212 protein-coding genes, 2 tRNA genes and 1 riboswitch (2 of these 215 cut by a window edge) are annotated in these 223195 nt (G+C 69.1%); of the genes, 77 read left to right on the top strand and 137 right to left on the bottom strand.

The genetic code is table 11. The features are described from left to right. Positions 1–760: the 3' portion of a DUF294 nucleotidyltransferase-like domain-containing protein gene (locus tag IAI53_RS12670; RefSeq protein ID WP_187718550.1), read on the top strand. 1127 nt of this gene lie to the left of the window's left edge; 760 of the gene's 1887 nt are visible here — the last part of the coding sequence; its start codon lies beyond the left edge, outside the window; it ends in the stop codon at positions 758–760. Positions 761–770: 10 nt separating this feature from the next. Next, positions 771–1529 (top strand): 3'-5' exonuclease, encoded by a 759-nt coding sequence (locus tag IAI53_RS12665; protein ID WP_187718549.1) that lies wholly within the window; start codon positions 771–773, stop codon positions 1527–1529. 105 nt (positions 1530–1634) lie between these two features. Here the strand turns inward: IAI53_RS12665 and IAI53_RS12660 are convergent, their stop codons facing one another. The 3 genes from IAI53_RS12660 to IAI53_RS12650 all read right to left on the bottom strand — a co-directional run bounded on the left by IAI53_RS12660 (position 1635) and on the right by IAI53_RS12650 (position 5302). Further along, a complete protein-coding gene (locus IAI53_RS12660; protein ID WP_187718548.1) occupies positions 1635–3260 on the bottom strand; it encodes an ABC-F family ATPase in 1626 nt (541 codons plus the stop codon). A gap of 175 nt (positions 3261–3435) precedes the next feature. Next, positions 3436–3933: a GNAT family N-acetyltransferase gene (locus IAI53_RS12655; protein ID WP_187718547.1), complete on the bottom strand. Its 498-nt coding sequence runs from the start codon at positions 3931–3933 to the stop codon at positions 3436–3438. Next, positions 3926–5302 (bottom strand): diguanylate cyclase, encoded by a 1377-nt coding sequence (locus IAI53_RS12650; RefSeq protein WP_225433310.1) that lies wholly within the window; start codon positions 5300–5302, stop codon positions 3926–3928. Before IAI53_RS12650 ends, IAI53_RS12655 begins: the two co-directional genes overlap by 8 nt. A gap of 211 nt (positions 5303–5513) precedes the next feature. Between IAI53_RS12650 and IAI53_RS12645 the strand changes: the two genes are divergently transcribed. Then, the gene (locus IAI53_RS12645) at positions 5514–7247 is read left to right on the top strand and encodes a sensor domain-containing protein (protein WP_187718545.1); all 1734 of its coding nucleotides are present in this window, start codon (positions 5514–5516) and stop codon (positions 7245–7247) included. Position 7248: 1 nt separating this feature from the next. Here the strand turns inward: IAI53_RS12645 and trmA are convergent, their stop codons facing one another. From trmA to IAI53_RS12630, 3 genes are all read right to left on the bottom strand, one after another. After that, entirely contained in the window at positions 7249–8346 is a 1098-nt protein-coding gene (trmA, locus tag IAI53_RS12640; RefSeq protein WP_187718544.1) for a tRNA (uridine(54)-C5)-methyltransferase TrmA, read from the bottom strand. Between the two features lie 266 nt (positions 8347–8612). Next, positions 8613–9998, bottom strand: coding sequence for a prephenate-dependent tRNA uridine(34) hydroxylase TrhP (trhP, locus tag IAI53_RS12635; RefSeq protein WP_187718543.1), 1386 nt, complete (start codon positions 9996–9998; stop codon positions 8613–8615). A gap of 47 nt (positions 9999–10045) precedes the next feature. Then, complete coding sequence (locus tag IAI53_RS12630; RefSeq protein WP_187718542.1) at positions 10046–10474, bottom strand: acyl-CoA thioesterase; 429 nt, start codon at positions 10472–10474, stop codon at positions 10046–10048. Positions 10475–10553: 79 nt separating this feature from the next. Between IAI53_RS12630 and IAI53_RS12625 the strand changes: the two genes are divergently transcribed. The 6 genes from IAI53_RS12625 to IAI53_RS12600 all read left to right on the top strand — a co-directional run bounded on the left by IAI53_RS12625 (position 10554) and on the right by IAI53_RS12600 (position 17183). Beyond that, entirely contained in the window at positions 10554–11798 is a 1245-nt protein-coding gene (locus IAI53_RS12625) for an Eco57I restriction-modification methylase domain-containing protein (protein ID WP_187718541.1), read from the top strand. Between the two features lie 88 nt (positions 11799–11886). Beyond that, positions 11887–13194 carry a glutamate--cysteine ligase gene (gene gshA / locus IAI53_RS12620; protein ID WP_187718540.1) on the top strand — a complete coding sequence of 436 codons (1308 nt, stop codon included), beginning with the start codon at positions 11887–11889 and terminating at the stop codon, positions 13192–13194. 4 nt (positions 13195–13198) lie between these two features. Further along, on the top strand, positions 13199–14152 hold the full coding sequence (gene gshB, locus IAI53_RS12615; protein ID WP_187718539.1) for a glutathione synthase: 954 nt from the start codon (positions 13199–13201) through the stop codon (positions 14150–14152). Continuing rightward, a complete protein-coding gene (locus IAI53_RS12610; protein ID WP_187718538.1) occupies positions 14149–15204 on the top strand; it encodes an FAD:protein FMN transferase in 1056 nt (351 codons plus the stop codon). The genes gshB and IAI53_RS12610 overlap by 4 nt, the downstream gene beginning before the upstream one ends. A 64-nt stretch (positions 15205–15268) precedes the next feature. Beyond that, the gene (locus tag IAI53_RS12605; protein WP_187718537.1) at positions 15269–16135 is read left to right on the top strand and encodes a DUF6279 family lipoprotein; all 867 of its coding nucleotides are present in this window, start codon (positions 15269–15271) and stop codon (positions 16133–16135) included. A gap of 148 nt (positions 16136–16283) precedes the next feature. Beyond that, entirely contained in the window at positions 16284–17183 is a 900-nt protein-coding gene (locus IAI53_RS12600) for a DMT family transporter (protein WP_187718536.1), read from the top strand. Between the two features lie 85 nt (positions 17184–17268). On the opposite strand, the gene IAI53_RS12595 is transcribed toward IAI53_RS12600, so the two are convergent. Then, the gene (locus IAI53_RS12595) at positions 17269–18168 is read right to left on the bottom strand and encodes a LysR substrate-binding domain-containing protein (RefSeq protein ID WP_187718535.1); all 900 of its coding nucleotides are present in this window, start codon (positions 18166–18168) and stop codon (positions 17269–17271) included. A gap of 135 nt (positions 18169–18303) precedes the next feature. On the opposite strand from IAI53_RS12595, the gene IAI53_RS12590 reads away from it, so the two are divergent. From IAI53_RS12590 to IAI53_RS12575, 4 genes are all read left to right on the top strand, one after another. Further along, positions 18304–18678 (top strand): DUF2917 domain-containing protein, encoded by a 375-nt coding sequence (locus IAI53_RS12590; protein ID WP_187718534.1) that lies wholly within the window; start codon positions 18304–18306, stop codon positions 18676–18678. A 56-nt stretch (positions 18679–18734) separates the two neighbouring features. Then, positions 18735–19163, top strand: coding sequence for an ester cyclase (locus IAI53_RS12585; RefSeq protein ID WP_187718533.1), 429 nt, complete (start codon positions 18735–18737; stop codon positions 19161–19163). Positions 19164–19230: 67 nt separating this feature from the next. Next, on the top strand, positions 19231–20274 hold the full coding sequence (locus IAI53_RS12580) for a PhzF family phenazine biosynthesis isomerase (protein ID WP_187718532.1): 1044 nt from the start codon (positions 19231–19233) through the stop codon (positions 20272–20274). 29 nt (positions 20275–20303) lie between these two features. Then, positions 20304–20945: a 2-hydroxychromene-2-carboxylate isomerase gene (locus IAI53_RS12575; protein ID WP_187718531.1), complete on the top strand. Its 642-nt coding sequence runs from the start codon at positions 20304–20306 to the stop codon at positions 20943–20945. A gap of 22 nt (positions 20946–20967) precedes the next feature. Here IAI53_RS12575 and IAI53_RS12570 read toward each other — a convergent pair whose 3' ends face one another. Continuing rightward, the gene (locus IAI53_RS12570; protein ID WP_187718530.1) at positions 20968–21561 is read right to left on the bottom strand and encodes a hypothetical protein; all 594 of its coding nucleotides are present in this window, start codon (positions 21559–21561) and stop codon (positions 20968–20970) included. A 65-nt stretch (positions 21562–21626) separates the two neighbouring features. Here IAI53_RS12570 and IAI53_RS12565 point away from each other — a divergent pair, with 65 nt between their 5' ends. From IAI53_RS12565 to purU, 3 genes are all read left to right on the top strand, one after another. Continuing rightward, positions 21627–23579, top strand: a complete 1953-nt coding sequence (locus IAI53_RS12565) for an ATP-binding cassette domain-containing protein (RefSeq protein WP_187718529.1) — start codon at positions 21627–21629, stop codon at positions 23577–23579. 177 nt (positions 23580–23756) lie between these two features. Continuing rightward, positions 23757–24368: a bifunctional phosphoserine phosphatase/homoserine phosphotransferase ThrH gene (thrH, locus tag IAI53_RS12560; protein WP_187718528.1), complete on the top strand. Its 612-nt coding sequence runs from the start codon at positions 23757–23759 to the stop codon at positions 24366–24368. Positions 24369–24376: 8 nt separating this feature from the next. Beyond that, on the top strand, positions 24377–25252 hold the full coding sequence (gene purU, locus IAI53_RS12555; protein WP_187718527.1) for a formyltetrahydrofolate deformylase: 876 nt from the start codon (positions 24377–24379) through the stop codon (positions 25250–25252). 83 nt (positions 25253–25335) lie between these two features. Here the strand turns inward: purU and IAI53_RS12550 are convergent, their stop codons facing one another. The 6 genes from IAI53_RS12550 to glnK (IAI53_RS12525) all read right to left on the bottom strand — a co-directional run bounded on the left by IAI53_RS12550 (position 25336) and on the right by glnK (IAI53_RS12525) (position 30733). Then, entirely contained in the window at positions 25336–26037 is a 702-nt protein-coding gene (locus IAI53_RS12550) for a PEP-CTERM sorting domain-containing protein (RefSeq protein WP_187718526.1), read from the bottom strand. A 175-nt stretch (positions 26038–26212) separates the two neighbouring features. After that, on the bottom strand, positions 26213–27607 hold the full coding sequence (locus IAI53_RS12545; protein ID WP_187718525.1) for an ammonium transporter: 1395 nt from the start codon (positions 27605–27607) through the stop codon (positions 26213–26215). A gap of 14 nt (positions 27608–27621) precedes the next feature. Beyond that, on the bottom strand, positions 27622–27960 hold the full coding sequence (glnK, locus tag IAI53_RS12540) for a P-II family nitrogen regulator (RefSeq protein ID WP_102042965.1): 339 nt from the start codon (positions 27958–27960) through the stop codon (positions 27622–27624). A 56-nt stretch (positions 27961–28016) separates the two neighbouring features. Further along, complete coding sequence (locus IAI53_RS12535; protein ID WP_187718524.1) at positions 28017–28745, bottom strand: TorF family putative porin; 729 nt, start codon at positions 28743–28745, stop codon at positions 28017–28019. A gap of 286 nt (positions 28746–29031) precedes the next feature. After that, positions 29032–30381, bottom strand: a complete 1350-nt coding sequence (locus IAI53_RS12530) for an ammonium transporter (protein ID WP_187718523.1) — start codon at positions 30379–30381, stop codon at positions 29032–29034. Between the two features lie 13 nt (positions 30382–30394). After that, positions 30395–30733, bottom strand: a complete 339-nt coding sequence (gene glnK, locus IAI53_RS12525) for a P-II family nitrogen regulator (protein ID WP_102042965.1) — start codon at positions 30731–30733, stop codon at positions 30395–30397. Between the two features lie 305 nt (positions 30734–31038). Between glnK (IAI53_RS12525) and IAI53_RS12520 the strand changes: the two genes are divergently transcribed. From IAI53_RS12520 to IAI53_RS12505, 4 genes are all read left to right on the top strand, one after another. Beyond that, positions 31039–31293, top strand: a complete 255-nt coding sequence (locus IAI53_RS12520) for an accessory factor UbiK family protein (RefSeq protein ID WP_187718522.1) — start codon at positions 31039–31041, stop codon at positions 31291–31293. Between the two features lie 94 nt (positions 31294–31387). Beyond that, complete coding sequence (locus IAI53_RS12515; RefSeq protein ID WP_187718521.1) at positions 31388–32887, top strand: YifB family Mg chelatase-like AAA ATPase; 1500 nt, start codon at positions 31388–31390, stop codon at positions 32885–32887. Between the two features lie 128 nt (positions 32888–33015). Then, on the top strand, positions 33016–33747 hold the full coding sequence (locus IAI53_RS12510; RefSeq protein ID WP_187718520.1) for an SDR family NAD(P)-dependent oxidoreductase: 732 nt from the start codon (positions 33016–33018) through the stop codon (positions 33745–33747). A 78-nt stretch (positions 33748–33825) separates the two neighbouring features. Next, a complete protein-coding gene (locus IAI53_RS12505) occupies positions 33826–35019 on the top strand; it encodes a multidrug effflux MFS transporter (RefSeq protein WP_187718519.1) in 1194 nt (397 codons plus the stop codon). Between the two features lie 4 nt (positions 35020–35023). Here IAI53_RS12505 and IAI53_RS12500 read toward each other — a convergent pair whose 3' ends face one another. From IAI53_RS12500 to IAI53_RS12490, 3 genes are all read right to left on the bottom strand, one after another. Then, the gene (locus tag IAI53_RS12500) at positions 35024–35416 is read right to left on the bottom strand and encodes a rhodanese-like domain-containing protein (protein WP_187718518.1); all 393 of its coding nucleotides are present in this window, start codon (positions 35414–35416) and stop codon (positions 35024–35026) included. 138 nt (positions 35417–35554) lie between these two features. Further along, positions 35555–36286, bottom strand: a complete 732-nt coding sequence (locus IAI53_RS12495; RefSeq protein WP_187718517.1) for an ABC transporter ATP-binding protein — start codon at positions 36284–36286, stop codon at positions 35555–35557. Further along, positions 36276–37106 (bottom strand): ABC transporter ATP-binding protein, encoded by an 831-nt coding sequence (locus IAI53_RS12490; RefSeq protein ID WP_222948293.1) that lies wholly within the window; start codon positions 37104–37106, stop codon positions 36276–36278. Before IAI53_RS12490 ends, IAI53_RS12495 begins: the two co-directional genes overlap by 11 nt. A 106-nt stretch (positions 37107–37212) precedes the next feature. On the opposite strand from IAI53_RS12490, the gene bamE reads away from it, so the two are divergent. The 9 genes from bamE (at position 37213) to IAI53_RS12445 (ending at position 47218) form a co-directional block, all read left to right on the top strand. After that, positions 37213–37701 carry an outer membrane protein assembly factor BamE domain-containing protein gene (gene bamE / locus IAI53_RS12485; protein ID WP_187718516.1) on the top strand — a complete coding sequence of 163 codons (489 nt, stop codon included), beginning with the start codon at positions 37213–37215 and terminating at the stop codon, positions 37699–37701. 4 nt (positions 37702–37705) lie between these two features. After that, entirely contained in the window at positions 37706–38329 is a 624-nt protein-coding gene (locus IAI53_RS12480) for a hypothetical protein (protein ID WP_187718515.1), read from the top strand. Positions 38330–38426: 97 nt separating this feature from the next. Then, positions 38427–39281 carry an alpha/beta fold hydrolase gene (locus IAI53_RS12475; protein WP_187718514.1) on the top strand — a complete coding sequence of 285 codons (855 nt, stop codon included), beginning with the start codon at positions 38427–38429 and terminating at the stop codon, positions 39279–39281. Positions 39282–39302: 21 nt separating this feature from the next. Continuing rightward, a complete protein-coding gene (locus IAI53_RS12470) occupies positions 39303–39686 on the top strand; it encodes an antibiotic biosynthesis monooxygenase family protein (RefSeq protein WP_187718513.1) in 384 nt (127 codons plus the stop codon). Between the two features lie 9 nt (positions 39687–39695). Then, positions 39696–39764, top strand: a riboswitch (S-adenosyl-L-homocysteine riboswitch). A 76-nt stretch (positions 39765–39840) separates the two neighbouring features. Beyond that, entirely contained in the window at positions 39841–43530 is a 3690-nt protein-coding gene (gene metH / locus IAI53_RS12465; protein WP_187718512.1) for a methionine synthase, read from the top strand. 219 nt (positions 43531–43749) lie between these two features. Beyond that, positions 43750–44205, top strand: coding sequence for a UPF0158 family protein (locus tag IAI53_RS12460; RefSeq protein WP_222948292.1), 456 nt, complete (start codon positions 43750–43752; stop codon positions 44203–44205). Positions 44206–44710: 505 nt separating this feature from the next. Continuing rightward, positions 44711–46309: a GmrSD restriction endonuclease domain-containing protein gene (locus IAI53_RS12455; protein ID WP_187718511.1), complete on the top strand. Its 1599-nt coding sequence runs from the start codon at positions 44711–44713 to the stop codon at positions 46307–46309. Between the two features lie 132 nt (positions 46310–46441). Beyond that, a complete protein-coding gene (locus IAI53_RS12450) occupies positions 46442–46711 on the top strand; it encodes a hypothetical protein (protein WP_187718510.1) in 270 nt (89 codons plus the stop codon). Positions 46712–46810: 99 nt separating this feature from the next. Continuing rightward, a complete protein-coding gene (locus IAI53_RS12445; RefSeq protein WP_187718509.1) occupies positions 46811–47218 on the top strand; it encodes a hypothetical protein in 408 nt (135 codons plus the stop codon). Between the two features lie 511 nt (positions 47219–47729). Here IAI53_RS12445 and IAI53_RS12440 read toward each other — a convergent pair. Together IAI53_RS12440 and IAI53_RS12435 are read right to left on the bottom strand one after the other, a co-directional pair. After that, positions 47730–47924 (bottom strand): type II toxin-antitoxin system RelE/ParE family toxin, encoded by a 195-nt coding sequence (locus tag IAI53_RS12440; RefSeq protein WP_222948291.1) that lies wholly within the window; start codon positions 47922–47924, stop codon positions 47730–47732. An 88-nt stretch (positions 47925–48012) separates the two neighbouring features. Further along, complete coding sequence (locus IAI53_RS12435) at positions 48013–48297, bottom strand: hypothetical protein (protein WP_187718508.1); 285 nt, start codon at positions 48295–48297, stop codon at positions 48013–48015. Between the two features lie 161 nt (positions 48298–48458). Between IAI53_RS12435 and IAI53_RS12430 the strand changes: the two genes are divergently transcribed. Next, entirely contained in the window at positions 48459–49067 is a 609-nt protein-coding gene (locus tag IAI53_RS12430) for an LOG family protein (RefSeq protein ID WP_187718507.1), read from the top strand. 10 nt (positions 49068–49077) lie between these two features. Here the strand turns inward: IAI53_RS12430 and IAI53_RS12425 are convergent, their stop codons facing one another. Further along, entirely contained in the window at positions 49078–49674 is a 597-nt protein-coding gene (locus IAI53_RS12425) for a DUF4124 domain-containing protein (RefSeq protein ID WP_187718506.1), read from the bottom strand. Positions 49675–49837: 163 nt separating this feature from the next. Between IAI53_RS12425 and IAI53_RS12420 the strand changes: the two genes are divergently transcribed. Beyond that, entirely contained in the window at positions 49838–50188 is a 351-nt protein-coding gene (locus IAI53_RS12420) for a hypothetical protein (protein ID WP_222948290.1), read from the top strand. A gap of 25 nt (positions 50189–50213) precedes the next feature. On the opposite strand, the gene IAI53_RS12415 is transcribed toward IAI53_RS12420, so the two are convergent. Further along, the gene (locus IAI53_RS12415; RefSeq protein ID WP_225433357.1) at positions 50214–51359 is read right to left on the bottom strand and encodes an MFS transporter; all 1146 of its coding nucleotides are present in this window, start codon (positions 51357–51359) and stop codon (positions 50214–50216) included. 193 nt (positions 51360–51552) lie between these two features. On the opposite strand from IAI53_RS12415, the gene IAI53_RS12410 reads away from it, so the two are divergent. The 3 genes from IAI53_RS12410 to IAI53_RS12400 all read left to right on the top strand — a co-directional run bounded on the left by IAI53_RS12410 (position 51553) and on the right by IAI53_RS12400 (position 54775). Further along, on the top strand, positions 51553–52464 hold the full coding sequence (locus tag IAI53_RS12410; protein WP_187718504.1) for a LysR family transcriptional regulator: 912 nt from the start codon (positions 51553–51555) through the stop codon (positions 52462–52464). 155 nt (positions 52465–52619) lie between these two features. After that, positions 52620–52997, top strand: a complete 378-nt coding sequence (locus IAI53_RS12405) for a thioredoxin family protein (protein WP_187718503.1) — start codon at positions 52620–52622, stop codon at positions 52995–52997. Positions 52998–53167: 170 nt separating this feature from the next. After that, entirely contained in the window at positions 53168–54775 is a 1608-nt protein-coding gene (locus IAI53_RS12400; protein ID WP_187718502.1) for a SulP family inorganic anion transporter, read from the top strand. 73 nt (positions 54776–54848) lie between these two features. Here IAI53_RS12400 and IAI53_RS12395 read toward each other — a convergent pair whose 3' ends face one another. The 4 genes from IAI53_RS12395 to IAI53_RS12380 form a co-directional block, all read right to left on the bottom strand. Then, positions 54849–56066 carry an exo-beta-N-acetylmuramidase NamZ family protein gene (locus IAI53_RS12395; RefSeq protein WP_187718501.1) on the bottom strand — a complete coding sequence of 406 codons (1218 nt, stop codon included), beginning with the start codon at positions 56064–56066 and terminating at the stop codon, positions 54849–54851. Between the two features lie 5 nt (positions 56067–56071). Next, on the bottom strand, positions 56072–56644 hold the full coding sequence (locus IAI53_RS12390; protein WP_225433309.1) for a DOMON-like domain-containing protein: 573 nt from the start codon (positions 56642–56644) through the stop codon (positions 56072–56074). A gap of 122 nt (positions 56645–56766) precedes the next feature. Further along, on the bottom strand, positions 56767–57729 hold the full coding sequence (locus tag IAI53_RS12385; protein WP_187718500.1) for a hypothetical protein: 963 nt from the start codon (positions 57727–57729) through the stop codon (positions 56767–56769). 40 nt (positions 57730–57769) lie between these two features. Beyond that, on the bottom strand, positions 57770–58093 hold the full coding sequence (locus IAI53_RS12380) for a DUF1127 domain-containing protein (RefSeq protein ID WP_187718499.1): 324 nt from the start codon (positions 58091–58093) through the stop codon (positions 57770–57772). Positions 58094–58299: 206 nt separating this feature from the next. On the opposite strand from IAI53_RS12380, the gene IAI53_RS12375 reads away from it, so the two are divergent. Continuing rightward, a complete protein-coding gene (locus tag IAI53_RS12375; RefSeq protein ID WP_187718498.1) occupies positions 58300–59019 on the top strand; it encodes a response regulator in 720 nt (239 codons plus the stop codon). A 132-nt stretch (positions 59020–59151) separates the two neighbouring features. Continuing rightward, positions 59152–62001 (top strand): hybrid sensor histidine kinase/response regulator, encoded by a 2850-nt coding sequence (locus IAI53_RS12370; protein ID WP_222948289.1) that lies wholly within the window; start codon positions 59152–59154, stop codon positions 61999–62001. Positions 62002–62026: 25 nt separating this feature from the next. Here IAI53_RS12370 and IAI53_RS12365 read toward each other — a convergent pair whose 3' ends face one another. Further along, positions 62027–63268 carry an MFS transporter gene (locus tag IAI53_RS12365; protein WP_187718497.1) on the bottom strand — a complete coding sequence of 414 codons (1242 nt, stop codon included), beginning with the start codon at positions 63266–63268 and terminating at the stop codon, positions 62027–62029. A gap of 230 nt (positions 63269–63498) precedes the next feature. Between IAI53_RS12365 and IAI53_RS12360 the strand changes: the two genes are divergently transcribed. Next, the gene (locus IAI53_RS12360; protein ID WP_187718496.1) at positions 63499–66729 is read left to right on the top strand and encodes a transglycosylase domain-containing protein; all 3231 of its coding nucleotides are present in this window, start codon (positions 63499–63501) and stop codon (positions 66727–66729) included. 81 nt (positions 66730–66810) lie between these two features. Here the strand turns inward: IAI53_RS12360 and IAI53_RS12355 are convergent, their stop codons facing one another. The 11 genes from IAI53_RS12355 to IAI53_RS12305 all read right to left on the bottom strand — a co-directional run bounded on the left by IAI53_RS12355 (position 66811) and on the right by IAI53_RS12305 (position 79955). Continuing rightward, on the bottom strand, positions 66811–67539 hold the full coding sequence (locus tag IAI53_RS12355; protein ID WP_187719424.1) for an amino acid ABC transporter ATP-binding protein: 729 nt from the start codon (positions 67537–67539) through the stop codon (positions 66811–66813). A 55-nt stretch (positions 67540–67594) separates the two neighbouring features. Continuing rightward, positions 67595–68695: an amino acid ABC transporter permease gene (locus tag IAI53_RS12350; protein WP_187718495.1), complete on the bottom strand. Its 1101-nt coding sequence runs from the start codon at positions 68693–68695 to the stop codon at positions 67595–67597. 4 nt (positions 68696–68699) lie between these two features. Continuing rightward, on the bottom strand, positions 68700–69884 hold the full coding sequence (locus tag IAI53_RS12345; protein WP_187718494.1) for an amino acid ABC transporter permease: 1185 nt from the start codon (positions 69882–69884) through the stop codon (positions 68700–68702). Positions 69885–69958: 74 nt separating this feature from the next. After that, entirely contained in the window at positions 69959–70987 is a 1029-nt protein-coding gene (locus tag IAI53_RS12340) for an amino acid ABC transporter substrate-binding protein (protein WP_187718493.1), read from the bottom strand. 455 nt (positions 70988–71442) lie between these two features. Next, positions 71443–72639, bottom strand: coding sequence for an ABC transporter substrate-binding protein (locus tag IAI53_RS12335; protein WP_187718492.1), 1197 nt, complete (start codon positions 72637–72639; stop codon positions 71443–71445). Between the two features lie 112 nt (positions 72640–72751). After that, complete coding sequence (locus tag IAI53_RS12330; RefSeq protein ID WP_187718491.1) at positions 72752–73711, bottom strand: branched-chain amino acid ABC transporter permease; 960 nt, start codon at positions 73709–73711, stop codon at positions 72752–72754. Between the two features lies 1 nt (position 73712). Then, positions 73713–74582: a branched-chain amino acid ABC transporter permease gene (locus IAI53_RS12325; protein WP_187718490.1), complete on the bottom strand. Its 870-nt coding sequence runs from the start codon at positions 74580–74582 to the stop codon at positions 73713–73715. Between the two features lie 14 nt (positions 74583–74596). Continuing rightward, positions 74597–75301 (bottom strand): ABC transporter ATP-binding protein, encoded by a 705-nt coding sequence (locus tag IAI53_RS12320; protein ID WP_187718489.1) that lies wholly within the window; start codon positions 75299–75301, stop codon positions 74597–74599. Beyond that, positions 75301–76140: an ABC transporter ATP-binding protein gene (locus IAI53_RS12315; RefSeq protein WP_187718488.1), complete on the bottom strand. Its 840-nt coding sequence runs from the start codon at positions 76138–76140 to the stop codon at positions 75301–75303. Before IAI53_RS12315 ends, IAI53_RS12320 begins: the two co-directional genes overlap by 1 nt. Before the next feature lie 195 nt (positions 76141–76335). Next, positions 76336–78618: a glucosylglycerol-phosphate synthase gene (ggpS, locus tag IAI53_RS12310; protein WP_187718487.1), complete on the bottom strand. Its 2283-nt coding sequence runs from the start codon at positions 78616–78618 to the stop codon at positions 76336–76338. Positions 78619–78683: 65 nt separating this feature from the next. Continuing rightward, positions 78684–79955, bottom strand: coding sequence for an MFS transporter (locus tag IAI53_RS12305; RefSeq protein ID WP_187718486.1), 1272 nt, complete (start codon positions 79953–79955; stop codon positions 78684–78686). 337 nt (positions 79956–80292) lie between these two features. Between IAI53_RS12305 and IAI53_RS12300 the strand changes: the two genes are divergently transcribed. The 5 genes from IAI53_RS12300 to IAI53_RS12280 all read left to right on the top strand — a co-directional run bounded on the left by IAI53_RS12300 (position 80293) and on the right by IAI53_RS12280 (position 87089). Continuing rightward, the gene (locus IAI53_RS12300) at positions 80293–80763 is read left to right on the top strand and encodes a PACE efflux transporter (protein ID WP_187718485.1); all 471 of its coding nucleotides are present in this window, start codon (positions 80293–80295) and stop codon (positions 80761–80763) included. 13 nt (positions 80764–80776) lie between these two features. Next, positions 80777–81796 carry a UDP-N-acetylmuramate dehydrogenase gene (gene murB, locus IAI53_RS12295; RefSeq protein WP_187719423.1) on the top strand — a complete coding sequence of 340 codons (1020 nt, stop codon included), beginning with the start codon at positions 80777–80779 and terminating at the stop codon, positions 81794–81796. A 174-nt stretch (positions 81797–81970) separates the two neighbouring features. Then, positions 81971–82621: a c-type cytochrome gene (locus tag IAI53_RS12290; protein ID WP_187718484.1), complete on the top strand. Its 651-nt coding sequence runs from the start codon at positions 81971–81973 to the stop codon at positions 82619–82621. 88 nt (positions 82622–82709) lie between these two features. Then, a complete protein-coding gene (locus tag IAI53_RS12285; RefSeq protein ID WP_187718483.1) occupies positions 82710–83063 on the top strand; it encodes a RidA family protein in 354 nt (117 codons plus the stop codon). A gap of 159 nt (positions 83064–83222) precedes the next feature. Then, complete coding sequence (locus IAI53_RS12280; RefSeq protein ID WP_187718482.1) at positions 83223–87089, top strand: DUF3683 domain-containing protein; 3867 nt, start codon at positions 83223–83225, stop codon at positions 87087–87089. A gap of 51 nt (positions 87090–87140) precedes the next feature. On the opposite strand, the gene IAI53_RS12275 is transcribed toward IAI53_RS12280, so the two are convergent. Genes IAI53_RS12275 through pyrE form a run of 4 tightly spaced genes read right to left on the bottom strand, consistent with a single transcriptional unit; the run spans position 87141 to position 91258 of the window. Beyond that, entirely contained in the window at positions 87141–87926 is a 786-nt protein-coding gene (locus tag IAI53_RS12275; protein WP_187718481.1) for an NAD-dependent deacylase, read from the bottom strand. Next, positions 87923–89998 carry a molybdopterin-containing oxidoreductase family protein gene (locus IAI53_RS12270; protein ID WP_187718480.1) on the bottom strand — a complete coding sequence of 692 codons (2076 nt, stop codon included), beginning with the start codon at positions 89996–89998 and terminating at the stop codon, positions 87923–87925. Before IAI53_RS12270 ends, IAI53_RS12275 begins: the two co-directional genes overlap by 4 nt. Further along, complete coding sequence (locus IAI53_RS12265; protein ID WP_187718479.1) at positions 89998–90633, bottom strand: hypothetical protein; 636 nt, start codon at positions 90631–90633, stop codon at positions 89998–90000. Before IAI53_RS12265 ends, IAI53_RS12270 begins: the two co-directional genes overlap by 1 nt. Then, a complete protein-coding gene (gene pyrE, locus IAI53_RS12260) occupies positions 90611–91258 on the bottom strand; it encodes an orotate phosphoribosyltransferase (protein ID WP_187718478.1) in 648 nt (215 codons plus the stop codon). The genes IAI53_RS12265 and pyrE overlap by 23 nt, the downstream gene beginning before the upstream one ends. Positions 91259–91300: 42 nt before the next feature. Here pyrE and IAI53_RS12255 point away from each other — a divergent pair, with 42 nt between their 5' ends. Continuing rightward, positions 91301–92083, top strand: a complete 783-nt coding sequence (locus IAI53_RS12255; protein ID WP_187718477.1) for an exodeoxyribonuclease III — start codon at positions 91301–91303, stop codon at positions 92081–92083. Between the two features lie 28 nt (positions 92084–92111). Here the strand turns inward: IAI53_RS12255 and IAI53_RS12250 are convergent, their stop codons facing one another. Next, positions 92112–92879: an EAL domain-containing protein gene (locus tag IAI53_RS12250; RefSeq protein WP_187718476.1), complete on the bottom strand. Its 768-nt coding sequence runs from the start codon at positions 92877–92879 to the stop codon at positions 92112–92114. Between the two features lie 251 nt (positions 92880–93130). Here IAI53_RS12250 and IAI53_RS12245 point away from each other — a divergent pair, with 251 nt between their 5' ends. Genes IAI53_RS12245 through IAI53_RS12235 form a run of 3 tightly spaced genes read left to right on the top strand, consistent with a single transcriptional unit; the run spans position 93131 to position 94199 of the window. After that, a complete protein-coding gene (locus IAI53_RS12245; RefSeq protein WP_187718475.1) occupies positions 93131–93451 on the top strand; it encodes an ElaB/YgaM/YqjD family protein in 321 nt (106 codons plus the stop codon). Between the two features lie 8 nt (positions 93452–93459). Beyond that, positions 93460–93840: a phage holin family protein gene (locus IAI53_RS12240; protein WP_187718474.1), complete on the top strand. Its 381-nt coding sequence runs from the start codon at positions 93460–93462 to the stop codon at positions 93838–93840. After that, positions 93837–94199 carry a YqjK-like family protein gene (locus tag IAI53_RS12235; RefSeq protein WP_187718473.1) on the top strand — a complete coding sequence of 121 codons (363 nt, stop codon included), beginning with the start codon at positions 93837–93839 and terminating at the stop codon, positions 94197–94199. Before IAI53_RS12240 ends, IAI53_RS12235 begins: the two co-directional genes overlap by 4 nt. Here the strand turns inward: IAI53_RS12235 and IAI53_RS12230 are convergent. From IAI53_RS12230 to IAI53_RS12140, 19 genes are all read right to left on the bottom strand, one after another. Next, positions 94162–95409 (bottom strand): uracil-xanthine permease family protein, encoded by a 1248-nt coding sequence (locus IAI53_RS12230; RefSeq protein ID WP_187718472.1) that lies wholly within the window; start codon positions 95407–95409, stop codon positions 94162–94164. The genes IAI53_RS12235 and IAI53_RS12230 overlap by 38 nt on opposite strands. 90 nt (positions 95410–95499) lie before the next feature. Further along, positions 95500–96132 (bottom strand): uracil phosphoribosyltransferase, encoded by a 633-nt coding sequence (gene upp, locus IAI53_RS12225; protein ID WP_187718471.1) that lies wholly within the window; start codon positions 96130–96132, stop codon positions 95500–95502. A gap of 35 nt (positions 96133–96167) precedes the next feature. After that, positions 96168–99944 carry an AfsR/SARP family transcriptional regulator gene (locus tag IAI53_RS12220; protein ID WP_187718470.1) on the bottom strand — a complete coding sequence of 1259 codons (3777 nt, stop codon included), beginning with the start codon at positions 99942–99944 and terminating at the stop codon, positions 96168–96170. Positions 99945–100161: 217 nt separating this feature from the next. After that, the gene (locus tag IAI53_RS12215) at positions 100162–100848 is read right to left on the bottom strand and encodes a prepilin-type N-terminal cleavage/methylation domain-containing protein (protein WP_187718469.1); all 687 of its coding nucleotides are present in this window, start codon (positions 100846–100848) and stop codon (positions 100162–100164) included. 23 nt (positions 100849–100871) lie between these two features. Beyond that, positions 100872–102053 carry a prepilin-type N-terminal cleavage/methylation domain-containing protein gene (locus IAI53_RS12210; protein WP_187718468.1) on the bottom strand — a complete coding sequence of 394 codons (1182 nt, stop codon included), beginning with the start codon at positions 102051–102053 and terminating at the stop codon, positions 100872–100874. Then, complete coding sequence (locus tag IAI53_RS12205; RefSeq protein WP_187718467.1) at positions 102050–103189, bottom strand: type II secretion system protein; 1140 nt, start codon at positions 103187–103189, stop codon at positions 102050–102052. Before IAI53_RS12205 ends, IAI53_RS12210 begins: the two co-directional genes overlap by 4 nt. Beyond that, the gene (locus tag IAI53_RS12200; RefSeq protein WP_187718466.1) at positions 103186–105117 is read right to left on the bottom strand and encodes a hypothetical protein; all 1932 of its coding nucleotides are present in this window, start codon (positions 105115–105117) and stop codon (positions 103186–103188) included. The genes IAI53_RS12205 and IAI53_RS12200 overlap by 4 nt, the downstream gene beginning before the upstream one ends. 7 nt (positions 105118–105124) lie before the next feature. Further along, positions 105125–106372 (bottom strand): type II secretion system F family protein, encoded by a 1248-nt coding sequence (locus tag IAI53_RS12195; protein WP_187718465.1) that lies wholly within the window; start codon positions 106370–106372, stop codon positions 105125–105127. Further along, positions 106369–108078 (bottom strand): GspE/PulE family protein, encoded by a 1710-nt coding sequence (locus IAI53_RS12190; protein WP_222948287.1) that lies wholly within the window; start codon positions 108076–108078, stop codon positions 106369–106371. The genes IAI53_RS12195 and IAI53_RS12190 overlap by 4 nt, the downstream gene beginning before the upstream one ends. Then, complete coding sequence (locus IAI53_RS12185; protein WP_187718464.1) at positions 108071–109552, bottom strand: ExeA family protein; 1482 nt, start codon at positions 109550–109552, stop codon at positions 108071–108073. Before IAI53_RS12185 ends, IAI53_RS12190 begins: the two co-directional genes overlap by 8 nt. After that, positions 109552–110490: a tetratricopeptide repeat protein gene (locus IAI53_RS12180; protein ID WP_187718463.1), complete on the bottom strand. Its 939-nt coding sequence runs from the start codon at positions 110488–110490 to the stop codon at positions 109552–109554. Before IAI53_RS12180 ends, IAI53_RS12185 begins: the two co-directional genes overlap by 1 nt. Then, positions 110487–112244: a pilus (MSHA type) biogenesis protein MshL gene (mshL, locus tag IAI53_RS12175; RefSeq protein WP_187718462.1), complete on the bottom strand. Its 1758-nt coding sequence runs from the start codon at positions 112242–112244 to the stop codon at positions 110487–110489. The genes IAI53_RS12180 and mshL overlap by 4 nt, the downstream gene beginning before the upstream one ends. Positions 112245–112272: 28 nt before the next feature. Then, complete coding sequence (locus tag IAI53_RS12170) at positions 112273–113013, bottom strand: type II secretion system protein (protein WP_187718461.1); 741 nt, start codon at positions 113011–113013, stop codon at positions 112273–112275. Continuing rightward, positions 113010–113609, bottom strand: coding sequence for a hypothetical protein (locus IAI53_RS12165; protein ID WP_187718460.1), 600 nt, complete (start codon positions 113607–113609; stop codon positions 113010–113012). The genes IAI53_RS12170 and IAI53_RS12165 overlap by 4 nt, the downstream gene beginning before the upstream one ends. Beyond that, a complete protein-coding gene (locus IAI53_RS12160; RefSeq protein ID WP_187718459.1) occupies positions 113610–114146 on the bottom strand; it encodes a hypothetical protein in 537 nt (178 codons plus the stop codon). Further along, positions 114146–115465, bottom strand: coding sequence for a hypothetical protein (locus IAI53_RS12155; protein ID WP_187718458.1), 1320 nt, complete (start codon positions 115463–115465; stop codon positions 114146–114148). Before IAI53_RS12155 ends, IAI53_RS12160 begins: the two co-directional genes overlap by 1 nt. Continuing rightward, the gene (locus IAI53_RS12150; RefSeq protein ID WP_187718457.1) at positions 115462–115980 is read right to left on the bottom strand and encodes a hypothetical protein; all 519 of its coding nucleotides are present in this window, start codon (positions 115978–115980) and stop codon (positions 115462–115464) included. The genes IAI53_RS12155 and IAI53_RS12150 overlap by 4 nt, the downstream gene beginning before the upstream one ends. 2 nt (positions 115981–115982) lie before the next feature. Beyond that, positions 115983–116840 (bottom strand): prepilin-type N-terminal cleavage/methylation domain-containing protein, encoded by an 858-nt coding sequence (locus IAI53_RS12145; protein WP_187718456.1) that lies wholly within the window; start codon positions 116838–116840, stop codon positions 115983–115985. A 25-nt stretch (positions 116841–116865) separates the two neighbouring features. Next, complete coding sequence (locus tag IAI53_RS12140; protein ID WP_225433308.1) at positions 116866–117654, bottom strand: type II secretion system protein; 789 nt, start codon at positions 117652–117654, stop codon at positions 116866–116868. A gap of 243 nt (positions 117655–117897) precedes the next feature. Between IAI53_RS12140 and IAI53_RS12135 the strand changes: the two genes are divergently transcribed. Both IAI53_RS12135 and IAI53_RS12130 read left to right on the top strand, forming a co-directional pair. Then, entirely contained in the window at positions 117898–118455 is a 558-nt protein-coding gene (locus IAI53_RS12135; RefSeq protein ID WP_187718455.1) for a hypoxanthine-guanine phosphoribosyltransferase, read from the top strand. A gap of 18 nt (positions 118456–118473) precedes the next feature. Beyond that, positions 118474–118809 carry a DUF1840 domain-containing protein gene (locus IAI53_RS12130; protein ID WP_187718454.1) on the top strand — a complete coding sequence of 112 codons (336 nt, stop codon included), beginning with the start codon at positions 118474–118476 and terminating at the stop codon, positions 118807–118809. Between the two features lie 163 nt (positions 118810–118972). On the opposite strand, the gene maiA is transcribed toward IAI53_RS12130, so the two are convergent. The 6 genes from maiA to IAI53_RS12100 all read right to left on the bottom strand — a co-directional run bounded on the left by maiA (position 118973) and on the right by IAI53_RS12100 (position 124547). After that, positions 118973–119617, bottom strand: a complete 645-nt coding sequence (gene maiA / locus IAI53_RS12125) for a maleylacetoacetate isomerase (RefSeq protein ID WP_187718453.1) — start codon at positions 119615–119617, stop codon at positions 118973–118975. A gap of 7 nt (positions 119618–119624) precedes the next feature. Beyond that, positions 119625–120641, bottom strand: coding sequence for a fumarylacetoacetate hydrolase family protein (locus IAI53_RS12120; protein WP_187718452.1), 1017 nt, complete (start codon positions 120639–120641; stop codon positions 119625–119627). 318 nt (positions 120642–120959) lie between these two features. Then, entirely contained in the window at positions 120960–121505 is a 546-nt protein-coding gene (locus tag IAI53_RS12115; protein WP_187718451.1) for a VOC family protein, read from the bottom strand. A 73-nt stretch (positions 121506–121578) separates the two neighbouring features. Then, positions 121579–121803: a DUF2783 domain-containing protein gene (locus IAI53_RS12110; RefSeq protein WP_187718450.1), complete on the bottom strand. Its 225-nt coding sequence runs from the start codon at positions 121801–121803 to the stop codon at positions 121579–121581. 14 nt (positions 121804–121817) lie between these two features. Further along, complete coding sequence (locus tag IAI53_RS12105; RefSeq protein ID WP_187718449.1) at positions 121818–123485, bottom strand: FAD-dependent oxidoreductase; 1668 nt, start codon at positions 123483–123485, stop codon at positions 121818–121820. Between the two features lie 99 nt (positions 123486–123584). Beyond that, a complete protein-coding gene (locus tag IAI53_RS12100) occupies positions 123585–124547 on the bottom strand; it encodes an MBL fold metallo-hydrolase (protein ID WP_187718448.1) in 963 nt (320 codons plus the stop codon). Positions 124548–124709: 162 nt separating this feature from the next. On the opposite strand from IAI53_RS12100, the gene IAI53_RS12095 reads away from it, so the two are divergent. Further along, entirely contained in the window at positions 124710–125519 is an 810-nt protein-coding gene (locus tag IAI53_RS12095) for an IclR family transcriptional regulator (protein ID WP_187718447.1), read from the top strand. Between the two features lie 50 nt (positions 125520–125569). Here IAI53_RS12095 and IAI53_RS12090 read toward each other — a convergent pair whose 3' ends face one another. The 3 genes from IAI53_RS12090 to IAI53_RS12080 form a co-directional block, all read right to left on the bottom strand. After that, entirely contained in the window at positions 125570–126439 is an 870-nt protein-coding gene (locus tag IAI53_RS12090; RefSeq protein WP_187718446.1) for an adenylate/guanylate cyclase domain-containing protein, read from the bottom strand. A gap of 95 nt (positions 126440–126534) precedes the next feature. Continuing rightward, entirely contained in the window at positions 126535–127452 is a 918-nt protein-coding gene (ttcA, locus tag IAI53_RS12085) for a tRNA 2-thiocytidine(32) synthetase TtcA (protein WP_349771925.1), read from the bottom strand. Positions 127453–127524: 72 nt separating this feature from the next. After that, a complete protein-coding gene (locus tag IAI53_RS12080; protein ID WP_187718445.1) occupies positions 127525–128265 on the bottom strand; it encodes a pteridine reductase in 741 nt (246 codons plus the stop codon). A 116-nt stretch (positions 128266–128381) separates the two neighbouring features. Between IAI53_RS12080 and IAI53_RS12075 the strand changes: the two genes are divergently transcribed. Further along, complete coding sequence (locus IAI53_RS12075) at positions 128382–129542, top strand: class I SAM-dependent methyltransferase (protein WP_187718444.1); 1161 nt, start codon at positions 128382–128384, stop codon at positions 129540–129542. Positions 129543–129686: 144 nt separating this feature from the next. Here the strand turns inward: IAI53_RS12075 and IAI53_RS12070 are convergent, their stop codons facing one another. The 4 genes from IAI53_RS12070 to IAI53_RS12055 form a co-directional block, all read right to left on the bottom strand. After that, a complete protein-coding gene (locus IAI53_RS12070; RefSeq protein ID WP_225433307.1) occupies positions 129687–129962 on the bottom strand; it encodes a hypothetical protein in 276 nt (91 codons plus the stop codon). Between the two features lie 171 nt (positions 129963–130133). Then, on the bottom strand, positions 130134–130385 hold the full coding sequence (locus IAI53_RS12065; protein WP_225433306.1) for a hypothetical protein: 252 nt from the start codon (positions 130383–130385) through the stop codon (positions 130134–130136). Between the two features lie 154 nt (positions 130386–130539). After that, on the bottom strand, positions 130540–131346 hold the full coding sequence (locus IAI53_RS12060) for an alpha/beta hydrolase (protein WP_187718443.1): 807 nt from the start codon (positions 131344–131346) through the stop codon (positions 130540–130542). Beyond that, positions 131343–131963: a glutathione S-transferase family protein gene (locus IAI53_RS12055; protein WP_187718442.1), complete on the bottom strand. Its 621-nt coding sequence runs from the start codon at positions 131961–131963 to the stop codon at positions 131343–131345. The genes IAI53_RS12060 and IAI53_RS12055 overlap by 4 nt, the downstream gene beginning before the upstream one ends. A gap of 102 nt (positions 131964–132065) precedes the next feature. Between IAI53_RS12055 and IAI53_RS12050 the strand changes: the two genes are divergently transcribed. After that, positions 132066–132263: a DUF2905 domain-containing protein gene (locus tag IAI53_RS12050; RefSeq protein WP_187718441.1), complete on the top strand. Its 198-nt coding sequence runs from the start codon at positions 132066–132068 to the stop codon at positions 132261–132263. 121 nt (positions 132264–132384) lie between these two features. Here IAI53_RS12050 and IAI53_RS12045 read toward each other — a convergent pair whose 3' ends face one another. Genes IAI53_RS12045 through IAI53_RS12035 form a run of 3 tightly spaced genes read right to left on the bottom strand, consistent with a single transcriptional unit; the run spans position 132385 to position 135041 of the window. Further along, positions 132385–133137 carry an SDR family NAD(P)-dependent oxidoreductase gene (locus tag IAI53_RS12045; protein ID WP_187718440.1) on the bottom strand — a complete coding sequence of 251 codons (753 nt, stop codon included), beginning with the start codon at positions 133135–133137 and terminating at the stop codon, positions 132385–132387. Continuing rightward, a complete protein-coding gene (locus IAI53_RS12040; protein WP_187718439.1) occupies positions 133134–133805 on the bottom strand; it encodes a DsbA family oxidoreductase in 672 nt (223 codons plus the stop codon). Before IAI53_RS12040 ends, IAI53_RS12045 begins: the two co-directional genes overlap by 4 nt. Before the next feature lie 36 nt (positions 133806–133841). Continuing rightward, the gene (locus tag IAI53_RS12035) at positions 133842–135041 is read right to left on the bottom strand and encodes a lytic murein transglycosylase (protein WP_187718438.1); all 1200 of its coding nucleotides are present in this window, start codon (positions 135039–135041) and stop codon (positions 133842–133844) included. A gap of 154 nt (positions 135042–135195) precedes the next feature. Here IAI53_RS12035 and IAI53_RS12030 point away from each other — a divergent pair, with 154 nt between their 5' ends. The 4 genes from IAI53_RS12030 to yidD all read left to right on the top strand — a co-directional run bounded on the left by IAI53_RS12030 (position 135196) and on the right by yidD (position 138345). Beyond that, complete coding sequence (locus tag IAI53_RS12030) at positions 135196–136371, top strand: aminotransferase-like domain-containing protein (RefSeq protein ID WP_187718437.1); 1176 nt, start codon at positions 135196–135198, stop codon at positions 136369–136371. A gap of 138 nt (positions 136372–136509) precedes the next feature. Next, complete coding sequence (gene dksA, locus IAI53_RS12025) at positions 136510–136935, top strand: RNA polymerase-binding protein DksA (RefSeq protein WP_187718436.1); 426 nt, start codon at positions 136510–136512, stop codon at positions 136933–136935. Beyond that, positions 136925–138076, top strand: a complete 1152-nt coding sequence (locus IAI53_RS12020) for a CobW family GTP-binding protein (protein ID WP_187718435.1) — start codon at positions 136925–136927, stop codon at positions 138074–138076. Before dksA ends, IAI53_RS12020 begins: the two co-directional genes overlap by 11 nt. After that, entirely contained in the window at positions 138076–138345 is a 270-nt protein-coding gene (gene yidD, locus IAI53_RS12015) for a membrane protein insertion efficiency factor YidD (RefSeq protein WP_222948286.1), read from the top strand. The genes IAI53_RS12020 and yidD overlap by 1 nt, the downstream gene beginning before the upstream one ends. 80 nt (positions 138346–138425) lie before the next feature. Here yidD and IAI53_RS12010 read toward each other — a convergent pair whose 3' ends face one another. Continuing rightward, positions 138426–138647: a hypothetical protein gene (locus tag IAI53_RS12010; RefSeq protein ID WP_187718434.1), complete on the bottom strand. Its 222-nt coding sequence runs from the start codon at positions 138645–138647 to the stop codon at positions 138426–138428. A gap of 10 nt (positions 138648–138657) precedes the next feature. Then, positions 138658–139005 carry a DUF4870 family protein gene (locus tag IAI53_RS12005; RefSeq protein ID WP_187718433.1) on the bottom strand — a complete coding sequence of 116 codons (348 nt, stop codon included), beginning with the start codon at positions 139003–139005 and terminating at the stop codon, positions 138658–138660. Between the two features lie 227 nt (positions 139006–139232). Between IAI53_RS12005 and recC the strand changes: the two genes are divergently transcribed. Further along, entirely contained in the window at positions 139233–142589 is a 3357-nt protein-coding gene (gene recC / locus IAI53_RS12000) for an exodeoxyribonuclease V subunit gamma (RefSeq protein WP_187718432.1), read from the top strand. A 124-nt stretch (positions 142590–142713) separates the two neighbouring features. Here recC and nifM read toward each other — a convergent pair whose 3' ends face one another. From nifM to IAI53_RS11890, 22 genes are all read right to left on the bottom strand, one after another. Continuing rightward, complete coding sequence (nifM, locus tag IAI53_RS11995; RefSeq protein WP_187718431.1) at positions 142714–143556, bottom strand: nitrogen fixation protein NifM; 843 nt, start codon at positions 143554–143556, stop codon at positions 142714–142716. After that, positions 143553–144017 (bottom strand): nitrogen fixation protein NifZ, encoded by a 465-nt coding sequence (locus IAI53_RS11990; protein WP_187718430.1) that lies wholly within the window; start codon positions 144015–144017, stop codon positions 143553–143555. Before IAI53_RS11990 ends, nifM begins: the two co-directional genes overlap by 4 nt. 270 nt (positions 144018–144287) lie before the next feature. Beyond that, positions 144288–144605 carry a nitrogenase-stabilizing/protective protein NifW gene (gene nifW, locus IAI53_RS11985; RefSeq protein WP_187718429.1) on the bottom strand — a complete coding sequence of 106 codons (318 nt, stop codon included), beginning with the start codon at positions 144603–144605 and terminating at the stop codon, positions 144288–144290. A 21-nt stretch (positions 144606–144626) separates the two neighbouring features. Further along, positions 144627–145151 (bottom strand): hypothetical protein, encoded by a 525-nt coding sequence (locus IAI53_RS11980; RefSeq protein WP_187718428.1) that lies wholly within the window; start codon positions 145149–145151, stop codon positions 144627–144629. 1 nt (position 145152) lies between these two features. After that, the gene (gene cysE, locus IAI53_RS11975; RefSeq protein WP_187718427.1) at positions 145153–145965 is read right to left on the bottom strand and encodes a serine O-acetyltransferase; all 813 of its coding nucleotides are present in this window, start codon (positions 145963–145965) and stop codon (positions 145153–145155) included. 27 nt (positions 145966–145992) lie between these two features. Then, positions 145993–147222 carry a cysteine desulfurase NifS gene (gene nifS, locus IAI53_RS11970; RefSeq protein WP_222948285.1) on the bottom strand — a complete coding sequence of 410 codons (1230 nt, stop codon included), beginning with the start codon at positions 147220–147222 and terminating at the stop codon, positions 145993–145995. A 97-nt stretch (positions 147223–147319) separates the two neighbouring features. Beyond that, a complete protein-coding gene (nifU, locus tag IAI53_RS11965; RefSeq protein ID WP_187718426.1) occupies positions 147320–148207 on the bottom strand; it encodes a Fe-S cluster assembly protein NifU in 888 nt (295 codons plus the stop codon). A 15-nt stretch (positions 148208–148222) separates the two neighbouring features. Then, positions 148223–148546, bottom strand: a complete 324-nt coding sequence (locus IAI53_RS11960; RefSeq protein ID WP_187718425.1) for a HesB/IscA family protein — start codon at positions 148544–148546, stop codon at positions 148223–148225. A gap of 467 nt (positions 148547–149013) precedes the next feature. Continuing rightward, the gene (locus tag IAI53_RS11955; protein WP_187718424.1) at positions 149014–150801 is read right to left on the bottom strand and encodes a RelA/SpoT-related domain-containing protein; all 1788 of its coding nucleotides are present in this window, start codon (positions 150799–150801) and stop codon (positions 149014–149016) included. Between the two features lie 202 nt (positions 150802–151003). Continuing rightward, a complete protein-coding gene (locus tag IAI53_RS11950) occupies positions 151004–151558 on the bottom strand; it encodes a mechanosensitive ion channel family protein (RefSeq protein ID WP_187718423.1) in 555 nt (184 codons plus the stop codon). A 92-nt stretch (positions 151559–151650) separates the two neighbouring features. Then, positions 151651–152907 carry an HD-GYP domain-containing protein gene (locus IAI53_RS11945; RefSeq protein WP_187718422.1) on the bottom strand — a complete coding sequence of 419 codons (1257 nt, stop codon included), beginning with the start codon at positions 152905–152907 and terminating at the stop codon, positions 151651–151653. 116 nt (positions 152908–153023) lie between these two features. Continuing rightward, on the bottom strand, positions 153024–153995 hold the full coding sequence (locus tag IAI53_RS11940) for a YcjF family protein (RefSeq protein WP_187718421.1): 972 nt from the start codon (positions 153993–153995) through the stop codon (positions 153024–153026). 216 nt (positions 153996–154211) lie between these two features. Further along, positions 154212–154580, bottom strand: coding sequence for an endonuclease domain-containing protein (locus IAI53_RS11935; RefSeq protein ID WP_187718420.1), 369 nt, complete (start codon positions 154578–154580; stop codon positions 154212–154214). 102 nt (positions 154581–154682) lie between these two features. Then, the gene (locus IAI53_RS11930; RefSeq protein WP_187718419.1) at positions 154683–155072 is read right to left on the bottom strand and encodes a hypothetical protein; all 390 of its coding nucleotides are present in this window, start codon (positions 155070–155072) and stop codon (positions 154683–154685) included. An 11-nt stretch (positions 155073–155083) separates the two neighbouring features. Then, positions 155084–155374, bottom strand: a complete 291-nt coding sequence (fdxB, locus tag IAI53_RS11925; RefSeq protein WP_187718418.1) for a ferredoxin III, nif-specific — start codon at positions 155372–155374, stop codon at positions 155084–155086. 10 nt (positions 155375–155384) lie between these two features. Next, the gene (locus IAI53_RS11920; RefSeq protein ID WP_107492179.1) at positions 155385–155603 is read right to left on the bottom strand and encodes a CCE_0567 family metalloprotein; all 219 of its coding nucleotides are present in this window, start codon (positions 155601–155603) and stop codon (positions 155385–155387) included. Between the two features lie 11 nt (positions 155604–155614). Then, positions 155615–156088: a NifX-associated nitrogen fixation protein gene (locus IAI53_RS11915; RefSeq protein WP_187718417.1), complete on the bottom strand. Its 474-nt coding sequence runs from the start codon at positions 156086–156088 to the stop codon at positions 155615–155617. After that, positions 156085–156549, bottom strand: coding sequence for a SoxR reducing system RseC family protein (locus IAI53_RS11910; RefSeq protein WP_187718416.1), 465 nt, complete (start codon positions 156547–156549; stop codon positions 156085–156087). Before IAI53_RS11910 ends, IAI53_RS11915 begins: the two co-directional genes overlap by 4 nt. Continuing rightward, positions 156546–156974 (bottom strand): NifB/NifX family molybdenum-iron cluster-binding protein, encoded by a 429-nt coding sequence (locus IAI53_RS11905; RefSeq protein ID WP_225433305.1) that lies wholly within the window; start codon positions 156972–156974, stop codon positions 156546–156548. Before IAI53_RS11905 ends, IAI53_RS11910 begins: the two co-directional genes overlap by 4 nt. Positions 156975–156990: 16 nt before the next feature. Continuing rightward, the gene (gene nifN / locus IAI53_RS11900) at positions 156991–158382 is read right to left on the bottom strand and encodes a nitrogenase iron-molybdenum cofactor biosynthesis protein NifN (RefSeq protein ID WP_187718414.1); all 1392 of its coding nucleotides are present in this window, start codon (positions 158380–158382) and stop codon (positions 156991–156993) included. A gap of 12 nt (positions 158383–158394) precedes the next feature. Next, the gene (nifE, locus tag IAI53_RS11895) at positions 158395–159882 is read right to left on the bottom strand and encodes a nitrogenase iron-molybdenum cofactor biosynthesis protein NifE (RefSeq protein WP_187718413.1); all 1488 of its coding nucleotides are present in this window, start codon (positions 159880–159882) and stop codon (positions 158395–158397) included. Positions 159883–160256: 374 nt separating this feature from the next. Continuing rightward, positions 160257–161732, bottom strand: a complete 1476-nt coding sequence (locus IAI53_RS11890) for a (Fe-S)-binding protein (protein WP_225433304.1) — start codon at positions 161730–161732, stop codon at positions 160257–160259. A gap of 192 nt (positions 161733–161924) precedes the next feature. Here IAI53_RS11890 and IAI53_RS11885 point away from each other — a divergent pair, with 192 nt between their 5' ends. Genes IAI53_RS11885 through IAI53_RS11875 form a run of 3 tightly spaced genes read left to right on the top strand, consistent with a single transcriptional unit; the run spans position 161925 to position 162910 of the window. Further along, positions 161925–162248 carry a (2Fe-2S) ferredoxin domain-containing protein gene (locus IAI53_RS11885; RefSeq protein WP_187718412.1) on the top strand — a complete coding sequence of 108 codons (324 nt, stop codon included), beginning with the start codon at positions 161925–161927 and terminating at the stop codon, positions 162246–162248. 12 nt (positions 162249–162260) lie between these two features. Next, positions 162261–162530 (top strand): nitrogen fixation protein NifZ, encoded by a 270-nt coding sequence (locus IAI53_RS11880; RefSeq protein WP_187718411.1) that lies wholly within the window; start codon positions 162261–162263, stop codon positions 162528–162530. Then, complete coding sequence (locus tag IAI53_RS11875) at positions 162527–162910, top strand: NifB/NifX family molybdenum-iron cluster-binding protein (RefSeq protein WP_187718410.1); 384 nt, start codon at positions 162527–162529, stop codon at positions 162908–162910. Before IAI53_RS11880 ends, IAI53_RS11875 begins: the two co-directional genes overlap by 4 nt. Positions 162911–163013: 103 nt before the next feature. Here IAI53_RS11875 and IAI53_RS11870 read toward each other — a convergent pair whose 3' ends face one another. Together IAI53_RS11870 and IAI53_RS11865 are read right to left on the bottom strand one after the other, a co-directional pair. Then, positions 163014–163973 (bottom strand): hypothetical protein, encoded by a 960-nt coding sequence (locus IAI53_RS11870; protein WP_187718409.1) that lies wholly within the window; start codon positions 163971–163973, stop codon positions 163014–163016. A gap of 15 nt (positions 163974–163988) precedes the next feature. Continuing rightward, complete coding sequence (locus IAI53_RS11865; RefSeq protein WP_225433303.1) at positions 163989–164792, bottom strand: 4Fe4S-binding leucine-rich repeat protein; 804 nt, start codon at positions 164790–164792, stop codon at positions 163989–163991. Positions 164793–165240: 448 nt separating this feature from the next. On the opposite strand from IAI53_RS11865, the gene IAI53_RS11860 reads away from it, so the two are divergent. Both IAI53_RS11860 and IAI53_RS11855 read left to right on the top strand, forming a co-directional pair. Further along, positions 165241–168069: a bifunctional diguanylate cyclase/phosphodiesterase gene (locus tag IAI53_RS11860; RefSeq protein WP_187718407.1), complete on the top strand. Its 2829-nt coding sequence runs from the start codon at positions 165241–165243 to the stop codon at positions 168067–168069. Between the two features lie 64 nt (positions 168070–168133). Continuing rightward, complete coding sequence (locus IAI53_RS11855) at positions 168134–168655, top strand: DUF3617 domain-containing protein (protein WP_187718406.1); 522 nt, start codon at positions 168134–168136, stop codon at positions 168653–168655. A gap of 7 nt (positions 168656–168662) precedes the next feature. Here IAI53_RS11855 and IAI53_RS11850 read toward each other — a convergent pair whose 3' ends face one another. The 13 genes from IAI53_RS11850 to ybgC all read right to left on the bottom strand — a co-directional run bounded on the left by IAI53_RS11850 (position 168663) and on the right by ybgC (position 177016). Then, on the bottom strand, positions 168663–169106 hold the full coding sequence (locus IAI53_RS11850) for a YaiI/YqxD family protein (protein WP_187718405.1): 444 nt from the start codon (positions 169104–169106) through the stop codon (positions 168663–168665). A gap of 60 nt (positions 169107–169166) precedes the next feature. Further along, positions 169167–169242 (bottom strand) — tRNA-Lys (locus IAI53_RS11845). A 35-nt stretch (positions 169243–169277) separates the two neighbouring features. Beyond that, positions 169278–169353: transfer RNA gene (locus IAI53_RS11840), tRNA-Lys, on the bottom strand. A 71-nt stretch (positions 169354–169424) separates the two neighbouring features. Next, positions 169425–170531, bottom strand: coding sequence for a YeeE/YedE family protein (locus IAI53_RS11835; RefSeq protein ID WP_187718404.1), 1107 nt, complete (start codon positions 170529–170531; stop codon positions 169425–169427). A gap of 95 nt (positions 170532–170626) precedes the next feature. Further along, a complete protein-coding gene (gene queC, locus IAI53_RS11830) occupies positions 170627–171319 on the bottom strand; it encodes a 7-cyano-7-deazaguanine synthase QueC (protein WP_187718403.1) in 693 nt (230 codons plus the stop codon). 37 nt (positions 171320–171356) lie between these two features. Next, the gene (gene queE, locus IAI53_RS11825; protein ID WP_187718402.1) at positions 171357–172019 is read right to left on the bottom strand and encodes a 7-carboxy-7-deazaguanine synthase QueE; all 663 of its coding nucleotides are present in this window, start codon (positions 172017–172019) and stop codon (positions 171357–171359) included. A gap of 5 nt (positions 172020–172024) precedes the next feature. Beyond that, the gene (gene ybgF / locus IAI53_RS11820) at positions 172025–172729 is read right to left on the bottom strand and encodes a tol-pal system protein YbgF (RefSeq protein WP_187718401.1); all 705 of its coding nucleotides are present in this window, start codon (positions 172727–172729) and stop codon (positions 172025–172027) included. Beyond that, positions 172729–173247 carry a peptidoglycan-associated lipoprotein Pal gene (gene pal, locus IAI53_RS11815; protein WP_187718400.1) on the bottom strand — a complete coding sequence of 173 codons (519 nt, stop codon included), beginning with the start codon at positions 173245–173247 and terminating at the stop codon, positions 172729–172731. The genes ybgF and pal overlap by 1 nt, the downstream gene beginning before the upstream one ends. 52 nt (positions 173248–173299) lie before the next feature. Next, complete coding sequence (gene tolB / locus IAI53_RS11810; protein WP_187718399.1) at positions 173300–174583, bottom strand: Tol-Pal system beta propeller repeat protein TolB; 1284 nt, start codon at positions 174581–174583, stop codon at positions 173300–173302. A gap of 38 nt (positions 174584–174621) precedes the next feature. Continuing rightward, the gene (locus IAI53_RS11805; protein ID WP_187718398.1) at positions 174622–175497 is read right to left on the bottom strand and encodes an energy transducer TonB; all 876 of its coding nucleotides are present in this window, start codon (positions 175495–175497) and stop codon (positions 174622–174624) included. Then, positions 175494–175898 carry an ExbD/TolR family protein gene (locus tag IAI53_RS11800; protein ID WP_187718397.1) on the bottom strand — a complete coding sequence of 135 codons (405 nt, stop codon included), beginning with the start codon at positions 175896–175898 and terminating at the stop codon, positions 175494–175496. Before IAI53_RS11800 ends, IAI53_RS11805 begins: the two co-directional genes overlap by 4 nt. Before the next feature lie 18 nt (positions 175899–175916). After that, a complete protein-coding gene (gene tolQ, locus IAI53_RS11795) occupies positions 175917–176591 on the bottom strand; it encodes a protein TolQ (RefSeq protein ID WP_187718396.1) in 675 nt (224 codons plus the stop codon). Next, on the bottom strand, positions 176588–177016 hold the full coding sequence (ybgC, locus tag IAI53_RS11790; RefSeq protein WP_187718395.1) for a tol-pal system-associated acyl-CoA thioesterase: 429 nt from the start codon (positions 177014–177016) through the stop codon (positions 176588–176590). Before ybgC ends, tolQ begins: the two co-directional genes overlap by 4 nt. A gap of 275 nt (positions 177017–177291) precedes the next feature. Between ybgC and IAI53_RS11785 the strand changes: the two genes are divergently transcribed. The 4 genes from IAI53_RS11785 to IAI53_RS11770 all read left to right on the top strand — a co-directional run bounded on the left by IAI53_RS11785 (position 177292) and on the right by IAI53_RS11770 (position 181527). After that, the gene (locus IAI53_RS11785; RefSeq protein WP_349771924.1) at positions 177292–178470 is read left to right on the top strand and encodes an STAS domain-containing protein; all 1179 of its coding nucleotides are present in this window, start codon (positions 177292–177294) and stop codon (positions 178468–178470) included. A 58-nt stretch (positions 178471–178528) separates the two neighbouring features. Beyond that, entirely contained in the window at positions 178529–179065 is a 537-nt protein-coding gene (gene hslV, locus IAI53_RS11780; RefSeq protein WP_187718394.1) for an ATP-dependent protease subunit HslV, read from the top strand. A gap of 36 nt (positions 179066–179101) precedes the next feature. Next, positions 179102–180436, top strand: a complete 1335-nt coding sequence (gene hslU, locus IAI53_RS11775) for an ATP-dependent protease ATPase subunit HslU (RefSeq protein ID WP_187718393.1) — start codon at positions 179102–179104, stop codon at positions 180434–180436. A gap of 215 nt (positions 180437–180651) precedes the next feature. After that, a complete protein-coding gene (locus IAI53_RS11770) occupies positions 180652–181527 on the top strand; it encodes an AEC family transporter (RefSeq protein WP_187718392.1) in 876 nt (291 codons plus the stop codon). 30 nt (positions 181528–181557) lie between these two features. Here the strand turns inward: IAI53_RS11770 and IAI53_RS11765 are convergent, their stop codons facing one another. The 10 genes from IAI53_RS11765 to IAI53_RS11720 form a co-directional block, all read right to left on the bottom strand. After that, positions 181558–182484, bottom strand: a complete 927-nt coding sequence (locus tag IAI53_RS11765; protein WP_187718391.1) for a hypothetical protein — start codon at positions 182482–182484, stop codon at positions 181558–181560. 163 nt (positions 182485–182647) lie between these two features. Then, on the bottom strand, positions 182648–184570 hold the full coding sequence (locus IAI53_RS11760) for a sensor domain-containing diguanylate cyclase (protein WP_187718390.1): 1923 nt from the start codon (positions 184568–184570) through the stop codon (positions 182648–182650). A gap of 12 nt (positions 184571–184582) precedes the next feature. Continuing rightward, positions 184583–185368 carry a slipin family protein gene (locus IAI53_RS11755; RefSeq protein ID WP_187718389.1) on the bottom strand — a complete coding sequence of 262 codons (786 nt, stop codon included), beginning with the start codon at positions 185366–185368 and terminating at the stop codon, positions 184583–184585. 5 nt (positions 185369–185373) lie between these two features. Continuing rightward, positions 185374–186840: an NfeD family protein gene (locus IAI53_RS11750; RefSeq protein WP_187718388.1), complete on the bottom strand. Its 1467-nt coding sequence runs from the start codon at positions 186838–186840 to the stop codon at positions 185374–185376. 114 nt (positions 186841–186954) lie between these two features. Beyond that, positions 186955–187359: an RNA-binding S4 domain-containing protein gene (locus tag IAI53_RS11745; RefSeq protein ID WP_187718387.1), complete on the bottom strand. Its 405-nt coding sequence runs from the start codon at positions 187357–187359 to the stop codon at positions 186955–186957. Positions 187360–187436: 77 nt separating this feature from the next. Continuing rightward, positions 187437–188753 carry a TRAP transporter large permease gene (locus tag IAI53_RS11740; protein ID WP_187718386.1) on the bottom strand — a complete coding sequence of 439 codons (1317 nt, stop codon included), beginning with the start codon at positions 188751–188753 and terminating at the stop codon, positions 187437–187439. Further along, positions 188746–189291 carry a TRAP transporter small permease gene (locus tag IAI53_RS11735; RefSeq protein ID WP_187718385.1) on the bottom strand — a complete coding sequence of 182 codons (546 nt, stop codon included), beginning with the start codon at positions 189289–189291 and terminating at the stop codon, positions 188746–188748. Before IAI53_RS11735 ends, IAI53_RS11740 begins: the two co-directional genes overlap by 8 nt. A gap of 124 nt (positions 189292–189415) precedes the next feature. Beyond that, positions 189416–190504: a C4-dicarboxylate TRAP transporter substrate-binding protein gene (locus IAI53_RS11730; RefSeq protein WP_187718384.1), complete on the bottom strand. Its 1089-nt coding sequence runs from the start codon at positions 190502–190504 to the stop codon at positions 189416–189418. Between the two features lie 45 nt (positions 190505–190549). Further along, complete coding sequence (locus IAI53_RS11725; RefSeq protein WP_187718383.1) at positions 190550–192070, bottom strand: AMP-binding protein; 1521 nt, start codon at positions 192068–192070, stop codon at positions 190550–190552. Between the two features lie 12 nt (positions 192071–192082). After that, positions 192083–193258 (bottom strand): acetyl-CoA acetyltransferase, encoded by a 1176-nt coding sequence (locus tag IAI53_RS11720; RefSeq protein WP_187718382.1) that lies wholly within the window; start codon positions 193256–193258, stop codon positions 192083–192085. 137 nt (positions 193259–193395) lie between these two features. Between IAI53_RS11720 and IAI53_RS11715 the strand changes: the two genes are divergently transcribed. Beyond that, entirely contained in the window at positions 193396–193989 is a 594-nt protein-coding gene (locus tag IAI53_RS11715; RefSeq protein ID WP_222948284.1) for a LuxR C-terminal-related transcriptional regulator, read from the top strand. Between the two features lie 39 nt (positions 193990–194028). Here the strand turns inward: IAI53_RS11715 and cysN are convergent, their stop codons facing one another. From cysN to IAI53_RS11685, 6 genes are all read right to left on the bottom strand, one after another. Then, positions 194029–195309, bottom strand: coding sequence for a sulfate adenylyltransferase subunit CysN (cysN, locus tag IAI53_RS11710; RefSeq protein WP_187718381.1), 1281 nt, complete (start codon positions 195307–195309; stop codon positions 194029–194031). Positions 195310–195461: 152 nt separating this feature from the next. Further along, positions 195462–196397 (bottom strand): sulfate adenylyltransferase subunit CysD, encoded by a 936-nt coding sequence (cysD, locus tag IAI53_RS11705; protein ID WP_187718380.1) that lies wholly within the window; start codon positions 196395–196397, stop codon positions 195462–195464. Between the two features lie 10 nt (positions 196398–196407). Then, positions 196408–196569: a hypothetical protein gene (locus IAI53_RS11700; protein ID WP_187718379.1), complete on the bottom strand. Its 162-nt coding sequence runs from the start codon at positions 196567–196569 to the stop codon at positions 196408–196410. A gap of 3 nt (positions 196570–196572) precedes the next feature. Beyond that, positions 196573–197346, bottom strand: coding sequence for a phosphoadenylyl-sulfate reductase (locus IAI53_RS11695; protein ID WP_187718378.1), 774 nt, complete (start codon positions 197344–197346; stop codon positions 196573–196575). After that, the gene (locus IAI53_RS11690) at positions 197343–197882 is read right to left on the bottom strand and encodes a DUF934 domain-containing protein (RefSeq protein ID WP_187718377.1); all 540 of its coding nucleotides are present in this window, start codon (positions 197880–197882) and stop codon (positions 197343–197345) included. The genes IAI53_RS11695 and IAI53_RS11690 overlap by 4 nt, the downstream gene beginning before the upstream one ends. Beyond that, entirely contained in the window at positions 197875–199569 is a 1695-nt protein-coding gene (locus IAI53_RS11685; RefSeq protein WP_187718376.1) for a nitrite/sulfite reductase, read from the bottom strand. The genes IAI53_RS11690 and IAI53_RS11685 overlap by 8 nt, the downstream gene beginning before the upstream one ends. Positions 199570–199791: 222 nt before the next feature. Between IAI53_RS11685 and cysB the strand changes: the two genes are divergently transcribed. Then, positions 199792–200733 carry an HTH-type transcriptional regulator CysB gene (cysB, locus tag IAI53_RS11680; RefSeq protein WP_187718375.1) on the top strand — a complete coding sequence of 314 codons (942 nt, stop codon included), beginning with the start codon at positions 199792–199794 and terminating at the stop codon, positions 200731–200733. Positions 200734–200816: 83 nt separating this feature from the next. Here cysB and IAI53_RS11675 read toward each other — a convergent pair whose 3' ends face one another. Next, positions 200817–201800 (bottom strand): asparaginase, encoded by a 984-nt coding sequence (locus IAI53_RS11675; RefSeq protein WP_187718374.1) that lies wholly within the window; start codon positions 201798–201800, stop codon positions 200817–200819. Between the two features lie 23 nt (positions 201801–201823). Beyond that, complete coding sequence (aspA, locus tag IAI53_RS11670; protein WP_187718373.1) at positions 201824–203227, bottom strand: aspartate ammonia-lyase; 1404 nt, start codon at positions 203225–203227, stop codon at positions 201824–201826. 192 nt (positions 203228–203419) lie between these two features. Here aspA and IAI53_RS11665 point away from each other — a divergent pair, with 192 nt between their 5' ends. Beyond that, a complete protein-coding gene (locus IAI53_RS11665) occupies positions 203420–205543 on the top strand; it encodes a sensor domain-containing diguanylate cyclase (protein WP_187718372.1) in 2124 nt (707 codons plus the stop codon). Between the two features lie 34 nt (positions 205544–205577). On the opposite strand, the gene IAI53_RS11660 is transcribed toward IAI53_RS11665, so the two are convergent. The 3 genes from IAI53_RS11660 to IAI53_RS11650 form a co-directional block, all read right to left on the bottom strand. Next, on the bottom strand, positions 205578–207386 hold the full coding sequence (locus IAI53_RS11660) for an ABCB family ABC transporter ATP-binding protein/permease (RefSeq protein ID WP_187718371.1): 1809 nt from the start codon (positions 207384–207386) through the stop codon (positions 205578–205580). A 110-nt stretch (positions 207387–207496) separates the two neighbouring features. Continuing rightward, the gene (locus tag IAI53_RS11655; protein ID WP_187718370.1) at positions 207497–208417 is read right to left on the bottom strand and encodes an HDOD domain-containing protein; all 921 of its coding nucleotides are present in this window, start codon (positions 208415–208417) and stop codon (positions 207497–207499) included. Further along, a complete protein-coding gene (locus tag IAI53_RS11650; protein WP_225433302.1) occupies positions 208414–210477 on the bottom strand; it encodes a DUF1631 family protein in 2064 nt (687 codons plus the stop codon). Before IAI53_RS11650 ends, IAI53_RS11655 begins: the two co-directional genes overlap by 4 nt. 218 nt (positions 210478–210695) lie before the next feature. Here IAI53_RS11650 and IAI53_RS11645 point away from each other — a divergent pair, with 218 nt between their 5' ends. The 9 genes from IAI53_RS11645 to IAI53_RS11605 form a co-directional block, all read left to right on the top strand. Further along, positions 210696–211394, top strand: coding sequence for a TetR/AcrR family transcriptional regulator (locus tag IAI53_RS11645; RefSeq protein WP_187718368.1), 699 nt, complete (start codon positions 210696–210698; stop codon positions 211392–211394). A gap of 79 nt (positions 211395–211473) precedes the next feature. Beyond that, positions 211474–213975, top strand: a complete 2502-nt coding sequence (locus tag IAI53_RS11640) for an acyl-CoA dehydrogenase (protein WP_187718367.1) — start codon at positions 211474–211476, stop codon at positions 213973–213975. Continuing rightward, on the top strand, positions 213972–215258 hold the full coding sequence (locus IAI53_RS11635) for an acetyl-CoA C-acetyltransferase (protein ID WP_187718366.1): 1287 nt from the start codon (positions 213972–213974) through the stop codon (positions 215256–215258). The genes IAI53_RS11640 and IAI53_RS11635 overlap by 4 nt, the downstream gene beginning before the upstream one ends. Before the next feature lie 148 nt (positions 215259–215406). Beyond that, positions 215407–216351 (top strand): DegV family protein, encoded by a 945-nt coding sequence (locus IAI53_RS11630; protein ID WP_187718365.1) that lies wholly within the window; start codon positions 215407–215409, stop codon positions 216349–216351. Between the two features lie 32 nt (positions 216352–216383). Then, on the top strand, positions 216384–218360 hold the full coding sequence (locus tag IAI53_RS11625) for a 3-hydroxyacyl-CoA dehydrogenase NAD-binding domain-containing protein (protein ID WP_187718364.1): 1977 nt from the start codon (positions 216384–216386) through the stop codon (positions 218358–218360). Positions 218361–218384: 24 nt separating this feature from the next. Then, positions 218385–218792, top strand: coding sequence for an acyl-CoA thioesterase (locus IAI53_RS11620; RefSeq protein WP_187718363.1), 408 nt, complete (start codon positions 218385–218387; stop codon positions 218790–218792). 73 nt (positions 218793–218865) lie between these two features. Beyond that, a complete protein-coding gene (locus tag IAI53_RS11615; RefSeq protein ID WP_187718362.1) occupies positions 218866–220155 on the top strand; it encodes an OmpP1/FadL family transporter in 1290 nt (429 codons plus the stop codon). A 63-nt stretch (positions 220156–220218) separates the two neighbouring features. Further along, positions 220219–222600 (top strand): 3-hydroxyacyl-CoA dehydrogenase/enoyl-CoA hydratase family protein, encoded by a 2382-nt coding sequence (locus IAI53_RS11610; RefSeq protein WP_187718361.1) that lies wholly within the window; start codon positions 220219–220221, stop codon positions 222598–222600. Between the two features lie 149 nt (positions 222601–222749). Continuing rightward, positions 222750–223195: the start of an acetyl-CoA C-acyltransferase gene (locus tag IAI53_RS11605; protein WP_187718360.1), read on the top strand. 754 nt of this gene lie beyond the right edge of the window; the window shows 446 of its 1200 coding nt (coding positions 1–446); it begins with the start codon at positions 222750–222752; its stop codon lies off the right edge, out of view.

The following is a 223195-nucleotide window of genomic DNA, read 5'->3' as shown; positions in this document are numbered from 1 at the left end:
GATCCTCGACAACAGTTTCGACCCGGCGCGCCACGACGACTACTTCAAGGCCCTCGCCACCATCGTCTGCGACGGCCTGGCGCGCTGCGGCTACAGCTACTGCACCGGCGGGGTGATGGCCACCAACCCGAAGTGGCGCCAGCCGCTCAGGGTTTGGGAAGGCTATTTCACCGACTGGATCGAGCGCCCCACGCCGCAGGGCCTGCTCGACAGCGGCATCTTCTTCGACCTCGACGGCGTGTGGGGCGAGACCGGCTGGGCCGACGGGCTGCGCCGCCTGGTCGCGCGCAAGGCCAAGGCCAGCCCGCGCTTCCTCGCCTGCATGGCGCGCAACGCCCTGCTGCGCACCCCGCCGCTGGGCTTCTTCAAGGATTTCGTGATGGAATCCGACGGCCGCCACACCAACACCATCAACATGAAGCGCCGCGGCACCGCGCCGCTGGCCGACCTGGTGCGGGTGCATGCGCTGGCGGTGGGCTCGCGCGCCCGCAACTCCTTCGAGCGCCTGCGCGACATCATCGACGCCGACATCCTGCCGCGCGGTCGCGGCCAGGACCTGCACGACGCGCTGGAATTCATCTCCATGGTGCGCATCCGCCACCAGGCCGAGGACCTCGCCGCCGGGCGCGAGCCGGACAACAGCATCGAGCCGGAGAACCTCTCGGAGTTCGAGCGCAAGAGCCTGCGCGACGCCTTCCAGATCCTCGCCAACGCGCAGTCCTTCCTCAAATACCGCTACCAGCCCGGACGGGCGAACTGAGGGCGCGGCGATGCTGCATCTGGGGCCGCTGAAGGACGTGCAGGGCGAGGCCGGCGAGGACGATGTCCACGCCGTGCCCGACTGGCCGGCGCGTTTCGCCGAACTGGCCGCCAGCGCACGTGATGCGCGCCTGCGCGCCTTCTACGCCGCCGGCCTGCCCGCCGGCGACACCCCGCTGGGCGAGGTGCCGATGGTGGCGCTGGACGTGGAAACCACCGGCCTGGACCCGCGGCGCGACGAGATCGTCAGCGTCGGCGTGGTGCCCATGGACCTGGAGCGCATCCGCTCCAGCGCCTCTCGCCACTGGGTGGTGCGCCCGCGCCGCGTGCTCGATGCCGAATCGGTGACCCTGCACGGCATCACCCACTCGCAGGTGGCGGCGGCGCCGGATCTGGGTGAGGTGCTGGGCGAGCTGCTGGACGCGCTCGCCGGCCGCATCGTGGTGGTGCATTGCCGGGCGATCGAGCGCGGCTTCCTCGCCGCCGCGCTGCGCGAGCGCATCGGCGAGGCGCTGGCGTTTGCCGCCATCGACACCATGGAACTGGAAGCGCGGGTGCACCGACAGCGCAAGCGGGGCTGGTGGGCGCGGCTCTTCGACCGCAGCCCGCAGCTGTCGATCCGCCTGGCCGACGCGCGGGCGCGCTACGGCCTGCCGCGCTACCGCCCGCACCACGCGCTGAGCGATGCGCTGGCTACCGCTGAGTTGCTGCAGGCCCAGGTGGCCCACCGCTACACGGTGGACACGCCGCTCGCCGAGTTGTGGCGATAGCGCCGCACAGAAGGCATCACGGCTGTCCGTAGGAGCGGCCTTGGCCGCGATGCGGCGTTCGTTCTTCCGCGGATCGCATCGCGGCCAAGGCCGCTCCTACAAGGTTCAGGCCAGCCCTTGGCTGGAGAGGTATTCCTCGTAGGTGCCGCGGTAGTCGATGATGCTGCCGTCGAGCTTGATCTCGACGATGCGGGTGGCCAGCGAGGACACGAACTCGCGGTCGTGGGAGACGAACACCAGGGTGCCGGCGAACTTCTCCAGGCCGCTGTTGAGCGACTCGATGGATTCCATGTCGAGGTGGTTGGTCGGCTCGTCCATCAGCAGCACGTTGGGGCGCGACAGCATCAGCTTGCCGAACAGCATGCGACCCTGCTCGCCGCCGGAGATCACGTTGACCGACTTCTTCACTTCGTCGCCAGAGAACAGCAGGCGGCCCAGGGTGCCGCGCAGCAGGGTCTCGTTGTCCTCGCCGGTGGCCGCGGCGGTGATGCGCGAGTATTCCGCGATCCAGTCGGTCAGGCTCTCGGTGCCGGCGAACTCGGCCGAGTGATCCTGCGCGTAGTAGCCCAGCTTGGCCTTCTCGGCCCACTTGACGTGGCCCTTCTGCGGGGTCAGCTCACCCATCAGCAGCTTGATCAGCGTGGTCTTGCCGACGCCGTTCTCACCGATGATCGCCACCTTGTCGCCGGCGTCGATGGCCATGCTGAACTTGTTGATCAGCGGCTTCTCCATGCCCTCGTAGGCGAAGCTGAGGCCGTCGATCTCGCAGGCCAGGCGGTGCAGCTTGTCCTTCTCGTCGTAGTCGAAGCGGATCCACGGGTACTGGCGGCTGGAGGGCTTGACGTCCTCGGGCTTGAGCTTGTCGATCAGCTTCAGGCGGCTGGTGGCCTGCTTGGCCTTGGACTTGTTGGCCGAGAAGCGGCGCACGAAGGCCTGCAGTTCCTGGATCTTGTCCTTGGCCCGGGCGTTGGCGGCCGACTGGCGCTCGCGCGCCATCGTCGACGCTTCCATGTAGTCGTCGTAGTTGCCGGCGTACACGGTGATCGTGCCGTAGTCCAGGTCCGCCATGTGGGTGCACACCTGGTTCAGGAAGTGGCGGTCGTGGGAGATGATCACCATGGTGGAGTTGCGCTCGTTGAGCACGTCTTCCAGCCAGCGGATGGTGTTGATGTCCAGGTTGTTGGTCGGTTCGTCGAGCAGCAGGATGTCCGGGTTGGCGAACAGCGCCTGGCACAGCAGCACGCGCAGCTTCCAGCCCGGGGCGACGTTCTTCATCGGCCCGTTGTGCAGCTCGGTGCCGATGCCCACGCCCAGCAGCAGCTCGCCGGCGCGGGCTTCCGCGGTGTAGCCGTCGTACTCGCCGACCTTGCCTTCCAGCTCGGCGGCGCGCATGTAGTCGTCTTCGCTGGCTTCCGGGTTGGCGTAGATCGCGTCGCGTTCCTGGATGGCGGTCCACAGTTCCTCATGGCCCATCATCACCACGTCGAGCACGCGCTGGTCCTCATACGCGAACTGGTCCTGGCGCAGGTAGGCCATGCGCTCGTTCACGTCCTTGGAGACGTTGCCGGCCGAGGGCTCCAGGATGCCGCACAGGATCTTCATGAAGGTCGACTTGCCGGCCCCGTTGGCGCCGATCAGGCCGTAGCGGTTGCCCTCGCCGAACTTGACGGAGACGTTCTCGAACAGGGGCTTGGCCCCGAACTGCATGGTGATGTTGGCGGCGACGAGCACGGCGGATCCTGATGTCCAGATAAAACAAAGCCTTGCATTGTAGCGCAAGGCGTGCTTGCCAGCCGGGTATTGTGCGTTGCGGCAGGGCTTATGGTGTGTAGGAGCGGCCGTGCTTATCTGGAACGCCGCAACGCGGCCAAGGCCGCTCCTGCGGGCGGGTGGTTGTGAACGCGCCCTACAACCACTTCTGCAGGAACAGCGCCTGGCCGGCCGCGGGGTCGAGCTGGTAGGGGGCGAAGCCGGCGCGCGCGTAGGCGGCCAGCGCGGGGTGGTTGTTGGACAGCACTTCCAGCGTGAGCTTGCAGCAGCCGCGCGCGCGCGCCGCCGTCTCGGCCGCCGCCAGCAGGGCCTGGCCGACGCCCTGGCCGCGGTGGCCGGCGTGCACCGCGATGTCGTGCACATTGAGCAAGGGCCGGGCGGCGAAGGTGGAGAAACCTTCAAAACAGTTGATCAGGCCGACCGGCGTGTACCCGGCGAAGGCGAGGAAGGAGACAAAGCCCGGATGTTCGGCGAGCCGCGCCGGCAGGGCCTGCTTGACCTCGTCGGCGAGGCCTTCGCCACCGCCCATCGGGTCGCGCGCGTAGTGGTCGAGCAGGGCGACGAAGGCCTCGGCGTGGGCGGGCTCGCGCAGCTCGGTGGGCACGACCTGCAGTGGCGGGCGGCGCTCAGGCATCGGCCACCACGCAGCGGTTGCGGCCGTCGTGCTTGGCCCGGTAGAGGGCGTCGTCGGCGCGGTTGACCAGGCGCTGGTAGTCCGGGTGGCCGTCGTGCAGGGCCAGGCCGATGCTGGTGGTGACCTGCAGTTGCTGGCCGTTGGGAAGCAGGAAGTGCTCTTTCTCGACCCGGCTGCGGATCTTCTCCGCCACCCGCTTGGCGTGTTGTTGGTCGACCTCCACCAGCAGCACCAGGAACTCCTCGCCGCCGTAGCGGAACACGAAATCCCCCGAGCGCACGGTGTTGAGCAGCAGGCTGGCCATCTGCTGCAGCACGCGGTCGCCGGCCTCGTGACCGTGGCGGTCGTTGATGTGCTTGAAGTGGTCCACGTCGACCAGCAGCAGCGCGAAGGGCTTGCCCTGGCTGCGGCTGATGTCCGCCTCGCGGCTCAGGATCGCGGGCAGGAAGCGGCGGTTGAGCAGCTGGGTGAGCGCGTCCTTGCCGGATTCCAGGTCGACGAAGCGCTCGAACATTGCGCCGACGAGGAACTTGAGCTGGCCCAGTTCCGCCTGCACCGCCTTGGTGAGCCGGCGCAGCTCCTCGCGGTCCGGCCCGCCGAGCTGGGCCTGGCAGAGCGGGATCAGGTTGTCGTCCACGGTGCGGATGGCCTCGCGGATGGTCGGCAGCTCGGAGGAACCCTCGAAGATCGCGGTGGCCTTGTGGTGCAGCCACAGGCCGAAGGAGGAATCGGCCAGGCTCTGCAGCTCGTCGCCCGCGGCGCCGGCCATCATCTCCTGCAGGAAGCGGTTCTCCCAGTCGAGCAGCGCGGACCGCTGGCGTTCGCGCTCCAGCGACATGTTCTGGCCGTAGGAAAACACCCGGTAGGCCTCGTCGATGCGCGCGGCGCGCTCGTGCGAGGCGACGTAGGCCGAGCTCATCTCCTCGAAGGCCAGGTCGATCAGGTTGTCGGCATACAGCACGGCGTCGATCAGCGCCTCGCCGTCCAGCCCGGCTTCGAGCAGGCGGCGGGCGATCTCGCCCTTGAGCACGCGGGCGCCGCGCGCAACGATGTTCACCGGCAGTTCGATGCGCGCATGCACTTCGCCCACATGGCGCTGCATGGCCATGGCGGCGGCGAACTGGTCGCGGTCGGTGCAGGAGAACAGGGTCTCCAGCCAGCGCTGCATGGACTGCCGCAGGCGGGTTTCCACCGCCTCGTGGGTGAGGAAGGGGCGTGCGTCGAGGTCGCTCATCATCCGCGCGTAGAAGGCCACCGCCATGCTCTCGCGGTGGGTGAGGACGACCTCGCGCAGCGCGCTGCGGGTCGCCTCCGGGACGCCGTCGAACAGGATGAGCCAGTCCGCTTCCAGGGTGCCGTTGTGATGCATGCGCAGATCCATCGGGAGTAAAAGGCGATTTTGCCACGAGTGGCGCTCAAAACGGGGAATGCGGCGCCGCGGTATGCTATGTCTCAAGACATAATCATGCAGATCTGGCGGTGGGCCGGCGAGGCGCCTTCGCCAGGCTGCGGAACGGGTGACGGCCCTTCCCGCAGCGACGAGAAGCGCATCCATTGCGCCGATTTGAGAGAGTGCCGCCATGCTGACGCCCAACCTCCCGGAAGACCAGCTTCAGTCCCGCCCGCGCGGGACAGCCGGCTGCGCGGACGAGGAGCGCCTGCGCCTGATCCAGCAGGCCACCGGCGTCGGCACCTGGGACTGGGACATTCCTGGCGACCGGGTGGTCTGGGACGATGCCTGCTGGGCCATGCTGGGCTATGCGCCGCGCGAGCAGGCCCTGTCCTACGAGCAGTGGAAGGCGCTGGTCCATCCCGTCGACCTGCGCGCCATCGAGCCGGTCGTCCAGCAGGAGATCGAGGCGGGCGGCCGTTTCGTGATCGAGTTTCGCTACCTCGACGCCAGCGGCCGCTGGCGCTGGGTGCAGGGGCGCGGCCAGGTGGTCGGCCGGGACGCCGCCGGCGCCCCGCTGCGCATGGTGGGCACCCATACCGACATCCACGAGGCGCGCACCGCGCAGGAAGAGGCTCGTGCGCTGTACGAGCGGCTGAACAAGATCGCCGCCCACGTCCCCGGCGTGGTGTACCAGTACCGCCTGTGGCCGGATGGTCGTTCGGCCTTCCCCTATGCCAGCGAGGGCATGCGCGCCATCTACGGGGTGGCGCCGGAAGCGGTGGCCGAAGATGCCAGCGCGGTGTTCAGCGTGATCCACGAGGACGATCTTGCGCGGGTGGGCGAGAGCATCCGCAGGTCGGCCGAGCGGCTTGCGGTGTGGCGCGACGAGTACCGCGTGCGCCGCCCCGACGGCACATTGATCTGGGTGGAGGGCGAGGCCTCGCCGGAGGCGCTCGAGGACGGCAGCATCCTGTGGCACGGCTACATCCGCGACGTCACCGACCACAAGGCGCTGGCCCTGGCGCAGGCGGCCGACCGCCAGCGCCTGGGCAATATCCTGTGGGGCACCGGGGTGGGCACCTGGGAGTGGAACGTGCAGACCGGCGAGGCCCGTTTCAACGAGCGCTGGGCGGAGATGATCGGCTACAGCCTGGCCGAACTCGCCCCGGTCGGCATCCATACCTGGCAGCGCTTCGCTCATCCGGACGACCTGGCCGCGTCCGCCGAGCGGCTGGCGGAGCACTTCAGCGGCGCTGCCGACACCTACGAATGCGAAGCGCGCATGCATCACCGCGACGGCCACTGGATCTGGGTGCTGGACCGCGGCCGGGTGGTGAGCCGCACTGCCGACGGCCGGCCGGAGTGGATGGCCGGCACCCATCTCGACATCACCGCGCGCAAGACGGCCGAACTGCGCCTGCAGCACCTGGCCCACCACGACCCGCTGACCGGACTGCCGACCCGCAGCCTGCTCGCCGACCGCCTGCACCACGCCATGGCGCAGGCGCATCGGCGCGACGACCTGCTGGCGGTGGCCTATGTCGACCTGGACGGTTTCAAGACGATCAACGACAGCTACGGGCACGAGGCCGGCGACCTGCTGCTCAAGACCGTCGCCAGCCGCATGGTCGGCTGTGTGCGCGAAGGCGATACCGTGGCGCGCATCGGCGGCGACGAGTTCGTCGTGCTGCTCACCGACCTGGCGCAGCGTGCCGATGCCGCGCCGCTGGTCGAGCGTCTGCTCGCGGTGTGCGCCGATCCGGTCGAACTCGGCCTGCAGGTGATGCAGATCTCCTGCAGCATCGGCGTGGTGTTCTTCGGCCACGGCGACCAGATCGGCGTGGATGAGCTGTTGCGCCAGGCCGACCAGGCCATGTACCGCGCCAAGCAGCGCGGCCGCAACCGCTGGGAGGCGGCCTGAGTCAGGCCGCGGCGCGGCGCGTGAGCAGCAGCCCGCACTCCAGGTGGTGGGTGTAGGGGAACTGGTCGAACACCGCGGCGGCGGCGATGCGGTGGGTGGCGGCAAGCGCTTGCGCGTTGTCGCGCAGCGTGAGCGGGTTGCAGGAGATGTAGAGGATGCGCTCGAAGCCGGCGGCGAGCGCCACGGTGGCCGGGTCCAGGCCGCTGCGCGGCGGGTCCACGAACAGCGTGGAGAAGCGGTAGCCGGCCAGGTCCACGCCCGCCATGCGACGGTACTCGCGCCCGCCGGCCATGGCGTCGGACAGTTCCTCGCTGGCCATGCGCACCATGGTGATGTTGTCGGCACCGTTGGCCTCGATGTTGTAGAGCGCCGCGCGCACAGAGGATTTCGACAGCTCGGTGGCCAGCACCCGCCCGAACAGCGGCGCCAGCGCGATGGTGAAGTTGCCGTTGCCGCAGTAGAGCTCCAGCAGGTCGCCGCCCGCATCTGCGGCCTGAGCGCGCGCCCAGCCCAGCATCTTGCGGTTCACTTCGCCATTGGGCTGGGTGAAGCTGCCTTCGACCTGCTGGTAGCGCAGCCGGCGGCCGTCGAGTTCGAATTCTTCCAGCAGCCAGTCGCGCTCCAGCACGATCTTCTGCCCGCGGCTGCGGCCGATGATCTGCGCGCCCAGTGCGGCGGCCAGTTCGCGCGCGGCGGTTTCCCATTCCGGGCCCAGCTTGCGGTGGTAGACCAGGCTCACCATCAGCTCGCCGGAGAGCGTGGCGAGGAACTCGACCTGGAAGATGCGCCGTTTGAGTTCCTCGCTGGCGATCAGCGCCTCGCGCAGGCGCGGCATGGCGCGCGCGATCGGCTCGGCGGCCGGCGGGAAGTCGTCGAGCAGGATGGGCTGCTTGGGGTTGTCGGCGTCGAACATCGCGTAGTCGACTCGTCCGCCGTGGTGCCACAGGCGGAACTCGGCGCGCATGCGGTAGTGGAGCGGCGGGGAGCTGAACACTTCCGGCTCGGGCAAGCCGAGCGGGGCGAAGTCGGCCTTGAAGCGGGCGAGCTTGTCGGCGAGCTGGGCGTCGTAGTGGGCGGGGTCGAAGATGGGCAGGGGCATGGGTGATGGACGGCGGCTTCCACCGAAGCGGGTTACGCGGCGGAGCACCTAAAGTGGAACAACGAAGCGCCCTCCCCTTCAAGGGGGTGAGAGCGGGGTTTCGCGGAGCAGGGCTCCGCGCCGAACGAACGGGCTGGCCATGCAGGGCCAGCACTTCCGGGCCGGGATGGGGTGAGCTCTGAAGCATCTGCAGAAAACCCATCCCCATCCTGTCCTTCCCCTTGAAGGGGAAGGAACCTGCAAATACGGGCTTTACCAGTGTCGCATTAGGGTGCCAGAAAACGGGCGATGAAGCAGGGCGCGGCCGGGTCGACGCCGGCGGGCAGGGCCAGCCAGGCGCGGTGGCCGCTGCCGGGCAGGCGTTCGATGGGGTTGCCGTTGGCGTCCTCGAGACGGTCGACCACGGTTTCGACATTGCCGCCGGGCTGTACGAATTCCAGCCGGTCGCCACGGCCGAAGGCGTTCCTGGCCTCGATCTCGATGCGTCCGCGTGCCGCGTCGAAGCCCGCCAGGTCGCCCACATACAGGCTGCGCCCGGACTCCGAATGGCCGCGCAGGTAGTTCTGGTGGTCCGGGGTGTGGTGGCGCTGGTAGAAGCCGTCGGTGTAGCCACGGTTGGCCAGGCCTTCGAGTTCGCCGAGCAGCGTGGGATCGAAGGCGCGGCCGGCGAGCGCGTCGTCGATCGCGCGGCGGTAGGCCTGGGCGGTGCGCGCCACGTAGTAGGGACTCTTGGTGCGGCCTTCGATCTTCAGTGAATCGACGCCGATCTCCACCAGCCGCTGGACGTGCTCGATGGCGCGCAGGTCGCGCGAGTTGAGGATGTAGGTGCCGTGTTCGTCCTCTTCGGCCGGCATCAGCTCGCCCGGCCGGCTGCCTTCTTCCAGCAGCCATACCTTGCTGCCGCCCAGGTGGCGCGGCCCGCCGCCCAGCGCCGCGCCGCTGCGGGTGGCGGTGCCGACGGTGCCGAAGTCGGTGGGATTGCCGAGCGGCGCGCCGCCGCAGGCGTGCACGTCGCCGGCGGCGTTCTCATCCGCTTCATGCAGCTTGTAGTCCCAGCGGCAGGAATTGGTGCAGCTGCCCTGGTTGGGGTCGCGGTGGTTGAAGTAGCCGGAGAGCAGGCAGCGTCCGGAATAGGCGATGCACAGCGCGCCGTGCACGAAGACCTCAAGCTCCATGTCCGGGCAGGCGTCGCGGATTTCGGCCACCTCGTCGAGCGACAGTTCGCGCGACAGGATGATGCGTTTCACCCCCACCGACTGCCAGAAGCGCACCGATGCCCAGTTGGTGGTGTTGGCCTGCACCGACAGATGCACCGGCAGCTCGGGCCAGCGCTCGCGCACCATCATGATCAGCCCGGGGTCGGCCATGATCAGCGCGTCGGGCGCCAGCGCCACCACCTCTTCCATGTCCTGCAGGTAGGTGCGCAGCTTGGCGTTGTGCGGGACGATGTTGCTGACCAGGTAGAAGGCCTTGCCCGCGGCGTGGGCCTCGCGGATACCGGCGGCCAGGGTGTCCAGCCGCCCGAAGTCGTTGTTGCGCACGCGCAGCGAGTAGCGCGGCTGGCCGGCATACACCGCGTCCGCGCCAAAGGCGAAGGCGGTGCGCATCATGGCCAGCGAGCCGGCGGGGGCGAGTAGTTCCGGGCGTTTCATGGGGGAAGGGCGGGGGCAGGGGGCGCGATTCTACCGCGCCCACGGCTTCAGGCTTCCGGGAAGCGCCTGCGGAAGCCGTCCGGCACGCCGGCCACCTTGCGCGCACCGTAGTCGAAGAACACGATGCCGGTCTTGCCGCGCGCCACCTCGCGGCCGCTGTCGCGCTCGCTCATGCGCCACACCAGGTCGCAGCCGTACTTGCCGAACTCGCGCGCGGCCATCTCCACCCGCATGGTTTCGCCGTGGAAGGCTTCCGACTTGTACTGCAGCGCGGCGTCCGCAACGATGATGCCCAGGCCCTCGACGTCCAGCTCGCCGTAGCCCATGGACTTGAGCCAGCGCACCCGGGCTTCCGAGACCACGGTGAGCAGCAGGGCGTTGTCGAGGTGGCCGCCGTAGTTCATGTGGCTCAGGTAGAGCTGGATCTCGGTGGCGAAGGCGAAGTGCTCGGGCAGGTCGATGTGGATGCGGGCCATGAGGGGGCGGGCTTGTGTGGTGGGGGAAAGGGGCATATCTTCCGCGCTCCTGCGCCTGCTTGTCCAATCCCGTCCGCCGATGACCGTACCCTCCGCACCGCCCGGCCTCGGCCCGAAGGATGTCGCCACCTTCGGCCAGGTGTTCACCCCGGACGCGGTGGTGCGCGCCATGCTCGCGCTGCGCCGGCGCGCCGGCCGGGTGCTGGAGCCGTCCTGCGGCGACGGTGCCTTCCTGCGCCGGCTGCCGGGCGCGGTGGGCATCGAGATGGACGCCGCGCATTGCCCGCCGGGTGCGCTCAACATGGACTTCTTCGCCTACCCGGACAGCGAGAAGTTCGACACCATCATCGGCAACCCGCCCTATGTGCGTTTCCAGGACATCCTGCCGCAGACCCGCCGGCGGCTCGCCTCGGCGCATTTCGACGGACGCTCCAATCTCTACCTGTTCTTCATCGAGAAGTGTCTGCGCCACCTCGCCCCGGGCGGCGAGCTGATCTTCATCACCCCGCGCGACTTCCTCAAGGCCACCTCCGCGGTGCGCCTGAACCGGCTGCTGTACGAAGCGGGCAGCATCACCCACGCCATCGAGCTGGGCGACGCGCGGGTGTTCGACGGTGCCATCCCCAACTGCCTGATCTGGCGCTTCGAGAAGGGCCGCGTCGAGCGCTCGATGCAGGTGGCCGAACTGGGTGTCGGTGACGACCTGGCGGCCCTGCTGGCCGCGCCACCCTGGCAGGAGCGCCACTTCGTCGAGGCCGGCGGCCACCTGATGTTCGCCCGCGGCGACTACCCCTTGCACCTGGGCGACGTGGCCATGGTCAAGGTGGGGGCGGTGTCCGGCGCGGACGACCTGTATGCCGACCCGGTGCACGGCAACCGCGACTTCGTCTGCTCGGCCACCGTGGCCAGCGGCGAGACCCGGCGGATGATCTGGGTGGCGCCGGACGATCCGCCGCCGCCGGTCCTGCTGCCGCACAAGGCACGCCTGATCGCGCGCAAGGTGCAGAGATTCGACGAGCGCAACTGGTGGCACTGGGGGCGCGGCTATCATCAGAGCGCCCGCCCGCGGGTCTATGTGAACGGCAAGACGCGGCGTCCGGCACCGTTCTTCGTGCATGACTGTCCACACTACGACGGCGCCGTGCTGGCGGTCTTCCCGCATCGCGCCGACATCGACCTGGCCGCCTTCCGCGACGCGCTCAACGCGGTGGACTGGGCCGATCTCGGCTTTGTGTGCGACGGCCGCTTCCTGTTCACCCAGCGCAGCCTGGCGAATGCGCCGCTGCCCGAGGAGTTCCGCCGCTTCCTGCCCGAAAAGGGGTGAAAGTGGCCGCGGGGCCTTGGTGTAACATTCGCCGAAAACAATTGTCGCAGTGCACCCGCCCGCGGCGTCCTTCCCGAGAGCAGCCTCCATGGTTCCCCATCTCACCACCGCACTGACCGGCCCCCTCCTGGAGCTGGAAAAGACCTTCCTCGACAAGGCCACCGACATCGAGCAGTGGATGCGCGTGCAGTGGCAGGACCACCTGCCGCCCTTCTACGGCTCCACCGACCTGCGCAACAGCGGCTTCAAGCTCGCGCCGGTGGACCTCAACCTCTTCCCCGGCGGCTTCAACAATCTCAACGACGCCTTCATGCCGCTGTGCGTGCAGGCGGCGCAGTCGGCCATCGAGCGCATCTGCCCGGACGCGCGCAGCCTGCTGCTGATCCCCGAAAACCACACCCGCAACCAGTTCTACCTGCAGAACGTCGCCAAGCTGGTGTCCATCCTGCGGCTGACCGGGCTCAACGTGCGCATCGGCTCGCTGCTGCCGGACATCGCCGAGCCCACCGTGCTGGAACTGGCCAACGGCGCCACGCTCACCCTGGAGCCCCTGCAGCGCAAGGGCGGGCGCCTAGGCCTGGACGGTTTCGACCCCTGCGCGGTACTGCTCAACAACGACCTGTCCGGCGGCGTGCCGGCGGTGCTGCAGGGCCTGGAAGACCAGTGGCTGATCCCGCCGCTGCACGCCGGCTGGCATGCGCGCCGCAAGTCGAAGCACGCCGAGTGCTATGACCGCGTGGCGCGCGAGTTCGCCACCGCCATCGGCATCGACCCCTGGCGCATCAACCCCGAGTTCGGTGTGTGCGGGCAGATCAACTTCCAGGAGCGCACCGGCGAGGAATGCCTAGCTGCGCAGGTGGATGCGCTGCTCACCCGCATCCGCGACAAGTACAAGGAATACGGCGTCACCGACGAACCTTTCGTGGTGGTCAAGGCCGATGCCGGCACCTACGGCATGGGCGTGATGACGGTCAAGGACGCCTCCGAGGTGGTCGGCCTCAACCGCCGCCAGCGCAACAAGATGGCGGTGGTCAAGGAAGGCCTGGAGGTGCACGAAGTGATCATCCAGGAAGGCGTGCACACCTTCGAGACCGTGGAAGGCGCGGTCGCCGAGCCGGTCGTCTACATGATGGACCACTACGTGGTGGGCGGTTTCTACCGGGTGCACACCGAGCGCGGGCGCGACGAGAACCTCAACGCCCCGGGCATGCACTTCAAGCCGCTGGCCTTCGAGACCTGCTGCACGCTGCCCGATACCGCCCAGGGCCCGGATGCGCCGCCCAACCGCTTCTACGCCTACGGCGTGGTGGCGCGCCTGGCGCTGCTCGCCGCCTCGGTGGAGATCGAGGAGACCGCGCCGGCCGCCGATATCGTCGAACTGGCGGCGCTGGGTTGAGGCCATGAGCAAGAGCCTGCGCCTGGCCTTCATCCTCGACCCGCTCGCCGCGCTGAAGCCCTACAAGGATTCCAGCATCGCCATGATGCGCGCGGCCGCCGCCCGCGGCCACGAGATCTGGACCATCCAGCGCGAGGCGCTGGCCTGGCGCGATGCGCGGGTGCATGCCCGTGCCTTGCGCATCGTCCCGCAAGCCGGCGAGCAGCACTGGTACCAGGCCGGCGACTGGGCGAGCGTCGCCCTGCACGAGTTCGACGTGGTGGTGATGCGCCAGGACCCGCCCTTCGATTTCGAGTACGTCACCGCCACCTGGCTGCTGGAGCGCGCCGCCGCGCACGGCGCGCGGGTGTTCAACGAACCGCGGGCGATCCGCGACCATTCCGAGAAGCTGGCGATCACCGAGTTCGCGCAGTTCACCGCCACCACCCTGGTGGCGCGCGATGCGGCCGAGATCAACGCCTTCATCGACGAACTGGGCGACGTGGTCCTGAAGCCGCTCGACGGCATGGGCGGCAGCCAGATCTTCCGGGTGCGCGCGGACGACCCCAACCGCAACGTCATCCTCGAGACCCTCACCCACGAGGGGGCGCGCACCATCATGGCCCAGCGCTACCTGCCGGCCATCAGCGAAGGCGACAAGCGGGTGCTGATCATCGGCGGCGAGGTCGTGCCCTATGCCCTGGCGCGCATCCCCAAGGCCGGCGAGACGCGCGGCAACCTGGCCGCCGGCGGGCGCGGGGTGGCGATGCCGCTCACCGAGCGCGAACGCGAGATCGCCGGGACGCTCGCCCCGGTGCTGTGGGCGCGCGGGCTGATGGTCGTGGGCCTGGACGTGATCGGCGGCCACCTCACCGAGGTCAACGTCACCAGCCCCACCTGCTTCGTCGAGATCACCGCGCAGACCGGCTTCGACGTGCCGGCGCTGTTCGTCGACAAGCTGGAAGAGGCCTGCGCATGACCCTGCTGGCCCCGTGGCGCCGCCTGCGCGCGGCGCTGTTGCTGTTCGTCTGCGCGCTGGCGCTCGGCGGCTGCGCGCGCAACGAGGTGCATCGCCAGGAAGCCTATGTGTTCGGCACCCGGGTGGACGTGTCGGTATACGGCGACGACCCGGCCGAGGCGCGCCGCGTGATGGACGCAGTGCTGCGCGAGTTCGACCGCCTGCACGCCGCCTACCACGCCTGGCAGCCCTCCGAACTCACCCGCCTGAACGAGGCCCTGGCCCGCGGCGAGAGCATGGAGGTGTCCGAGGAGCTCGCCAGCCTGCTGCGCGATGCGCAGGCGATGGCGGCCACCGGCGACGAACTCTTCGACCCCGCGCTCGGCCGCCTGATCGCGCTGTGGGGCTTCCACAAGGACGAGTTCGCCCCGGTGGTGCCCGACCCCGCCGAGCTACAGGCGGTGATCGACGCGGCTCCGCGCATGGCCGATCTCGTCATCGACGGACGTACCGTGTCCTCGCGCAATCCCATGGTGCAGATCGACCTCGGCGGCTACGCCAAGGGCTACGCGCTCGACCGCGCCGCGGCCATCCTGCGCGAGATGGGCATCGCCAACGCGCTGGTGAACATCGGCGGCAACGTCATCGCCCTGGGCGCCAAGGGCGAGCAGCCCTGGCGCATCGGCATCCAGCACCCGCGCGAACCGCGCCCGCTCGCCACCCTGCCGCTCTACGACGGCGAGGCGGTCGGCACCTCGGGCGACTACCAGCGCTACTTCGAAATCGACGGCGAGCGCTACATCCACCTGCTCGACCCGCGTACCGGGCATCCGGCGCGCGGCACCCAGGCGCTGACCATCCTGGTGACCCCGCGCCCCAAGGCCGGCACCCTGTCCGACGGCCCCAGCAAGCCGGCCTTCATCGCCGGCGACGACTGGCGCGATTACACCCGCCGTTTCGGCATCGACCACGCCCTGCGGGTGGCCGCCGACGGCCGGGTGGAAGTCACCCGCGCCCTGCGCGCGCGCCTGCAATGGGTGCCGGGCAGCCAGGCCGACGCGGTGGTCGACTGAGCGAGCGTCCCCGGCCGGCGACCGGGGGCCAGAACTTTGTCCGCGGCGGCGCGCTCTCAAGCGCATGCGCCCGCTCCGCCGCCTCCTGCTCCCCTGCATTGCCGTTGCCGTGCTGGCCGGCTGCGGGCTGCGCTTCACCTACGGCCAGCTCGACTGGCTGATCCCCTGGTACCTGCGCGACTACGTCACCCTGCAGCCGGCGCAGCGCAGCGAACTGGACCGCCGGCTCACCGGCCTGCTGGACTGGCACTGCCGCGCCCACCTGCCGGACTACGCCCGCCTGCTGCGCGACCTGGGGCTTGCCGTGCAGGCCGGGCCGGTGTCGGCCGCGACGCTGGATGCCTTCGTGCGCCGTGGCGAGGGCCTGTGGGACGAGCTGATGCGGACGCTGACGCCGGAGGCGGCGGCCCTGTTCGCCTCGCTCGACGATGTCCAGCGTGCCGAGCTGGCTGCGGCCTTCGAGCGCCGCAATGCCGAGACGCGCGAGGAGTTCCTCGAAGGCAGCGCCGCAGAGTTGCGCGAGCGGCGCATCGAACGCATGGAGAAGCGCCTGCGGCGCTGGTTCGGTCCGCTCGACGAGCCGCAGCGCGCGCGCATCGCGCAGTGGAACGACGCGCTCGCGCCGACCGGCGAGGACTGGCTGGCACAGCGCATCGCCTGGCAGCAAAGCCTGCTCGGCGCCCTCGATGCGCGCAGCGCGCCGGCGGCCTTCGAGCGCGAGCTGGAGGGGCTGCTGCGCACGCCCGAGCAGCGCTGGCCGGCGGACTATCGCGCCCGGGTGGCGCACAACCGTGCGCAGACGCTCGCCCTGCTCGCCGATCTGACCAACGGCGCCAGCGCGCGTCAGCGTGCTCATCTGCTTGAGGAACTGGCGGAACTGGCCGGCCAGTTCGAGCGCCTGGTCTGCACACCAAGCTCCGTCCCCGCGTAGGAGCGGCCTTGGCCGCGATGCGGTGTTCATTTTCGCGCAGGCCGCATCGCGGGCAAGCCCGCTCCTACCGCCGCGCCGCGTCGGTGTAGCATCCACCGTCCGGCTCCGCGGCCGCGCCCCCCCGACAACAACAACGAGAACCCTCCCCATGCCCCCGAAGACCCAGCTCGACCGTACCGCCGTCGGCCTGATGGTGCTGTTCTGCACCATCTGGGGCCTGCAGCAGGTGGCCATCAAGTTCGGCAGCGCCGGCATTTCGCCGGTGTGGCAGGCCGGCCTGCGCTCGATAGGCGCCACCGTGCTGGTGTTCGCCTGGGCCAGCTTGCGCCGGGTGCGGCTGTTCGAGGCCGACGGCACCCTGGGCGCGGGCCTGCTCGCCGGGCTGCTGTTCGCCGGCGAGTTCGCGCTGATCTTCCTCGGCCTGGAATACACCACCGCTTCGCGCGGGGTGATCTTCCTGTACACCGCACCCTTCTTCGTCGCCCTCGGCGCGGTCTGGCTGCTGCCGCACGAGCACATGCGCCGCGCCCAGTGGGCCGGCATGGCGCTGGCCTTCGCCGGCGTGCTGGTGCTGTTCGGCGAGAACCTGTTCGGCCCGGAGGGCGATGCGTGGATCGGCGACCTGCTGATCTTCCTGGCGGCGATGTTCTGGGCGGCGACCACGCTCACCGTCAAGGCCACGGTGCTGGCGCGCGCCAGCGCCGAGAAGATGCTGATCTACCAGCTGGCGGTGTCCGCGCTGGTGCTGCCGCCGCTGTCGCTCGTGCTCGGCGAGCCCGGCGTGTTCGCGCCCTCGGCCGCGGTGTGGGCCAGCCTCGCCTTCCAGGTGGTCATCGTCGCCACGGCCAGCTACCTTGGCTGGTTCTGGCTGATCCGCCACTACCCGGCCACCCGGCTGAGTTCCTTCTCCTTCCTCACCCCGGTGCTCGGCGTGCTGGCCGGCGGCATCCTGCTCGCCGAGCCGCTCACCCCGGCGGTGTTCGCCGCGCTCGGCCTGGTCGGTCTGGGCATCTGGATCGCCAACCGCCCGGCGCCCGCCGCCCGCTGATTCCCGCGCATTGTCTTGTAGGAGCGGCCTTGGCCGCGATGCGGCGCCCGTTGTCCTGCAGTCCGCATCGCGGCCAAGGCCGCTCCTACACGGCGCCGGCGCTCTCCACCACCCAGTCGGCAAAGCGTTCGACCTCCGGGCGCATCGGCCGCGGCGCCGGCACCAGCCAGAAGCCGCGTCCCGGCATTGCCACTTGCCGCGCCCCCACCGGCATCAGCCGGCCGTCCTCGATCAGCGGGTCGATCAGCACCGCCCGGCCGATGGCCAGGCCGTGCCCGGTGGCGGCCGCGTGGATCAGCTGGTCGTAATGCGAGAAGCCGATGCGCGCGCGCGGGCGCACGCCGTCCAGGCCGATGGCCGCCAGCCAGTGCTCCCAGCCCAGCCACGGATAACCGGGTTCGTCGTAGTCGAGCAGGGTGAGCTGCGGCAGGGTCTCGGCGGTGAGTTCCAGCCCGGCGGCGATGGACGGATGGCCGACCGGCAGCACCGTCTCGCCGAACAGCTTGATCGCCCGCGGCGGGGCGTCGTGGTCGGCGCAGTAGCGCAGCGCCAGGTCGATGTCCTCGCGGGCGAGGTCCACGATGCGGTTGCCGGCGGCGATGCGCACCTCGGTGGCCGGATGGCGCTGCTGGAACTCGCGCAGGCGGGGCACCAGCCACAGCGCCGAGATGCCGATCGACGCGGTCACCGTGACCGGGCGCTCGCCGGGCTGGCGCAGGGCGTCGGCCAGGCGGCCATACTCGGCCAGCCAGCCTTCCGCCGCGGCGGCCAGGCGTGCGCCCTCGGCGGTGAGTTGCAGGCTGCGCACCCCGCGCACGAACAGCGCCACGCCCAGCGCACCCTCCAGCGTCTGCACCTGGCGGCTGATGGCCGACTGGGTCAGGCACAGTTCGTCGGCCGCGCGGGTGAAGGACAGATGGCGCGCGGCGGCGACGAAGCCGCGCAGCGGATCGAGCGGGGGAAGTTGCAGTAGCGTGCTATGCATGCGTGTGGCGCATCCATTGAATGCGAAATGACCGTTTGTTGGCAGCCTAGTGGATGACGATACTGCATGCAAGGCAGTCGGTCCGGGCATCTGTAGACCCACGGCGACGGCCTGTTGGATGCAGGAGGTCTGATCATGGACACGCACTATGGCATCACCACCCGGCAACTCGCGCCCCGCGCCACGCAGATGCTGACCGATGCGGCGGGCACCGAACTGATCTGCCGCCGCGGCTGCGTGTGGATCACCCAGTACGGCGACGACCGCGACATCGTCCTGCAGGCCGGGCAGTCCTACGTGCTCGACCTTCCCACCGCGGTGGTGATGAGCAGCTGCCACGGCGCGGAGCTGACCCTGCGCGCGGCGCTGCCGGCACCGCGCCGGGGCTGGCTGGCACGGCTTGCAGGCTGGCTGGATCCCCGCGGCGGCAGCGCGGTCACACGGGAGTTGGCCGAACGCCTGGGCCGTCTGCCGGGCGCGGCCGTGGAGCGCAGCATCCGTCCGCATTGACGAGGCCGGACCGCCCGAGGCCGGGCGGTCCGCAGCAGTATCGACTGGAGACATCCATGCATGAATCGCATTCGACGCCGTCCGAACGTGCCGTCGCCCTCGCCACCGAGTTCCTGACCCGCGTCTGGGGTCCCGCCCACGACCTCGAGGCGATCGACGAGCTGATGACCGAGGACTACCGCATCTGGTCGGGCGGCGCGCTGGTAGCCGGTCGCGAGCCGTTCAAGGAATGGGTGCGCCAGTTCCAGGCCATCTACGGCGACGCGCACACGGAGATCCGCGAGACCTTTGCCAATGCAGCCGGCGACCGGGTGGTCTCGCGCTGGTACAACACCGGTGTGAACAAGGGCATCTTCGGCCTGCCGCCGGACGGCCGGCCGGTATCATTCACCGGGATTGCCATCTGGCGGGTCGAAGGGGGGCGCCTGGCCGAATGCTGGGTCGAGCGTGCCGCCCTGGAAAGCTACCGGAGTCTGACCGAATGACACTTTCCCGTCCTGCCTGCGACGCCCGGAGCGGCGACACTTGTTCAGCTTGCGTGGAGAACCGCACATGCCGTACGTGAACGTGCAGATCACCAAGGGCGCTACCCGTGCCCAGAAAGCCCGGATCGTGCGGGACGTGACCGACTCCCTGGTGGATGTGCTCGGCAAGAGGCCCGAGCACATCCATGTGGTGATCCAGGAGATCACCGAAGAGGACTGGGGATACTGCGGGATGCTCACCGACGACTGGAAGCGCAGCCAGGCGAGCGGGCAGGAGGCGCCCGGCAGCCTTTATCGGCTGAGCGCCTTCACCACCACGCCCGAGGGCGGCAACCCGGCCGGGGTGTGGATCGGCGATCGCCTGCCCCCGCCCGCCGAGATGCTACGCATCGCGCAGGAAGTGGGCTATTCCGAGACCGCCTTCCTGGCGCCGGCCGCGGGCAAGCGCCGCACCGTGCGCTACTACAGCCCGGAGGCCGAGGTGCCGTTCTGCGGTCACGCGACGATTGCCGCCGGGGTCAAGCTGGGCGCGTTGGACGGCGAGGGCGAGTACCGCTTCGACACCGCCGCGGGTGAAGTCGCGGTGAGCGTGAGCTCGGTCGACGGGCTGCCGGCAGCGGCGCTGACCTCGGTGGCGCCGAAGCAGGCACGACCATCCGCCGAGCTCCTCTCCCGCATCCTGCAGACCCTGGCGTGGCGGGAGACCGAGCTCGACCCGGCGATACCGCCCATGCTCGCCTTTGCCGGCGCCTGGCACCTGGTGCTTGCCGCGGCGAGCGCGGAGCGGCTCGCCCGGCTCGACTACGACTTCGACGCGCTCAAGCAGCTCATGCTGGAGGCCGACCTGACGACCATCCAGCTGGTGTGGCGGGAAAGCGCCGATTTCTTCCATGCACGCGACCCCTTCCCGGTCGGCGGGGTGGTCGAGGACCCGGCAACCGGGGCCGCCGCGGCCGCCCTGGGCGGCTACCTGCGCGATGCCGGCTTGATCGCGGCGCCGGCGAGGATCACCATCCTCCAGGGCGAGACGATGGGGCGGCCGAGCCACCTGGAGGTGCGCATTCCATCTGCGGGCGGGATCGTCGTCAGCGGCCATGCGGTCGATCTGTAAGCGTGAAAGGCCGCGAAAGGAGAACAGCGATGTCAGCACAAGCGAACCGCAGCACCCGTCCGCGGCTCGAGTTCTGGTACGAGTTCGCCAGCACCTATTCCTATCTTGCGGTGATGCGCATCGAGGCGGCCGCGGCGGCGGCCGGGGTGGACGTGGCCTGGCGGCCCTTCCTGCTCGGGCCGGTGTTCATGGCCCTGGGCTGGAACGACTCGCCGTTCAACATCTATCCGCCCAAGGGGCGCTACATGTGGCGCGACCTCGCGCGCCTGGCGGACAAGTACGACCTGCCGTTCCGGCTGCCCAGCCAGTTTCCGCGCAACGGCCTGCTGGCCGCGCGGGTGGCGCTGGTGGGGGTGGATGGGGGCTGGGTGGCGCCCTTTTCCCGCGCGGTGATGCGGGCCAACTTTGCCGAGGACCGCGATATCGGCGACCGTCAGGTCATCGCCGACCTGCTTGGCGCGCTCGATCTGCCGGTCGATGAGATCCTGGCGCAGGCCGGAACGCCGGAGAACAAGCAGGCGCTGCGCGCGCAAACCGAGCGCGCGGCCGAAATCGGCCTGTTTGGCGCGCCGAGCTTCCGGGTGGGCGAGGAGCTGTTCTGGGGCAACGACCGGCTGGAGGATGCGCTGGCCTGGGCCGGCGCGCACGCCGCGGTGGCGGGCGGGCGCTGACCGGCGCTGCCGTGCCGGGCGTTCAGCGCTTCTCGGCCTCGCGCTCGCGGATCTTCTCTTCGTAACGGGCGCGGTCGCGCGCCGCCTTTTCGGCGCGCTCCGCAGCTGCGGCTTCGGCCTCGGCGCGTCGCGCGTCGCGTTCCGCATCCTTCTGCGTGCGCGCTTCGGCCGCTTCGGCCTGTCGCTGCGCCGCGTCGGCTTCGCGCTGCTGCCGCTGGGCCTCCTGCGCCGGGTCCGCCTCGACCGGCTGCGGATCGGGGGTGGGGGCGGAAGGCACGATGGGGGCTGCGCCCGGTTGCGCACCCAGTTCGGCCGCGCGACGCTGGCGTTCGGCCAGCTCCAGGCGGCGGGCTTCGGCTTCCAGCTTGCGCGCGCGGCGGATCTCGTCGAGACGGGCATCCTTGGCCTGGCGGATGCAGCGATTGACCTGGAAGCGCTCGTAGCACAGCGGCTCTTCGGCGGCAAAGCGGGCGTCGGCGGCGTCGCGGATGGCCTTGGCCTCGTCGTTTAGGCGCTCGGCGCGCTCGGCGTCGGATTCGGCCAGCGCGGGGCCGCCGGCCAGGACCAGCAGGCAGGCCAGCAGGGCGGCGGGACGGAGCGGGGTACGGGATCGCATCGGCAAGAGTCTGGGCGTACTGGACGGACGCGTAGAATAACGCCTTTGCACTTTGAAGCGCTGACGTGATCCAGTTTCGAAATATGTCGCTCGCGCGTGGCGCGAAGCTGCTGGTGGAAGACACCACCCTGCAGATCCACCCCGGCTGGCGGGTCGGCCTGACGGGCGCCAACGGCAGCGGCAAGTCCAGCCTGTTCGCCCTGCTGCGCGGCGAACTGCACCCCGAACGCGGCGACCTGGAGATGCCAGCCGGCTGGGTGATCGCCCACGTGGCGCAGGAAACCCCCGCCCTGCAGCGCTCGGCGCTCGACTACGCGCTCGACGGCGACGCCGAACTGCGCCGCATCGAGGACGAGCTCGCCCGTCTCGAAGCCCACCACGACCCTGCGGACGGCGCGCATATTGGCGAACTCCACGCCCGCCTGCACGAGATCGGCGGCTACGCCGCGCGCGCCCGCGCCGCCGCCCTGCTCGACGGCCTGGGCTTCCTGCCCGCTGACCTGGAACGCCCGGTGGCGGACTTCTCGGGCGGCTGGCGGATGCGGCTGAACCTCGCGCAGGCGCTGATGTGCCGCTCCGACCTGCTGCTGCTCGACGAACCGACCAACCACCTCGACCTCGACGCGGTGATCTGGCTGGAGCAGTGGCTGCGCGACTACCGCGGCACCCTGCTGCTGATCTCCCACGACCGCGAGTTCCTCGACGCCTGCGTGAGCCACGTCGCCCATGTGGAGAACCGCCGCCTGACGCTGTACTCCGGCGGCTACTCGGATTTCGAACGCCAGCGCGCCGAACGCCTCGCCCAGCAGCAACAGCTCTTCGACAAGCAGCAGCGCGAGATCGCCCACATCGAGGACTACATCCGCCGCTTCCGCGCCAAGGCCACCAAGGCGCGCCAGGCGCAGAGCCGCATCAAGGCCCTCGAACGCATGGAGCGCATCGCCGCGGCGCATGTCGACACGCCCTTCAGCTTCAGCTTCCGTGACGCCCCGCCGGCGCCCGATCCGCTGCTCGCCATCGAGGACGGCGCGGTCGGCTATGGCGACACGCCCATCCTGTCGGGCTTCAAGCTCACCCTGCGCCCCGGCGAGCGCGTCGGCCTGCTGGGGCGCAACGGCGCCGGCAAGTCCACGCTGATCAAGCTGCTCGCCGGCGAGCTCGCCCTGGCCGCCGGCAGCCGCAGCGAAGGCAAGGGCCTGGCTACCGGCTACTTCGCCCAGCACCAGCTGGAAACCCTGCGCCCGGACGAATCGCCCCTGCAGCACATGGTGCGCCTCGACCCGGCGGCGCGCGAGCAGGAGCTGCGCGACTACCTCGGCGGTTTCGACTTCCGCGGCGACGGCGTGGGCGGCACTTCCACCCCGGCCACCGAGCCCTGCGGCAGCTTCTCCGGCGGCGAGAAGTCGCGCCTGGCGCTCGCCCTGCTGATCTGGCGCCGGCCCAACCTGTTGCTGCTGGACGAACCCACCAACCACCTCGACCTGGAGATGCGCCACGCGCTGACGCAGGCGCTGCAGGACTACGAGGGCGGCATGGTGCTGGTCTCCCACGACCGCGCGCTGCTGCGCGCCACCTGCGACCGCTTCCTGCTGGTCGACGGCGGTCGCGTGCAGCCCTTCGACGGCGACCTCGACGACTACCGCGACTGGCTGGCGGAACGCCGTGCCCAGGCTGCCGCCGCCGCGGAGTGCCCGGACCGCGCTGCCGACAAGGCCGCGCGCAAGGCCGATCGTGCCCAGGCCGCCGCCGACCGCCAGGCCCGCCTGGCCGCGCGCCGCCCGCTGGTCAAGGAAAGCGAACAGCTAGAACGCAAGCTCGCCGGCTGGCAGGGCGAGAAGCAGCTGCTCGACGCCCGCCTGGCCGACCCGGCCTTCTACGCCAACCCGGACCCGACCCAGCTGCAGAGCCTGACCCGCCGCCAGGCGGAGCTCGCCGCGCAGATCGAGGAAGCCGAACTGCGCTGGCTGGAACTGGCCGAGGCGCTGGAAGCGCTGGCGGTCGAAGGCGACGCGCCGTAATCAACGCCCCCAATGCGAGGGCCTGTAGGAGCGGCCTTGGCCGCGATACGGCCTTCGCTCGCCACGTACCGTATCGCGGCCAAGGCCGCTCCTACGCGCGAAACGAAGCGCCTGAGGCGCTCGGCCGGCGATGATAGAATCGCCGGCTGTTTCCGCCATTCCTACAAAGGCCCCACCGTGCAGATCGTCTGTCTCGACCTCGAAGGCGTGCTCGTCCCCGAAATCTGGATCGAATTCGCCAAGCGCACCGGCATCCCGGAACTGCGCCGCACCACCCGCGACGAGCCCAACTACGACACGCTGATGAAGTACCGCCTGGACATCCTGGCGGGCAAGGGCCTGGGACTGCCGGACATTCAGGAAGTGATCGCCAGCATGGGGCCGATGGCCGGCGCGCGCGACTTCCTCGACAGCCTGCGCGAGCGCTACCAGGTGGTGATCCTGTCCGACACCTTCTACGAATTCGCCCACCCGCTGATGCGTCAGCTCGGCTGGCCGACGCTGTTCTGCCACAGCCTGGAAGCCAACGCCGAGGGCATCCTGGTGAACTACCACCTGCGCATGCCCGACCAGAAGCGCGAGGCGGTGCGCCGCTTCAAGGAACTGAACTTCAAGGTGGTGGCCGCAGGCGACTCCTACAACGACACCGCGATGCTCGGCGAAGCGCACGGCGGCATCCTGTTCCATCCGCCGGAGAACGTGGTGCGCGAGTTCCCGCAGTACCCGGTGGTGCGCGACTACGCCGCGCTGCGCGCCGAGATCGACAAAGCGTTCGCCCGCGCCGGCTGAGCCCCGCCATGCATCGCACCCGCTACTACACGCTGTCGGCCTCCTGCCCGGACCGCGTCGGCATCGTCGCCCGGGTCTCGGGCTTCATCGCCGAGCACCAGGGCTGGATCCTCGAGACCTCGCTGCACGCCGAGCCGCCGCGCGAAGGCGAGGAGGTCGGGCGCTACTTCATGCGCATCGAGATCAAGGCCGACTCGCTGCCCTTCCATCTGGCCGAGTTCCGCGAGCGCTTCCGCCCGCTGGCCGACGAGCTGCAGATGGACTGGAAGATCACCGACTCGGCGGTCAAGAAGCGCGTGGTGGTGCTGGTCAGCAAGCAGGAGCACTGCCTCTACGACCTGCTCGCGCGCTGGCAGTCGAAGGAACTCGACATCGAGATCCCCTGCGTGATCTCCAACCACGACGAACTGCGCGGTTTCGTCGAGTGGCACGGCATTGCCTTCCACCACGTGCCGGTGGGCGCCGACAACAAGGCCGCGGCCTACGCCGAAGTGCGGCGCATCTTCGAGGAAGTGCGCGGCGACACCATGGTGCTGGCGCGCTACATGCAGATCCTCTCGCCCGAGCTGTGCGCCGCCTACCCGGGGCGCATCATCAACATCCATCACAGCTTCCTGCCCAGCTTCGTCGGCGCCAAGCCCTACCACCAGGCCTATCTGAAGGGGGTGAAGCTGATCGGTGCGACCTGCCACTACGTCACCGCCGACCTGGACCAGGGGCCGATCATCGAGCAGGACGTGATCCGCATCGACCACTCCGACGCGGTCGAGGACATGGTGCGTTACGGCAAGGACATCGAGAAGACCGTGCTCGCGCGCGGCCTGCGCTACCACCTGGAAGACCGTGTGCTGCTACACGGCAACAAGACCATCGTGTTCCGCTAGAGCCCGGTGCCTGGCGGCGCCTTGCGCGAAAACGGCGACCTACGGGTCGCCGTTTTTTCTTGTGCCGGACGCTGGACGGCCGCTCAGCTACGTCGCCGGCGCGCCAGGCTACCCGCCACCGCGCCGATGCCGAGCAGGGCCAGCACACCGGGCTCGGGCACCGGCAGGCTGCGCACCGTGAGTTCGTTCTGCGAGTTGGGGCTGGTGAGCGCGAAGAACTCGTAGCGCCCCGAGCGGTAGGGGCTGGCGAACGGATCGTCGAGCCCGGCGAACCAGCCGTTCAGTTCGTCGATCCAGGTGCGCGCGGTCTGCAGCGCGGTGCCGAATCCGCTGGCAACCGCGAAGCCGCCGGTGTTCAGCGCCAGCGGCCCGCTGCCCCCGTCGGTGACGATCTCCCACAGCACCAGCTGGAAGGCCGCGGCATTGCTCACCGCGGGGGCGTAGTGGAAGTCGTACAGGCCGGCGATCAGGCTCTGCTGCGCGGTGCCGAAGCCGCCCAGGCCGGCGTTGATCTGGTAGGCGGTGGGCGCGGTGCGGAGGGTGGTGGCCGGTTCGATGCAGAAGGCGTCGAGCAGGCCGGCGGCGAAACCGGGGTAGCCTCCGCCCCAGTATTCGAAGTTGATGGTGCCGGCATTGACGCTGCGGTTGCTGCCCGACAGCGTGATCGCGCCCGACTTGCTGCCGGTCAGGCCGAGGTAGTCGAGGGTGATGGGCGCTGCCTGCGCCGGGTAGGCGGCGAGCAGGCAGAAGCCGAGGAGGGCGGAGGCGGGCAGGGCGGGGCGCATGGCGGCAATACCGTGGACTGTGTATCGAACTACCGGATTGTCTTGCCAAGTCGCTGATTGCACGAGCACTTCCGCGGATGCTGCGTGACTGCGGTCACGCCGCCCGCATGAACGAAAAACGGGCGCCCCCTTGCGGAGGCGCCCGTCCCACTTCAGGCGGGGAGGAGTGGCCCGCTCAGTGGTGGTACGCGGATTCGCCGTGGGCGGTGATGTCCAGGCCTTCGCGTTCCTCTTCTTCCGGCACACGCAGGCCGATGAAGAGATCCGCGATCTTGTAGCCGATGAAGGCCACCACGCCGGACCAGATGATGGTGACGATCACGCTCCAGGTCTGGATCCACACCTGGCTGGCGATGGAGAAGTCCTCGCCGCCGGTGCCGCCGAACATCGGCGCGGTGAACACGCCGGTGAGGATGGCACCCAGGATGCCGCCCACGCCATGCACGCCGAACACGTCCAGCGAGTCGTCGGCGCCCAGCATGCGCTTGAGGCCATTGACGCCCCACAGGCAGATGAAGCCGGACAGCAGGCCGAGGATCAGTGCGCCCATCGGGCCCACCGAGCCGCAGGCCGGGGTGATGGCCACCAGGCCGGCCACCGCGCCCGAGGCCGCACCCAGCATCGAGGGCTTGCCCTTGAACATCGCCTCGCCCAGCGACCAGCTCAGCACCGCGGCGGCGGTAGCCACCAGGGTGTTGATGAAGGCCAGCGCGGCGCCCGAGGTGGCTTCCAGGTTGGAGCCGGCGTTGAAGCCGAACCAGCCCACCCACAGCATGGAGGCACCGACCATGGTCAGGGTCAGCGAATGCGGCGCCATGGATTCACGCCCGAAGCCGATGCGCTTGCCCACCATGTAGGCACCCACCAGACCGGCGATACCGGCGTTGATGTGCACCACCGTGCCGCCGGCGAAGTCCAGCGCGCCGTCTTCCAGCAGGTAGCCGCCCGGGCCCCACACCATGTGGGCGATCGGCAGGTAGCAGAAGGTGAACCAGATCACCGTGAACAGCAGCACCGCGGAGAACTTCATGCGCTCGGCGAAGGAGCCCACGATCAGCGCGCAGGTGATGCCGGCGAAGGTGGCCTGGAAGGCGACGAACACCAGTTCCGGCAACTTGACGTTGTCGCTGAAGGTGTCGGCCAGCGAATCGATGGACACGCCGGAGAGGAAGATCTTGTCGAGCGAGCCGATGAAGGCGCTGGATTCGGTGAAGGCCAGGCTGTAGCCGTAGATCATCCACAGCACGGTAACCAGCGAGAACACCACCATCACCTGCATCAGCACCGACAGCATGTTCTTGGCGCGCACCATGCCGCCGTAGAACAGCGCCAGGCCGGGCAGGGCCATGAACAGCACCAGCAGGGTGGCGGTCATCAGCCAGGCGACGTCGCCCTTGTCGACCACCACCTCATCGACCACAGCGGCCTCGACGGCTTCGGCGGCGGCTTCGACCGCGGCGACCGCTTCTTCCACCACAGGGGCGACCGTGGCCGGCGCGTCCTGTGCGGCTGCACCGCCCGCGAAACCGACGGCCAGCGCCGTCAGCAGGATTGCGAACAGCTTCTTCATGTTGTCAGGCTCCCTTACAGCGCGTCGGTACCGGTTTCGCCGGTGCGGATGCGGATGGCTTGTTCGAGGTCGAAGACGAAGATTTTTCCGTCGCCGATCTTTCCGGTGGATGCGGCCTTCTCGATGGCTTCGATGGCCTGGTCGAGGATGTCGGCGCGGATGGCCGCTTCGATCTTGACCTTGGGCAGGAAGTCGACGACGTATTCGGCGCCGCGGTAGAGCTCGGTGTGGCCTTTCTGGCGGCCGAAGCCCTTGACCTCGGTGACGGTGATGCCCTGCACGCCGATGGCCGAGAGCGCCTCGCGCACCTCGTCGAGCTTGAAGGGCTTGATGATCGCAGTGATGAACTTCATGGCTGTCTCCAGTCACCCGGCCGGGGCGGGGAGCGCCCCGGCCTGTGGGCGCAAGCTTAGAAAGCGCGGCTGACCGACAGGATCACGCGCTCGTCGGCGATGCGCGAGTTCTTGATGTCGGTGTCCACGTAGTGCAGGCTGAAGTCGAAGCCGCCGTAGGAATAGGTGGCGCCGAGCTTCCAGTCTTCGTAGTTGTCGGCGTTGCGGATGTCCGAGTAGCCGTAGTGGGCGTCCAGGGTCAGGCCGTCCATGACTTCATACGAGGCCGCCAGGTCGTAGTAGCCGCTGTCCTTGGAGTCCGGAATGCCGAATAGGTCGGTGAAAGAGTGCGAGTACTTGAACGACAGGAATTCCCAGGACACGCCCACGTAGCCTTCCAGGGTGTTGGGGTTGTCGATACCGGTGGCGGCCTTCCAGGTGGAGTCGAAGTCGCCCGGGTAGTAGTACTGCAGCAGGCCGACGTCGAGGCCGATCGGGCCCAGCTCGGCCGCGTAGCCGGCATACACGTCGATCTCGAGGCTGCTGCTGGAACTGACCCCGGTGCCCTTCTCGGCGTCGCTCAGCCAGGACACGTTGGAGCCCCAGACGCCGACGTAGAAGCCGCTGTCGTGGGCGTAGTCGAAGCCGCCCTGCAGCGCCGGACGCTGGTCGGTCTGGCTGATGCCGCGGTAGGCGTAGTCGGAGACGATGCTCACGTTCGCGGAGAACGGGCTGTCTTCGGCGAAGGCGGCACCGGAGCCGAGCAGGGCAGCGGCCAGGGCGGAGGCGATGATACGTTTCTGCATGGTTTTCTCCTTGGGAAAAGCGGTTTTGGCACCGCAACATATGCATGCGCCGTGCCAGCTTCTCCTGGAAGGCGAAAAACGCTTACGTTACAAGTAGATGAAGGAGTTTCACGCGCCGTTGGAGGCATGCTGCAAGCCGGCGAATCCGCAGGCGCCGGTTGCGATGCACCCGCTTGGTGCGATGCACCCTGGGGGCGGCACCAAAAGGGCTGCGCATGCACGCCGGCAGAACGAAACAGGGGGTGCCGAAGCACCCCCTGCGCGGGTCGGAGATCCGCCGTCGGTCTTACTTGGTGACGAACTCCGGATAGGCTTCCTGGCCGCACTCGGTCAGGTCGGTGCCTTCATACTCTTCTTCCTCGGTCACGCGGATGCCCATGATGGCCTTGAGCACGCCCCAGACCACCAGGCTGCAGCCGAACACCCACACGAAGATGGTTGCCGCGCCGATCAGCTGGCCGCTGAAGCTGACGTCGCCGTTGGTCACCGGGACCAGCAGCAGGCCGAGCAGGCCGCAGGTACCGTGCACCGAGATGGCGCCGACCGGATCGTCGATCTTCAGCTTGTCGAGGAAAGTGATGGACAGCACCACCAGCACGCCGCCGGCGGCACCGAACAGGGTGGCGAGCAGCGGGGTCGGGGTGGAGGGCTCGGCGGTGATCGCCACCAGGCCGGCCAGCGCGCCGTTGAGTAGCATGGTCAAGTCGGCCTTGCCGAACATCAGCTTGGAGACGATCAGCGCGGCGATCGCGCCACCGGCTGCGGCGGTGTTGGTGTTGAGGAACACCATGGCCACCGAGTTGGCGCTGGCGATGTCGCCCAGCTTCAGCACCGAGCCGCCGTTGAAGCCGAACCAGCCCATCCACAGGATGAAGGTGCCCAGGGTGGCCAGCGGCAGGTTGGCGCCGGGGATGGCACGCACCTCGCCGTTGGGGCCGTACTTGCCCTTACGGGCGCCGAGCAGCAGCACACCGGCCAGCGCAGCAGCCGCACCGGCCATATGCACGATGCCGGAGCCGGCGAAGTCGGAGAAGCCCAGGTCGCCCAGGTTGTACATGCCGAACACGTCGTCGCCGTTCCAGGTCCAGCTGCCTTCCATCGGGTAGATGAAGCCGGTCATGACCACCGCGAACAGCAGGAAGGCCCACAGCTTCATGCGCTCGGCCACCGCGCCGGAGACGATGGACATGGCGGTGGCGACGAACACCACCTGGAAGAAGAAGTCCGAGGCGCCGGAATACACCGAATCGCCGCCGAAGTCGCCTTCGCGCTCGGCGAAGGAGGCGAAGGCCTCATCGACCAGCGAGTCGCCGCCGGCGATGCCCGACAGGAAGATGTCGCCGCCGTACATGATGGCGTAGCCGCACACCAGGTACATGATGCAGGACACGGCGAACAGCGCCACGTTCTTGGTGAGGATCTCCACGGTGTTCTTGGAGCGCACCAGACCGGCTTCCAGCATCGCGAAGCCGGCCGCCATCCACATCACCAGCGCGCCGCACACCAGGAAGTAGAAGGTGTCCATGGCGTACTGCAGCTCGAACACGTGGTTCAGCACGTTGGCCTCTTCGGCCAGGGCCGGGCCGGCCAGGCCTGCGCCGGCCAGGGCCAGCAGGGGGGTCAGGATCTTTTTCATGGACTGTGCTCCCTTACAGCGCGTCGGTACCGGTTTCGCCGGTGCGGATGCGGATGGCTTGCTCGAGGTCGAAGACGAAGATCTTTCCGTCGCCTATCTTTCCGGTGGATGCGGCCTTCTCGATGGCTTCGATGGCCTGGTCGAGGATGTCGGCGCGGATGGCGGCTTCGATCTTGACCTTGGGCAGGAAGTCGACGACGTACTCGGCGCCGCGGTAGAGCTCGGTGTGGCCTTTCTGGCGGCCGAAGCCCTTGACCTCGGTGACGGTGATGCCCTGCACGCCGATGGCCGAGAGCGCCTCGCGCACCTCGTCGAGCTTGAAGGGCTTGATGATCGCAGTGATGAATTTCATGAGCTTCTCCTGTTGCCTGCCGCCGGCAGGGTGACGTTCTTGCACATGGGGGTCTCCCGGTTTCGAGTCACGACGAAGGCCCCGTAGCGGATTCCGTGCCAGAAGATCAAAGAAGCAGTAAAACAGAGACTTAGGTGATCCAGCAGATGTTTGCTGCATTGCAGCGAGGCAATTGCCAGCCCAATCGGGTGCAGATGCACCACAACGGTGCGGAACCTGTTACAAGCTGTGAGCGCCGCTCCCGGTGCCGCCGGGCGCGCGTGCTAAACTTCCGCCCCATTCTCCATCTGCCAGCGAATACGGCCATGAGCACTCCCCGCATCCTCGACGAAATCGGCGCCAAGCTCTCCGAGATCGCCGCCGCGAGTCCTGCGCGAGACATCGAGAAGAACGTGCGTGCCCTGCTCGGCAGCGCCTTCGGCAAGCTCGACCTGGTCACCCGCGAGGAATTCGACGTGCAGCGCGAGGTGCTTGCCCAGACCCGTCGCCGCCTGGCCGAGCTGGAAGCGCGGGTCGCGGAACTCGAGGCCGGCCTCGAAGGGCGCGACAAGCAGGGCTGAACCCCGCGCCACGGCGCTTTGCGCGCTGAATGTCATAGTCATTTTTTGATGCCTTTGGGTTAGACTCCCGGACTTCGTCGATACGGAGTCCGGCATGTCGCTAGCCTTGGTACACGCGCGCGCCCTGGACGGCATGAGCGCGCCCGCGGTGACCGTCGAGGCGCATCTGGCCAACGGCCTGCCGGGTTTCTCGCTGGTCGGCCTGCCCGATGCGGAGGTGCGCGAAGCGCGCGAGCGGGTCCGGGCCGCGGTCGCCACCTCGCAGTTCGAGTACCCGCAGCGGCGCATCACCGTCAATCTCGCCCCGGCCGACCTGCCCAAGGAGGGCGGGCGCTTCGACCTGCCGATCGCCCTCGGCATCCTCGCCGCCTCGCGCCAGGTCGATGGCGCGGCGCTCGCACATCACGAGTTCGTCGGCGAGCTGTCGCTCAGCGGCGAGTTGCGCCCGGTGCGCGGCGCGCTGGCCGCCGCCCTGCGGGCAGGCGAAGCCGGACGGGCGCTGGTGGTGCCGGCCGCCAACGCCGCCGAGGCCGCGCTGGCCCGCCACACCACGGTGCTGCCCGCCGCCAGCCTGCTCGAAGTCTGCGCCCATCTCAACGGCCACCAGGCGCTGTCGCCCCATCATGCCGAGCTGCCGCCGCTGGCGCAGGTCGCCGGACCGGATCTTGCCGAGGTCAAGGGGCAGCACGAGGCGCGCCGCGCGCTCGAGGTGGCCGCTGCCGGTCAGCATTCGCTGCTGATGTACGGCCCGCCCGGCACCGGCAAGTCCATGCTCGCCCGCCGCCTGCCCGGTCTGCTGCCGGAGCTCGACGAGCACCAGGCGCTGGCCTGCGCCGCGCTGCAGTCGCTGGACCGCGGCTTCGATCCGGCCACCTGGCGCCAGCGGCCGATGCGCAGCCCTCACCATTCCGCCTCGGTCGCCGCTCTGGTCGGCGGCGGCAGCAACCCGCGTCCCGGCGAGATCTCGCTGGCTCACAACGGCGTGCTCTTCCTCGACGAACTGCCGGAGTTCGACCGCCGCGCGCTGGAAGCGCTGCGCGAGCCGCTGGAGACCGGCATCGTCACCGTCTCGCGCGCCCGCCGGCGGGTGGTGTTTCCGGCGCACTTCCAGCTGGTGGCGACGATGAACCCCTGCCCCTGCGGCTATGCCGGACACCCGGTGCGGCGCTGCACCTGCACGCCGGACCAGGTGGCGCGCTACCGGGCGCGCCTCTCCGGCCCCTTGCTCGACCGCATCGACCTGCGCGTGGAGGTGCCGGTGCTCGACCAGGACGTGCTGATGGCACGCCCGGCCGGCGAGGCGAGCGCCGCGGTGCGCGAGCGCGTGGCCCGCGCCCAGGCGCTGCAGCACAAGCGCCAGGGCGTGCCCAACAGCCTGCTCGACGAGGCCCAGGTCGAAGCGCACTGCCGTCCCGACGATGCGGCCGCGGCCTTGCTGCGCCAGGCCATCGCGCGCCTGCGGCTGTCGGCGCGGGCCTACCACCGCATCCTGCGGGTGGCCCGCACCGTGGCGGACCTGGCCGGCGCGACCCGCATCGACGCCGCCCACATGGCCGAGGCCGTCCAGTATCGCCGGGGCTTCGACGAAGCCTGAAAACGTGTGAGCGAATCTGCTGCGCGGGCCGATGGCGGCGCCGGCACGGTGGACTACGCTTTCAGTGCGGAGCCGGGAAGATGAAGGCGGCAGGCCCGCAGACCGGAGATCGACAAACGGAGGCGCTCATGGAACGGAAACAGGTGGCAGTCATCGTCGGCGCAGGGCCGGGTCTGGGCTGTGCGCTGGCGCAGCGCTTCGGCAAGGCCTCGATGCATGTGGCGATGGCGCGCCGCCATGCCGGCCGCCTCGACGCGCTGGCCGCCGAATGCTCCGGCATCAACCACGCGGCACGGGCCTACGAGTGCGATGCCACCGACGAAGGCGCGGTCGCCAGGCTGTTCGAGCAGGTCGGGCGCGAGCTCGGCGAGCCGGACCTGGTGGTGTACAACGCCGGCAGCATCCTCCATCGCAGCATCCTGGAAACCGAGGCCGCGGAGTTCGAACAGGCCTGGCGCACCGGCTGCCTGGGCGGCTTCCTGGTGGGACGCGCCGCCGCGCGCGCGATGATGCAGCGCATCGGCCGTGGCGGCCCCGGCGGCACCATCCTGTTCACCGGCGCCACCGCCAGCCTGCGCGGCGGCGCGGGTTTCCACGGCTTCGCGGTCGCCAAGTTCGGCCTGCGCGCACTGGCGCAGAGCATGGCGCGCGAGCTGCAGCCCAAGGGCATCCACGTTGCCCATATCGTCATCGACGGCCGCATCCGCCCGCCGGAAGTGGTCGAGCACCCGGGCGAGACGCCGGATGAGAGCATGCTCGATCCGCACGCCATCGCCGAGGTCTATTACCAGCTCCACACGCAGCCGCGCAGCGCCTGGACGCAGGAACTCGACCTGCGGCCGTCGTCCGAGCGGTTCTGAAGCGCGCCTGGGCGTATCATCCCTGCCTTTGGGTGGTGCGTCCGGCCGGACGCCCGTCCGGCTTCCCCCAGGTTCCCCATGCCCGCCGTCTCTCCCTGGCTCGCGGCGCTGCTGGCCGCGCTGGCGGCCATCGGCCCGTTCTCGATCGACACCTACCTGCCCGCCTTTCCGGCGATGAGCGAGGCGCTCGGCGCCACGCCGCTGCAGGTGCAGCAGACCCTGACCGCCTACATGGCGACCTTCGCCTTCATGTCCCTGTGGCATGGGGCGCTTTCCGACCGCTACGGGCGGCGCGGGGTAATCATCGTGTCGATGGGCCTGTTCGCCCTGGCCTCGCTGGTGTGCGCCTTCGCCATGTCCATCGAGTGGCTGTGGACCGGCCGCGCGCTGCAGGGCATGAGCGCGGGCGCGGGCATGGTGGTGGGGCGCGCGGTGATCCGCGACCTCTACGACGGCGCGCACGCGCAGCGGCTGATGTCGCGGGTGATGCTGATCTTCGGCGTGGCCCCGGCGGTGGCCCCGCTGGTGGGCGGCGCGCTGCTGGCGCTGGCCGGCTGGCGGTCGATCTTCGTCTTCCTGGCCCTGTTCGGCATGCTGCTGGGCTGGATGACCTGGCGTTTCCTGCCCGAGACGCTGACCGAGGATGCGCGCCAGCCGCTGCATCCGGTGAGCCTGGCGCGCGCTTACTTCACGGTGTTTTCCAGCCTGGCCTTCGTGATGCTGGCGCTGGCGGTGGCGCTCAACTTCAACGGCTTCTTCGTCTATGTGCTGTCGGCGCCGGTGTTCGTCATGCAGCACCTCGGCCTCGGGCCGCTGGACTTCGCCTGGCTGTTCGTGCCGGCGGTGCTCGGCATGATGGGCGGCGCCTGGGTGTCCGGCCGGGTGGCCGGGCAGTGGAGCCCGCGGCGCACCATCGCCACCGGTTTTGCGGTGATGCTGGCGGCGGGGCTGGGCAACGTGCTGCATGCCGCGCTGCTGCCGCCGGCGCTGCCGGCCTCGGTGCTGCCGGTGGCGGTCTACACTTTCGGCATGTCGCTGGCCATGCCCAGCCTCACCTTGCTGGCGCTGGATCTCTTCCCCACGCGCCGCGGCATGGCGGCGAGCTGCCAGAGTTTCCTGCAGGTGGGGGTGAATGCGCTGAGCGCCGGCATGGTGGTGCCGCTGCTGTGGGCGAGCCCACTCACCCTGGGCCTGGGGATGAGCCTGTTCGTGGCGCTCGGGCTGTCGGCCTTCCTGCTGTGGACCCGGCGCTACGCGCCCGCGGCCGGCTAGGGTCTCAGCACTGCTCCCACGGCAGGCCGTCGTGGCGCCAGCCGCTGACCGAGTTGCGGTGATGCTTGTCGTCCAGCTCGCCTTCGAAGCCGTGCATCACGTTGAAGACGTTCTTGAAGCCGGCCTTGACCAGCGCCTCGCCGGCGGACTCCGAGCGGTTGCCGCTGCGGCAGATCAGCACCACCGGGCGTTCGACGCCGTGACCGGCGAGCTTCTTCACCTCGCCGACGAAATGCGGGTTGATCTCCCAGTCCGGGCCGTCGTTCCAGGAGACGTGGATGGCGCCGACCGGGTGGCCGACGAACAGGTACTCGATCTCGCTGCGCACGTCGATGAGCAGGGCGTCCGGATGGGATTGCAGGTAGTCGTGGGCTTCCCGGGGGGTGAGGTGTTTCATGGCGCACGGGGGAGAAATTGGAATATCTGAGTATAAGCGCGTGCCGATGGATTTTCGCGCCGGCCCTCCGGTAGGAGCGGGCTTGCCCGCGATGCGGCGCTTGTCTTCCCACAGGCCGCATCGCGGCCAAGGCTGCTCCTACACTTCGCCCAGGTAGGCGTGGCGTACGGCCGGATCGTCGCGCAGCTCGGCGGCCGTGCCGGAGAGCGTGATCAGCCCGTTCGCCATCACGTAGGCGCGCTGCGAGAGTTCCAGCGCCAGCGCGGCGTTCTGCTCCACCAGCAGGATGCTGACGCCCTCGCGCGCGATCGTCGCGATGGTGTCGAACAGGGCGTCCACCAGGCGCGGCGCCAGCCCCATGGACGGTTCGTCGAGCAGCAGCAGGCGGGGGCGGGCGAGCAGGGCGCGGCCGATGGCCAGCATCTGCTGTTCGCCGCCCGACAGGGTGCCGGCCTGCTGGTGCAGGCGCTCGCGGATGCGCGGCAGCAGGGCCAGCACGCGCTCCAGGTCTTCGGCCACCGCCTGCGGGTTGTCGCGCGTATAGGCGCCCAGGCGCAGGTTCTCGGCCACCGTCAGGCGGGCGAACAGGCCGCGCCCTTCCGGCACCAGGGCGAGGCCGCGGCGCACGCGCTGATGGGTGGGCAGCAGATGGATCGCCTCGCCCGCGTAGCGGATCTCGCCGTCGGCCACCGGCAGCACGCCGGCAATCGCCGCCAGGGTGGTGCTCTTGCCGGCGCCGTTGGCGCCGATCAGGCTGACCACCTCGCCTTCGTGCAGCGCCAGGTCGATGCCATGCACCGCGCGTAGCGCGCCGTGGTCGACCGTCACGCCGGCCAGCGCCAGCAAGGGCGGGACGTGCTCAGCGCGCATGGCGCCCGCGCCCCAGGTAGGCCTCGATCACCGCGGGATCATCCCGCACCGCGGCGGGCGGGCCCTCGGCGATCTTGCGTCCGGCATCCAGCACCGCGACGCGGTCGCACAGGCTCATCACCAGCGTCATGTCGTGCTCGATCAGCAGCACCGTGGTGCCGTCGTCGCGGATGCGCCGGATCAGCGCGGCGAGGGCCACGGTTTCGCTGGCGTTCATGCCGGCGGCCGGTTCGTCCAGGGCAAGCAGCAGCGGCTCGGCGGCCAGGGCGCGGGCAATCTCCAGGCGCCGCCGGTCGCCGTAGGACAGCGCGTCGGCGCGGCTGCCGGCGTGCGCGGCGAGGCCGACGTAGTCGAGCAGGTCCCGGGCACGTGCCGCGGCCCCGGCCTCTTCCTCCCGGGTCCGCCTCATGCGCAGCAGGGCGTCCCAGGCGCCGGCCTGCAGCCGGCGGTGCGCGCCGACCAGCACGTTCTCGAGTGCGGTGAGCTCGCCGAACAGGCGGATGTTCTGGAAGCTGCGGGCAATGCCGCGGGCGCTGGCCAGGTGCGGCTCGCCGCGTGGCAGTACCACCTGGTCGAAGACGATGCCGCCTTCGTCCGGCGTGCAGAAGCCGGTGAGGATGTCGAAGAAGGTGGTCTTGCCGGCGCCGTTCGGGCCGATCAGCGCGAAGATCTCGCCGCGGTAGATGTCTAGCGACAGGTCGTCCAGCGCGCGGATGCCGCCGTAGTGCCGGCTCAGGCCACGCGCCTGCAGCAGCGGCACCGGCCGCTGGCGGCGCGGGGTGGGGCTGGCCTGCACTGGCTTGGCGGCGGGGTCGTTCAAGGCCGGCGGGCTCCGGGGCGGATGGTTGCAAATGCACACCGGCGGGCGCTTGCGGCACGCCGGGCCGGGTGCGATTCTAGCAGCCTGTCTAAGCGAGACGCCCCCGATGAAGAAACTGCTGAGCGTGCTGTGCGCCTGGATCGCCGCGCTGGGCCTGCCCGGCTGCGACTACCTGAACGTGCGTGAACTCAAGCCCGGGGTGTCGACCGCCGCGGAAGTGCGCGAGCGTTTCGGCCCGCCGCAGATGGAGTGGCTCAACACCGACGGTTCGGTCACCTGGGAGTATTCGCGCCAGCCCGAGGGCGCAGAGTGCTACATGATCACCGTCGGCCCGGACAACATCCTGCGCGGGATCGACCAGGTGTTGAACGAAGCGCAGTTCGCGCGCGTCAAAGCCGGCATGAGCGGCGACGAGGTGCGCCGCCTGCTCGGCCGCCCGGCGTCCACCCAGTTCTTCGAGCTCAAGCAGGAGACCGTGTGGGACTGGCTGGTCGAGCGCGGTTCGACGACCGGCGACCCGACCTATCTCACCGTCTCCTTCGATGCCGCGGGGCGGGTGGTGGGCACCGGGCGCTACAGCAAACCCAGGCCCTGAGATCATGAACAAGCCGAATTCCCCAAGTGCCCGGCACCCGTTCCGCATGCTTGCGGTGCTGCTGCTGGCCTTCGCGCTGGGCGGTTGCGCGGCCTTCCAGCCGCCGCGTCCCTACACGTCCGAGGCCGAGGCGCTCGCCGAGCGTGGCGAGCCCACCGCGCGCTGGCCCAACCCGGACGGCAGCACGGTGCTGGAGTTCTCCACCCAGCCCTACGGCACCACCTGCCTGATGGTGGAGGTGGACGCCACCGGCATGGTGCTGCGCCAGTGGAATGCGCTGGCCGACGAAAACCTGGCGCGGGTGAAGAAGGGCATGACCCAGGACGAGGTGCGCCGCATGCTCGGCCAGTACCGCTCGGTGCAGCGCTTTGCGCTGTCCGGCGAGGAGGTGTGGGACTGGAACATTCCCAAGGACTCCATCGACCTGATCGCCACCTACTTCAACGTGCATTTCATCGACGGCAAGGTGGTGCGCACCAGCCGCACCCACGAATACCCGCGCGACGGCTGGATGATGGGCTTCGGCTTCAGCCGCGGCGGCGCGTACTGGGGCTCCTACTGGGGGCCGCACTGGGATCCGCGCTGGGGCTATCCGCGTCCGCATCCCTACTGGGGGTGGGGCTGGTAAAGCCTCCCCCGGCCAGGGCTGGGGCGAGCACAAAGCCCGGCAGGGCGCGTAGACTGCGCGCTTTCCCCATGCCGCCCATCGCGGGCACCGATACCCGATGCAGCGTTTTCACGCCGACGACGGCGAACCCATCCATGTCGCCGTCTCCGGCGACGGCCCGCCGGTCATCATGTTGCACGGCTGGACGTCCAGCCACCGCGACTGGAACCCCTTCATCGACCGCCTCTCCGCCAGCCACCGGGTGTTCCGCTGGGACGCGCGCGGCCACGGCGGCCACGCCGTGCACACCGCCACGGTGCCGACACTGGCACGCATGGCGCGCGACCTCGCCCAGCTGATCGAGCACTGGCAGCTCGACGAGGTCACGGTGGTTGGCCATTCGATGGGCGCGCTCACCCTGTGGCGGTACGTGCTCGATTACGGCTGCGAGCGTATCGCGCGCGTGGTCATCGTCGACCAGTCGCCCAAGCTGGTCACCGACGAGGGCTGGTCACTGGGCATCTACGGCGACTTCGACGCCGTGCGCAACGCTGCCTTCATCGACGCGCTGCGGGCGGACTTTGCCGAGGGTGTGCTGGGCCTGATCGCCGGCGGCCACAATGCCGCGGCGCGCGAAGCCTACGCGGCCAACACCGAGGCCATCCAGACCATGCGCGGGCGCTTGGCGCGCATGGCGGCGCAGCCCTTGATCGACTGCTGGGCCAGCCTCACCGCGGCCGACCTGCGCGCCGCGCTGCCACGCCTGTGGTGCCCGGCGCTGCTGGTCTATGGCGGCGAGAGCAACTTCTACAGCGCGGCCACCGCACGCTACGTGCGCGACCACCTGCCCGAGTCGCAACTGCTGGTCTACCCGGGCGTGGACCACGCCCCGCACCTCTGGCGGCGCGAGCGCTTCGCCGCCGACCTCGCTGCCTTCCTCGACGGCGCGCACGCGGGGGCTGTCCTATCCTGAGAGCAGCACAGGAGGGCGTCGATGTACGTGGTGGTGTACTGGTGGCGGGTCAAGCCCGGCAAGGAAGAACAGTTCCGCGAGGCCTGGCGGCGCGGCACGCGCGAGATCTCGCGCATCTACGGCGGGCTGGGCTCGCGCCTGCACCGCGCGCCGGACGGGCGCTTCGTGGCGATCGCCGAATGGCCGGACCGCGACACCTGGCAGCGCGCCTATGACGCCAGGATGGTGTACGACGACAAGGAGGCGCGCGCCATGTTCGTCGACGCCATCGCCGAAGTGCCGCCGGGTAACGAGCCGGTGTTCACGCTTGAGTTGCTCGACGACCTGCTGGCGCGCTCGGGCGCGCTGGACGAGGTCGGCAGAGACAAGGCCGGCTGCTCGACAGCCCGGGGCAATCCCCCGTAAAATCACGCCCTTGCCGAGGAGCGCTGCGACCCGAGACACGGGCCAGGCTCGGCAACCGAACAACGGCGCTCGCAAACCACCCCCGGGTTTGCCGCGCCGTTTGCTTTTGTGGCGCCGCGCCGGGGGTTAAGACCCGATTCGAAGAGGCCCCACGATGCAAGCCGACCGCAGTACCGAACTCCGCCAGCACCTCGCCCGCCGCATCCTGATCCTGGATGGCGCCATGGGCACGATGATCCAGCAGTACAAGCTGGGCGAAGGCGACTACCGCGGCAGCCGTTTCGTCGATCATCCCAAGGACCTCAAGGGCAACAACGACCTGCTGGTGCTGACCCGCCCGGACGTCATCGGCGAGATCCACCGCTCCTACCTCGAAGCCGGCGCGGACCTCATCGAAACCTGCTCCTTCAACGCCACCCGGGTGTCGCAGGCCGAGTACGGCATGGCCGACATCGCCTACGAGCTCAACGTGGCCTCCGCCCGCCTGGTGCGTGAGCTGTGCGACGAATTCACCGCGCGCAACCCGGCCAAGCCGCGATACTGCGCCGGCGTGCTGGGGCCGACCTCGCGCACGCTGTCGATCAGCCCGGACGTGAACGACCCCGGCTACCGCAACATCGAGTTCGACGCGCTGGTCGACGACTACTACGACGCCGCGCGCGGCCTGATGGAAGGCGGCGCCGACCTGCTGCTGATCGAGACCATCTTCGACACGCTCAACGCCAAGGCGGCAGTGTTCGCCATCGAGAAGCTGTTCGACGACCTCGGCCGCCGCCTGCCGGTGATGATCTCCGGCACCATCACCGACGCCTCCGGGCGCACGCTCTCCGGCCAGACCGCCGAAGCCTTCTGGAACTCGCTGGCGCATGCGCGGCCGATTTCCTTCGGCCTCAACTGCGCGCTCGGCGCCAAGGAACTACGCGCCTACGTGGAAGAGCTGTCGACGGTGTGCGACACCTTCGTCTCCGCCCACCCCAACGCCGGCCTGCCCAACCCGCTGGCGCCCACCGGCTACGACGAGACCCCCGAGCAGCTCGCCTCCGCGGTGGTCGAATGGGCGCGCTCCGGCCTGGTGAACATCCTCGGCGGCTGCTGCGGCACCACCCCGGCGCACATCGCCGCCATCGCCCAGGCGGTCGAAGGCAACGCCCCGCGCGCGGTCCCGGAGATCGACAAGAAGCTGCGCCTGTCGGGTCTTGAGCCCTTCAACGTCGGCAAGGATTCCTTGTTCGTGAACGTCGGCGAGCGCACCAACGTCACCGGTTCCAAGGCCTTCGCGCGCATGATCCTGGAGGGGCGCTTCGACGACGCGCTCGCGGTCGCGCGCCAGCAGGTGGAGAACGGCGCCCAGGTCATCGACATCAACATGGACGAGGCCATGCTGGATTCGAAGGCCGCCATGGAGCGCTTCCTCAAGCTGATCGCCTCCGAGCCGGACATCTCGCGCGTGCCCATCATGCTCGACTCCTCCAAGTGGGAGGTGATCGAGGCCGGCCTCAAGTGCATCCAGGGCAAGGGCGTGGTGAACTCCATCTCCATGAAGGAGGGCGAGGCCGAGTTCCTGCGCCAGGCCCGCCTGTGCCGGCGCTACGGCGCCGCGGTCATCGTCATGGCCTTCGATGAGAAGGGCCAGGCCGACACCTACGCGCGCAAGACCGAGATCTGCAAGCGCGCCTACGACCTGCTCCTCAGCATTGGCTTCCCGCCCGAAGACATCATCTTCGACCCCAACATCTTCGCCATCGCCACCGGCATCGAGGAGCACGACAACTACGCGGTCGACTTCATCGAGGCGGTGCGCTGGATCGACACCCACCTGCCGCACGCCAAGACCTCGGGCGGGGTGTCCAACGTGTCCTTCAGCTTCCGCGGCAACGACGCGGTGCGCGAGGCCATCCACACCGTTTTCCTCTACCACGCCATCCGCGCCGGCATGAGCATGGGCATCGTCAACGCCGGCATGCTGGGGGTGTACGACGAACTCGACCCGGTGCTGCGCGAGAAGGTCGAGGACGTGGTCCTCAACCGCCACCCCGGCGCCGGCGAGGCGCTGGTCGAGTTCGCCCAGACGGTGAAGGAAGGCAAGGCCAAGGACAGCGGCCCGGACCTCTCCTGGCGCGAGCAGCCGGTCGAGGAGCGCCTCAAGCACGCGCTGGTCAAGGGCATCACCGACTTCGTCGTCGCCGACACCGAGGAGGTGCGCGCGAAACTGGAAGCCGAGGGCAAGCCGCCGCTTTCCGTCATCGAAGGCCCGCTGATGGCCGGCATGGACGTGGTCGGCGACCTCTTCGGCGCCGGCAAGATGTTCCTGCCCCAGGTGGTCAAGTCCGCGCGCGTCATGAAGCAGGCGGTCGCCCACCTGATCCCCTTTATCGAGGCCGAGAAGCTGCGCACCGGCTCGACCAGCAAGGGGCGCATCGTCATCGCCACGGTGAAGGGCGACGTGCACGACATCGGCAAGAACATCGTCGGCGTGGTGCTGGGCTGCAACGGCTATGAGGTGATCGACCTCGGCGTGATGGTGCCCACCGACAAGATCCTCAACGCCGCCAAGGAGCATGGCGCGCAGGCCATCGGCCTGTCCGGCCTGATCACCCCGTCGCTGGAAGAGATGAGCCACGTCGCCGCCGAGATGCAGCGCCAGGGCTTCGACGTGCCCCTGCTGATCGGCGGCGCCACCACCAGCCGCGCCCACACCGCCATCAAGATCGCCCCGCACTACCAGCAGCCGGTGGTCTACGTGCCGGACGCCTCGCGCGCGGTCGGCGTGGTCACCGCGCTGCTCTCCGAGGGCGGCGCGGACGACTTCAAGGCCCAGCTGGCCGCCGACTACGACAAGATCCGCGCCCAGCATGCCAACAAGAAGGGCGTGCAGCTGGTGAGCCTGGAGGCGGCGCGCGCCAATGCCTACGATGCGCTGTCGCTCGAAGGCTATGTGCCGGTCGAGCCCAACACCACCGGCGTGATCGCGCTGGACGTGGACCTGAACGAGCTGCGCGACTACATCGACTGGGGCCCCTTCTTCCAGACCTGGGACCTGGCCGGCAGCTTCCCCAGGATCCTCGACGACGAGGTCGTCGGTGAGACCGCGCGCAGCGTCTTCCACGACGCGCAGGCCATGCTGGAAGACCTGATCGCCGGCGAATGGGTGCAGGCCAAGGCGGTGTTCGGCCTCTTCCCGGCCAACCGCGTCGGCGACGACATCGAGCTCTTCGACGACGAATCCCGCAGCCATCCCATCATGACCTGGTACGGCCTGCGCCAGCAGCACGAACGCCCGGCCGGCAAGCCGCACTGGTGCCTGGCCGACTACGTCGCCAGCAAGGATTCCGGCGTGCGCGACTGGGTGGGCGCCTTCGCGGTGACCGCCGGGCTGGGCATCGAGCACAAGCTCGCCGAATTCGAGGCCGCCCACGACGACTACCACGCCATCATGCTCAAGAGCCTCGCCGACCGCCTCGCCGAGGCCACCGCCGAATGGCTGCACGAGCGCGTGCGCAAGGAATACTGGGGCTACGCCGCCGACGAGTCGCTGGACAACGCCGCGCTGATCAAGGAAGCCTACCGCGGCATCCGCCCCGCCCCCGGCTACCCCGCCTGCCCGGACCACACGGTGAAGGCCGCGCTCTTCCAACTGCTCGACGTGCCCACCAACGCCGGCATGGGCCTCACCGAAGCCATGGCCATGACCCCGGCCGCGAGCGTGTCCGGCTTCTACTTCGCCCACCCGGAAAGCCGCTACTTCGCCATCAGCAAGATCGGCGAAGACCAGTTGCAGGACTGGGCCAAGCGCACCGGCATGAGCGTAGACGCCGCGCGCAAGTGGCTGGCGCCGCTGCTCTGAGCAGGGTGGCTCGCCCTGTAGGAGCGGCCTTGGCCGCGATGCGGTCGACGGGAAGCGCACACCGCGACCACATCCAAGGGTCTTTCCCACGACCGTCCTGAGCAGGGCTGCACGGCGCACCGCTCCGCGCCGGCTGTGCAAAGGCAGCCCTCCAGCCAGGATATGGGACGGGCGATTCGCCCGGCCCGCTGGACATGGTCTTGTCGCACAATAAGGCCCATGAATACCGACCGCCCCGCCGCTCAAGTCCGCCTCGACGACCTGTTCATGGCTTTCGAGTTCGTCAGCAGCAGTGCCCCATACGACACCGCCGCATATGTCGATCGCGAAACCGGCAAGATGATCCTGGTGTCGCCGGAACTCGAACCGGACGCAGAGATTCCCGACGACATCGACACCTCGGAGCGCTATGTTGCCGTCCCCAGCAAGCGAGAGTTCGATCTCGGTCGGGACCTCGTGTTCTCGTTCATGAGAAAGGAGCTTCCCGCGCACTTCGACGAAGTGGCGGGCATCTTCCAGCGCAAGGGCGCATACGCCCGCTTCAAGAACTTCCTCGACCGCCGAAACGCCCTGGAGCGATGGTACGACTACGAGGAGCAGGCCACCGAAGAGGCGCTGCGCCAATGGTGCGAGGAAAACGGCCTGTCCATCGGCGACGACCGACCGCGCGGCTGACCCGCAACTGGCGGGGAAGCGTGCAATCGCATCGTTTCGGCGGCGTCCGTCCCAATTGCTGATCGCGACTCCGGCCCAGGCGAGGTCGGGGCGCCACCAAACCCAAACATCCTGCGCGCGCCCAAGCGCAGCGTCGTCGCCCTGTCCGTCGATCACGCCCGCAGGGGCACACGATAGGCGGAATCGACGGCCTCGAGCCTGTGGCGCCCCCGTCGTCTGAGCGCGCCACCTGCAGGATCGAGCGCCCTGCCATCCCGCCGCATGGCGTCACCGGTTAGTCATTGATTTCTTAGACGTTGCGGCAGACCCGAGAAATGTTGATCGGGTCGTTTGACAGTCAAACAGCGGTCGGATAGCGTCATGGCTGATGACGAGGAGATGGGTGAGCGATCCGCATATCATGCCATTCTGGATGGCGGGATAGACGGATTCCGCATATTGTCCTATCGGCCCATTCCGTCTACTACAACTGCTATCCACATATGATCGAACGAACTCAAAACATATGAAGAAGCCAGAACTCAACACCACATCGCTGAAAATTGATAAGTTAATTAATCGCGTAGACAACGGAGAGATCAAGATTCCGGCATTCCAACGTGGATACGTATGGAAACAGAACCAGATCATTGAACTCTTGGAGAGCTTGGTAAAGCAGTACCCGATAGGCAGTATCCTGCTGTGGGAAGCCACGCAACAAGAGAAGTTGCGATCGACAAGAAACATAGCGGGATACAGAATTCCAGACAAAGGGGAGAACTGGCCCGTCAACTACGTTTTGGACGGGCAGCAAAGGTTGTCCTCCATATATTCCGTATTAAGTGACAACGTAGAACAAGAAGAATCAAGCGAAAAGTACAATCCAAATCTGGATATTTTTGAGATCTATTACGACTTTTCTAGGAAGGCTTTTCTCCCAAAATCAGATGCCGATAGAACTTCCAGGTCGGTCGTCTTGCTTCGCAATATTATTGACCCAATAAAACTCGTTGATGAGTTATCCGGACTAGATAAGAAACATCACTCCGATGCAAAGACGCTATCTTCGATCTTTCTAAACTACGAAGTCCCTGTTGTTCAAATTAAGAACAGAACAAAAGAGGAAGTCGGCGTCATATTTGAGCGCATCAACAACACGGGCACCAAGCTTAACACCCTGGACCTCATGACAGCATGGACGTGGACCGAAGACTTCCACTTGTTAGATGCAATAGATGAACTCCTTGAAGAGCTCGAAGAAAAATCGTTTGGCTCAATTGATCCGAAACTAATGCTTCAGATCGTCTCCGGAATAATTATCGGATCAACGAAAACAGAAAATGTGCTGAGACTAACAGGGGAACGAGTTAGGGACAATTGGGAAAATATAGAGGAATCCATCAAGGCTGCGATTGATTTCCTGTCCACCGAGATGAAATGCTCAAATATTGAATTCCTACCATTCCATCAACAGCTCATACCGTTAAGCAGATTATTCGCAAAAACAAAGCGGGTGACGGTTGATCAAATTTCAGTTCTTAAGCAATACTTCTGGCGAACCTCTTTCTCGGACAGATACTCGACAGGACAAACCACCGCAAAAATGGACGCGGACATAGAGTTTGTCAATAAAGTTCTAGACTACGACTTCTCTGATCTTAGCAAATATGGCGTTTCCGTCACTTCAAAGGATTTGATAGAGACTCAGTTCTCAAAGGCAAATCCAGTTACAAGAGCGTTCTTGCTCCTGTGCGCTCAACACGAGCCGCTTGATCTGGCAAATGGAAGAAAGGTGGACGTCGGTAATTCTCTATCATCATTCAACAGAAAACAGTATCACCACGTCTTTCCGAACTCGTTTCTCACGAAGAATGGAGTGCCGAAGTCCAGAAGGTTCTCGGTGCTCAACTTTTGCTTCTTGCCGTCCGACTCCAACAAGAAGATATCTTGCAAGAGCCCTTCTGACTACTTCAGCACCGTCGTCCCAGTCAGTATTGGCGACGAAATCCTGAAGAGCAATCTCTTGCCAATGGATAGCAATATATATGCAATGGACGATTACGACGCGTTCTTAGAAAGAAGGGGAGAAGTCGTATTGAAAGCAATATCGCAAGTAACAGGATAAGCTAACAAGCGCATGAACTCAGACCGCAAATAGCGGCGCTATGCTTCGCTTTTTGCGGCTGGTTATGCTCGGCGTTGGACAGACATGCAGTGGGCAGTTCCCGCATCCCACAATCGCACAGGAAGACACGCAATGAAGCAGTTCGAGGAAAGGGGCAATCGGCTCAGATCTGAAGCAAAAGCACTCGTGTTTGAATTCATGTGCGCCTCAGAGCAGTGCCAGCCTGGCCGAGAAGGAATGCGGCTATCGCCAATCTTTCGAGCTTGCGGCTTCGACTGGGGCGAGTATAGAAAAGCAACATCATCCAATCAGCAGTACTGGGTTGTAGCGCTGATGCGCGAACTCGAATCAGAGGGAAAAGTCGAGCGAGTATCGGAATCTGGACCGTGGCGCCTTCGCTGATTGTCCGCAAGAACGATGCATCCCTAGAAAACGGCGCCCACGGACCGTCAAAATTTGTGCCTTTGCCGTCCGCTGACCATGCACGTTAGGCTGGATCTCATGTCCACTATTCGTGCATTTCGTCAAACGTTTGCGGCTGCTGTAGCTGTTGGCGTTATCGACTGGGCATTACCACTGGCTGTTGCCGAGAAGACGATGTACGCGGGATCCTGGATCGGATACCTTTTGCTAGTTGCATTTGGGTTTCTCGCCATCCGGGAAGGGAGCCGATACCGGTACGTATTGCGCCACACATGGGCGTTCGTCGGCTTCTGGTTTGCTCTTGGCGTCTTGAGCTTCACTCTCGGTCGGACCGACGTGCCACCCGAAGACCGTGTTCTTGGGCTTCAGGGTTACCTTTTTGCAACCGTCCTGTTTCTTCCGGTCGCGTTTGCCTCATCTAGCCTTGGTGCCGCCATAGCTCATTTCCTCGCGAAGCTACGCCATGATCGGCCAGATGCAGCTTAACCCTGAAGTCCACAGGCCTTGCGCAGAAAGCCGCGCAAGGCCGGTTACCTGCACGTTGGGCGTCTTGGGAAATATATTGGGCAGACCACGGTTTGAGAAAACGCGGGCTGTCCGAATTTGTCCAATGGAGGTTAGCTTGATTCGATTGAGTTCCCTTGCAAAGATAAATGGATTGGTCGGCTTATTTGGTGGAATGGCGAACGGATTGGTCAATGTTGTATTAACTGGCAGTGGTGAAGGCATTGGATATCTAGCCGGAGCGTTTGCGATATCATGCACATACCATGCTGCGAGTTTTTTAGTCTTAACCTTGTTGGCTTATCCATTGATTGCGTGGTTGGATCGCAGTGGACGAATTAATCTTTCCTAGAAGTTTTGGGGACAGACCACGGTTTGCAGAAACGTGGGCTGTCCCCATTTATCAGGAGGCCGCCTTGATTGCATGGAGTGAGGACAACGGCCTTGCGGTGGGCGGCAGTTAGCTGCTGGCGAGCGTTCGCGAACCTGGTGATCAGATCAACGGATAACCGGCCTCGCGCTGGTGTTGAATCGCGAGTATCAGTACCGCACCGTGTTCCTGCACATATGCGTACAAGGCCAGATAGCCGGTGGTGCCGCGCGAGATGACCTGTTCGCGCAAGTCGTGCTCCACCGGGCGCCCGATGAACGGGTGCTGCTTGAGTATCTGTACCGCCTCGGCAATCACTCAACCGTGAGCTGCGCCGTGGCAGGCTCGGTGTCGAGCAAGAAATCTGTTACCCGTTCAAGATCGGCCAGCGCCCGTCGAGCGTAAATTACTTGCGCCAAGACTCGGCCTCTGGCCGGGCGACAAGCTCACCCCGCGCCCGGGCCCGCGCGTAGGTGTGCACTGCATCTGCCGTATAAGCCTGTCCCGATTCAAGTGTCTCGGCCTGCGCGGCAAGGGCGTCGGCGACAAAGCTCGCACGCTTCTCTGCCGCCACCGCTGCGGACCGGATCGCGTCGACCATGAAGGCATGAGGGCTGACACCCTGCTGCCTGGCTGCGGCCAGCGCGAGTTGCTTCAGATCCTCGGGAAGTTTCGGCGAGGTCGTGCTCATCGATGGGCTCCGGCGTCGGGTGCCACCAAAGTAGCGCCCGACGATTGGGTCGGCAAGCGATGTGTGCTTCGTCGAATGGTCCATTGGGTGGATGCCGGGCGTTACCATTGCGGTCTGCCGGTCAGTGACCGGTTCCTACGTCACCACACCCGGGATTCTCCATGACCGACACCAGCACTCCGTCTGCCCTCAAAAGTCTCTGCGTCTATTGCGGCTCCAGCACTGGCCGGATCGAAGCCTATGCCGATGCTGCCCGCGCGCTGGCCGCGACCATGGTCGCGCGCGGCATCCGCCTGGTGTATGGTGGGGCCAGCTTGGGGATCATGGGCGTGGTGGCCGACGAGGTGCTGCGCCTGGGCGGCGAGGCGGTGGGGGTGATTCCCGAGTCGCTGATGCGCAAGGAACTGGCCCATGCGGGCCTGACCGAGATGCACGTCACCCCGTCTATGCACGCGCGCAAGACACTGATGGCGGAACTGGCCGACGGCTTCGTGGCGTTGCCGGGCGGCATCGGCACCTTCGAGGAGATCTTCGAGGTGTGGACCTGGGGCCAGCTCGGTTTCCACCGCAAGCCCTGCGGCCTGCTCAATGTGGCGGGCTACTACGACTCGCTGATCGCCTTCCTCGACCATGCGGCGGACGAGCAGTTCGTGCGCGCCGAACACCGTGCGATGGCGGTGGTCGAGTCCGACCCCGCGGCCCTGCTCGATCGCTTCGCGGCCTACCAGCCGCCCGCGCTGCCCAAGTGGGTCGGGCGCGGCGAGACCTGAGGCGTAGCGTTCAGCGCTGGAGGATCTGCGGGCGCAGCTCCGGTTCGGTGGCCGGCACGCGCTCGCGCCCGGTGAAACGGGGCGGGGGCGGTTCCGGGTAGCGCGGCGGGTCGTCGTGCCAGAGCGGCCGCCGCACGGTGCGCGGCACGATGATCTTCTGCTCGATCTCCAGCCGGTCGGGCTCGCGCAGTCCGCAGGCGCCGTACATGGCCGCCCGCTTGGCTTCGATCGCCGCCTCGTTCTGCTTCAGCGCCCCCGCCTCCAGTTCATAGGCGCGTTGCGCCTGGCTGCAGGCGAAGCTGTCGACACGCTCGGCCTGCAGGTCGGCTTCCGAACGCTGCACCCGCGCTTCCTCGGCCGCGCGCACCCGCTCGCGCAGTGCCTCCATCTCGCGCAGCAGGGCCTGCTCGCGGGCGCCGCTGCTATCCACCGTGTTGGGTTCCGGTACCGCGATCTCGGCGGCGGTCTGGCCGGGCGGGCAGGGCTGGTCGGTGAAGCTGGTGTGGCCGTTGGCCGGGTCCACGCATCGGTAGATCTGTGCGCTGGCGGAGGTGTTCCAGCACAGTGCCAGAAGCAGGGCGGCGGTGGGCAGGACAGGGGCAGACATGGGGTGCGCTCCCGGATATCGCTCGGTGTTTCACGTTGACCGGTTTGGCATGCCGACGATCCATATCGTCCCGGAAATCCGCATGTTACGCCTGCTTACGGCGCCCCGCCCGGCGCGCGGCTAGGCTTGAAAGGGTGTTGAACAGACCATCGGAGGAGCGATCATGAACACGATGCGCAAACTGTCCGGCGGTTCGATCCGTGCCCTGCGCGGTCTTGCGGTGTTGTGCGCGCTCGGCGCGTTTGCCTTGCCGGCTGCGGCCCATGCGGAAGCCGGTAGCGGATCTGCCGGGGAGCAAAGGTCCACGGCCGGCGAGGTCGGCCACGCGGTGGGTTCGACGATGCGCGACATCGGCGAAGGCGCGCGCGACGTGGGCAAGGCGGTGGGTCATGGCGTGGTCAGAGCCGGCAAGGCGGTCGGCCACATCGCCCGTGACGCGGGCGTGAAGATCGGCCACGCGGCGCGCGACGGCGCCCGCGGGCTGGCGCAGGGCATCAAGGGCGAGGACGAGTGACGCACCCGGCGGCCGGGCGCAGGCTTCAGCCTTCGGCCGCGGCAGACCCCAGGCGCCGCAGGTAGAGCGCCACCGCAAAGGCCGCCGCGGTGCAGGCGAGCAGCATGGCCACCATGCCCGGCCAGCGTCCGGCGCTCCAGGCGAACCCGCCCAGGGTGCCGAGCACGCTGCTGCCGAAGTAGTAGCTGCACAGGTAGAGCGCGGCAGCCAGGGCGCGGCGCTCGCCGGCACGCTTGCCGACCCAGCTGCTGGCGGCGGTGTGGGTGGCGAAATAGCCGAAGGTGAAGATGCCCACGCCCATGATCAGCACCGGCAGATGGTCGCTGACCGTGAGCGCCAGTCCGGCGGCCATCACCAGGGTCATGATCCACAGCACGTTGTGCCGGCCGATGCGGTCGGCGAGCCGCCCGGCCCAGGCGGAGGCGAAGGTTCCCACCAGGTAGAGCAGGAAGACGGCGCCGATCGCGGTCTGCCCGAGCCCGAAGGGCGCATCGTGCAGCCGGAAGCCCAGGTAGTTGTAGAGCCCGACGAAGGCACCCATGATCACGAAGGCGGTGAGGAAGAGCCAGGGCAGGCCGGCGTCGCGGTAGATCGCCGCCACGTCGCCGAGGATGCGCCGCGGCGTGGCCGCCCGCGCCTGGAAATGGCGCGAGGCCGGCAGCCAGCGCCAGAAGGCCAGCGCCGCCGCGAGGCCGAGTACGCCCAGCACCCCCAGCCCGATCCGCCAGTGGGTGAAGTCGGTCAGCAGCGCGGCGAGGAAGCGTCCGCTCATGCCGCCGAGCGCGTTGCCGGCGATGTACAGGCCCATCGCGCGGCCCTGCGCGTTGGGGGCGATCTCCTCGCCCAGCCAGGCCATCGCCGCAGCCGGCAGGCCGGCCAGGGCCAGGCCGAGCAGGGCGCGCAGCACCAGTAACTGATCGAAGCTGCCGACGAAGGCGGCAGCCAGCGCGAGCAGGGCCGCCAAGGCCAGCGCCGCATTCATCACCCGGCTGCGGCCGTAGCGGTCGGACAGCACGCTGGCGGGAATCAGCGCCAGCGCCAGCGCGCCGGTGCCGGCCGATACCGACAGGCTGGCGCGCGCCGGGCTCACCGCGAACTCGCTGGACAGCAGGGGCAGGATGGGCTGGGTGCCGTACAGCATGGCGAAGGTGGCGAAGCCGCCGACGAACAGCGCCAGGTTGGCGCGCCGGTAGGCGGCGGTGCCGGCCTCCAGGCGGGCGGGCGGCGTGCCCGGGGCTGTGGCCGACGGCGGGGGCAGATCGAGCGGGGCGGTGGTCGTGCGGGACATGGCGCAGATCGTATGTTGCCGCGTAGCGGCCAGTCCAATATATTCGAAAGAGTGTATTGATACGTTTTGCAGATATATGGAACTGCGCCACCTGCGCTACTTCGTCGCCGTTGCCGAGACCCTGAGCTTTACCCGCGCGGCCGAGCGCCTGCACATCGGCCAGCCGCCGCTGTCCATGCAGATCCGCGACCTCGAGGCGGAACTGGGCGCCCGCCTGTTCGAACGCTCGCGGCGCAAGGTGGCGCTCACCGAGGCCGGGCGGCGTTTCCTGGAGCACGCGCGGGCCATCCTGGCGCGTGCCGCACATGCGGCCGAGGACGCGCGCCGCGCCGCGGCCGGCGAGGTGGGCGAGCTGCGGGTCGGCTTCACCTCTTCGCTGCCCTACACCGAGATCATGCCGGACCTGTTGTCGGCCTTCCGCCGCCGCCATCCGGAAGTCCGCCTGCAACTGCGCGAACTGTTCACCACCGCGCAGTTCGCCGCGCTGGCCGAAGGCGAGCTGGACGTGGGCCTGGTGCGGGTGGGCGCCGACGCGGCGCCGCCGGGCATTGCGCTGCGCGAACTGGCGCGCGAACCGCTGCTGCTGGTCATGCCCGCCGCCCACCGCCTGGCACAGCGCGCGTCGGTGGGCTTTGCCGAGCTGGCGGAGGAGGAGTTCATCACCTTTCCGCCCGGTACCGGCACCGGCCTGCCGGACATGCTGCAGCAACTGGCGCGCGCGGCGGGCTTCGTGCCCCGCATCGTGCAGACCGCGCGCGAAGCCACCACCCAGATCGGCCTGGTGGCCGCCGGCCTGGGCCTGGCGCTGCTGCCCGCGCCGCTGGCCTGCGTGCGCATCCCGCGGGTGCGATACCTGCCGCTGAGCGATGGCGGCGCGGACTTCCCGCTCTCGGTCGCCTGGCCGGACCGCGAGCCGCCGGCGGTGACCGCACGCTTCCTGGAGGTGCTGGACGAGGTCTGCGCCGCGGCGCGAAACGGCCGTCCGTAGGCGCGGGCTGTAGGAGCGGCCTTGGCCGCGATGCAGCGGCTGTTTCCTCGAAGTCCGCATCGCGGCCAAGGCCGCTCCTACAGCCCGCCCGGTGGGCGGCGCGCGGTCAGCTGGGTTAGCATGGGCGCTCGACCACCCCACGGAGCGGCACCGATATGGCCTGCATTGAAATCACCGGCGAGAACTTCGAACAGATCATCAACGACAACCCGATCGTGTTCCTCGACTTCTGGGCCACCTGGTGCGGGCCGTGCAAGAGCTTCGGCCCGGTCTTCGAGGCCGCCGCCGAGGCCAACCCGGACATCGTCTTCGGCAAGATCGACACCGACGCGCAGCAGGAGTTGGCCTCGGTGTTCGGCATCCGCTCGGTCCCCACGCTGGCGGTGATCCGTGAGCGCATCATGGTGTTCCGCGAATCCGGTGCGATTCCCGCCAACGCCCTGCAGCACATCGTGGATGGTGCGCGCAATCTCGACATGGACGAGGTGCGCGCCGAGATCGCTGCACAACAGACCGGGCAGCAGCAGGACTGAGCACTACGCTGCGGCGCAGCTTGCAGGCGCTGCGGTTTTGCCGCATCGTCCCCGTCTTGCAGGACAACGACAAGAACAATGACGGGAGGAGACAGCGTCCCTCGGGCGCGCAGACGCGCGCCCTGAATCGGCCACGACCCGTCCGGCCGGTTTGCTTGCAGGGAGGCTAGATGGAGTTCTCTTTCGGCAAGGCCGGATTGCGCGGCGACCTGTTCGGCGGGCTCACCGCCGGCGTGGTGGCGCTGCCGCTGGCGCTGGCGTTCGGCGTGGCCTCCGGCGCGGGTGCGGCCGCCGGGCTGTATGGCGCGATCGCGCTGGGTCTGCTGGCTGCGCTGTTCGGCGGCACGCGGATGCAGATTTCCGGCCCCACCGGGCCGATGACCGTGGTGTTCGCTTCCACCCTGGTGGCGGTGGGCGGCAATCTGTCGCTGGCCATGGCGGCGGTGCTGGTCGGCGGCCTGGGGCAGATCCTGCTCGGCGCGGTCAAGGCCGGCGGGCTGGTGCGCTTCATTCCCTATCCGGTGGTGTCCGGCTTCATGAGCGGCATCGGGGTGATCATCATCCTGCTGCAGATCGCTCCGCTGCTCGGCGCGCAGCCGCTGTCCGCGCCGTTCAAGGCCCTGCTGGCGCTGCCGGCGACGCTGTCGGCGGTCAACGGCCAGGCCTTCCTGCTCGCCTTCCTCACCCTGGTGATCGTGTTCCGCACGCCGATGCGGGTCAGCCGCATCGTGCCGGCGCCGCTGGTGGCGCTGATCGCCATGACCGTGCTGTCGGTGGTGGCCGGTTTCGAGGTGCCGGTGATCGGCGAGATCCCGATGGGCCTGCCGGACCTGGTGCTGCCGCAGTTCTCCATCGATACCTGGACCACGGTGCTGGTACTGGGCTTCACCCTGGCCATGCTGGGCAGCATAGACAGCCTGCTGACCTCGCTGGTGGCCGACTCCATCACCCGCACCCGCCACGAATCCAACCGCGAGCTGTTCGGCCAGGGCCTGGGCAACATCCTGTGCGCCTTCGTCGGCGGCCTGCCGGGGGCGGGCGCCACCATGCGCACCGTGGTCAACATCAAGGCCGGCGGCAGCGGACGGCTGTCGGGCGTGGTGCATGCGCTGTTCCTGCTCGCCCTGCTGCTGGGCGCCGCGCCGCTGGCCACGCAGATCCCGCTGGCGGTGCTGGCCGGCATCCTCATCAAGGTGGGCATGGACATCCTCGACTACCGCCTGCTCAAGCTCCTGCGCACCGCGCCGCGTACCGACGTGGCGGTGATGGCGGCGGTGTTCGTGCTCACCGTGTTCGTGGACCTGATCGTCGCGGTCGGTGCCGGCGTGGTGCTGTCGATGGGACTGATCATCCACCAGCTGATCGGCCAGGCGAGCTTCAAGGTGGCGCCGGACGAGGAGCCGGCCGCGGCCGAGGCCGGCCCGGGCAGCACGATGCGCGGCGGCGTGCGGGTGCTGGAGGTGGCGGGGCCCTTCTTCTTCGGCTCCACCAGCCGCCTGCTCGACCGGGTCGACCAGGTGCTGGGCACGCGCGCGGTGGTGTTCGACTGCAGCCGGGTGCCCTTCATGGACCTGTCGGCGGTGTTTACCCTGGAGGAGATGATCGAGGGCCTGAAGGCGCAGGACATCGCCGCCTTCGTGGTGGTGCCGCCGGCGATCCGCGCGCAGCTCGCCGCGCTGGGCGCCCCGAGCCTGCCGGAGCACATCCTCTACGACGACTACGCCCCGGCCAAGGCGGCCGCGCGCGAAGTGGCTGACGGTCCGCGGCGGCTGACATGAACTGTAGGAGCGGCCTTGGCCGCGATGCGGCGCTTCCGTGCACCAGCCGGCCGCATCGCGGCCGAGGCCGCTCCTACATGGGGTAGCGCAGGAAGGGGGCGCTGGCTTCGCGCCAGGCGGCTTCGTCGGCGCTGGCCAGGGCCTCCAGGTCGCCTGCTTCGGCGGCCGCATCGTCCACCCATTCGCGCAGCAGCGGGCTACCGTTGATCAGGTCGATCGCCAGGCGGTCGTGCTCGTACTCGTAGGGGAAGTCGCGCCACAGCGGGTAGTCCGGCGCCAGCCGGCGCAGCGCCTTGAAGGCCAGCGCCTGCAGGCGCCAGGGGCGGAAGGCGGCGTGGTCGTAGGCGCCGTCCTCCACATGGATGTGCACGCCGTTGCACAGCTTGCCGGCGTGCTTGTGAAAGGTGGGTTCGAACCAGCATTCGCGCAGCCGGCAGCCGGCCAGCCACTGTGGGGCCAGGGCGTGCATCTCGGCGAGCAGGGCGCGGGCGTCGAGGTCGGGTGCGCCGAACAGTTCTAGCGGGCGGGTGGTGCCGCGCCCTTCCGACAGCGTGGTGCCTTCCAGCATCACCGTGCCGGCGTAGCAGCGTGCCATCCACAGGTTGGGCGCGTTGGGGCTGGGGTTCACCCAGCTGCGTTCGCCCAGCGGCCAGCCGTGGCCGGGTGCCGCACCCGGCTGCCAGCCGGCCATGGTTATGACCTGCAGGTCCACGTCCAGCCCGAGTTCGGCGACGAACCAGTGGGCGAGTTCGCCCATGGTGAGGCCGTGGCGCATCGGCAAGGGGCCGGCGCCGACGAAGCTCTCCCAGCCCGGGCGCAAGAGCGTGCCTTCCACCGGCCGGCCGGCCGGGTTGGGGCGGTCGAGCACCCACACCGACTTGCCGTGTTGGGCGGCGGCCTCCAGCACGTAGCGCAGGGTGGTGATGAAGGTGTAGATGCGGCAGCCGAGGTCCTGCAGGTCGACGAGCAGCACGTCGAAGCTGGACATCATCGCGTCGGTGGGCCGGCGCACTTCGCCGTAGAGGCTGAACACCGGGATGCCATGCAGCGGATCGACGAAATCCGGCGATTCGATCATGTTGTCCTGCTTGTCGCCGCGCAGGCCGTGCTGGGGGCCGAAGGCTGCGGTGAGGTGCAGGTCGGGCAGGGCGGCGAGGGCGTCGAGCGCATGGGTCAGGTCCGCGGTGACCGAGGCCGGATGGGCGAGCAGGGCGACGCGGCGGCCGGCCAGCGGGCGGCGCAGGGCGGGGTCGGCGATCAGGCGGTCCAGGCCGAAGAGGGTACGGGTCATGGTGGTCAGCAATCGGGGAGGATCGGCGCAAAGGCCAGCGCGAAGCCGCGCCGGTCGTGGAAATCGGGGCGTTCGGCGGGGTGGCGCAGCGCCCAGTACTGCAGGCTGCCGTCCCTGGCCTCGCTCACCGCGCTGAGGCCGAGCATGAGCAGGCGGCCGGGCGGGGCCCCCGGCAACAGCTGCGCGGGCAGGGTGGCGTGCAGGCTCAGCAGGCCGGGGGTGGCGACGGTCTCGATGGCGGGCGCGGGCAGGGCGTCGGGCGTGGCGGCGCGCTGGCGGTAGGCGCTGAACGCGTAGCTTGCCCACTGGCCCGACGGCGAGAAGTTGTACTCCCGGTAGCCCGCTTCGCCCGCCACCGCCACGAAGGCTTCGCAGCAGGTGTGTGCCCACAGGCCGTCGGCCGGTCCCGGGGCCTGCGGCGCGGGGAGCAGCAGGCCGCCGCCGTGGGCCAGCGCGAAGGACAGGCGCAGGCCGCCGTCGGCATGGTGGTCCACCTCGACCGTCAGCGAATGCACCGGCCCGTCCGGGGTGGCCGGGTGGGCGAGCAGGGCGAGGCGGGCGGGCAGGCGGGCGGGCATCGGGGGCGGGATCGGCGGGGAAGGCGCCCATGGTAGCGCTCCGCGGGGCGCCGGCGACAGTCCTGCCGGCGGAGAAAGCGAAACGGCCGCCCGCAGGCGGCCGTGGCGGGACGGGCTGAGGCTCAGTGCACCACGAGGTTCACATCCTCGACGATGGGGGCGAGCGCGGCGCCGATGCGGGCGAACTGGGCCTCGCTGATCATCGGCCCGAGCGCCTTCTGGAAGCGCGGGTCCTGCACGCCGGAGACGATGTACTGCCAGCGGTAGGCGCGGCGCAACGTGGCGTGGATGCGCCCGGCCTCCTCGGCGGTGAAGCCGCGCCCGGCGGTGGCGACGAAGTGCTGCGCATCGGCCGCGGCCTGTGCCACCAGGATGCCGTCGACCGCGCCGACCAGGGCGATCAGGTCATCCACCGCCTGGTCGCGCTGGGCCGGGGTGAGGCGGGCGTCCTCCTGCACCCACTCCATCTCGTCGAGGATGGCGTGCTGCGATTCCTCGCGCGCGTGGTGCAGGAACACGTCCTTCCACAGCTCGGAGAGCTGGTCGTCCGGGTCGATGCTGCTGTGGTAGTGGGCGAGCACGAACATCTCGATGTGGCAGGTCAGGCCCAGCACCGCCCAGCTGGAGGCGGCCAGCACCGCGGCGGCGACCTCGTTGGGATCGGGCACGTAGGTGTAGCCGGCGGGCATGCCCTCGGCGGCCATCGCGTCGAGCCGGCGGAACATCTCCTGGTGCTTGATCTCCTCGTCGGTGAAGCGCACCAGCGCTTCCAGCGCGATCTGGTCGCCGAGCCAGTAGGTGCGCGACACGTCGAGCATCTTGGCGCCGATGAAGCGCTCGACCAGGCCGAAGGTGTTGGCGTAGGTGCGGCCCTGCACCTGCGAGAAGTAGCGCTTCTCGGCCGGGCTGAGGAAGGGCAGGTCGGCGACGCGCGACAGGCCGTCGGGCAGGAACTTCTTGCCGAAGTCGAACTGGCGGCCGCGGATCACGTCGCGGTCGATGTCGAAACGGACCCGCCTGGACACTTCCACGCACTTGGCGTAGCGCTGGGTGTCGATCGGGCTGAGGGTGGCTTGGGCTTCCATGGTGGTGCTCCTTGCTGGTGGGAGAGGGGGCTGGGGGTGCTCAGTAGAGCGGGGAAACGTAATGCGACCCGGCCTGGCGCCGGGTGCGCTCGCTGCTGCCGTGCATCTCGTCGGCCAGCGAGCCGATCTCGGCGCGGTGCAGGCCGATGTCCTTGAGCGTGCGCTCGTCCAGCCTGGCCAGGAGGTGGATCTGGCGGCGGCGGGCGCGCTCGCGGCGGCGCTCGGCCATCATCTGCCGCGCGGCCTGTCCGATATGGGCGGCGGCGCGGGCGAAGTGCGCACGGGCGGCGGCGATATGGGCGGTGGCGCGCTCGGCCGCTTCAAGGCCTGCGGGGTAGGCGACGGGGGGCTGGATGGACTTCATGGCCGGTTCTCCTGTGTGCTCTGGGGCGACCTCGGTGCCTTGCGGGGCGTGGGTCGTTGGAGCGCATGGTGGGCCGGCGAGGTATCGGGCGATTGTCGATTCGGTGCGATTGCGTATCGTCAGGTATCGGCCGTGTATCGCCCGCGTTTCAGATCCGCCCGCGCGCGCTGTCTATACTCAAGACGGCATGCTCGGGAGACCTTGCGATGGAGACGAACGGCCGCTTGCTGCTGGTGGACGACGACCAGGGCGCGCGCGAGATGCTGCGCGAGTACCTGTCGCTGCATGGATTCGAGGTGGCCGAAGCGGCCAATGGCGTCGAGATGCGCGCGGCGCTGGCCGGCACGCCGGCGGAAGTGGTGCTGCTCGACCTGCGCATGCCCGGCGAGGACGGCCTCAGCCTGTTGCGCTGGCTGCGCGAGCACTACCGGGTCGGCGTGCTCATGGTCACCGGCGCCGGCGAGGTGGTGGATCGCGTGGTCGGCCTGGAGATGGGGGCCGACGACTACATCGCCAAGCCCTATGAGCCGCGCGAGCTGCTGGCGCGGGTGAAGAGCGTGCTGCGCCGGGTGCAGGAAGCCGCCGCCACCGCGGCCGGCGGCGAGCCCGCGCCGCGCGCCGAGGCCATGCTGGCGGTGGGCGAATGCCGGCTTGACCCGCGCTCGCACCGCCTGTTCGGCGCGGACGGCGAGGAGATCGTGCTGACCGCGATGGAGTTCGAGCTGCTCAAGGCCTTCGTCGACCACCCCAACCAGGTGCTGTCGCGCGACCGCCTGCTGACCATGACGCGCAACCGCGAGTGGGAGCCCTTCGACCGCTCGATCGACATCCGCATCGCCCGCCTGCGCCGCAAGGTCGAGCCCGACCCCGAGCGTCCGCAGCTGATCCGCACGGTGCGCGGCGCGGGCTACATGTTCGTGCCCTGAACGCCGTCCGCGCCTGCGACAGGCGTGCAGTGTTTCAGCCGTGTTTCCGTGGTAACCGCCGGGTAACAGAGCGCTACCCCCGGGTTGCCGGTGTCTAGACTGCATCAGGCGGCAGCGGCCGGGGAGAGGGCGATGGGGCTGGACGACAGGCAGATGGCGAACCCGCAGACGGTGCCTTCGCGGCGCGCATCGGACCTGCGCCTGCGGCAGATCCTCGACCAGACCGGGGCGGTGGTGTTCTGGAAGGATGCGGACGGGCGCTACCAGTTCGTCAACAAGGAGTTCTGCCGCCTCGTCGGCCGCGCCGAGGCCGACATCCTCGGACGGCGCGACGTGGACGTGATGCCGCGCGCGGTCGCCCGCCGCCTGCGCGAGAACGACGCGCTGGTGCTCGAACGCATGCACACGGTGACCTTCGAGGAGCAGCTGCTCTTTCACGGCGAGCTGCGCACCTACCTGGTCGACAAGTTTCCCCTGCGCGACGCCGCCGGCCAGGCCTACGCGGTGTGCGGCGTGGCCACCGACATCACCGCGCGCAAACGTATCGAGGAGGCCCTGCAGAGCGCCTCGCTGGCCGTCTCCGGGGCCTTCGGGCGCACGCTGTTCCAGGAGCTGGTGCGCTTTCTCGCCACCACGGTCGATGCCGACTGGGCCTTCATCTCGGTGCGCGAATCGGAAACCTCCTGCCGCATGCGGGTGCTGGCGATGTGGGCCGACGGCGAGGTGTCGGCCGACTTCGACTACGACCTGCGCGGCACACCCTGCGAGACCGTGGTCGGCGAGCGCTTCCGCATCTATCCGCAGGGCCTGTGCGAGCTGTTCCCCGGCGACCTGGAGTTCGGCCGCCAGCGCATGGACAGCTACGCCGGCTACCCGCTCACCGACGGGCGCGGCACCGCGCTCGGGCTGATCGCGGTGGTCTCGCGCCGGCCGCTGGCCGACGCGCGCTTCGTCGAATCGGTGCTGAAGATCTTCGCGGTGCGCGCGGCGGCCGAACTCGAGCGCGACCGCATGGAGCGCGAGTTGCGCGCTTCGGAGGCCAGCTACCGCGCGATCTTCGAGGCTTCGGAGGACTGCATCTTCATCCACGACATCGACACCGGCGCCATCGTCGATGTGAACCCGCGGGCCTGCCGGGTCTATGGCTACGACCACGACACCCTGCTGCGCATGAACCCCGGCCAGCTCGGCTCGGGCGAGCAGGGGTATACCGACGAGGACGCCCGCCGCTGGATGGCGCGCGCGCGCGACGGCGAGGTGGTGCGCGTCGAGTGGCGCCGGCGCAATGCCGACGGCAGCCTGCACTGGGACGAGGTGGTGCTCAAGCGCATCCGCCTGGCCGGGCAGGAGCGCATCCTCGCGGTGACCCGCGACATCACCGCGCGCAAGGTCGTCGCCGAGGCCATCGCGCGCAGCGAGAACCGCCTGCGCGCCACGGTGGAAGCGGCGCTCGACTGCATCATCACCATGGACGAGGACGGCCTGATCCGCGGCTTCAATCCCGCGGCCGAGGCCTGCTTCGGCCATCCCGCCCAGGCCGTGCTGGGCCGCAGCCTGGCCGACACGCTGATCCCGCCGCGCCACCGGGAGGCGCACCGCCAGGGCATGGCACGCTTCCTGCGCGAAGGGCGCGGCCCCTTCATCGGCCGGCGGGTGGAGGTGTGCGCGCAGCGCGCCGACGGCAGCGAGTTTCCCGCCGAACTGGCGATCGCGGTGGCCGAGGGCGCCGAAGGCCGGCTGTTCGTCGGCTACCTGCGCGACATCACCGCCGCCAAGCGCGCGCAGGAGGACAGCGCCCGCCTGGAGGCGCAGCTGCGCCAGGCGCAGAAGATGGAAGCCATCGGCCACCTGGCCGGGGGCATCGCGCACGACTTCAACAACATCCTCACCAGCATCAACGGTTACCTGGCGCTGGCCGGCGAGCGCCAGACCGAACTGGGCGATGCGCGCCTGGGCCGCTACCTGGAACAGGCCGGGCTGGCCGCCGGCCGCGCCCGCGACCTGATCCGCCAGATGCTCGCCTTCAGCCGCGGCCAGCGCGCCACGCTGCGGCCGCTGTCCCTGTCCGCCCTGGTCGCCGAGCTCGGCCGCTTCCTCGGGCCGACCCTGCCCTCGTCGATCGGCTTCGAGGTCGACCCGGGCGCGGACCCGGCCTGCGTGCTCGCCGACCCTGTGCAGCTCGAGCAGGTGGTGATGAACCTGTGCATCAATGCGCGCGATGCGCTCGGCGGGCGCGGCGCGATCCGCGTGGCGGTGGAGCGCCTGCCCGTGGTCGACGCGGTGTGCGCCTCCTGCCGCGCGGCCTTGTCCGGCGAGTTCGTCGCGGTGACCGTGAGCGACGACGGCCCCGGGGTCGACCCGGCCGCCGTGGAGCGCATCTTCGAGCCCTTCTTCTCCACCAAGGAAGTCGGCAAGGGCAGCGGCATGGGCCTGGCCATGGTGCATGGCATCGTGCATGAGCACCGCGGCCATGTGCTGCTCGACAGCGTGCCGGGCGAGGGCAGCCGCTTCCGCGTGCTGCTCCCGGCCCTGCCGGGAGAGGCCGCCGGCTGCGAGGGCACCCGCAGCGCCGCGCCGGCCCGCGGCGGCGAGCAGTTGTCCGGCCGCGTGCTGCTGGCCGACGACGAGGAAATGGTGCTCGCCTTCCTGCGCGAGCTGTTCGAAGGCTGGGGCCTGCAGGTCAGCGCCGAGGCCGACGGCGCCGCCGCGGCGCGGCGCTTCGCCGAACGGCCGGACGGCTTCGACCTGGTGGTCACCGACCAGACCATGCCGCGCATGACCGGGCTGGAGCTCGCCCAGGCGGTCCACCGCCTGCGCCCCGGCCTGCCGGTCGTGCTGATCACCGGCTACGCGGACGGCATCGATGCGGACAGGCTCGGCCAATCCGGGGTGAGCGTGATGAACAAGCCGGTGGACCCGGCCGCGCTGTACGCCCGTCTGGCCGAAGTGCTGCGTCCGGTGGCGGCACCCGGCAAGCCCTGAGCACGGCTTCGGCAGGGCCGTGGCCTCATGCGGCCTGCGGACGCAAGGCCGGCGCCGGCGGTACGGCCGCCACCTGTGGCGCGCCGTCCGGCCGCTCGCGCAGGGGCAGGTGGATCGCCGCTGCCAGCACGGCCAGCACGATGTCGGCGGTCCACACCCAGGCGTAGCTGCCCTGCAACTGCATGGCGATGCCGCCCAGCCACACGCCGAGGAAGGCCCCCAGCTGATGCACGAACATCACCACGCCGAGCAGCGTGGCCATGCGCTGCGTGCCGAACAGGCTGCCGATCAGGCCGGCGGTGGGCGGCAGCGTCGCCATGTAGGTCAGCCCCATCCACGCCGCGAAGCCGAGCAGGGTGGCGGTGGAGGCGGGTAGCAGCAGGAACAGGCCGACGCCGAGTGCGCGCAGCAGGTAGAGGACGATCAGCGCCCGGCGCATCGACCCGCGCCGTATCGCCGCACCGGCCGCCAGGCTGCCGGCGATGTTGCACACGCCGAGCACCGCCAGCCACTCGCCGGCCAGGCTGGCCGGCAGACCGCACAGGGCGATCTGCCCGGGCATGTGGGCGAGCAGGAAGGCGACATGGAAGCCGCACACGAAGAAACCGGCGGCGATGTAGGGGAAGGCCGGGCTGGTGAGCGCGGGGCGCAGGGGCGGGCGTTGCGCGCTGCCTCCGGTGGCCGCCGCGGCCCGCGTTCCGCCTTCGCGGAAGGCGAGCGCCAGCGGCACGGCGAGCAGGGCCAGCGCGGCCAGCGCGAACATCGCCGTGGTCCATCCGGCGGCGTCGATCAGGCCCTGGGTGCCGGGGCCGAGCACCAGCTGGCCCGCCGAGCCGCCCGCTCCCACCACGCCGATCACCAGCCCGCGCGCGGACTCGTCCACCCGCCGGCTGACCGCGCCCAGCAGCAGCCCGTTGCTGCCCGCCGCGGCGCCGGCCAGCGCGATCAGGGTGAACACCAGGACCAGCGCCGGGCCGCTGGACGCGAAGGGCACCAGCGCGGTGCCCAGCGCCAGCAGCAGGCCGCCGCAGGCGATCACCCGGGCCGGGCCAGCGCGCTCGGCCAGCACGCCGACCAGGGGCTGGGCCGCGCCCCAGGCGAGCTGGCTCATCGCGCCGGCCAGGCTGATGGTGATCAGCCCCAGGCCGGTGGCGGTGTTGAGGGGGGAGACGAACAGCCCGAAGGCCGCGCGCGAACCCATGGTGATGGCCAGCAGCAGCGCGGCCGCTGCGGCGAGGGGGAGGATGCCGGATCGTGCGGTGAACATGGTGTGCTCCATCTGCGGACTGGGCAGCGGGCGGCGCTGCCGGCTGCGATGGAGGCCATGCTAGGAAGTGGCGGTATCGGGGCGATCTCGCCGGTGCACCACTGTGTTGCGGGTTTGTAACGCAGCGCGCCGGCGCGTTACCCGGCCGTGTGCGGCGACACGGTCGGCCGCCGGTGGGCGGGTGATAATGAAACGGCCATGCAGCGCCCCGCCCTGTCAAAAGGCCAGGCATGAGTGAAGAATCCGCCCCCCTTCCTGTCCGTCGACGCCGCGCCCCGGCCCTGTTCGCCCTGCTGATCGTCACCGCGGGCGGCGCCCTGGCGGTGGTCGAGACGCGCACCTCCTGGCTGCAGGCGAAGTATCTGAGCCACTACGCGGCCGGCCTGGACTACCGGCTGCTGTCCGCCAGTGGCGGGCGCATCGTCCCCCCGCGGGCACCGCACGCGGGCCCCCGGGCCGGCAATCCGCGCCGGCCGCAGGTGGTCGATCCGCGCACCGCGCACAGTACGGTGTGGCCACCCGGCGCGTTGCTCTCGGTTGCACTGTTCGGTGAGTTGCGCCAGGCGTGGTTCTCGCCCTACCGCGAGCAGATCCGCGCGCGCCCCGGGGTGGCGGCGGTGTATCCGGCGCACGGCCCCTTCGACCGCCGCCTGGGCTATGCGCGCCTGCCGCGCTTCATCGAACGCCTGGGCGCCCGCGGCTATGAACTGACCCACCAGGCCTACTTCTCCGCCGCCTTGTTCGACTACGCCAGCCGGGGCTATTTTCCGCCCTACCGCGAGAAAACCCGCGCCGGCCTGCGGATAGACGGCTGCCGCGCGGAGCGGCTGTATGCCTTCGACTATCCGTTCGCCGAGTACCGCAGCTTCGACGAGGTGCCCAGGGTGGTGGCCGACAGCCTGCTGTTCATCGAGAACCGCGACCTGCTCGACGCCACCCGGCCCTGGTTGAACCCCGCGGTGGACTGGAAGCGCTTCGGCCTCGCGCTGTTCTCGCGCGCCGCACGCGTGGTCGACGAGGAGCTCGACGCCCCCGGCGGCAGCACGCTGGCGACGCAGATCGAGAAATACCGTCATTCGCCCGACGGCGTGACCCCCGAACCGCGCGAGAAGCTGCGCCAGATGGTCTCGGCCAGCGTGCGCGCCTACCAAGGCGGGCGCGACACCCTGCCGGCCCGCCGCCAGGTGCTGCTCGACTACCTGAACACCGTGCCGCTGTCGGCGGCGCCGGTGCATGGCGAGGTGCATGGCCTGGGAGACGGCCTGTGGGTGTGGTTCGCCGCGGACCTCGCCACCGTGAACCGTCTGCTGGCGGCGCCGCCGGCGGACGACGCCGGGACGCTCGCCGCACAGGGACTGGCCTTGCGCCAGGTGCTCGCGCTGATGATCGCCCATCGCCGCCCGTCCTGGTATCTCGGGCGCGGACGCGAGGAGCTGGCGTCGCTTACCGACGCGCATCTGCGCCTGCTCGGCGAGGCCGGCCTGGTCGGCGTGCGCCTGCGCGATGCGGCGCTGTCCGCCACGCTGCGCTTCCGCGATCCCTACCGCGATCCGCCGCTGCAGGCGGTGGCTTCCGGCAAGGGGGCGACTGCGGTGCGCAACCGGCTGGCGGCCCTGCTGGACCTGTTGCTCTACGAGCTCGACCGCATCGACGCCACCGTCACCACCACCCTGCATCGCGACCTGCAGGCCGCGGTGGGGAGCTGGCTGCTGGCGCTGCACGACCCCGATACGGCGCGTGAGCGCGGACTGGCCGGCGAGCGGCTGATCGATCCGGCGCGCGCGCGCGACATCCACTACAGCTTCACGCTGTTCGAGCGTGCGCCGGGCGGCGTGCGGGTGCGGGTGCAGACCGACACCACCGAGCAGCCCTTCGACATCAACGAGGGCAGCAAGCTGGAACTGGGCTCCACCGCCAAGCTGCGCGTGCTGGCGACCTACCTGGAGATCGTCGCCGAACTGCACGCGCGCTTCGCCCCGCTGCCGGCCGACGCGCTGCGCGAAGCGCCGGTGGACCGCCAGGACATCCTGGGGCGCTGGGCCCGTGACTACCTGCTGGCGGCCGCGGACCGCAGCCTGCCGGCCATGCTGGACGCGGCGCTGGAGCGGCGCTACCCGGCCAACACCGCGGAGCTGTTCTTCACCGGCGGCGGGGTGCACGCCTTCGGCAACTTCCGCCGCGAGGACGAGCAACGCATCCCCACGGTGCGCGAGGCCTTGCAGGCCTCCATCAACCTGCCCTTCGTGCGCCTGATGCGCGACATCGTGCGCCATGCCATGTACCAGGTGCCGGGCAGCACCGCGCGCCTGCTGGAAGACGACGGTGACCCGCGCCGGGCGGAGTATCTAGCGCGCTTTGCCGACCGCGAGGGGCAGGCCTTCCTGCGCCGCTTCTGGCGCAAGTACCAGGGCAAGTCCGCCGACGACATGCAGGCGGTGTTCCTGGATGGCCTGCGCCCCACCGCCGACCGCCTGGCCGCGGCGTGGCGCTATCTCAATCCGCAGGCCAGCGCCGACGCCTTCGCGCTCTTCATGCGCGAGCGCCTGGAGGGGGTCCGGCTGAGCGAGTCCCGCCTCGCGACGCTCTACCAGCGCTATGCGCCGGGCCGCCTCGACCTGCCCGACCAGGGCTACGTGGCCCGGGTGCATCCGCTGGAACTGTGGCTGGTCGGCTACCTGAGCGCGCACCCGGGCGCCGCCTTCGCCGATGCGGTAGCGGCCAGCGAACAGGAGCGCCAGGCGGTGTACCGCTGGCTGTTCGGCACCCGCGCGCGCAGCGCCCAGGACCGGCGCATCCACACCATGCTGGAGGTCGAGGCCTTTCTCGACATCCACCAGCGCTGGGCGCGGCTGGGTTATCCCTTCGAGCATCTGGTGCCCTCGCTGGCCACCGCGCTGGGCAGCTCGGGCGACCGTCCCGCGGCGCTGGCCGAGCTGATGGGCATCATCGTCAACGACGGCGTGCGCCTGCCCAACCTGCGGGTGGATACCCTGCGCTTCGCCGCCGGCACGCCTTACGACACCGCCTTCGCACGGCGCGCAGCGGCCGGTGAGCGGGTGATGCGCAGCGAGGTCGCGGCCGCGCTGCGCAATGCCCTGTCGGAGGTGGTGGAAGCCGGTACCGCCCGGCGGCTGGCCGGCTCCTACCGGCTGGACGACGGCAGTTCGCTGGCGGTAGGCGGCAAGACCGGCACCGGCGACAACCGCATCGTCACCACCGACGCCCGTGGCCAGGCGCGCGGCGCCGGCGTGGCGCTGAACCGCACCGCGACCTTCGTGTTCTTCCTGGGCGAGCACCATTTCGGCACGGTCACCGCCTACGTGACCGGCCCCGCGGCGGCCCGCCACCGCTTCACCTCGGCGCTGCCGGTCAGCGTGCTGCGCGAGCTGGCGCCGGTGCTGCTGCCCCATATCGCGCCGGGCTCGCCGCTCGCCTGCGAGGACCTGCCGGACGGCGCGTAGGAGCGGCCTTGGCCGCGATGCGGGCTGAGAGGAAACGATCGCCGCATCGCGGCCAAGGCCGCTCCTACAGCGGGGCCTGCCTCAGTGGTTGAGGATCTGCCCCAGGAAGGTCCTGGTGCGCTCGTTCTGCGGGTTGGAGAAGAAGGTCTCGGGCGGGGCCTGCTCGATGATCTCGCCGCGGTCCATGAAGATCACCCGGTCGGCCACGGTGCGCGCAAAGCCCATTTCGTGGGTCACGCACAGCATGGTCATGCCGCTGTCGGCGAGCTGGATCATGGTGTCGAGTACCTCCTTGACCATCTCGGGGTCGAGCGCCGAGGTCGGCTCGTCGAACAGCATGATCTTGGGCTTCATGCACAGCGCGCGGGCGATCGCCACGCGCTGCTGCTGGCCGCCGGACAGCTGGCCGGGGTACTTGCCCGCCTGCTCCGGGATGCGCACCCGCTCGAGGTACTCCATGGCCACTTCCTCCGCCTCGCGCTTGGGCATGTTGCGCACCCACATCGGCGCCAGCGTGCAGTTCTGCAGCACGGTGAGGTGGGGGAAGAGGTTGAAGTGCTGGAACACCATGCCGACCTCGCGGCGGATGGCCTCGATGTGTTTGAGGTCGGAGGTCAGCTCCACCCCGTCCACCACGATCTTGCCCGCCTGGTGCTCTTCCAGCCGGTTGATGCAGCGGATGGTGGTGGACTTGCCCGAGCCCGACGGGCCGCAGAGCACGATGCGCTCGCCCTGCCGCACCGAGAGGTTGATGTCCTTCAGTACGTGGAACTCCCCGTACCACTTGTTCACGCCCTGCAGCTCGATCATGTTGGTGTCGCCGAGGGCGTGCTTGTGCGTGTTGTCAGTCATTTCCGACGCGTTCCTATCGTTTGTGCCCGGTGTGCAGGCGGCGTTCCAGCCGCATCGAGTAGCGCGACATGCCGAAGCAGAAGATCCAGTACACCGCCGCGGCAAATACGTAGCCTTCGGTGGCGAAGCCCAGCCAGGCCGGGTCCACCGTGGCCTGGTGGATGCTGTTGAAGAGGTCGAACAGGCCGATGATGATCACCAGGCTGGTGTCCTTGAACAGCGCGATGAAGGTGTTCACGATGCCGGGAATCACTAGCTTGAGCGCCTGCGGCAGGATCACCAGGCCCATCGTGCGCCAGTAGCCCAGGCCGAGCGCTCCGGCCGCCTCGTACTGCCCCTTGGGGATGGCCTGCAGGCCGCCGCGCACCACCTCGGCGATGTAGGCGGCCTCGAACAGCGTGACCGCGATCAGCGCGCGCAGCAGCTTGTCGAAGCTGACCTGCTCGGGCAGGAACAGCGGCAGCATCACCGAGGACATGAACAGCACGGTGATCAGCGGCACGCCGCGCCAGAACTCGATGAAGGTCACGCAGAGCACCCGGATCGCCGGCATGTGCGAGCGCCGCCCGAGCGCCAGCAGGATGCCCAGCGGCATCGCGCCGGCGATGCCGACCACCGCGATCACCAGGGTCAGCATCAGGCCGCCCCACTGGCTGGTCTCGACGATCTCCAGGCCGAGGCCCCCGTACATCAGCCAGAACGCCAGCCAGGGGTAGACCAGCAGGTAGCCGATGGCGTAGATCCAGCGCTTGGGCATGGCCCGCACGAGGATCGGCACCGCGCCGAGTATCGCCGCCAGCACGGTGAGGTCCACCCGCCAGCGCAGTTCGCTGGGATAGAAACCGTACATGAACTGCGAGAAGCGGCTCTGGATGAACACCCAGCAGGCCCCGCCGGGAGTGCAGTCCTCGCGGGTGCTGCCGCTCCAGGTGGCGTCGAGGAACACCCAGTTGATCACCGGCGGCACGATCAGCCAGATCAGGTAGAGGGCGAGGAAGGTCAGCGCGGTGTTGATCCAGTTGGAGAACAGGTGCTCGCGCAACCAGCCCTGCACGCCGACCGACATGCTCGGCGGCGGCAGATCGGGTTTGAAGCTATGTGTCGTAGCGTTCATCGGCTCAGCGCTCCACCAGCGCGATGCGCTTGTTGTACCAGTTCATCAGCAGCGAGATGCTGAGACTGATCGCCAGATACACCGACATGGTGATGGCGATGGTTTCGATGGCCTGGCCGGTCTGGTTGAGCACCGTGCCGGCGAACACCGACACCAGGTCGGGGTAGCCGATGGCGGCGGCCAGGGAGGAGTTCTTGACCAGGTTCAGGTACTGGCTGGTGAGCGGCGGAATGATCACCCGCATGGCCTGCGGAATGATCACCAGGCGCAGGATGTGGCCGGGGCGCAGGCCGAGCGAACGTGCCGCCTCGGTCTGTCCGTGGCTCACCGCCTGGATGCCGGAGCGCACGATCTCGGCGATGAAGGCCGCGGTGTAGATCGACAGCGCCAGCGTGATCGCCACCAGTTCCGGGATCACCACCCAGCCGCCGCGGAAGTTGAAGCCGGTCAGTTCCGGCACTTCCCAGGTGAACGGGGCGCCGCCGGCGAGGCTGGCCAGGCCGGGCAGTGCGATCACCAGCGCCAGGCTGGCGAAGAACACCGGGAAGCGCTGGCCGGTGGCTTCGCGGCGCGCGCGCGCCCAGCGCGCCAGGGCCACGCAGCCGGTTGCCGCCAGCGCGAGCGCGGCGACGAAGAACCAGAAGCCGTCGGCCATGGTGGGCGAGGGCAGGTAGAGGCCGCGGATGTTCAGGAAGACGGCGTCGCCGACCGCGTGGCTGCCGCGCGGCGGCGGCATGGCGCGCAGCACCGCGAAGTACCAGAAGAAGATCTGCAGCAAGGGCGGGATGTTGCGGAAGATCTCGATGTACACCGCCGCCAGACGGCTGATCAGCCAGTTGGGCGACAGGCGCGAGACGCCGACGACGAAGCCGATGATCGTGGCGATGACGATACCGAGCGCCGACACCAGCAGCGTGTTCAGCAGGCCGACCACGAAGACGCGGCCGTAGGTGTCGCCTTCGGTGTAGTCGATCAGCGACTGCAGGATGCCGAAACCGGCAGAGTTGTTGAGAAAGGCGAAACCCGAAGTGATGCCGCGCTGCGCGAGGTTGCTCTGGGTGTTGTGAAACAGGTACCAGCCTACGGCCACGACGGTGGCGATGGCCAGGATCTGGAACGTCCAGGCGCGGACCTTCGGGTCGGTCACCAAGGAGCCGCGCACGGACGGCCCGGTTACCGGATTCTGCATGACAGACCCTGTGGAGTTCTTGGGGGAGGGTTAAACGAACGCCACCGCCCGCAGGCGGTGGCGTGAGGGTCCGTTTAGCGGACCGGCGGCGCGTACTGGAGGCCGCCCTTGTTCCACAGGGCGTTGAGGCCGCGGGCGATCTTCAGCTCGCTACCCATGCCGACGTTGCGTTCGAACATCTCGCCGTAGTTGCCCACCTGCTTGATGATCTTGACCGCCCAGTCCTTGGGCAGGCCCAGGTCCTTGCCGTACTCGCCTTCGGCGCCCAGCAGGCGGCGCACGTCGGGGTTCTTGGAGCTCTTCGCCAGATCCTCGACGTTGGCCGAGCTCACGCCCAGCTCCTCGGCGTGCACCTGGGCGAGCAGGGCCCAGCGGACGATCTTGAACCACTCGTCGTCACCCTGGCGCACCGACGGCCCCAGCGGCTCCTTGGAGATCACCTCCGGCAGCACCACGTAGCTTTCCGGGTCGGCCAGCTTGATGCGCTGCGCGTAGAGCTGCGACTGGTCGGAGGTCAGCACGTCGCAACGGCCGGCTTCCAGCGCCTTCACGGTCTCGTCGGACTTGTCGTAGGTGATCGGGGTGTACTTCATGCCGCTGGCACGGAAGTAGTCGGACAGGTTCAGTTCGGTGGTGGTGCCGGCCTGGATGCACACCGCGGCGCCGTCCAGTTCCTTGGCGCTCTTGACGCCCAGTTTCTTGTTCACCAGGAAGCCCTGGCCGTCGTAGTAGGTCACGCCGGCAAAGCTGATGCCCATGCCGCCGTCGCGCGAGCTGGTCCAGGTGGTGTTGCGCGACAGCACGTCGACTTCGCCCGACTGCAGCGCGGTGAAGCGCTCCTTGGCGGTCAGCGGGGTGTAGCGGACCTTGTTGGCGTCACCGAACACGGCGGCCGCGACCGCACGGCAGACGTCGACGTCGATGCCGCGATAGGCGCCCTTCGAATCGGTGTAGGAGAAGCCGGGCAGGCCGTCGCTGACGCCGCACTGCACGAAGCCTTTCTTGTTTACGGCGTCGAGCGTGGTGCCGGCGTTCGCCTGGGCGGACAGGCCGAGGGCGGCGACGGCAATGGCGGAGGCCAGCGTGGTTCGTACAATTTTCATCGGGTATCTCCAAGTGTGATCGACAGCAATGGAAGAACGAGCCGCGAATGACGGACGGGTTGTCCTCCCGCGGCAGAAAGACCTGCGATCCTGATCGATCGCCAAGCTTGCGGGAGACGAGTATTCGCCCGAAAACCCGCGTGCGCAATGCCTTTAGGGAAATCCCTAACCGGCCTGTGCGCCGCCCGGAGTATGCCGGGCAGGAGTATCCATAGCATGTCGCATGCCAGGTTTTTGCAGCGCAGTAGAAGGCCTGGAATCGCGGGTTTTCACCGGCGCCGCGGCTTGCATCCACGCGGACGTGCACCGTCGTGGTGCCCGATGCTGCAACTGCGCACCCATTCGTGACGTCCGGGTGTCGTGGGCCGTGCGGTCGGCCTGGAAAGACAAAGGGCCGCGCGGGTTGCCCCGCACGGCCCTCGAAGCGCACCTCGCCGGAGCGAGACGGACGCTGCTTACTTCATGTCGGCGACGGCCTCGTAGGTGCTGCCGCTGACCTTGAAGAAGGAGTAGGCGCCCGGCACGTCGCCGGCCTTGTCGAACTCATGGTCGCCGGCGGCGCCCTTGTAGTCGATGTCCTTGCCTTCACTGATCAGCTTCTTGGCCTTGGCCCATTCGCCCGGCAGGATCGGCTCGCCCGGGGCGGAGGCCACGGCACGCAGCGACTCGCCGAGTTTGGCCTTGTTGCCGCCGGCCTTCTCGACCGCCAGCGCCATCAGGAAGGCCGCGTCGTAGGAGGTGGCCGCGAAGGTGGCGTTGGGGTCGCCACCGGCCTTGCGGAAGGCCGCGGAGAAGGCGTCGAAGGCCGCGCCGGCTTCGCCACGCGGGGCGGAGACCTGGAAGGTGCCGAGGTTCTCGGCACCCAGGGTCTTGATCAGCGCCTCGTCGCGCATGCCGTCGGCACCCACGTAGTTCTTGAAGAAGCCGTTCTCGATCGCCTGGCGCAGCAGGGTCAGGCCGGCGCTGTTGCCGTAGTGGAAGAGCACCAGGGTGTCGGCGCCGCCCTTGGCCAGTTCGGCCAGGTCGGAGCGGTAGGAGGCCTTGCTGTCCTCCTGGCCGGCGTAGCCGGCGATCGCGCCGCCAGCCTTCTCGTACTCGTCCTTGAAGGCTTCGGCCAGGCCCTTGCCGTAGTCGTTGTTCACGTAGGCCACGGCCACCTTGGCCACGCCGCGCGCCTTCAGGGTGCGCGCCAGGGCGCGGCCCTGGAAGTCGTCGGACGGCACGGTGCGGAACACCAGGTCCTTGTCGGCCAGTTCGGTGATCTTGGGCGAGGTGCCCGAGGAGGTGATGGTCAGCACGCCGGCCGGCACGGTGACCGAGTTGGCGGCGGCCAGCACGGCGCCGGAGCAGGCCGGGCCGACGACGCCGATGGCGCCGGAAACGTTCACTGCCTTGGTGGCGGCATCGGTGGCGTTCTGCGGGTTGCAGGCCGAGTCGCCGACGACGGCGTTGATCTTGCCGCCGGCCACGCCGCCCTGCTCATTGGCCTGATTGATCGCGAGCTTCATGGCGTCGACCATGGCCGGCGCCATGCCGGCGATCGGGCCGGTGAGGCCACCGAGCAGCCCCACGGTGACATCGGCCATGGCCGGGGCGGTGAAGGCGGTGCCGGCAAGTGCGATTGCGGCGGCGAGACGTTTTGCTTGGGTCATCTTGTATGTCTCCTATGTGCTCAGTGCTGTCGAATGCTGCGAATAGGCAGCCCCGCTGCGGGCTGCGAACGCCTATCCTACCTTGAATGCATGACGCGGTGGCGCGGCCGCGTCAGCGTTGCGAAGCGGGTCGCCCGCTGCCGCGCTGGACCGACTCCTCGGGCAGGATGCCTTCCGGGCGGAAGCGCAGCACGAGCTGCAGCATCAGGCCGACCACGAACACGCGGACGTACTTGGCCTGGGTGGCCATCTCGGCCGGCAGGCGGTCGGTGAGCAGTTCGGATGCGGACCAGATGATCCAGATCACCGCCGCGCCGAGGATGGCGCCGCGGTTGTTCCCCGAGCCGCCGAGGATCAGCATGATCCAGATCAGGAAGGTGGCGATCATCGGGTCGATCGCCTCGGGGGTGATGGTGCGGTTGAAGTGCACGAACAGCGCGCCGGCCAGCCCCATGATCGCCGAGCCGAAGATGAAGGCCTGCAGGCGGCGGGCTTCGACGTCCTTGCCCATGGCTGCGGCGGCGAACTCGTTGTCGCGGATGGCCTTCATCATCCGCCCCCAGGGCGAGCGCAGCTGGCGCTCGACCGCCCAGTAGACCGCCGCCAGCACCAGCACCACCAGCACCAGGTAGGCGGCCTGGGAGGCGACGTAGTCGAGGTCGCCGAAGGGGCGGGGAATGCCGGTGATGCCGCGCGGGCCGCCGGTCAGCCAGTCCTCGCTCTTGACCACCAGGCGGATGATCTCGGCCACGCCGATGGTGGCGATGGCCAGGTAGTCCGAGCGCAGGCGCAGGCAGATGCGGCCGATGGGCCAGGCAATCGCGCCGGCGGCCACCATGGCCCCCACCCAGCCCACCAGGATGGGCAGCTCGAAGCCGCCCAGGCGGTCGCCCGCCGGGGTGCCGGTGAGGATGCCGGAGACGTAGGCGCCGACGGCGAAGAATCCCGCCACGCCGGCGTTGAACAGGCCGGTGAAGCCCCAGTGGATGTTGAGCGCCAGCGCCAGCAGGGCGTAGATGCCGATGAGCACGCCCATGAACAGGGCGTAGTTGAGCAGGCCGGTCAGTTCCATGTCAGAGCACCTTACCCTTGAACAGGCCGCTGGGCCGCAGCAACAGGATGGCGAGAAGGATGACGAAGGCGGTGGCCGACTTGTACTGGCTCGGCATCGCCAGCACCGACAGTTCCTCGGCCAGGCCGACGATCAGCCCGCCGACCACCGCACCCTCGATGCGGCCGACGCCGCCGAGGATGGCCGCGGCGAACATCGGCAGCAGCATGTGCCAGCCCATCATCGAGTTGAGCTCGGTGTTGATCCCCAGCATGAATCCGGAGGCCGCGGTCAGCGCGCCGACGATGGCCCAGGTCAGCATGGTGACCATGCGGTTGTCCACGCCTGACAGGCGCGCCAGGTCGGGGTTGTCGGACATCGCCCGCATCGCCTTGCCCCAGCGCGTGTAGTGCAGGAAGGCCATCAGGCCGGCCACCATGATCACCACGGTGGCCAGGGTGTAGATCTCGCGCGGGCGCAGCAGCACGCCGCCGAAGGAGTCGGGGCGCACGATGCCGCGGCTGTAGGTCTGCGGGTCCACGCCCCAGACCACCTGCACCACCGAGCGGATCATCAGCGCGATGCCCAGCGAGGCCATCACGGTGAGGATCTTGGGGCGCTTCACCAGGTAGTCGTAGAAGGTGCGATCGACCGCGATCGCCACTGCCGCGGTGACCACCATCGCCAGCGGCAGCGCGGTCCACGGGTCCATGCCGGTGCCGACCAGGGCGAGCGCGAGGAAGGCGCCCAGGGTGGCCATGTCGCCGTGGGCGAAGTGGGCGAAGCGCAGGATGCCGAACACCAGCGTGATGCCGATGGCGCCGACCGCGTAGATGGAGCCGAGCACGATGCCCGGAACCAGGTAGAAATTGATGAAATCCAAGAAGTCCATGTAAAGGGGTCCTGTCAGCCGCCGAGGAACATCTCGGCCACTTCCCGGTCGGCGAGCAGCGCCTGGCCGGTGCCTTCGTGGCGGTTGGCGCCGGTGGCGAGCACGTAGCCGCGGTCGCAGAAGGCGAGCGCCTGCTTGGCGTGCTGTTCCACCAGCAGGATGGAGACGCCGTGGTCGCGCACGTCGCGGGTGATCTGGAAGATCTGCTCCATGTACTTGGGCGACAGGCCCGCGGTCGGTTCGTCGAGCAGCAGCAGCTTGGGGTCGAGCATCAGTGCGCGGCCCATGGCCACCATCTGGCGCTGGCCGCCGGACAGGTTGCCGGCCAGATCCTTGCGCTTGGCCTTGAGGTCGGGGAACAGCGTGTAGATGCGCTCGTAGGCGGCGGACAGGTCGCCGCGGCGCAGGAAGCCGCCCATTTCCAGGTTCTCGTGCACCGTCATCTCGCGGAACACGTTGTCCACCTGCGGCACGTAGCAGACGCCACGCTGGACGATGCGGTTGGGCGCCCAGCCGGTGATGTCGTCGCCGTCGAAGACGATCTGTCCGCCGCGCACGTTGAGCAGGCCGAACACCGCCTTCATGGCGGTGGACTTGCCGGCGCCGTTGGGGCCGACGATGACGACGATCTCCTTCTCGGCGACGGTGATCGACACCCCCTGCAGGATGTCGGCGTCGCCGTAGCCGCCGCGTACATTGCTCATCTCGAGCAGGGCCATCAGAGGTCCTCCCGCGGCAGTTCCTGCTCGCGCATGGTTTCGATCTTGGGGTCGTGCTCGGCTTCGTTGCGCTCGATCGCCGAGGCCGTCTCGCCCAGGTAGGCCTCCAGCACGCGCGGGTCGCGCCTTACGGTTTGGAAGTCGCCCTGGATCAGCACCTTGCCTTCGGCCATGCACACCACCGGCGCGCACAGCTTCTCGATCATCTCCATGTCGTGCTCGATGAGGATGAAGGTGTAGCCGCGCTCGCGGTTGAGGATGAGGATCTTCTCCTCGAGCTTGCGCAGCAGGGTGCGGTTGACCCCGGCGGCCGGCTCGTCGAGCAGCACCAGCTTGGCGTCGGTCATCATGGTGCGGCCGAGCTCGAGCAGCTTCTTCTGCCCGCCCGACAGGTTGCCGGCGCGTTCGTTGGCCACATGGCTCAGTTCGAGGAAGGCCAGCGTCTCTTCGGCCTTGCGGCGGGTTTCCTCTTCCGCCTGGCGCACCTTGCCCCAGGCCAGCCAGTTGGCGAACAGGTTCTCGCCCGGCTGCTGCGGCGGCACCATCATCAGGTTCTCGAGCGCGGTGAGGCGGTGGAACTCGTGCGGAATCTGGAAGGTGCGCACCAGGCCCTTGTGGAACAAGGCGTCGGTGGACAGCGGGGTGACGTCTTCGCCGAGGAAGCGGATGGTGCCCGAGGTGGGTTGCAGCGCGCCGGCGATGAGGTTGAAGAGGGTGGTCTTGCCGGCGCCGTTGGGGCCGATGAGGCCGAGGATCTCGCCCTTGTTCACCCGCATCGAACAGCCGTCGACCGCGTGAAAGCCCCCGAAGGCTTTGACCAGGCCGTCCAGTTCTAACATGTCGTTCCCTAAAGGTCGCGCGCGCCGGATCGGCGCCCTCGCGTGGCTCTCGCGCGCCATGTGACGGCGGCGAGGTCTGGATGATTGTTGTTACACCTCTGGGGCGGGGAGATTACCGTAACGCCGATGTGACGGAAAGTCGGGGTGAACCGCAGGCGCGCGCTGCGGGTCGCGGCCCGCAGCGCAGCGCTGGCGTCAGCCGGCCTCGGCCAGGGCCGCGGCACCGTCCTGCACGGCGGCCTGGGCGGCGATGGTCTCGGCCACCGAGTCGAGGAAGTCCTGGCCCCAGCGATGGATGTCGTTGTGCTGGACCACGCCGAACAGCTCGCGCAGCCGGGCCTCGGCCTCGGCGCGGTTCATGGCGATGCCCAGGTAGAGCTTGTCGCGCAGGTCCGCCGGATCGTGGGGGTTGGTCAGTACCGCACCGTGCAGCTCGGCCGCCGCCCCGGCGAACTCGGACAGCACCAGCACGCCGCGCCCCTCGGTGAGCCCCTGCACCGCGACGTACTCCTTGGCCACCAGGTTGAGACCGTCGCGCAGCGGGGTGATCCACATCACGTCGGCCATCGCGTACCAGGCCACCACCTCCTCGAAGGGCAGGGCGCGGAAGAAGAACTGCACCGGGGTCCAGCCCACGCGCGAGAAGCGTCCGTTGATGCGCCCCACGGCCCGTTCGATCTGGGTCTGCAGCTCGTCGTAGATGGTCATCTCGCGGGCCGCGGGCACGCACACGGTGAGCAGCGAGACCTTGCCCTGCAGTTCGGGATGGGCGTCGAGCAGGGCCTCGAAGGCGAGCAGCTTCTCCAGCGTGCCCTTGGTGTAGTCGAGTCGCTCGACCGACAGGATCACGCGCTGGCCGGCCAGTTCCTGGCGCAGCGCGGCCATGCGTTCGGTGGTTTTCGGGTCGTTCAGCACCTGCTGCACGCGGCCCACGTCCAGCCCCACCGGATGGGCGCCCAGGCCGATACGCCGGCCATGGACCTCGATCGCGGTGGTCACTTCCTCCAGGCCCACCGCGCAACCGTAGGTGAGGTAGCGCGGCGCACAGCTCTTCATCTCCAGCACCTTCAGCGGCGCCACGCCGCGCGCCACGTCGACGAAGTTCTCCGCCTGGCGCGGGATGTGGAAGCCCACGTAGTCGCACTGCAGCAGGCTGCCGACGATCTCGCGCCGCCACGGCAGCACGTTGAAGACGTCGGCCGAGGGGAAGTAGGTGTGGTGGAAGAAGGCGATCTTCAGGTCCGGGCGCAGCTCGCGCAGGAAGGCCGGAACCATCCACAGGTTGTAGTCGTGCAGCCAGACCACCGCGCCGTCGGCGGCTTCCGCCGCGGTGCGCTCGGCGAACAGGCGGTTGACCTTGAGGAACACCGCCCAGTCCTCGTCGCGGAACACCGCGCGCTCCCAGAAGGTGTGCAGCGTGGGCCAGAAGGCTTCCTTGGAGAAGCGCTTGTAGAACACATCCACGTCGTTCTTGGTGAGCGCGACGCGCGCGGCCACCAGATTGGGGAAGCGCTCGCGGTCGACGTCGGTGTGGGTCTCGAAGGGGATGGCCTTCTTGGGGTCGTGGATCGACCAGGCCACCCAGGCGCCGCGCCGGCCGTCGCCGAAGAAGCCGAGCAGGGTGGGGATGATGCCGTTGGGCGAGGTCGGCCGGCGGCGCACCAGGCGGCCGTCCTCGAAAGCCTCCTCGTAGGGCAGGCGGTGGTACACCATGACCAGGTCGGAACGCCCCTTGGCCTCGATCTCGCGCAGTTCGGCATCGACCCCGTGCGGGCCGAGGAAGCCGAAGTGGCCGATGGCCTCCAGAATGCCGCCGCAGCCGGTGTGGCGCGAATGCAGCACGCGGGCGCGGTCGCGGGTGGCGTCCAGCAGCGCCGGCTCGGATTCGCCCACGCACACGCCCTTGAAGCCGGCCTCGTACATGGAGAGGTCGTTCAGCGTGTCGCCGGCCACCAGCACTTCGTCCGGGTGCACGCCCAGGTGGGCGACCAGCCCGTGCAGGGTGCTGCCCTTGTTCACCCCGCGCGGCAGGATGTCGAGGTACATGTCGGCCGAGTACAGCACGTCGCAGCCGAGTTGGTCGGCAATGCGGCGGATCTCGTCGCTCACCGCGTCGGCGCCGCAGAAGTAGGAGCAGCGCCGCTGCTGCGGCACCTCCTGGCGTTCCAGCGCGTCGAAGCGCGCCATGGCGTCGGCCACCGCGCGCTCGCCCGGCCAGCGCGACTCGATCTCGGTCTGCAGCGGCAGCACCGCCTGGCGGGTGTGGCCGTCCACCACGGTGGCGCCGACGTCACAGATGATGTAGTCCGGCACCGGCACGGTGGGGTCGGAGAGGATGGGCAGCACCACCTCCAGGCCGCGGCCGGTGACGAACACCAGCTTGATCTCCGGATGCGCGCTGATCAGCTGGTAGAGGCGCTGGCGATTGTCCGGGTCGCCGGCGAGAAAGGTGCCGTCCAGATCGGTGGCAAGCAACATGTGCGTTTCTCCTTGAAGCATGAACGCCGACACGAGTGCCGACAACGATGGGAATGCAGTAGGGGCTAGTGGCCGGGAGCCGGCTGCGGCGCCTCCGCTGGCGTGGGGTTGGCCGGCTCCTCGCCCGGGGTCATCATCTCCAGCACCGCGGGCGAGGTGCGCAGCATGGGCATGAAGTGCGCGGCCTCTTCGACGATCTCGTCGGCGGCGCGGCGCGACTGCAGCCAGGCGAAGGCTGCCGCGGGGGCGAACATCAGCGCGAAGAACAAGGGCAGCGCGGCCGCGCCGGTCCAGCCCATCAGCGCGCCGGCGAGCGCCGGACCGATGGCCGCGCCCAGTCCGTGCAGCAGGAGCAGGGCGGCATTGCCCGGCAGGATCTCCTCGTGGCGCAGGTGGTCGATCAGGTGGGCGACCACCACCGGATACACGGCGAAGGCGGCTGCGCCGAACACCACGCAGCCGGCCAGCACCCACTTGTCGAAGCTGCCCAGCAGCGCGATCAGCACACCGCCCGCGGCGGCCAGGCCGGCGATCAGCGCCAGGGCGCGGCGCCGGTCCAGGGTGTCGGACAGGCGGCCCATCGGCCACTGCCCCAGGGCGCCGGCGACGATGGTGATGCTGATGAACAGGGCGACGTCGCTGTCGACCAGGCCGATGCGTCCGGCGTAGACCGCCCCCAGCCCCCAGAAGGCGCCCATCGCCAGGCCCGAGGCCAGCGCGCCGGCAACCGCCACCGGCGCGGCGGCCCACAGGCGCGACAGCGGCATCCGCGGCGCGTCGGAAATCGGCGGTGGCGGCAGGCGGGTGGCGACCACCGGCATCAGCGCGAGCACGACGAAGATCGCCGCCACGGCGAACAGCGTGAAGCTCACCGGCGAGGCCAGGTTGAGAAACTGCTGCGCGCCGGCCAGCGCGAACAGGTTGACCGCCATGTACACCGAGAAGATCTGTCCGCGATGCTCGGCCGGCGCCTGGCTGTTGAGCCAGCTCTCGATCACCGCATAGAAGCCCACCAGCGCAATGCCGGTGATCACCCGCAGCAGCATCCAGAACAGGTCATGGGTGTGCAGCGCGTGCAGCAGCACGCAGACCGCGGTGGCGGCGGCGAAGAAGGCGAAGGCACGGATGTGGCCCATGCGGCGGATCAGCCCGGGCGCCACCAGCGTGCCGGCGAAGAAGCCGATGAAGTAGGCGGAGCCGATCAGCCCCAGGGTCTGGTCGCTGAAGCCGCCCAGGCTGCCGCGTAGCGCGAGCAGCGTGTTGAGCAGTCCGGTGCCGAGCAGCATCAGGGCGATGCCGGCCAGCAGGGCGCCGATGGGCAGCAGCAGAGAGAGCATGAACGGGGTGCCTCCTTCGCTCGTTGTGCGGGCGCTCGTGGCACCCCGCCGGTACGGGCGTATGTTGCTGTGCGGCAGCGGGATCCGCCTGGCCGCCAGATATGTTTGGCCCAATATGTTAGCGCGTTCTGCGCCCGGGCGCGAATCCGCTCAGCCGCGGACCGGTGCAATCGTGCGGAAAACGACGGCGAAAATGCGCTCAATATCGTGCAAATTCCGCAATCCGGCGGAATGCCGCGCGCAAGCCGCGGCCCTTACGTGATGTTGCGTTGCACAACTTGCCTTCGGGGCCCTTCGGACCTATCTTGTCGGACTCTGCAAGCCTGTTCGTCCGCCCGTGTCCGCCGCCAGTCCCAGACTCCGTTCCCTGCCCGACCGCCTGCGCCAGATCGCCCTGTTCGAGGTCGGCGGCCTGCTGCTGATCACCCCGCCCTTCGCCTGGGCCAGCGGCGTGCCGCTGGCCGAGTCGATCGGCCTGCTGGCGGTGATCGCCTTGATCGCCGCCTTGTGGAACGCGGGCTACAACACCGCCTTCGACTGGGTCGAAGGGCGGCTCACCGGGCGCACTGCGGACCGCCGCCCCTTGCGCCTGCGCGTCGTGCATGCGATCGGCTTCGAGGGCGGCCTGTTGCTGATGAGCCTGCCGGTGATCATGGCGTGGACCGGCATGGGCTGGGTCGAGGCTCTGCTCGCCGACATCGGCCTGGCGGCCGCCTATGTGGCCTATGCCTTCGTCTTCAACCTGACCTACGACAGGCTCTTCCCGATTGCCCCGGAACTGTGCGATGCCACCCAGCGGGCCGACTGACACCGTGTCCGCGATGCCGGTCGTGCGGAGCGGCGTGGCACTGGATGAACTCAACACCTTCCGCCTGCCGGCGCGGGCGGCGCAGTTCGTCGACATCGACACGCTCGCCGGCCTGCAGGCCATGCTGCGCAGCGAGTGCTGGCAAGGCGCGCCGCGCCGTCTGGTGCTGGGCGGCGGCAGCAATCTGGTGCTGACCGGGGACTTCGCCGGCCTGGTAGTCAAGGTCGGGCTGCGCGGCCGCCGCCTCGCAGGCGAGGACGCGCAGGCCTGGCGGGTGGAGGCCGCGGCCGGCGAGAACTGGCACGACTTCGTGCGCTGGACCATCGCCCAGGGCTGGCCGGGGCTGGAGAACCTGTCGCTGATTCCCGGCACCGTCGGTGCGGCGCCGGTACAGAACATCGGCGCCTATGGGCTGGAGGTCGCCGAACGCATCGATTCGCTCACCGCGGTCGACCTGCACGACGGCACGGTGCACCGCCTGCTGCCGGCCGATTGTGCCTTCGGCTACCGCGACAGCCTGTTCAAGCGCCAGCCCGGGCGCTGGCTGATCGCCTCGGTGTGCTTCCGGCTGCCCAGGCCGTGGCGTCCGCGCCTCGACTACGCGGAACTTGCGCGCGAAGTGCAGGCCGTGGCCGGCGCGGCGCCCACGGCGCTGCAGGTGTCGGACGCGGTCATCGCCATCCGCCGCCGCAAGCTGCCGGATCCGGCCGAGATCGGCAATGCCGGCAGTTTCTTCAAGAACCCGGTGGTCGATGCGGCGTCCTTCGCCCGCCTGGCGGCAAGCTGGCCCGCATTGCCGCATTACCCCCAGGCTGACGGCAGTGTGAAACTGGCCGCCGGCTGGCTGATCGAGCAGTGCGGCTGGAAGGGGCGCAACCTGGGGCCGGTCGGCTGCTTCGAGCGCCAGGCGCTGGTGCTGGTCAATCGCGGCGGCGCCACCGGGGGGGATGTCGCGCGTGTCGCGACCGCCATCCGCGCGGATGTGCGGGCGCGCTTCGGCATCGAGCTCGAGCCCGAGCCGGTATTCGTCTGACAACGGCGCACGGGACCTCCCGTGCGGGTCGCCGGCGAGCGCTGGCGGTATGTCATGCGCTTCGGCTCGCAAGAGCTGCGCCCCTCGCGCGATCATGATGTTAAGATTTGCGCCCGGGCGCCGGGGCCTCCACCGGGGAAGGTTCGCGCCGGACGACATTAGCGGGAGCATTCGATGCGCATCAGCCAGTCGCGGGCATGGTCTTTCTTCGTGCGGTTCCTGATGGCGTGTGGCCTGGCCACCGCTGCCGCGTCGGCTTCGGCCGAGAACGCCGCGGAACTCGTGGCCCGGGCCGCCGAGGACAGTACCCTGCACCAGACCCTGGTCGCCGAAGGCGGCAAGGCGGCGTTCTTCTGTGCCAACTGTCATGGGGAAGCCGGCATCAGCAAGTTCCCCAACGTGCCCAATCTGGCCGGCCAGCATCCGGCCTACGTGCTGCACCAGATCGAGGCCTTCCTCTCGGGCGCGCGCAAGGACGAGTTCATGCAGGGCCTGATGAAGGTGCTCAACGAGCGCGAGAAGGCCTCGATCGCGCTGATGTACGCTTCCCGTGCGGTGCCGCCGGTGAGCTCTCCCGGGGCCAAGGCGGCCGATGGCGGCAAGCTCTTCCAGCAGCATTGCGCGCGCTGTCATCAGGTCGACGCCCACGGCGCAAAAGACTTTCCGCGTCTGGCCGGGCAGCAACCCGAATACCTGAAGATCAGCCTGCGGCGTTATCTCACCCAGTCCGGCGAGCGTTTCTATGCGCCGATGACTGCGGCGGTCGCCCAACTGGGCGAGCGCAACATCGACGCGGTGGTGGATTACCTCAGCAGCCTGCCCTGATCGGTCGCACCGGCGCAGCCGCCGTGCGCGGGCGCCGCGCCGCGGCTGCGGTAGACTTGGGGTCCGCAAGCACTTCCCGACTGCCCCCATGACCGACATCGTCCGCCGCGGCACCACCGCCCGCTATTCCGATTCCGTTTCCCACGCCGGGGTCGTTCATCTCGTCGAGGTGCCCGCCAGCGAGGGCACCGACATCCGCACCCAGACCCGCGAGACGCTGGCCAGCATCGAGCGCCAGCTGGCGGCCGCCGGCAGCGACAAGTCGCGCATCCTGATCGCCACCATCTACCTGGTCGACATGGCCGACTACGATGGGATGAACGAGGTGTGGGATGCCTGGGTGCCCGCCGGCTGCGCGCCCTCCCGCGCCTGCGTTCGCGTGGCCGGACTGGCGCGCGACGGCTGGCGGGTGGAGATCGCCCTCGCCGCCGCGCTGCGCTGAACGGCGCTCCGGGCGAACGCTCCCGCAGCGCTGCAGTCCACCCGCTGCGGGGTGCGCCTGGATGCCCCTGTACTTCATAAGGTCTTGATTTTTGCTGCATGGTGCACTGCGGTTCGCTAGAATCGAGCGTTTCCCTGCAGCAGTTTGCCCGGTGCTCCAATGACCCAACGCCTGCGAGAGATTCCGTACAACTACACCTCGTTCTCGGACCGCGAGATCGTCATCCGCCTGCTCGGCGCCGAGGCCTGGGAGGTGCTGCACGAGCTGCGCGCCGAGCGGGTGACCGGGCGTTCCGCGCGCATGCTCTACGAGGTGCTGGGCGACATCTGGGTGGTGCGCCGCAACCCCTATCTCGAGGACGACCTGCTCGCCAGCCGCGAGCGCCGCGAGGCGCTGATCGGTGCGCTCAGCCACCGCCTCAACGAGGTGGACAAGCGCCGCCAGGGCAATGAGCGGGTCACCTTCCTGCTGGCGCGGGCGCGCGAGGCGGTGGCCGATTTCGAGCGCTGGTTCGCCGATACCGCGCGCCGCCGCAAGGCGGTGCTGAAGGCGCTCGCCCGCCACACCCGGCGCGACAACGTGTGCTTCGACGGCCACGCGCGGGTCAGCCATGTCACCGACGCCACCGACTGGCGCGTCGAGTATCCCTTCGTGGTGCTCTACCCGGACACCGAGGACGAGATGGCGCCGCTGGTGCGCGCCTGTATCGAGCTCGGCCTGACCATCATCCCGCGCGGCGGCGGCACCGGCTACACCGGCGGTGCGGTGCCGCTGGACGCCAGCTCGGTGGTGATCAACACCGAGAAGCTGATCGGCATCGGCGCGGTGGAAGAGCTCGCGCTGCCCGGCCTGAACGGGCCGATGGCCCAGCCCTACGCCACCATCCGCACCGGTGCCGGCGTGGTCACCGAGCGCGTCGCGGAAGCGGCCACCGCCGCTGGCCGGGTGTTCGCGGTGGACCCCACCTCGGCCTCGGCCTCGTGCATCGGCGGCAACATCGCGATGAACGCCGGCGGCAAGAAGGCGGTGCTGTGGGGCACCGCGCTCGACAACCTGGCGTGGTGGAAGATGGTCACGCCGGACGGCAACTGGCTGGAAGTCGAGCGCCTGGATCACAACTTCGGCAAGATCCACGAGCAGGAGACGGTGCATTTCCGCCTGCGCCGCTTCGACGGTCTGAGCTACGCGCCGCTGGGAGAGGAAGTGCTCGCCATGCCGGGCGCGGCCTGTCGCAAGGACGGTCTGGGCAAGGACGTCACCGACAAGTTCCTCGGCGGCGTGCCGGGCGTGCAGAAGGAAGGCACCGACGGGCTGATCGTCGCCGCGCGCTGGGTGCTGCACAAGATGCCGCCGGTCACCCGCACGGTGTGCCTGGAGTTCTTCGGCCAGGTGCGCGAGGCGGTGCCGGCCATCGTCGAGATCACCGACTACTTCAAGCCGGGCGGCGCGGGCAATGCCGCCGGGGTGCTGCTCGCCGGCCTCGAACACCTCGACGAGCGCTACGTGAACGCGGTGGGCTACACCACCAAGGCGAAGCGCCACGGCCGGCCCAAGATGGTGCTGATCGGCGACATCGTCGGCTTCGACGAGGACGCGGTGATGCGTGCCGCCTCCGAAGTGGTGCGCATGACCAATGTGCGCGGCTCGGAAGGCTTTATCGCGGTCACCCCGGAGCAGCGCAAGCGCTTCTGGCTGGAGCGTTCGCGCACCGCGGCGATCTCGCGCCACACCAACGCCTTCAAGATCAACGAGGACGTGGTCATTCCGCTGCCGCGCATGGGCGAGTACTGCGACGGCATCGAGCGCATCAACATCGAGCTCTCCATCCAGAACAAGCTGCAACTGTGCGATGCGCTGGCCGGCTATGTGCAGGGTGAACTGCCGCTCGACCAGGGCGACGCGGAGATCGACCGCGACGTGTTCATCGGCGACCGCCGCCAGGCCGCGCTCGACTACATCGCCGGCGTGCGCCGGCGCTGGCAGTGGCTGCTCGACAGCCTGGACCTGCCGCTGGCCGAGGCCGAGGCGCAGTTCGCCGACTACGGCGTGGAAGCGGGCGAGCTCAGCAACCGTGCGGCCGAGCCGCGGCTCTTCCATCGCCTGCAGGACTACTCCATCCGCGTGTCGTGGAAGACCGAGCTCAAGCCGCGCCTGGACAAGATCTTCGAGGGCGCGGTGTTCGCCCCGGTGTGCGAGCGCATCGCCGCGATTCACAAGGAAATCCTGCGCGGCCGGGTGTTCGTCGCCCTGCACATGCACGCCGGCGACGGCAACGTGCACACCAACATCCCGGTCAACTCCGACCACTACGAGATGCTGCAGACCGCCAACCGCGCGGTCGACCGCATCATGGCGCTGGCGCGCAGCCTGGACGGGGTGATCTCCGGCGAGCACGGCATCGGCATCACCAAGCTGGACTATCTCACCGATGTCGAGATGGCCAGCTACTGGGCCTACAAGCAGAAGGTGGACCCCGAGGGGCGCTTCAACCGCGGCAAGCTGATGAAGGGCGGCAACCTCGACAACGCCTACACCCCCAGCTTCAACCTGATGGGCCACGAGTCCATCATCATGGAGCAGACCGACGTCGGCGAGATCGCGCACGACATCAAGGACTGCCTGCGCTGCGGCAAGTGCAAGCCGGTGTGCTCCACCCATGTGCCGCGCGCCAACCTGCTGTACAGCCCGCGCAACAAGATCCTCAGCACCTCCCTGCTGATCGAGGCCTTCCTGTACGAGGAGCAGACCCGGCGCGGCGTCTCGCTCGCCCACTGGAGCGAGTTCGAGGACGTGGCCGACCACTGCACGATCTGCCACAAGTGCGAGAAGCCCTGCCCGGTGGACATCGACTTCGGCGACGTGTCGATCAAGATGCGCAACCTGCTGCGCAAGCAGGGCAAGAAGTCCTTCAACCCGGGCAAGGCGGCGGCGATGGCCTTCCTTACCGTCAAGGATCCGGCCACCATCAAGCTGATCCGCACCGGCATGATCGAGTGGGGCTACAAGGTGCAGCGCGTCGCCCACGACCTCGGCAAGAAGCTCGGCTTGGTCCAGCCCCAGGTCAAGGCACCGCCGGCCACCCTGGGCAAGGCCTCGGTCAAGGCGCAGGTGATCCACTTCATCAACAAGCCGATGCCGGGCAACCTGCCCAAGAAGACCAGCCGCGCGCTGCTCGACATCGAGGACGACAAGGTCATCCCGGTGATCCGCGACCCGCAGAAGGTCAACGGCGACTCGGAAGCGGTGTTCTACTTCCCCGGCTGCGGCTCGGAGCGCCTGTTCAGCCAGGTCGGCCTGGCCACCCAGGCCATGCTCTACCACGTCGGCGCGCAGACCGTGCTGCCGCCGGGCTACCTGTGCTGCGGCTATCCGCAGACCGCCGCGGGCGAGGACGAGAAGGGTCAGAAGATCACCACCGACAACCGGGTGCTGTTCCACCGCGTGGCCAACACGCTGAACTACCTCGACATCAAGACGGTGATCGTGTCCTGCGGCACCTGCATGGACCAGCTGCAGAAATACCAGTTCGAGAAGATCTTCCCCGGCTGCCGGCTGCTCGACATCCACGAGTACCTGATGGAGAAGGGCGTCAGGCTCGACGGCGTGGAGGGCGTGAAGTACATGTACCACGAGCCCTGCCATACGCCGATGAAGCAGTACCAGGGCATCAAGGTGGCCAACGAGCTGATGGGCACGCGGGTCGACCTGTCCGACCGCTGCTGCGGCGAATCCGGCACCCTCGCGGTGGCCCGCCCGGACATCTCCACCCAGGTGCGCTTCCGCAAGCAGGAAGAGATCGAGAAGGGGGCGGCCAAGCTGCGCGGCGACGACCCGACCGCGCGGGTGAAGCTGCTCACCTCCTGCCCGTCCTGCCTGCAGGGCATGCACCGCTACGCGAACGATGCCGGCGGCGTGGAGCCGGATTACATCGTGGTGGAGATGGCCCGCCATCTGCTCGGCGAGGACTGGCTGCCCGACTACGTGTCGCGTGCCAACAGTGGCGGCATCGAACGCGTGCTGCTGTAAGGACCGCTGAACCCGGCGGGTCGTCCTGGGGCCTGGCCCCGCCCGAGGCGCTCAGTCCTCGGCGGGGTCGGGCCGGTGCAGGCGGCGCCAGATCGCGGTCAGCGCATCGGCGGCGCCCATCCGCAGCCGGTGGGTGACCAGCCTGCTCACTTCGGTGTCGCCCGGGTTGATCTCGATGCTCGGGATGCCCTGCTGCTGCGCCCACCATACCGGGCCGGCGATGTAGGGGAACACGCTGGTGGTGCCGATCGACACCACCAGGTCGATGCCGCCCAGCAGCACCGCTTCCAGCCGGTCCATGCCCTGCTGTGGCAGCATCTCGCCGAACAGCACCACGTCCGGGCGCAGCAGGCCGCCGCATACCGGGCAGGCGGGCGGCAGCGCGAGGCCGGAGAAATCGGGCACGTCGCGTTCGTGCGGGCATTCGGTGCAGCGCAGGTGATGCACCGTGCCGTGGATCTCGATCAGCTTCCTGGAACCGGCCGCGCGATGCAGGCCGTCCACGTTCTGGGTCAGCACCCATACCGCCGGCTTCTCGTGTTCCAGCGCGGCGATCAGCCGGTGCGCGGCATTGGGTTGGGCGCCGCGGCAGTTGGCCTCGATTTCGGCGATGTAGCGCCAGCAGATGTCGGGGCGGTGGGTCATCATCTCGCCCGACAGTGCTTCCTCGATGCTGAGGCCTTCCGCGGTCAGGCGTTCGTGATAGAGCCCGCCGATGCCGCGGTAGGTGGGCAGGCCGGAGTCGGCCGAGATGCCGGCGCCGGTGATGAAGAGGATGCGCTGTGCCGTCCCGAACAGGGCGGCGGCGGCATCCAGGGTGTGCTCGACATCGTTCATGCCCGCGCCACCTCCACCAGGCAGTCGTAGAAGCACGCGCCGCCGCCGAAGTCGGTCAGTGCGTCGCTGGTCACCGCGTTCACGTTGCGCCCGTCGGGGGCGAGCTTGCGCCACCAGATCGACGGACTCACCACCACGCCGGTGCGCACGCGGTCGGTGACCGTGGCGCGGGCGCGGAATTCGCCGCGCGCGTTGTGGATGCGCAGCTCGTCGCCGTCGGCCAGGCCGCGTGCGGCCGCGTCCTGCGGATGGATCTCCAGCCTGGGGGCGCCTTCCGCGGCGAGGAAGCGCGGGAGGTTGGCGAAGCTGCTGTTGAGGAAGTTGCGCGCCGGTGGGCTGATCAGCGCCAGCGGGTAGCGCGCCGCGAGGGCCGGGCTGACCGGGGCCGATTCGCGCGGCGGGTGCCAGGCCGGCAGCGGGTCCAGCCCCGCGGCGGCGAGGCGCTGCGAGAGGAATTCGCACTTGCCCGAGGGCGTGGGGAAGCCGCCCGCGGCAAACGGCGCAAAAGGCCGCGGCAGGTTGAGGCGCGCCCAGCCGCGCTCGTCCAGCGCGCCGCCCAGGCCCTGGGTGCGGGGGTCGCCCTGGCGGAAGGCGGCTGCGGCCACCGCCTCGTCGCTGTCGAACAGCGCCGGCTCGGTGAAACCCAGTCGTTGGGCGAGCAGGCGGAACACCTCGCTGTTCGGCTTGGCCTCGCCCAGCGGGGCGATGGCCGGTGTGTTGGTCAGGGCGTAGAGGTGGCCGTAGGCGGTATGCACGTCGTAGTGCTCGAGCTGGCTGGTGGCCGGCAGGAGGATGTCGGCATAGTCGGCGGTGTCGGTCTGGAAGAGCTCGTGCACCACGCAGAACAGGTCCTCGCGCGCGAAGCCCTGGCGCACCCGGTTGCCGTCGGGTGCCACCGCGAGCGGGTTCGAGTTGTAGACGTAGATGGCGCGGATCGGCGGATCGGACGCTTCCAGCAGGTCGCGGCCTATGGTGGTCATGTTGATGGTGCGGGGCGGGAAGCGCGCCGGATCGGGATACAGGTCGGGGCGTTCCAGCGCGCGCTGGTCGACCGGGAAGTTGCCCGAGGTGGACAGCAGCGCGCCGCAGCCGGGCTGGCGCCAGGCGCCGGTGAGCGCCGGCAGGCAGGCGACGTTGCGTACCGCCATGCCGCCGCCGGCGTGGCGATTGAGGCCATAGTTGAGGCGGATCAGGCTATGGTGCCCGGCCGCCGCGTAGTCGCGCGCGAGCTGGCGGATGGCGTCGGCCGGCAGCCCGGTGAGCGTTGCGGCCCATTCCGGCGTGTACTCGCGCACGCGTTCGCGCAGCTCGGCGAAGCCGGTGGTGTGGCGGGCGACGTAGTCGTGGTCGAGGTGGTCCTCGGCGATCAGCACCTGCATCATCGCCAGCGCCAGGGCGCCATCGCTGCCGGGCAGCGGGGCCAGATGCAGGTCGCACTTCTCGGCGGTCTGGGTGCGCCAGGGGTCGATGCACACCAGGCGGGCGCCGCGCCGTTTCGCCTCCTGCAGGTGACGCCAGCCGTGCAGGTTGGATACCACCGGGTTGGCGCCCCAGATCAGGATCAGCCGGGCGTTGGCCACCGCTTCCGGATCGGCGCCGACCGACGCGCCTATGGTCGCCTTCCAGCCGTAGGCGCCGGCCGAGGCGCAGATCGTGCGGTCGAGCAGCGAGGCGCCCAGGCGGTGGAAGAAGCGGCGGTCCATGCCCGAGCTGTGCACCAGTCCCATGGTGCCGGCGTAGGAGTAGGGCAGGATGGCGCGCGGGTCGTCGGCGGCGATGGCGCCGAAGCGCTGCGCGATGGTGTCGAGCGCCTCGTCCCAGGTGATGCGCGTGAAGCGCCCCTCGCCCTTGGCACCAATGCGCTTCATCGGATACAGCAGGCGCTGGTCGGAATACACCCGCTCGAGATAGTGCGCGACCTTGGTGCACAGCGCGCCGTGGGTGAAGGGCATGTCGGCCGCCCCGCGCAGCTTCACCGCGCGCCCGTCGGCTACGGTGACTTCCATTGCACAGGTGTCCGGACAGTCGTGCGGACAGGCGGCGCGGACGATACGGCCGGTGGCGGTGGACATCAGCGTCGCGGCTGGGCGTCGCGGGTGAGTTCCAGGTAGCGCCGGCGGTCTTCGTCGAAACGGCTGCGGATGGTCTCGAGTTCGCGCGTCTTGGCGTCGAGCACGACGCGCTGCGCGGCCATCTCGGCTTCGATCACGCGCAGTTCGTTGGCCAGTTCGGGGGGCAGTTCGCGGTCGCGGTAGAACTCCTGTTCCTCCGCCAGCTTCTGCCGCCGTGCCTCGAGCTCCTCCAGGCGGCGGCGCTGCTCCTGCATGCTCTTGCCGGCATCGGCCAGGCTGCGGTCGCGCTGCGCGTCGAGATCGCTCAGGCTGGCGTAGGTTTCGAGCAAGGCCTCGTCGAGCCGGCGCTGTTGCAGCGCGCGGGCTTCCTCCGCCTTGCGCTGCCGCTCTTCGGCCTGGCGACGGGCGATCTCCTCGGCGGTGAGCGGGGCGGCCACGTAACGCCGTACCGTGCCTTGCGGGCTGATCTCGCGGTAGGCCTTGCCGAAGCACATCGGCGGCAGCGTGTCGCCGCACGCCGGCCGGCCGGCGTCGTCCTCGCAACAGAAGATGGTGCGCCCGCCCTGCGCCTGGGCGCCGAACGGCAGCGCCAGCAGGGCGAGGAGCAGCAGGTCAGCGCGACGCGGAAGTCCCATAGCTTTCACGATAGGCCATGACGGCCTCCAGGTTGGCGGCGAGTTGCGGACTGTCGGCGAGATAGGCGATCAGGTCTTCCAGTGTTGCCACGGCGATGACCGGGATGCCGAACTGCTCGCGCACTTCCTGTACGGCGGACAGCGCGCCGGTGCCCCGCTCCATGCGGTCGAGGGCGATGACCACGCCGGCCGGCTCGGCGCCTGCGGCGCGGATGATGTTCACCGATTCGCGCACCGAGGTGCCTGCGGAGATGACGTCGTCGAGGATCAGCACCCGGCCGGCGAGCGGGGCGCCGATCAGTGTGCCACCTTCGCCGTGGTCCTTGGCTTCCTTGCGGTTGAACGCGAAGGGCAGGTTGTGGCCGTTCTCCGCCAGGCGGATGGCCGCGCCGGCGACCAGCGGGATGCCCTTGTAGGCCGGGCCGAACAGCATGTCGCAGGCCACGCCCGAAGCCTCGATGGCGCGCGCATAGAAACCGCACAGTTCGCGGAAGGAGGTGCCGTCGTCGAACAGGCCGGCGTTGAAGAAATACGGCGAGTTGCGCCCGGCCTTGGTGATGAAGGAGCCAAAACGGAGCACGCCCTTGCGGCAGGCGAGGGCGATGAATTCACGGCTAAAATCCACGTGCTTCCTTTGCAATGCTGATCATTTTCCGGGACTCCGCCCATGTTACGCATCATCTCAGCCAACCTCAACGGCATCCGTTCGGCCTGCAACAAGGGCTTTCTCGACTGGCTCGCCCGCCAGGACGCCGACTTCGTCTGCCTGCAGGAGCTGAAGGCCCAGGCCGCGGACCTGAGCGACGCCATGCGCAGCCCGGGCGAACATACCGGCCATTTTCATTACGCCGAGAAAAAGGGCTACAGCGGGGTCGGCATCTACACCCGCCACGAGCCGGAGCGCGTGGTCGAGGGCCTGGGCATTGCCGACATCGATGCCGAGGGGCGCTACCTGCAGCTCGACTATCCGGGGCTGTCGGTGATCTCGCTCTACCTGCCCTCCGGCTCCAGTTCGGAGGAACGCCAGCAGGCCAAGTTCGGCTTCATGGAGCGCTTCTTCCCGCACCTGGCCGAACTGCGCGCCGCCGGGCGCGAGGTGGTGATCTGCGGCGACTGGAACATCGCCCACAAGGAGATCGACCTGAAGAACTGGAAGAGCAACCAGAAGAATTCCGGCTTTCTGCCCGAGGAGCGCGCCTGGCTCAGCCGTCTGCTGGACGAACAGGACTGGGTGGACGTGTTCCGCCGCCTGCACCCGGAGGCCACCGGCGAGAGCTACACCTGGTGGTCCAACCGCGGCCAGGCCTGGGCGAAGAACGTGGGCTGGCGCATCGACTACCACATCGCCACCCCGGCGCTGGCCGACAGCGCACGGGCCGCGGCAATCTACAAGGACGAGCGCTTCAGCGATCACGCGCCGCTGACGGTGGACTACGCCTTCCAGCTGTAGTGGCCGGCGCTGCGCGGCTGGGGCCGCCTCAGGGGCGGGGCAGCGCTTCGACGGCCGGGCGGGCGAACAGGTAGCCCTGCTGGTAGCGCACCCCGAAGTCGCGCAGGGTGTCGCGCTCGGCCGCGCTCTCGATGCCTTCGCCGATCAGGGTGATGCCCAGACGCTCGGCGGACAGCGCGATGCCGGCGACGATGGCCTGCTTGGCCGGGCTGCTGTCGATGTCGCGGGTGAGCTCCATGTCCAGCTTGAGCACATGGGGCTGGAAGGTGGCCAGCAGGTTGAGGCCGGCGTAGCCGGCGCCGAAATCGTCGATCGCGGTGATGAAGCCGCGCTTGCGGTAGTCGCTGAAGATGCGGATCAGGTGGGCCGAATCGCTCACCCGCTCGCCCTCGGTGACCTCGAACATCAGCCGGTCCGAGGGAAGGCCGAAGCGCGAACAGGCTTCCAGGGTGGAGCGGATGCAGGTCTCGGGGCGGTAGATGGCGTTGGGCAGGAAGTTGATGCTCAGCCGGCAGCCGTCCATGTCGTGCAGGCCGAGCGAGGCGGCAAGCTCGATGGCCTTGACCCGGCAGGCCTGGTCGAAGCGGTAGCGGTTGCGGTCGTCGACCCGGGCGAGCACGGTGCCCGCGCCTTCGCCATCGGGCCCGCGCACCAGCGCCTCGTAGGCGAAAACCGGCCCGCCCTCGACGTCCACGATGGGCTGGAAGGCCATGGTGAATTCGAAGCCCAGCGCCGGGGCGTTCCGGCATTCGTCGCAACCGACGGCGTGAAAGGGCGTCGGGAAAAGCGTGCTCATCGATACTCCGTATGGTCTGTGCACGGGCCGCCCGGGCAAGGGGAAGAGCCCGGCCGGCTCAACCCTGTCGTCTAACGGGGTTTATAGCACGGGTCGTCGGCCGTCCGTGCCGATTGCCGCATGCCCGGCGGGTGCGGATTTGCCATCCGCCTGCCGGGCGTATAGCCTGATCTAGAGTACCGCTCCGGCGCATGCCGCGCCGGGAGCCACCCGTCCAGGCCCGAACGACCTGTCATCCAAAGGAGTCCATCATGCCGACTGCTGCCGAACAGAATCATGCTTCCAGGGAGAAACTGCTGGCCGACCTGAAGGCCATCGTGGCCGACAGCGAGGAATTGCTCAAGCTGACCGCCGGCCAGGCGGGTGACAAGCTGGGCGAGGTGCGCGGTCGCCTCGGCGACCGCCTGAGCCTTGCCAAGGACCAACTCGCCGACGCCGAGCATGCCTTGCGCGAGAAGACCCGCCAGATGGCGCACGCCACCGACGACTACGTGCATGCCAATCCCTGGCAGTCGGTCGGCATCGCCGCCGGGGTAGCCTTCCTGATCGGCATGCTCGCGGGTCGGCGCTGAGCGCGGCAATGGGCGAATCGCGCAAGCCGCGCCTGGCCGACAGCCTGCGCGGCTTCCTGGACAGCGGGCTGGCTACCGCGCAGACCCGGCTGGAGCTGCTGGCCGTGGAGGTGCAGGAAGAGAAGCTGCGCCTCACCGGCCTGGTGCTGAACGTCGTGCTGTGCGCGCTGCTGCTGGGTTTCGGCCTGGTCTTCCTGGCGCTCTTCCTGACCGTGCTGTTCTGGGAGGAACACCGCCTGCTGGCGCTCGGGCTGGCCACCGCCGTGTTCATCGGCGGCGGGCTGCTCACCGCCAGCAATGCCGCGCGCGAACTGCGGCGCGGCAGCCGCCTGTTTGCCGCCAGCCTGGCCGAGCTGGCGCGCGACCGCGCCGCGATCCGCCGCGAATGAACCCCCGTCTGGTGGAGTTCGCGCTGCGCAAGCAGCAGCTGCAGTTTCGTGCGGAAACCCAGCGCGACGACATGCTGCGCCGCCTGCAGGGTTTCGAGGGCGCGCTGGACACGGTGGACCGTGTCCGCGACAACCTCGCCTGGGCGCGCGAACAGGTACCGCTGTTCTCCGCGGCCGCCGTCATCGTGGTGCTGTGGAAGCCCCGGCTGGCGCTGCGCGTGGCGCGTCGTGCGTGGCTGGGCTGGGCGCTATACCGCCGCGTGGGCAGCGGCAGGGCGGCGCCGCTCATGGGCGCCGCCCTGCCGCTGGTCGGGTCCTTGCTCAGGCGCTGGCGCGGCGCTTCGGCAGGACGAGGTTGAGCAGCACCGCGACGATGCCGCACAGGCTCACGCCCTGCAGCGTGAGGCCGTCGAAGTTGAGCGCCAGCCCGCCGATGCCGAACACCAGGATCGACGAGACGATGACCAGGTTGCGCGGCTCGTCCAGGTCGGTGCGCGCGCTGATCAGCGTCTTCAGACCCACGCTGGCCACCGAACCGAACAGCAGCATCATGATGCCGCCCATCACCGGCACCGGAATGGACTGCAGGAAGGCGTTGAACTTGCCGACGAAGGCCATGGCGATGGCGAACACCGCGGCCCAGGTCATGATCGCCGGATTGTAGTTCCTGGTCAGCGTGACCGCGCCGGTGACTTCCGAGTAGGTGGTGACCGGCGGCCCGCCGACCAGGCCGGCGAACAGCACGCCCAGGCCGTCGCCGGCCAGCGTGCGGTGCAGGCCGGGCTTCTCGGTGTAGTCCTTGCCGGTCACGCCGCCGATCGCCACCACGTCGCCGACGTGCTCGATGGCCGGCGCCAGGGCCACCGGCAGCATGAACAGGATGGCCGCCCACTCGAAGCTCGGGGCCACGAAGCTGGGCATGGCAAACCAGGGCGAGCTGTGCACCTTGGAGAACTCCACCAGGCCGAAGGCGGTAGCCGCCACGTAGCCGGCCGCGACGCCGGCGAGGATGGGCACCAGGCGCAGGAAGCCGCGCGCGAACACCGCCACCGCCACCGTGGTGCCGAAGGACACCGCGGCGACCACCAGCGCGGTGCGGTAGGGCACCAGTTCCGCCGAGCCGTCGCCGGTGCGTCCCATCGCCATGTTCACCGCCACCGCGGCGAGCGACAGGCCGATGATCATGATGATCGGGCCGATCACCACCGGCGGCATGAAGCGGTGCACGATCTCCGCGCCATGCTTCCACACCAGGCCGGAGAACACGAAGTACACCAGGCTGACGCAGGCCAGCGCCCCCATGGTGGCCGACAGACCCCAGGTCTGCATGCTGTACACGATGGGGGCGATGAAGGCGAAGCTGGAGCCGAGGAAGATCGGCACCTGGCGCTTGGTGACGAGCTGGAACAGCAAGGTGCCGACACCGGCGCCCAGCAGGGCCATGCTTGGGTTGAGGCCGGTGAGCAGGGGTACCAGCACCAGCGCGCCGAAGGCCACGAAAAGGATCTGGCCGCCGGCGACCGCCTGCCGCCAGAGCGGCTCGCCTCCCTGGATCGGAATTTCTCGCATGCTTGTTCTCCGTTCGCCCTCGCGGGCGATCATTTGTTGGTGTTTTGTGGGTACTTCGTGCTGCAGGTGGGATGCGGGTGTTGCGGGTGATCAGTTGTGCTTGGTGCCGAAGATCTTGTCGCCGGCATCGCCCAGCCCGGGGATGATGTAGCCCTGCTCGTTGAGGTGGCTGTCGATGCTGGCGGTGTAGATGTCCACGTCCGGGTGGCGCTCGGCCATCAGGGCGATGCCCTCCGGCGCGGCCACCAGCACCAAGGCGCGGATCTGCGCGCAGCCCTTGCGTTTGAGCATGTCGCAGGTGGCCGCCAGCGAGCCGCCGGTGGCCAGCATGGGGTCGATGATCAGCGCCATGCGCTCGCCCAGGTGGCCGACGAACTTCTCGAAGTAGGGCGCCGGCTGCAGGGTTTCCTCGTCGCGCGCGATGCCCACCACGCTCACCTTGGCGCTCGGGATCATGTCCAGCACGCCGTCCAGCATGCCCAGGCCGGCACGCAGGATGGGCACCACGGTGACCTTCTTGCCCTTGATCTGCTCCACCTCCACCGGCCCGGCCCAACCGGCGAGGGTGACCTTCTCCAGCGGAAAATCCTTGCACGCCTCGTAGGCCAGCAGACGGGCCAGTTCGGCGGTCAGCTCGCGGAACTTCTTGGTGCTGATGTCCGCTTCGCGCATCAGGCCGATCTTGTGGCGGACGAGGGGGTGGGAGATTTGCTGGATGGCCATGTGCGGGTCCGGTGGGCGGATGAAACCGCCGCAGTTTACCCTGCGTCGGCGCTTGCGTCCTGCGTGTCGTGCCTGCGCTCCGGGGCCGCCTGTCCGCCCGGCGACAAACGCGTGAGACTGTGCCGTGCGCGCTCGGTCAGCGCCCTGGCGTTCTGTCTCAGGGACAGGGCGATGGCCTGGTGGAAATACCGTTCCGCCTGCTCGCGATGGCGGACCGGATCGATCCGCAGCAGCGCCTCGCCCTTGAGACGGAGCAGTTCCGCGACGAAGTACTGTTCCGCGAGCTCCTCCGCTGCGAGCAGGGCGCGGTCGGCCAGTTCCGATGCGTCTGCGGGGCGGTGTAGCGCCAGCAGGGCCTCGACCGCGATCGACATGACGGTGACTCCGCCGCCGCGATAGGCCGAGTTGATCACGGCGCTTCCCTTTTCGAGCAGCCCGGCGTCCTCCAGCTGGCCTTGCTGTGCCTTGGCCCACGCATCCAGCAGGACGCCCACGCCTATCCACAAGGCGAATCCGTGGCGTTCGGCCAGCTCCCGGGTCTGCACCGCATAGCGGCCGGTGTCCTGCGGGTTGCCGCGGTAGCGTTCCAGCAAGGCGGAGAAGGCCAGCGCAAAACAGTGCGAATGCTCGTTGCCGCACAGGGCGCCGAGGCGGCGCGCGTTGGCCATCACGCTTGCCGCGCGGGGCGTGTCGCCGAGGAACCACAGCGCCAGCCCGAGGAAGGACTGGCCGGTGACGGCCACGTCGTCGCCACCGTGCCAGGAGCGCCCGCCGAACCAGTTGCGTTCGGTGGACGGAGCGCTCTCGGCGAGCACATGAAGGCGCTCGAGCGCATCCCGGCTGGCGTCGAAGTTGCCGCGCCAGAAGTTGGAATTGCCCAGCGCGAACAGGGCGAACATGCGTTCGCGGTTGGTCCGCGCCTCCGCCTCCAGGGTGAAGGCGGTGTCCAGGCCGCGGGCATGCTCGCTGTGCGAGCTGTCGCTCTGGTACATCCTCGCCAATGCCATGAAGCGCGCGCCCTGGTCGCCGGCTTCGGTGGCGATGGCGAGTGCCTGCTCCATCAGCCGGCGGGCGTTCAGCGAGCCGAAACCTTCCGAGAGGATCAGCGCATCGCCCAGATCGAACATCAGCGCCAGGCGGCCGGCGGCGTCGGTGAGCTGCGGGTGGGCTTCGACGAGGTCGAGCGCGTTGCGATAGTGACCCACCGCGTCCGCAGCCGCCTGCCGGCGCCCGGCAAGTCTGCCGGCCTTCTCCCACCAGAACAGGCCATGGCGCGGGTCTCCCCCCGCAGTACAGTGCCATGCGACTACTTCGGGGCGGGTCTCGGCGATCTTGGGGAAGATCGCCGACAGCGCGGTGGCCACCCGCAGATGCAGGGCGTTGCGGCGCAGCCGGGTCATCGACTGATAGGCGGCATCGCGCACTAGGGCGTGCGAGAAGCGGAAGCGTCCGTCCCGTTCGGCAATCAGCAAGCCTGCTGTCGCAAGGCGCTGCAATGCGGCGTGCAGGAGTTCCTGCCGGCCGACGATCTCGTTCAGGAGGTCGAGGTCGAACTGCTGGCCGATCACCGATGCCGCGCACAGAACGGTGGCGTCGTCGCCGGTGCTGTCGATCCGCTGGCGCAGGACGGCCTGCAGGGTGTCCGGAATGCCGGCCAGGTCGCCGCCACCCTCCAGTTCGCCGGCAAGGGCCGCCAGTTCGCGCAGGTAGAGGGGAATCCCGCCGGCCCGGCGGGCCAGCTCGTTCAACTGCTCGGCCGGAACGGCGGAGGTCGCCGGCAGCGACTGCAGCAGCGCCAGCGCCGAGGTGTCCGCCAGCGGCCCGAGCGCGATCCGTGCGGCGTGGGGCACGCTGTCGAAGAGCGAACCCTCCTCGCGGCTGACCGTCAGCGCCATGATCGGCAGGTCGGTCAGCTTCAGGCGGTCGAGGAACTCCAGCGTCGCCGCGTCGGCCCAGTGCGCGTCCTCGAGCACCAGCAGCAGGGGGCTGCGTTTGCCCAGGCTGGCGAACATGCCGAGGATCAGGCGGAACAGCCCCTCCTTGTTGTGGATGGCGTCCGCATCGGGGTCGAGGAGGTCGGTCAGCAGCGGGAAGGCCTCGTCGGCGCGGTCGCTCCAGTCGCGCTGGAGGAAGTCGCGCAGCTTCTGCCGGCGGGTCGCCGGCGGATCGTCCGGCCCGATGCCGCAGCGCGCCTCGAACATGCCGGCCAGCGGGGCGAGCGGTGACAGGCGCAGCTCGGGGCGGCAGGTGAAGGCGCGGATCGCCCCCCCGGTGTCGGCCACGTAGCGGGCGAAATGGGCCGCCAGGGTGGACTTGCCTATCCCCGGCTCGCCGCTCACCAGGACCAGCCGCCCATGGTGGCGGCGGGTTTCCTCCCAATGCGCGAGCAACTCGCCGAGTTCGGTGCTGCGGCCGATCATCACGTCGCGGTCCGACTCGGCCAGCGGCGGCGGCGTGCGCTCCGAGCGCACGCGGTGGACGGTGCCGAGTGAGGGCATCGACACCTGCTCGACGGCGACGACGGGCTCGTACTCGAAGCGGTCGCCGGCCACGGCCATCATGGCCGCGCTCGCGAGCACCTCGCCGTCCAGCGCCAGCAGGCGCAGCTGCATTGCGGCTTCGCTCAGTTCGCCCAGCTCGTCGGGATTCTCGCCGCTGATGGTGTGCCCGCAATGCAGGCCGGCGCGCACCTGCGCAACGCTGGCAAAGCGCCGTTGCACCGCGAGCGCGGCGCGCAGTGCGTCGGCCTGGGCCGAATCGCGCGCACGCGGCCAGCCGAAGTAGGCCATCAGGGCCTTGCCCGGTGCCGAGACCACATGCCCGCCATAGCCGGCCAGGCATTCGATCGCCTGGAGGCGGAGCGCACGGTTGCGCGCCACGTTGTTTTCCAGATCGTGCAAGGGGGCGACACACTCGCAGCACATCACCGTGAGCATGCGGTGCTCGTCGTGACGCGCGCTCGCCAGCTGCTCGTCCGTGCGCTCGCCGGGCTGTTCGGCCGGGCTGATCGCGCCTTCGGCGATGTCGGCGCGCAGACGGCAGGTCTCCGCGTCCGGGGTGACGCCGAGTTCGCGCTCGATGCGCTTGGCGAAGGTGTCGAACTGCTGCAGCGCGCGATCGGGCCGGCCCGTCATGGCCAGCGCGCGCATCAGGCTACGCTGGTTGGGTTCGTCGAGCGGGTCGAGCATCTCCAGGCGGCGTGCCAGGTCGAGCGCCAGCTCGGGCCGCAGGGTGTTCTCCGCACATTCGGTCAAACGGCGCAGCAGATCGACGCTGCGATGGCGGTAGAAGAGGCGCTGCCCTTCCAGCCATTCCTCGAAACCGTCGGCACCGCTGAGCGCGAATCCGGCCAGCAGATCCTGCCCGATTCCCGGGGGCAGGCTGCCGTCCGGCAGGGTCAGCGCGCAGGTCCGCTCGACGCAGCCTTGGCAGATCTGCTGCGGGGACAGCTCCAGCCACCCGAGATCGAGGCGGACGGCGGGGTGGTCCGACATGGCCACGGTGTAACGTGTGACTTCCAGTCCCGGAAACCGGGTGGCGGCATCCGGGGTCAGGCGCGCAAGGTTGCCCAGTACTTGCCGCAGGTTGGCGCGTGCGGCCTCGAGCGGCAGCCGCGGCCACAGCAGGTCGGCGAGATGGTCCCGGCTATGGTGCGCATTGCGCTCGATCATCAGATAGGCGAGCAGGGCCAGGGTGCGCCGGTACTTGATGCCGGAGGTGAGCTCGTGCGGCCCCTGGGTGATGCGCCCGGGGCCGAGCAGCGCCACGTACAGGGGATCGCTCGATATCGTCGGGTCTTGCGCTTTGGTCATAGGGGACGGTACGCCGGGCAGGATGTGCGGAGCGACCTCCCGCGAACCGGGAACGTCCGATGAAATGCAGTGCTCGCGCGCCTCTCGGGCGAGAAATGCAAACTTGTGCAAAACACCGGTGCATTATATGCAGGCTATGCCATCAGGCAAATGCAATACCTTCGTCATCCGGTGGTTCGTTGTCGTGCCGGTCTCCGCGATGCGTGTGCGCTGGGGGTCAGCGCGACATCCGCAGGTAAGCGGTCATCGTCGGAGCCTGGGCCTCGTCCCGGCCGGGCTGGGCGGCGCTCCAGGCCACGCTGGCGGTGCCGGTGGCGGCGGCCCGGGTGTTTTCGCGCAGGCGGCCGAAGCGTGCATCCAGCTTGCCGTCGAGCTGGTTGTCCAGCATGTTCGCGAGCGCCGGGGTGAGACCGCGCAGCTCCATCACGTTGCGGTTGCGTACCAGGTAGGTGCCGGGCGCCGCGCCGGGCTCGGACCAGCTCCGGGCGGCAAAACACACCTCAAGCTGGCGCGGATTGCCGTTGGCGTCCAGGTATACCGCCAGATCCTCGCTGCCTTCGGCGCGTCCGGCGGGCATCGCGACGCCCGCGGCCTGCATCTCGGTGCGCAGGTTCGCACCGCACAAGGGAGTGTCCAGCGCGCCGTTGACCAGGCCGGTCGGATTGGCGGCCGGGTCGCCCGGCACCCGCCCGCTGCCGTTGGCGAAGGCGTCGAAGGCGATCGCCCAGCCCTGCACGAACTCGGTGGCGATGCGCTGGTTGGCGGCGCCGCGCTGCACGTCCCGACCGATGGTGACTGCGCCAAGGATGATGCCGATGATGACCAGCACGATGGACAACTCGACGAGGGTGAAGCCGCGCTCGGGCCGGTGGCCGTGAAAGCGGCGAATGACGGGGCGATTCATGTGCTGGCGTATCCTGGAAACGTTCAGGGGACAAGGCCGACCGGCTGGTCGAACAGGCCGGCGGCGTGTGCCGCGCTGGCGTTGTTGCGGATTCCGGCGCGCAAGCTGGCCGGGTGAAGGTATCCGCCGGCCGAGCCGGCGACGATGCTCTGTGCTTCTCCGGCAACCCGTTCGGCTTCGGCCAGGGCGATCGCTGCGGCGATCGGGCTGCCCGCCGAGGCGACGATGGCGGCCGCGCTGGCGATCGCACCGGCGGCCGCCAGCGGCATCAGCGCCGGCCCCAGCGTGCCCTTGCTGAGCAGGGTCTGGGCGATCTTGTGCAGCGTGTCGCCGACGCTCTTGGCGGCGCCGCCGGCGGCGATCAGCGGTGCGGCCGATGCGCTGGCCATCGAGGCCTTGGCGATGTCGTGCTTGATGTCGAGCTGGGTCGCGTAGTCGGTCCAGGCTTGCGCCAGCATGGCCGCGGAGGCGGCATGGTTGGGGTGGGCGTGCCCGGCGCTGGCATAGGTCTCGCCGCAGGAGAGCCGGCCCCACAGGGCGTCGAAACCCATCGCCACGCTGCGGTCGCGGTAGTTGGTGTCCTGCGCGCGCGAGGGGGCCTCGAAGACCGGATCGGCGCCGCCGTGGCTGGCGTCGAAGAAGCTGCCGTTGCCATCGGCGTCGCTGCCCAGGCCGTGAGCCAGGGCAAAGGCGGCGGGCAGCGTGCTGCCGTCCGCCTGAACGATACGCAGGCGTTCTGCTTCCGGGGCGCTTGCCGCGGCGCGCAGCGAGGCGCACAGGTCGAGGCCGCGGCCGCTCGCCGCGGGCGGCAGATGGCTGGCCACCAGTGCGGAACCGAGCAGGGTCAGGGTTTCGAGGCGGGCGGTCGGGCTGCTCAGGCTGACGGCGCCGTGGTAGACGCCGTAGCGCACCGCAGGGCCGGCCGAGGCGGGCAGGCCCAGGCTGCGCCAGGGCAGCCGGCCGACCTCTGCGCCGCAGTTTTCGTTGCCGTCGCCGCTGGTGTCGGGGCAGGGCAGGCGGTCGTGGGCGAAGACGAAACCCAGCACCGCGTTGTGTGCGTCGGCCAGCATGGCGTCGGCGGCCTCGCTGTCGCGCTGGGCCACCTGGCGCGCCGACAACTGCACGATGAGCAGGGCGAACACGCCGACCACCGCGAGGACGACGGCCAGTTCGACGAGTGTCATGCCGCGCGGCACAGGTTTCATTGCAGACCTCGCTGATCAAGGGTACGGGCGCGAGCGAGCGAGGCCGCGGCCTGAGGCTCGGCGACGTCGCTGCGGTAGGCGATCGCGGCGCCGTACTGGCGGTTCGCCTTGCCCAGGGCCGCCTCGGCGCTGGCCAGGTTGTAGCTGGCCACCCCGACGTTGGCGGTGGCCGCGGTCAGGGCGATGGCGGCCGCGGCCACCGCCGGGGCGGCGGAGCCGGCCGCGCTCACCGCGATCGACACCGACATCGCCGAGGTGGCGGTGGTCATGATCAGGTCGATCCCGGCGATGGTGACGTTGGCGATCGCCATGTCGCGGTTCATGGTGCGCACGTTGACGCCGAAGCGGCGGAACTGCTCGTAGGCCAGGGCGATGCGGTAGTGGTCGTGGTCCGCCCAGGCGCTGCGATGTGCCGCGTGCGCGGCGGAGAGCTTCTCCACGCAGCCCAGGCCGGCCGCCAGGCGGCCGAAGCCGACCGTGCGGGTGAGATCGTCGTAGGCGGTCGAGTGGGCGGTCGATGGGTCGGCGATGGTGCCCGCGCCGGTGTTGGCGCCGTCGAAGGGATTGCCGTCACCGTCCGCATCGATTGCGCCCGGATGCGCGAGCGCGAAAGCCAGCGGCACCCCGCCCGGCGCGCCGACGAGGGCGCTGGCGCCGGGCGCGCGGGCCGCGCTGCGCAGTCCGGCGCACAGGTCCAGGCCGTTGAGCGCGGTGCCACTGCTGCCGTCGGGCCAGTCGGGCGTGAAGCGCGCCTGTGCGGCGGTCAGGTTGACGCCTCCGGTGTTCTGCCGGCTGACCCCGTAGCGCAGGCGCTGTGGCAGCACGATGCCCAGCGAGCGCGCCGGCAACCAGCCGGTTTGCGCGGGGCTGGCGCAGTTCTCCAGACCGTTGCCGGCGGTGTCGGGGCAGGGGAGGCGGCCATGCAGGCGGGCGAAGCCGGTGACTGCCTGTTCCGCGCGGGTGAGCAGTGCCGCAGGTCCGCTGGCGGAGCTGGCGGCCTGACCCGCGACCGGCAGCAGCCGCCACATGGCGAGGCCTATGGTGCCGAGGATGGCCAGCACGACAGCCATCTCCACCAGCGAGAAGCCGCGGGCGGCATGGGCCGGGCGCGTGCGTTTCACGGTTCGTGCGCTCATGGTGTCACCAGCTGTCCGGTGCCGCGCTGATCGGCAGCCTGAAGCACGCCGGCAGCCCCGGTCCACACCGGGGTGCCGCCGCCGCTGGTCCCGTTGTCGGGATTGGCGATGCTGTCGGCGATCTGATCGTAGACCTCGTCCATGCCGCGCGCGGCTTCCTCCTTGGCGTCCGCCAGCGATTCGCGTTCCGCGGCAACGTAGTCCAGGCCGCGCCAGTTCCGGTAGGCGAGGTAGTAGTTGTGGATGCCGGCCGACAGCCCGCCGAAGGCATCCGCGGCCGCACTTGCCGCTTCGTTGTGCGCATTGCGGGCGGTGGTCGTCCGCTCGCGCGCGTCGAGCATCTCCGCATAAGCAGCGTCACGTGCGTTCTCGGCGGCAAGCAACTCGGCCTCCATTGCGGCTAGGTGGTCGGTCTTGGCCGTGTTGTTCGGGTCCGCCGCGACTTCGATGCGGGCCTCCTGCACTTCGATCAGTTTCGCCGCGTACTCACCGAGGGCCGAGTCGTAGTTGCCCTCTGCGACACCCTCCTGCAGTTCAGCCTCGACCAGTGCGCGCGCCTTGGTCGCGGCGTTCTCGATGAGCGCGCGGTCGCTGTCGCTCAGCGGGTCTTCGCCGTTCGCGTCCTCGGCGATCTGGAACAAGGCGTCGTAGCGGTTGTTGACCGCCGGCAGTGCCAGGGAGGCCTGCGCACGCGCCTGTTGGGCTTCGAAGCGTGCGGCATGCGCTTCGGTCCAGGCGCGATCGCGCTCGGCCGCCATGTCCGCCAGGGAATCGCTCAGGTCGATGCCGGTGGCGGCGACTTCGGCGCCGGCCCTGACCGCAGCCGCGATCCCCAGGCCCAGGGCGACGGTCATCGGGACGATGGAGGCGATGTTGAGGGCGAGCGCTGCCGCACCGGACACGATCGCGGCGGCGGCGGAGGCAACCGCCGCGGCCGCGGTCGGAATCAGCGCGCAGCCGACCAGGACCGCGCAGGAGGCGATCGCCGCGCTCAACTCCGCGCTGGCCGTCGCCAGCGTGGCCGACGCGGAGGCGATCAGGTAGCCGGACAGCGCAGCCTTGATGAGCGCCACGCCGATCTTGACCCCGGACATCGCCGCGTTGATCGCGGCGCTCAGCGTGGTCCAGGTCTTCATGTCGTCGACCTCGGCGACCACTTCGACGATCAGCGACATGGCGTTCAGCGAGGCCATGGCGGCGGCGCAGCCCAGCGCGTCGGACAGTTCCGGCAGGGTGCGCACCAGCACCGTGTCGCCGTAATCGCCATCCGGGGTCCGCGAGGGCAGCTCCATCGCCGGGGTGTCGCCGGCGTTCGCTCCGCCGAAGCTGCCGGCCACGCCGCGTCCGGCACCGCTCGCCGCCAGCGCGTAGGCGACGTTGGCGGGCGCGCCGCCGGTCAGCACATGGGCGGCCGCGGTGGTTGGGGTGGCATGGATCGCCGCCGAGAGCCGGAAGCAGAAGTCCACCCCGCTGGTGTTGCCGAGGCTGCGCGCGGCAGTGAGGTTGCCGTCGTCGTCGGCCAGCGGCTCGAAGTCGTTGGCCGGGCCGGTGGCCTGGTCCAGGGTGCCGCCCTGGCGGTACACCGCGTAGCGCAGGCGGATCGGCCCGGTGAGCGGGGCGTCGGCGCCGAGCGCCAGGGTGGCGAGCGGCAGCCAGCCTTTCTGGGCGCCGGCGGCGCAGTTCTCCAGGCCGTCGCCGTCGGTGTCCGGGCAGGGCAGGCGGCCGCGGGTGGCGGCAAAGGCCAGCAGGCGATGATCGGCCCAGTCGAGGAAGGCGCGATTGTCGTCGGCGCGGCGCAGCGCGCCGGACGACTCGTTGAGCACGAAACCGGCCACCAGCAGGCCTGCCACCGCGCCGAGCAGCAACAGGGTGTCCCACAGCGACATGCCGCGCTGGGTGGTGCGCGGGGTGGGGTGCGAAGTCCTCATGCGGTCCTCACATCATCGGGGAGGTCACTGCCTGGCGCACCAGGTCATAGACCGGCAGCAGCAGCGCGACCACCATCAACAGGAAGATGCCGCCGGCGAACAGGATCACCGCCGGCTTGATGATCTCGGCGAGCGACTCGACCACGTGGTCCAGGCGCGCGCGGTACTCGGCGGCGAGGTGGCGCAGCTGCTGGTCGAGCGAACCGGTTTCCTCGCCCACCGAGATCATCCGCACCGCCATCGCGGGGAAGCCGCCGACCTGGCGCATCGCCGCGGCCAGGCGTTCGCCGCGCTCGACCACGCGCTTCACCTCGGCGATCTTGCTGCGGTAGAACTCGTCGCCGATCGAGCGCTCGAGCACGGCGAGGCTGCGCACCATGTCCAGGCCGGCGATGATCAGCAGCGCGAGGTGTTCGGTGATGAAGGCCATGCCGGACGAGCGCACGATCACCCGTGCCACCGGCAGCCGGTGCGCCAGGGCGAACAGGGCGTGGCGGAAGCGTCCGCTCTCGCGGATCGCCAGCCATACCAGCAGCACGCCGCCGGCCACCAGCCAGATCGCCAGGCTGAGATGCGCGGTGAGCCATTCGGACAGGCCGAGCACCGCCACGGTGATGGCGGGCAGTTCCACCCGCATTTGGGTGAACAGGCCGCTCAGGTGCGGAATGACATAGAGAATCCAGAACAGCGCCGCGCCGATGATCGCGGTGAACACGAAGGCCGGGTAGATCAGCGCGCGCCTGGCGTCGCGCGCCATGTTGCCGAGGCGCTCGATGTGCTCGGCCGCCTCCATCAGCATGCGGTCCATGGCGCCGGTTTCGTCGCCGATCGCCACCAGGTTGCGCACGGTCTCCGGGAAGATGTCGGGATGGCGGGCGAAGGATTCGCTCACCGAGGCGCCGGCATCCAGGTCGTCGAGCAGCGCCCGGGCGATGCCGGCGATGCGCCTCTGCCCGGAGAACTCGCCTTCTTCGGCGATGGCGCGCAGCGAGTCGAGCATCGGCACGCCGGCGCCGGTCATGATCGCCAGGTCGCGCAGGAAGCCGCCGAGGTCTTCCGGGCGCATCGGCCGGCGCAACAGGCCGCTCTTCACGTCGCCGAGGAAGCCGGGCAGGCGCAGCAGGGAGAGCACCACCCCGCCGTGGCGGCGCTCCAGCCATAGCCGGGCGGAGAAGTCGCGCTCCACCGCGAGCCGCAGGAAGCCGCTCTTCACCCGCCCTTCCTCGTTCAGCAGGCGGTAGTAGTAGGTGTTCATGACTGGACTCCGGCCGGGCCTTCACCCACCACGCGCAGCACTTCCTCGGGCGTGGTGCGGCCTTGTGCCACCATCCACTTGGCCATCTCCACCATCGGACGGAAGCCGCTGTCGTGGGCCAGCTTGTGGATGGCTTCGCGGCCGCGGTCGTCGGCAATCGCGTTGGCCAGCGCCTGGTCCACCAGCAGGATCTCGTAGGCCGGCAGGCGGCCCAGGTAGCCGGTGCCGCGGCAGGTGTCACAGCCACAACCGCGCTGCGGGGCGGCATCGGGGTAGTCCGCCAGCCAGGCGGCGGTGGCCGCGTCGGGTGCCACCGGCACGCTGCACACCGGGCAGTTGCGGCGTACCAGGCGCTGGTTGATCACCGCCACCAGGTTGTCGGCGATGGACTGCGCGTCCAGGCCCAGCGGGCGCAGGCGCGGCACCACGCCGAACACGCTGGATACGTGCAGGGTGGACAGCACCAGGTGGCCGGTGGCCGCCGATTCGATGGCGGCCTGCGCGGTTTCACCGTCGCGGATCTCGCCGATCAGCATCACGTCCGGGTCGTGGCGCAGGAAGTGGCGCAGCGCGGTGCTGAACTCGTAGCCGGCGCGACGGTTCACCTCGGTCTGCCCGGCGCCCGGCACCCGGTATTCGATCGGGTCCTCCACGGTGAGCACGTTGCGCTCGATCAGCGACTGCAGGCGCAGCGCGGCGTGCAGCGTGGTGCTCTTGCCCGAGCCGGTGGGGCCGGTGACCAGCACCAGGCCGGCGGGGCGCTCGAACACGCGCTTGAGCACCGCGACGTCTTCCGGGCGGAAGCCGAGCTGGGCCAGGCCGGTGAGATCGCTGCGTTCGGGCAGCAGGCGCAGCACCAGGCGTTCGCCGTACTCGGTGACGATGGTCGACACCCGCACGGTGTAGGGCATGTCCAGCACCCTGGTCTGGAAGCTGCCGTCCTGCGGGCGGCGCTGCTCGGAGATGTCCATCTCGGCGGTGAGCTTCACGAACACCAGGATGCGCGCCAGCATCGGCGGCAGCGCCAGCATCGGGCGCAACACCCCGTCGATGCGTAGCAGCACGTGCAGGCTGGTCGCCGAGGGGGTGATGTGCACGTCGGTGGCGCGCTCGCGTACCGCCAGGTGCAGCAGCAGGTCGAGCAGGCGCTCCGGGCTGTAGGCATGGTCGACGTCCTCGCCGAGCACCTTGATCTCGCGCCGGATCAAGTCCTCCACCGGGTTCTGCGCGAAGTAGTAGCTCTGGCGGGTCAGCTGGGCGACCCGGGTGAACTCGCCCTGCAGGAAGTGGCAGGGCAGGCCGCAGCGGCGCATGACCAGCTCGGCGATCGCCGCCGGGTCGCCGTCGCCCAGCAGCACCTCGACATGCTGCCCGCGGCGGCGCAGCGGCAGAAAACCGTGCGCCAGGCACAGTTCGTTGTTGAACAGCTCCAGCACCGCATGGTCGGGCGCCGGCAGGTCGTCGGCCTTGACGAACTCGGTGCCCCGCTGGCCGGCGAGCACCTTGGCGACGTCGTACTCCAGCGCGAGGCCGTGCTGCACCAGCAGGCTCCCCAGCTTCTGGCCCTCGATGTGCTGCTTCTGCAGGGCGTAGGCGAGCTGCACCGGACTGAGCAGCCCGTGATCGCGCAGCAGGTCGCCCAGGCGGATCGAGCCGGTCGGCTGCAGCATCGAGGTGGCGGAGGCGGGAATGACCGGTCTATCCATTGTGTGCTTCCTGCTGAGAGACGGGCTGGATGCCGGGCGGGATGCCGAGCATGAACAGCGTGCGGGGGTCTGCGACCCCGCTGGGGGCGAGTCCGCGGCTGCGCTGGAACTGCGCCAGGGCGGAGGTGGTCTGGATGCCGACAACGCCATCCACCTCGGCCTGGTAGAAGCCGTGGGCGGCGAGGCGGGTCTGCAGGCGGTGCGCGCCCGCGCCGCGTTCGCCGTAGCCCAGGCGGCGATCGGGCCAGTCGTGGCGCCACAGCAGGCGCACGATGGGGCCGTCGTTCAGCGCGCACAGGTCGGCATCGGCGGTGTGGCGGGCGGCCAGTTCGGCGGGCAGGGCCAGCAGTTCGAGCGCGGGGGCCTGGCTGCTCAGCAGCGCCTCGATGCCTTGCCAGTCGTGCCGGGCAAGCAGTTCGTCGATGACGGGCAGCGGACGGCCGGCCAGCTTGCCGACGCAGGCGGGCGCCGGGGACGGCAAGGACGAGTGGACGAATGCCGTGTCGCCGCCTGCCGCCCTTGGGCTTGGGGCGTCGCGGTTCATCGCGAGCACGGCGCCGGCGCCGATGCCGGCCAGCGCGGCGAGGCCGACCGCGGTGCGCAGCAACGCGCCGCGCAGGCCGGTGCGGGCGGCTGGGGCGGTGCCGTTCTGCAGGCCCGATTCGCGCGCCGCGGCATCGATCAGCGGTTCGTCGACGACCTGGCTGCGTCGGGCCACCAGGCCGTAAAGGCAGCGGTCGAGGACGATGTGCATGCGCCGCGGGTTGCCGCGCGCGTGGCGATAGAGCGCGCGATGCGCGGCCGGCGTGACGACGATGCGCCCGGCCGCGCCGGCAAAGCTGAGGCGGTGGTCCACGTAGCGCACGGCATCGGCTGGCGACAGCGGCAACAGGCGCACATGCTTGACGATGCGGCTGGTGAGCTGGCGGATCTCGCGCTGCGCGAGGGTCTCTTCCAGCTCCGGCTGGGCGATCAGGACGATCTGCACCAGCTTCTCCTGCCCGGTCTCCAGATTGGTCAGCAGGCGCACCAGCTCCAGGCATTCCAGACGGAGGTTCTGCGCGTCGTCGATCAGGATCGCGGTGGTCAGGCCCTGCTGCTGGCGGTCGAGCAGGTAGGCGTTGAGGGTGGCGAGGTTGGCGCCGAAGTCCTCGCCGTCGGCCAGGCCGAGGTCGCGGTTGATCTCGCGCAGCAGTTCGCGTTCGTTCAGGAAGGTGTTGAGCACCAGCGCCACCGCGCAGCCGTCGGCCTCCAGGGCGGCGATCATGCGTCGCGCCAGCGTGCTCTTGCCCAGGCCGACCTCGCCGGTGACCACCACGAAGCCCTTGCGCTCGCTCACGCAATGGACCGCCTCGGCCAGCTCGGCCTCGAGCAGGTCGGTGTGGAAATAGGCCTCGGCGTCGGGCGTGGTGGGGAAGGGATTGCGCGCCAGCCCGAGCGCCTGCAGGTGTGCGGCGGTGTTCCGTGCGCTCATCAGCTGCCCTGCATGGCCTTGCGGTAGCGCTTGATCAGCTCGGAGTCCGGGTGATGCAGGCGCAGCCGCTCGATGATCTCGCGTGCCGTGTCGTGACGGCCGGCGTCCCATGCCAGGATGGCGGCGTTGATGCCGGCGTTCTCGTCGCCGGGCAGGCGATGCAGGATCTCGCCGTACAGCAGGCGGGCCTGCTCGGCTTGGCCGGTGGCCATCGCATGCCAGGCGCTCATGCGCAGCAGGGTGATGCTCTCCGGGCGCAGATCGCGCTTGAGCTGCGCCAGGGCCTGTCCGGCCGCTTCGAACTGGCTGGCCGCCATCGCCGCATTGAAGGCTTGAACCTGCAGGGCCACGCGCGCGTCCTTGGCGCCTTGGTCGGCCGGTGCCGCGGCGGACACGCGGATGGCGCCCGGCGCCCGCTGTGGAGCGGGGCGCGCCGCGGCGGTGTCGGCGGGTGCCGTTGATGCGGTCGGGGCTGCCGGGGCGGCTGCGGCGCTCGGCGCTTCGTCCCGTGGCGCGGCGGGCTGCGCGGCAGGCATCGGCGCTGCCGGCGGCGCCTCGGCCGCCGGCACGGCGTCGGCATGCGGTTCGCTTTCCGTTGCGGGTGCGGCGGCGGGCTCGGCGAGCGCGACCGGGGCAAGGGATTCGGCAGGCAGCACCGCGGCGGCCGGAGCGGCGACAGGCGTGGCAGGGGGCTCTGCGGCCACGGTGGTCATGCGGGCGACAGGGGCGGGTGCTGTCTGAACCAGGTGCGCTTCGGCGCTGCGGGTTTGCTGCAGCCACAGGTAGGCCGCGGCGCCCGCGCCGCCGGCCAGCACGGCGCCGGCCGCAATCCACGGGGCGAGGCTGCGGCGTGCGGGCGTGGCCATGGCCGGCGCCGGCACTGCGGCCGGGTCGCCGGGTTTGTCGATCTCGCGCAGGGCGGAGAAGATCATGCTCATAGCACGCGCACCCGCAGGATCATGACCATCTCGCGGCTCTTGTGGGTATCCGCCTCCTGGCCGAACAGCTTGCCCAGGCCGGGCACGTCGGCCGCGCCGGGGATGCCGCGGTTGTTGTTGCTGGTCTTCTGGTCGATCAGGCCGCCGAGCAGCACGGTGTCGCCGTCGCGCAGGCTCAGCGTGGTGGTCATGCCCTTGAAGTTGACCACCGGCAGGGTGACCTTGCTGCTGCCGTCGGCGGTCTTGGCGACCTCCACCAGCGCGAGGCTGTTCGGGTCGACGTCGGTCTGCATCGGGTGCACCAGCAGCTCCACGCTGCCTTCCTCGCGGATGAAGGGCACCACGCCCACCACCACGCCGGCGAACAGCGCATCGGTCTCGACGTCGGCCGAGGCCGTGGTCGCGCCGCCGCCCGGGTTGGTGACGGTGACGGTGGAGCGCGAGACGTAGCGGGTGTTGGTGCCCACGCTGAGCATGGCCGGGGTGCCGTTGCGCGCACGGATGCTGGGATTGGACAGCACCCGCACCGAGCCGAAGCTGCGCAGCATGTTCACCGCCATGGCGAAGGAGTCGTTGCCGAGCAGCAGGCCGCCGCGACTGCCGGCGTTGCCGCCCCCGGCGGACAGCGCCGGCAGGGTGATCTGCGCCGGCAGCGGCAGACGCGAGTTGTTCGGGAAGGCCGGGGCGGTCATGCCGCCCAGCTCGATCGCGCCACTGCCCCAGGTCGCGGCCAGCGAGCGGCGCAGCAGGTTCCAGTCCACGCCGAACTCGAAGCCGTCGGACAGCTCGACGTCGAGCAGCTGGGCCTCGATCAGCACCTGGCGGCTGAGCACCGACTTGTAGCGCTGGACGATCTGCTCCACCGAGCGGACCTGCGAGGGGCGGGCCTTGACGAACAGGGTGCCGGTGGTGGGGTTGAGCGCGTAGCGCGGTTGCAGCTCCGGGTTGCGCGGCGCGCCTGCGGCGCTGCCGTCTTCCGCCGCCCGGCCGCCCTGGCCGCCTTCGCCGAGGATGCGTTCGAGGGCGCTCTCGAGCTGCTGGAACACGCCGGTGTCGTCGCCCGAGCCGCCGGACAGCGAGAAGTTGCCGCGGATCGCCTCGGAGCCGCCGCCCCCGCTGCCGCCGTCGCCGCCGGCGCTCTGGTTGGAGCCGAACACGTTGCCGCCGGAGGCGATGTTGACGTTCATCCGGGTGTTGAGGAAATCGAGGTCGAACACCCGTTCCTGCATCAGGCCGACCTGCAGGGTGTTGCCGCGCACCTCGCCGTGCAGGTCGAAGACGTCGAGGATGTTGCGGAACACCTCGCGCGCCGAGACGTTGCTCATGTGCAGGTTGGCGCGCTTCTGCACCGCGACCACCTGCGGGTCCATCAGCAGGTTCATGCCGAGCTGGTCGGCCATCGCCCACAGCAACTGGCCCACGTCGGCCTCGTACATGCGGATCGACACCACCTGGTTCTCCAGCGGGTCGTAGGCCGGCGGCAGCGGGGCGAGCGCGGGCAGCGGCTCGATGCGCTCCACGCGCTCGCGCAGCAGGTCGTGGTTCTCCGCCAGCTTGCGCGACTCCTCGGACAGCTGGCGGCTCATCTGCTCCAGGGTGTCGCGGTCCACCTCACCCATGTGCTTGACGCTGTTGCGCGGCGCCTTGGCCGCGCAGCCGGCCAGCAGCGAGGCGGCCACGGCCAGCAGCAGCAGGTTGCGTCCGCGAGCCAGGCGCGAGCCTCCCGGTACGTTGGAGCGAGTTGTGATGTTCATAGGCTTTCGATCTCGACCGTTCATGTCTTCAGGGACCGCCTGCAAGCAGGTGGCCCGCCAGGGTTGTGAGTCCATGCGCAAGCACATGGTCGTCGTAGTCAGTGCTCGCGGCGCGGCCCGGCGAGGCGATGCAGGCGCCGCTGGCGGGCAGGGCGGCATGCAGGCCGTCGAAGCCGCTGCCGTTGCCGTTGCGGTCCTCGCCCGGCAGGATCAGGGCGAAGGCCGGGTGGTGGCGCCGGTTCGTGGCGCAGTCCTCGGCGCCTTCGATGCCGCCGTCGCCGGTGAGGTGCAGGCGGCCCGCCGCCACCGGCTGGGCCGCGGCGCTGGCCAGCGCCGCCAGCAGGTCGTTGCGCGAGAGGTGCCCGGTGGTGCCCGGCAGGTCCGCGGTGCGCTCGGCCAGTACCGCCAGATCGGCGTCGGCCGCGCCGTTGCGATACACCAGGTAGCGCGCGCGCTGCGCCGCCGGCGGATTGGCCAGGCCGAGCGATTCGTAGGGCACCCAGCCGGTCTCGGTGCCGGCCGGGCAGACGCCTGCGTCGCCTTCGCGCCCGTCGGCGCTGGTGTCCGGGCAGGGCAGGCGGTGCTGCAGACGTGCGAAGGCGACCACCGCGGCCTCGATGCGGGCGGCCTCGGCGCTCGCATCGATCCGCCTGCCGTCGCGGTTCGCAAAGGCGCCCAGCGATGCGGCGGCGAGCAGACCGAGCACCACCAGCACGATGGACAGCTCGATCAGCGTGAAGCCGCGCTGGAGGCGGGTGGACGGCGTCATCGGGCCTGCGGCGCCATCAGGTCGAGTCGCAGCTCGGACTGCAGCTTCTGCAGTTCTGCCAGCTTGCGCTGTATCGCCTGCTGGTCGGGGCCACCGGGTTGCTCGGCCAGGCGCTGGATCTCTTCGGCCAGGGCCTGCATCTGCTGCGACTTGAGGAGGTTGCTGCGCAGCACGTCGATGCGTACGCCGCCGACCACGCTGGAACCCTGGGCACGCTCCAGTTCGCCCAGCAGGGCTTCGACCTCGGCGGGCGAGGGCTGGCGTCCGCCCTCGATGATGCGGGCGAACTTGTCCTGCAGCGCGGCCATGGCCTGCGGATCGGCCGGGGCGCTGGGCTGCGCGCCGCCACCGGGGGCTGGCGCCTGCGCAGCGCTGCCGCCGTCGCCGGCCAGCCAGGGCGGCGGCGAGGCCGGAGCGGCGGGCATCGCCGGGGCGGAGGCGGCACCGGTGGACGGGGTGGCGGGTGTCGGGACGCTGGCTGGCGCAGTAGCCGGCGCAGCCGCGGGCGGGGCGTCGGGGCGGGCGAGCCACACCACCGCACCGCCGATCGCGGCGCCGAGCAGACCGGCGAGCAGCCAGGGGAGAGCGCGGTTCATCTACTTCATGCCTCCGGAAAGCGGTGTCTTGGGCGGGCGCGGATCGGGCACGGCAAGCTCGTGGCGGCCGAAGCTGTCATGCACCACCACGCCGCCGCGGCCGATCGCGGTGACCCGGCCGCCGTCCGGCAGCAGGTCGCCCTTGCGGACGTAGTGGCCGTCGATGACCGCGCGATAGAAGCCGTCGCTGGCGTACACCAGGTTCAGATTTCGTTCCACCGGCCCTTCCGGCAGGCTGATCAGCGCTTCGCCATCCTGCTGGGCGGCGTCCGCGGCCTTGTCGCCGGGGCGCGCAGCGGTCGCCACCAGGTTGCTGATCGGAAGGGTGTGGCGGTTCAGCGTGGCGGCGAGCGGTTCGATCTGGGCCTGCAGGCGCTGCACGCGGGCCAGTTCCGCATCGACCCTGGCCAGGGCGCCGTCGCTATCCGTTCCGGCGCTTGCAGGCACGCCGTAAGCGGAGGCGCCGGAGCCGAGCCAGAGCCCGCCCAGCGTGGCGGCGCCGAGCACGAGCAGGGCGGCGAGGGGCAGATGCTTCATCAGCTGCGGTCTCCGTGAGTGGGGTCGGCGCGCTTGAGCAGGTAAGAGAACACGCCCGAGGCCTGGCTGCCGCCGGCCGGCTCCAGCGCCTGAACCTCGAAACCGCGCTGGCGCAGGCGGGCGACGAAGCGCGCCAGCTGGTCGCCACCGGCCACGCCGTTGTCGGCGGCGCCTTCGAGGGTGATGCCGCTGTCCGGGCTGTCGAAACGCACCCGCAGGATGCGCACGCTGCCGCCGGCGGCGCCGGCGAGGTCGCGCAACAGGGCGACCACGTCCTGCTGCCCGCGGGTCTGCGCCAGGCGCTCGAGGAAGGCCAGGGTGTCGACCGGTGCGGGGCCCAGCACGCGCAGTTGCGCCTCCATCTGCTCGGCCTGCTGCGCGAGCTGTTGTGCCTGGGCGTGCAGGCTTGCGGCCTGGTCGGTCCGCTCGCCGGCACGCAGATGCGTGGTGATGCCCACCGCCAGCAGCAGGGCGCCGGCCACACTGGCGACGGCGGCAGCCCAGGGCAGGGCGCGCTCGGCGGCGAACAACACCCGCTGGCTCATCACCGAGACCGAGTCGGCCGCCGAGGCGGCGCTTGCCAGGGTGGGCAGGGCGGACAGCCGTTCCGTGCCGCTCGCGGTGCGCAGGCGGCGCATCGGTGCCTGAACCGCCGGCGTGCCTGCCGCCTGGGCGAAGGCGTCGGCAAGTGCCGCTTCCGAGGCTTCGCTGGTGGCTTCCACCGCAATCCAGCGTGCCCCCGGCAGGGCTCCGCCGCTGCGTGCCGCATCGGCCACCCGCTTGCCCAGGGCGGTTGCGGCGGCCTCGAGGTCGTCGGCGTTCTCGCTGTAGGACAGCGTCTCGGCGTAGGCGATGGCGTTGTGCCCGACGTGCAGGTAGCGCAGGTGGCGGCCGTTGCGCACCACCACGGCCTGGCCGGTGCTGCACAGGCGGCGCATGACCGCGAGCAGGGGCACCACCAGGCAGTGCTCACGGCAGTTTGCGCTCCAGCTGCCCAGGCGCTGCCAGTCGGTCATGGGCACGGCGGTGTAGATGGCCTTGAATCCGCGCCCCACCCGGATCTGGTGGGAGAGCAGGATCTTGGTCTCGCCATCGACCACCCCTTCGGTACGCAGGCGCTTCTCGATCAGCGGAGCGGCCGCGGCGGCGCTGCCTTCCAGCGCCATGCTGCCGTCCTGTGCCGCGCCGAAGTCGCTGATCACCAGCGCAGGGGCATCGAGCTCGGGATAGGCGTCGAGGTGGTGCAGGGTGTTGCCGTCCAGGGCGAACCAGTGTTCGTCCAGGTGGAAGACGGGCAGGGCGGGCATGGCCGGGGTCATTCGGAGTCTCCCGCACGGAACAGGACGGTGCCGCGCAGCGACATGCGCAGCGGATGCGCGCCGGCGGCCGGGGCGTGGAACAGGCCCTCGTCGAAACGGGTCACCGACAGCTCGAAGCTGTCGGCCACGAACAGGCGGCCGCGTCCCTGGCTGGTGCCCAGCAGCACCTCGTTGGCGTCGTCGCGCGGCAGGCTCTGGTCGCGGATCGCCAGGCGGCGTTCGGCCCAGTGCGCCGGGGTCAGTCCGAGTGCACGGACGCGCGCATGCAGGCTCTGGATGGTCTCGGCCAGCGAGACACGGCGTTCTGCAAGCTGCAGCCGGCCGCGCGCCTGGGCCAGTGCGGTCTCTGCCGTGGCGAGTTCGAGTTGTGCCGCACGGTCACGCGCCTGGCCGTCGGAGAACACCGCCAGCCCGCCGAGCAGCAGGAGCAGCCCCAGGCCGCAGCCGGCCAATGCCCGGCGCCGCCGGGCGGCGAGCGCGGCGGCGCCGGGTAGCGAAGAGTTCGCGCTGTGCATGCTTACTGGTCCATCACCCAGTGGGCGGTGAGCAGTTGCACGCGGTCCTCGTCGCGGTTGCGGCCGGCGGTCGTGCCGACCGGATTGGCAACGCCCTCGGCCTGGGCGATGGTGTTGTTGCCCAGCCACTCGTGGCCCGGCCGCTGGCTGCTGGCCTCGTTGTTGTTGTTGCCGCTGTTCTGCTGGCGGAAGCGGCCTTCCAGGGCGTCCGGCTTGCCGTCGACCACCTGGTCCAGATAGCGGGCCAGATCGGGGGTGAGGCCGCGCAGCACCATCACGTTGCCCGCGCCGGAAATGGTGCCCGGCGGGTTCCACTGGAAGCACACCTGCAGTTCCACCGCGTTGCCGTTGGAGTCCTGGTACAGGTAGCGCTCCTCGCGGCCCTCGCCGCGGCCCGGCGGCATGCGGACGCCGATGCGCTGGAGCAGGGTGCGCAGGTTCTGCTGGGAAAGTCCGGGATCGCCCGCACCCACGGTATTGGCCTGGTAGCCCTGGCCGTTGCAGATGCGCAGGCCGGTGTTGGCGAAGTTCTCGGGGATGCCGGCGAGGCCGCCGTTGAGGTTGCCGCCGGCGGCCATGGTGGTGCCGCCGATGGTGGCCTCCGCGCCATTGACCATGTAGGTCGGCGAGGTCTGCACGTCGCCCAGCACCACGCCGGTGCGCTGGTAGTGTTCGTCATAGGCCTTCTTCCAGCCCATGGCGAACTTGTTGGCGACCTTCTGGTACTCGGCGTTGCGCTGCACGTCCTTGCCGATGGCCACGGCGCCGATGATCAGGCCGATGATGACCAGCACGATGGCCATCTCGATCAGGGTGAAGCCGCCCTGGGCGCGGCGCTGGAACTGCTTGGGAGTGTTCATTCCGGGAGATCTCCGCACAAGGCGCTTACTGGTTCATCTTGTAGTGGGCGACGACGGTGATGATCTGGTCCTCGTCGCGGTTGGCGCCGGCTGCGTTCGCGGCCAGTCCCACCTGCTGGGTGTTGTCGGCGTTCCACTGCGCGCCGGGCTGGTTGTTGCCGGTGCAGGTGACGCCTTCGCGGCGGAACATGCCCTCGCATTCGTCGGCCTTGCCGTCGATCATCTGGTCGAGCGAACGCGCCAGGTCGGGGGTCAGGCCGGCGATCACCATCACGTTGCCGGAGCCGGAGTCGCGGCCCGGACGGTTCCACTGGAAGCAGACCTTGATCTCCTGCGGGTTGCCGTTGGAGTCCAGATAGACGTAGCGGTCTTCCTGGCCTTCGGCGCGACCCGGGGGCATGCGCACGCCGGCGCGCTGCATGAGGGGGCGCAGCATGAAGTCGGTGTTGGTGGTGGTGGCGCCGCGCGTCATGCCGGCAGCCGGGCCGCCCTGGCAGATGGCATTGGGCTCGGCGACGTTGGTCATGTTGCCGCCCGAGGCCCCGACGTTGGTCAGGAAGTTGGCGCCATTGACCATCAGCTGCGGCTGGGTCTGGTTGTCGCCCGGCACCACCCCGGTGCGCTGCACGTGGGCGTTGTAGGCCACCACCCACTGGTCGATGAACTTCTGCTTGATCTTGGCGTACTCGGCGTTGCGCTGAACGTCCTTGCCGATCATCACCGCGCCGAGGATCAGGCCGATGATGACCAGCACGACTGCCATCTCGACCAGCGTGAAGCCGCCTTGCGACGACCTGTGGAAACTCATCTTCATGTGTACGCACCTTCCGTTCGTTAGCGAGGCCACGAGCAGGGGGCACGGACACGCGGGCTCCCTGATTGCGATCGGCGCGAACGATAGCCAGCGAGCGTGAGAGAAACGTGAGAGAACCGTGAGTGCGCCCCGGGATGGGCGTGACGTAGTTCTCACCTGGCGCGCAGTCGAGGCCCGGAGGCCTGCAGCGGACGATCCGGGCTAGAATCCGCGCTGACCAACGGACGAGACGAGGAAGGCGGTATGGCGGTGGATCTGCAGGCAATCATCCGGGCGCGCGAGGAGGCCGACTGCCTGGCCGACGAGGCGGCGGTGGAGGCGGCGCTGGACCGCATGGCGGGCGAGATCACCGCGCGGCTCGAACACAGCAATCCGCTGGTGTATACGGTGATGAACGGCGGGCTGATCTTCGGCGGCCGGCTGCTGCCGCGCCTGCCCTTTGCGCTGGAAACCGCCTACCTGCACGCCACGCGCTACGGCCTGGCCACCCACGGCACCCTGCTGGACTGGCGGGTGCGTCCCACCCAGGACCTGCGCAACCGCAGCGTGCTGGTGCTGGACGACATCCTCGACGAAGGCCATACCCTGGCGGCGATCATCGAGCACCTGCGCGAGGAAGGCGCGCGTGAGGTGCTGTCGGCGGTGCTGGTGCACAAGCTGCACGACCGCAAGGCCTATCCGGGCATGCGGGCGGACTTCACCGGCCTGGACATCGCCGACCGCTTCCTGTTCGGCTGCGGCATGGACTACAAGGGCTACTGGCGCAACGCGCCGGGCATCTACGCGGTCAAAGGCCTGTGAGCCAGAGGGGAGAGTGACATGCTGATCGTATTCAAGTCCGATGCCGCCGCCGACGTGATCATGTTCGGCGACGTGGGGAAGAAGCTGATCGCCGCGATGGGCAAGGATGCGGCCGACGCCAAGGGCATCGTCACCGTGGAGCAGCTGCCGGAAGCGGCCGCCCGCCTGCGTGCGCTGATCGAAGAGGAAAAGGCCCGCGCCGCGGCGCAGACCGAAGAGGATGAAGAGGAAGCGCGCGAGGCCGGCCGCAGCGGCATGGCGGCGCCGGTGAACCTTGCCCAGCGTGCCTGGCCGCTGCTCGAAATGCTGGAGTTCTCGATCAAGGACGGCGTGCCGGTGGTCTGGGGCGTGTGAGCGGGGTGTCGAGAGGGCTGCGGCCCTGTCGCGGGTGACCCGGCCGCTGCTATCGCGGCCAAGGCCGCTCCTACAGGGCGTGGCGGCCATGGTTCGGCGGTAGGAGCGGCCTTGGCCGCGATCGGGCCGTGCCGCCGCCCGATGCGGTGATTGCCGGTGCGGCTTACTCCGCGTCGGGCTGCTGGGCCGGTGCGGCCAGGCGGAAGGCTTCCAGCGCCTCGCAGGCTTCGACGATGCGCATCACCGTGGGGATGTGGGCGGTGTTGCAGTTGAAGCGGCGCGCGTTGAACACCTGCGGCACCAGGCAGATGTCGGCCAGCGTGGGCGTGTCGCCAAAGCAGAAGCGCCCGCTGCGGGGCTGCTGCTGAAGCATCGCTTCCACCGCGGCGAGACCGCTTTCCACCCAGTGACGGTACCAGGCGTTCTTCTGCTCGTCCGTCACCCCCAGTTCGCGGCTCAGGTACTGCAGCACGCGCAGGTTGTTGATCGGATGGATGTCACAGGCGATGGCCTGGGCCAGCGCGCGGATGCGCGCGCGCCCCAGCGCGTCGCCGGGCAGCAGCGCGGGCGCCGGGTGGGTTTCGTCCAGGTACTCGATGATCGCCAGTGACTGGGTGAGCACCTGGCCGCCGTCTTCCAGCGCCGGTACCAGCCCGGCCGGGTTCAACGCCAGGTAGTCCGGTTGGCGCTGCTCGCCGCCGTTGCGGGCCAGGTGCACCGGCACCGCGTCATAGGGCAGGCCCTTGAGATTGAGCGCGATGCGCACCCGGAAGGCGGCCGAGGAGCGGAAGTAGGTGTAGAGCTTCATGGCCGGTTCAGCGCGCCAGCGGCGCCACTTTCTGCTCGATGGCGCCGAAGATGCTCTGTCCGCGCTCGTCGTGCATCTCGATCTTCACCCGGTCGCCGAAGCGCATGAAGGGCGTGGCCGGCTTGCCGCCTTCGATGGTCTCGTACATGCGCACCTCGGCCAGGCAGCAGTAGCCCACCCCGCCGTTGGCGATGCTGGAGCCGTACAGTCCGCCCTGCTTGTTGGACACCGTGCCCGAGCCGATGATGGAGCCGGCTTCCAGCTCGCGGGTCTTGGCCACATGGGCGACCAGTTGCGGGAAGGAAAAGGTCATGTCCACGCCGGCATCGGGCTTGCCGAAGGGCTGGCCGTTGAGCTCGACTTCCAGCGGGCGGTGCAGCTTGCCGTCGCGCCAGGCCACGCCCAGCTCGTCCGGGGTGACTGCCACCGGGCTGAAGGCCGAGGCCGGCTTGGACTGGAAGAAGCCGAAGCCCTTGGCGAGCTCGGCCGGGATCAGGTTGCGCAAGGACACGTCATTGACCAGCATCAGCAGGCGGATCGCCCCGGCGCATTGTTCCGGCGTGGCGCCCATAGTCACGTCGCCGGTGACCACCGCCACCTCGGCCTCGAAGTCGATGCCCCAGTCCTCGCTGGCGGCGACGATGTCGTCGCGCGGGCCGACGAAGCTGTCGGAGCCGCCCTGGTACATCAGCGGATCAGTGTGAAATTCCGGCGGCAACTCGGCGCCACGCGCGCGGCGCACCAGCTCCACGTGGTTGATGTAGGCCGAACCGTCCGCCCACTGGTAGGCGCGCGGCAGCGGCGAATGGCACATCGCCGGGTCGAAGGGCATGGCGTGGCGGGCGTGGCCGCCGTTGAGCATGTCGTACACCAGCTCCAGCTGCGGGGCGACGTCGTCCCAGTCATCCAGCGCGGCCTGCAGCGTGCGCGCGATGCCGGCCACGGCCTGGCAGCGGCTGAGGTCGCGGCTGACCACGACCAGCGTACCGTCGCGGCCGCCGTGCTTGATGGTGGCGAGTTTCACGGGTGGGGTCTCCTTGTTGGGGGCGTGAGTGGGGGTGCGGCGATGTTCCTGGGCTCAGCCTGCGGCCACATTCAGGCTACGGTCGCTTGTTTCAGCGTTCCTCCCCCTTCAAGGGGGGCGAGGGCGGGGTTTCGTCAAGCATAGCTTGACGCCGGCTGAGCGGGCTGGCTGTGTAAAGCCAGCCCTCCAGACAGGAGGGGGATGGGTTTCGCTAGACGCTCGCACAAACCCATCCCCACCCCGGCCCTCCCCTTGAAGGGGAGGGAGCGAACCAGCGTCCGTCGCCCGGATGCAGCGTAGCGTAATCCGGGAGGGCGCTCAGTTGAACATCGTCTTGTAGCGGCCGTCGTGCATCCAGGCCGCGTGCTTGGGCGCCTTCTTGGTCTTGGCCCACTCTTCCAGCATCTCCCACTTCACCTTGTCGAGCGCTTCCAGCATGCCCGGGCGCAGGGTGTTGGCGGCCAGTTCCAGGCGGTGGCCGTTGGGGTCGTAGAAGTAGATGGACTGGAACAGCGCGTGGTCGGTGGGGCCGACCACCTCGACGCCGGCCGCTTCCAGGCGGGCCTTGGTGGCGAGCAGCACTTCCATCGACTCGACTTCCAGCGCCAGGTGCTGGGTCCACGCCGGGGTGTTCTGGTCGCGGCCCATCGGCGCGCGGGTGGGCAGTTCGAAGAAGGCGAGGATGTTGCCGCTGCCGGCGTCGAGGAAGATGTGCATGTAGGGGTCCGGCTCGCCGGTGGAGGGCACGGCGTCCTCGGCGATGGACAGCACCAGCTTCATGTCCAGGTGCTTTTCGTACCAGCGCGCGGTTTCCAGCGCGTCCTTGCAGCGGTAGGCGACGTGGTGGATCTTGTTGACCAGCATGGGGTTACCTCCGGGTGTTCGTGGTGCGCCCCTCCCCTTGAAGGGGAGGGGGCTTCCTATTGGCGATACTGCGCTAGACCCCTTCGCGCGCGATCTTCATCGCCTCGCGCAGCACCGAGATGTCGCCGATGTGGTTGGCGAGCAGCAGGATGAGGCGGGCGTTCACCTGCGCGCTCTGCTCGTCGGTCAGATCGCGGTGGGTGTCGATCAGCAGTTCGTAGAAGTCGTCGCCCGGGCTGAAGCTGCGGAAGTAGTGCTGGCCCGGCTCGAAGAAGTTGGGTTGGGTGTTGAGTGCCATGGATGCGGGCTCCTTCAGGCGTTGCAGGTGGCGCGGGCGAGCGCCGCGCGCACTGCGGCGGCATCGAGCTTGCGCCAGCGCGCGGCGACGTGCTGGTCGGGGCGCGCCAGGTAGGCGGTGCCCGGCTGCAGGTCGTAGCGTTCGCGGATGCGGCCCTTGGTGTCGATCACCGTGGCCAGCCCCATCGGCGCGCTGCCGCGGGCGGCCACCACCAGGGACTGCACCGGAATCGGCCCGTCGGCCAGGCCGGCCAGCGTGCCGGCGGTGGCGGCGTCCAGCGCAGCGGCGTCTTCCACGTAGTAGAGCAACTGGAAGCGGTTGCCCAGCACCTGCAGCAGCCAGTCGTGGCCGTCGGCGGTGCCGACCGGGGCGTCGTCCATCGGTGCGCCGGGCACCATCTGGCCGCCGAAAGCGTCGCTGTCCGGCGTGTTCAGCCGTGAATCGGTGAGGAAGCAGGGCACCGACAGGCGCCCGGAATTGACCAGCGCGCGCGCAAAGGGGTAGTGCTCCGCCAGGCCCAGCACCGCGTTGCGGAAGGTCTTGCTGACCGCGCTCTTGGGGGTGATGAAGTCGGTCGAGCGGGTCGAGTTCATGATGTTCTCGTCCGCGCCGAAGGTGCGCTCAGTCGAATAGGTGTCGAGCAGCGTGGACGGCGCCTTGCCCTCCATCACCAGCTTGAGCTTCCACACCAGGTTGTCGGTGTCCTGGATGCCGGAGTTCGCCCCGCGGGCGCCGAAGGGCGAGACCTGGTGGGCGGCGTCGCCGACGAAGAGCACCCGGCCGTGGCGGAAGTCGTTCATGCGGCGGCACTGGAAGGTGTAGATGCTCACCCATTCGAGCTCGAACTCGCGCTCGTCGCCGAGCATGGCCTTGATGCGCGGGAGCACCTTCTCGGGCTTCTTCTCCTCTTCGGGGTCGACGTTCCAGCCGAGCTGGAAGTCGATGCGCCAGACGTTGTCGGCCTGCTTGTGCAGCAGCACCGACTGGCCGGGGTGGAAGGGCGGGTCGAACCAGAACCAGCGCTCCGCCGGGTAGTCGGCCTTCATCACCACGTCGGCGATCAGGAAGCGGTCCATGAAGATCTTGCCTTCCACCTCCAGGCCCAGCATGTGGCGGATCGGGCTGCGTGCGCCGTCGCCGACGATCAGCCAGTCGGTGGTCAGCGTGTAGGCGCCGTCAGGGGTCTCGACCCGCAGCGTGACTTTGTCCTCGCCCGGAGTGACCGCGATCACCTTGTTCTTCCAGCGCAGGTCGATGTTGCCCACCGCCTCGGCGCGGCGGACCATGTACTCCTCGAGGTAGTACTGCTGCAGGTTGATCATGCCCGGACGGTGGTGGTCCGGCTCGGGGCAGAGGTTGAAGTTGAACACTTCCTGCTCGCGGAAGAAGGTGCGGCCCACGTTCCAGGACACGCCCTTCTCCACCATCTCTTCGCCGCAGCCCAGGCGGTCCAGCACCTCCAGCGCGCGCTTGGCGTAGCACACGCCGCGTGAACCGATGGAAACGGTGTCGTCGTCGTCGAGCAACAGCACCGGGGTGCCCTGCATGCCGAGGTCGATGGCTGCCGCCAGCCCCACCGGGCCGGCGCCCACCACCACCACCGGGTAATGCCCTTCGCGGGCCTCGGCCAGTTCCGGCGGGCGCCGGTAGGCGTACTTCGGGTATTGATACGTGCTCAGCACGGTGTCTCCTCCTTGTCGTTCCTGCCGGGCCGCCTTCTGTCGGGCGTGTCGCCGGATTCGTCCATCAACCCTGTTGGTCGGATTCCGTCCGCGCGGCGCTCACTCCTGCAGCGCGTGCCACATCTGCTGGTCGCGTTCCGCGGTCCAGATGCGCGGGTCGCGGATGCCGCTGGCCTCGTCGTGCGCGCGGGTCACGTCGAAGGGCAGGCAGTGTTCGTAGATGAAGACCTGGCCGAACTTCGGGTCCATGTTCCTGCGGGTGTGCGCCATGGTGGCCTTCAGGTCGTAGCCCTTGGCCACCGCTTCCTGCGCGCTGGTGTACAAGGTGGACACGAAGTCGCGGGTGTAGGCCAGGCCGGCCTGCACGCGCTCCGGCGTCATCAGCGCCGGGCCGCGCCCCGGGACGAGCTTCTGGAAGTTCATCGCCGCCAGGTTGTCCAGGGTCTGCGGCCAGTCGGCCAGGTAGGCGTCGCCGGTGTAGCAGGCGGCGTCGGCTTCCACCAGGTCGCCGGAGAAGCAGATCGACTGCGAAGGCAGATACACGATGGTGTCGCCCTTGGTATGGCCGCGGCCGACCTGCTTGATCTTCACTTCCAGCTTGCCCAGCCACAGGGTCATCTCGCCCTGGAAGGTAATCGTCGGCCAGGTGAGTCCGGGTACGCTTTCCACCGCGTTGAAGAGACGCGGGAAGCGACCGATCTCGGAATCCATGTCCTGCTGGCCGCGCTCGACGATCAGGTCGTAGGTGTCCTGGCTGGCGATGATCTGCTCCAGGCCCTCGTCCTTGTAGCCGGAGGCGCCCAGCACGCGCACCGCGTGGTAGTGGGTGAGCACCACGTACTTGATCGGCTTGTCGGTGATCTCGCGCACCTTGGCGATCACGCCCTGCGCCATCACCGGGGTGGCGGTGGCGTCGATGATCATCACCGCGTCGTCGCCGATGATCACGCCGGTATTGGGGTCGCCCTCGGCGGTGTAGGCGTAGGCGTTGTCCGACAGCTTGTCCCAGCTGATCTGCTTCTCTTCCAGGTCCGCCTGCGAGGCAAAGGCCTTGGTGTTCATCGGGTGACTCCTCTTGTCGTTCTGGGGATGGCCGAATCCTAGTCAATGATTTGTTAATGGTCAATACGTTCGCTATTGTCAAATAACGGCGCCCGGAATACGATGCGTTCCAGCTGTTAAGATGCCGCCCACCGGAAACACCGGAGGCGCGAGGGGGACGAGTTGGAAGACGAACGCAACGGCAGTCGCGGCGCGGATCGCCGCGGCATCCAGTCCATCGAGGTCGGGGGGGCGCTGCTGCAGGCGCTGGTGCGCCAGGGCGCGCCGATGATGCTCAAGGACCTGGCCCGCGAGGCCGGCATGCCGCCGGCCAAGGCGCATCCCTACCTGGTGAGCTTCGGCAAGCTGGGCCTTATCGAGCAGGACCCGGTCACCGGGCGCTACGGCCTGGGGCCGTTCTCGCTGCAGATGGGCCTCACCGCCTTGCACGGGCTGGACCCGCTGCGCGCGGCCACCATCGAGTCCGCGCGCCTGGCCGACGAGATCGAACTGAACGTCGCCATCGCCGTATGGGGCAACCACGGCCCCACCATCGTGCGCATCGAGGAAAGCAGCAAGCAGATCCACGTCAACATGCGCCCCGGCACGGTGATGACCCCGCTGCTGCTGTCCGCCACCGGCCGCGTGTTCGCCGCCTTGCTGCCGGCGCGCATCACCCGGCCCATCCTGGAGAAGGAGCTCGCCCAGTTCGCCGCCACGCCCCAGGCCGCGCTGCGCCTGTCGCGCCGTCATGTGGACGAGATCGTCGCCGAAGTCCGCCAGCACGGCATGGCCCGCGCGGTGGGCAACCCCATCCCCGGCATCAACGCCTTCTCCGCCCCGGTGTTCGACAGCAGCGGCAACCTCGCGCTGGCGATCACCGCGATGGGGCCGGCGGATTCATTCGATCCCGGTTGGGAAGGTGAAACGGCGCAGAAGGTGCGGGCGTGCGCGGCGGCGATTTCGCAGCGCTTGGGGAGTGCTGCCGGCTAGGGTGCGGCGTACGCGGCAAGCTCCGCCACACCCACCGTGAGGCGAAACCCCTACTGCAGCTCGAAAAACACCAGATCGCGCTCCACCTCGGCGGCGGAGAAACCGCAGCCCAGGCGCCCCGGGCCGTTGAGCAGGGTTTCGCTCTGTTTGACGAACTTTTCGCCCTGGCCCTCGATGGCCACGTAGGTGCCGTTGCTGCTCTGGTCGATGAGGTAGAAGCCGGCGCCGCGGCGTTCGATGCGGGCGTGCTGGCGGGAGGCGCGCGGGTCGATGATCACCACGTCGTTGCCGTGCTCGCGGCCGAGCAACAGGACCGGGCGCTGCTCGTCCACCATCAGCCGTTCGTTCTGGTGGCGGATGTGCAGTTGCTGCAGAAGCTTGCTGTTCGGCGGCAGCGGGGTGATGTTTCCCAGTTTGTGGCCGAGTTCGTAGACCGGCCAGTCCATGCCTTCCAGCGCCAGGCTGCGTGATCCTTCGGTCCCGGCGAAATGCCGGGCCGGCGTGGACAGCAGCATGACCGCGGCGCCGCTGGCGAGCGCCTGGCCGGGCTTGGCGCTGGCCGCCAGGCGCCGGGCGACGGTCAGGCCGTCTCCGTAGGGCGGGCGGCTGGCCTCCAGCGGGCCGTAATGCACGCCGATGCGGGTGGACAGTTGCACGCCGCTCATCGGAGGCAGGCTGGCCACCCGTTCCAGCATCTCGCAGGCCGCCAGCACGGCGGCGTCGCAGCGTTCGAAACCGGCGGAAAGGCCCTGCGGGTCGCGGGTGAGGCGGGCGCCGCCGTTGGATTCGATCACCCGGTCGATGCGGTTCAGGCAGCGATCCACGGCATGCTGAGCCTCTTCGGCGCGCAGACGGCCGATCAGCCGCTCACTGCCGGCGACTTCGGCGACGAGGATGCAGGTGTTCTTCCGCTCGGTCATGGTGGGTATGTCGGGAGCTCGCCGCCGGGTGTGCGACGCTACGGGGCTTCATGATGAGCAAATGAAATGGGCCGCGCAAGTACCCGGTAGGCGGATCAGCGCCCTGCCGTGTCCAAGCTAACGATCTGCACGATCTCCGCGGCGCGGGCCGGCAGTTCCGGCGGATCGAAGGCGGTGTCGCCTTCGGCCACCACGGTGTTGCGGTCCAGGCCCTGGAAGTCGAACAGGCGTTGGTCGGCCAGGTGCGAGGGCACCACGTTCTTGAGTGCGGTGGCGAGCGATTCGATGCGTCCCGGGTAGTCGCGCGCCCAGCCTTTCAGCATCTGCTTGATCTGCTTGCGCTGGGCGTTCTCCTGCGAGCCGCACAGGTTGCACGGGATGATCGGGTACTCCATGGCGCGGGCGAAGCGCTCGATGTCGTTCTCGGTGCAGTAGGCCAGCGGGCGGATCACCACGTGCTGGCCGTCGTCGCTGACCAGCTTGGGCGGCATGGCCTTGATCTTGCCGCCGAAGAACATGTTGAGGAACAGGGTCTCCAGCATGTCGTCGCGGTGGTGGCCTAGCGCGATCTTGGTGGCGCCGATCTCGCGCGCCACGCGGTAGATGATGCCGCGACGCAGGCGCGAGCACAGCGAGCAGGTGGTCTTGCCCTCGGGGATCTTGTCCTTGACGATGGAATAGGTGTCCTCGGTGACGATGCGGTACTCGACGCCGATGGATTCGAAGTAGGCCGGCAGCACCTCGGCCGGGAAGCCGGGTTGCTTCTGGTCCAGGTTCATCGCCACGATGCGGAAATTCACCGGCGCGCGCTCGCGCAGCGCGAGCAGGATGGACAGCAGCGAGTAGGAATCCTTGCCGCCGGACACGCACACCATCACCGTGTCGCCGTCCTCGATCATGTTGAAGTCGGCGATCGCTTCGCCCACGCCGCGCTCGAGTTTTTTCTTGAGGCGCAGGAAGGTGTTGGAGAAGCGGTTTTCCGCGCCGGTGGCGGAAGAGGGGGTGGTGCTCACGATGGACGGCCCGAAGAGGAAAAAAGCCGGCGGATTATACGCTTACCGTGCTCCGCCCGCCCGGCTTCAGACCTACAGGCGGGCGCTGCGTCCGCCGTCGACCGCGACGATCTGCCCGGTCACGTAGGGCGCATCGAGCATCAGGAAGCGCACCATGCCGGCGATGTCGGCCGGCGTGCCCTCGCGCCCCAGCAGGGTGTGGCGCACGATCTCGGCGCGCTCCTCGGGCGGAAACTGCCCGTCCTCGGGCCAGGCCACCGGGCCGGGGGAGACGCCGTTGACGCGCACCTCCGGCGCCAGCTCCAGCGCCAGCGCGCGGGTCAGGCCGAGCAACCCGGCCTTGGCGGCGCAGTAAAGCGGGTAGTGGTGCAGCGGGCGCTCGGCGTGGATGTCCACGATGTTCACGATGGCGCCGCGGCGCTCGCGCAGATGGGGGGCGGCGGCCTGCGAGAGGAACAGCGGGCCCTTGAGGTTGGAGCCGATCAGGTCGTGCCAGGCGGCCAGGTCGATCTGGCCGAGTGGGGTGGGGAAGAAGCTCGAGGCGTTGTTCACCAGGCCGTCGAGCCGCCCGGCTTGGGCGAGCGCCCGGTCGACAACCGCTTCCGGTGCGCCGTCGGCGGCCAGGTCGCCGGCGGCCAGCCAGGCCGAACCGGGGCGCGTGGCGTTGAAAGTGTCGGCCAGCGCCTGCGCCTCGGTCGCGGAACTACGGTAATGGAGTACCACGCTGGCGCCGGCGGCATGCAGGTGGCGGGCGATTTCGGCGCCGACGCGGCGCGCGGCGCCGGTTACCAGGATCACGGGGGCTGTGCTCATCGGGTGCGCAAGGGTTTCGGAACCGAGTCGATGTCCGGCCCAATGATGCCCGCTCGCGCGGGCCGCCGCCAGCGCGCGGGTAGAATGCCGGCTTTTCCCCGCGGACGGCCCCCGCCATGAACCTGCCCCAACCTTCCGCCGATGCGCTCGCGCAGAGCACGCGCCTGGTCGACCTGCTGCGCGCCGAGATTGCTGCGGCCGGCGGCTGGCTGCCGTTCTCGCGCTACATGGAGCTTGCGCTCTATGCGCCGGGACTCGGGTATTACAGCGGCGGCGCGAGAAAGTTCGGCCCCGGCGGCGACTTCATCACCGCGCCGGAGCTCACTCCGCTGTTCGGCCAGGCGCTGGCCGCGCAGGTCGAACAGGTGATGCGCGCCTCGGCCGCCCACGTCATCGAGGCCGGCGCCGGCACCGGCCTGCTGGCCGCCGACCTGCTGCTGGAGCTCGAATCCCGCGGCTGCCTGCCCGAGCGTTACGACATCCTGGAACTCTCCGGCGAGCTGCGCGAGCGCCAGTTCGATACCCTGGCGCAGAAGGCGCCGCAGCTGGCCTCGCGGGTGCGATGGCTGGATACGCTGCCGGAAAGCTTCAGCGGCGCGCTGGTGGCCAACGAGGTGCTGGACGTGATGCCGGTGCACCTGGTGGCCGCGCGCGCCGATGGGCTCTTCGAGCGCGGCGTGGCGCTGGGCGACGATGGCGCGCTGTGCTGGGCCGACGTGCCGGCGAGCGGGCAGGTGCTGGTGGCGGCGCAGGCGCTGGAACTGCCGCAGCCGGCCGAGGGCGAGTACGTCACAGAGATCTGCCTGGCGGCGCGGGCCTGGGTGGCCGAATGGGCGCAGCGCCTGCAGGCCGGCGCGCTGCTGCTGGTGGACTACGGCTATCCGCGCGCCGAGTACTACCTGCCCTCGCGCTCGGGTGGCACCCTGCTTTGCTACTACCGCCACCATGCCCACGGCGACCCCTTCCTGTGGCCGGGCTTGAACGACATCACCAGCTTCGTGGACTTCACCGCCGCCGCCGAGGCCGCCTTCGATGCCGGGCTGGAGGTGTACGGCTACACCAGCCAGGCCCAGTTCCTGTTCAACTGCGGGGTGCTGGAATGCCTGGGCCGGCGCGGGCCGCAGGAGAGTGCGGACTACATCCGCGCCGCGCGGGCGGTGCAGCGCCTGACCGCGCCGCAGGAAATGGGGGAGTTGTTCAAGGTGCTGGCCGTGGGCCGCGGCATGCCGCAGCCGCTGATGGGTTTCGCCCGCGGCGACCGGCTGCACACCCTCTGAGGGGCCACAAGCAATAGCCGCCCAGTGTAGGAGCGGCCTTGGCCGCGATAAAGCCTGCGTAGAAACGACGCCGCATCGCGGCCAAGGCCGCTCCTACATGTGCGGGGCCACCGGGCGTGACGCAAAGGGTATCGGGTGGCCGGCTCAGTGCTCCGCCGCCACCTCGCGCAGGCTGCACTTGGCGACGCCGAACTCGGTTTTTACCAGCAAGGGGTAGGAGGCGCCGCAGTAGCGGCCGAATGCGCCGATGTTGTAGCCGACGACACGCCCCGCCACGCGCCCGATGCGTACCCGCTGGCCGATGCGGTAGCCGGCGCGGATCGCCGTGTGCACCGCCTGTTCCACGCCGCCGTGCATGCGGCAGGAGTGGCTTTCCCGGCTGCGATCGCCGGGCACGAGGTCGAACTGCATCCTGTCCATGATGGTCTCCGTCCGGCGTCAGCGTCCGTTGCACCTTGCGGCGGCGCGCTGCGCCAGGACTCCATGGTCGCGCCGCACGGCGGCGCGCGTTTGCCCGAGCAGACGCGGAAAACGCCTGCGATTCCGGGCTTTGCCGGCCCTGGTCCGGCGGCGCGTCGGCGCCGGGCCGGACTATTCCTGGTAGCGGTACATCGCCTCCAGGAAGGCCTCGACGTCTTCGGGCGGTGGCATGTGCTCTGCCGTTTCCGCGCTGTGCTCCTGCAATTGCAGCGCCACCTCGGGTTGCGGCAGCCAGCCCGCATCGAGCACCTCGTCGTCGTAGGCCGGCTGCTCCCCGGCCTCAATCCTGCCTGCGCTCATGTCCATGACGATCACCATGATGGCCTCCGCAAAGCTCGCCGAATGGGTGTCCGATGACTGCATTAACGGCCACGGAACGGTGTTCTTGAGCGGCGCGCCTTGCGCGATGGAGCCCCCGGAGCGGGAGCTCCTGCTTCGATCATGGCGTTGGCAGGGGATGGCCGCCAGTCGGGAACAACCCTGAGTGCGGGCGCATTTCACGCCCCGGGGGCGGAAATCAGAGGTGGCGCTCTTCCAGCCAGTCGGCAATGCGTTCGGCGACCCGCTCCCAGTCGCGCTCGAGCATCATGCCGTGGCCCAGGCCGGGCAGTATCTCGGCCTGGCGGCCGTAGGTGGTGGCGGTCATCATCACCTGCACCGGCGGGATCAGGTGGTCGTGCTCGGCGCCCAGCACCAGCATCGGGGGGCGGTGCATCAGGGTCGGGCGGGGCAGGTTGAACAGCGTCATGTCCCAGATCGCGCGGTGCGATTCGGGCTGGCACAGGCGGTAGTAGCGCAGCAGGTCGGCCTCGTCGACCGGCTGGTGGAACAGCGCGTCGCGCAGGCTGTCGAGCTGCGGCGTGCCGCCGCCCATGATGCGGTTCAGGTCCACCAGCAGGTTGGGCTTCTTGAACATCAGCTCGACCGCCGAGCCCATCAACCCCTGCGGCGGCACCGAGGACATCAGCACCACGCCGGGTGCGTCGCCGCGTTCCAGGTATTTCTGCACCACCATGCCGCCCATCGAATGGCCGATCAGCACCGGCGTTTCGGGCAACTTGCCGATCACCTCGACCAGATCGTCCACATAGTCTTCGATGGAGAAGGCGTCGAGCGGGGCGCGGCGCCGGGTGGCGCCGTGGCCGGACAGCGACACCGCGTAGCTGGTCCAACCGCGTGCCGCGAACCAGGGCAGGAAGTGTTCGTCCCAGCACCAGGCGCCGGTGTAGGCGCCGTGCACGAAGAGCAGCGGGGTGGGGCGGACCTGCTTGCCGGCCGGGGCGCGGCAGAGGACTTCGAGTTCGCCGAAGCGGTTGGTGTTCATCGCGGGATCTCCATGCCGCGCTGGACGGCGGGGCGCGCGGCGATCGTGTCGAACCAGCGCCGGACGTTGGGGAAGGCGGCAAGGTCGATACCCTGCCATTCGTGCCGGGCGAGCCACGGGTAGGTGGCAATGTCGGCAATCGAATACTGGCCGCCGGCCAGCCATTCGTGGTCGGCCAGGCGCTTGTCGAGCACGCCGTAGAGACGCTCGGCCTCCTTGGTGTAGCGCTCGGTCGCGTAGGGGATGCGCTCGGGTGCGAAGCGGCGGAAATGGTGCGCTTGGCCGAGCATCGGGCCGATGCTGCCCATCTGCATCATCAGCCACTGCAGCGTCTCGTAGCGCGCGCGGGGGTCGCCCGGCAGCAGGCGGCCGGTCTTCTCGGCCAGGTAGATCAGGATGGCGCCGGACTCGAACAGCGCGACCGGGGTGCCGCCCGGGCCGTCGTCGTCGATGATCGCCGGGATCTTGTTGTTCGGGCTGATGGTGAGGAAGCCGGGGTCGAACTGCTCGCCGCGGGTGATATCGACCGTGCGGACCTCGTAGGCCAGGCCGAGCTCTTCAAGTGCAATGGAGATCTTGTGGCCGTTCGGCGTGGCCCAGGTGTACAGGGTGATCATCGGTCGGTTCTGTCTCTCGCAGTCCGCCGCGGCGGTAGGCCGGCGGCGTTGCCTTGCGGGTGGGCAGCGGGTCTAATGCCGGTTTTGCCGGCGGAGCGCCCGATGCTCAAGTGGTTTGTGGTGATCCTGCTGGTCGTCCTGCTGTCCGGCTTCCTGCGTCCGCGCGCCTTGGGCGGGTTTCGCCTGGGGCGCCTGCCGGGCGACCTGTCGTTCCGGTTCCGCGGGCGAGATTACCATTTTCCGTTTGCCAGCACCGTGTTGCTTTCCCTGCTGGCGTGGTTGCTGCTGCGCGCGCTGTAGGGCACAGAGGCGCGGGGGCGGGCCTGCAGGAGCGGCCTTGGCCGCGATTGCGGCGTCCGTTTTCTCACCCCCGTATCGCGGCCAAGGCCGCTCCTACGGGTGGCACGCCGGCCGGTCGAGGTCAGCCGCCCTGCCAGCGCCGCGCCAGTTCGGCGTCGCGGATGTCGTTCTCGTGCTCGCGGAACTGCGCCGCGTCGGCGTCGAGCAGCAGCCAGGCGAGGAAGCGGCCCACGGTGTCCGGGCTGGTCAGCTGGCCGTTTTCCTTGAGCTTGCGGAAGGCGTCCACGTCCGGGAAGGCCGCTTCGTCCAGCGCGCGGATCTCGGCCTGCATCGGGGTATCCACCACGCCGGGGCGGGCGCTGCCGACCAGGATGTTGCGTTCGCGCAGTTCCTCGCGCCAGCACTGGTAGAGCATGTGCAGCGCGCTCTTGGAGATGCAGTACGGCCCCCAGCCGGCCAGCGGGTGGTGCGCCGCGCCGGAAGACACGTGCAGGATGCGCGCGCCGGCGGCAAGCACCGGCAGCAGCGCCTGGGTGAGGAAGAGCGGCGCGGCGAGGTTGGTTTCCCAGTGCTGGCGGAAGGCTGCGCGCTGCACCTCGGCGAGCGGGCCGGCCGGGCCGAGCACGGCGGCGTTGTGCACCAGGTAGTGGGGGGCGCGGCCGTTCAGCGCGGCGAGCACCGCGGCCGGGGCGTCCTCGGCGCTTACGTCCAGCGCCAGCGTCTCCACCTTGCCCGCATGGCGTGCCGCAAGCGCATCGAGCAGCGCGGCGCGCCGGCCGATGGCCAGCACGGTGCAGCCGCGCGCCACCAGCTGCGCGGTGAGCGCTGCGCCGATGCCGCTGCCGGCGCCGGTGACGATGGCGATCGAACTCATGCCTGGCCTCCTTCGCCGAGCGACTGCAGGATGGCCGCGCCCAGCACCGCGGCCGACTGGGCGCCGGAGACCCCCAGCTTGCGGTTGAGGATGAAGAAGGGCACGCCGCTCACGCCCTGCTGCTGGATGCCGGCGGCCATGCGCTTGACCGCCGCGGCGTCCTCGTTGCTGTTGAGGTATTCCAGCACCTCGTCGCGCCGTTCGCCACCTGCGGCCACCGCCAGGTCGGCCAGCACCTCGCTGTTGCCGATGTCCAGGCCCTGCTGGAAGTGGGCGGCGAACAGCGCGTCGGTCAGCGCCTTGATGCGCGCCGGCGTGTTGCCCAGGCGCTGCGCGCGGTAGCACAGGCGGTGGGCCTTGAGGGTGTTGGGGCGCACCGCGATGCGCTCGAAGGCGAACACCAGGCCGTCGTCCGCGGCGGCTTCCGCCATCTGCTGCTGTACCGCGTCGGCGCCGCGCGGGCCGCCGAACTTGGCTTCCAGGAAGGCGCGATAGGGCTCGCCCGCCGGCGGGGTGTCGGGGTTGAGGAAGAAGGGCAGCCAGTTCACCCGCACGTCCAGCCCGGGGCGTTCGGTGCGCAGCTCGGCAAGCGCCTGGTCGAGGCGCACCTTGCCGAGGAAGCACCAGGGGCAGACGAAGTCGGAAACGAGATCGATGTCGAGAGTCATGGGGAAGCAGCCGGTAGTCGTTGAAGGCGCCCGGGTTCAGCCCGGGCGGCGCAGGTGTTCGAGCAGGCGGCGGCCGGCCCGGCCGTCCGCCTCCCAGCCGAGTTGGCGTTGCAGGTCGGCGATGGCGCGGCGGGTGTTGGTGCCGAGCAGGCCGTCGACCTCGCCGATGTCGTAGCCGCGCGCGAGCAGCAGGCGCTGCAGTTCGCGGCGTTCGGCACGCGACAGGCCGGGGTCGTCGGTCGGCCAGCGGGTGTGGAAGCCGGCGTCGCCGCCGCGCAGGCGGTCGGCCAGGTGGGCGATGGCCAGCGCGTAGCTTTCGGCGGCGTTGTAGCTGAACAGGGCGTCGAAGTTGCGCAGGGTGAGGAAGGCCGGGCCGGCGGTGCCGGCCGGCAGGATCAGCCCGGCGGTGTCGCCGCCGCCCGGCAGTGCGCCGCCGTCGGCGCGGGTGAGCCCGGCGGCGCGCCAGGCGTCCAGCGAACGCCGCGCGCGGCGTCCCGCCTGGGCGGCGTCGAAACCCTGCGGCAGGCGCACTTCGATGCCCCACGGGCGGCCGTGCTGCCAGCCGGCGCGGGCCAGGAAGTTGGCGGTGGAGGCGAGCGCGTCGGGCACGCTGCCCACCAGGTCGCGGCGCCCGTTGCCGTCGAAGTCCTCGGCCAGGCGCATGAAGGTGGACGGCATGAACTGGGTGTGGCCAAAGGCCCCGGCCCAGGAGCCGGTGAGCTTGTCGGCGTCGACGTGGCCTTCCTGGAGGATCTGCAGCGTGGTGAAGAACTCGCCGCGGAAGAAGCTCTGGCGGCGGCCGAAGCAGGACAGGGTGGCGAGCGACTGCACCAGCGGACGCTTGCCGAAGTTGCGCCCGTAGTTGCTCTCCACGCCCCATACCGCCACCACCACCGCGGGCTCCACCGCGTAGCGCGCCTCGACGGCAGCCAGCGTTTCCGCCCACTGCGCCAGCATGGCGCGCCCGTCGGCGACGCGCTCGTCGTCCACCAGCGCGGCCAGGTAGTCCCAGATGGCGGTGGTGAACTCGGGCTGGGCGTCGAGGAAGCCGACCACCGCCATGTCGGGGGCCAGTTCGCGGGTGTGGGTGTCGAAGGTGGCGCTGGCGACGCCCTTGGCGGGCGCCTGCTCGCGCAGTTCGGCCAAGCAGCGGGCGAAGCCGGCGTCGTCGGCAGCGGCGGGCAGGGCGGCGGCGAAGGTCGCGGCGATCAGGGCGGAGCGGAACGGAAGCTTCATGAGTGCATTCTAAGCGCTACGTGTCCGTTGCTGGCAGCCAAACCCACCGGGCCACTTTTCAGGATTGTGCGTGCAACTGTACCGGTACGCATGAACTCGTTTGTCCTAGGCTGGAGGCCTTTCCGGCTTTCTTCGACGCTCAGTACTGTCCGCCATGAACATCCATTTTTCCCGCCGCGCCCGAGCGCTGACCAGTTCCGCGATCCGCGAGATCCTCAAGGTGACCGAGCGGCCCGAGGTCATCTCCTTCGCCGGCGGGCTGCCGTCGCCGGCGAGCTTTCCGGTCGATGCGATCGCGCGCGCCAGCGTGCGGGTGTTCGCCCGCCAGGCGCAGACCGCGCTGCAGTACGGCCCCACCGAAGGCTACGGGCCGCTGCGCGAATGGATCGCCGAACGCCACGGGGTGGCCGCCGAACGGGTGATCGTCACCACCGGCTCGCAGCAGGCGTTGGACCTGCTGGGCAAGGTGCTGATCGATCCGGGCAGTGCGGTGCTGGTGGAGACCCCCACCTACCTGGGCGCGCTGCAGGCCTTCTCGCTCTACGAGCCGGTCTTCCGCGCGCTGCGCTCGGACGACGACGGCCCGCTGCCCGAGGCGCTGGACGCCGGGCTGGCGCAGGACGCGCGCTTCCTCTACGCCCAGCCCAACTTCCAGAACCCCACCGGGCGGCGCATGCCGGTGGCGCGCCGTGTGGCACTGGTCGAGCGCGCGCGCGAACTGGGCGTGCTGCTGGTCGAGGACGACCCCTACGGCGAACTCGCCTACGACGGCGAACGCCTGCCCTCGCTGCTGTCGATGAACCCGGATGGCGTGGCCTACCTGGGCAGCTTCTCCAAGGTGCTCGCCCCCGGCCTGCGCCTGGGTTACCTGATCGCCCCGCCGGAACTGGCGCGCAAGCTCGCGCAGGCCAAGCAGGCCGCCGACCTGCACACCCCCAGCCTGGTGCAGCTGCTCGCCTTCGAGACCGTGCGCGACGGCCTGCTCGACCAGCACATCGAATCGGTGCGCGCGCTCTATGCCGCGCAGTGCGAGGCCATGCTCGACGCGCTGGCCCGCCACATGCCGGCCGGCGTGCGCTGGAACCGGCCGCGCGGCGGCATGTTCGTGTGGCTGACCCTGCCCGCGGGCGTCGATGCCGGCGAGCTCCTGCCGCGTGCAATCGAGCGCAACGTGGCCTTCGTCCCCGGTGCCGCCTTCCATGCCGGCGAGGCGGCCGCCAACACGCTGCGCCTGGCCTTCGTTACCGTGCCTGCGGCGCGCATCGAGCAGGGGGTTGCGGTCCTCGGCGCGCTGTTCGCCGAAGCACTGGAGCACGCCCAGGCGGCCTGATCCGCAGCTTCCCGAGGCGAAGTGCCCCGCTTGCCGTGGCTCCGCTACAATGCCGGACGGGATCGCAGGCACGAGCCAACCGGCGCGACGACTGCAAAGCGCGGTATAACGACTCATCGGATCACGAAGGGAGCAAGGATGAACGCCATCGTCAACAACCTGCCGACCGAGCAGGAACTGCTTGCGGCCTCGCCCGACGACTACATGTCGCCGGAGCAGCTGGCCTTCTTCCGCCACCGGCTGGAGGAGGAAATGCGCCAGTTGCTGGAGAACGCGCACGAGACCACCACCCACCTGCAGGAAAGCGAAGCCACGCCCGACCCCTCCGATCGCGCCAGCGTGGAAGAGGAACACACCCTGGAGCTGCGCGTGCGCGACCGCGAGCGCAAGCTGCTGAAGAAGATCGAGGAAGCGATCGCCCGCATCGACACCGGCGACTACGGCTGGTGCGAGGAAACCGGCGAACCGATCGGCATCGGCCGTCTGCTCGCCCGTCCCACCGCCACGCTCAGCCTGGAAGCCCAGGAGCGGCGCGAGAAGCTGAAGAAGATGCATGGCGGCTGATGTACCGGCCGGGAGCGCGCCGGCGTCCGCTGCGGACCGGCGCATCCCGGTCACCGTCCTGACCGGCTTCCTCGGGGCCGGCAAGACCACCCTGCTGAACTGGCTGCTCGCGCAGCCGGGTCTGGACAGCGCTGCGGTGCTGATCAACGAGTTCGGCGAAGTCGGCGTCGACCACCTGCTGGTCGAAAAGGTCGACGACACCCTGGTGCTGCTCGACTCCGGCTGCATCTGCTGCAGCGTGCAGGGCGACCTGGTGCGCGCGCTCAAGAATCTCTTCATGCGCGCGCTGCGCCGCGAGATTCCCCCGGTCGGCCGCGTGCTGATCGAAACCACCGGCCTGGCCGACCCGGCCCCGGTGATCCATACCCTGATGGAAGAGCCTTTCATCGCCGAGCGCTACCGCTGCGACGGCGTGGTCACCGCGGTGGACACCACCCACGCGCTCGACCAGCTCGGCGCCCAGCGCGAGGCGGTGCGCCAGGTGGCGATGGCCGACCGTCTGCTGCTCACCAAATGCGACCTGGCCGATGACGACGCCCGCGCGACGCTGGCCGCGCGGTTGGCCGAACTCAACCCCGGGGCACCGCAGATCGAGGTACGCCAGGGCGTGCCGGCCGAAGGCGGCGTCGATGCGCTGTTCGGCTGCGGACTCTACAGCGCGGCCGGCAAGCTGCCGGACGTGGCTGCCTGGTTGGGCGAGGAACGTGCCCGCCGGCTGGAGGCCGAACGCGCCGCCCGCAGCGCGCCGATGGCCTGGCGCAAGGGCGCGCCGCCGGCCCGCCCGGCGGCCGCGCCTGCGCGCCACGACGAAGGCGTGTCGAGCTACGTCATCCGCTTCGACGAAGCGCTGCAGTGGTACGGCTTCTCTGACGCGCTCGGGCTCATCCTGCAGGTCTACGGCGAGCGCATCCTGCGCGTGAAAGGCGTGCTCAACGTGGAAGGCGACCCGCTCCCGCGCGTGGTGCAATGCGTGCAGCACGTCGCCTATCCGCCCACCAGCCTGCCGGCCTGGCCGCAGACCGGGCCGCTGAGCGACCGGCGCAGCCGGCTGGTGTTCATCGTGCGCGACCTGCCCAGGAGCGAGGTCGAGGTCATCCTCGCCAGCCTCGCCGGCCAGGCCCCGTCCGCCGAGGCCGCCTGATGAACCCGGTGCGCAGCCTGCTGCGCGGGCTGATCCGCGGCTACCAGCTCTTCATCAGTCCGCTGCTCGGGCCGCGCTGCCGCTTCTATCCGACCTGTTCGCACTACGCCATCGAAGCGCTCGACACCCACGGCGTGCTCAAGGGTTCCTGGCTCGCCCTGCGCCGCATCCTGCGCTGCCACCCGTGGAACCCGGGCGGCTTCGACCCGGTGCCGCCGCGCGCCGGCGAGACCTGCGGCTGCGGGCACGAGCACAAGCCGCCCCTGTAGGAGCGGCCTTGGCCGCGATGCGGTGATCGTTTCCTCGCAGGCCGCATCGCGGCCAGAGCCGCCCCCACGCGCTGCGGTCACTATTCGATAAACAAGCCCACCAGGATCAGTGCCAGCCCCAGGCCGTGCAGCAGCCAGGCCGTGCGCTCGACCCTGCGCAGCGCCGCGTCGGCGGCAATGGACGCACGGATGCGCTCGCGCTCGCGGCCGACCTCGTCCGCGACCCGCCGGTTGAGGCGGAAGCGCAGCGCGCCGCCGGCGCCGACGAGCACCAGGCCGAGCACCAGCAGCAGTGGCACCATGCCCCTTGCCTCAGTCGGCGTACATCGGCTTGTTGTCGTTCAGGCGCAGCCAGCCCTTGACGATGCGGTAGATGAACCACACCAGGTCGGCCAGCAGGATCGCCCAGCCCACCACCAGGAAGGCGGTGACCATGCCGATCACCGCCCACAGCAGGCTGAACCAGAAGGTGCGGATCTGCCAGCGGAAGTGGCTCTCCAGCCAGCTGCCGGCCACCTCGCCGCGCTTGACGTAGTTCATCACGATGGCCACCAGCCCGGTGATGCCGATCACCAGCGAGGCGGCGTACAGCGCGTAGATGATGGTGGCGACGGTCTTGTTGGCCTTCTCGCGTTCGTCGACGATGGTGATCTCGGTCATGCGTGTTCTCCTGTTCCGGATGTTCGTTGTCGGCCGGCGCGCCGCCCGTAGGAGCGGCCTTGGCCGCGATGCGGCATATGGCGAGGCTCTGCGCCTATCGCGGCCAAGGCCGCTTCTACGGGTGATGCGTGGCGCCGCGCTAGCACCGCGGCATTTAACGTGATCCGTCCGCGCGGCACAAGCGCAGCGCGCTTCACAGCGGCGCGGGCTTCGGGGATCATCCCGGCATGTTCGCCGTCGCCTTCTCCAACCGTTTCGAAACCCTGCTCGAGTTGCTGCTCGCCCGCCTCGCCGAGGAGCGCCCCGGCCCCTTCGGGCGGCGCGAGCTGGTGGTGCCCAACAGCGCCATCCGGCGGCGCATCGAACTGGCGGTGGCGGAGCGCGAGGGCGTTGCCGCCGACCTGCAGTTCGACTTCCTCGCGCAGTGGTTGTGGCAGCAGATCGGCCGCGTGGTGCCCACGGTCGAGGCGCGCTCGCCCTACGCTCCGGCGCTGCTCGCCTGGCGCATCTTCGGTCTGCTGGGCGAGGGCGGCTGGGTGGCGGCACACCCGCGCCTGGCCGGCTACCTGGCCGCGGCCGATGCACGCATGCGTTTCGAGCTCGCCGAACGCATCGCGCGGGTGTTCGACCACTACCTCACCTACCGCCCGCGCTGGCTGGCGGCCTGGGCCGAAGGGCGCAGCGCGCTCGGCGGGCGCGAGGCCGATGAGGCCCAGCGCGCCGACGAAGCCTGGCAGGCCGAGCTGTGGCGCCGCATCCAGGCCGCCATGCCGCAGCGCCGCGAGCACCCGGCGGCGGCCTTCCTGCGCGCGGTCACGGCGATGGACGAGGGCGAACTGGCCGGGCTCGGCCTGCCGCGCACCGTGCACGTGGTCGGCCTGCCGGCGTTGCCGCCGCTCTACCTCGACATGCTGCGCGAACTCGCACGCGTGGTGGACGTGCAGCTCTACACCCTGAACCCCTGCCGCGAATACTGGTTCGACGTGGTCGACGCGCGCCGTCTGTCCTGGCTCGCCGCCCGCCAGCAGGACATGTTCCTCGACACCGGCAACCGCCTGCTGGCCGCCTGGGGGCGGCAGACCCAGGCGCATATCGACCTGCTGTTCGAGGGCGAGTACGAGGTCGAGGAAGAAGCGGTCTTCGTCGACCATCCCGGCGGCCACCTGCTCGCCCAGATCCATAACGCCATCCTCGACCTGAACGAACTCGAAGCGGGCGGCGTGGCGCTGGCGGATGACGACCGCAGCGTCGAGGTGCACGTGTGCCACTCGCGCACCCGCGAGCTCGAAGTGCTGCACGACCGCCTGCTCGGCCTGTTCGCCGCCGACCCCGCGCTGCGCCCGGAGGACGTCCTCGTCCTCACCCCGGACCTCGAATCCGCCGCGCCGTTGATCGAGGCGGTGTTCGGCACCGCGCCGGCCGCGCGCCGCATGCCGTGGCGCATTACCGGCCTGGGCGGCACCCGCGAGAACGCCGTCGCCCAGGCGCTCGACGCGCTGCTCGCGCTGGTGGCCGGGCGCTTCCCGGCCAGCCGGGTGTTCGACCTGCTGCAGCAGCCCGCGGTGGCCGCGCGCTTCGACCTCGACGTGGATGCGCTGGAGACCGTGCATGAGTGGATGCGCGAGGCCGGCATCCGCTGGGGCCTGCGTGCTGCGGATGCGGAGCACGCCACCGCCCACACGCTGGAAGAGGGCCTGCACCGCCTTTTCCTCGCCTGGGCCGCCGGCGAGGCGGCCAGCGCCGCGCCTTTCGCGGGGCGGGTGGGTGCCGGCCGGCCGGAAGGCGGCGACGGCCTGGCGCTCGGGCGTTTCTGGCGCTATGCGGAGACCCTGCGCACGCTGCGCGACCAGTTGCTGCGACCGCAGGACGCAGCCGGCTGGCAGCGCAGCCTCAACGACGCGCTCGACCGCCTGGTGGCCGACGACGCCCGCTGGGCCGACGAGCTGCGCGAAGTGCGCGCCGCCATTGCCGCGTTGGCCGCCGACATCGGCGCCGCCGGGCTGGCCGAGGCCCTGCCGCTGGACGTGGTGCGCCCGGCGCTGGCCGCTCGGCTGGACGACCCGGCGCGCGGTGGCGTGCCGGGCGGCGCGGTCACCTTCTCGGCGATGGCCACGCTGCGCGGTCTGCCTTACAAGGTGGTGGCCATCGTCGGCCTCGACCGCGACGCCTTCCCGGGCAGCGACCGTGCGGCGGAGTTCGACCTGATGGCCGCCTTTCCGGCCAAGGGCGACCGCCAGCGCCGGGTGGACGACCGCAACCTCTTCCTCGACCTGCTGCTCGCCGCGCGCGAGGTGCTGCACCTGTCCTACACCGGGCGCAGCGTGCGCGACGGCGCCGAGCTGCCGCCCTCGGTGCTGGTCGATGAACTGCTCGACCTGCTCGCCGAAGCCTGCGCGAGCGACCCGGCCAACCCCGACGCGCTCGCCGCCGCGCGCCGCCGGCTCACCGTGGCGCATCCGCTGCAGGCCTTCTCGGCCGACTACTTCCTGCCGGACGCCGGGCGCGACCCGCGCCTGGCCAGCTACCACGAGGAATACGCCGCCGCGCTCGCCGCCCGCCTGGGCGCGGCCGCCGCGCCGGCAGAGATCGCCCCGCCCGCCGCCAGCGGGGACGAGGCCGACGATGCCGGGGACGACAACGCCGCGGACAGCGACCCCGCCGCGCCCTTCTTTGCCGCGCCGTTGCCCGCGCCGGATGCCGCCTGGCGCAATGTGTCGCTGCTCCAGCTCACCCGCTTCTATCGCAATCCCTGCCGTTACCTGCTGCGCGAGCGCCTCGGCCTGGACCTGCCCGAGGGTGAGGAGGAACTCGCCGACGTCGAGCCCTTCCTGCCCGACTGGCCGGCCCGCCAGGCGCTGGCTGCCCGTCTGGTGCCTGTGCTTCTGGAAGCGGACACGGCCGACGACGACGCCCTGCTGGCGCTCGCCCGTGCCGGCGCCGAGTACCCGGCCGGCGCGCTGGGCGAGGACGCGCTGCGCGGCGAACTGGCCGCCATGCAGGCCTACGCCGGCCGCCTGCGCGCGGCCAGCGCGGGCGAACGCCTGCCGGCGCACGAACTGCGCCTCGCGCTGACGCTGGACGGGGAAGCCTGGGAATTGAGCGCCGCCTTCACCGATTTGCGCCCTGGCGGCCAGGTGCGTGCTCGCTACGACGACACCCGCGCCGCCGATTACCTCGCCGCCTGGCTCGCCCATCTCGCGCTGTGCGCCGACCCGCCGGACGGGGTGGAATGCGTCACCCGCGGGGTGTCGCGCGACGGCGACTTCGTCCTGCTCACCGTGCCGGCGGCAGATGCGCGTGCACGCCTGGCGGAGCTGGTCGCCCACTACTGCGTCGGGCTGACGCGTCCGCTGCACTTCTACCCCAAGTCGGCCTGGGCCTACGTGGAGGGCGGGCAGAACGTCGGCGCGGCGCAGCGCAAATGGAGCGGCGGGCAGAAGGCGGCGTTCGGCGAAGCCAGCGACCCCGCCTATCGCCTCGCGCTGCGCGGGCTGGCGGAGCCGTTGGACGGGGAGTTCTTCGACCTGGCCAGCGAGGTGTTCGGGCCGATGATGGCCTACCTGGAAGACGCGCGGCGAGTGTAGGAGCGGCCTTGGCCGCGATACGGCTTGTGGCAAAACGGCGGCTGCATCGCGGCCAAGGCCGCTCCTACATGAGCGTGGCCCGCACGGAGTGCAGCGCAAGCCGGGAGCTGGCGGAGCGCAGCGTTCAGCTTGCCGCCGCGCCCGCCATCAAAGCTTGCAGCCAGCTCTTCGTCTCGCGCCGCGCGCGTTCCTCGGTGAGGCGCTTGCACAGCGATTCGGCTACTTCCGCCCACGGCAGGGTGCGTTCGGGCTTGACCTGTTCGCACAGCACCAGATGGAAGCCCAGCTCCGACTCCACCACCGCGCTGATGCCGCCTTCAGGCAGCGCGAACAGCGCGGCGTCCAGTTGCGGGTAGAGTTCGCCGCGCGGCACTTCGCCGAGCAGGCCGCCGTTGAGCGCCGTGGGGCATTCCGAGTGTTTCATCGCCTGTTCGGCGAAGCGCTCCGGCTTGGCCGCCAGGCGGCGGGCGATTTCGCCGATGCGCCGCTCGGCCACCTCGCGGCGGTTGTCGGGGAATTCGTCGTTGATGGTGATCAGGATGTGGCGCGCGCTGCGCGTTTCCGGGCTGTGGAAGCGTTCGCGGTGGGTGTAGTAGAAGATCTCCGCCTCGGTCTCGCCCACCGGGCCGACGCGCGCGCCCACGCGGGCCATCACCGCGTCCACCAGCAGGCTGCGTTGCAGGGCGGCGTGCAGGCGTTGGCGGTTCAGGCCGGCATCGTCCAGTGCGGCGTCGAAGGCGGTGTCGTCGTCGTAGCGCTCGCGGATCTCGGCTTCGGCGTCGGCCACCGCCTCGGGCTGCAGGCAGACCCCGCGCGCCTCCTCGCTGCCGAGCACCGCGGCTTCGATTTCCGCGTAGCGCTCGGCCACCGCGCGTACCTTGCGGCTCTCGCGCTCGTCCAGCGCGCCGGCCGCCTTGCCGAACAGGCTGTGCGCGGCCTGCAGCTCGTAGTAAGCCATGGTGTTCATGCGTTCACCTCCTCGGCTTCGGACGGGTACAGCGCGGACAGCGAGGCTTCCGGAATGCACAGCACGCGGTCGCCGAAGATCACGTGGTAATGCACGCCGCCGGGCATGTCGCGCATCACCTTGAGCACTTCGCCCACCATGCCGCGCGGCGCCACCACTTCGCCGGCTATGGCGAAGTCGCGCTCGGCGCGCACTTTCTCGCGCGACTCGAAGCGGCTCGGGTTCCACGGTTCGTCGGCACCGATCAGCTCTTCCTCGCGGCAGCCGACGATGCGGTCGGCCTCGAGGAAATGCACGGTGTAGATGATCTGGTCCTGCAGAAAGGTGCCGATCTCGATCACCGTGCCCACGCTGCCGCGGCGCATCAGCAGCTCGCCGATCTCCTGGCCGGGAAAGGTGCCGTCGTTGCGGACGTTGCGGGTGACGCGCACGGCGTCGCCGTAGTCGTATTTGTGCAGCATGATTGCGTCGTTCCGAGTGCTAGCGTGTTGGTGAAGCTGGGCGGATCTCAATCGGTCACAAAGAAGGCTCCCTCCCCTTCAAGGGGAGGGCTGGGGTGGGGATGGGTTTCTTGGGAGGCACAAAGGAAAGCGTGCCAACCTCAGCGGAAACCCATCCCCCTCCCAACCGTCCAGGGCCGGCTTTGCACAGCCGGCCCGCTCAGCCGGCGCGGAGCAGTGCTCCGCGAAACCCCGGCTTCGCCCCCCTTGAAGGGGGAGGAGTGCGACGGCTCAACGCCCGATCGCCTCCAGCGGTACGAAAGCCGTGCCGCTGGCCTTGCGGAACACCGCGAAGACCTTCTCGGTGACCGCGTCCGAGGTGGTGAAGTCGCGGTAGGCCATTTCCAGGAAGCTGCGGTAGTGCGCGCGGGCGGCCGCCTCGTCGCCTTCCGGCGCGGGGTTGTGGGCCAGGTAGTCGTGGTAGCGCTGCAGGATGTGCAGGCGGTTCACGTGCACCACCGCCGGGTCGTACTCCACGCCGAAGAAGTCGAGGAAATCCTCGGCGGAGGAGAGTTCTTCCATCGCTTCGTCCAGGGTCAGCTCATCCATGATGTTGGCTCCGTGAGGGTTTCAGTTGTCGAGTTCGGCCAGTTCGGCCACTTCCGCTTGATGCGCGTGGGCGATGTCGAGCAAGGCCTGGCCGCCGAGGCGGTCGGCCTGATCGACCCGCACCAGGGTTTCCAGCAGGCGCACCGCGCCGGGGATCTCGCCCCGGCGCAGGCGCACGTAGGCGGCGGCCTTGAGCGCGGAGAGGTAGAAGCGCGTCAGGGTCATCGACTTCCGGGCCGCGACTGCAATGTCTTCCTCGTCCAGGTTGCGGCCGTCGGCCGGCAGGCCCAGGCGCGCGGCGACGGTGGCCACCGCCTGCCATACCACCGCGTCGGCCTCAATCAGGCGGTGGCGGTAGAAGTAGTAGCGGTAGCGCGCCACCAGCACCATCAGGTGGTCCGGGGCGGCGGTATGCGCGCGGTCGAGCAGGGCTTCGGCCTCGGGTTCGCCATAGCACGCGCCGGCGGCTTCGATCAGTGCCAGCACGCCTTCGGGCAGCGGGTCGTCGAAGTACAGGGGTTGCGGATCGAAGTGCAGCAGGTCCATGTCAGCGTGCCTCGCTGGTCTCGGGCTGGCAGGCGCACTCGGGGCAGGCGGCCTCGGTGTTGGCCTGGCAGTCGGGCGTGGCGGAAACGATGGGGATGGCCGCGCGCGTGGCCGGGGCCGCGCGGCGCAGTTCGCCCAGTTCGCTTTCCAGCGTCTTGATGCGGTCGAGCAGGCAGTTGAGCGTGTGGCCCACCGGGTCGGGCAGCAGGTGGTGGTCCAGGTTGAGCTCGTCGGTGGCGGTGAGGATGGGTGCGTCGCGGCGCACCACGCGGGCCGGAATGCCCACCACGGTGCGGTCGGCGGGCACGTTCTTGACCACCACCGAATTGGCGCCCACCCGAACCCGCGCGCCGATGGTGATCGCGCCCAGGATCTTGGCGCCGGCGCCAACCACCACGTTGTCGCCCAGCGTGGGGTGGCGCTTGCCGGGGTTCCAGGTAGTGCCGCCCAGGGTCACGCCGTGGTACAGGGTGACGTCGTTGCCGACTTCCGCCGTCTCGCCGATCACCACCCCGGCGCCGTGGTCGATGAAGAAGCGCCGGCCGATGCGCGCGCCCGGGTGGATGTCCACGTTGCTCACCACGCGCGCCATGAAGCTCACCAGCCGTGCCGGGTAGCGCCAGCCGCGGCGCCACATGGCGTGCGCTACGCGGTAGGCCATGATGGCGTGCACGCCGGGGTAGGTGGTGAGCACCTCCCAGGCGGTGCGCGCCGCGGGGTCGCGGCCGAACACGCAGCGCACGTCTTCACGCAGCAGGCGCAGCAGGCCGGGGGTGGCAGCATCGGCAGTCATGGTCAGGGCATCGCTGTTCATGGCGGGGCTCCGCGAGGCGCAGGGGGCTCAGGCGTAGGTCGGGGCGAAGGCCTTGTCCGGGTCGGTCACCGGGCCGTCGCCGTTCCAGTAGGGCGAGAGCTTGCGCAGCTGGGCGATGATGCCGGGCACCGCGGCAGCCACCCGGTCGATCTCTTCCACCGTGTTCTCGCGCGACAGCGAGAAGCGGATGGTGCCGTGCGCGGCGGTGTAGGGAATGCCCATCGCGCGCATCACGTGCGAGGGTTCCAGCGAGCCCGAGGTGCAGGCCGAGCCGCTGGAGGCGGCGATGCCCTGCTTGGAGAGCAGCATCAGGATGGCCTCGCCTTCCACGTACTCGAAGGCGATGTTGAGCGTGTTGGGCAGGCGGTTGTCCACGTCGCCGGTGGCGAAGCAACAGGGCACCGCGGAGAGGATGGCGTTCTGCAGGCGGTCGCGCAGGTCGCGCACCCGGGTGTTCTCTTCCTTCATGTGCTCCAGCGCCTGCTCGGCGGCCACGCCCAGGCCGACGATGGCCGGCACGTTCTCGGTGCCCGCACGCCGGCCGCGTTCCTGGCCGCCGCCGCGCAGCAGCGGGCGGAAGCGCACGCCGCGGCGCAGGTAGAGCGCGCCGATGCCCTTGGGGCCGTGCAGCTTGTGGCCGGACAGCGAGAGCATGTCGATGGCGGAGTTCTTCAGGTCCAGCGGGATCTTGCCCACCGCCTGCACCGCGTCGGTGTGGAAGAGTACGCCGGCGGCCTTCGCCATCTCGGCCATCTTCTCTACCGGGAAGAAGGTGCCGGTCTCGTTGTTGGCCCACATCACCGAGACCACCGCCACCTTGTCGGAGAGCAGCGCCTGGTATTCGGCCAGGTCCAGCCGGCCGCGGCCGTCCACCTTGAGCTTGTGGACCTTGTAGCCTTCCTTCTCCAACTGGTCGCACAGGTGCAGCACCGCGTGGTGCTCCACCGTGGTGGTGATGATCTCCTTCTTTTCCGGGTTGGCCTTGAGCGCCGAGAGGATGGCGGTGTTGTCCGCCTCGGAGCCGCCGGAGGTGTAGATGATCTCGGAGTCGTACTCCGCGCCCAGCAGCTTCTGCAGCGAAGCGCGCGCGGCCTTCACCGCGTGGCCCACCTTGGCGCCGAAGCTGTGCATGGACGACGGATTGCCGAACTGCTCGGTGAAGAAGGGCAGTATCGCCGCCACCGCTTCGGGCGAGCAGCGGGTGGTGGCGTTGTTGTCCAGGTAGATCGGCTTCAGCAGGGAATTCGGGGTGCTCATGGTGCTCTCCGCGGGTCCGCCGGGCGGGTGGCGCCGGCGTGTTTCGGGCGGCCCGCCGGGGTGGGGCGGGCCACGGGGCAGGCGAGGTTGTGGTCGATCAGCTCGGGTTCACCAGCGGCGGCGGGGTCTTCAGCTTCACCGGCACCAGCTTCACGATCTCGCCCAGCGCTTCGATCATCTGCTGCTGGACACCGCCCAGGGTGAGTGCTTCCATCTGGCAGCCGGAGCAGGCGCCCTTCATGGCCACGTAGATGGTCTTGCCGTCCACATCCACCAGCTCGATGTCGCCGTGGTCGCGCTGCAGGTTGGGGCGCGCCTTCTCGATCACCTGTTCGATCCTGCGGATGCGCTCCAGCGTGGACAGCTTGCCGGGCTTCTTCTTTTCCGGCGGCGGCGCGGGCGAGAAGGTCTCGCCACGCTCGGCGAGCACGCGGGCAAGGATCTCCTCGATGCCCTCGTGACAGGAGGAACAGCCGCCGCCCGCCTTGGTGTAGTTGGTCACCTGCTCCACGCTGCACAGGTTGTTGGCGCGGATGGTCTCTTCGATCATCACCGAGTCGATGGCGAAGCACTTGCAGATCAGCTCGCCTTCCTCGTGATCGTCCTTCCACTCTTCGCCGCGGAAGTTGGCCACCGCGCTCTGCAGGGCTTCGCGGCCCATTACCGAGCAGTGCATCTTCTCGGGCGGCAGGCCGCCGAGGAAGTCCGCGATGTCCTGGTTGCTCACCGCCAGCGCCTCGTCCAGTGTCTTGCCCTTGATCATCTCGGTCAGCGCCGAGCTCGACGCAATCGCCGAACCGCAGCCAAAGGTCTGGAAGCTCGCGTCCACGATCTTCTCGGACTCGGGCTCAACCTTCAGCATCAGGCGCAGCGCGTCACCACAGGAAATCGAACCCACCTCGCCAATCGCATTGGCTTCCGGCAGCGGGCCGGCGTTGCGCGGGTTGTAGAAGTGTTCCTTGACGGTTTCGGAGTAGTCCCACATGGCGGCGTCTCCCGATCAGGCGGAGAAGGACTGCCCACAGGCGCAGCCGCCCGAGGCATTGGGGTTCTCGAACTTGAAGCCGGAACCGGTGAGCGACTCGACGTAATCCACGGTCACGCCGGAGAGCATGGGCGCGGAGAACGGGTCGACCAGGATGGTCACGCCATCCACTTCAACGGTGACGTCGTCGTCGGCCTTCTCGGCCTCCAGCTTCATGCCGTACTGCAGCCCGGAACAGCCGCCGCCCTGCACATGGATGCGCAGCCCGGCCACGGGGTCGGCGGAACCGGTGATGAAGCGGCTGACGGCCTTCAGCGCGGTGGGGGTCAGGGTGATCATGATCTTGTCTCTCCTGGGGGAAGGGGTGTCGGGAGACAAGTCGCAAGCGGCGTGCCACGTGGGTGTGTGGTGTAAGACGTTGATTTAGTTGCGGTGTCGCGCTGTCGTCGTTGTCGGGAGCGGAACGCGGGCGGGGGGTTGTCGGGTTTGCGACAAGAAATCTCGCTGACGAAGCGAGGGGTATGTCACATCGCCCAAGATCCCTGGCCTTTGAGCAACGTAGCTGCTATCAGGTACGGAATACAGTCCGTGAACGGACGAAGGGGCTGGTGTCCCAGCCCCTTCGCGCATATCGAGTCTTCTGTCGATCCCGGTTTCCGAACTCTCTCAGCCATCTCCGTTAGGAATCAGCATTTCGGTACCTCCCGTCTAAGCCCTAGTGGGTTTCACAGATAAGACGCCTTCATTTTGAAGGCTTCACAAGCAAAGTCAAGCTAAAAATTCGGAATGACGCCAAAGCACCCCGCTCATATAGCAATAATCGTGCCACTGTCTAGATACTCTTGGGCTACTTCGGCAATTGAAATGCGTAGAGTTGTGACGAGGTTTGCGTCCTTTCTCAGGCATCTTTGGATGAGATCCCGTGCGATCTCCTTAGCCTTTGGATCTTCAAGGAAAGCATAGGCCTTAAAAACAGTATCTAGATCCTCGATCCGCATTTGATCAGTGCCGCCGCCTTTTGTGACCATCCCGTCAAGCAGGTCGGGGATCTTGCTTCTGATCTCGTTCAGCCGAACGTCGTCCTTGGGAGCACAATAGGCGAAACCTACGCAGTAGTAGAGGAGATTATTCTGAACATCAAAATATCTTCTTGCGTCGACTTCTTTGGCATCGAGACATTTCAAGGTCGTTTCATATGCTTCAAAGTAAAGGTCAGCCTTTTCTTGAACGGAAACAAACCCTGGTCTCTGTGATTTTTTCCACAGCGTGAAACCAAGAATCTTGGGCTGCGTAAAGGCCATGTGTTCATAGTCCGCACGTGGCAGATTGTCACTCCAGACCCCTTCTTCTTGGGATTTTGCACCGAGTTCTCTGAAATCTGAACCCGCTTGCCGCAATTTTTCGATGGATTCCTCTAGTCTTCCCGCCTTGCAAAGCGCTTGGCCAAGGCGCATTTTTGCCAGTGGGTAGTTTTTGTAGTGCGCTTCAATGAATGAATACTTGTCAATCGCTGCATTCATATACTCAGGAAGGTTGGTTGACATCAAGCATAGCGCTTCATTCATTGAGCAATAGTAGTAGGCAAGTTTTCCCCCGCTGTCTAGGCTAATAGCGAAATCACCGCGTGTAAGTTCGTTGCAGAGGGAGCTAAAAAGATCAGCTGCCTGAAGGTACTTACTCGCTGCTGTGATTCGCCCGTCGTGAATTGCACCAGATTCGTCCGCAGCTTCGTCGCGTAAAGAACGTGCTTCAATATAGCGCTGTACGAATTCTTCAGCTATCCCCATGCTGAGGAATCTCTGAAGTATGTCCTCGTCTGAAGCTACAGATATCGTTTTTGTGGTTCCGGTTGTCAAGTCAAGTAGTTCTGGAAGAGCCTCTTTTCGAATGCATTCGGCGTAGTCCATGCACGCGTCTGTGAAATCTTTCAGAACTTTCAGGTGAGAAAGAATATGCGGAGAATTGTTTATCGGGCTCCCCGCATCCTTTCCTTCACGTATAACGTACCCATACTTGTGGTCAATCTCTCCCCATGCGTCCTCGAAAACGGTTCTTATCTGAATTTCGATGGGGAGGTGATACTGATAGCCACTGCCATTAAGCTCGTTAATATTCTTGATGTGCCGGCATATAATGTGAATGCTCGAGTATCCCTCTGCTGACGTCTTGGAAACAAAGTTCGGAGCTTCAAATTTTGCTTCGGTAATGCTCTGAATTTCGTTGGCTAGATCATCAAATGCAGACGTTCCTCTGTAAACGATGATCTCTTCTGGTGTTGTGTGCAGCAATTGAGTGTCTGCGGGGTTTGAGGCGAGAATGTCGATCAGCTTGGAGTATGTGGAAAGCATTTCTCCTTTGAAAAGAGTGACAAGTCTCACGCCGACAACGTCAGTAATATCAGCAAGCTTGTAGTGTGGTTTCTCTTGAGTCTTACGATTCTTCTTGTGGATTAGGTCTTCTTTGCTCTTGACTCTGAATTTATATGCGTAGCATCCGGATGTTAATCCTGTTCTTCGCATGAACTCAATTATTGGTCCAACCGCTTTGTCACCTTCTGAGGATACGAGTAGGGCGACATATTGATCGTCTGGCATTGCTGCTCCTGCACCTGATTACTATTCAACTAGCAAGGCGCAAATCTATCATGCAATTGGGGTTCCAGCGAAATGGGACAGACTGCAAATCGGTAAGCCATTGCCACCGGCAAGATCGCTTGCCAGCAAGTAGCGCTGGCAAATCAGCTAACCGTGTTAGACGTTCGCGCTGGCCAGCCATGTAGTGTTGCGGTGAGCGGGGTCAGCCCGACGCCCCTCGCCAGCAACGCGTCGCGCGCTGGAAGAACAGGCTGTTGGGCACCTGCAGCACGGTGTTGGCGCCGTCCTCGGCGGTTTCCTGCAGGGTGGTGTAGATCAGGTTGATGTCGATGACCTCCCCTTTCAGGCCGGGCTTGTCGCCGCTTTCCAGTAGTTCGATGCAGTCGTGCAGGCGGAAGGGGCGGGTGGTGAAGATGAGCAGGCTGCAGAAGATGTTGGACAGCACGCTCCAGGCGGCGAAAAAGGCCACCGCGCCGACTGCGGCAAAGCCGGTGAAGGCGGTCCACAGCACGGTGGCAGACACGCCCAGGCGGTCCAGCACCAGCAGCACCGCGCCGGCGTAGATGACGACGCTGCTCAGCCGGCGCACCGCGAAGGCGAACTCCGGCGGCAGGCCGTGGCGGGCGCCGATGCGCCCGACCAGGTGGCGCAGCAAGGTCCGCAGTAGCCAGGCGCCGACGAGGATCAGCACGATCTGCACGCCGGTGGTGATGGGGTGCAGCCAGGGGTGAGCCCATGCGGGCAGGAACTGGTTCATCCGGGACTCCGCGCGGGTGGTGCCCGCATCCAGCTTGTGATGGCGGGATTGTATGCGAGTGGGCGGGGTGCGGACGTGGCGGCTGCGGCGCCTCAGACGTCGAAGTGATGCCGGACTGCGCCGGTCAGCAGGCGGCGGAGTTCCTCTTCGTCGCACTGCGACAGGGTGGCGTGGATCTGCGGCGCGATCTCGCGGAAGACGGCCATGACCGCCGGGTCGAAGTGGCGTCCGGTGTCGCGCTCCAGGATGGCGCGGGCCTGGCCGAAGCTCATCGGCTCCTTGTACGGGCGGCGCGAGCCCAGCGCGTCGAAGACGTCGGCCACCGCAAAGATGCGCGCCGCGAGCGGGATCTGCGAGCCGGCGAGGCCGCGCGGGTAGCCGCTGCCGTCCCATTTCTCGTGGTGGGCGGCGACCACTTCGTGCGCCCCGTCCAGCCAGCCCATGCCCTTGACGATCTCCTCGCCCAGGGTGACGTGGGTGCGCATGATGGCCATCTCGTCCTCGTCCAGCCGGCCGGGCTTGAGCAGGATGGTGTCGGGGATGCCGATCTTGCCCACGTCGTGCAGGAAGCTGCCGGCGATCAGCGACTGCATGGCGGTCTTCTGGAAGCCCATGCGCTCGGCGATGCGCGCGGCCGTCCAGGCCACGCGATAGTTGTGGATGCCGGTGTCGGAGTCGCGCTTGGCGATGGCGCGGCCCAGCGCCTCCATCATGGCGATGTGGGAGTCGAGCACCTCGTGGGCCTTGCGCTCGTTCTCCCCGGACAGATGCACCACCACCGGATAGATGGCCACACCGCACAGCAGCGCGGCGAAGGCCGCCAGCCCGGCGGTGGCGAGGGCGCCGTGCAGGATCTGGTCCTGCTGCCATGCGGGAATCACCCGCACCCCTTCGAAGAAGCCTTCGCCCGGTTCCTCCAGGGTGGCCAGCGGCACGAACACCCGCAGCGCCCAGCGGCCGTCCGGCAGCGTCTGGCTGTCATAGACCGCCTCGCCCTGCAGCGGCCGGGCGTGCGAGGGCAGTTGCGCTTCGATGGCTTCGCCGACCTCGGTGGCGGCCTCGGCGAGCTTGCGGCCGGCGGCGTCGTAGATCTCGGCAATGTCGAAGAGCCCGCCGACGATGGCCTGTGCGGCGGTGGCCGCATGCGCGCGGCCGGCCTCGGTGTCCATGTGCAGGGCGTCGAAGTGGCGCAGCAGGCGCTGGGATTCCTCGATGGCCAGGTCGACGGTGGCTTCTTCGGCGCTCTCCTGTGCGGCGAACCAGCCGGCAAGGCTGGCGAGGATGGCGAGCAGGATGCTGACGGCGCCGATGCGGGTCGCGGCGCGACGATTGAAGGTATGTGCGGACATGGAGGGGAGATGGCTGGCCAGGAGGCCGTCTTATGCAATCTGCGCCTTAAGGCGGTCTTAAGACGGCCGCCGGGGCGGCCCATGCGATCTCTCATGTGGCGCCGGGCGGCGCCCGTTCAGCCGCGCAGTTGTGCGGTGATCTGCTTCAGGTCCAGGGTACGCGCACGTTCCTCGATCTGCGGCTGGTAGCGCGATTGCAGCCCGCGCGCTTCGTCCACCAGGCCGGCGAACATCTGCTTGAGGCTGGCCGAATCGAGCTTGCGCCCGCCGCCGTAGTAGCGCTTGGCGACCTGGCCCAGCGCCCAGGTGCTGGCGAAGGAAAAGGCCGAGCCGGTGGCCGCGCTGCCGATCGCCCGCCCGGTCTTGCCGAGCACCTTGCCGAGCAGGCCGCCGATGAGCTTGCGGCCGAACTGCTCGACGTACTGCGAGGTGAGGCCGACGCCGATGGTGGCGAGGAAGTCGGTGATGTGGCCGCGGTCCAACTCGTAGCCGTAGCTCTTGCCCACGCGATACACCAGCCGGGTCTGCAGCGGGATGATGGCCCAGGAGGCGAGCGACTGCGGCAGCAGCTCCAGCGCGCCGTTGAGGATGGACGCGTTGAGGATCATGCGGTCGAGCTCCGCCTGGTCGGGGGCCGGGGCGGCGGCCGGGGTAGCGGCGGGAGGCGGTGCCGGCAGGTCGGCGGGCACCGGCGGCAGGGCGCCGTCGACCGGGGCGTCGGCCAGCGCGTCGGCCTCGTCGACCAGCGCATGCGCACGTCCTGCGTCCAGCCCGAGCAGGGCGGCGAGGCGTTCAAGGAAGACGGTCTCGTCCGCGCTGTGGTGGCCGTCGGCGTCGCACACGCCCACCGCGGTCTCGTAGGCCAGCTGGCGCAACTCGGGTGCTTCGAGTGCGGCGCACGCATCTTCCAGCTTCACGCGGCGCAGCAGCACGTCCTGGTAGAGGGTGATGAAGTCGGCGCCGGCCTCGCGTGACAGTGATTCGGCGATGCGACGCACATGCTCGCGCTCGCGCGCGTCCTGGTGGCCGTCGGCAAAGGCGGCCATCAGGGCGATGGTGAGCAGGGCGCGGGTTTGTTCCGGGTTCATGCGGCGGGCTCCGTGGGTGTTGTGCGGTGGGTCGAGGACTTCGACTGGGGAACGGGGAGAAGTTTCCGGGGAATTGGGGTGGGGTGGCGCGTGGCTGATTGTCGCAGTTTCAAACCCATCCCCATCCTGTCCTTCCCCTTGAAGGGGAAGGGACCTGCTAATCAACGCAGGAGTGCTATAGCGAGCTGCAGAATGCCGTGGTCCACTCCCTCCCCTTCAAGGGGAGGGCTGGGGTGGGGATGGGTTCAATGCCCCCAGAATCGCCTCAATCACCGCATCCGTCTCCATCAGCACCTCATTGTTCCAGAACCGCAACACCCGAAACCCCGCGTGCGCCAGAACCTGGGTGCGCGCCGCGTCGTGCTGCACAGCTTCAGCGTGCTGCGAACCGTCTACTTCCACGACGAGGCGGTGTTCCAGGCACACGAAGTCGAGCACATACCCCTGGAACGGATGCTGCCTGCGGAACTTGGTGCCGAGTTGCCGGCCACGGAGACGTTGCCAGAGCTTGCGCTCGGCATCGGTCAGGGTCGTGCGCAGGTGGGTGGCGAAGGTCTTGGCGGTGGGGGCGGTTTGGCCGTGCATGAAGGAGCCGGATCAAGGAACGAGAATGCAACTCGCATTCTGATGTCCCCAGCGGCCGAAAGTCTAGCGGAGCGCATGCCTTCAGGCGCCCGCTACCGATCCTCACCCCAGCACATGCTCATACACCAGGCGCAGCACGTCGCGCTCGGTGTCGGGAATTCCGCGGATTTCGGTGAGGGTGACGAAGCGGCCTTCGGCCGCGGACACGGCGTCGAAGGGCGGGTCGATGGTGGTGAACTCGCCCAGGCGCACGTCCACCGTGCCGCCGGGGGCGAGCAGGTCGGCCTGGAAGTCGCCGTCCACGCGCACGGCGCCGGCGGGCAGGCCGAGGCGGCCGGTGGCCTGGGTGGCGAGCGGGGCGGGGTGGGGCAGGACGTCCCCGCCGGCGCCGGCTTCGAGCCGGGCGGCGAGGACGGTGTTGCCGAAGCGCGCGAAGCGCACCATGCCGCTGGTGGCCTGCTTGTGGTACAGGATCAGCGCCAGGTCGTTCATGCGCGCGGCACTCAGGCGGCGACCGGGGCGGCGCCGTGGGTGTGGCAGCTCTTCGGGCACACCCGCGCACAGGCGCCGCAGCCGATACAGTCCAGGGCGTCGGCCAGGGTCATGACCATCATGTTGTCGTCGTCGAGGTCGTCGTCCAGCTCGTCCTCGTCGCGCTCGACCAGGTCGAACACCTTGCGCGGGCAGACCTTGTAGCAGCGGCCGCAGCCGATGCACTTCTTGGCGTCCAGTTCGAGGACGAACTGCGGTTCCCAGGTGGCGCCGCCCCGGGTCAGGCCGGTGATGTTGCTCATGATGCTTTCCTTAACTGTTTACGGATGCGCTCAGCTCGTTGAAGCGCTTGTTGGCGTCCGCCCACGCCTTGCAGGCGTCGTAGGTGGACTGGGCGATGGCGGGGATTTCCTCGTAGCCGGCGGGCAGGCGGTCTTCCACCAGGTCATGCAGCTGCGAGGCCCATTCGCTGGAGATGCGCTTGAGCTTGCGCACCTCCTTCTCGAGCGCCTTGAGTTCCTCTTCGGTCATGGTCGTGCTCCTTACAGGCCGGCGACTTCCGGGTACTTGCCGATGATTTCCAGGGCGACGGAGAGGTGCTTGTCGCAGTCGTCCTTCATCTTGGAGTAGCTGTCGAAGCCGAAGCGGTGCACGTCGCGCAGGGTGCGGTCCATGACCACCAGCTTGCCGACGGTGATGAGCGCGCGGCCGAAGCCTTCGTGGGTGATGTTGATCAGCGGCACGGCCATGCGCCCGCATTCCTTCTCGATCAGCGCGGCGATGGCGTTGTGGTAGGCCTTGACGCGCGCCAGGATGATGTCGTCCGGGTCGCCGATGACCGGGATGTCGCGGCGCTGTTCCTTGGTGACGATGTAGGGCGCGAGCAGGCGGTCGGTGGGCCAGCCGTCGTAGCTGCCGTAGCTGTCCACGGCGCGGGTCTGGCGCACCATTTCCTTGATGAAGTCGGTGCCGGCGAGCTCGGGGCTGATTTCCGGGACGATGGCGGTGGTGCTCATGGGTGGATCTCCTGGTCGAGTTTGGAGGTGCCCGCCTCGAGCAGCGCGGGCTGGAGTTGAATTCCGGGATTGCGGGCGATGCGCCGCAGCGCCATGAAGCCGGCGCCCAGTCCGGCGAGGCTGGCGGCCAGCACCGCGGCGTCCGGCAGGCCGAGGGCGGCCGCCGCCAGCATGGCCAGCACGAAGCCGCCCAGCGGCACCAGGTAGGCGGCCAGCGTGGCGCGCAGGGCGACGTCTTCGGCGACGCCCACCTGTACGGTGTCGCCGGTGCAGTAGTGGCGGCCGGCGGGGCGGGCTATCACCAGTTCGCTCTCCGGCGTGTTGCCGGCACAGGCCTTGGCGGCGCGGCAGGCCGAGCAGGCGGACTGGCGCTCGAAGCGCACGGTGAGGCGGTCGTCGGCCACCGCCACGATGCGTCCGGCGCGCGCGATCATCGGCTGCGGGGCGGTGGTGGCACTCATTCCTGCCAGCCCTCCGCTTCCATCTCGTCGAAGCGCGCGCTGTCGGCCGGCGCCCGGCTCTTGAGCGCCTTGGCCAGCCAGCCGGTGGCTCCGGAGGCGAGTTCGGCCTGGATGTCGGCGATCAGCGCCTCGATGCAGGCGCCTTCTTCCACTCGCACCGGCTGCACGCCGGCGGCGAGCAGCTGCTTGACCGCCGAGGCGCCCACCGCCAGGCAATACACCGCGCCGCAGCCGGCCAGCGTGGCGATCTTGCCCGGCAGTTTGTTCTCGTTGCCGTCCTGCGCGGTGTCGATGAATTCGCACACTTCCACGAGCTGCGAGGCTTGCGCGCCGACCTCGAAGATGGCAAAGGCCTCGGCGGCACCGAAGTGCTGGTTCACCGTGGCGCGGTCGGTGCTGGCGAAGGCGATGCGTACGCTCTCCATGGCGCGCTCCGTGCCGTCAGTGCCGGCCACCAGCCGCAGCCTGCGGCGGCGCGGCGTCGCGGTCGTCACGCACGACAAGCCGGGCGCGGTAGGGGGCGATGTGCTCATGGTTTTGCACCACCAGGTTGGCCAGATCGAACAGGGCCTGCCGGGTGCCCCGGTAGCCCACCCAGGTCTTGCAGTGGCCGCCGATGAGGTCGTACTGCGGCATGCCGGCGCGCAGCAGCGGCACGCCCAGGCGCCCGGCGGTGGCGGCGACGTGCGAGTTGCCCAGCAGCAGTTCGGCGCCGGCCGCGCGGGCGAGGTCTTCGAGGTCTTCCAGGTCGCCCACATGCACGCTGGCGGCGGGGATGTCGGCCAGCACGGCGGCCTTTACCGGTGCCACCGCGGCGACGATCTCGCTGCCCATGCCGGCCAGCCAGGTCGCCAGCTGGTGCAGCAGGTCGGGGTCGGCGGCCAGCCCCACGCGCCGCAGGCCGGTCATGAAGTGGGTGTCGACCATCGCGTCCTGCAGCTGGGCGCGGTGGCGTTCGATCCTGTCGGGCACCTTCTGCCCGGAGAGCTCGGCCAGCAGCGCGGTGAAGCGGTCGCAGGCCTCCAGGCCCATCAGGCCGTCGAAGCGCCAGTCGGGCACCGCGGTGCGTTCGGCGAGCAGGTCGGCGGCGGCGTTGAGCGCGCGGCCGACGACGAGGGTGGCGGCCGCCTCGCCCAGGGAAGCGAGCTCGCCTACCGGGGTGCCGCCCAGGGTGACCGGCAGGAAGTCCTCGGCGACGATGTGGCCATCGAGCGAGTCGGCCAGGTCCGGCACCGCGACCGGGCGCAGGCCGAAGGCTTCCACCCATTCCTTGATCGCTTCCACGTCGCCCGGCGTGAGGTGGCTGCCGAGCAGCAGGTTCACCTGCTTCTTGCGCCGGCCGGCGTGACGGGTTTCCGGCACCGCGGCGTCGATGATGCCTTTCACCGTGGTCGCGTAGCCGCTTTCCAGACAGCCGGAGAAGTCCGGGGTGTTCACCGCGGCGACCGGGATGTGCTCGAACTCCGGGTGCTGGGCGCGGAATTCGCGCAGCAGGCGGGCGATGTCGGTGCCCTGGGTCTCGGCCAGCGCGGTGGTGGCGAGCGTCACCAGCGCGGGCTTGCTCTTGCCGCACACCGTGGCAAGCGCCTGGATGACGTTCTCGTCCGCGCTCATCACCGTGGCGACCTGGTCCATCGCGGTGGTCTGCAGCGGGATGGGCTCGCGGAAGTGGCGGACGAAGAACACCTTGGCGAAGGCGGTGCAGCCCTGCGAGCCGTGGAACACCGGCATGCCGCGATTGATGCCCAGGCAGGCCAGCGCCGCGCCGGCCGGCGCCGAGGACTTGAGCGGATTGACCGACAGGGCCTTGGGGTGACGGATGATCTCAGCCATGGTTCGGGCTCCTCAGGCGGCGGCCAGCGGGTCGAAAGCTGCGTCGCCGACGCCGGCGGCGGCCGGTTCGTCGTCCTCGGCGTCCGGGCTGTCGCCCATCTCGGGGCCGGCCACCACCATGGCCTTGGCCGACCACGGCGCCGGGCGGCGCACCGCCTCCCACACCGGGGATTCGAGGGTGAGTGCGAGCTGGCGTACCAGCTCCTTCATGCCCTCGTAGCCGGCGTAGGCGAATTCGCGTTCCTGGTTGATGTCGAGGAAGGGGAGCCGCGCCTTGAGCGCGGTGTAGAGGTTGCGTCCGCCGGCGATCAGCAGGTCCGCCTTGAGTTCATAGACCGCGTTGAGCAGGTCGCGCGCGCCTTCGCTCTTCAACATGATGGCCTTGTCGCCCATCAGCTCCAGGATGCGGGCCTTGTCTTCCTCGGTGGATTTCTTGGTGCCGCTGGCGACCACGTTCATGCCCAGGTCCTGCAGCGCGGAGACCACCGACCAGCTCTTCACCCCGCCGGTGAACAGCAGTACGCGCTTGCCCGCCAGGCGCGGGCGCCAGACTTCCAGTTCGGCGCGCACACGGGCTTCCTCGCGGGCGATCAGCGCTTCGGTGCGGGCGATCAGGTCCGGGTCGTCGATGATGCGGGCGATGTCGCGTAGCGCCTGGCTGGTGTCGGTGATGCCGTAGAAGCTGCCCTCGAACCAGGGCACGCCCCAGCGCTCCTCGATCTTGCGCGCCACGTTGATCAACGCCTTGGCGCACACCAGCATGCTCACCTCCGCGCGGTGCATGGTCTGCACCTCGTGGAAGCGCGCGTCGCCGGAGAGCGTACACAGCACCCGGATGCCGAGCTCGTCGAGCAGCGGCATCACGTGCCACAGCTCGCCGGCGATGTTGTATTCGCCGATCAGGTTGATGTTGTGCACGGTGATGCCCGGCGGCACCGCGTCCGCAGGCAGCGGGTCCGGCTCGCGGGTGCCGATGACGTGCTTGAACATGGCCTCGCCGGCGATGCGGTTGCCCAGGTTCTTGGTGCCGTAGAAGCCGGCCGAATCCACCGGCACCACCGGCACGCCCCAGCGCTCGGTGGCGGCCTTGCACACCGCGTCCACGTCGTCGCCGATCAGCGCCGGCACGCAGGTGTTGTAGACGAACACGGCGGCCGGGCTGTAGCGGTCGATGGCCTGCTTGATGCCGTGGAACAGGCGCTTCTCGCCACGGCCCATGATCACGTCCTGCTCGGAGAGATCGGTGGTCATGCCGATCTTGTAGAGCGTGGGGCCGGAGGAGCGGGTGCCGCGGTTGTCCCAGGAATTGCCCGCGCAGGCGATCGGCCCGTGCACGATGTGCGCGACGTCGGCGATCGGCAGCAAGGCGATCTGCGCGCCGTCGAAGGCACAGCCGCCAGCCGAGGCGCCGGGCTTGGGCCGCGCACAGCCGGACTTTTCCTTCTTGTTGTGCGCACAGGCCGGCTCGTCCAGCAGGGCGGCGATGTCGGAGGCTTTCACGGTGGTGCTCCAGGGACGGTTCGCTGGGGGTGGTGCAAGGGTTGTGCCAGCGGCGGTGGGTGGCCTGGAAGCGCGTGCGCTGCGGTTTGCGCGCGTAGCGGCTATGTGCGGAAACCGACAATGTGTGGGGGCGGTGTGGGGTTTGTGCTCCCTCCCCTTCAAGGGGAGGGTTGGGGTGGGGATGGGTTTCTCCTGAGGCAATACGAGCGCCGACAACGCCCGCTGCGAACCCATCCCCCTCCTGTCCGCCCAGGGCCGGCTTTGCACAGCCGGCCCGCTCAGCCGGCGCGAAGCAGTGCTTCGCGAAACCCCGGCTTCGCCCCCCTTGAAGGGGGAGGGACTCAAGTAAAGGTCGGCCGAGTGTGCCGGGCCGTTCAGCCCGCCATCGCCCGCCGCATCAACACTGCCGCATGCACCGCGCGGCGCCCCGCGCCATCGTGGATCTGCTGCCGGCACGAGAACCCGTCGGCCACCACCGTGGCCTCCGGCGCCGCACGCAGCGCCGGCAGCAGCTCGGCTTCGGCCATCTGCAGGCTCAGCGCGTGGTGTTCGGCCTCGTGGCCGAAGCTGCCGGCCATGCCGCAACAGCCGGCCTCGATGATCTCCAGGTCGAGCTGCGGGATCAGCGCCAGCGCCTTCTTGAGCGGTTTCATGCCGCCATAGGCCTTCTGGTGGCAGTGGCCGTGGACCAGCACTTTCTCGCCGGCGAGCGGCCCGAAGGCGAGCTTGAAGCGGCCGGCGGCGTGCTCCCTGGTGACGAATTCCTCGAACAGGAAGGCCTGTTTGGCAAGCTTGTCCACCTCCGCGCCCAGCCCGAGGCTGTAGTACTCGTCCTTCAGCATGTAGAGACAGGAGGGCTCCAGGCCGACCACCGGGATGCCGGCGGCGATCGCCGGGGCGAGCGCGGCGACCAGGCGTTGCGCTTCAGTCCGCGCCTCGTCGATGAGGCCGTTGGACAGCAGGCTGCGCCCGCAGCACAGCGCGCGCTGCGGCGTGGCGTCGTCGGTGGCCGGTTCGATGAGCTGTACTGCGTATCCGGCCGCGCTGAGCACTTCGATGGCGGCGGTGGCGTTGCCCGGCTCGAAGTGGCGGGTGAAGCTGTCCACGAGCAGGGCGACGCGCGGGCGCTCGGCCTCGGCGGCCGGCGCGGGCGGCGCGGCGAAGGGCCGCGGCGCTGGCTCGGGCAGGCGGCGCGCGGCGGCCAGCCCCAGCCAGCGCTCGCCCAGGCGGGCGGCCAGCGGCAGGCGGTTGCGCAGGCGGATCAGGCGGCCCAGCCAGGGCCAGCGCTCCAGCCAGCGCGTGCTGTGGGCAAACACGCGCTCGCGCGGCGCGAGGCCGTGCTTCCTGGCGCGCTGGGCCAGGTATTCGGTGCGCAGCAGGGCCATGTCCACGCCGTTGGGGCATTCGCGCTTGCAGCCCTTGCAGCCGACGCACAGCTCCATGGCGGCGGCCAGCTCGGGGCTGTCGAAATCGATCTCGGCGCCGTCGGCGTTGAGCACCGCCTTGAGCGCTTCCACGCGCCCGCGGGTCGAATGCTGGGCCTCGCCGGTGAGGCGGAAGCTCGGGCACATCACGCCCTTGCGCTCGGCGCGCTGGCACTGGCGATTGCCGATGCACACCGCCACCGCGCGGGCGTAGTGCCCGCCGCGCGCCGGGATGCCGGCGTAGGCGTCGCCCTGGCCGTAGTTGGCGTAGGCCGACCAGTCCAGTGCCGCCGCCATGCCGTCGGCGGCGGGATCGGGTGCAGCGGGGGGCGCGGGCGCAAAGCTGACGCCGGGATTGAAGCCGAAGGCGTCGGCGGAAAAATCATGGGCGGCCGGGGCGGCGCGGGTCGGGGTGTCGTTCTGCATGGTCGGGGCTGCCGGTGGGGTACCGGAGCGGCGTAGCAAAATTGGCGCCAGCACATCTGGCATCGGGTTTGCTAGGCAAGGGGGCAACCGGGCGGTCACGACCGCTTCCCTCACCCCCGGCCCCTCTCCCGCAAGCGGTAGAGGGGAGGTTCGAGAGTCGCTGCGCGACTGTCACGTTTTTTGGAGTCCGTCATGCTCAAGCCGAAGAAACACGTCCTCGTCTGCGTCCAGGGCCGTCCACCGGGCCATCCGCGCGGCTCCTGTCAGCAGCGCGGCTGCAACGAGGTCTATCAGACCTTTCTCGAGGCCTTCCAGTCCCGCAACCTGTGGAACGACTATGCGGTGACCAACACCGGCTGTTTGGGCCCGTGTTCGGCCGGCCCGAGCGTGCTGGTGTACCCGGAAGGCGTCATGTACACCGGCGTGAGCGCCGGCGACGTGGGGGCGATCATCGACGAGCACCTGATCGGCGACACCCCGGTGGAGCGCCTCAAGGCGCCCGCGGAACTCTGGTAAGGAGGGCGCATCATGGACGGCGCTAGCTACGGGCTGGGCGAAGTGGTGTTCGCCAGCGAGGACCTGTTCAACGACGGCAGCCTGCCCGAGGTGGCAGAGGGCGCGCTGCTGGCCGCCGCCGGCACGCGCGGCGTGGTGGTCAAGGCCGGCCATCTGGACGGCACGCGCACCGAGATCTTTGCGGTGCGCTTCGAAGGCGCGGACGAAGTGCTCGGGCCGCCGGTCGGCTGCCTGGTCGACGAGCTTACCCAGCACTACTCGCCGGCGGTGGCGACCGCATGAAGATCGCGGTGGCCACGCGCGAATTCGCGCACATCGCCGGGCACGCCGGCAAGGCCGCGGAGTGGCTGGTGTTCGACTGGGACGCCGGCCGCCCGCTGACCGAGCCGCAGCGCGTGCGGTTGGAGCGCGCGCAGCTGTTCCACTATTTTGACGATGCGGGGCCGCATCCGCTGGATGGCGTGGCGCTGGTCATCGCCGGCAGCGCGGGTGACGGCTTCCGCCGCCACATGGCCAAACGCGGCGCGGAAGTGCTGCTCACCGGCGAGAGCGAGCCGCGCGCGGCGGTGGACAAGCTGATCGCCGGCGAGGAGCTGGACGGTGTGCGCTTCGACCCGCTGCGCCTGGTGTGCGGCGTGCGCGACCTGTTCGCGCGGCATTGAGGGTCGCCGACGGGTGTTGGCGCGGCCTTGGCCGCGATGCGGCGATGGTTTCCTCGCCGGCCGTATCGCGGCCAAGGCCGCTCCTACAAGCTATGCGCCCGTCTCAGATGCTGTAGGGCTCGGTGACCCAGCCGGTGACCAGCGCGAGGTCGCGCTGCGGCAGGTAGGCGAGGTCCTCCTGCAGGTCGGCATAGACCTTGGGCGGCAGGCTGCGTGGCACGCGTCGACCGCTGACCATGTGGAAGTACCAGGCGAAGCCGTAGCCGGCGGCGCGGTCGAAGTCGTGCAGTTGCTGGGCGAGTTCGGTGCCGCGGGCGTCGTCGGCGCCCTGCCAGCTCGGGGCGTGGGCGGCCACCGGCACCGCGCCGTAGCGGGTCTGGCGGTAGCGGTCAAGGTGCTCGGAGAGCGCCAGCACCCAGTGGTCGCAGAAGTGGCGCTGCTGGCCGGCGCTGGCGCGCGCCCATTCGTCGAGGAAGCGCAGTACCGGTGCGGGTTTGCCGGCCTGGGCGGCGATGCGTTCGGTCCAGGCGGCAACGTCGGTGAGGCGGCGGAAGCTGTAGCGCGGACGGCCGATCGGCGCGGGCGGCGGCAGCCCGTCCGGGCGGTCGAGCAGGGTCTCGATCGAGTCGATGCCTTCGCCGCAGTCGAGCTCATGGCTGCTGGCCTCCTGCAGCTCCTCGACTTCGAGCTGAAGGTACTCCGCCGGCCTCTTGCCGTAGGGGGCGACCAGGTAGTGGGTGACGCCCTGGTCGCGCGTGATCCGGTAGCCCTGCCCGCACAGGCGGTCGGCGAGCGCGTCGGCGTCCTCGTCCGCTTCGGCCCACGCCTGTTCCAGCCAGCCGTGGGCGTCCTCGGCCACGCAGCGGCCGTCGGCGTCGAGCAGGCGCCCCGGGCGGAACCAGCCGCCGCGCGACACCCGCGGGGCGAACTCGGGGCCGCCTTCGCGGGCCAGGGCGTCGAGCAGGGTGGCGTGGCCCGGCACCGGGCGCACGGCGGTACACAGGCGGAAGGCCAACTCACCGAGCAGGTCGGGCGTGGCAGCGGCGGGGGCGGGTGCGTTCATGGCACGGTCCTCGTTTCAGGATTCGGGTGCGCGGCCGAGGCGTTCGGCGGCGAGCAGGCGGACGTCGGGCTCGGGGTCGTCGAGCAGGGCGCGTACCGCGTCGGCGGGCGCCTGTGCGAGCGCGGCGGCACGCACGGTCCAGTCCGGGTCGTCGAGCAGGCGGGCGGCGTCCTCGGGCAGCATGCGGGCGGCGGCCAGCGCGCGGATCTCCGGGTCGGGGTCGCGGGCCATGCGGCCGAGGGCGAAGGGCGGCAGGCGCCGGGCGACTTCCTTGCGCACCACCGGGTCGGGGTCCTGTGCCATGCGCGGCAGGCGCCCGTGCGGCAGGCGGCGGGCGACCTGCAGGCGCACCGCGTAGTCGGTGTCGCGCATGAGCTTGTCGAGCAGCGCGGGCGGCAATCGGCTGGCGACGGTAACGCGCACCTCGCGGTCCGGGTCGCGCGCCAGGCGCAGCAGGGCGCCGCCGGTGAGGCGGGTGGCGACCGCGCGGCGCACGGTTTCGTCGGGGTCGTCGATCAGCCGCGCCGCGGCCTCCGCCGGCGCCCAGCGCGCGGCGATGGCGCGGCGTTCCCAGAACGGGTCGTCCAGACAGGCTTCCGCGTACTCGCGGTTGCGCGACAGGAAGCGGTCGATCTGGCGGCCGCTGTTCACCACCAGGCAGGCGTCGCCGGGTGCGCAGGCGCCGCGCGCCAGCGTGTCGTCGCGCAGCCTGCAGCGGGTACAGGGGTTCTGTGGCGGCTGGTAGTCGTGGCCGGAGGTGGGCGGGTCGGTGGTCAAGGGTTCGGTGTCGGGAAAATCGGACAGCGTGTGGAAACGCAATTCGCGTGCCCGGAGGGCGGGCGTCGCTCGCCGCGGCTTGGCAGTGGCGCGCCGCGCGAAGTGTGTCGGAAAGCCGACAAGCGGGTCCTGCCCATGGTGGCAAACGGCACACGGCTCCCGCGGTGATTTCGGCAAACTGTGAAAAATGCTCCCCAAATTGAGGAATCGACTTCACATCGCTTGCTTTATGCGTAATATCCGATAAAGCACACAGAGTGGTTTTGTTCCGCACTGCGGAACACAAAGCCCCGCAACAAACCCCATGGACGCTCCGGACACGGAGTCCGGCCCGGCCGGACCCCGGCACGTTCCCGCCGCTGGACCGGATCAGGGAGCGACACAAGCCGGCCCCGGCGCCGCGAAGCGCCGGCACCGAAAGGAGGAGCTCAGCGCCACCGGTTCTGGCCGGCGGCATGAGTGCACGCAAGTACGCGCCGCGGGAGGAGTTATGGCGGAATCGGCCCACCTGGGCCTGCGGGCAAAGCTGTCGGCCATCGTGGTGGTGGTCGTGCTGCTGGTGATGCTGCCCTTCGTGCTGGCCGGCGTGGCCTTTCTCGACCGCCAGGGGCGCGAGGAGGCCGAGCGCGAGCTGGGGACGATCGATGCGCTGGTGCACGACCTGGTGGACAGCCATCGTGCGGCCGGCGGTGACCTCGACGGCCTGCGCCGCCGGCTGAGCGGCTTCGCCATCGGCGACAGCGGCTACGTCTTCATCATCGACGCCAACCCGGGCGCCAACTACGGGCATTTCATCGTCCACCCGGACCGCGGTGCGGCCGATGCACTGCACGCGGGCGACGTCCTCAGCCGTGCGGTGGTCGGCCGGATGCTGGCGCAGCGCGAGGGGGTGCTGAGCTACGCCTGGCGCAACCCGGAACTGGGCGAGGAGCAGGCGCGGCGCAAGCTGGCGGTGTTTCGCATCCACGAGGAGCTCGGCTGGCTGATCGGCGCCAGCGGCTACGAGGACGAGTTCAACCGCACCTCGATCGCGTCGCGCAACGGGATGGTCGTCGCGGTGGTCGTCATGGCGGCGCTGCTGGTACTGGCGCTCAACCTGGCGATCGGCGGCCTGGTGATCGAACCCATGCTGCGCCTGCAGCGCATCCTGCGCACCCTGAGCCGCGGCAACGAGACCCTGGTGCACGCCGAGGACGAAGCCGGCCTGGTCGACGGCATCTGCCGGGTGCTGGTCGAATCCGGCCGCTTCCGCTTTGCCCGCATCGCCTTGTTCGATGGCCTGGCGGTGCGCGATGTCGCGGCGGCCGGCCGGGCGGCGGATTTCTGTCGTGCGCTGGCGGCGCAGGGGGCCGAGGATGAGGATCCTGCGCGCCTGGCGATAAGCGTGCGGCGGCTGGTGCACCTGGCCGATCCGACCGATGCCGGAAAGGGGCTGTGGGCGGCCGCGCGCGCTGCCGGCTGCAGCGCCCTGATCGCTTTTCCGCTGATGGACGGCGAGCGCCTGCTCGGCGCCCTGTGCATCGGCGCGGCCAGCCCGGCGGACCTCGACGCGGCCGGCGTGGCCTTGCTGCGCGAACTGGCCGAGGACCTCGCCTTCGGCATTGCCAGCCAGCGCACGGTGCAGGCCCGCCGGCTGGCCGAGGCGGCGCTGCACCTGCGCGAGCGGGCGCTGGAGTCTTCCAGCGACGGCGTGCTGATCGTCGACCTCCACGGGGACGAAGCGCGGCTGATCTACGCCAATCCGGCGGTCGAGCGCCTGACCGGCCAGTCGCACGAGGCGCTGGCGGGGGCGCCGCTCTCCGCCCTGAGCAGCATCGATGCCGCGGGCCGGGCGGAACTGCACGCGGCGCTCGCGGCGCGACGCGACACCGTGCTGGAGCTGACCGGCCGCCATGCCGACGGCAGCGGGTTCTGGTGCGAGTGTTCGCTGGCGCGGGTCGGCGAAGCCGATGCCGACGGTGACGGCTACGTGGTCGGCGTGCTCAAGGACGTCACCGAACGCACGCTCTACCTGCGGCAGATCGAGCATCAGGCCAAGTACGACGCGCTCACCGGCCTGCCCAACCGCAGCCTGATGGGCGACCGCCTGGAGCAGGCCATCCACGTGGCCCACCGCCACGGCAGCGCGCTGGCGGTGGCGGTGGTGGATCTCGACCACTTCAAGCTGGTGAACGACAACCTCGGCCACACCCAGGGCGACGTGCTGCTGCGCGAGGCCGCGCGGCGGATCGCGGGCGCGCTGCGCGAGGGCGATACCGCGGCTCGCCAGGGCGGCGACGAATTCGTCGTCCTGCTGCCCGACCTCATCGGCGAGCAGGACGGCTATCCGGTGCTGCGCCGGGTGCAGCAGGCGCTGGCCGAGCCCATCCTGATCGACGGGCGCGGCTTCTACGTGACCTGCAGCATCGGCGTGAGCCTGTATCCGCGCGACGGGGACGACGCCGAGACCCTGCTGCGCAACGCCGACATGGCCATGTACCGGGCCAAGGAGGCCGGGCGCGACGCGATCAGCTTCTTCACCGCGGAGATGGACCGCCAGATGCAGGACCGGCTCGACATCGAGCAGGAGCTGCGCCACGCGCTGGAGCGCGGCGAACTGCACCTGGTCTACCAGCCGCAGGTGGATGCGGACAGCGGTCGGGTGTGCGGTGCCGAGGCCCTGCTGCGCTGGCGGCATCCGCGCTTGGGCCAGGTGGCGCCGCTGCGCTTCATCCCGCTGGCCGAGGAGCTCGGCCTGATCGGCCCGATCGGCGAATGGGTGCTGCGCGAGGCCTGCGCGCAGGCGCAGCGCTGGCGCGCGCAGGGGCTGGGCGAGCTGCGCATTGCGGTCAATGTCTCCGCCCGCCAGTTCCGCGAGCCCGACCTGCCCGGGCGGGTGGTCGCCATCCTCGCGGAAACCGGCCTGCCGCCGCGACTGCTGGAACTGGAACTGACCGAAAGCATGCTGATGGGGGCGGTCGGGCGCACCGAGGAAACGCTGCGCCGGCTCAAGCAGATCGGCGTGGAGCTGGCGCTGGACGACTTCGGCACCGGCTATTCCAGCTTCGCCTACCTGCGCCGCTTCCCGATCGACACCTTGAAGATCGACCAGTCCTTCGTGCGCGACATGGAGGATGGCAGCAACGCCGCATCCATCGTCGCCGCCATCATCGCCATGGCGCACAGCCTGCACATGCGCGTGATCGCCGAAGGCGTGGAGAGCGTCGAGCAGCAGCGCCAGCTCTACGAGCATGGCTGCGACCAGATGCAGGGCTACCTGTTCGGCCGGCCGCTGCCGACGGACGAATTTGCCGAGCTCGCAACTGCCGGCGGCCGTTGAGGCCACCGCCCTTGGACGAGCGGGCGGGTAAGATAGCCGCACCTTCGATCCGTGGAGACAGCCCATGCACAAGCCTTGTGTGATCGCGCTGCTGGCCGGCGCCTGCGCCCTGCCGGCCGTTGCCGCCGACGACCTGCCCAAGCGTGACCCCGGCGTGTGGGAGATGAAGACCGCGCTCGCCGAAATGGGCGGCATGGGCATGACCATGCAGACCTGTGTGGACGACTCGGTGGACGAGCTCTTCGTACAGCCCGACGAGGACTCGCAATGCACCGACCAGTCCTACCGGCGCGAGGGCAACCGGGTGATCTTCCAGGCCACCTGCCGGGTGGAGGGCTCGACCGCGCGCTTCAGCGGCGTGTTCAGCGGCGACTTCCGCCGCAGCTATCGTGGCGAGATCAGGACCACCTACACCCCGCCGCTCGAAGGCATGGCCAGCACCACCATGACGATGGACGCCCGCTGGCTGGGGGCCTGCAAGCCGGGACAGCGCCCGGGAGACGTGATCATGATGGGCATGCCCGGGATGGGGGACATCAACATCGAGGAGATGATGAAGAACCTGCCGCAGGCGCCGCGGCGCTGAGCGCCCTTCAGCGTCGCGCCAGCAGGCGGTCGAGACGGTTGGCGAAGGCCTGGCGGTCCGCCTGGCTGAAGGCTGCCGGGCCGCCGGTATCCACCCCGGTGCCGCGCAGCGTGTCCATGAAGTTGCGCAGGTCCAGCAACTCGCGGATGTTCTCCTTGCCGTAGGCCTCGCCGCGCGGGCTCAGCGCCTGCGCGTCGCGCGCCACCACCTCGGCCGCCAGGGGGATGTCTGCGGTGATCACCAGGTCGCCGGCCGCAACGCGCGCGGCGATGTACTTGTCGGCCTCGTCGAAGCCGCCCGGCACCTGCACCATGCGGATGTGTGGGGAAGGCGGCACCCGCAGTGCCTGGTTGGCCACCAGGGTCAGCGGAAGGCCGGTGCGCCCGGCGGCGCGGAAGAGGATTTCCTTGATCGCGCCCGGACAGGCGTCGGCATCGACCCAGATGTGCATGCGCTGCTCCGCGGTGGCGGAAAATGAAAAGGCCGACTCCGAGGTCGGCCTTTCCGGTGTTGGTGGGGGCACTAGGACTCGAACCTAGGACCAATTGATTAAGAGTCAACTGCTCTACCAACTGAGCTATACCCCCGGTTCTTCGGAATTCGCACTGTCGTGGAGCGCGAATGGTAGGCCGTGCTGGGCTCGAACCAGCGACCAACGGATTAAAAGTCCGCTGCTCTACCAACTGAGCTAACGACCCGCCGAAGAGGGGCGCATTCTAGAAGATGCGAAAAACGCCGTCAAGAGCGGGTTTGGAACGCGAAACCGCGTTCAGGCTTCCCGCATCATGATCCAGTACTGCACCTTCATCGTCAGCGCGGCGCCGGCGACGATGGACAGCGTGGTGAGGATGGAGCCCACCGACAGCGTTGAGAAACCGCTCACGCCCTGGCCGATGGTGCAGCCGAAGGCGGTGACGCCGCCGAAGCCCATCAGCACCGCGCCCAGCAGGTGGCGGATCAGATCGCCGGAGTCGCGGAAGCTCTCGACGCGGAAGCTGCGGGTGAGCAGGGCGTACAGCGCCGAGCCGGCCACGACGCCGAGCGCGCCGGCAATGCCGAAGGTGACGATGCGGCTGGTGTCGCTCCACAGCATCAGCAGTTCCAGCGTGTAGGCGAGCGGGGCGACGAAGGTGAAGGACTCCGCCCGGCCGCTGTTGGTGCCGACGAAGGCTTCCTCCAGGGTTTCGGGGTGCTCGACGACATAGCCGACGTGGCCGGTGACGTACCAGCCACCGATCACCACCAGGCCGACCACGATGCCGCCAAGCAGGACGTCGGCGCGCCAGGCGTCGCGGCGGGCCAGCGCGGCGGCGAGCAGCAGGCCGCCGACCACCGCGGTTGCCAGCAACAGGGCGCGTTCCGGTGCCATGCCGCCAGCGGCGAGCAGGGCCGGCAGGTGCTGGCCCGAGCCCAGTTCGACGGCCACGCTGTCCAGCCATTGCACCCGCCACACGCCGAACAGTCCGCGCATGGTCATGTAGGCCGCCAGACCGAGGAACACGAATACCACCAGCGACTTGAGGTTGCCGCCGCCGATGCGGATCAGCGTCTTGCTGCCGCAGCCCGAGGCCAGCGTCATGCCGACGCCGAAGGCCAGGCCGCCGAGCACGTTGGACAGCCAGATCAGCCGGCTGCCGGTGTAGATCGATTTGGAAACGTCGAGCAGGCCGGCGAACTGCAGGGCGCTGGTGCCGAGGATGGCGACCGCGATGGCCAGCATCCACATGCGCATGCGGCCCCAGTCGCCCATGTTCACCGCGTCGGAGACGGCGCCCAGGGTGCAGAAATTGGTCTTGTTGCCGACTGCGCCGAAGACCACGCCGAGGGCGAAGGCCAGCCAGGCGATGGTGGAGGAGGCAACGACGGTTTCGTCCATGGCGTGCGTGTTCGATCCGAAAGGTTCCGGATTCTATTGGAAAAAAACGTCGGGCCGGAGTTTCCGCGTCTGCACGCGCCCCGATCCGGGCAGGCTCAGCCCTCGCGCCCCTGGTACGGGGTCGGGTCCTCGATGCCCGCCGCCTGGAAGCCGGCGCGGCGCAGGCGGCAGGCTTCACAGCGCCCGCAGGCCCGGCCCTGCTCGTCGGCCTGGTAGCAGGTCACGGTGATGCCGTAGTCCACGCCCAGGCGGGTGCCGAGCTGGATGATCTCGGCCTTGGACAGTTCGATCAGTGGTGCGTGGATGTGCAGCCGGGTGCCTTCGACACCGGCCTTGGTGGCGAGGTTGGCCATGTTCTCGAAGGCGCGGATGAACTCGGGACGGCAGTCCGGATAGCCGGAGTAGTCGACCGCATTGACCCCGACGAAGATGTCGTGCGCGTCGAGCACTTCGGCCCAGGCCAGGGCGATGGACAGCATCACGGTGTTGCGCGCCGGCACATAGGTGACCGGTATTCCGCTGCCGCCGCCTTCCTCGGGAACCGGAATGGCCGGGTCGGTGAGTGCCGAGCCGCCGAACTGGCCCAGGTTGACCCGTGCCAGACGGTGTTCGCGGGCGCCCAGCGCGTCGGCGACGCGCTTGGATGCGGTCAGTTCGGCCGCGTGGCGCTGGCCGTAGGCCACCGACAGGGCATAGCACTCGAAGCCCATGTCGCGGGCGATGGCGAGGCAGGTGGCCGAATCGAGGCCCCCGGAGAGCAGGACGATGGCGCGACGGGTCTGTTCCATGGTCGGTCGTGTCGGTGATGCTGGGCGCCGCCGGGGCTCACTTGCCGCGGGCGTCGGCCCAGAGCACCTTGTGCAGTTGAAGTTGGAAGCGCACCGGCAGGCGGTCGCGCACGATCCACTCGGCCAGTTGCGCCGGGTCGAGTTGTCCGGCCACCGGCGAGAGCAGCACTTCGCAGCGCCCGGCCAGCCCGTGGGTGGCGATCTGCTCGCGCGCCCAGGCATAGTCGGCCTCGTCGGCGAGCACGATCTTGACCTCGTCGCCGCGGCGCAGCTGGTCGATGTTGGCCCAACGGTTCTTGGCCTCCTCGCCCGAGCCGGGTGCCTTGAGGTCCATGATGCGCGCCACCCGTGGGTCGACCGTCGAGATGTCGAGCGCGCCGCTGGTTTCCAGCGACACGTCGAAACCGGCGTCGCACAGCGCGGTGAGCAGTGCCGAGCAGCCCTTCTGGGCCAGCGGCTCGCCGCCGGTGACGCACACATGGCGCAGGCCGTGGGCGGCGACCATGCGTACGATCTCGTCTACCCCGTGGGTTTCGCCGCCGTTGAAGGCGTACTCGGTGTCGCACCACACGCAGCGCAGCGGACAGCCGGTGAGGCGGACGAACACCGTGGGCAGGCCGACGCGGGTCGACTCGCCCTGCACGGACGCGAAGATCTCGGTCAGGCGCAGCCGTGTGCTGCGCCCGGTGGTGGTGTTCATGGCCCTCAGCGGATGCCCAGGCGCTGGCGGGCGGCCTTGGCGGCAGTGCTCTCGGGATAGCGTTCGACCACCGATTGCAGGGTGCGTTGCGAGGCCTTGGCGTCGCCCAGCGCCTGCTGGCTGTTGGCCAGGCCCAGCATGGCGTCCGGGGCGACCGCGTCGGCCGGCCAGCGCGCCAGGATGGTGTTGAAATGATTGGCTGCGGTGGCCACTTCCTTGGCCTGCAGCGCGGCGTTGCCGGCCCAGAAATGGGCGCCCGGCAGGAAGCCGCTGTTGGTGTACTTGGCGATGAAACCGTCGAAGGCGGTCAGCGCCTCGCGGTGCTTGCCGTCTTTGAGGAGGTTCAGCGCGGTTTCGTACTCGGCCGATTCGGCGGCCGGGTCGGCGGCCGACTGGGCTGCTCCGCCCGGTGATTCGAGCCGCCTCAGGCGATCGTCCAGGTCGACATAGAAGTCGCGCTGGCGTTGCTTGAGCGATTCGACCTCGTGCATCAGCACTTCGATCTGCCCGCGCAGACGGGCGACCTCTGCGCGCAGCAGCTCGTTCTGACTGGACAGTTCGAGCTGCGCGCGGCTGCTCGCCTCGAGCCGCTGGTTGACGTTCTCGCGCAGCTCGTCGACCTGGCGTTGGGTCTCGCCGCCCCCGAACAGCTGGGCGGAGGCGACGGTCGGCAGGATGAGAAGCGCCGCCAGCGGTACGAGGCGCTTCATCAGAATTCGCCCGTGTAGAGCATGTCGCCGCGGCGGTTCTGCGCGAAGCAGGCCTCGGTGCCGTCGGTGCAGCGCGGCTTCTCTTCACCCAGGCTGACCGACTCGATCTGCGACTCGGCCGCACCCAGCAGGGTCAGCGCACGGCGCACGGCGTCGGCACGCTTCTGGCCCAGCGCCAGGTTGTACTCGCGGCTGCCGCGCTCGTCGGTGTTGCCCTGGATCAGCATCTTCATCTGCGGGTTCTGCACCAGGAAGCGGGCATGCGCCTCGATCAGCGCGCTGTACTCGGGCTTGATCACGAAGCTGTCGAAGTCGAAGTGCACGCTGCGCTTGGACAGGATGTTGTTCGGATCGGTGAGCGCGGCAATGCCGGCGCCCGAGACGCCCGGGGCGGTGACGGTCGCCACGCCCGCGCCGCTGCGGTCTTCGACGGCAGCGCCGCTCATGTCGGAAGTGCCGGTGGTGCCGCAGGCAGCCAGCAGGGAAGCCAGCAGCGCGGGCAGGATGAGCTTCTTCATTGAGTTTTCTCCGGTTTTCATTGTGTAGGACAGCAGTTTGGGTACAGCACTGTTATTGCCGCGGCAGCGGACCCCAGGCGGGCTCGCGGACGTCGGCGGCCTCTACCGACAGGCGTTGACGCACCCGCCCGTCCGCCGAAACGGCTGCCAGTACCCCGCGGCCACCGCTTTCGGAGGCGTAGAGGATCATGCGGCCGTTGGGAGCGAAGCTGGGCGATTCGTCACGCGCCGAATCGGTGAGGATCATGGTCTGTCGCGAGGCCAGGTCGAGCACGGCGACCTGGAAGCGCCCGCTGTTGCGGGTGATGTAGGCGAGCGTGCGACCGTCCGGCGAGGGGCGCGGGGTCACGTTGTAGCCACCTTCGAAGGTCACTCGCTGGGCGGCGCCGCCCGTGACAGGAATGCGGTAGATCTGCGGACTGCCGCCGCGATCGGAAGTGAAGTAGATCCACTGGCCGTCCGGCGAGAACGCCGGCTCGGTGTCGATGCCTGCCGAGGTGGCGATGCGGCGCACGCCGGAGCCGTCGGCATTGATCAGGTAGAGCTGCGACAGGCCGTCCTTGGTCAGCACCACCGCGAGCTGGCGGCCGTCGGGCGACCAGGCGGGCGCCGAGTTGGAGCCCTTGAAGTTGGCCACCACCTGGCGCTGGCCGGTGACCAGGGTGTGGATGTAGACGATGGGCTTCTTGGCTTCGAAGGACACGTAGGCCAGGCGCTGGCCGTCGGGCGACCAGGCCGGCGAGATGATCGGCTCGCGCGATACCAGCGCGGCCTGCGCGTTGGCGCCGTCGGCGTCGGCGATCTGCAGTTCGTAGCGCGGGCCGCTCTTGACCACGTAGGCGATGCGCGTGGCGAAGTAGCCCGGCTGGCCGGTGAGCTTCTCGTACACGAAGTCGGCGATGCGGTGCGCGGTGGCGCGGTTCTGCTGAGGTGCCATGCGCAGGGCCTGGGCGCCCAGTTCCACCTGGCGCTGGGTGTCGAACAGGCGGAAGCGCACTTCGAAGCGGCCGTCGGGCAAGGGCACCACGGTGCCGGTGAGGATGGCGTCCGCGCCGCGGCTGCGGAAGCCGGCGAGGTCGGGCACCACGGATTCGGGCAGGGCGATCGGGCCGATGTCCACCAGGCTGAACAGCCCGCTACGCTCCAGGTCGGCGCGCACCACGTCGGTGATGCCGCGCGGCAGGGCGCTTTCGCTCTCGAAGATGGGGATGGCGACCGGCATGCGGCTGGCGCCCGCGCCGGTGATCTCGATCGAGAGCTGGGCGTGGGCGGCGACGGCGAAGGCTGCCAGCAAGGCGGCGATGGCGAGGCGGAGGGTGCGAAGTGTCTTGATCATGGCGGCAATGGCGGCAAATTCTAAACCAATGGTGGACATTAGTCGTCCTCCAGCGGGCGGAACTTCAGTTCCAGGGTGCGCTGGAACAAGGAGCGTTCCTGCGGCAGCGGCAGTGGGCTGGAGCGGCGGATGGCGCGTTCGATGGCATCGTCCAGCGCGGGAATGCCCGAGGAGCGCGCCAGGCGCACGTTGATGACCTCGCCGGTGGGCAGTTGGTCCACGGTGAACACCGCTTCCGGATTGCCTTGCAGGCCGGGGGGACGCAGCAGGTTGCCGCGCACCTTGGTGGCGATGGCAGTGCGGTAGGCGTCGGCCGCGGCGGCGCTGCGCGAGGCGGCCAGGCGGGCCTCTTCCGCGCGCAGCATGCGCTCCAGTCCGGCGTCGCGGGTTTCGCGTTCCAGCATTTCCTTCAGGTAGTCCGGCTGCGCAGGTTCGACCGGCTTGGGTTTCGGCTCCGGCTTGGGTTCAGGCTTGGGCTTCGGTTCAGGTTTCGGCTCAGGCTTCGGTTTCGGCTCGGGTTTGGGCTCCGGTTTCGGTTCCGGTTTGGGCTGCGGCTTCGGTTCGGGCTTGGGCTCGGGCTTCGGCGGCTTGGTGGCGACCTCCGGCTTGGGCTGCGGCTTGGGCTCGACCTTCGGCTCGACCTTCGGCTCGGGCTTGGGCTCCGGCTTCGGTTCCGGTTTTGGTTCCGGCTTCGGCGGTTCGGGCTTGGGCTGCGGCTTGGGCTGCGGGGCCGGCTGCGGCTTGGGCGCCGGGGGTGCGTCGACCAGGCTCACCTCCAGGCTGCCGGGTTCGCGGCTTTGCCAGGACAGACCGAAGAACAGAAAGGCGAACAGCGCGAGATGGACCCCCACCGCCAGGGCGAGCGAGGCCCACTTGCCCGGCGGCGGCTCGCGCTGGAGGAGGTAGTCGTTCATTGGCCGCTCGCGGTCTGCAGGCTGACCTTGCGCACGCCGGCGGTGCGTACCGCCTCCAGGACGTCGACGACCTTCTGATAGGGCAGGGTCTTGTCGGCGGCGATCAGGAAAGGCTGCTCGGGATCGGCTTCCAGGGCTTCGCGCAGGAAACGCTGGAACTCAAGGTCGGTGACCTTGAGCGCAGTGCTGCTGGCCGTGCGCTTGACCGAAATGCTGCGGTCGGCCTCGACCTCGATGATCATCGCCTCGGACGGCGGGCTGGTCGCCGGCCCGGCGGTCGGCACGTCGATGTTGCCGGTCTGGATCATCGGCGCGGTGACCATGAAGATCACCAGCAAGACCAGCATCACGTCGATGTAGGGCACGACGTTGATCTGGTTCATCAGGCGGCGCTGACGCATCGTCGGACTCCTGCCGCCTCAGCGCAGCTGGCGCTGCAGGATGTTGGAGAACTCTTCCATGAAGCTCTCGAAGCGGATGCTGATCCGGTCGATGTCATGGGCGAAGCGGTTGTAGGCGACCACGGCCGGAATGGCGGCGAACAGGCCGATGGCGGTGGCCACCAGGGCTTCGGCGATGCCGGGGGCGACGTGTGAGAGCGTCGCCGAGGTCATGTTGGACAGGCCGCGGAAGGAGTTCATGATCCCCCACACCGTGCCGAGCAGGCCGATGTAGGGCGACACCGAGCCGACCGAGGCGAGGAAGGCGAGGTGCGCTTCGAGGTCGTCCACCTCGCGCTGGTAGGTGGCGCGCATCGCGCGGCGCGAGCCTTCGATGATGGCGTCGTGGTCGTGGCTCTTGGCGCGCAGCTTGGTGTACTCGCGATAGCCCGCCTCGAAGATGCGTTCCATGCCGCCGCTGTGGTGGCGCGCCGCGCTGGCCGACTGGAACAGCGCGTTGAGGTCGCCGCCGCTCCAGAAGTCGCGCTCGAACTCACCGGTCTTGGTGCGCGAGGAGCGGATCTGGAAGGACTTGCGGAAGATCCAGTACCAGGACACCAGGGACAGGCCGGCCAGCAAGGCCATGACGAGCTGGACGAGGACGCTGGCCTCGGCGATCAGGCTGAGGATGGAAAGGTCTTGGGTGACGGTCATGCTGACACGAAGCGGGAGAGTTGGGCCCTGACATCGTCCGGCAGGGCGGCGGGTTTGCGGTGCGCGAGGTCGACGCAGGCGATCGCCACGCGGGCGTCGAACAGCAGTTCGTCGCCACGCATGACACGTTGCACGAAATCGATGCTCGCGCGGCCCAGCTTGTCGATGTGGGAGACGACCTGCAGGGCGTCGTCGAGCAGGGCCGGGCGGCGGTAATCCGCACTGAACGAGCGCACCACGAAGCCCAGGCCGCGCTCGTCGATCATGCGCTGCTGGCCGAAGCCGGCTTCGCGCAGCCATTCGGTGCGCGCGCGCTCGCAGAAACGCAGGTAGTTGGCGTAGTACACCACCCCGGCGGCGTCGGTATCCTCGTAGTACACCCTGACGGGCCAGGCAAAGGTCTTGCGGTCGGCTTGTTCGGGCATGGGAGGTGCTGCGGACGGGGGCGTTGCGGTTTGCATCGCGGCATTCTAGCCGAGGAGGCCGCCGGCGCAGCACCCCGGGGGGCGCCGGGAGCGGCGAAATGCTCTCAAAAGGTAAGCTCGCGCCTGGTCCGGAGGATCGGGCGTGAATTGCGCCCGCAAGCGGGTGCTTCGCCGACCAACGTACATGTCGATGGTGCTATGCTTGCAGCCCGACTTGCCGCTAGAGCCCTTGTCCGGCGGGCAAGTGCAAAGTTCAGCAACGTACAGGTCAGACCGTGGTTCTTCCATTCTTCGGCAAGAAACCCTCATCCGGCACGAGTACCGCAGGCGTCCGTGGCGCCGGTGCCGGACGTGACGCCGGGGCGCAGCAACCCGTTGCTCCGCCGGCGGAGCTGTCCACGCTCGATTTCACCGCGGGCGACGCCTCGCACGCCCTGGCCCGCTGCGCCGGCCTGGTCGAAGTGCAGGAGATGGACGCCGGCGTCGGTGCGGCCTACGAAGAGGCGGCGGTGTTGTACGCCAATGGCGGTGTCGGCGATGCCGAGAAGGTCTTGAACGCGGTGCTGGACGACCCGTCGGGCAATGCGGGCGAAGGCCTGTGGATGATGCTGCTCGACCTGTACAAGCTCACCGGTCAGCGCCAGCGCTTCGAGTCGCGCGTGCTCGACTACGCGACCCGCTTCGAGCGCTCGCCCCCGCCGTGGGAGGACCTCTCCAGCCAGGCCGCGCGGCCGCGCGGCGACGTCGCCCCGCTGATCAACCTGTCCGGCAACCTCAACGGCCAGGCCGCGCCCCAGTTCCAGCAGATCGGCATCATCGGCCGCAAGAGCGGCACGATCCGCATCGACCTGACCCGCCTGCGTTCGGTGGACGACGACGGTTGCAAGCTCTTCCTGCAACTGCTGCAGTCGCTTGCGGCCGATCGGGTAAAGGTGTCGGTGCTCAAGTGCAGCCAGCTGGTCAATATGCTCGAAGGGCAGGTCTCCGCCGGGCGCGCGGAGAATCGCGAGGCCTGGCTGCTGATGCTGGAGATGCTGCAGTACACCGGCGAGGAGGAGCGCTTCGAGCAGTTCGCGGTCGATTACGCGATCACCTTCGAGGAGTCGCCGCCGTCCTGGGCGCCCAAGGTCCAGGAGGCCATGAGCGCATCCGACGCGGGGGCCACCGAAGAAAAGGTGCGGGACGGTTTTCGTCTGGAAGGGGAGATCACCGGTTCGCAGGGCGAGAGCATCCGCAAGCTCGCGGCCTATGCCGCGGAACGGCAGAGCGTGGATGTGGACTGTGCCCAGTTGCGACGGATGGATTTCGTCAGTGCCGGCACCCTGTTCAACATTCTCGCCACCCTCCAGGCGCAGGGCAAACTGGTGGTCTTGCACAAGGTCAACGCCATGGTCGCGGCGCTGCTGCGGGTCATGGGCGTGGACCAGGTTGCGCAGGTCATGCTGCGCAACTGAGCGCCACGGCGGCACATCGCAAATCCGGGCCGGACAGGCCCGTGCAGGAAAGAACTCCATGGAACAATATCGCGGCACCACCATCCTGTCCGTGCGGCGCGGCAATCGCGTCGCGCTGGGCGGCGATGGCCAGGTCACTCTCGGCAACATCGTCATCAAGGCCACTGCGCGCAAGGTGCGCCGGCTCTACCAGGACCGCATCCTGGCCGGTTTCGCCGGCGGTACGGCGGACGCCTTCACCCTGTTTGAACGCTTCGAGGCCAAGTTGGAGAAGCACCAGGGCAACCTGCTGCGCAGCGCGGTGGAACTGGCCAAGGACTGGCGTACCGACCGCATGTTGCGCCGCCTGGAAGCCATGCTGGCGGTGGCCGACCGTGAGAATTCGCTGGTGATCACCGGCAACGGCGACGTGCTGGAGCCGGAATACGGCATCGTCGCGATCGGCAGCGGCGGCGCCTACGCCCAGTCGGCCGCGCGCGCGCTGCTGGAGAACACCGAGCTCGATCCCGAGGACATCGTGCGCAGGTCGCTCGGCATCGCCGGCGACCTGTGCATCTACACCAACCACAGCCACGTCATCGAGACGCTCGACTGAGCGCCGGACGGGCGACGCTGCGAGCCGCTTACCACCATGACCCAGATGACCCCGCCGGAGATCGTCTCCGAACTCGACAAGCACATCGTCGGCCAGGCCCGTGCCAAGAAGGCCGTGGCCATCGCCCTGCGCAACCGCTGGCGGCGCGCCCAGGTGGCCGAGCCGCTGCGCGCCGAGATCACGCCGAAGAACATCCTGATGATCGGCCCCACCGGGGTGGGCAAGACCGAGATCGCCCGCCGCCTGGCGCGCCTGGCCAATGCACCCTTCATCAAGATCGAGGCGACCAAGTTCACCGAGGTGGGCTATGTCGGCCGCGACGTGGACACCATCATCCGCGACCTCGCCGAGATCGCCGTCAAGGACGGACGCGAACGCGCCATGCGCGCGGTGCGCGACCGCGCGATGGACGCCGCCGAGGACCGCGTGCTCGACGCCCTGCTGCCGCCGGCCCGGCCGGTGGGCTTCAACGCCGAGGCCGAACCGACCGCCGATAGCGCGACGCGGCAGAAATTCCGCAAGAAGCTGCGCGAGGGCGAGCTGGACGACAAGGAAATCGAGCTGGAGGTGGCGGCCGCCTCGATGCAGGCCGAGATCTTCGCGCCGCCGGGCATGGAGGAGCTGACCCAGCAGATCCAGGGCATGTTCCAGAATCTCGGCGGCGGCAAGAAGAAGATGCGCAAGCTGAAGATCGCCGAGGCGCTCAAGCTGCTGGCCGACGAGGAAGCCGCGCGCATGATCAACGACGAGGAGGTCAAGGCCGCGGCGGTGCAGGCGGTCGAGCAGAACGGCATCGTGTTCCTCGACGAGATCGACAAGATCGCCGCGCGTAGCGATGTGCAGGGCGCGGACGTCTCGCGCCAGGGCGTGCAGCGCGACCTGCTGCCGCTGGTCGAGGGCACTACGGTGTCGACCAAGTACGGCATGATCCGCACCGACCACATCCTGTTCATCGCCAGCGGCGCCTTCCACCTGTCCAAGCCTTCCGACCTGATCCCCGAGCTGCAGGGCCGCTTCCCGATCCGCGTCGAACTCGAATCGCTGTCGGTGGAGGACTTCGAGCGCATCCTCACCCAGACCGACGCCTGCCTGGTGCGCCAGTACCAGGCCCTGCTGGAGACCGACGGGGTGACCCTGGCCTTTGCCGACGCGGGCATTCGCCGGCTGGCCGAGATCGCCTACCAGGTCAATGAGCGTACCGAGAACATCGGCGCGCGCCGGCTGTATACGGTGATGGAGAAGCTCCTCGAGGAAGTCTCCTTCGAGGCCGGCAAGGCCGGGCTGAGCCGGGTGGATATCGACGCCGCCTACGTGGACAGCCGGCTGGACATGCTCGCCCAGCGCGAGGACCTCGCCCGCTACGTGCTGTAGGCGCGCCCGCCAGCCCGGCGCATGGGATCCCCTGTAGGAGCGGCCTTGGCCGCGATGCGGCGATCTGGCGCAGACGAGGGTCCGATCGCGGCCAAGCCCGCTCCTACCGGCGTCCGGCGCCGCTGTATCGGTCCGCAGGGGCGAAACTGTGCCGGGAGCGCGCGCCGCCCGCCCGGCTAAACTGGCCGGCCCGCCCGTGCCCAGGCCTGTCGCCCATGTTGATCCGCATCGTCTCCATCCTCTTCCCGCTGTTCGCCATCGCGGCGCTGGGCTATTTCGTCGGCCGGCGGCTGAAGCCCGACCTGTCGCACGCCAACAAGCTCAACATGGACGTGTTCGTGCCCGCGCTGGTGTTCGCCGCGCTGGCCAACAGGGAGTTCCATATCGGCGCCTATGTGCCGCTCACCTTCGCCACCCTGGTGGTGGTGGTCGGCTCGGGGCTGGCCGGCTGGGCGCTGGCGCGGCTCAGTGGGGTGGCGCCCAAGACCTTCGTGCCGCCGATGATGTTCAACAACTGCGGTAACCTGGGGCTGCCGCTGGCGGTGCTGGCCTTCGGCGATGCGGCGTTGGCGCCGGCGGTGGTGATGTTCATGGTGTCCAACCTGCTGCACTTCTCCTTCGGCGCCTGGCTGCTGGACCACCGCATCAGGTTGTGGACGGTGTGGAAGGTGCCTTCGGTGCTGGCGACGATTGCCGGCCTGGCGGTGGGCATCGCCGGCGTGCAGGTGTGGCCGCCGCTGATGATCGCCATCAAGATGCTGGGCGACATCTCCATTCCGCTGATGCTGTTCGCGCTCGGCGTGCGCCTGCACGATTCGCGCATCTCGTCGATGGGGCTGGGGGCGTATGCCGCGGTGGCGCGCCCGCTGGCCGGCATGGCGCTGGCCTGGGGGGTGATGCAGCTCGTGCCCCTGCAGCCGGACGAGCAGGCGCTGATGCTGGTATTCGGCGCCCTGCCGCCGGCGGTGCTCAACTACATCTTCGCCGAGCGCTATCACCAGGAGCCGGACAAGGTCGCCTCCATGGTGCTGCTGGGCAACCTGGCCGCGCTGGTCTTCCTCCCGGTGGCGCTGGCGCTGGTGCTGGAGTGATGCACTGCGCCGCGCCATCCGCAGCGGCGATCAGATGAGCAGGTAGCGATGCGCCATGCTTTCGCGGCTGACCGCGGCGAGGGCGTCCTCGTAGGCGAAGCGGACCAGGCACACCGGCCAGCGGCGGCGGTCCACACCGACCAGGGTGGGCAGTTCCAGCTTCTGCAGTCCGCGCTGCGCGGGGTCCGGGTGCGGCAGGATGACCTGGGCGTCCTGGTTGCCCATCTCCAGCCGCAGGTGTTCCTGCGGGGCGTGGAGCCAGGTCGCTAGGCCCGCCAGCAGGCCGGCCGGGCTGAGGTCGGTATCGTCGCAGGATGCGGTGTCCGGTTCCTCGGCCGGGTCGCCGGTCACGGTGGATACTTCAAGCATCAACTGACGTTCGCTGTGCGCTTGCTTGCGCTTGCGCCGCAGTTCCTCGACCTTCTGCAGGTAAGCGTGGCGCAGGCTGTCGAAGGCCGCGCTGGCGAACTGCCGGCGGACTTCCTGCTCGCTGAGCGCCAGGCTGCGCAGGGTGTGGTCGACGAAGCGCGGCTTGCTCCAGGCCCGCGAGAGGGTGGATGGGGTGTCGGGCGGGGCCGAGGTCACGCGCTGGCGCAGGCCGAGCAGGGCGTGGACCTCCACCGGCGTGCCGGTTGCGAAAGCCGCCAGCCTGTCGCGCACCTCGATGCTGCGCCCGAAGGCCGCGGCAATGTCCTCGCGACGTGGGAACAGCGCGCTCAACAGCGGATCGCTGCCATGACCGGACTCGCTCACCGCGTATGGCCCGGGTAGTACCGCCGCCAGCCGCAGGCAGTATTCGTGCGCGAACTCGGTTGCCGGTTCCAGCGTCCGCCGGTAATCCGGCAGGCGTGTGATGGCCGGGTCGAGAAGCTCGATGAATCGGTCCATATGCCAGCCGAGATCCGCGCGTGCCGGGTCCTGGCCGAACAGCGTCTTCAGTTTGCCGATCACCTTCATGCCCGCCTGTGTGCCTCCCGAAAGAATGGCTCCCGATCTTGTGAACGGCGGGGAATGATGCCCGCCAAGCCGATCTGCCGGTCGTTTCCGGCAAAGAGACCATTATGACGGAAAGGCTATCGCAAGGCGGTGCCGGGCACGCGCGGAAAATGCGCCCGTGCTGTCATCCGGGCCTGGCTCGCGGGCCCTGGCCGGCCAGCGCGTAGCCGTCGCGGCCCTCGTGCTTGATGCGGTACATGGCCTCGTCGGCCGCCCGCAGCAGATCGTCGAGGGTGGCGCCATTGTCCGGGTAGAGGGCGATGCCGATGCTGGCACTGATCCGCCAGCTGCGACCGGCCGCCTCCACCGGCGCAGCCAGCGCCGCGGCGATGCGCTGGGCGGCCGCGCAGGCTTCGACCTCGCCGTGCTGCGAAGCGGCAAGCAGCACCACGAACTCGTCGCCCCCCAGACGGGCCGCGGTGTCGTTCTCGCGCACCGAGGCGGACAGGCGGGCGGCGACCGCCTTGAGCACCTCGTCGCCCACCGCGTGCCCGGCTTCGTCATTGACCTCCTTGAACCCGTCCAGGTCCAGTACCAGCACGGCGGCCTGTACGCCGAGGCGGTGCGCATTGCCCAGGGTCAGGCGGGCGCGTTCGTCGAGCAGGCGGCGGTTAGGAAGGTTGGTCAGCGGATCGAAGAAGGCCATGCGGGCGATGGTCTCTTCGCCCCGCTTGCGCGCGTCGATATCCGAGATTTGCACCAGGACGCAGCCGATGCGGTGGTCGTGCAGGTGGTTGCCGATGCGGGCGGCGATCCAGCGGCTGCCGGCGCCGTCCTCCTTGGTGCGGAACTCCACCATCACCGGTCCGCCGTTCGCCAGGGCCTGGCCCACGGCTTCGGCCACGCGCTCGCGGTCGGCCTCCAGGGCGCCCGCGCACAGTGTGCGGCCGCGCCAGGCGGTACGAGGCAGGCCGGTGATGCGCTCCGCCGAGCCACTCGCTTCGCACACCACGCCGCACGCGTCGAGCGAGAACACGCAGTCGCTGCCCAGCTGCGCCAGTGCGGCCACGCGGGCGGCGCGCTGGCGGCGCTGCATGCCGAGATAGGTCACCGCGCCGCTGAGCAGGCTCAGGCTGCCGGTCAACAGGAGCAGCGCCAGCGATTCGCCCAGCGCTGCCGGCCGGTGAACCGGCCTGAATTCGAGCTGCCAGGTCCGCCCGCCGAAATTCAGTTCGCGTGTCGCCGGATCGACGGCGGCCAGAATCCTGTCCTCGTCATGCAGCACATCCTCGAACAGCGCCTCGGGCGGCGGCAGCGGGTCGCTGTCCAGGCCGGTGTCTATGATGCGCAGTTGAAACTGGCGGCGCAGGTCGCCGGACAGCGCCGCGTCGACCATGTCGCCGACCAGGAAGGAGGCCGCCACCGTGTCGCGTTCCGGTCCGTTGGCCAGTGCGCCGTGCGCATTGACCGGCGCGAGCATCAGCACTGCGGTGGAATCGGCGGCCTGGCGCAGGCGGATCGGCGGTGTGGCGGCGAAACCCGCGACGCGCGCGCGCGCGATGGTGTCGCGGCGGGTTTCGTTGCTCCACAGGTCGTAGCCGAGCGAGCGGTTGTTGTCGATCGCCGGACGGATGAGTTCGACCAGGTGATAGCGCTCGCGCGTACCGGGTGGGTGCACCGCGTAGCTGCGGTAGGCACCGTCCAGGTGCGGCAGCTGCCGGCGGGTGCGTTCGAGATAGTCGGCCAGTTCGGCATGCGCGAGATCGCGGTTGAGCGCGAAGGCGCGCAGGCCGCTCAGGTTGCGGTCGATCTGCAGGGCGTCGACATAGCGGGCGAACTCGGCGGCATCGAGCTCGTCCGAGGCGCGAAAGGCCGCACGCAGACCGAGCAGGGCGTTGCGATACAGCGCGGTCTGCTGTTCGAGCGAGAGCACCGCCTGATCGACCACGCGCTCGAAATGCCCGCGCTCCTGGGTGGAACCGCGCCGCGCCACCTGGTCCCAGGTCGCCAGCCCGGCGAGCAGCACCGCCGCCGCCACCGCAAGGGCGACCCGCCGCGCGCGTAAGGCGGGGGCAAGGATGCGCACCGGCTGGCCTGGCTTGCTCACGTGCGTTCGGACTCAGTCCCGGGGCGTTTCGGGCGGGGTGCCGCGCTTGTGCAAGCCGGTCGCGGCATTGAAGAGATCTACCGGGATCGGAAAGACCAGGGTGGAGGCCTTGTCGCCGGCAATCTGGGTGAGCGTCTGCAGATAGCGCAGCTGGATGGCGGCGGGCTGGCGGGAGAGCATCTCTGCGGCTTCCATCAGGGTCTCGGCAGCCTGCTTCTCGCCTTCGGCATGGATCACCTTGGCCCGCCGTTCGCGCTCGGCCTCGGCCTGGCGGGCGATGGCGCGCACCATGCTGTCGTTGAGATCCACATGCTTGATCTCCACGTTGGCCACCTTGATGCCCCAGGCGTCGGTCTGCGTATCCAGGATCTGCTGCACGTCGGCGTTGAGCTTCTCGCGCTCGGCGAGCATCTCGTCGAGTTCGTGCTTGCCGAGCACCGCGCGCAGCGTGGTCTGGGCGAGCTGGCTGGTGGCCAGCAGGTAGTCCTCGACCTGGATGATGGCCTTCTCGGGGTCGACCACGCGGAAATACACCACCGCATTGACCTTGACCGATACGTTGTCGTGCGAGATCACGTCCTGGCTGGGCACGTCCATGGTGACCACGCGCAGGTCCACCCGCACCATCTGCTGCAGCCCGGGGATGACGATGATCAGGCCCGGTCCCTTCACCTTCCAGAAGCGGCCGAGCATGAAGATCACGCCACGTTCGTATTCGCGCAGGATGCGCAGCGAGGAGATCGCCAGGGCGACCAACAGGATGATCAGCGGGCCGAGGCCCAGATTCAGGTCGAACATGTCGCTTACCTCCCTTGTCCGCTTGCCGGTTCGTCGTCGGGAACGACGTCCAGCGTCAGGCCTTCGATCGCGGTCACCCGCACGCGCCGACCAGGGGCCAGCTCGCCGGGCGCGCGTGCGCGCCAGTTCTCGCCATGGGTGTGCACCCAGTAGGCGCCGTCGCCGGTCGGCCCGGTCACCTGGCCGATGCTGCCTATCATCTCCTCGCGCCCGCTCACCACCCGGCGCTGGCGGCTCTTCACCGCGAAGCCGCCGACCGCGAAGATGATCGCCGCGCTGGCCAGCGCCACGCCGGCGAGGAAGGGCAGGGGAATGCCGAAGCCGGGCACGTCGGTGTCGATCAGGAACAACCCGCCGACCACGAAGGCGATCAGCCCGCCCACGCCGAGCACGCCGAAGCTGGGGGCGAAGGCCTCGGCCAGCATCAGCGCGGCGCCGATCGCCAGCAGCGCCACGCCCGCCCAGTTCACCGGCAGCAGCTGGAAGGCGTAGAGCGCGATCAGCAGGCAGATCGCGCCTGCCACCCCGGGTACGCCGAAGCCCGGGCTGGTGAATTCGAAGAACAGCCCGTAGATGCCGATCATCATCAGGATCAGCGCCACCTGCGGATTGGCCAGCGCGGCGAGTATGCGATTGCGCAGATCGGGCTCCTGGTGCTCGACCACCGCGCCGGCGGTGGCCAGGGTGAGCTTGCCGCCGGCTACGGCCACCTCGCGGCCGTCGATTTGGCGCAGCAGGGCGGACAGATCGGCTGCGACCACGTCTATCACGCCCTGCTCGAGCGCCTCCTGCGCCGACAGGCTCATCGCCTCGCGTACCGCGCGCTCGGCGAAGTCGGCGTTGCGCCCGCGCAGTTGCGCCAGGCTGCGGATGTAGGCGGCGGCATCGTTGACCGCCTTGGCGCTCATCGCCTCGCTGCCGCCGGGGGTGCGCGGGCGGGCGTCGTCCTTGCCGGCATCCTTGTCGCCCTCGCTTGCCGGTTCGCCCTTGTCGGCGCCCTCGTCCTTGCCGCCGGGCTGCGCGCCGCCGATGCCGATCGCCACCGGGGTGGCCGCGCCCAGGTTGGTGGCCGGCGCCATCGCGGCGATGTGGCTGGCGTAGAGGATGTAGGTGCCGGCGCTGGCGGCGCGCGCGCCGTCGGGCATGACGAAGGTGGCTACCGGCACCGGCGAGGCGAGGATGTCCTTGATGATCAGGCGCATCGAGGTGTCCAGCCCGCCCGGGGTGTCGAGCTCGATCACCACCAGCATGGCATTGCGCTCGGCCGCGCGGCGCAGGCCGCGCTGGATGAAGTCGGCGCTGGCCGGGCCGATGACGCCGTCCACCCGCAGGGTGAGCACGGTGGCCTGGGCCGGCGTGGCGGGGGCGATCTCCTGGGCGCGGGTCGGGGCGCCGGACAGCAGCAGGCTGCCTGCCAGCAGGCAGAAGCCTATCAGCAGGTGGCGCAGGTGCCGCAGGGCTGTCGTCCGCATTGAAGCCTCCTCCGCAGCGAGGAAGGGCGGCGGCGCGTCGGGCGCCGCGGGTCCAATCAATGTGAGTGTAGCGCCCGGCAGATGTTCCGGGGGCGTGCTGCGGGCGCAGCCGTGTTACAGGTCGCGGAAGCGGTCGATGCGGCGGCGGTCGCGCTTGGTGGGGCGGCCGTGCAGGTCTGCGCCCGGCGGCGGGGCTACGTGGCGCTGTTCGCGTTGCTGCTCGCGGCGTGCGAGGCTCTCGGCCGTCTCTTCGTACAGGGTCTGGGCCACGCTGGCAGGCCCGCGCTTGTCGGCGGTGGCACGCACGGTGACCACGAACTGCTGCTCGCCGACGGTGATTTCCAGCGTGTCGCCGGGTTTCACCGTGCGGGCGGGTTTGACCGCCAGGCCGTTCACCCGCACCTTGCCGCCGTCAACGGCCTCGGTGGCGCCGCTGCGGTGCTTGAAGAAGCGTGCGGCCCACAGCCACTTGTCGAGGCGGGTGCCGGGGGACTGCGGGCTGGAAGGCGGTGATGTCACGGTCGGGCGTCGGCGAGCGGGGGCGGGGCGGACGATTATCGTCCTGCCCGCCCCGCGCCGCCAAGTCCGCGGTGCGCTCAGCTGCCCATCATGGTGTCGGGCAGCCAGGTGACGATCAGCGGGAAGAAGAAGATCAGCAGGGTGGTGACGATCTCCATGATCACGAACCAGCCCGCGCCGCGGAAGATGTCGAGCAGCGGGGTGTCGCGGTCGATACCGGCGATCACATAGACGTTGAGGCCGACCGGCGGGGTGATGAGGCCGATCTCGCACATCTTCACCGCCAGAATGCCGAACCAGATCGGGTCGAAGCCCAGCGCCTGCACGGTGGGGAACATCACCGGCAGGGTGATGACCAGCATGGAGAAGGCGTCGAGGAACATCCCGAGCGGAAAGTAGAGCAGCAGGAGCAGGCCGATGATCAGCAGCGGCGCGGCGTCGATGCCGGTCACGTACTCGGCGATCAGCTGCGGCACCTGCACCAGGGTGAGAAAGTAGCTGAAGATGCCGGCGCCGAGCATGGTGAACAGGATCATCACCGTGGTGGTGATCGACGAGCGGAAGCTACCCTGCATGGCGCCCCACAGGCCACCGCTGCGGCGGCGGGCGAACATCAGCATCAGGAAGGCGGTGAAGGCGCCCACTGCGCCAGCCTCGGTCGGCGTCACCAGGCCGAGGTAGATGCCGCCCAACACCACGATGAACAGCACGTTGACCTGCCAGGCCTCCTTCAGCGACACGATGCGTTCGCGCCAGCCGTAACGTTCGGGGCGTGCCGAGCTGGGCGGGGCGTACAGGCTGAGGGCGAAGATGCCGACGATGAAGATCAGCGTCGACAGCGCGCCGGGGATGATGCCGGCGATCAGCATCTTGCCGGCCGACACTTCGGTCAGCGCCGCGTAGAAGATCAGCAGCACGCTGGGCGGGATCAGCACGCCCAGCACGCCGCCGGCGGCGACCGCGCCGGTGCTCAGGCGGCGGTCGTAGCCGGCCTTCTTCATCTCGGGGATGGCCACCGCGCCCACGGTGGCCGCGGTGGCCACGCTGGAGCCCGAGGTGGCCGCGAAACCCGCGCTGGTCAGCACGCTGGCCACGGCCAGGCCGCCGGGCAGGTGGCCGACCCACTTGCGCGCCACGTTGAACAGGCGCTGGCCCACCCCGGCCTCCTGGGCGAGGTTGCCCATCAGGATGAACAGCGGGATCACGGTGAGCAGGTACACCGCGCTCTGGGTGTAGGAATAGGCCTTGAGGCGGTTGAGCACGAAGCCGAGGTCCTCGACCATGGCGATGCCGAACACGCCGGCCAGGGCCAGCGCGGCGAACACCGGCGCGCCGAGCGCGAGCAGCACGAAGATCAGCCCGGTGGCGAGCAGGGTGACGGTGATTTCATCCATGGTTGCGGAACTCCGGGGTCATGCCGGCGGGGGTATCGGTGGACGGTACTGCGGAGGGCTGTCCGACCAGGGCGGAGATGGCGGCGAAGGCCATTTGCACGGTGCCGAACCACAGGCCGGCGGCGAGCGCGATCTTGGCCCACCAGATGGGGAACTCGATGTAGCCCCAGCGGAACTCGCGGATGGCGAAGGCGCGCGCGGCGTCCTCGCTGGCCGGCAGGGCGAGCAGGAAGAGCGCGGCGGCGGCGGCGCTCCACGACAGGGCGTCCATGAGGCGGCGCACGCGCGGCGGGGCGAGCTGGCTCAGCGCGGTGACGCGGATGTGGGCGTCGTCGAGCTGAGTCCAGCCCAGGCCGAGAAAGACGATCAGGGCCATGGCGAGCTCGGAGAGCTCGAAAATGCCCGAGATCGGCTTGCCGGTGATGGCGCGGACGCTGACGTCCACGGTGGTGGCCAGCATCAGGAAGGCCATGCAGACAAGTGCGATCCGGCCGAGGAGGTCGGACGCTGCCTGCAGGGCGGCGCGTAGGTAGTGCATGGTGGCAGCCTCGGAAGCGCGGGGAACGGCCGGCAGCCGGAACGAGTCCGGCTGCCGGCGGCATTCTGGAGGGACGGATACGGCCGGCGCGCGCCGAATGGGGCGGCCTGGCCGTGTCGGGGGCTTAGAGCGCGGCGAGCTCGATCGGCCGCTTCAGGCGGCCCTGCCCGTCGTACTTGCGGATGGCGGCTTCGATCAGTTCCTGCATGCGGGCGCCGTCGATGCCGGCCGGCTTGGCCACCTTTTCCATCCAGCCCTCGGTCTGGGCAGGCTGGATCAGCGCCCGGGCGCGCGCTTTCTCGGCGTCCGGCAGCGAGGTGAAGCGCACGCCCTCGGCCTTGGCCTTGGCCACGTACTCGCTCGCCGCCGCGCTGAAGATATCCACGTACTTGCCGGCGTAGATTTCCTCGACGATCTCGTTGCAGGCCTGCTGTACCGGCGCCGGCATGGCGTTCCAGGTGTCCATGCTGATGACGGTGGCCGAAGGGGCGTGCGGGCCGTCGCCGATGTCGGTGAAGTGCGGGGCGATCTCGTGCAGCTTGTAGGCCACCGAGGTGATGAAGTCAAAGCCATACACGCCGTCCAGCACGCCGCGCTCCAGCGCGGCATACACTTCCGGCGCTGCCATCGGCACCGCGGTGCCGCCCAGGCGCTCGATGACTTCGGTGGCCACGCCGTAGCCGCGGATGCGCTTGCCCTTGATGTCCTCCAGCGAGCGGATCGGCTCGCGGGTGACCAGCGGGGCGTAGTACCAGTTGGTCCAGTACATCACCTTGGCGCGGTGGCGCTCTTCCCATTCGCGGCGCAGCGGCTCGAACTGCTCGTACACGTCGCGGCACACCAGCTGCATGGCGTCGGCGCGGTTCATGCGGAAATACCACTCCAGGCCGCGGGTGACCGGCAGTTCGGCCTGGTAGTACCCCGGGGCGATCAGCGACATCTCGGAGGTGGCGTCGCGCACCGCCGACAGGTGTTCGCCCACCTTGTTGAGCGATTGCGCCCAGTAGCGGCGCACCCGCACCTGGCCCTGGGTGCGCTTCTCCAGTTCGGTCAGGAACCACTGGTCCAGCCGCGAGGGGCCGGCCGACTCCGACACGTAGCTGTCGAACTTGATGCTGATGCGTTTCTGCGCGAAGGCCGGCAGGCTCATGCCGCCCAGCAGTCCGGCGCCGGCCAGTGCAGCCCCGCCTTTCACAAAGCTCCGTCTATCCATGCTGTCTCTCCTCCTGATCGGCCGGACGGACGCCGGCCTGTGGTTTCACGCGAGCAACTGCTTGCGTAGTTCGGTCTTCAGTACCTTGCCGTAGCTGTTCTTCGGCAGTTCGCTGCAGAACACATAGCGCTTGGGCTTCTTGAACGAGGCGATGTGCTGACGGCACCAGTGCTCCAGCGTCGCGTCGTCGAGCGTCGCGCCGGCCAGGGGCACCACGAAGGCGACGACGATCTCGCCCCATTCCGCGTCGCGTTCGCCGACCACCGAGACCTCGGCGACCGCCTCGTGCCGGGTGAGGACTTCCTCGACCTCGCGCGGGTAGATGTTGGTGCCGCCGGAAATGATCACGTCCTTGCTGCGGTCGGTCAGCGTGAGGAAGCCGTCTTCGCTCAGGTAGCCGACGTCGCCGGTGCGCAGCCAGCCGTCGACGATGCTCTGGCGGGTGGCTTCCTCGTTGCGCCAGTAGCCGCGCATCACCGTCGCCCCGCGCACGGCCACTTCGCCCGGCACGCCCGGCGGCAGCGCGTTCATGTGCTCATCGACCACCTTCACGTCCACGCAGGACTGCGCCGTGCCCACAGAGGCCAGGATGCGGTCGCGCTCCGCATGGTCGGGGCCGGCCACCAGGCTGCGGCCCAGCGCGGTGATCGTCATCGGGCTCTCGCCCTGGCCGTAGATCTGGATGAAGCGCGGCCCGAGAACGGCCAGCGCCTCCTTGATGTCGGCCACGTACATCGGCCCTCCGCCGTAGATCACCGACTTGATGCCGTCGCCGGTGCTGCCGCTGCGGCGCGCCTCGTCGACCATGCGTTTGATCATGGTGGGCGCGGCGAACATCGACACCTGGCGCAGCGTGCGCGCCAGCGCGAAGATCTCCGCCGCGACGAAGCCGCGCGATTCCGGCACCACGTGGCGTGCCGCGTGACGCACGTGGATGAAGTTGTACAGGCCCGCGCCGTGCGACATCGGGGCGGCGTAGAGCGCCGCGTCGGCCGGCGAGACCGGGTCGACGTCGATCGGGTAGCTGGTGCTCATCGCCACCAGGTTGGCGTGCGAGAGCATCACACCCTTGGGGCGCCCGGTGGTGCCGGAGGTGTAGAACAGCCAGGCGAGGTCGTCGGGGGCGGCCTCGTGCGGCGGGACGAGCGTGCCGTGGCTGTTGGCGGCCAGACGATAGGCCTCGCCCTCGATGGCGCGTTCCGCGCAGCCCGCGGGGAGCTGGCCGGGGCCGAAGGTGGCGCCCGCGTCGGTGAACACCACGGAGGCTTCGGCGTGCTCGATGATCCACGCGGCTTCTGCCGGATGCAGCTTGTGATTGACCGGCACCACGACGGCGCCGGCCCACCACACCGCATAGAGCACTTCCAGGTATTCGACGCAGTTGCGCGCGAACACGGCGACGCGGTCACCCGCGGCGATGCCATGCTCGTCCGCCAGGACGCGCGCCAGGGAGCTGGCGCGCAGCGCGAAGGTGGCGTAGTCGGCGCGCAGCGTGTCGCCGCTGAACAGGGCAGGGGCGTGCGGATGCACACGGGCTGCGGCGTGCAGCCAGTTGGCGATGTTCATGGTGCGGAAACCTCAGGCGCGCTTGGCTTCGAGAATCGAGGCGTAGTTGGCGACCGCGGCACCGCCCATGTTGAACACCAGGCCCAGCTCCGCGCCGGCGCGCTGGATGTCGCCGGCGCGTCCGGTGAGTTGGCGGAAGGCCAGCGCGTGCATCGATACGCCGGTGGCGCCGACCGGGTGGCCCTTGGCCTTGAGGCCGCCGGACAGGTTCACCGGCAGGCGGCCGTCGCGCAGCACGGTGCCGTCCTCCAGCGCGCGGTGGCCTTCGCCCTGCGGCGCCAGGCCCATGGCCTCGTAGATCATCAGCTCGGCAATGGTGAAGCAGTCGTGCACCTCGGCGAAGTCGAGCTGGTCGACGACTATGCCCGCACTGGCGTAGGCGCTCTGGATGGCGCGCCGCGGGCCCTCGAAGGCGATGAAGTCGCGGTGCTCGAGCGGCAGGAAGTCATTGACCTGCGAGACGGCGCGGAAAGCCACTTCGCGTGGGAAGCGGCGGGCGCGCTCGGGCGAGGCGAGGATGATCGCGGCGGCGCCGTCGGTGATCAGCGAGCAGTCGGTCAGGCGCAGCGGCGGGGCGATCTCCGGGTTCTTGTCGGATACCGTGTTGCAGAACTCGAAGCTGGCTTCGCGGTGCATGTGGGCGAGCGGGTTGAACAGCGCGTTGGCGTGGTTCTTCGCCGCGATCCGCGCCATGGCCGGCAGCGGATCGCGGTAGCGCTCGGCGTAGCCGCGCGCCGCGATGCCGAACAGCTGCGGGAAGGACAGCCCGGCTTCGGCCGGATTGTTCTGGTAGCCGGCGCCGGCCAGCGCCTGGGTGACCTGCGCCGTGGTGTTGGCGGTCATCTTCTCCGCACCCACCACCAGCACCAGCTCGGCCGCGCCCGAGCGGATGGCGTTGATGCCGGCGTAGATCGCCGCTGCACCCGATGCGCAGGCGTTCTCGCAACGCGTGGCGGGCTTGAAGCGCAGTCCGGGATGGGTCTGGTGGATCAGCGTGGACGCAAAGCCGTCGGACACCATGCCCGAGTTGAAGTGGCCGAGGTACACTGCGTCGATCTCGGCCGGAACGATGGCGGCCTCCTCGATGGCTTCCGTTGCCGCCGCGACGATCAGGTCTTCCAGGTTCTGGCCGTCCAGGCGGCCGAAGCGGGTGTGTCCGCTGGCGACGATAGAGACGTGTTCCGCCATGCTGTACTCCTCCGTTATCGTTCTGAGTCAGTGTGTCTTTTGTTGCACACACTTTACGAAGCGGTGGATGGCCGGCTCTATCCGTTCAACTACGTACATGCTTGCGTAGCGTTAGATATTGGCAAGGCGGTTTGTTGATGGCGAACGATCTGTGTGGTGCCGACCTTGCGCGCATGAGCGCCGAGGAGCTGGAGCTGCTGGCCTTCCGGGTGTCGCCCACGGCGCAGGTGATTACCCACAACCGCCTCATGGTCAAATTCAACGACGCCTTTGCGGCGCTCTTCGGTTACCGCCGGGAGGAGCTGCTGAATCAGCTGATCCTCAAACTCTATCCGTCGATGGCGGATTACCGGGTGATCGGCGAGCGTTGCCTGGCCTGGTTGCGCGAGAGCCGCAGCCGCAGCTACGCGGACGAGCGCTTCATGCAGAACCGCAGCGGGGAAGTGTTCTGGGCGCGCGCCCAGGGCGTGACGCTGACCCCGCGCGATCCCTTCGACCTGATGGTGTGGAGTTTCGCGCGTCTGGACGCGCCGCTGCGCAGCACCGACAGCCTGACCGCGCGCGAGCGCGAGATCTCGACCTACATCGTGAACGGGCTGACCTGCAAGGAGATCGCCCGCAAGCTGGGCATTTCGCACCGCACGGTGGAGACCCACCGGGCGCGCCTGATGAAGAAGCTCGATGCGCGCAACACCGCGGAGCTGGTGTCGCGCATCATCGTCATCAGCTGAGCCCGCCCCCGCAGCGGGGGGCGGCTCGCGGATACGGCATCAGCCGATCATGCCGGCGCCGACGGTGTTGTTGGTGCTCTCGTCGATGATGATGAAGGCACCGGTGGCGCGGTTGTCGGCGTAGGGGTCGGCGACGATGGGCTGGGCGAGCTTGAGGGTGACCCGCGCGATGTCGTTCATCGCCAGCTGGCTGGCCTCTTCGTGCGCCAGGGTGTTGACGTCCACCCGGTGGGCGATCTTCGCCACTTTGGCCTTCACCTCGCGGGTGGTGTGGCGCACCAGGTAGGTGCGCGCCGGGCTCATCGGGGTCTCCGACAGCCAGCACACGGTGGCGTCGATCTGCTTCACCGGCTCGGGCGCTTCGGCCGACTTGACGATCAGGTCGCCGCGCGAGATGTCGATCTCGTCTTCCAGCAGCAGGGTCACCGATTGCTCGTGGATGGCGCGCTCCTGGCGCACGCCGCCGATCTCGATGGCCTTCACCCGGCTCGCCGCACCCGAGGGCAGCACGGTGACCGCGTCGCCCACGGCGATCTCACCGGACTCCACCCGACCCATGAAGCCGCGGTAGTCGTGCAGTTCGGGGTTGGCGGAGTCCTGCGGGCGGCAGACGAACTGCACCGGGAAGCGGAAGTCCTCGGCCTGCTCGGTGTGCGCGGCGGGCACGGCTTCGAGGATCTCCAGCAGGGTGGGGCCGTCGTACCAGCCGAGGCGCTCGCCGCGCTCGACGATCATGTCGCCGGCCAGCGCGGAGATCGGGATGAAGCGCACGTCCTTGATGCCGAGCTTGTCGGCGAAGGCGAGGTAGTCGGCCTTGATGCGCTCGAAGGCGGCCTGCTCGTAGTCCACCAGGTCCATCTTGTTCACCGCCACCAGCAGGTGCGGGATGCCGACCAGGCTGGCCAGGTAGGAGTGCCGCCGGGTCTGGGTGAGCACGCCCTTGCGCGCATCGACCAGGATGATGGCCAGGTTGGCGGTGGACGCGGCGGTGACCATGTTGCGGGTGTACTGCTCGTGGCCCGGCGCGTCGGCGATGATGTACTTGCGCGTGCCGGTGGAGAAGTAGCGGTAGGCCACGTCGATGGTGATGCCCTGCTCGCGCTCGGCCTGCAGGCCATCGGTGAGCAGCGACAGGTCCACTGCGCTCATGCCGCGCTTGGCCGAGGTCTTCTCGATGGCGTTGAGGGTGTCGGCGAGGATGGTCTTGCTGTCGAACAGCAGGCGGCCGATCAGCGTGCTCTTGCCGTCGTCGACGCTGCCGCAGGTCAGGAAGCGCAGCAGGCCGTTGTCGATTTCCGGCAGGTGTTCGGGGGCGGACATGGTCATGATTCCTGTAATGCTTTGAGTTCGGTGCGGGGTGGTCTTTCTCCTCCCCCTTCAAGGGGGAGGCCGGGAGGGGGATGGGTTTTCCGCGACGCAGCTGAAACCCATCCCCACCCCAACCCTCCCCTTGAAGGGGAGGGAGTCTGAAATCAGAAATACCCTTCCTTCTTGCGCTGTTCCATCGACGCCTCCGAGGTCTGGTCGTCCAGCCGCGTGGCGCCTCGCTCGGTGATCGTGGTGGTGGCGGTCTCGACCACGATCTTCTCCACCGTGTCGGCGTCGGAGTCGACCGGTGCGGTGCAGGAGATGTCGCCCACGGTGCGGAAGCGCACCCGGCGCTCGACGATCTCCTCCCCGGGCTTCGGCAGATTGGTCAGCTCGCCGGAGACCAGCGGCACGTTCACCGGCACGATCGCGCCCTGGCGGATCACCACCGGGCGGGTGTGGGCGAAGTAGATCGACGGCAGTTCCAGCTGCTCGCGGGCGATGTACTGCCACACGTCCATCTCGGTCCAGTTGCTGATCGGAAACGCCCGGATGTTCTCGCCCTTGTGGCTGCGTGCGTTGTAGAGGTTCCACAGCTCGGGGCGCTGGTTCTTCGGGTCCCACTGGCCGAACTCGTCGCGGAAACTCATGATGCGTTCCTTGGCGCGCGCCTTCTCCTCGTCGCGCCGCGCGCCGCCGATGCAGGCGTCGAAGCCGAATTCCTCGATCGCCTCCAGCAGGGTCACCGACTGGTGCTTGTTGCGCGATTCACCCGGGTGCTTGAGCACCACGGTGCCGCGCGCCATCGAATCCTCCACCGAGCGCACGATCAGGCGCTCGCCCAGTTCGGCGGCGCGCTTGTCGCGGAAGGCGACGACTTCCGGGTAGTTGTGCCCGGTGTCGATGTGCATCAGCGGGAAGGGGAAGCGGCCCGGGCGGAAGGCCTTCTCGGCCAGGCGCAGCAGGCAGATCGAATCCTTGCCGCCGGAGAACAGCAGCACCGGGTTGGCGCACTGGCCGGCCACTTCGCGCAGGATGTGGATGGCTTCGGCTTCCAGCCAGTCGAGGTGGGAGAGGGTCTGTTTGGTCAGCGTGGACATGATGATCTTCTTAGCGGCTCGGTTGCTTGGCGGGATGCGTGCGGAAGGCGCGCAGCGCGGCGCGGAAGCCCGCGCGCAGCGCCCCCAGGCGGTGCTGCAGGCTGCGCCTCGGCGCGCCCACCGGGGTGCTGTGCGGCGCGCTGGCCGGGTGCGGGTGATGCGGTGTGCTCATGGCTTACCCCTTCTTGACGTGCAGGCCACATTCCTTGCTGGCCGGGTCCTCCCACCACCAGCGCCCGGCGCGGACATCTTCGCCGAGCGCGATCGCGCGGGTACAGGGCGCGCAGCCGATGCTGGGATAGAACTGGTCGTGCAGGGCGTTGTAGGGCACTTCATGCAGGCGGATGTAGGCCCACACGTCGGCCTCGCTCCAGTCGGCCAGCGGGTTGAGTTTCTCCAGCCCGTTGGCCTGGTCGAACTCGCGCACCGCGACCCCGGTACGGGTCACCGACTGGGCGGCGCGCAGGCCGGTGATCCAGGCCTTCTTGCCGGCCAGGGCACGGCGCAGCGGCTCCATCTTGCGCACGCCGCAGCAGGCCTTGCGCAACTCCACCGAGTCGTAGAAGGCGTTGATGCCGTGGCTGCGCACGAAGTTCTCCACCGCCGTGGCGTCGGGGAAATACACCTTGAGCTTCGTGCCGTAGCGCTGCTCGACCTCGCCCATCAGCGTGTAGGTCTCCGCGGGCAGACGCCCGGTGTCGAGCGAGAAGATCTCGACCGGCAGACGGTTGGCGAGGATCAGGTCGGTGAGCACCATGTCCTCGGCGCCGAAGCTGTTGGCGAAGGTGAGCTCGCCGTTGGCGCCGAATTCGGCCACCGCGTCGTGCAGCACGGCAAGTGCGGCGGCGGTCTTGGCTTCGACCGCGGCGCGCAGCGCGTCGGTGAGCTCCGGACGGGTGGCCGGGTTGCTGGCCGCCGGGCGCAGCAGGGAGACGGTCGCCGTGCTCATGCGCGCACCTCGCGGCTGACGCGGCGGAACAGCGGCTCGGCGCGGTCCACCGCGCCCTGGTAGGGCTCGCTGAAGTCCTTGAGGCTGGCGAGCGCGCTCTGCAGCTGTTCGGCGCTGTACTTGCCCGGCTGCGGCTGGATGACGTCGAAGCCGCAGCGGATGTAGAAGAAGAACTGGTCGCGCAGCACGTTGCCGATGGCGCGCAGTTCGCCGCCGTAGCCCAGGCGGGCACGCAGCAGGGTGGCGATGGAATAACCGCGGCCGTCGGCGAACTTGGGGAAATCCACCGCGATGAGCTGCAGGCGCACGAGATCATCGGCGAGTTGCGCCGGGTCGTCGCCGCCGGCCAGCCACACGCCCAGCACGCCGGCTTCTGCGCGCGCGGCGAGCTTGTCGCGCTGGGCCTGCCACACCGCGAGCGGCACGATCCAGCGCCCGTGGGCCACTTCGACCTTGCCCGCCTCGTCGTCCTCGGCCAGGCGCAGCACTTCCCAGTCGTCGGCGTGAATGGCGCCGTGCTTGATGATCTCAGCCATTGACCACTTTCCTCTCGTCTTCCAGGCGGGCGGCACGATCGGCATACACCCGGGTCTTGAACGGTTCGGCGCCCACGCGGCGCACGGTGTCGATGAAGCGCTCGTCGGCGTGGCGCAGTTCGAGATAGACGCCGATGAGGGATTCGACCACGTCCGGCATCTCGTGTGCCGCGAACGACGGGCCGATGACCTTGCCCAGCGCGGTGTGGTTGCCCTGGTCGCCGCCGATGGTGACCTGGTACCACTCCTCGCCGTTCTTATCGACGCCCAGCACGCCGATGTGGCCGACGTGGTGGTGGCCGCAGGCGTTCATGCAGCCGGAGATGTTGAGTTCGATCTCGCCGATGTCGTGCAGGTAGTCGAGGTTGTCGAAGCGCGCCTGGATGGCGTTCGCGATCGGAATCGACTTGGCGTTGGCGAGGTTGCAGAAGTCCCCGCCGGGGCAGGCGATGATGTCGGTGAGCAGGCCGATGTTGGGCGTGGACAGGCGGGCGTCGCGCACCTGCTGCCAGAGCTCGAAGAGCTCGCTCTGGCGCACGTCGGCCAGCACCAGGTTCTGCTCGTGGGTCACCCGCACCTCGCCGAAGCTGTAGCGCTCGGAGAGTTCGGCCACGCGGTCGAGCTGCTCGGCGGTGATGTCGCCGGGGGCCACGCCGGTGGGCTTGAGCGACAGCACCACGCTGGCGTAGCCCGGACGCTTGTGGGCGCGCACGTTGCGCTTCGCCCAGGCGGCGAAGGGCTTGTTCTCCGCCTTCTTCGCTTCGTACCCGGCATCGGTGGCCGGCAGCGCGGCGTACTCGGGATCGACGAAGTGCTGCGCCACGCGCGCCACTTCCGCTTCGGTGAGCGTGGCCGGGCCGTCCTTGAGGTGGGCGAACTCGGCGTCCACCTGGCGGCGGAATTCCTCGATGCCCAGCGCCTTCACCAGGATCTTGATACGCGCCTTGTAGAGGTTGTCGCGCCGGCCGTGCAGGTTGTAGACCCGCAGGATGGCTTCGCAGTAGGACAGCACGTGCTGCCAAGGCACGAAGGCGGCGATCTCGTCGCCGATGATCGGCGTGCGCCCCAGGCCGCCGCCCACCAGCACGCGGAAGCCGATGTTGCCGGCTTCGTCGCGCTTGAGGTCGAGGCCGATGTCGTGCACCTGGATCACCGCGCGGTCCTCGGTCGCGCCATTGACCGCGATCTTGAACTTGCGCGGCAGGAAGGCGAACTCCGGATGGAAGGTGCTCCACTGGCGCACCAGCTCGGCCCACGGGCGCGGATCGGTGTGCTCGTCGCCGGCCACCCCGGCGAAGGGGTCGGAGGTGACGTTGCGGATGCAGTTGCCCGAGGTCTGGATGGCGTGCATCTGCACGGTGGCCAGCTCGGCGAGGATCTCCGGCACGTCTTCGAGGGCCGGCCAGTTGAACTGCACGTTCTGGCGGGTGGTGAAATGGGCGTAGCCGCGGTCGTAGGTGCGCGCGATGTGGGCGAGCTTGCGCAGCTGGGCGGCGCGCAGGTTGCCGTAGGGGATGGCGATGCGCAGCATCGGCGCGTGGCGCTGGATGTACACGCCGTTCTGCAGGCGCAGCGGACGGAACTCGTCCTCGCCGAGTTCGCCGGCCAGGTAGCGGCGGGTCTGGTCGCGGAACTGGGCGACACGTTCGTCCACCAGGCGTTGATCGTATTCGTCGTACTGATACATCGCGGTTCTCTGTCTGCCCGGCCAGCGCCGGGTCCTCGGGATGGTGCGGCGCATCGTAAAACGAGGCGATAGGTGCTGGAAGTTGTTCTGCGTTAGACTCTAAGAACTTCTGGTTATTTTGATTGTAGGAGCGGCCTTGGCCGCGAATCGATCCGGCACACCCCGGACGCCGCCATCGCGGGCAAGCCCGCTCCTACGGGAACCCCTCCGACGGGATCGGCAATGAACCTCCAGCAACTGCGCTATGTGCATGAAGTGGCCCGCCACGGGCTCAACGTCTCCGAGGCGGCGGAGGCGCTGTTCACCTCGCAGCCCGGGGTGTCGAAGCAGATCCGTCAGCTCGAATCCGAGCTCGGGGTGGAGATCTTCGTACGCCATGGCAAGCGCCTGGTGGAGATCACCGAACCGGGCCGTGCGGTGCTGGAGATCGTCGGCCGCATGCTGCGCGACATGGACAACCTGCGCCAGGTCGGCGAGGAGTTCAGCAACGAGGCCGCCGGCCGCCTGTCGATCGCCACCACCCACACCCAGGCGCGCTACGCCCTGCCCGCCGTGGTGCGCGATTTCATGCAGCGCTACCCGCAGGTCAAGCTCGAGCTGCACCAGGGCAATCCGCGCCAGGTGTGCGAGATGGTGCTCTCCGGCGAGGCCGACATCGCCATCGCCACCGAGGCCATCGCCGAGTTCGACGAACTGGTGACCCTGCCCTGCCATCAGTGGAACCGCTGCATCGTCGCGCCGCAACGCCACCCCATCCTGCAGGCCAGCCCGCTGACCCTGGAGGAGATCGCGCGCTGGCCCATCGTCACCTACGACTTCGCCTTCACCGGGCGCAACCAGATCAACAAGGCCTTCCTCGGCCGCGGGCTGAAGCCCAACGTGGTGCTCACCGCGATCGACTCGGACGTGATCAAGACCTATGTCGGCATGGGCCTGGGCATCGGCATCCTGGCGCGCATGGCCTACGACCCGGTGGTGGACCGCAACCTCGGCATGGCGGACGCCGCCCACCTGTTCGAATCCAGCACCACCCGCATCGGCATCCCGCGCAAGGCCTGGCTGCGCGGCTACGTGTATGCCTTCATCGAGCTGTTCGCGCCGCACCTGAACCGGCGCATCGTTGATGCCGCGCTGGCCGGCGGCGGCACCGACCCGGGGCTCTGAGGGAACAGCCCCCCACGCTTGGCCCTGGCCGGGCCGGCGCGACGCCCCGAGGGAGCGACTCCGGGCTAGGGGCGGCCCGGCGTTCAGCCCGGCGCCACGACCCCGCGCGCGAGCAGGCTATCGTCGCCGGTGGCAAGCGCCAGCATCAGCAGGATGCGCGCCTGCAGTGCCGTGCGGAAACCGGCCGCCGGCAGGGGGCTGGCGCGGCCGCGCTCGGTGACCGGTCCGGCGGCGACCCGGCTGGCGCGCAGCAGGCGCAGGCCGGCGCCTGCTGCGCGCGCGATGGCCGGCAACCAGGCGTCCGGCAGGCTGCCGTTGCCCGGCAGCGCCAGCACCACGCCGGCTGCGCCGGCGTCGCGCAGCAGGTCGAGCAGGCGCGGGTCGGCGCCTGCGGAGACGTGCAGCACCTCCACCCAGGGCAGCTCGCGCACCGTGTCCAGGGTGCCGCGCGCGAGCAATGCGGCCGGCGCCGTGTGTCCGCCGCGCAGGCGGGCCGGCGGTGCGGCGAGTCCCATCGGACCGCCCTGCGGGGCGCAGAAGGCCGCCGGGCGGACGGTATGGCACTTGGCGAAGTCGGCCGCGCCGAACACCTCCCCGCCCACCGCCACCAGCACGCCGGGGCCGCGGAAGGCGGCGCTGCTTGCCACCTGCACGGCCTCCCACAGGTTCATCGGCCCGTCGGCCGACAGCGCGGTGGCCGGGCGCATCGCCGCGGTCATCACCACCGGCTTGTCGCCCTGCAGCACCAGGTGCAGGAACCAGGCGGTTTCCTCCAGCGTGTCGGTGCCGTGCGTGATGACGATGCCGTCGATCGCAGGATCGTCGAGCAGGGCCTGGGCACGGCGGGCGAGCTGCAGCCAGTGCCCCGGGCCCATGTCCTTGCTGTCGAGATTGAACGCCTGTTCGGCGCGGATCTCGGCAAGTTCGCCCAGTTGCGGCACCGCGGCGAGCAGCTCGGCTGCGCCCAGGCTGCCGGCCGCGTAGCCGGTGGTGTCGGTGGCCGATGCGGCCGCCCCGGCGATGGTGCCGCCGGTGGCGATCAGGGCAATGGCTGGGCGGTACGGCATGTCGGCGTTCTCCAGGCGGTCGGTCACTGGTGGCGCGGCGCGGTGAGCACCTCCGGACGCAGCACGCGCTCCAGCGCTTCCTTGTCCATCAGCCCCTTTTCCAGCACCAGTTCGGCCACGCTGCGCCCGCTGCGCAGCGCCTCGCGCGCGGCCCAGGTGGCGTGCTCGTAGCCGATGTGCGGGTTCAACGCGGTGGCCAGCCCCGCCGAGGTGCGGACCCGCTCGGCGAGCAGTTCGCGGTTGGCGGTGATGCCGCGCACGCAGTTGTCGGCGAGGGTGCGGCAGCCGGCCTCCAGGTGTTCGATGCTCTTGAACAGCGAATGGCCGATGATGGGCTCGAAGGCGTTCAGCTGCAGCTGCCCGCCCTCCGAGGCCATGGTGATGGTGACGTCGTTGCCGATCACCTCGAAGGCGATCTGGTTGACCACCTCGGGGATGATCGGATTGACCTTGCCCGGCATGATGGACGAGCCCGCGGCGCGCTCCGGCAGGTTGATCTCGTTCAAGCCGCCCTGCGGTCCGGAGGACAGCAGGCGCAGGTCGTTGCAGATCTTCGACAGCTTGCAGGCGATGCGCTTGAGCACGCCGGAGAGCTGCACGAAGGAGCCGGTGTCCTGGGTGGCCTCGACAAGGTTCTCCGCCGGCACCAGGCGCACGCCGCTAAGCTCGGCCAGGAACTCGGTGGCCATCTTCGCATAGCGGATGTCGGTGTTGATGCCGGTACCGATTGCGGTGGCGCCAAGGTTGATCTCGTGGATCAGCGCAATGGCCTCGCGCAGTCGGGCGATGTCCTCGCTCATCATCACGGCGTAGGTGGAGAACTCCTGGCCCAGCGTCATTGGCACCGCGTCCTGCAGCTGGGTGCGACCGATCTTGAGCACGTCGGCGAACTCCGTGGCTTTGTCGGCAAATGCGCCGCGCAGCGTTTCCATGGCCTCGAGCAGGCCCTGGATGGCGAAGACGACCGCCAGCTTGAGCGCAGTGGGGTACACGTCGTTGGTGCTCTGGCTCATGTTGACGTGGTTGATCGGGTGCAGCTCCTTGTAGTGGCCCTTGGGCCAGCCCAGCTTCTCCAGCGCCAGGTTGGCGATCACCTCGTTGGCGTTCATGTTGGTCGAGGTGCCGGCACCGCCCTGGATCACGTCCACCACGAACTGGCTGTGCAGGCGGCCGTCGGCGATCTCGCGGCAGGCTTCCTCGATGGCCTGGTGACGGGTGGCGTCGAGTTGGCCGAGCTGGTTGTTGGCGCGCGCCGCGGCTTGCTTGACCAGCGCCAGCGCGCGGACCAGCTCGGGGTAGGAGCCGATGCTCTTGCCGGTGATCGGGTAGTTCTCCAGGGCGCGCAGGGTGTGGATGCCCCAGTAGGCGTCTGCCGGTACTTCGCGCTCGCCGAGCAGGTCGTGTTCCGTGCGGGTGGGTCGGTTCATCGGTGCGGTCTCCTTGGTGGGGAGGCGGCCGGGCAGCATGTGGTGCGTGCGGCGGGCCGTCGGCAGGTCGGGGCGGGGGCGCCGTTCCGCGCACGAGTGTAGCGGATGACGCGGAACGTGGCCGATTTCCGCGTCCCGGATGGTGAGGGCATGCCTACAATGTTCCCCGGAATCAGTTTTGGGGGAGGCCGCATGCGTGCGCTTTCGCGCCAGTCCGCCGGACTCGCGGTGCTGCTGGTGCTCGGTCTGACCGCCTCGGTGCTGGTCATCGTGGCCGGTGCGCTGGTCGGCCAGAGCCTGCAGGAACGCTGGCGAGCCGAGCGGCTGAGCGAGCTCGCAGGGGTTCGTGCCCGGCTGGAAGGCGCGCTGAACGGGGCGGTCAACATGACGGCCGGTCTCATTGCCGAGGTGGCCGCGCGCGGCGGCATCTCCCCCGAGGACTTCGAGCGCCACGCACGCGAGCTGATGAACGAGCGCACCCTGTTGCGCAACATCACCCTGGCGCCGGACAACGTGGTCGCGTTGATCTATCCGCTCAGCGGCAACGAGGCGGTGCGCGGCCTCGATCTCCTCAATCACCCGGTACAGGGCGCCGCCACGCGGCTGATGCTCGAGTCCGGCCGGCCGGTCCTGGCCGGCCCGGTAGAGCTCGTGCAGGGCGGACGGGCGCTGATCCACCGTGTGCCCATTCATCTCACGCCTGCGGACGGACCGCCGCGCAGCGGCCCTTACTGGGGTCTGATGAGTACGCCGATCGATTTCGACGGACTGCTGCGCGAAGCCGGCCTGGACCGGGAAAAACTGCCTTTCCGGGTTGCCCTGCGCGGCGTCGATGGACTCGGCGAGCGGGGCGAGGTGTTCTGGGGAGACCCGCAGCTGTTCGAGCGCGAGGAAGCCTTCCGGCTGGACGTGCAGGTACTCGATGGCAGCTGGCAGATGGCCGCGACGGCCAACGGCATGCCGCCGGGGCAGGCAACGCTGGAGTGGGGCGCGCGAACCGTGGCGCTGCTGATTGCGGCGATGACCATTACCCTGGTCGTGCAGCTGCATCGGCTGCACCGCCGCCTGGTGGAGTCCGAGCAGTGGCACCGCGAGATGGCCGAGCAACTGCAGGACGTGCTCTTCCGCACCGATGCCGAGCAGCGGGTCACCTATCTTGGGCCGGCCTGGCGCCGGCTGTCGGGCCTGGCGGTGGAGAGCTGCCTGCGGCGGCCCTGGAGCGAGCTGCTCCACCCTGACGATCGCGCACGTGCCCGGACGCGTCTCGCCCGTCTGGCCGAGCAGCCCGACGAGGATTGCGACGAAGCCTTCCGCATCATCGACGCCGGTGGCCGGGTGCGCGACGTGATGGTGCGTGCGGCGGTGCATCGCGACGCCGCCGGCGCGCCGGCCGGCACGGTCGGGGTGATGATGGATGTCACCGAACGCAAGCAGCTGGTGGCCCGGCTGGAGGTGGCGGCGCGCATGTTCGAGCGCAGCGCGGAGGGCATCGTGGTGTTCGATGCCGACGGTGTGGTGCAGTCGGTCAATCCCGCGTTCGCCAGCATCACCGGCCACACGGCGGAAGAGGTGGTGGGCATCTCGCGCGACCCCTTCGGTGGTGGCTCGACTGCCGAGGCTTTGGCCGGGGCCTGGGCGGCGCTACGCGAGCGCGACTACTGGCAGGGCGAGTTGGAAGGCGTGCGCAAGGACGGCGGCAGCTATCCGATGACGCTGTCGCTGACCGCCGTGCGCGACGAGAGCGGAGCGCTGGCGCAGAGCGTGGCGATCTTCTCCGACATCACCGAGCGGCGCGCGGGCGAGGAGCGGGTGCGCCATCTGGCCCTGCACGACAGCCTGACCGGCCTGCCCAACCGCGTGCTGCTGGCCAGCCGCTTCGAGCAGTCGATGGCCATGGCGCGGCGTGACGGACATGCGATGGCGCTGCTGTACTTCGACCTGGACGGCTTCAAGCCGCTCAACGACCGCCACGGCCACGAGGTGGGCGACCGCATGTTGCGTCACGTGGCGCAACAACTGCTCGACGAGGTACGCCAGAGCGATACCGTGGCGCGGGTGGGGGGCGACGAGTTCGTCATCCTGCTCGGACGCATGGGCACACTGGAGGATGCCGAGCGGGTGGCGGCCAAGGTCATCGAGGCAGTCCGCACGCCGTTCGCGCACGACGGCGACGCGCTGCGCATCAACGCCAGCATCGGCATCAGCCTCTACCCCCAGCATGGCGAATCGCTCGACGAACTGATGCGCCGCGCCGACCGCGCGATGTATCAGGTCAAGGCGCGTGGCGCCGGCGGCTGGTGGCTGGCATCGGCCTGAGCGGCCGCTTGCGCTTGCCGCGCCCGGGCCGCCGTCAGCCTTCGCCTTGTTCGGCCTCCTGCTGCTGCAGCGCCCACATGCGCGCGTAGTGCTCGCCACGGGCGAGCAGCGCGGCGTGGGTGCCGCGCTCGACGATTTGGCCCTGGTCGAGCACGATGATCTCGTCGGCGTTCATCACCGTGGACAGGCGGTGGGCGATGACCAGCGCGGTACGCCCCGCGGCGGCGCGTTCGAGCTGGGCCTGGATGGCCTTCTCGGTCTTGGAGTCGAGCGCCGAGGTGGCCTCGTCGAAGATCAGGATGGAGGGGTTCTTCAGCAGCGCGCGGGCGATGGCCACGCGCTGCTTCTCGCCGCCGGAGAGCTTGAGCCCGCGCTCGCCCACCCGGGTGTCGAAACCGTCCGGCAGGCGGGCGATGAAGTCGGTGAGTTGGGCGGCGTCCGCGGCGGCCTCGACCTCCTCGCGCGGGGCGTCGGGGCGACCGTACTGGATGTTGTAGAACAGGGTGTCGTTGAACAGCACGGTGTCCTGCGGCACGATGCCGATGGCCGCGCGCAGGCTGGACTGGGTGAGTCCGCGGATGTCCTGGCCGTTCACCTTGATCGCGCCGTCCTGCACGTCGTAGAAGCGGTAGAGCAGGCGCGCCAGGGTGGATTTCCCAGAGCCGGAATGGCCCACCACCGCGACCGTGGCGCCGGCCGGCACGTCGAAATCGACCCCGTGCAGGATGGCGCGCTTGGGGTCGTAGGCAAAACGGACCGCCTCGAAGCGCACCGCGGCCGGCCCGGGCAGCAGCGCACGCGCGTCCGGGGCGTCGGCCACTTCCTGGTTTACATGCAGCAGGCCGAACATGCGCTCGATGTCGGTGAGCGCCTGGCGCAGCTCGCGGTACATCACGCCAAGGAAGTTGAGCGGGATGGAGAGCTGCAGCATGAAGGCGTTGACCAGCACGATGTCGCCGATGGTCATGCTGCCGTCGGCCACCCGGATGGCGGCCTGCCACATCATGGCGGTCACGCCGACGGCGATGATCACCGCCTGGCCGAGGTTGAGCAGCGAGAGCGACTGCTGGTTGACGGTCTGCGCGTGGATCCACTTCTGCAACTGCTCGTCGTAGCGCGCGGCCTCGAAGCCCTCGTTGTTGAAGTACTTCACCGTCTCGAAGTTGAGCAGGCTGTCGATGGCGCGCGCGTTGGCCGCGGAGTCGAGCTCGTTGGCGCGCCGGCGCAGGGCGTTGCGCCAGTTGGTGACCTTGACGGTGAAGGTGATGTAGGCGGCGAGCGTCACCGTGGTGACTATCGCGAAGATGCTGTCGTACTGCACCAGGAGGATGCCGATGACCAGGCCGATCTCCACCAGGGTCGGCAGGATGGAGTACAGGGTGTAGCTGATCAGCGAGTTGATCGAGCGCGTGCCGCGCTCGATGTCGCGGGTCAGGCCGCCGGTCTGGCGCTCCAGGTGGAAGCGCAGGCTGAGCGCGTGCAGGTGGCGGAAGACCTGCAGCGAGATGGCGCGCACCGCCTGCTGGGTGACGCGCACGAAGACGAATTCGCGCAGCTCGGTGAACAGCGAGCTGGAAAAGCGCAGCACGCCATAGGCCAGCAGCAGCGCGGCAGGCACCACCACGTAGGCCTGCTCGGTGGTCAGCCCCAGGGTGTCGATTAGGTGCTTGAAAACGATGGGCACCGAGACGTTGGCGCCCTTGGCGGCCACCAGGCAGAGCAGGGCGAACAGCACCCGGCCCTTGTAGGCCCACAGGTAGGGGAAGAGGCTCTTGAGGGTCTGCCAGTCGCGGCGGTCGGCCGTTTCGGCAGCGGGCAGGGGGAGGGAGGCGGCGCGTCGCATGGCCGCGATTCTACTCCGCGGCCCCGACAGGGGTGTGGGAGCGGCCTTGGCCGCGATGCGGCGCATGGCAGGACCTCCGCCGCATCGCGGCCAAGGCCCTTCCTACGCGCTCACCCGCCGGGCTTGCGCAGCGGCGGCAGGCCGATCATCTGCAGCCAGTCGCGCAGTTCCACCATCGCATCGGCGGTCAGTTCGGCAATATCCTCGTCGTCCAGTTCGAGCAGCGCGGCACGCAGGTAGACGATGCCGCTGGCGCCTTCCTCCTCGGGCGGTGCGACCGCTTCGGCCGAGAGGCCCGCAGCCAGTTGCAGCACGCCGGCCAAGCGGTAGGGGCGGGAGTCGGGCAACAGGCCGCCGCCTTCGGGGTCGCACTGCCAGTAGACCACGTCGGCCAGCTCGGTCGGCACGCCCCAGTCGGCCAGCAGCACGGAGGACAGCTCGTGGTGGTCGAAACCGAAAGCTTCCTGTTCCAGCAGCTCCAGCGGCACGCCGCGCGAGGTGGCGCGCGCCAGCACCACGTCGTAATCGTCCGGCGCAGCGGTGGCAAAGGCGAGCCGCCCGACGCCGGCCAGCAGGCCGAGTACGAAGGCCTCGCCCGGGCGGAACTCACGGTAACGCTTGGCCAGGTTGTCCATCAGCACCGCGGTGTACAGCGATTCGGTCCAGAACCGGATGTAGTCGAAGTGCTTGCAGCCGAGCTTCTTGTTGTCGCGGATCATCGAAATGGCCAGCGCATGGGCGCGCACCATCTGCATGCCCACGCGTACCACCGCGCGCTTGAGGTCCAGGGTGCGCTCGATGCCGCCGAAGCGCGCGGCGTTGGCGGCGCGCACCACGAAGCCGGTGAGCGCCGGGTCGGTCTGGATGACCCTCACGGTTTCGTCGATGCTGGCGTTGGGGTCGCGCGCGAGCTCGATCAGGCGCAAAGCCGCACCCTTGGGGCTGGGCAGCGACTCGGCGTCGAGGATGAAGCGGCGGATCTGGCCGCGCGTGTGTTCGTGGTTGCGCGGTGGTCGGGTGGTCTGGTTCATGATTCGTTCCCGTGGCGGTCCAGGGCATCGTCGACGATGCGCCCGAGCAGCGTGTCTTCGCCCGCGGCGGTGGCCTCTCCGGTGGTGAAACGCCGGGCCAGTTCCTCGCGGGTGAGTGCGACCGCGCGCTGGCCCTGGCGGTTGGCGAACAGGTAGAGGGTGCGCGCCGGGCTGATCCAGGTCAGGCGCACGCGCCGCACGCTGCCGTCCTGTTCGCGCAGTTCGATCCAGTCGCCGCGCCCGAGCATGTCGACCTCGAACTCGCCCCCGGGGTCGGGTTCGGGCTCGGCGTCTCCGCGGTAGGCCACCTGGCGGGCCGGCGCGCCGGACATGCCGGCCTTGACGGCCGCGGCATGCAGCCTGACCAGTTCGGTAAAGAAGGCGTCGCGGGTTTCGGAATCGATGCCGGCGCGGTCCATGCAGGCACGCATCGTTTCGAGCAGCGGCTTGAGCAGGCGGGCCAGGCGTGCGCGCTCGGCGGTGTCGTACTTGGGTTGCACGCTCCACACCAGATCCTGCAGCGCAGCGGTGGCTTCACGCCATGCCGGACCGTTGCTGCCGCCGGCCTGCTGGGCATGGGTGAGTACCTTCACCCAGGTGCCGCCGGCGAACTGGCGCAGCGACTCGGGCAGGGTCGAGTCCGCACGGATGGGGGCGACGACCGCTTCCGCCTCGCGTGTGGCGATCTGCACGCGCTCTCGCTGGACCAGCTTGTCGGTGAGGGTCGCCGCGCGTTCGTCGGCCATGCGCTCCTGTTCGGCCAGCCAGGTCTCCAGCGTCTGACGGGCGCGGGCGAACACCCCCGAGTCCCGCGCGGAGTGGCGCTCGATGTCTACGATGAGGCGGCTCGCTTCACGATGCAGGGCGCTGTCGGGGGTGATTTCGCCATCCCACGTGGCGCCCGCCAGTGCGAGCAGGTTGAGCAGCCGGCGCGCAGGGTGCTGGCGATCGGCGAAGAAGTCGTGATCTGCAAGTGCCAGGCGCAGGATGGGAAGCTGCAGCCGGGCCAGCAGCAGCTTGATCGGACGGGGAATGCTCGCACTGTCGAACAGGTAGTCGAACAGGGAGGCGACCACGTCGACGATCATTCTTTCGTCGTCGTCCAGGCGCTCGCCGATACCCGCCGTCAGCAGGTTGCGCAGGATGTTCTCGAGGGCGTCGGTGCCATGGGTCAGCGGGAAGTCGCGGCCTTGCAGGCTCAGGGTCGCCGCGCCGGGGGGCGACCCGGCCAGCGCCTGCTGCAGCGCCGTGCCGCTGTGAGCGGGGGCGGGCCGGGAGGGTTGCTGGGGGGCTGCCGGCTCGGTCGTCGCCTCCATGCTGTCGCCGCCGCTCGTCAGCAGGTCGCCGGCCGGGGCGGGGCTGCGTCCGGCGGTCGGCGGCACGTTGCTGGCTGCGAGCTGTGCGCTGGTTTCGGCAAACAGGGCGGCGAGCGCCGTCCGCACCGAGTCCATCAGCATTTGCTTGATCAGCGCCCGGTTCTCGGCTGCACCGGCAAGCTCGGAACACAGCTCCAGCACGGCCTCGCAGATCGCGACCGGCCCCAGGGGATCGTGCTTGTCGTCCAGCGTCTCGTGCCCGGTCAGCCAGGCAACCCGCGGACGGAGTTCGGCCAGTTCCGCCGAGGTGGCCTCGATCAGCGGGGCGGACAGCTCGATCACCTCGGGTGCGACCTCGATGTCCGCGGGTGTGGACAGGCCGAAGGCGGGCAGCAGGCATGATTCGTCGGCATCTGCATCCCCGGCCGGTGCGGGCTCTGTCCGGCGGCGGAAGCTGTCCTCGAAGCTCCGGCGGAACTTCGTCCTCAGTCCCCGCGCCATGGCGCGCAACTGGTACTGGGTCTCCAGCAGGCTGAGCGATTCGCTCAACTCCGCAGCGGCACGCCGGCGGGCCTGCAGCGCCGCGTCGATCTGCTCCACCGATGTCTCCAGCAGCGAACCGATGCGATCCACATAGCGCTCACGGCATGTGGCGAGCAGCTCGGCGTACGACCTGAAGCGAGGAGGGTCTACTGGCGGAAGGGAGGAATTCCGGTCGGTCACTGATGACTCCGCGTGCCGCATGGCGCGACGATGCTGCCGGATGGATACGACTTGGGGCCTGTTCGCATATTGCCTGCCGTGCTTTCGTGCGTCCAGTACCGAGCCGTATCGGGACGTGACCGGCCCCGGATGGAGAAAGTGCTTGACGGGGAGAAATTGAAACGTACAATTCAAACAAACGTTTGAACGAATCGTGCCCGGAGGACCTCGCGCCCCGGCACGGTGGATCAAGGAATTTCATGAGCGCACCGGCCAATCGCCATCAACCCGAAACCCGCAGCCGCATCCTCGATGCGGCCGAGGTGCTGTTCATGGAGCACGGCTTCGAAGCGACCTCGATGCGCATGATCACCAGCCAGGCGGGGGTGAACCTCGCTGCGGTGAACTACCACTTCGGCAGCAAGGACGCGCTGATCCAGGAAGTCTTCCGTCGTCGTCTTACCGAGCTCAACCGCCAGCGCCTGGCCGCTCTCGACCAAATCGAGGCCGAAGCCGGTGGCGCGCCGCTCAAGCCCAGCCGCATCGTCGAGGCCTTCTTCGGCACCTCGCTGGCGCTCGCGGCCGATACCGAGCACGGCGGTCACACTTTCATGCGCCTGCTCGGTCGAACCTATACCGAGCCCAGTACCTTCGTGCGCCAGTTCCTTGCCGAGGAGTACGCCGAGGTGCTGGAGCGCTTCCTCGGTGCGCTGTACCGCTCGCTGCCGGACGTGCCGCGCGAGGAGATCCTGTGGCGCTTCCATTTCATGATGGGGGCGATGTCCTACGCCATCGCCGGCACCGACGCGCTTCAACTGTTTGCCGGCAAGTTCGACGATGCCGACCCGGCTCGCCTGATGCCGCGGTTGATGTCCTTCCTGCTGGGTGGTCTGCGGGCGCCGCTGCCCGAATACGCAGCGCTGGACAAGCGCCACCGTGGCGGGCGCGAGGCCGCATGAGGGCGTGGTAGTTCCTATTGATTGAGTCGAAGGAGGACTGCGGCGCAAAGACCGCAGCCCCGGGTAGAAGGAGACAGCAATGATCTGGTGGTTCATCGGTTCCCTCCCTCCCTTGGCAGGTGCGCTCGCCTTCGGGCGAGCGCCATTTTTTGCCTGGGCGGGCGTCGGTCTGGCCTGGTTGGCCGGACTTTCCTGGGCGGCGGGTTTCGCGCCGCTCACCACGGCTGTGGTGCTTGGTCTGTGGGTCGCGTTTTCGGCGGTCTTCCTGATCCGTCCGCTGCGCCGCAGCCTGGTCAGCGCGCCGATCTTCCGCGCCTTCCGCAAGGCCCTGCCGTCGATGTCGCAGACCGAGAAGGATGCGCTGGAGGCTGGCACCGTGTGGTGGGAGGGCGATCTGTTCGCCGGCCGCCCGGACTGGAAGAAGCTGCAGTCCTATCCCTGGCCCAAGCTCTCCGCCGAGGAGCAGGCCTTCCTCGACAACGAGACCGAGGAGCTGTGCCGCCTCACCGACGACTGGGGCAGCACGCAGAAGCAGGACCTGCCTCCGCACGTCTGGCAGTACATCAAGGACAAGGGCTTCCTCGGCATGATCATCCCCAGGGAGTACGGCGGCAAGGGCTTCTCGGCCTTCGCCCACTCCCAGGTGGTGACCAAGCTGTCCACCCGTTCGTCCGCACCGGCAGTCACCGTGATGGTGCCCAATTCGCTGGGCCCGGCCGAACTGCTGCTGCACTACGGCACACCGGAGCAGAAGCAGTATTACCTGCCGCGCCTGGCGCGCGGCGAGGCGATCCCCGCCTTCGCGCTGACCAGCCCGTGGGCCGGTTCGGACGCGGCCTCCATCCCCGATGCCGGGGTGGTGTGCAAGGGCATGTGGCAGGGCAAGGAAGTGCTGGGCATGCGGGTCACCTTCGACAAGCGCTACATCACCCTGGCGCCGGTGTGCACGGTGTTCGGCCTCGCCTTCCGCCTGTACGACCCGGACGGCCTGCTCGGCAAGAACCAGGATCTGGGCATCACCTGCGCGCTGGTGCCGCACGACCACCCGGGCGTGGACATCGGCCGCCGCCACCTGCCGCTCAACGCGGTGTGGATGAACGGTCCGGTGCGCGGCACCGACGTGTTCATGCCGCTTGAGTTCATCATCGGCGGACCGAAGATGGCCGGGCAGGGCTGGCGCATGCTGATGGAGTGCCTGGCGGCCGGGCGCAGCATCTCGTTGCCGGGCTCCAACACCGGCATGCAGAAGCTCACCGCACGCGCGGTGGGGGCCTATGCGCGGGTGCGCTACCAGTTCAAGACCGCCATCGGCCGCTTCGAAGGCGTGGAAGAGGCGCTCACCCGCATCGGCGCCAACACCTACCTGTGCGACTCGGCGCGCATCCTCACCGCCGGCTCGATCGACCTGGGCGAGAAGCCCTCGGTGGTGTCGGCGATCGTCAAATACCACGTCACCGAGCGCGCCCGCCAGACGGTGAACGACGGCATGGACGTGATCGGCGGCAAGGGCATCTGCCTGGGGCCGCAGAACTTCCTCGGCCGCGCCTACCAGCAGATCCCGGTGGGCATCACGGTGGAAGGCGCCAACATCCTCACCCGCAGCCTGATCCTCTTCGGGCAGGGCGCGATCCGCTGCCATCCCTACGTGCTCGACGAGATGCACGCCGCGCAGAAGAACGACCTCGGCGCCTTCGATGAGGCCTTCTGGGGGCATATCGGCTACACGGTGTCGAGCGCGGTGCGCGCGCTGGTGATGGGCCTGACCGGCTCGCACTTCGCCGGCGTGCCGGCCGACGTGGCGCCGGAGACCCGCCGCTACTACCAGCAGCTTACCCGTTTCTCGGCGGCCTTCGCCTTCCTCGCCGACATCTCCATGGGCACCATGGGTGGCGCGCTGAAGCGCAAGGAGAAGCTCTCCGCCCGCCTGGGCGACATCCTCTCGCTGATGTACCTGGCCAGCGCCACGCTGCGCCGCTATGAGGCGGAAGGTCGCCAGGCCGCGGACGCGCCGCTGATGCACTGGGCGATCTGGGACTGCATGTTCCGCGCGCAGAACGCTTTCGAGGGCGTGATCGCCAACTTCCCCAACCGCTTCTTCGCGATGATCCTGCGCCGCCTGGTGGTGTTCCCGCTCGGCCGCCCCTACGTGGTGCCCTCCGACCGCCTGGGCCACGAGGTCGCCCGCCTGCTGATCGAACCGTCCGCGACCCGCGACCGCCTGACCGCCGACGTCTATCTGCCGACCGACGTTGAGGAGCCGGTGGGCGCGCTGGAAGCCGCCCTGGCCGCCACCATCGAGGCCGAACCGATCGAGGCCAAGCTGAAGAAGGCGCAGAAGGACGGCCGCTTCAAGCCCGGGCTGCTGGTCGGCGGCAATGTGGACGAGGTGTGGGCCAAGGCGCGCGAAGCCGGCGTGATCAGCGCCGAGGAATACGCCGTGGTCGAGCGCCGCAACCGCTTGCGCGACAAGGTCATCCGGGTGGACGACTTCCCCTACGACTTCGACCTGCGCGCCGCGCTCGCCGAACTGCCGGAAGCGGGCGACAAGGGCCACGCGACCGTGGAGAAGGTGGCCGCATGAACCGCCCGGTCTACATCGTCGATGGCGCACGCACGCCTTTCCTGAAGGCGAAGAACGCCCCCGGGCCGTTCGCCGCGTCGGACCTCGCCACCGCCGCGGGCAGCGCGCTGCTCGCCCGCCAGCGCTTTGCCCCGGACCAGCTCGACGAGGTCATCCTGGGCTGCGCCAGCCCCTCGCCGGACGAGGTCAATATCGGCCGCGTGGTGGCGCTGCGCATGGGCTGCGGGCAGAAAGTGCCGGGCTGGACGGTGATGCGCAACTGCGCATCCGGCATGCAGGCGCTCGATTCCGCAATTGCCAACATCCACGCCGGGCGCTCGCAGCTGGTGCTGGCCGGCGGCGTGGATGCGCTGTCGCGCGCGCCGCTGCTGTTCTCGGACGCCATGGTGCGCTGGCTGTCGGGCTGGTATGCCACCAAGACCACCGGCCAGAAGCTTGCCGCGCTGAAGAAGTTCAAGCTCGGCTACCTGGCGCCGGTGATCGGCATCATGAAGGGGCTCACCGACCCCATCGTCGGCCAGCTGATGGGGCAGACCGCGGAGAACCTCGCCCACCGCTTCCACATCACCCGCGAGGACATGGACGCCTATGCGCTGGAGAGCCACCGGCGCGTGGCCGCCGCGCAGGACGACGGCCGTTTCGACGACGAGATCGTTCCGCTGATCGACCGCGACGGCACGGTGTACCGCGTCGACGACGGCGTGCGCCGCGATGCGTCGATGGCCGGGCTGGCCAAGCTCAAGCCCTTCTTCGACCGCAAGTACGGCCGCGTGACCGCCGGCAACAGTTCGCAGATCACCGACGGCGCGGCCTGGCTGGTGCTGGCGTCCGAAGAGGCCGTCGAGCGTCACGGCCTCGCGCCGCTCGGGCGCATCGTCGACAGCCAGTGGGCCGCGCTGGACCCCGCGCAGATGGGCCTGGGTCCGGTGCATGCCGCCGCGCCCATCCTGCAGCGCCACGGGCTGGCGCCCAATGAGCTGGACGCCTGGGAAATCAACGAAGCCTTCGCCGCGCAGGTCATCGCCTGCCAGCGCGCGCTGGCCGATATCGACTACTGCCGTGACGAACTCGGCCTGACCGGCGCGCTCGGGTCGATCGACGCCGAGCGGCTCAACGCCGATGGCGGCGCGGTCGCGCAGGGCCATCCGGTGGGGGCGAGCGGCGCGCGCATCGTGCTGCACCTGCTCGCCCGCCTGCGGCGCTCGGGCGGCGCGCGCGGCATGGCGTCGATCTGCATCGGCGGCGGCCAGGGCGGGGCGATGCTGGTTGAACGCTGCGCGTAGGCGCAAGTAAGAACAAGCGGGCGTAACGCCCGACGATTACGGCTGTACCCGGCCCCGGTCGGGGCCCCCTGCACCCCGGACGGGGCCGGGTACGGACGTAAGCCGACCGAACACGAACAGATCGCCTCAGGCGACGACGTGAGGAGACATGGAGATCGGACTGGTAGTGGATGCTGCCTGCGACCTGCCGCCCGCCTTCCTGGCGGAGCGTGGCGTCGAGGTGCTGCCGATCGGCATCCGCCTGGGCGAGCGCCAGCTGCAGGACGTGCGCGACCCCGAGCGCACCGCGGCCTTCTATCGTGAGCGCCTGGACCGGCGTACCGAACTGCACGCGCAATCGCACCCGCTGGACCCCGCGGCGGTCGAGGCCACCCTGCTGGAGCGCTGGGCCACGCGCTACGACCATCTGGTGTGCATGACGATCACCTCGGCCCGCAGCCCCATCTACGCGCACGCCACGCGCGCGGCACTCACCGTGGGCACCCGTGCCCGCGAGAAGCGCCGCGCCGAGGGCCTGCCGCTGCGCTGGGGCGCCACGGTGATCAACAGCCGCTCGATGTTCGCCGGGCAGGCGGTACTGGCCTGGGAGGCGGTGCGCCTGCGCGAGGCCGGCGCCACGCTGGGCGAACTGGAACTGCGCCTGCGCGCGCTGGCCGAGCGCATCCACACTTACCTGGTGGCCGACGACCTGTACTTCGTGCTGCACCGTGCGGCGCGCAAGGGCGACCGCAGCGTGAACTGGGCGAGCTACGCGCTGGGCAACCTGCTCGACGTCAAGCCCATCCTGCACTGCCACCGCGACACCACCGGGCCGGTGGCCAAGGCGCGCGGCTTCGACGCCGGCGTGCGCCGGGTGTTCGACAACGTGCTGGCCGAGGCCGGGCGTGGCCTGGAAGTGCCCTGCGTGTGCGTGAGCTACGCCGGGGCGTTGGATCGCCTTGAGCAGATGCCCGGGTTCGCCGCCTTTCGTGCCGAACTGGAGGCGGCCGGCCACACCGTGCTGGTCAGCCAGATGAGCAAGACCGGCGCCGTCAATGTCGGCGTCGGCAGCCTGTGCGTGGCCTTCGCCGCCGCGCAGCACCGTTTCTCATGATTGCGGCAGCACGCTGCCGCCGGAGCAGAAGAATGAGCGTGAGCTACAAACACTGGCGCATCGAGCGCGACGCGGAGGGCCTGGCCTGGCTGTGGTTCGACCGCGCCGATGCGGCCACCAACACCCTGTCGGCCGAAGCGCTCGACGAACTGGCGCGCGTGCTGGCCGCCTTCGACAGCGCCCCGCCCGCCGGGCTGATCATCGCCTCGGCCAAGCCGGCCGGCTTCATCGCCGGCGCCGACATCCACGAATTCACCGCGCTGGACAAGCCGGAAGCCGCGCGCACGCTGATCGAGCGCGGCTGGCGCACCTTCAACCAGCTCGCCGCGGCGCGCTACCCGACGCTTGCGCTGGTGCGCGGCCACTGCCTGGGCGGCGGGCTGGAGCTGGCGCTCGCCTGCCGCTACCGCATCGTGGTGGACGAGCCTTCCACCCGCCTGGCGCTGCCCGAGGTGATGCTGGGCATCGTGCCCGGCTGGGGCGGCATGAAGCGCCTGCCCGAGCTGGTCGGCCCGGCCGCCGCGCTCGACCTGATGCTCACCGGCAAGGGCGTGGATGCCAAGCGCGCGCAGCGCCTCGGCCTGGCCGACGAGTGCGTGCCGCCGCGGGTGATGGAGAACGCCGCGCGCATGCTGGTGGTCTCGCGCCGTCCGCGTCGCCGCCTGCCCTTGATGCAGCGTCTGCTGAACGGCCCGTTGAAGGCGGTGGTTGCCGGGCAGGCGCGCAAGCAGGCCGCGTCCCGTGCGCGTCCGCAGCACTACCCGGCGCCGTTCGCCATCATCGACATCTGGGCGCGCCACGGCGGCAATGCGCTCGCCGCCGAGCGCGAGATGGCCACCATCTTCGGCTCGCAGACCGCCAAGAACCTGGTGCGCGTGTTCTTCCTGCAGGAGCGCCTGAAGGGCTTTGGAAAGGACAGCGATTTTGTCCCGCGCCGGGTGCATGTGGTCGGCGCCGGCGTCATGGGCGGCGACATCGCCGCCTGGTGCGCGCTACGCGGCATGACGGTGACGCTGCAGGACCAGTCGGTGGAGCGCATTGCGCCGGCCATCGCGCGTGCCAACAAGCTGTACGAGAAGAAATTTCGTGGCGACAAGCGCCAGGTGCGCTTCACGCTGGACCGCCTGATCGCCGACCCGCAGGGCCACGGCGCGGCACATGCCGACGTGATCATCGAGGCGATCTACGAGAACCTGGACGCCAAGCAGGCGCTGTTCCGCGACCTGGAATCGCGTGCCAAGCCCGATGCCGTGCTCGCCACCAATACCTCCAGCCTGCGCCTGGAAGACATCGCCACCGCGCTGGACAGGCCCGAGCGTCTGGTCGGCATCCATTTCTTCAACCCGGTGGCGATGATGCCGCTGGTCGAGGTGGTCGAAGGCACGGACTCGGACGCCGACGCGGTGAAGAGGGCAGCGGCCTTCGTGCGCGCCATCGACAAGCTGCCGCTGCCGGTCAAGTCCGCGCCCGGCTTCCTGGTCAACGCGGTGCTCGGCCCCTACATGCTGGAGGCGCTGCGCTGCGTCGAGGAAGGCATCGCGCCCGAGACGGTGGATGAGGCCCTGCTGGCCTTCGGCATGCCGATGGGGCCGGTCGAGCTGGTCGACACGGTCGGGCTGGACATCGCGGTGGCCGCCGGCAAGGCGCTGGCGGGCGACGAAACCGCCCAGGCGCCGCGCAAACTGCTCGACCTGGTAGCCGCCGGCCACCTGGGCAAGAAAAGCGGGCAGGGTTACTACCGCTGGAGCGGCGGCAAGGCACAGAGGGGCAGCCCGGCAACGGCGCCCGACGGGTTGGCCGAGCGCGTCGTTGCGCCGCTGCTCGCGGCCGTTCAGCGCTGTGTGGAGGATGGGGTTGTTGCCGATGCCGATCTGGCCGATGCCGGCGTTATATTCGGTACCGGCTTCGCGCCCTTCACCGGCGGGCCGCTCAATTTCCTGCGCCAGGGTGGATTTCCCCGCCGTGGCGGGGCGGCGGCGCTGCGGGCGGTGCAGGCGGGAAGCCACTGAGCCGACAACCGTGGAGTGCGCATCATGACCGACCTGCCCGAAGTCCCCGTCCAACTGCCCGACGGCAAGCAACCCGCACTGCGGGTGATGCCCATGCCGGCGGACCTCAACCCCGCCGGCGACGTGTTCGGCGGCTGGATCATGGCCATGGTCGACATCGCCGGGGCGATTCCTGCGCGCCGCCGCGCCAAATGCCGGGTGGCGACCATCGCTGTGAATTCCTTCCTGTTCAAGCAGCCGGTGTCGGTGGGCGACCTGGTGAGCTTCTATGCCGATGTGGTGTCGGTGGGGCGCACCTCGGTCACCGTGGATGTGGAGGTGTACGCCGAGCGCGACCCGGAGAACCCGGTAGTGGTGAAGGTCACCGAGGCCACGCTGACTTACGTAGCGGTGGACGACAAGGGTCGCAAGAGGCCGATACCCGCCGAATGAGGCGGACTGCCGCATGGAATGCTGTTCGCCCGGGCGGGCGCTGCCGCCCATCAAAACCAAAGGAGGAGACTATATGAAACTCAGGAAGCTGGCCGTCTGGATACCGCTCGTGGCGAGCGGGGCGTTTGTTTCGGGGCACGCGATGGCGGCGGGTTTCGCGCTGCAGAACCAGAACGGGGCGGGAACGGGCTATGCCTATGCGGGTTCGGCAGCGGTGGCGGAGGATGCTTCGACCATCTTCTTCAATCCGGCCGGGATGACGTATCTGGCCGAAGGGCATCACGTTACCGGCGCGCTGACCCTGCTCGACCGCTCGCTTGAATTCAAGGATCGCGGTACCAACCAGTTGCGCGTCGCCGCACCGCCGGTGCCGGCCTATCCGCTGGGTGGTGATGGTGGGCAGGCGGGCGGGCAGTCTTATGTCCCGGCAGCCTTCTGGACCATGTCCATTACCCCTGAACTGCGCATCGGTCTGGGGGTGTCGCCCACCTTCGGCAATGCCACCGAATGGGATGACGATTTCATGGGGCGTTATCAGGGCAACTATTCCGAGATCAAGGCGATCAACGTCAACCCGTCCGTTGCCTGGAAGGTGAATGACCTGGTTTCGCTGGGCTTCGGCGTTAACATGGTCAAGTTCGAGGCCGACCTGCGCGGCATGATCCCGGTCACGGCCGCTCTGCCGGCCACGGTGGATGTGGAGAACAAGCTGTCGGGCGACGACACCGGCTACGGCTGGAACGCCGGGGCGATGTTCCAGGTTACGCCGACTACCCGCATCGGCCTGACCTATCGCTCAAGCATCGATCTGAAGGTCAAGGGCAAGTCCGAGAATCCGGCGGGTTCCACCCCAGTGCAGGTCAAGATCGAACTGCCTGATACCGCCTCGCTCGCCCTGTCTCAGAAGATTGGGGAACGGCTCGAACTGCTCGCGGATTACACCTGGACGGGCTGGAGTTCCATCCCCTCGCTGCGGGTGACCCATCGCGGCAGCGGTGCCCTGCTCACGGACGAGCATCTCGGCTTCAAGGATGCCTACCGGGTTGGCGTCGGTATGCAGTATCAGTACACCGACGCACTGCGGCTGCGTGCAGGTCTGGCCTACGATGAGTCGCCGGTCCAGAGCGCCACTGACCGTACGGTCCGCCTGCCCGATTCCGATCGCACCTGGCTGGCGGTGGGCATGAACTACAAGTTCACCAAACAGACCTCCATGGACGTCGGTTACGCCTATCTGATGTTCGATGAAGCCAAGATCCGCCGCCAGACGGTGCTCGGCACCACGCCGACCGCGCAGGTGGTCGATGGCAAGTTCGACACCAAGGTGCACATCCTGTCCGTCCAACTCAACCACCACTTCTGACCCTCGATAGAAGGGCCGGCGCCCGGGTCACCGGGCGCCGCACAGCAGCAATAGGAGAGCAGCGTGAGCAACTTCATTATCCGCAAGGTCGCCGTGCTCGGTGCCGGCGTCATGGGCGCGCAGATCGCCGCGCACTGCGCCAGCGCCGACGTGCCGGTGGTGCTATTCGACCTCTCCGCGAAGGAGGGCAAGCCGAACGCGATCGTCGACCGCGCGCTGGCCGGGCTGAAGAAGCTCGACCCGGCGCCGCTGGCGGCCAAGGACCGTCTGGCCTTCATCGACGCGGCCAACTACGGCAGCGATCTGGAGCAACTGCGCGACTGCGACCTGATCATCGAGGCGATTGCCGAGAAGATGGAATGGAAGCTCGACCTCTACGCCAAGGTCGCGCCCCACATCCGTCCGAATGCGATTTTCGCCTCCAACACTTCCGGCCTGTCGATCAATGCGCTCGCCGAGGGCATGCCGGCGGCACTGCGCGGGCGCTTCTGCGGCATCCATTTCTTCAACCCGCCGCGCTACATGCCGCTGGTCGAGCTGATCGCCACCCGCGACACCGAGCCCGCGATGCTCGACGCGCTGGAGACCTGGGTCACCAGCCGCCTTGGCAAGGGCATCGTGCGCGCCAAGGACACCCCCAACTTCGTAGCCAACCGCGTCGGCGTGTTCTCCATCCTCGCGGTCATGCACCATACCGCCCGCCTCGGGCTGGGTTTCGACGAAGTGGACGCGCTCACCGGGCCGCGTATCGGCCGCCCCAAGAGCGCCACCTACCGCACCGCCGACGTGGTCGGCCTCGACACCCTCGCGCACGTGGTCGGCACCATGCAGGCCACCCTGGCGGACGACCCCTGGCACGCGCATTTCGCAAGCCCCGAGTGGCTGCAGGCGCTGATCGCCAAGGGTGCGCTGGGGCAGAAGACCCGCGCCGGCATCTTCCGCAAGGAAGGCAAGCAGATCATGGTGCTGGATCTGGCCAGGCAGGACTACCGGCCTAGCGGCGCCGAAATTGCCGTAGAGGTGGACGAGATCCTCAAGCTGCGGGACGCGAAGGAGAAGTTCGCCCGCCTGGCCGCCTGCGCGCATCCGCAGGCCCAGTTCCTGTGGTCCATCTTCCGCGACGTCTTCCACTACTGCGCGGTGCACCTGGGCGACATCGCCGACAACGCGCGCGACCTCGACCTGGCCATGCGCTGGGGCTTCGGCTGGGCGCAGGGTCCGTTCGAGACCTGGCAGGCCGCCGGCTGGCGCGAGGTCGCCGAAATGGTCCGTGCGGACATCGAGCACGGCCGCGCGATGGCCAGCGCGCCGCTGCCGGCCTGGGTGTTCCGGCGCGACGGCGTGCACGAGGCCGCCGGCTCCTACAGCGCTGCGGACGATGCGCTGAAGGCGCGCTCCGCGCTGCCGGTGTATGAGCGCCAGCTCTACCCCGAGCAGGTCATGGGCGAAGCGCCGCGCTCGCGTGGCGAGACCCTGTGGGAAAACGACGGCGTGCGCCTGTGGCTGCGCCCCGACCAGGACGCCCGCATCGGCATCCTGTCCTTCAAGTCCAAGATGCATGCCATCGGCGACGAGGTGCTCGACGGCCTGCTCGAAGCGGTGGCGCGCGCCGAACGCGATCTCGACGGCGTGGTGCTGTGGCACGAGGCGCCGTTCGCGGTGGGGGCCAACCTGCAGCAGGTGGCGGCGGCCTGCCAGGCCGGCCAGTTCGACCTGCTCGAGAAGACGGTGGCCAAGTTCCAGCAGGCCTCGATGGCGATCAAGCACGCCCAGGTGCCGGTGGTGGCCGCGGTGCAGGGCATGGCCCTGGGCGGCGGTTGCGAGTTCGCCATGCACGCGGCGCACCGCGTGATGGCGCTGGAGAGCTACGTCGGCCTGGTGGAAGTGGGCGTCGGCCTGATTCCGGCCGGTGGTGGCAGCAAGGAGTTCGCCCTGCAGGCCCACCGACTGGCGCAACGTGCCGCGGGCGGCGACGTCTTCCCCTACATCCAGACCGCCTTCCAGACCGTGGCCATGGCGACCGTGGCCAAGAGCGCGGTCGAGGCGGTGCAGTACGGCTTCGCCAAGCCCTCCGACGACGTGCTGTTCAACGCCCACGAGCTGCTCTACGTGGCCATCCGCCGTGCGCGTGCGATGGCCGAGGCCGGCTGGCGCCCGCCCCTGGTCGAGCGCAAGGTGGTGGTGGCCGGGCGCAACGGCATCGCCACCTGCGAAATGATGCTCGCCAACATGCGCGAGGGCGGCTTCATCTCCGCCCACGACTACCGCGTGTCCAAGGCCGCGGCCACCGCGCTGTGCGGCGGCGAGGTGGATACCAATGCGCGGGTCAGCGAGGCGTGGATCCTCGACGTCGAGCGTGCGCAGTTCGTCGAGCTGCTGAAGAACGAGCAGACCCAGCAACGCATCGTGCACATGCTGGAAACCGGCAAGCCGCTGCGCAACTGAGCGCGCTGCCTCGGCGTAGGAGCGGGCTTGCCCGCGATGCGGCCTCATTGGCCCGCGGGAAGCGCCGCATCGCGGCCAAGGCCGCTCCTACAGACCCTGCGAGCCGCAGCGATCAGGATGCGCCAACCGAACATCAGGAGACATAGAAAATGAGCAAGCAGATTCAGGACGCCTACATCGTCGCCGCGACGCGCACGCCGGTGTCGAAGCGCAACGGCATGTTCCGCAGCGTCCGCCCGGACGACATGCTGGCCCACGTGCTGAGCGCGGTGGTCGGCAAGGTGCCGGGGCTGGACGCCGGCGAGATCGGCGACGTGATCGTCGGCTGCGCGATGCCGGAAGCCGAACAGGGCATGAACGTGGCACGCATCGGCCTGTTGCTGGCCGGCCTGCCGGATCGCGTGCCGGGCATCACCATCAACCGCTTCTGCGCCTCCGGCCTGCAGGCGGTGGCCGATGCCGCCAACCGCATCCGCCTCGGCGAGGCGGACGTGATGATCGCCGCCGGCACCGAGTCGATGAGCGCGATGCCGCAGATCATGGGCAACAAGGTCAGCCTCAATCCGGCGATCTTCGCCCGCGAGGAGAACATCGG

Origin of the sequence: Thauera sedimentorum, from assembly GCF_014489115.1 — a bacterium.
GTDB classification, from domain to species: domain Bacteria; phylum Pseudomonadota; class Gammaproteobacteria; order Burkholderiales; family Rhodocyclaceae; genus Pseudothauera; species Pseudothauera sedimentorum.
The sequence above is the reverse complement of the archived record's forward strand: the minus strand, read 5'-3'. Positions and strand labels throughout refer to the sequence as shown.

Coding starts and splice junctions, on each gene's coding strand:
- IAI53_RS12380 (WP_187718499.1), bottom strand. CDS start 58,093: ATGAAGTCCATCCAGCCCCCCGTCGCCTACCCCGCAGGCCTTGAAGCG.
- IAI53_RS12345 (WP_187718494.1), bottom strand. CDS start 69,884: ATGCAGAATCCGGTAACCGGGCCGTCCGTGCGCGGCTCCTTGGTGACC.
- IAI53_RS12595 (WP_187718535.1), bottom strand. CDS start 18,168: ATGCATAGCACGCTACTGCAACTTCCCCCGCTCGATCCGCTGCGCGGC.
- IAI53_RS12385 (WP_187718500.1), bottom strand. CDS start 57,729: ATGGAAGCCCAAGCCACCCTCAGCCCGATCGACACCCAGCGCTACGCC.
- IAI53_RS12535 (WP_187718524.1), bottom strand. CDS start 28,745: ATGCAGAAACGTATCATCGCCTCCGCCCTGGCCGCTGCCCTGCTCGGC.
- IAI53_RS12140 (WP_225433308.1), bottom strand. CDS start 117,654: ATGAAGATGAGTTTCCACAGGTCGTCGCAAGGCGGCTTCACGCTGGTC.
- IAI53_RS12135 (WP_187718455.1), top strand. CDS start 117,898: ATGGCGGTGGATCTGCAGGCAATCATCCGGGCGCGCGAGGAGGCCGAC.
- IAI53_RS11835 (WP_187718404.1), bottom strand. CDS start 170,531: ATGGACGAAACCGTCGTTGCCTCCTCCACCATCGCCTGGCTGGCCTTC.
- IAI53_RS11750 (WP_187718388.1), bottom strand. CDS start 186,840: ATGCGGACGACAGCCCTGCGGCACCTGCGCCACCTGCTGATAGGCTTC.
- IAI53_RS12080 (WP_187718445.1), bottom strand. CDS start 128,265: ATGAGCACAGCCCCCGTGATCCTGGTAACCGGCGCCGCGCGCCGCGTC.
- IAI53_RS12650 (WP_225433310.1), bottom strand. CDS start 5,302: ATGCATCACAACGGCACCCTGGAAGCGGACTGGCTCATCCTGTTCGAC.
- IAI53_RS11870 (WP_187718409.1), bottom strand. CDS start 163,973: ATGAACGCACCCGCCCCCGCCGCTGCCACGCCCGACCTGCTCGGTGAG.
- IAI53_RS12220 (WP_187718470.1), bottom strand. CDS start 99,944: ATGACCAAAGCGCAAGACCCGACGATATCGAGCGATCCCCTGTACGTG.
- nifM (WP_187718431.1), bottom strand. CDS start 143,556: ATGAACACCATGGCTTACTACGAGCTGCAGGCCGCGCACAGCCTGTTC.
- IAI53_RS12400 (WP_187718502.1), top strand. CDS start 53,168: ATGGAGTTCTCTTTCGGCAAGGCCGGATTGCGCGGCGACCTGTTCGGC.
- IAI53_RS12455 (WP_187718511.1), top strand. CDS start 44,711: ATGAAGAAGCCAGAACTCAACACCACATCGCTGAAAATTGATAAGTTA.
- aspA (WP_187718373.1), bottom strand. CDS start 203,227: ATGAACCGACCCACCCGCACGGAACACGACCTGCTCGGCGAGCGCGAA.
- IAI53_RS11755 (WP_187718389.1), bottom strand. CDS start 185,368: ATGTTCGACCTGAATCTGGGCCTCGGCCCGCTGATCATCCTGTTGGTC.
- IAI53_RS12305 (WP_187718486.1), bottom strand. CDS start 79,955: ATGCTCTCTCTGCTGCTGCCCATCGGCGCCCTGCTGGCCGGCATCGCC.
- IAI53_RS11730 (WP_187718384.1), bottom strand. CDS start 190,504: ATGGATAGACGGAGCTTTGTGAAAGGCGGGGCTGCACTGGCCGGCGCC.
- IAI53_RS11640 (WP_187718367.1), top strand. CDS start 211,474: ATGATCTGGTGGTTCATCGGTTCCCTCCCTCCCTTGGCAGGTGCGCTC.
- IAI53_RS12235 (WP_187718473.1), top strand. CDS start 93,837: ATGAACCCCCGTCTGGTGGAGTTCGCGCTGCGCAAGCAGCAGCTGCAG.
- hslV (WP_187718394.1), top strand. CDS start 178,529: ATGGAACAATATCGCGGCACCACCATCCTGTCCGTGCGGCGCGGCAAT.
- IAI53_RS11855 (WP_187718406.1), top strand. CDS start 168,134: ATGCACAAGCCTTGTGTGATCGCGCTGCTGGCCGGCGCCTGCGCCCTG.
- mshL (WP_187718462.1), bottom strand. CDS start 112,244: ATGAACATCACAACTCGCTCCAACGTACCGGGAGGCTCGCGCCTGGCT.
- IAI53_RS12250 (WP_187718476.1), bottom strand. CDS start 92,879: ATGAGCACGCTTTTCCCGACGCCCTTTCACGCCGTCGGTTGCGACGAA.
- IAI53_RS11725 (WP_187718383.1), bottom strand. CDS start 192,070: ATGAACATCGCCAACTGGCTGCACGCCGCAGCCCGTGTGCATCCGCAC.
- IAI53_RS12340 (WP_187718493.1), bottom strand. CDS start 70,987: ATGAAAATTGTACGAACCACGCTGGCCTCCGCCATTGCCGTCGCCGCC.
- queC (WP_187718403.1), bottom strand. CDS start 171,319: ATGGAACAGACCCGTCGCGCCATCGTCCTGCTCTCCGGGGGCCTCGAT.
- IAI53_RS12150 (WP_187718457.1), bottom strand. CDS start 115,980: ATGCACAGCGCGAACTCTTCGCTACCCGGCGCCGCCGCGCTCGCCGCC.
- IAI53_RS11850 (WP_187718405.1), bottom strand. CDS start 169,106: ATGCACATCTGGGTCGATGCCGACGCCTGTCCGGGCGCGATCAAGGAA.
- IAI53_RS12205 (WP_187718467.1), bottom strand. CDS start 103,189: ATGAGCGCACGAACCGTGAAACGCACGCGCCCGGCCCATGCCGCCCGC.
- bamE (WP_187718516.1), top strand. CDS start 37,213: ATGAAGAAACTGCTGAGCGTGCTGTGCGCCTGGATCGCCGCGCTGGGC.
- IAI53_RS12315 (WP_187718488.1), bottom strand. CDS start 76,140: ATGTTAGAACTGGACGGCCTGGTCAAAGCCTTCGGGGGCTTTCACGCG.
- IAI53_RS12580 (WP_187718532.1), top strand. CDS start 19,231: ATGCCGTACGTGAACGTGCAGATCACCAAGGGCGCTACCCGTGCCCAG.
- glnK (WP_102042965.1), bottom strand. CDS start 30,733: ATGAAATTCATCACTGCGATCATCAAGCCCTTCAAGCTCGACGAGGTG.
- maiA (WP_187718453.1), bottom strand. CDS start 119,617: ATGAAGCTCTACACCTACTTCCGCTCCTCGGCCGCCTTCCGGGTGCGC.
- IAI53_RS12270 (WP_187718480.1), bottom strand. CDS start 89,998: ATGTCCACCGCCACCGGCCGTATCGTCCGCGCCGCCTGTCCGCACGAC.
- IAI53_RS12275 (WP_187718481.1), bottom strand. CDS start 87,926: ATGAACGATGTCGAGCACACCCTGGATGCCGCCGCCGCCCTGTTCGGG.
- metH (WP_187718512.1), top strand. CDS start 39,841: ATGCAAGCCGACCGCAGTACCGAACTCCGCCAGCACCTCGCCCGCCGC.
- IAI53_RS12570 (WP_187718530.1), bottom strand. CDS start 21,561: ATGCGATCCCGTACCCCGCTCCGTCCCGCCGCCCTGCTGGCCTGCCTG.
- IAI53_RS12665 (WP_187718549.1), top strand. CDS start 771: ATGCTGCATCTGGGGCCGCTGAAGGACGTGCAGGGCGAGGCCGGCGAG.
- IAI53_RS11635 (WP_187718366.1), top strand. CDS start 213,972: ATGAACCGCCCGGTCTACATCGTCGATGGCGCACGCACGCCTTTCCTG.
- purU (WP_187718527.1), top strand. CDS start 24,377: ATGCATCGCACCCGCTACTACACGCTGTCGGCCTCCTGCCCGGACCGC.
- IAI53_RS12360 (WP_187718496.1), top strand. CDS start 63,499: ATGAGTGAAGAATCCGCCCCCCTTCCTGTCCGTCGACGCCGCGCCCCG.
- IAI53_RS11935 (WP_187718420.1), bottom strand. CDS start 154,580: ATGCACGGCCAAACCGCCCCCACCGCCAAGACCTTCGCCACCCACCTG.
- IAI53_RS11765 (WP_187718391.1), bottom strand. CDS start 182,484: ATGAAGGTGATCGGCAAACTGAAGACGCTGTTCGGCCAGGACCCGGCA.
- IAI53_RS12200 (WP_187718466.1), bottom strand. CDS start 105,117: ATGAGGACTTCGCACCCCACCCCGCGCACCACCCAGCGCGGCATGTCG.
- IAI53_RS11800 (WP_187718397.1), bottom strand. CDS start 175,898: ATGCGTCAGCGCCGCCTGATGAACCAGATCAACGTCGTGCCCTACATC.
- IAI53_RS12545 (WP_187718525.1), bottom strand. CDS start 27,607: ATGAAGAAGCTGTTCGCAATCCTGCTGACGGCGCTGGCCGTCGGTTTC.
- IAI53_RS12365 (WP_187718497.1), bottom strand. CDS start 63,268: ATGTTCACCGCACGATCCGGCATCCTCCCCCTCGCCGCAGCGGCCGCG.
- IAI53_RS12450 (WP_187718510.1), top strand. CDS start 46,442: ATGAAGCAGTTCGAGGAAAGGGGCAATCGGCTCAGATCTGAAGCAAAA.
- IAI53_RS12240 (WP_187718474.1), top strand. CDS start 93,460: ATGGGCGAATCGCGCAAGCCGCGCCTGGCCGACAGCCTGCGCGGCTTC.
- IAI53_RS12210 (WP_187718468.1), bottom strand. CDS start 102,053: ATGAAACCTGTGCCGCGCGGCATGACACTCGTCGAACTGGCCGTCGTC.
- IAI53_RS12460 (WP_222948292.1), top strand. CDS start 43,750: ATGAATACCGACCGCCCCGCCGCTCAAGTCCGCCTCGACGACCTGTTC.
- IAI53_RS12575 (WP_187718531.1), top strand. CDS start 20,304: ATGTCAGCACAAGCGAACCGCAGCACCCGTCCGCGGCTCGAGTTCTGG.
- IAI53_RS12480 (WP_187718515.1), top strand. CDS start 37,706: ATGAACAAGCCGAATTCCCCAAGTGCCCGGCACCCGTTCCGCATGCTT.
- IAI53_RS12390 (WP_225433309.1), bottom strand. CDS start 56,644: ATGCCCGCCCGCCTGCCCGCCCGCCTCGCCCTGCTCGCCCACCCGGCC.
- IAI53_RS11695 (WP_187718378.1), bottom strand. CDS start 197,346: ATGAGCACGGCGACCGTCTCCCTGCTGCGCCCGGCGGCCAGCAACCCG.
- IAI53_RS12475 (WP_187718514.1), top strand. CDS start 38,427: ATGCAGCGTTTTCACGCCGACGACGGCGAACCCATCCATGTCGCCGTC.
- IAI53_RS12035 (WP_187718438.1), bottom strand. CDS start 135,041: ATGAAGCTTCCGTTCCGCTCCGCCCTGATCGCCGCGACCTTCGCCGCC.
- IAI53_RS11920 (WP_107492179.1), bottom strand. CDS start 155,603: ATGACCGAAGAGGAACTCAAGGCGCTCGAGAAGGAGGTGCGCAAGCTC.
- IAI53_RS12425 (WP_187718506.1), bottom strand. CDS start 49,674: ATGTCTGCCCCTGTCCTGCCCACCGCCGCCCTGCTTCTGGCACTGTGC.
- trmA (WP_187718544.1), bottom strand. CDS start 8,346: ATGCCCCTGCCCATCTTCGACCCCGCCCACTACGACGCCCAGCTCGCC.
- IAI53_RS12030 (WP_187718437.1), top strand. CDS start 135,196: ATGAACATCCATTTTTCCCGCCGCGCCCGAGCGCTGACCAGTTCCGCG.
- IAI53_RS12195 (WP_187718465.1), bottom strand. CDS start 106,372: ATGAACACCTACTACTACCGCCTGCTGAACGAGGAAGGGCGGGTGAAG.
- IAI53_RS12625 (WP_187718541.1), top strand. CDS start 10,554: ATGACCGTACCCTCCGCACCGCCCGGCCTCGGCCCGAAGGATGTCGCC.
- IAI53_RS12180 (WP_187718463.1), bottom strand. CDS start 110,490: ATGAGCATGATCTTCTCCGCCCTGCGCGAGATCGACAAACCCGGCGAC.
- IAI53_RS11990 (WP_187718430.1), bottom strand. CDS start 144,017: ATGCTGCACAAATACGACTACGGCGACGCCGTGCGCGTCACCCGCAAC.
- IAI53_RS11630 (WP_187718365.1), top strand. CDS start 215,407: ATGGAGATCGGACTGGTAGTGGATGCTGCCTGCGACCTGCCGCCCGCC.
- gshB (WP_187718539.1), top strand. CDS start 13,199: ATGAGCAAGAGCCTGCGCCTGGCCTTCATCCTCGACCCGCTCGCCGCG.
- IAI53_RS12445 (WP_187718509.1), top strand. CDS start 46,811: ATGTCCACTATTCGTGCATTTCGTCAAACGTTTGCGGCTGCTGTAGCT.
- cysD (WP_187718380.1), bottom strand. CDS start 196,397: ATGTCCACGCTGACCAAACAGACCCTCTCCCACCTCGACTGGCTGGAA.
- fdxB (WP_187718418.1), bottom strand. CDS start 155,374: ATGAGCAACATCACCGGCCTGACCCGGGGCGGCGCCACCTGGGAACCG.
- IAI53_RS11655 (WP_187718370.1), bottom strand. CDS start 208,417: ATGAACCAGACCACCCGACCACCGCGCAACCACGAACACACGCGCGGC.
- IAI53_RS11685 (WP_187718376.1), bottom strand. CDS start 199,569: ATGTATCAGTACGACGAATACGATCAACGCCTGGTGGACGAACGTGTC.
- IAI53_RS12335 (WP_187718492.1), bottom strand. CDS start 72,639: ATGACCCAAGCAAAACGTCTCGCCGCCGCAATCGCACTTGCCGGCACC.
- IAI53_RS12265 (WP_187718479.1), bottom strand. CDS start 90,633: ATGGGACTTCCGCGTCGCGCTGACCTGCTGCTCCTCGCCCTGCTGGCG.
- dksA (WP_187718436.1), top strand. CDS start 136,510: ATGAACGCCATCGTCAACAACCTGCCGACCGAGCAGGAACTGCTTGCG.
- IAI53_RS12600 (WP_187718536.1), top strand. CDS start 16,284: ATGCCCCCGAAGACCCAGCTCGACCGTACCGCCGTCGGCCTGATGGTG.
- IAI53_RS12505 (WP_187718519.1), top strand. CDS start 33,826: ATGCCCGCCGTCTCTCCCTGGCTCGCGGCGCTGCTGGCCGCGCTGGCG.
- IAI53_RS12145 (WP_187718456.1), bottom strand. CDS start 116,840: ATGAACACTCCCAAGCAGTTCCAGCGCCGCGCCCAGGGCGGCTTCACC.
- IAI53_RS11615 (WP_187718362.1), top strand. CDS start 218,866: ATGAAACTCAGGAAGCTGGCCGTCTGGATACCGCTCGTGGCGAGCGGG.
- gshA (WP_187718540.1), top strand. CDS start 11,887: ATGGTTCCCCATCTCACCACCGCACTGACCGGCCCCCTCCTGGAGCTG.
- IAI53_RS12020 (WP_187718435.1), top strand. CDS start 136,925: ATGGCGGCTGATGTACCGGCCGGGAGCGCGCCGGCGTCCGCTGCGGAC.
- cysE (WP_187718427.1), bottom strand. CDS start 145,965: ATGAACAGCGATGCCCTGACCATGACTGCCGATGCTGCCACCCCCGGC.
- ybgC (WP_187718395.1), bottom strand. CDS start 177,016: ATGCCCGAACAAGCCGACCGCAAGACCTTTGCCTGGCCCGTCAGGGTG.
- tolB (WP_187718399.1), bottom strand. CDS start 174,583: ATGATCAAGACACTTCGCACCCTCCGCCTCGCCATCGCCGCCTTGCTG.
- IAI53_RS12470 (WP_187718513.1), top strand. CDS start 39,303: ATGTACGTGGTGGTGTACTGGTGGCGGGTCAAGCCCGGCAAGGAAGAA.
- IAI53_RS12420 (WP_222948290.1), top strand. CDS start 49,838: ATGAACACGATGCGCAAACTGTCCGGCGGTTCGATCCGTGCCCTGCGC.
- IAI53_RS12590 (WP_187718534.1), top strand. CDS start 18,304: ATGGACACGCACTATGGCATCACCACCCGGCAACTCGCGCCCCGCGCC.
- IAI53_RS12245 (WP_187718475.1), top strand. CDS start 93,131: ATGCCGACTGCTGCCGAACAGAATCATGCTTCCAGGGAGAAACTGCTG.
- IAI53_RS12165 (WP_187718460.1), bottom strand. CDS start 113,609: ATGAACCGCGCTCTCCCCTGGCTGCTCGCCGGTCTGCTCGGCGCCGCG.
- IAI53_RS11805 (WP_187718398.1), bottom strand. CDS start 175,497: ATGAACGACTACCTCCTCCAGCGCGAGCCGCCGCCGGGCAAGTGGGCC.
- IAI53_RS12255 (WP_187718477.1), top strand. CDS start 91,301: ATGTTACGCATCATCTCAGCCAACCTCAACGGCATCCGTTCGGCCTGC.
- IAI53_RS11955 (WP_187718424.1), bottom strand. CDS start 150,801: ATGCCAGACGATCAATATGTCGCCCTACTCGTATCCTCAGAAGGTGAC.
- IAI53_RS12550 (WP_187718526.1), bottom strand. CDS start 26,037: ATGCGCCCCGCCCTGCCCGCCTCCGCCCTCCTCGGCTTCTGCCTGCTC.
- tolQ (WP_187718396.1), bottom strand. CDS start 176,591: ATGACCGTCACCCAAGACCTTTCCATCCTCAGCCTGATCGCCGAGGCC.
- IAI53_RS11740 (WP_187718386.1), bottom strand. CDS start 188,753: ATGGATGAAATCACCGTCACCCTGCTCGCCACCGGGCTGATCTTCGTG.
- IAI53_RS12060 (WP_187718443.1), bottom strand. CDS start 131,346: ATGAACACCAACCGCTTCGGCGAACTCGAAGTCCTCTGCCGCGCCCCG.
- IAI53_RS12090 (WP_187718446.1), bottom strand. CDS start 126,439: ATGACCGAGCGGAAGAACACCTGCATCCTCGTCGCCGAAGTCGCCGGC.
- cysB (WP_187718375.1), top strand. CDS start 199,792: ATGAACCTCCAGCAACTGCGCTATGTGCATGAAGTGGCCCGCCACGGG.
- IAI53_RS12515 (WP_187718521.1), top strand. CDS start 31,388: ATGTCGCTAGCCTTGGTACACGCGCGCGCCCTGGACGGCATGAGCGCG.
- IAI53_RS12510 (WP_187718520.1), top strand. CDS start 33,016: ATGGAACGGAAACAGGTGGCAGTCATCGTCGGCGCAGGGCCGGGTCTG.
- IAI53_RS12435 (WP_187718508.1), bottom strand. CDS start 48,297: ATGAGCACGACCTCGCCGAAACTTCCCGAGGATCTGAAGCAACTCGCG.
- IAI53_RS11625 (WP_187718364.1), top strand. CDS start 216,384: ATGAGCGTGAGCTACAAACACTGGCGCATCGAGCGCGACGCGGAGGGC.
- IAI53_RS11885 (WP_187718412.1), top strand. CDS start 161,925: ATGCTCAAGCCGAAGAAACACGTCCTCGTCTGCGTCCAGGGCCGTCCA.
- glnK (WP_102042965.1), bottom strand. CDS start 27,960: ATGAAGTTCATCACTGCGATCATCAAGCCCTTCAAGCTCGACGAGGTG.
- IAI53_RS11890 (WP_225433304.1), bottom strand. CDS start 161,732: ATGCAGAACGACACCCCGACCCGCGCCGCCCCGGCCGCCCATGATTTT.
- IAI53_RS12655 (WP_187718547.1), bottom strand. CDS start 3,933: ATGCCTGAGCGCCGCCCGCCACTGCAGGTCGTGCCCACCGAGCTGCGC.
- IAI53_RS11690 (WP_187718377.1), bottom strand. CDS start 197,882: ATGGCTGAGATCATCAAGCACGGCGCCATTCACGCCGACGACTGGGAA.
- cysN (WP_187718381.1), bottom strand. CDS start 195,309: ATGTCCGCCCCCGAACACCTGCCGGAAATCGACAACGGCCTGCTGCGC.
- nifS (WP_222948285.1), bottom strand. CDS start 147,222: ATGAGCACCCCGAATTCCCTGCTGAAGCCGATCTACCTGGACAACAAC.
- IAI53_RS12630 (WP_187718542.1), bottom strand. CDS start 10,474: ATGGCCCGCATCCACATCGACCTGCCCGAGCACTTCGCCTTCGCCACC.
- IAI53_RS12395 (WP_187718501.1), bottom strand. CDS start 56,066: ATGACCCGTACCCTCTTCGGCCTGGACCGCCTGATCGCCGACCCCGCC.
- IAI53_RS12280 (WP_187718482.1), top strand. CDS start 83,223: ATGACCCAACGCCTGCGAGAGATTCCGTACAACTACACCTCGTTCTCG.
- queE (WP_187718402.1), bottom strand. CDS start 172,019: ATGAACACCACCACCGGGCGCAGCACACGGCTGCGCCTGACCGAGATC.
- IAI53_RS12370 (WP_222948289.1), top strand. CDS start 59,152: ATGGGGCTGGACGACAGGCAGATGGCGAACCCGCAGACGGTGCCTTCG.
- IAI53_RS12010 (WP_187718434.1), bottom strand. CDS start 138,647: ATGGTGCCACTGCTGCTGGTGCTCGGCCTGGTGCTCGTCGGCGCCGGC.
- IAI53_RS12520 (WP_187718522.1), top strand. CDS start 31,039: ATGAGCACTCCCCGCATCCTCGACGAAATCGGCGCCAAGCTCTCCGAG.
- IAI53_RS12320 (WP_187718489.1), bottom strand. CDS start 75,301: ATGGCCCTGCTCGAGATGAGCAATGTACGCGGCGGCTACGGCGACGCC.
- IAI53_RS12290 (WP_187718484.1), top strand. CDS start 81,971: ATGCGCATCAGCCAGTCGCGGGCATGGTCTTTCTTCGTGCGGTTCCTG.
- IAI53_RS12050 (WP_187718441.1), top strand. CDS start 132,066: ATGCTCAAGTGGTTTGTGGTGATCCTGCTGGTCGTCCTGCTGTCCGGC.
- IAI53_RS12045 (WP_187718440.1), bottom strand. CDS start 133,137: ATGAGTTCGATCGCCATCGTCACCGGCGCCGGCAGCGGCATCGGCGCA.
- recC (WP_187718432.1), top strand. CDS start 139,233: ATGTTCGCCGTCGCCTTCTCCAACCGTTTCGAAACCCTGCTCGAGTTG.
- IAI53_RS12430 (WP_187718507.1), top strand. CDS start 48,459: ATGACCGACACCAGCACTCCGTCTGCCCTCAAAAGTCTCTGCGTCTAT.
- nifU (WP_187718426.1), bottom strand. CDS start 148,207: ATGTGGGACTACTCCGAAACCGTCAAGGAACACTTCTACAACCCGCGC.
- IAI53_RS11915 (WP_187718417.1), bottom strand. CDS start 156,088: ATGAGCACCACCGCCATCGTCCCGGAAATCAGCCCCGAGCTCGCCGGC.
- IAI53_RS11720 (WP_187718382.1), bottom strand. CDS start 193,258: ATGGCGGAACACGTCTCTATCGTCGCCAGCGGACACACCCGCTTCGGC.
- IAI53_RS12130 (WP_187718454.1), top strand. CDS start 118,474: ATGCTGATCGTATTCAAGTCCGATGCCGCCGCCGACGTGATCATGTTC.
- IAI53_RS12075 (WP_187718444.1), top strand. CDS start 128,382: ATGAACCTGCCCCAACCTTCCGCCGATGCGCTCGCGCAGAGCACGCGC.
- IAI53_RS11660 (WP_187718371.1), bottom strand. CDS start 207,386: ATGCGACGCGCCGCCTCCCTCCCCCTGCCCGCTGCCGAAACGGCCGAC.
- IAI53_RS11950 (WP_187718423.1), bottom strand. CDS start 151,558: ATGAACCAGTTCCTGCCCGCATGGGCTCACCCCTGGCTGCACCCCATC.
- IAI53_RS12110 (WP_187718450.1), bottom strand. CDS start 121,803: ATGGCACTCAACACCCAACCCAACTTCTTCGAGCCGGGCCAGCACTAC.
- IAI53_RS11940 (WP_187718421.1), bottom strand. CDS start 153,995: ATGAACCCGGAACAAACCCGCGCCCTGCTCACCATCGCCCTGATGGCC.
- IAI53_RS12160 (WP_187718459.1), bottom strand. CDS start 114,146: ATGAAGCATCTGCCCCTCGCCGCCCTGCTCGTGCTCGGCGCCGCCACG.
- nifW (WP_187718429.1), bottom strand. CDS start 144,605: ATGGATGAGCTGACCCTGGACGAAGCGATGGAAGAACTCTCCTCCGCC.
- IAI53_RS11700 (WP_187718379.1), bottom strand. CDS start 196,569: ATGAGCACACCGCATCACCCGCACCCGGCCAGCGCGCCGCACAGCACC.
- yidD (WP_222948286.1), top strand. CDS start 138,076: ATGAACCCGGTGCGCAGCCTGCTGCGCGGGCTGATCCGCGGCTACCAG.
- IAI53_RS12155 (WP_187718458.1), bottom strand. CDS start 115,465: ATGACCCCGGCCATGCCCGCCCTGCCCGTCTTCCACCTGGACGAACAC.
- IAI53_RS12605 (WP_187718537.1), top strand. CDS start 15,269: ATGCGCCCGCTCCGCCGCCTCCTGCTCCCCTGCATTGCCGTTGCCGTG.
- IAI53_RS11945 (WP_187718422.1), bottom strand. CDS start 152,907: ATGTCCGCACATACCTTCAATCGTCGCGCCGCGACCCGCATCGGCGCC.
- upp (WP_187718471.1), bottom strand. CDS start 96,132: ATGGCCATCCAGCAAATCTCCCACCCCCTCGTCCGCCACAAGATCGGC.
- IAI53_RS12005 (WP_187718433.1), bottom strand. CDS start 139,005: ATGACCGAGATCACCATCGTCGACGAACGCGAGAAGGCCAACAAGACC.
- IAI53_RS11645 (WP_187718368.1), top strand. CDS start 210,696: ATGAGCGCACCGGCCAATCGCCATCAACCCGAAACCCGCAGCCGCATC.
- IAI53_RS11980 (WP_187718428.1), bottom strand. CDS start 145,151: ATGGACCTGCTGCACTTCGATCCGCAACCCCTGTACTTCGACGACCCG.
- IAI53_RS12350 (WP_187718495.1), bottom strand. CDS start 68,695: ATGAACGCTACGACACATAGCTTCAAACCCGATCTGCCGCCGCCGAGC.
- hslU (WP_187718393.1), top strand. CDS start 179,102: ATGACCCAGATGACCCCGCCGGAGATCGTCTCCGAACTCGACAAGCAC.
- IAI53_RS11880 (WP_187718411.1), top strand. CDS start 162,261: ATGGACGGCGCTAGCTACGGGCTGGGCGAAGTGGTGTTCGCCAGCGAG.
- IAI53_RS12325 (WP_187718490.1), bottom strand. CDS start 74,582: ATGGACTTCTTGGATTTCATCAATTTCTACCTGGTTCCGGGCATCGTG.
- IAI53_RS11665 (WP_187718372.1), top strand. CDS start 203,420: ATGCGTGCGCTTTCGCGCCAGTCCGCCGGACTCGCGGTGCTGCTGGTG.
- IAI53_RS12530 (WP_187718523.1), bottom strand. CDS start 30,381: ATGAAAAAGATCCTGACCCCCCTGCTGGCCCTGGCCGGCGCAGGCCTG.
- IAI53_RS12610 (WP_187718538.1), top strand. CDS start 14,149: ATGACCCTGCTGGCCCCGTGGCGCCGCCTGCGCGCGGCGCTGTTGCTG.
- IAI53_RS12185 (WP_187718464.1), bottom strand. CDS start 109,552: ATGAGCGCACGGAACACCGCCGCACACCTGCAGGCGCTCGGGCTGGCG.
- IAI53_RS12070 (WP_225433307.1), bottom strand. CDS start 129,962: ATGGACAGGATGCAGTTCGACCTCGTGCCCGGCGATCGCAGCCGGGAA.
- IAI53_RS12115 (WP_187718451.1), bottom strand. CDS start 121,505: ATGCTGGTCAACAAGATCCACCACGTCGCCTACCGCTGCAAGGACGCG.
- IAI53_RS11905 (WP_225433305.1), bottom strand. CDS start 156,974: ATGGAGAGCGTACGCATCGCCTTCGCCAGCACCGACCGCGCCACGGTG.
- IAI53_RS11715 (WP_222948284.1), top strand. CDS start 193,396: ATGGCGAACGATCTGTGTGGTGCCGACCTTGCGCGCATGAGCGCCGAG.
- IAI53_RS12170 (WP_187718461.1), bottom strand. CDS start 113,013: ATGACGCCGTCCACCCGCCTCCAGCGCGGCTTCACGCTGATCGAGCTG.
- IAI53_RS12495 (WP_187718517.1), bottom strand. CDS start 36,286: ATGCGCGCTGAGCACGTCCCGCCCTTGCTGGCGCTGGCCGGCGTGACG.
- IAI53_RS12215 (WP_187718469.1), bottom strand. CDS start 100,848: ATGAATCGCCCCGTCATTCGCCGCTTTCACGGCCACCGGCCCGAGCGC.
- IAI53_RS11960 (WP_187718425.1), bottom strand. CDS start 148,546: ATGATCACCCTGACCCCCACCGCGCTGAAGGCCGTCAGCCGCTTCATC.
- IAI53_RS12585 (WP_187718533.1), top strand. CDS start 18,735: ATGCATGAATCGCATTCGACGCCGTCCGAACGTGCCGTCGCCCTCGCC.
- pal (WP_187718400.1), bottom strand. CDS start 173,247: ATGAAGAAGCTCATCCTGCCCGCGCTGCTGGCTTCCCTGCTGGCTGCC.
- trhP (WP_187718543.1), bottom strand. CDS start 9,998: ATGAAACGCCCGGAACTACTCGCCCCCGCCGGCTCGCTGGCCATGATG.
- IAI53_RS11930 (WP_187718419.1), bottom strand. CDS start 155,072: ATGAACGACCTGGCGCTGATCCTGTACCACAAGCAGGCCACCAGCGGC.
- murB (WP_187719423.1), top strand. CDS start 80,777: ATGCCGGTCGTGCGGAGCGGCGTGGCACTGGATGAACTCAACACCTTC.
- IAI53_RS12330 (WP_187718491.1), bottom strand. CDS start 73,711: ATGGAACTGACCGGCCTGCTCAACTACGCCCTGTTCATGGGCGTGCTC.
- IAI53_RS12375 (WP_187718498.1), top strand. CDS start 58,300: ATGGAGACGAACGGCCGCTTGCTGCTGGTGGACGACGACCAGGGCGCG.
- IAI53_RS12285 (WP_187718483.1), top strand. CDS start 82,710: ATGACCGACATCGTCCGCCGCGGCACCACCGCCCGCTATTCCGATTCC.
- ybgF (WP_187718401.1), bottom strand. CDS start 172,729: ATGAAGCGCCTCGTACCGCTGGCGGCGCTTCTCATCCTGCCGACCGTC.
- IAI53_RS12405 (WP_187718503.1), top strand. CDS start 52,620: ATGGCCTGCATTGAAATCACCGGCGAGAACTTCGAACAGATCATCAAC.
- IAI53_RS11735 (WP_187718385.1), bottom strand. CDS start 189,291: ATGCACTACCTACGCGCCGCCCTGCAGGCAGCGTCCGACCTCCTCGGC.
- IAI53_RS12230 (WP_187718472.1), bottom strand. CDS start 95,409: ATGCGAGAAATTCCGATCCAGGGAGGCGAGCCGCTCTGGCGGCAGGCG.
- IAI53_RS12065 (WP_225433306.1), bottom strand. CDS start 130,385: ATGCAGTCATCGGACACCCATTCGGCGAGCTTTGCGGAGGCCATCATG.
- nifN (WP_187718414.1), bottom strand. CDS start 158,382: ATGGCTGAGATCATCCGTCACCCCAAGGCCCTGTCGGTCAATCCGCTC.
- IAI53_RS11875 (WP_187718410.1), top strand. CDS start 162,527: ATGAAGATCGCGGTGGCCACGCGCGAATTCGCGCACATCGCCGGGCAC.
- IAI53_RS11860 (WP_187718407.1), top strand. CDS start 165,241: ATGGCGGAATCGGCCCACCTGGGCCTGCGGGCAAAGCTGTCGGCCATC.
- IAI53_RS12355 (WP_187719424.1), bottom strand. CDS start 67,539: ATGATCGAGCTGCAGGGCGTGAACAAGTGGTACGGGGAGTTCCACGTA.
- IAI53_RS12055 (WP_187718442.1), bottom strand. CDS start 131,963: ATGATCACCCTGTACACCTGGGCCACGCCGAACGGCCACAAGATCTCC.
- IAI53_RS12500 (WP_187718518.1), bottom strand. CDS start 35,416: ATGAAACACCTCACCCCCCGGGAAGCCCACGACTACCTGCAATCCCAT.
- IAI53_RS12190 (WP_222948287.1), bottom strand. CDS start 108,078: ATGGATAGACCGGTCATTCCCGCCTCCGCCACCTCGATGCTGCAGCCG.
- ggpS (WP_187718487.1), bottom strand. CDS start 78,618: ATGTTGCTTGCCACCGATCTGGACGGCACCTTTCTCGCCGGCGACCCG.
- IAI53_RS11770 (WP_187718392.1), top strand. CDS start 180,652: ATGTTGATCCGCATCGTCTCCATCCTCTTCCCGCTGTTCGCCATCGCG.
- IAI53_RS12645 (WP_187718545.1), top strand. CDS start 5,514: ATGCTGACGCCCAACCTCCCGGAAGACCAGCTTCAGTCCCGCCCGCGC.
- IAI53_RS12040 (WP_187718439.1), bottom strand. CDS start 133,805: ATGACTCTCGACATCGATCTCGTTTCCGACTTCGTCTGCCCCTGGTGC.
- IAI53_RS12410 (WP_187718504.1), top strand. CDS start 51,553: ATGGAACTGCGCCACCTGCGCTACTTCGTCGCCGTTGCCGAGACCCTG.
- IAI53_RS11910 (WP_187718416.1), bottom strand. CDS start 156,549: ATGAGTGCCACCACCGCCCCGCAGCCGATGATCGCGCGCGCCGGACGC.
- IAI53_RS11675 (WP_187718374.1), bottom strand. CDS start 201,800: ATGCCGTACCGCCCAGCCATTGCCCTGATCGCCACCGGCGGCACCATC.
- IAI53_RS11620 (WP_187718363.1), top strand. CDS start 218,385: ATGACCGACCTGCCCGAAGTCCCCGTCCAACTGCCCGACGGCAAGCAA.
- IAI53_RS11650 (WP_225433302.1), bottom strand. CDS start 210,477: ATGCGGCACGCGGAGTCATCAGTGACCGACCGGAATTCCTCCCTTCCG.
- IAI53_RS12100 (WP_187718448.1), bottom strand. CDS start 124,547: ATGAACACCAAGGCCTTTGCCTCGCAGGCGGACCTGGAAGAGAAGCAG.